This is a genomic window from Hydrotalea sp. GW822-HT8A01, from assembly GCF_058798575.1.
Genome location: NZ_CM179506.1, coordinates 2,925,584 through 3,156,269 on the forward strand (window position 1 = coordinate 2,925,584; position 230,686 = coordinate 3,156,269).

Here is a 230,686-nt window from a genome sequence, read left to right on the forward strand (position 1 = left end):
TCAGTACAATATTTGCAGAATAAAAAATATATCTGTATTGCTCCGGCTTCTGTATGGTTTACCAAGCAATACCCGGTTGAAAAATGGATAGAATTGATTCATCAAATACCAGATTCATTAACAATTTATTTGTTGGGTGCAGCTTCAGATGATGCTTTGTGTGCAAATATAGCCGCTGCCTGTTCCGGTAAACAAGTGGAAAATTTAGCAGGTAAATTAAGTTTTTTACAGTCGGCCGCTTTAATGGAGACTGCATTCATGAACTATGTGAACGATTCGGCCCCTATGCATTTTGCTTCCGCAGTCAATGCACCGGTTACTGTTGTGTACTGTTCCACCATTCCTGCTTTTGGATATGGGCCGCTTAGCTATGAACAATATATTGTAGAGGTACAGGAGCTATTAAGTTGCAGGCCCTGTGGTATACATGGCAGGGCTGGTTGTCCACAAGGGCATTTTCATTGTGCCTTGCATATACAAGCCCATCAATTACTGCAACCCTTGCACATTAAAATGCAGCAATCGGGTTACGTTATTTGACAGCATATCGTTAAATACAGGATATATGCAATAAAAAATTCGGTTGTTAAATGCCTTTTTCAATTTGTACCTTTGCCGCAATGCAGATTACTTTATCAAATACAGAAGAAAAAATTATTGCAACCATTGCCAAAGCAGCGCAGCAAATGCAAATGCCTGCATTTTTAATTGGTGGATTTGTTCGGGATAAAATTCTGGGCAGGCCTACTAAAGATGCAGATATTGTATGTTTAGGGGATGGTATAAAACTGGCACATGCCGTTGCAGAATTGTTTCAGCCCAAACCCAACGTTGCTTACTTTAAAAATTTTGGAACTGCTCAAATTAAATTACCATTGCCCGATGGCAGTTTTTTTGAAGTAGAATTTGTGGGTGCAAGAAAAGAAAGTTATACCGAGCAAAGCAGAAAACCAATAGTAATGGCAGGAACACTGGCGGAAGATCAGTTACGGCGCGATTTTACCATTAATGCCATGGGTATCAGTTTAAATGCGGATGATTATGGTATGCTGTTTGATCCGTTTACTGGCATACACGATCTGAAAGCAAAAATCATTCAAACCCCATTAGATCCCCTACAAACCTTTAGTGATGATCCTTTACGCATGATGCGGGCTATTCGTTTTGCTACCCAATTAAATTTCTCTATTGCACCAAAAACTTTTGATGCCATACAACAAGATGCACATCGTATTAAAATTGTTTCACAGGAAAGAATTACAGATGAGTTTAATAAAATTTTACTGGCAACTAAACCCGGCATTGGGTTAGAAATGTTAAGTAAATCAGGACTTCTTTCTATTATTTTTCCACAAATGATGGCCTTGCATGGTGTTGAAAATATTGATGGGATGGGACATAAAGATAATTTTTACCATACCCTTCAGGTAATAGATAATATTGCTGAAGTTACGGATGATTTATGGTTACGATGGGCGGCTTTATTGCATGATATTGGAAAACCTGCAACAAAACGTTTTGAGCCGGGCCATGGCTTTACATTTCATGGTCATGAAGTGGTGGGCGCCCGTATGGTATCAAAAATATTTGCGCAGTTTAAACTACCCCTTAATGAAAAAATGCGCCAGGTAAAAAAATTAGTTGAGCTGCATTTAAGACCTATTTCGCTTACCAAAGAAAATATAACCGATAGCGCCATTCGCAGATTGTTGTTTGATGCAGGAAATGATATTGACGCACTTATGTTATTATGCAATGCAGATATTACCAGCAAAAACAAACAAAAAGTGCAGCGGTATCTGCAAAATTTTGAAATGGTAAAAGAACGGATGAAAGAGGTTGAGGAAAAAGATCATTTACGCAACTGGCAACCGCCACTTTCAGGCGAAGATATTATGCGCATTTTCGGCTTGCCACCCGGCAGAAAAGTAGGGATGATTAAAGATGCCATTCGGGAAGCGATTCTTGACGGGGTTATTCCCAATACCTACCAGGCTGCCTATGCATTTATGCTGCAAAAAGCAGCTTCATTAAACCTGCAGCCCATTTAAAATGTTTTTCGTTTCTTTGAAGCATTAACAAAAGCTAAATATTGAAAGGCAGCAAAATATAAACAAAAGCAGTTATTTTTATTGAATAGCTGTTTGTCTGGATATATACATAAAATTATACACCATGGCCATTTTAAAATTCAGGGTTTATTTAGAAGAAGATGATGCAGTTTACAGAGATATCGCCATCAAACATACCCAGCATTTTCTCGATTTGCATTTAACTATATTGAAAGCTTATGAATTCGATAATAGGCATCAGGCTACTTTTTACAGAAGTAATGATGCCTGGCAACGGGGCCGTGAAATTTCGCTGGCGGTATATGAAAAACCTTATGTGGTTGCCCCTTTATTAATGGCCGAAACCACCATTGGTAGTGAAATTAAAGATCCCAATCAGAAATTCATTTATGTGTATGATTTTGATAAAAATTGGGTTTTTCTGGTAGCATTGATTCAGGTAAGTAAGGATGAAAATACCAAATTAAATTATCCTGTAATTACCCGTATTGAAGGAATAGGGCCTCAACAATATGGCACCAAATCATTATTGGGTGAAAAATTTGCTGATATAGAAGAGAAATACGATTTAACTGAAGCCGGTGATGGTTTTGGTGAAGAAAGCGACGCAGCGGAAAACACAGACGAGGAAGAGGAAAATGCAGAAGATGCTGAAGGTCAGGGGCTGGATGATTTTTAAAAAATAGCCTGAGTTATTCTTAATCGGCATTCATAAAAAATATTACTTGTGTATTCATTGAATCCTTTGATGATTTTAGTGATAGGGCCTACTGCTGTAGGTAAAACGGCACTGGCTTTGCGTATTGCACAATTGTTGAATACCGAAATTATTTCTGCCGATTCACGACAATGTTATCGGGAACTCAATATTGGCGTTGCCAAGCCTACGCTTGCAGAACTGGAGTTGGTACCACATTATTTTATTAATTCTCATTCTGTATATGATGATGTAAATGCAGCTGTTTTTGAACAATATGCCTTGCAGGCAGCAGCAAACATTTTTTCCAAACATTCTGTTGCAGTAATGGTTGGTGGCAGTGGTTTATATGTAGATGCATTTTGCAATGGGTTAGATAACATTCCGCCGGTACCACCTGATTTAAGAAACAGCATTATTCAAAATTATCATCAAAAAGGATTGGTATGGCTGCAGGAACAGATTAAAAAATCAGACCCCGTTTTTTGGGAACAGGCCGAACAACAAAATCCGCAACGCTTAATGCGGGCTTTAGAGGTGATGGAAGCAACCGGGAAATCGGTTATACATTTTCGTTCCAAAAAAAATGTGCCACGCCCCTTCAGAATACTAAAAATAGGTTTAGAATTACCACGCCAGGAATTATACCAAAAAATTAATGAACGGGTTTGTACAATGATAGAAGCAGGATTAGTAGAAGAAGTAAAATCTCTGCAACCATTACAACAACTCAATGCATTGCAAACAGTAGGTTATAAAGAAGTATTTGATTATTTAAATGGCTTTGTTTCATTAAACAGGGCTATTGAGTTAATTCAGTTAAACACAAGGCATTATGCCAAGCGGCAAATTACCTGGTTTAAAAAAGATTCCAGCATTCAATGGACGCATCCTGATACAATATCCAATCAGTTTTTATTGGAATGGATAAAACAATAAAATATTTTTTTTGGATATATTTTTTTCTATAAATTGCTAAAAATTTCTATTAATGCAATTACACGTATTGTTGTAATTCATTCAATGTAACCCGTGCTGCTCCAGATATTTTTTTTCAATTATTCATCTGCAGTATGCTAAAATGTTTACATTTTTAAAAATAAATTCCTTGCAAATGAAAAAAGTTTTTTTTGTTGCGGCAACCTTTTGCTTGCTAAGTCAACTAGTGCAGGCACAAGCCCGAAAAATTGAATTTGATGAGTACACACTACCTAACGGATTAACCGTTATTTTACACCGCGATAAAACAGCGCCGGTGGTAGCAGTAGGTGTGTTGTATCATGTAGGTTCTAAAAACGAACTACCCGGCCGTACAGGTTTTGCACATTTTTTTGAGCACCTGATGTTTGAGGGTAGCAACAATATTAAGCGGGGCGAATTTATGAAATACGTTAGCAATGCAGGTGGAACCAACAATGCCAATACTACACAGGACAGAACTTATTATTATGAAGTATTGCCGGCTAATCAACTACAATTGGGTTTATGGTTGGAAAGTGAAAGAATGATGCACGCTAAAATTGAGCAGGTGGGCGTAAATACCCAACGTGAAGTAGTTAAGGAAGAAAAGCGCACCAGAATAGATAACCAGCCTTATGGCAGCATTATTGGCGAAATATTTAAACGTGCTTTTAAAGTACATCCCTATAAATACCAACCCATTGGTAGTATGGAAGATTTAAATTCTGCCAAATTAGATGAGTTTATACAGTTTTATAAAACATTTTATGTACCCAATAATGCCGTACTTTCTATAGCCGGAGATATTGATATTCCGGAAACAAAAAAACTAATTGCAGCTTATTTTGGCCCCATACCCAAAGGAACTTTGCCCATACCACGCCCCAACGTAACGGAACCCCCTTTGGGTGGCGAAGTGAGGGATGTGATTGAAGATAATATTCAATTGCCCGCTGTAATAGAAGCTTACCGGGCACCCAAACAGGGAACGAATGAATACTATGCATTTAATGTTTTAAGTACCATTTTATCGGGCGGTAATTCTGCACAACTCAATAAAGTAATGGTTGACCAAAAACAATTAGCAGTGGCTACCGGCGCTTTTAACTATGCGCTGGAAGATGCAAGTCTCTTTATTATATACAGTATTGCCAACTCAGGCGTGCAACCACAGGTGTTGGAAAAAAATATGGACTCGGTAGTTAATACACTAAAAAACGGATTGGTAAGTGAACATGAATTTCAAAAAGTGAAAAATCAAATAAATACACAATTTGTTACCCGAAATTCCACAATGCAAGGTATAGCTGAATCTCTTGCTAATTACCAGGTTTACTTTGGTGATGCTGATTTAATTAATACAGAAATAAAAAAATTAGATGCAGTTACACGGGAAGATGTTTGGGATGTTGCAAAAAAATATTTCAAAAAAGATAACCGTGTAATTCTTTATTATGTTCCCAAAGGAACAAAGGATCAATACAAAAAATAAACATCGTTTTTAAAAATGGATTGCTATTCTTGAAAAGTTAAACGATCATCATAATTCTGAAAAGCTATGCACCAGCTTCTATTCAAGCGCTTGGGCAATTTTCAGTACAATACAATTATAAAAAATAAACTTATGAAACGTTTCATTCTAACATTATTATTACTGGCTCCCATAGCAATTTGGGCACAGGAAAACATAAACAGGGCAGTACCACCACCGCCGGGTCCGGCCAAAGCCGTAGAATTAGGCAAAACTGAAAAATTTACTTTGCCCAACGGATTAGAAGTAATTTTAGTTCGTAATACCAAATTACCCAGAGTTTCGGTTTCTTTAACCGTAAATAGAGATCCTGTACTGGAAGGAAATAAAGCGGGATTAACCAGTATGGCTGGACAATTGTTGCGCAGTGGTACTGCCACTATGAATAAAGTAGCATTGGATGATGCCATCGATTTTTTAGGAGGTAATATTTATGCCAGTGCTACCAGTATTAGCGGTTCAGCCCTTTCCACAAACTTCAAAAAGTTGTTTGCAATTATGGCCGATATTACTTTCCATCCTTCATTTCCTGCTGATCAGTTAGAAAAAATTCGTAAGCAGGAGCTTTCAGGACTGGCACAAAGTAAGGATGATCCCAATTCTATTGCAGGAAATGTAGTGAGTAAATTGTTGTATGGCTCTAATCATCCTTATGGTGAAATTGAAACCGACAGTACTGTTAAAAATGTAACTGTTGCCGATATCAAAAACTATTTTGCAACTTATTGGAAACCCAATATCAGTTATCTGGTTTTTGTGGGCGATATTACCAAAGAAGAAGCGAAAGAATTAGCTGAAACCTATTATGGAAAATGGGAGCGTGGTGATGTTCCAAAGCCACAATATCCTGTGCCTGCTAATCCTGTAAAACCCATCATCGCTATTGTTGACAGACCGGTATCTGTGCAAAGTGTTATTAATTTTGTGCAAACAGAACCTTTAAAACCTGGCGATGCAGATGTAATCCCTGTCAGGGTAATGAATAATATTTTGGGTGGTGGGGCATCTTCCCGTTTATTCATGAATCTTCGCGAAAAACATGGGTTTACTTATGGAGCTTACAGTGCTGTTAATCCCGATAAATTAATTGGCAGTTTTAATGCTGAAGCATCCGTACGGAATGAAAAAACCGATAGTGCTGTAGGCGAGTTCTTAAAAGAGTTTGAATTAATCAGAACTACACCGGTAAGTGATACAGAGGTAGAACTTTCTAAAAATACACTCAGTGGTGCGTTTGCCAGAAGTTTAGAAAACCCTGCCACTGTTGCAAATTTTGCTTTAAATGAAGCCATTTACCACTTGCCATCTGATTATTATCAAAACTATTTAAAAAATATTGCTGCTGTTAATGCCGGTACCGTTATGGAGATGGCGAAAAAATATATTCAGCCCGAACATATGTATACCGTTATTGTAGGCAATGCCAAACAAGTAGTATCCGGGCTTGATAAGTATGGAACCATTCAATACTACAATGTAGAAGGAAATCCTGTTATTGCTCCTGTTGCTAAAAAAGCAGATGCCGGTGTTTCCGGTAAAAGCATTATTGAAAAAGCCGCAGCCGCAATGGGTAATGCGGCTTTAAAAGATATTAAAGATTTAGAAATAAGCGGAACTGCCGGTGCAATGGGGCAAACTTTAGTATTCGATCAAAAATATTTGTTGCCCGGTTATTTTGAACAAACTTTAACCATTCAAGGCATGCTGTTGCAAAAGCAGCTGACTAAAGAAGGTACTTATTCTGTTTCTGCGCAAGGACAGGAACAGCCTTTGAAAGATGATGACAAAGAAGAATTGGCAGAAAGTGCTTCCATGCTGCCTGAAGCGTATTATTTATCAAAAGATGGTTATACTTATACAGTAAAAGATATTGAATCCATTGAAGGCCATGATGCTTATGCTGTTGAAATTAAATCGCCCAAGGGCAGAACTTTTACCAATTACTATGATGTAAAAACCGGATTAAAATTAAAATCTGTAACTGAAAAAGATGGTAGCCCTGCAGGAAAAATGGTTATTCAAACTTTTTATCATGATTATAAATCATACAACGGTTTGCAGGTGCCTATGAAAACAATTGTTGATCAGGGCAGACTGAAAATTGAATTAGATGTGAAAGATGTAAAAGTAAATCAAGGGCTAAAATCGGCAGATTTCAAATAATACCAATTCGTACTTTCTTATCTCCACTATACAAATGGGTAGTATGGAAAAAACAGTACTACCCATTTCCTGTTTTCCGTACTTTTTTAAAACGTCCTCTCAAAGTATTTGTATACTTCAATTGAATGATAGAGCTATTGCGGCATTTCAATTCCAATATGGTACGATTAAAAGATGAAACTGTATTTCGTTTAAGCGATGTACAAGTATTTCAATTCCAATATGGTACGATTAAAAGTGCGATGCGCCAAAGCCATAATGCCAATCAATATAATTTCAATTCCAATATGGTACGATTAAAAGGGATATGGAAATTAGATAATTATACGTTCTTAAATATTTCAATTCCAATATGGTACGATTAAAAGTAAATATTTATTGAAAGGAACCTTAATATATGTCAGATTTCAATTCCAATATGGTACGATTAAAAGGAGCTAAATATAATAGCTCAATTAGGTACGGCGCTGATTTCAATTCCAATATGGTACGATTAAAAGTGCTGCATTATCAGGAAGCGTATATAAACAGAATTCATTTCAATTCCAATATGGTACGATTAAAAGCTGCCAATTCAATAGATATAAGTAATATATATAGATTTCAATTCCAATATGGTACGATTAAAAGATTAGTTCTAACATTACACAAGCAGACACAACAGTATTTCAATTCCAATATGGTACGATTAAAAGTTCCCTGAAAAAAAACCATTGTTACCACCAACTGCATTTCAATTCCAATATGGTACGATTAAAAGGATTTGTGCTACTTCTGCCGGTAACACTTCAATTAATATTTCAATTCCAATATGGTACGATTAAAAGTTCTTGATAAACACCATATCTATTTGTAATACTTGTATTTCAATTCCAATATGGTACGATTAAAAGCAATAGCTCCAGATTCTCTCAAATCAGAAAGGAGATTTCAATTCCAATATGGTACGATTAAAAGTTGATTGCCCTGATATTGAATTAAATTGTTGCATTATTTCAATTCCAATATGGTACGATTAAAAGGAAACTTGCCCTTTCGATGCAGGCGTAACATATGAATTTCAATTCCAATATGGTACGATTAAAAGATGATTTTTAGTTTGTGATTAATTAATTAAATGTATTTCAATTCCAATATGGTACGATTAAAAGTCGTATATCAACAAAAATAGTATATTAATGTACGAAATTTCAATTCCAATATGGTACGATTAAAAGGTAAAATGCGGACTACATAAATTGAGTATGGTGGAATTTCAATTCCAATATGGTACGATTAAAAGCAGCAAACAAAAAAAGAACTGGTCTATTGTAAGATATTTCAATTCCAATATGGTACGATTAAAAGTAGTTTCTGATGCGTTTCGTAGTATTCATCTGCCAAATTTCAATTCCAATATGGTACGATTAAAAGAATTCACCCTGTTCATCAACATATAAATGCCTTTGATTTCAATTCCAATATGGTACGATTAAAAGGAAACTTGCCCTTTCGATGCAGGCGTAACATATGAATTTCAATTCCAATATGGTACGATTAAAAGATGATTTTTAGTTTGTGATTAATTAACCCAAGTTTCCTAAAATAGAAGCATTTGAAATAGGAATAATTTTGAGTTGCGAAAACAAAACTTCTACTCAAATGCTTCAGGACAAAGTTATTGGAATTTACTGTTTAGTGGATGATATATTGAAAGGCATCCATCATCATGAACACAAGGAACGAAAAGTTAGTGATAGCGAGATCATAAGCACGGCAATAGTGTCAGCTCTTTATTTTAAAGGAAACCAGTTTCATGCTATTAATTATATGCGCACACATGCTATGATACCTGGTATGATTGGCAAGAGTGGTTTTAACAAACGGTTGCATAAGGTTGCCTCGCTGTTGATGTGGTTGTTTTTACACATTGGCAGAATGTTCAAATATTTGTGTGCAGAGTTGGAATATATCATTGATTCGTTTCCATTAAAAGTCTGCCATAACATACGTATTAACAGGAGCAAATTATTAACAGGAGAACAGTGGAGAGGCTTCAATGCCAGTAAAAGGGAATATTTTTATGGGGTAAAGGTACAGTTGATTACAACCAAAAATGGTATACCGGTTGAAATTTGTTTTTCACCTGGTAGCGAACATGATGTAGAAGCCTTGCAGAAAATGTTTATGGATCTGCCGCCAGAGAGCTCTTTATTTGGAGACAGTGCCTATACAGCATATGAATTAGAAGAATTATATAAAGAAACTGAGCTGATAGAGTTAAAAATATGCAGAAAATCAAACAGTAAAAAACCAGATAAACCTTATCATGCTTTTATTAAAAATGCAATGAGAAAACGTATAGAAACCACTATTAGTGAAATTGTAGAAATGACACCCCATTCTATTCACGCAGTCACTAAAGATGGATTCTTACTTAAAATATTACTATTCGTTTTAGCTTTTCAAGTAAAAGCAATCGTTTAAAATAGGAAACTTGAATTATTTAATTAAATGTATTTCAATTCCAATATGGTACGATTAAAAGTCGTATATCAACAAAAATAGTATATTAATGTACGAAATTTCAATTCCAATATGGTACGATTAAAAGGGCAATGGAATCATTTAATCACAAACAAAAACAACGCATTTCAATTCCAATATGGTACGATTAAAAGCATCATTTTCTATCGATGAGTTAGTTTTATTTTTATTTCAATTCCAATATGGTACGATTAAAAGTCAATTTTTGATTTTAATAATTCGCCTGGACAATTATTTCAATTCCAATATGGTACGATTAAAAGAATTAAAATATCTTCATTTGTTTTTTTAATATTTAAATTTCAATTCCAATATGGTACGATTAAAAGAATTCACCCTGTTCATCAACATATAAATGCCTTTGATTTCAATTCCAATATGGTACGATTAAAAGCTTTTGTAACCAAAATGTTGCAAAACCCAGTTTATTGATTTCAATTCCAATATGGTACGATTAAAAGTGCCTTTCTTTTTCTGTCTTCAAGATATTTATCCAAATTTCAATTCCAATATGGTACGATTAAAAGTTGTTGATTCGGTTGACCGCTTCCAACTTCATTTGATTTCAATTCCAATATGGTACGATTAAAAGTACGTAATGACATGGATAGAATTAAAATGGAGATGAATTTCAATTCCAATATGGTACGATTAAAAGAAATTTTGGTGGGGCTATAACAAGTGTAGCAACAGTATTTCAATTCCAATATGGTACGATTAAAAGAAGATTAAAAAGCTGAAGAGAAACTTTGGATGTCAATTTCAATTCCAATATGGTACGATTAAAAGCGTTGCCAAAAAACATTACAATAGTTGATAATAAATTTCAATTCCAATATGGTACGATTAAAAGTTAAATCCTTCTGAAATAGCTAAAGGTTTTAACGAATTTCAATTCCAATATGGTACGATTAAAAGATGGCAATATAAGAATAAAAGAAAATTTTAAAAATATTTCAATTCCAATATGGTACGATTAAAAGTTAATCACAAAACTTAAAATCATGGAAACACTAAAATTTCAATTCCAATATGGTACGATTAAAAGTTACTTTTTATTTTAATAAGTAAGTTACTATCAATATTTCAATTCCAATATGGTACGATTAAAAGGGTTAAAACTATAATTACTTGATTTACCCAAATTATATTTCAATTCCAATATGGTACGATTAAAAGTTGAGTAATTTTCAATTGATTTTACTTTACCGTTATTTCAATTCCAATATGGTACGATTAAAAGTTAATAAAAGAAATAAAAACTTTCAAAGGGTCGTCAAATTTCAATTCCAATATGGTACGATTAAAAGCACGGAATCAATCACAAATTAAAACTTAAAATTAATTTCAATTCCAATATGGTACGATTAAAAGCACAGTAGTTGTTAACTCAACTTCTGCAGAATTGTATTTCAATTCCAATATGGTACGATTAAAAGAAGAAAGATGTAATTATAAAGAAGGGGTGCTGGAATTTCAATTCCAATATGGTACGATTAAAAGTATCTTAATCGTACCAACGCCGGCCCTGGCCGGCAAATTTCAATTCCAATATGGTACGATTAAAAGTGTGATGCTTCTCCAAAAGTATTTTTAGTTATAGAATTTCAATTCCAATATGGTACGATTAAAAGGGGGAATGGGTTAGGTATTACTCAAACGGTGATATTATTTCAATTCCAATATGGTACGATTAAAAGACGGAATTAATCAATCACAAATTAAAAATTAAAATCAATTTCAATTCCAATATGGTACGATTAAAAGGCTTGTAATGTTAAACGGGTGATTTGGTTAACTGAATTTCAATTCCAATATGGTACGATTAAAAGACCATTTAGTACTCCCGTTAATGTCCCACCAGTTAAATTTCAATTCCAATATGGTACGATTAAAAGATGAAGCCTGTTTATTTTTCCATTCCCGTTTATCCATTTCAATTCCAATATGGTACGATTAAAAGTAGGGATACCTGTAAAATTTGTACCTGTTAAAGTAATTTCAATTCCAATATGGTACGATTAAAAGTTGTAAATACGCCGTCTCTTATCCTTCTTTTTATCCATTTCAATTCCAATATGGTACGATTAAAAGTCGTATTATTCTCAACGAAACATTTGTTCCAAGAATTTCAATTCCAATATGGTACGATTAAAAGCGGCTACTACCTGCATATCGTTAATTCCAGCAATATTTCAATTCCAATATGGTACGATTAAAAGATGTTCCGGCCCCAGCCACAACATACAAAACCATATTTCAATTCCAATATGGTACGATTAAAAGTTTGCGTTGATTTATTAATTGAGGATTCAATTAAAAATTTCAATTCCAATATGGTACGATTAAAAGAGGCTTAGCATTATTTACCATATTAATCATTTTTATTTCAATTCCAATATGGTACGATTAAAAGGAATTGTTTCTGCTTTCATAATTAGTGATAGTTTAATTTCAATTCCAATATGGTACGATTAAAAGAGATTAAAACTTATTGGCAATGCAGGAGTGCAACCAAATTTCAATTCCAATATGGTACGATTAAAAGTTGTATTAGGAAGTAAATAGAAATTATTGTCAACCAAATTTCAATTCCAATATGGTACGATTAAAAGAATTATTTACGAGTAAAAGATAGCTTACGTTTATCATTTCAATTCCAATATGGTACGATTAAAAGCCCTTAAATTTTATATTATGTTTAATCCTAATAACATTTCAATTCCAATATGGTACGATTAAAAGGACACCGGCAACTAATGGTGCAGCTGCTTTAATCGTATTTCAATTCCAATATGGTACGATTAAAAGTAGGCGTTTTTTTATGCCTAATAACATCCCATGCATTTCAATTCCAATATGGTACGATTAAAAGTATTTTTTAGTTATTAAACCAGTATTGCAAAAATTATTTCAATTCCAATATGGTACGATTAAAAGTATGTCATCAGGTACAACGGGGAAGTCTACACATTATTTCAATTCCAATATGGTACGATTAAAAGAGCAGGGGATTGAGTCAGATATTACAATCGACGAATTTCAATTCCAATATGGTACGATTAAAAGCCTGACGTTGTTAACGAAGACGGAAAAATCTTCGACAATTTCAATTCCAATATGGTACGATTAAAAGTTGTCGATGAAGACGGCAGAATCTTCGTTATGGACATTTCAATTCCAATATGGTACGATTAAAAGTTCATTATTCCGCAATTTTAAAAGTGAATAAATTAATTTCAATTCCAATATGGTACGATTAAAAGATGCTCACACTCAAGTTTCAGATTATCTCTCACAGCATTTCAATTCCAATATGGTACGATTAAAAGTTTCATAAGTGATTGATTAACAATACTTTAACCAAATTTCAATTCCAATATGGTACGATTAAAAGTGTTGACGAAGACGGCAGAATCTTCATCATGGATATTTCAATTCCAATATGGTACGATTAAAAGATGGTATTCCGATGAAAGCAAATTCGTTGACTACATATTTCAATTCCAATATGGTACGATTAAAAGAGGCGGACAAAATACATACACCGCTACCACTTTAAATTTCAATTCCAATATGGTACGATTAAAAGAAGTGGCCAGCACAGTATTGAGTTTGATTTGGTAAATTTCAATTCCAATATGGTACGATTAAAAGAATAAAATTGTTGCGCATGATGTGTATTTAACCCCATTTCAATTCCAATATGGTACGATTAAAAGAAAACAAAGCAGAAATTAGAAGTATCTGTTTTTGACAATTTCAATTCCAATATGGTACGATTAAAAGTTTTCACGGAACGCAATACCAATATAATGAAGAGAAATTTCAATTCCAATATGGTACGATTAAAAGCAGTAGTTTATTCATATCCGGACGGTCGAAGGTGCATTTCAATTCCAATATGGTACGATTAAAAGCTGCTTAATATGTTCTGTTCCATAATTTTGATATTATTTCAATTCCAATATGGTACGATTAAAAGTATTTAAAAATGCTATTATATTAGTAAACCTCTTATCATTTCAATTCCAATATGGTACGATTAAAAGTTTCTTCCTCGCTGGTAAGCAGCGTGTTTACTACGGATTTCAATTCCAATATGGTACGATTAAAAGGAAAATTTCGTTTACAAAAACATATTAAATGTACTATTTCAATTCCAATATGGTACGATTAAAAGGCAGCATAGGTCAAAGCCACGGCAGCATTGAAACACATTTCAATTCCAATATGGTACGATTAAAAGATCCAGGTAATTTCTTTAATCGTTGCTGCGGTTACATTTCAATTCCAATATGGTACGATTAAAAGCAGCAGAAAAATTTAAAGAAACATGCTATCACGAATTTCAATTCCAATATGGTACGATTAAAAGAGGTAATTGGTTATGCAGCTCGATTTAAATTACTGAAATTTCAATTCCAATATGGTACGATTAAAAGTAGATAATAATGTAAGCCCTTATATAGCTATTCAGTTAATTTCAATTCCAATATGGTACGATTAAAAGTATTAATGAAATTTACGAATCTAATTATTTAGGTATTTCAATTCCAATATGGTACGATTAAAAGATCGATTCAGCGTATCCTTTAGGTTCCGTTTTAGCATATTTCAATTCCAATATGGTACGATTAAAAGGTACAGTTATTGAACTGTTTACCAAAGCACCATTATTTCAATTCCAATATGGTACGATTAAAAGTTAATTTATCTTCATGCTTATTTAATATTTCAATTAAATTTCAATTCCAATATGGTACGATTAAAAGTTAATACCGCTCGCTGTAAAGTATGCATTATTTGCATTTCAATTCCAATATGGTACGATTAAAAGTAAGAAAAAATAATTATAGCATTTTAATTTTAATATTTCAATTCCAATATGGTACGATTAAAAGTATTCTCCGCTATGCAGATTATACCAATGCTGCTAACATTTCAATTCCAATATGGTACGATTAAAAGAAATAATAACTGTCTCATTATTTAAGTTTACGGGATTTCAATTCCAATATGGTACGATTAAAAGGTATTTAATTTTTACTAACCCATAAATTTTAAACAAATTTCAATTCCAATATGGTACGATTAAAAGAAAACAACGCTGACAACGTAAACTGTCGCTTTTAATTTCAATTCCAATATGGTACGATTAAAAGACACCGGCAATTAATGGTGCAGCTGCTTTAATCGTATTTCAATTCCAATATGGTACGATTAAAAGTATTCTTTGCCGTTAATTTCTGAAACTATAAAAACAATTTCAATTCCAATATGGTACGATTAAAAGTGGTTCATGAATAATTTTTGCATCTAATGTTTTACCATTTCAATTCCAATATGGTACGATTAAAAGTTAACATTGCCTATTTGTGGCTCAACCCCACGGTATTTCAATTCCAATATGGTACGATTAAAAGGCCACGCTTTAATAGCCTTTTTAAAAGGTTCCTTCATTTCAATTCCAATATGGTACGATTAAAAGTGGCAACTGACTTCTTAACGAAGCGCATTAATAGATTTCAATTCCAATATGGTACGATTAAAAGACTTCAAAGGCACATGCAGCATCTTATCAGTCAATACCATTTCAATTCCAATATGGTACGATTAAAAGTCGTGCGCAAGTTGCTCAATCAGCTTATCTAATTCATTTCAATTCCAATATGGTACGATTAAAAGAAGAGTTTCAAGGCAATGATGCCAATGCAGTGTTATTTCAATTCCAATATGGTACGATTAAAAGTGGCGCATTTTATGCCATGCCGATAGCTTAACTTTATTTCAATTCCAATATGGTACGATTAAAAGAAAAACTGCTCAATATATCCTCTATGCTTGTTACCAATTTCAATTCCAATATGGTACGATTAAAAGGTAAACACCGAATCTTTACAGCTGGCCCGTAAAAACATTTCAATTCCAATATGGTACGATTAAAAGGATAAAGAAGCTGTAATTGCACTAAAAGATACAGAATTTCAATTCCAATATGGTACGATTAAAAGTTGAAACACCTGTATTATCAATTAATAATGCATTATTTCAATTCCAATATGGTACGATTAAAAGAGAAGCTTGCCGAAGAAACTGCGGTTAATAATCTAAATTTCAATTCCAATATGGTACGATTAAAAGAAAATATTCCCAAAAGTTGAATCTATATTAATAACATTTCAATTCCAATATGGTACGATTAAAAGCTTAGTTGTCGCAGACCGAAAAGAGGCCGACAAATAATTTCAATTCCAATATGGTACGATTAAAAGAAATCACCAGAGAAAGAAGCAGTTGTACCATTTAAATTTCAATTCCAATATGGTACGATTAAAAGCCGCTTATCAGCAAATGATAAACAGTTGATTTACAATGTAATTTAATAAGGTAAAACTAAGGTTTTTGCACTAAAAAGTAGTCGATCTGTGATAATATTATTGCAGCCTTTGTTCGACGATGCGATGAAAGTATGATTGGTGCTATTTTATGATAAAAACTTACATGTTTTTGTAGTTGCCTTAAAGCTACATACAGGGTGGTAGACGATGTTAAATAAAATTATCTACCTCATTTTTTTCTTTACCAATTACCTGTTTCTCTAACCATTTTTCCTGTCGGCTTTTAAAAATGATTAAACTGTCGGTTTTAATATCCATCATTATTTTGGCTTTGACTATCAGTTCTTTTAGTTTTACCTCTGTAATCTCCCCTTCAAAAACACTATTCTGTATCCAGTTTAAATATATTCTGCATAGTTTTAACATTTTACCTACCCGTTTTTGCTCTATATCGTATACTAAAATAATATACATTTTTTATATTAATTTATATTTAATTTTAAATATCTCCATTTTTACCACCACGCTTTAAATGGCTTGTATGTTTCCATGCCCAAAATATGTTTTACTAATTTGTAACATTCTAATTTTACCAGATGTTTGTAGCTAACCTGTCGGTTTAATGAACGGTGTTGTATGGTTTCATTTAATTTTTCATCCCAGGCTTTGGTAATAATTTTACGACCACTTTCTTTTAACAGACAACTATTGAGCTGTTTATCAAAATCATGTGCCTGAATTTGCTTTCTATTTAGTAAAGTAAAAATTAATCTGTCGGCCAATATCGGTTTAAAAATTTCTGCTATATCTAATGCTAAAGAATATCTTCGTTCGCCGGGCTGATGCAGGAAACTGATGGTAGGATTGAGTTGTGTATGATAAATCATATCTAAACACAAACTGTAACACATGCTGTTTAAAAAGGAAATCATGGTATTTACTTCATTCGATGGGGGTTGTTTGGTTCTGTTCCCCATTTCGAAATGGGTAATAATACTATCAAAGGCCTCATAATAGGCTATGCGTATATTTCCTTCTATACCCATCAGCATTTCAATATGGGTAGTTTCAGGAATGGCACGCATCAGCGCATCAATTTTTTCAATAGAACTTTCAATGGTTTTACCCCTGTTGTAATAATAACGCAAATTTTTTTGCATATTGGCAGCACCGCCACTTACAAATTGTTGTGCAATGTGTAATCTTGCAGTTGCATTGCTGTATGCATTGGTTTGTGCAATGAGCATTTTGCCGGCCAGTAAATAGTCTTTAGGCATGAAAGAACCGGTATAATGTTCATAATAATCAAAAAAATGAACACTGATTTGTTCTTTACCTAAAAAATTATATAAAGCACTATTGGCATCTAAACTTCCAAATGCATATAAATTGTTAATCCCTTCAACTGGTATGTATTTAACCGGGCCTTCATTTCCATCTTCATCAACAGGTGTAAATTTTAGGGTATTATCTTTTCTGCTTAAACGCCCCGGATTAAATAAATAATACGATTTGCGCATATTCCTTATGTTTGGTATCTTCTATAAAATGCTTATTTTTAAAAAGGATCCTGTTTTAATGTAATTGTTTACAACCAATTATTTACGCCCATTTAATTTTAAATGTTTTATACATACATAAAATAGTAAATAATTTATTCGGTTATATAACATAACTCATAATAAGCACATTTTTTACAAATTTTTTTTTGAATAACAGGCGGGCAGGTATTGGATGCTGCTATTTCTGAAATTTCTATACAAACTTTGTTTAATGTTTCAATATCGGTTAAGGTAAGCGCTGCTATATTTTTCGTTGTTTTTAATAATGGATATTCCAATATACCTGTTGTATTTTTAAATCCGTTTAGCTGCGTTAACCACATATAAAATTTTATCTGCCATACATGCCCATCTTCCATTGTATTGTTCTTTTTGATTTCGTGAATAACATTTTGTTGTACATCATAAAAGTCAATTTTACCCAATAGGGTAGTTGTGTTAAATGGGAATGATACTTCAATTTCCCTGTACCGTTCCGCTCTTTGCGGATAGCTGGTTTCATGTAATAATTTGCCCTCTTTTACATTTTCAGAAGTATGCTCCATACTAATTCCATTCGAAAACAGCCAAAGCTTTCTTTTGCAAACAAAATAATAATTAATATGTGTAGCGGTAATTTGCATGTTGATGGGATAATCTAAAAATTAAATCAGTTTTAAAAATAATGTTACAAACAATCAGCTGCGGTGTTTAATTAGTGGTCAGTCTTTTTTTGTGAAGTAAATTATCATAATTAGCTGCATTCATATTTTAGGCAGGATTGGCAATATCTGCAAGAAGATGGGGAGTGGGTTTAAATTTTCGTTAAGTGATAATAAAATGATGAAATAGGGTGTAAAATAAATAGGAAATTACAAGATTCTTTCTTCAAATGAGTCATCCTTTTTCATATAACCAACAGTCTCATCGTAAATTAAATTACTAGCAATAATCACATTTCTTTTAGTATCATTAGTTTGGTTCATCAATTCATACTTGTATACCTGAACTAAAAGTTGATTTGCTTCTATGTACTTTTTATTTGTTATCTTCTCATCAAAATCATCAATTAGGTTATGACATAGGACTTCAACTTTTTGATTGCTATTTTCAATAATATCTTCTATCCAATTGTTCCAATCTCCAGCAATCCATTTCTTTTCAAAGTTTTTTATTATTGAATTATTTAAACCCTTACAAAAATCTTTTTGCTGATTTTCATTATATCCATTCACATAAACCTTATTACATACATCAATTAAATCTTGTTCTGAAAGCTCATGAAAATTAAAATCTGTTAAGTTGTTCCAGGTATTTTTTAAAACTTCTTCTTCATAAAAAGGGGTAAAGCCCATTATCTTTTCAAATATATACACCGGAACAGTATCATGTAATAAATTGATTTCTTGTTCAATAGGATTTATCTTTTTTTTACCAGAACGATTAATTCTTCCAAACCTTTGAATAAGTGCATCAATTGGGGCGTTTTCTATAAATGCAATATCATAATCAATATCTAAACTTACTTCTACAGCTTGCGTTGCAATGAGTAATTGTGGCCTTTTTGAAACATCTTTATTTGTGATTGATTTTTCAATTTCATTTCTATCTTTCTTATTAAAGCCACTATGTAATAATTTTGCAGAGCCATTAAACTCTATATCCAGATAAAGTTTCTGAGCTGTTTTAACATTGTTAACGATGACTAAAACGGAATACCCCTTCTCTAAATACTCCAGAATAAGATATAACCTATCTTCTATTTTTAAATCTGACTGGCAATATAACTGATGCCTTTTTCTATTGAGAATTAATCTGTCACTGTCAAAATTTTTATCAGGCCGAATTAAATTTCTTTCATCACCTTTAAAAACTTCTTTGATTATAAGTTGAAGCATAAAATCAGGAACAGTTGCTGACATAAATAAGAACTTCGCATTAAAAAGCTGCTTAAACAACTTTATACTTGCAAGCATCAACCCTGTTAATAAAGAATCATAAGTGTGAAATTCGTCAATAATAAAAAGAGCATTTTTATACTCAAATAATGATAATTCCCATCCTTTTCCTCTTAAAGATGTTTTCAGTATTTGATGTAATGTTGCTACTTTTATTGGATAGAATAATTCTCTGGATAGAGATTTTTTAGTTTGAGCACTTGCTTCTATTTCTTCATAATTAGAATCTTCATTGGTTAATTGTTCATAGAAAAAATCAAGTGTTTTAGAATGAAGTGCGGTCACTTTATCATCCCCAAAAACAATCTGCAATCGGCGAACCATTGCATTGATACTTGCAGTATATGGTAAAAGATAAAACAATCTTGCATTTTCTGTCTGATTAGCAAATACCCAATTTAGAGCTGCTTCTGTTTTCCCCGATCCAGTGGGTGCATGTAAAATGATATCAGACTTTATAGTTTGTAATTTCTTTTGAAAATGTCTGAACTCAACACAAACATTATCATTTTTAGGTTGAAAATTTGATAATTCAATTTTTTTATAAGCTGGTAAACTATTTTCCATTCTTGCAGAACCAATATGGTCTGCGGCAATTAATAAAGCCCTCATCATAGATAACTCTTTACGAGCATAACTTTTAGGAAGGGATTTTCCCTGATATGCATATCGCAAAATCTTTTGAGTTTCTTTTGTTATTTGGTCCTGTTTTTCTTTATATTTAATTTCTTCATGTAATTTCATCAAATCCAGCCATGCTATTAATGTGTCTTTTGTTAATAAGTCCGAATCACTTTTCCAATGAGCTTCCATATGTGATGTCAAAACATTGCCTTCCAATCTTCCTTTGTCGTCTCCCTGGTTGATGATGCCTTTATGATGTGTAGCAATTGCAAATAGTTCATCATCCTTTAAATCAAGGAAATTCTCACAAAACCATAGAGAAATAATTTCATGACGAATAGAAGCTGCTTCCTGTCTCAATAATTTTTTTTGAAAAGCGCTATGTATTTTACCCAAATCATGTAATACTGCACAACGGAAGATTTTGGGTTTCCAATACTCTTTTTCTTCGGGAGAAAGCGGTAAATTTTGAAGTAGATTATTGCCGGCGGTTATTACATGATGGGTATGCATTTCTAATGTAGTGACCCCATCACTCTTTGCTAAGAATTGGTCAAAAAATTTATTTTCCATTATTGAAAACTATGTAGATAAAAACCTATTTCATCGTTTCCCTTAATCCGATAAAGATTATGGTATTTTATTTTAGCTTTATTTTCATGAGAAACAGCCATGAAAATGACACTTTTTGTTGCACTTCTTCCGCTTCCTACTTCATCATTTTCTACATAGGCCTCAGCTAACTGAACTAATTGACCACCAATTTTTAAACTACCATTAAAAGGCAGCATGCAACCTGATAAAATCGTTTCTTCCACTTGCATTACAGCTACTTCTGTCACCTTTTCAATTTTTAATAAATCTTGTGACCTTCCCAGAGTAGGTGTTCCAACAGGATTTATAAAATATTCCTTCCAATCTAACCTGTCAATCCAAAGTGTGAGTTTAGGTGAAACATGAAATTCACGCAAGTAGGCATCGGTACCTTTAGAGTGGCTTTTCACTTTTTTTCCGTCTAATTCAAGTCGTTGACGAGTTTCCAAATCATTAGCAATTCCTTCGTATTCATAATAAAATCCAACTTTTACTTCATTGGGGTTGATCAATCTGCCCAAACAACAACCAATTATTCCTAACAATAAGGAATAAGTTGGTGTTGGTAGGCATAATGCATTTCCTGAAAGTATAAATGGCATTCTTGGTGTTGAAGACCAACCTGAAAACTTAATTTCTAAAACATCATTTATCATTTTAAATATTTTTCAGTAAAATTATTAACGATACCGATAGGTGAATCTATAACAAAACTTTCTCCTAATGCTTTTACATCCTCTTCATTCTGTAAATAACCTGCACGTATACCAATGTAAACAGGCGTGGCTAACTTTGAACTATAATCACTTGCTATTTGTTTCACAACTTCAATATTTAAGGCCGGCTTTTCTCCTGTTCCGATGAAGATATTGTTGAAAACAGGATTGGCAGATTCCATTCCCGCCAATATTAAAACTTTAGGCGAAACATCGGAACCAAAAGCTGATTGTTTAGCACCCCCACGTAAAAATGCAAGCCCCTTAAGAAGTCCAGAAGCATTTTTGTTTCTAATTTTTTGAGCATCTTTTAATTTGTACCTTTTGAATTTGCTTCCATTTAAATCGGAAATTTCAAATTTATCCTGATGCTGTTCCACTAACTCTTTCGATAATTCCTGATGGCTCCCTAAATTTTCATATACTCCAAGGCGGTAATATTCTAAATTAAAAAAGCCTTCCAAATGGGTGGAATAAAACCGTGTAGAATAGGGCAAAGGCGTACCTTCTTTTAAATGCACAAATGCTTCATCATTATTTAAAGTGCGCATATTGCGAATGCCTTTTAAGATTGAAGACTTGAATGGCGATGTTCTCTGAATACTTTCTTCTCCTTTTGCGCCGCTTTTCATGTATCCAAATAAATCGTCTTCCGGAAAATCAATCGGATTCAATTCAGTTGCAATTTTATTTGTCGATTCCTTTCCTTCTGATTTTCCGATTGCTCTCAATTCACTTGGATTCCATCCATTTTCTTCATTTGTAGTATCTCTAAGCCATCTACGCCAGGATTGTGCTGAAACATAGGGCACTTCTTCAACACGATTATTTACTTTTTCCCTAAAGGTTTTAGGAATTACTTTGTTTTTGTCTTCCCCTGTCCCTAAGCCCGCTCCATTTAGGAATGCAGCCGAAGCATCTATTAACAATGCACCAGTGATGTTTTTTAATTCTGCCATTTTATTTATTATTTAATTGATTATAAAATAACTGTTTGATTTTGTTCAGAAATGGATGGCTGGAATTCTTTTAATAGTAAAAATTTAATAGCGAACTTAGCAAATGGAATTGCAAATTCACCATCCGGATTGTACAATAAACCCTCCGACCATTCTTCTGAATTTTTAAGGTTATTTGTGATTAAATAATTGTTTGTATTTTCTATCGCCTCCTTAAACCAATACAAGAATTCAGAATTGTCAAGAGAAATATCGTTGATAAGATTTAAAAATTTTCCTAATGGCTTAGTTCCCGTTTCTTTATTTTCATACTTATCAAAATAATAAGCACGATAATCTTTTACAAAATTATTTATTTCGATAATCCATTTTTTTGTAGTCCATTCCAATTCATGTAATTGGATTCTGTTATTTGTTTGAATATTAAATAGTTCATATTGGCTAAAAAATAATCTTAAAAGTTCATTCAGGCCTATAACTGATATATTTAAATGGTCATCATAAAGTGAATTGATTATAGTTTCTATATTTAAATTTGAATCATTATATGCTCTTAGCATTAAGCCTGAATATCGAACTGATGAATATTCTTGTGCATTTTTTAATCTCCTGATAATCGATTCATTGTTTATGTCATTTTGTATCATTCGAATCAACCATTCTACAACAGTTTTCGCAAGTGATTCTTCATTTTTCAATTCTGGAATTTGGCTATCAAAAACTTTTTTTTGATAATAAAAGTGAATCAATTTGTGTAAATCATAAAAAGTATTTTTAACAGGCAACTGGTTAGCGTCATCAAGAATCTTAAAATGGTGATGCAAGTTCCATTCTCCCCCTTTCGCAGCCTCTACTAAAACAGCATATAAATCTATTCTATATTCTTTTTCATCCCAGGCAGTTGTACTATTTAAATATTTTTCAAAATATTTTGATTTATACTTATTTATTAAATATGCTAAATATTTAGCATATTTAATTTTCTGTTTACTATTAATTGCTTTGAAATAAGCTTCCAGAAAATTCACTGATACACCTTCGTACTTTACTTTCTTAAATACATTTGGATATAACAACCACCATTCTGTATCATTCTCCAAACTTGTTAAAAAACTATTTGACAGATTATTATTATTCAAAATATCCTTTAATTCTAGACTAATACTTGGATTATTATAAAGGTTATTTAGTTTCCTGAATAAGGAATTGGGTATTCTATCTATCTCGCAACTTGCACCTGTACCTGAATTAGAAAAACTCCACAAATTCAAATCAGAATACTCGTCATCAAAATTTTTATCTTCAAAAATTTTTAATGCTTTTAATATATAATTTCCTTTAGAAAAGTCTTTTACATTTTCAATTGGTTCATTTGATTTTTTAGTTTCTATTCTTTCTTTTAATGTTTTACAATTCTCTAAAACATATCTTTTTGAAAACTCAAAATTTGAAGAATCAATAAGAAGAATACCTCCCTTATATAAAAGTGCCGATAATGGTAGAAACTGAAGAATAACAATACAAATTGGATGAATTTGTATTGAAAATTTGGCTTGAGGTAATGCTTGTGCGTCTGAACCTAAACCTCCAATCAAAGGAAACCAAGTACGATTTAAAGAAAAATCAGTATTGTCTAAATTGCTCAACTGCTTCTTTTCTTCCTCAGCATCAATCTTTTTTTCTTTCAAAATTTCCTTTTGTGATTTAATTTCATCTTCATAAAAACTTTCAAAAGGTTTCTCAAACTTCAATCCCGATATTTCGCAAGTTAATGAACCTTCAAATTCACAGTTTTTCAATATGGAAGTAAGAAGGTTCTTATAAGTTATTTCTCCAACATCATCTTTCTTTTTTGCGGGATTAACTAAAGGATTGTTTAAGCTGAAAAGCATTGTATAACTTTTCAACCGTTTATTTAGTTCAGGTAGATTTTTATTCTGGAATAACTCCAACAACAACTCTGGGGTAATCTCTGAAACATTATTTAATTCGGCCAATGCTTCAATAGTCATTAATGCATTATTCAACATTGCATTGCCTGTATAAGTTTCAAATATTTTCATTTTTATATTTTATTTTCAGTAAATCGTATCATAACCCTTTATTTACCCCATCTCCACTTATCTCACTCACAAATTTCATTTACTTAACTGCCAACTTCCGTCAGTTAAAATTTTTTTCTTTCCTTACTTAAAAATTCTATGAATTCCGGGCTACCCAATACTTCTATTTCGCCGGGCAGGCCCAGTACAAATCGCCCAATACCCTGAAATCCGGCTACAGCAATGGTTAAAAGATACGTATTTTTTTCTTTATCAATGTATTTTGCTGTGAGCGGAAATTCTTCTACCAATAAATTATACGCTTTTAAGCTGAGCCTTATAACTACTTTGCCCACCGGTTTTTTAGCCGAAATACGGAATGCATCGGTAAAATGAATGTGGTGTTTTTCTTCCTTTTCCCATGTATTAGGTAATATTGCTATACTTTGTATACGGGCTAATTTAAATTGTTTGCATTGCCGGCTTTGGTGTTCATAACACCAAACAGAACGGTAATCGGCTGTAAAATCGAATGGTTCTACTTTTCTGTCTGATATGATGTTACTATTGGATGAACGGTAATTTTTAAATAGTACCTGCTTTTTCTGCCGAATAGACTGGGCAATGCTTTGTATTTTCAACAAATCATCTGTTTGTTGTAATGATTGCAATACTTTATAATCGTACAGCATGTTTAATTTTCTGATTAGCTGTTCTTTAATGGCAGATGTTCCTTCAATTAAAGAAAGGGTATCAAATAATATGAGTAATTCTTCTTCGGTAAAATGCATTAAATTTTGAAGGGTTCTGGTGGCACTGTGTGCCTGTTGTAACCGATAATTGCCATTGTTGCGTTCTATCACAAAACCGGCTGTTTCAAAACTTTCTAAATACCGGTAAATGGTTCGTTCAGAAATTTCCATTCTGGATATAAGTTCCTGTAAATTATATCGCTTTTGTCCGGATAATAGCATTAACAGGCGAAGCAATCGTTGTATTTTTTGCTGATCCATATGCTTTGTTTATTCCAATGGTTTAATGCAACCCATGCCCATGGCATTATAAATACCCAGACCTGCGTTCATGGCGAATTCAATGATAGGAGCCGGGGATTTTATTTGTATTTTAAATTTTTCGTATCCTCTAATTTTGGTTTCCTCAGGTGTGTTTTCTTTTATAGTAATTAATCTGTGCCTTGGAGGCGTGGCATAATACGCTGTTTTTATTTGAATGGTTTCAAAAAGTTGTTGCTTTTCTTCTGTACTTAAAGGGTGAATGCTATTCCATTTTTCTACTAAATTATAACGGATACTATTTTCATAACCCTGATCAAGCGGCGACATATAATCATAATGCCCCCTGTTGTTTTTTAGTCCGGTTACTAACGGACTGGCAGGTACAAACCACAAAGTAGCTATGGCATCTAATTTCGGAGTTGGCAATAATTGTACTTCTTTAATCATGAAATGTGCCTTTGAACGGCTGTCGGCTATAGTAATTTGTTGATGTAGAAAAATACCTTTAATAAAATGGGTGGCCGCATCCGGCATGTGAAAACAAGTTAACAAGGTGGCACGATTGGTTGTACATATCATTCTATCTCCCTTTATTTCAAAAGGAATATTGAGGTTGGAAAAGGTAAACAATTTAAAGGATTTGAAGCCGGATGTATAGCCGGCATTGTGCAGAAAGCGGGCATAAACTTCGTCAGACTGTTGTATAATTTTATAAATAGCGGCCGATAAAGGATACTGGTAATTTAAACCAATGATAGCAGGCGTATTTGATTCTAATATAAGTTGAAATTGCATATTGAATGGATAATAGTTTGCTGTATTTAAAATGAATATTCTTACAAACAGGTTGATTCAAAATTTTTTTAAATGAATTTTCTATTTCATTCAAACTTTTTTGTTGAATGAAAAAAATTATTGCTGCCTGTAATCATTACACAAAATAGAATATCTTATTAAAATATGAAAATAATCTAACCTTTTGTTATGCACAATCGTTAAAAAAATGCGTTATGAAAACAAAATTATTATTCTTTGCCTTTGCAGCAATTCTTTTGCCGGGTTCGTTTTCGGTACAAGCGCAGAAAACAGTTTTAGCCATTGCTGCCGTTAAAACAGCAGGATTGGCGCAGGCTTTAGAAGGGAAGGGGCACTTTACGGTTTTTGCTCTTACCAATGCAGCATTTAATTAATTGCCGGATGGTACCATTGCCAATTTATTGAAGCCTGAAAACAAGGCTTTGATCATTAAAATTTTAACTTACAATATTGTACCGGGTAAATTAACCGCCAAATATGTAAAGGCTGCCATTCAAAAAGTACACGGTACTGCCCAAATATAAACTTGCAAGAGGAATGTTGAAGGCAAGGTTACATGATGTAAAGGTTTTGCTGACTGATGCTAAAGGTGGCACAGCAATGGTTACTGCTACTGCTATAATGGCAAGTAACGGAGTAATACATGTAATTAATGCCTGAATAAATTTTTATATATCCCTTCAAATGTAAAAAGCAGCCCTGGCATAAGAATGGGCTGCTTTTTGTGTTTTATTTATTGTATTCTTGTTATGACTCCTGCATAAAGGTATAACCGTAATCAACGGGAGGGTTAAATGTTTCTTTAATAGTTCTGGCACTTAACCAGCGGTACAGGTTTAAAATACTTCCTGCTTTGTCGTTGGTACCACTGGCTCTGGCCCCACCAAAGGGTTGTTGCCCAACTACCGCTCCGGTAGGTTTATCATTAATATAAAAATTACCGGCAGCATTGCGTAGTTTGTGTGTAGCCAAAACAATGGCTTCACGGTCTTTTGCTATGATAGAACCTGTTAATGCATAAGGTGATGTACCGTCAACCAAATCTAATACAGCTTCAAATTCGTTGGCAGGATATACATACAGGGTAAGTACAGGCCCAAATATTTCTTCACAAAGTGTTACATATTTCGGATCTTCTGCTATAATAATGGTAGGCTGTATAAAGTAGCCTTCTTTTTTGCTGCATTCACCACCCACTAAAATGGAAGCTTTTTTAGAGCGCTTGGCTCCGTCAATATAACTTTTAATTTTGTCAAAACTTTTTTCATCAATTACGGCATTCATAAAATTACTGAAATCTTCTACGGTTCCCATTTTAAAACTATTCACACCTGCCACTAATTTTTTCTTGATCTTTTCAGAAAGATTAGAAGGAATATATGCCCGGGATGCCGCAGAACATTTTTGTCCCTGATATTCAAAAGCACCACGTAACAATGCAGTAACGGTTACATCAACGTCGGCTGATTTGTGTACTACTACAAAATCTTTTCCTCCGGTTTCGCCAACAATACGGGGGTATGACTTGTATATGGCCATATTTTTTCCAATGGTTTCCCACATGGTATTGAATACGCCGGTTGAACCGGTAAAATGCACACCGGCAAAATCCCGGTGATTAAAACAAACTTTTCCCAAAGTCGGCCCATCCACATAAATTAAATTAATTACCCCTTGTGGCAAACCTGCTTCCAGCAATATTTTCATAAACAACTGTGCCGCAAATACCTGCGTATTGGCTGGTTTCCAAACTACTACATTACCGCACATGGCAGCCGAAGTAGGTAAATTACCACTAATGGCAGTAAAGTTAAATGGGGTTATTGCAACTACAAAACCTTCTAAAGGTCGGTATTCCATACGGTTGTGCATACCTGGGGCACTATTGGGTTGTTGCCGGTATATTTCACTTAAATAATGAACATTAAATCGTAAAAAATCTATTAATTCACAGGCGCTGTCAATTTCTGCCTGAAAAGCATTTTTACTTTGCCCCAACATGGTGGCTGCATTCAAATAGGGTCGGTATTTCGTAGCCAGCAAATCGGCAGCTTTTAAGAAAATCCCTGCTCTGTCTTCCCAAGGCATATCAGCCCATGCTTCTCTGGCCGTTAATGCTGCATCTATGGCTTGCTGTACATGCTTTTCATCTCCTGCATGAAAATAACCTAAAGTGTGTTTTATTTCATGTGGCGGATGCAGTGCTATTTTTTTATTGGTTTTCACTTCTTTAGAGCCAATATACATGGGTATATCTGCTGTAGCTGCTTTTAATTCGGCTAATGCTTTTTTGAGCAATTCCCGTTCTTTACTTCCGGGTGCATACTGTAAAACCGGCTCATTGGCCGGCATGGGATAAGAAAATGTGCCTAAACTCATGGTGCAATGATTTGTTGAATAAAACTGCAAGTTACTAAACTTGTTTTGTTTGGCATGTAACAAAAAGCATGGTTCTGATTCTATGAAAATGATATGCTAAATAATAGTTTCTTTGTAATCTGTGGAAACTTTAAAGAAATACATACTGGCCATTCCGGTCGTTTTCAAACTTTTGTTGCATTTTATTATCAGCAGGCGGCAATCGAAGCGTTTTGCACAGGAACTGATTGCAGCTATTGAAACAAAACATGGCGTTTTAATAGCTGATGCGGTAAAACAAAAATCCATTATTAGTTATGCCATTTATACCCCCATTGTTTGCGATGCTTTTACGCAATTGCATGGACGTTATACTACTATTGCTGAAAAAACCCGATTGGTATATTATTTTGTAATGGCATCGATGTACGATGATTTTTTTGATACCCATGCATTAACTGTTGCTGAAATTGAAGCCCTTACTTTTTCGGGTGATGATTATACGCCTAAGTCGGATGATGAATATCTCATCAGAGCCATTCACCGGTATTTATTGCAGGAAGTAAAACAGAAGGAAGCATATCTTGCTTTGTTTCATGATATGTTTACGGCCCAGAAAGATTCTTTACAACAATTCAATCTATCTATTTCAGCAGAAACATTATTGTCTGTAACCCATCGTAAAGGCGGCTTTGCAGTGCTGATGTGTTATTTTTATATGGATGTGGAAGGTACCGGGGCAGAAAAAAAATGCTGGTATTTGTTAGGTACTATTATTCAAATGATCAATGATTTGTTTGATACTTACAAAGACAGCAGGGCGGGAATTTATACGTTTGCCAACCATTCTTCTTCTGTTGCTGCTATACAGCATGCTTATAAGCAACAAGTTCTATTGTTAAAAAACGAAATCAATGCCCTGAATGCACCTGACAAACAAAAACGTTTGTTTAATTATACCATGGCTGCGGTATATTGTTTGGGATTTCTGGCCATTGAACAATTACAACAAATTGAAAGCCGATTGGGTACTTTGCCGGATTTTGCTACACTGTCCAGAAAAGATTTAATTATTGATATGGAAAAATACAGCAACAGAAAACGCTGGATACAACTATTTGTTGAGCATGGAAATGATTGGTTATGAAATATAAATTTTCATTTTAAAAAGTTGCTATATGCTACCTATTGTATTGTACGATAATGCCGATTGGCGGAATGATTTTTATCCCTTTTCAGTGAACCGGTCGGTAGCTGATTTGCGTTTTGGCATTTTTACGCAAAAAGAACGTTGGGAAAAATTTTCTGGCACTACGGTGTATATTGCTACAATAGATTATTTATGCAATTTATACCCATCGGTACCTGAAAATGAAGCAATTTATGTTGCCGCCAATATTTTACCCAATATTGAGTTGTTGAATACATTGGTTGCTTTACGGCCCGGACAATCTGTTATTTATCAAAACCGGATGATTGCTTTTTGTGGCAATTATGTAATGGCTCTAAATTTTTTTCGAAATGAAACAAATAATATTGTTGTTCCCAATTCATTTCAACATTCCCTTCAAATGCTGCAATCTGTTACCGATTTGTTTCGGTTCAATGCAGCCATCATTCAGGAAGATATTACATTAGTTCGTTCTTTACAACAACCGGGTACAATGGATGCATCCAATCGTATTGAAAATCCTAATGCAGTATGGATAGCACCTGATGCCATAGTAAAACACGTTACCATCAATGCAAACGATGGCCCTGTATACATTGGCGAAAATGCTTTGGTGATGGAAGGTGCTTTGTTACGTGGCCCCATTGCCGTTGGTGCAAATGCTGTAGTAAAAATGGGAGCTGCTATTTATGGAGGCACTTCAATTGGCAGGTATAGCGTGGCGGGTGGTGAAATTAAAAACAGTATTATCATGGATTATAGCAACAAAGCGCATCATGGTTATTTAGGTGATAGTGTGGTTGGGAACTGGTGTAATATAGGTGCAGGAACCAGCAATAGCAACATAAAAAATAGCGGAGCCCCGGTTTCGGTGTGGAATGATGCTACAAAAACCTATGGTAATCTTCTGCAAAAATGTGGCGTTTTAATGGGCGATTATACCCGTGTAGCCATCAATTCCTCCATCAACACGGCTACTGTAATGGGTATTTGTTGTAATGTTTTTGGAGCGGGATTGTTGCCCAGACACCTGCCGCATTTTTCATGGGGGTTAGAAAAAAAATACAACTTGAAGCAGGCAATAGCGGATATTTCACATTGGATGGAATTTAAAAAATGCAGGCTATCAAATCATGAAATTAAAATACTGCAGCATATCTTTGAGCAATTGAGTGAGTAAACACTTTATTTTTAAATTGAATTAAATTATCAACAACATGCGCAAACAAATTGCAGCCGCCAACTGGAAAATGAATTTAAACCTGGAAGAAGGTACCACTTTATTAACCAATATATTGCAGGCGCCGTTGGCGCTATTGCCCGGTCGGGAAGTAATTTTTGCTGTTCCATTTCCTTATATACCCATGGCTGTAGAAAAATGTGGTGGAAAAGAAAATATTTTTATTGCCGCACAAAATTGTTCCCATAAAAAATCAGGTGCATATACAGGTGAAACGGCTGCTTTCATGTTGCAATCGGTAGGTGTACAATATGTTATAATAGGCCATAGTGAAAGGAGAGAATATTTTAATGAAACCAATGCCATGCTGGCAGAAAAAATTGACCTATGCTTAGCGCACCAATTGCAACCTTTGTTTTGTTGTGGTGAACCATTGGTTGTAAGAGAAGCAGGTAAAGAAACCGAGTATGTTGCCAATCAATTGGTTGAATCCATTTTTCATTTAACCACTGAACAAATACAGCAGATAGTTATTGCTTATGAACCTATATGGGCTATTGGAACCGGCAAAACAGCCACAACAGCTCAGGCACAGCAAATGCATGCTTTTATTCGTCAGCAATTAGAACAAAAATATGGCCATCATATTGCACAATCTGTTTCCATTTTATATGGCGGTAGTGTAAAAGCTGCCAATGCAAAAGAGTTGTTTTCGCAACCCGATGTTGATGGCGGATTGGTAGGTGGGGCATCTTTACAGGCGGCAGAATTTATTACCATCATACAATCATTAGATTAAATGCCCATTAAACGAACAGAAGCCATGCAGCCACTGTCAAGGCAGCATCACAATGGCTTATTATTTTGCCTGTTGTTGAAAAAGGGGATTGCCAAAAATGCAGCTATAAAAATTATCTGCGATTTTTCCATTCATTTTTGGGAAACCGATTTGCAACACCATTTTCAGTTAGAAGAAATTTGCCTGCGTAATTTAGGGAATACTTATCCTGTATTAAACAGCGGCATTCAACAAATGTTAACTGAGCATCGTTTATTGCAGCAATATTTTAAACAAATGGCCATTCATGTTACCTGCAATGATATTACACAATTGAGTGAATTGCTGGAAAAACATATACGTTTTGAAGAGCGAATTTTGTTCCCGCATATTGAAACTACCATTAATAGTGAGGCGCTGCAACGCATTGGGAAAGTATTGCAGGGAGAAGAAGATCATAATTGTATGCAATATCCCATTCGTTTTTGGGAATAATGTTACATGGAAACAGGAAGGGGGGCGGGTTCATACGCATTTAGTTTATCTAAATACAAAATGGTAGTGGAACCATCTTCCGAAGGATGATACATGGGAACGAACTTGGCGCCATAAATAAATTCACGATAGGTATACGAAGTTCTTGAAACAACGGTTGATGAAAAACTTTCATCAAATCCTTCTAAAAACACCAGCAATTCAGTTTCTGCTGTAGCTATATCTGCTTTTGTGAGGCCATAAAGCGGACTATCTTGTTGAATGGGATGCACCAGCGTCCAGTTCGACATTAAGGTAGAAGCTTTTGAAATATCCAATGCGGCACTGAAAAATCTATTTTTCATCACACCATCTTCCATAATTTTTAAAGAAATAGTAAAACGGGCTTCTACATTTACCAAATAATTTTTTGTATAAGGCACCAATCTAACCATCAAAGCCACGCCATCTTTGAAAGGAACAAACAAAGCATTTTTACTGTATTGAATGTAAGCTTTGGGCCTGGCAAATCGACCATACATTAACCCGGTTGCTATGGCAAAACTCAAAAGCCCGAATAAGGCTTCTAATGAAGCAACAAAACTGGCCATAAAGCCAATGGGGCTTATTCTTCCATACCCAACTGTTGTAAATGTTTGGGCACTGAAAAAGAAGGCCTCTCCAAACTTTTCTGCTGCCGTAGTGGTTTCAATACCTCCTAAATGATCTAAACCTATCCCTAAATAAATACCCGCAAATAAAATATTTATAGTAATAAAAAACAATACAATAATCAGTAAAAACTTCCATATAGACATCGATAGGAGTGCATGATATACATTTAACCTTTCAAAAAAACGCATTCCTTTTACCTGAATGTTTGGGGTGCCATCGCGATTCAATAACCGACCGCCCACCAAACTACTTACAGTGCTTAAACCGGTTTCTGTTTCGTTTTTTGCTTTTTTATTAATGTGCTTGATAAAAGGCATATATCATTGGTTGCTGCATCGAAAATAAAGTATTTTAATTGTATTGTTGATGGTTGATAGACCCATATTATATTTGATTGCAGGTTTGCAGCTGCTATTTTTAATTAGCCTAAAAATGTTTGCTTTGATAAGTTTAAAAAAGAATGTACAACAACAAATTTTGGCAAGAAGCATCTATGTGCTAAGTGCTTTATTGGTAAATGTTGCCATTGCCAGTTTTACCAATGCCGCTGCCACCGGAATGCTTTTGTACGCTTCGGCTATTTTTGCACTGATTGTTTTAATAGGAGGGATGAGTTTAGAAAGTGCTTTGGGTTATTATTATGCAGGAGAAAAATTAGGAGCTAAACACGCTATAACAATGGCTTTGTTCCAAATTATTGTGCTTTTAATGGTATTGTTGATGGTTCAGTTATTGTTTCCAACTTTCTTTGCAAGGCTCACCAATGGTTTTAATACAGGTTTGTATCTGTTTGTTTCCGGCACATTGCTTACTAACTTTTTTTTAGCCACATTGTATGCCGGAAAGCAATATCTGAAACCCAATTTAGTACAGGCCATACTGAACGTTTTGTTAGTGTTTATTTTGTGGGTTGAATATCGAAAAAACTTTGCTATAGCAATTCTATTTAAAACATATTTTTATTTTATTTTTTTGAATGGAGTGGTTGTTTTGCTGGTGTTTATGCAACAAGTAAAATGGAAAACGGAAAACGGTTCCATGCATTCATCTTTTAAGCAGGTGTACCAATATGCGATGAAAGCATTGTGGGCCAATGTGTTGTTTTTTATAGTGTATCGGTTAGACTATTGGTTTGTGCATCAATACACCACCGCTAATGATGCAGGCAATTACATTCAGGCAGCCAGATTAGCACAAATGTTTATCCTGCTTCCACAATTCATTGCTCCGGTAATTTTTAATACAACAGCCAATGGCGGCGCTACCCAACAAATGAATGAATGGTTAGCCGCATTCATGAAGTTTTTTTTCTTAATGTTTTCGATACTGTTTATTGTAGTGGCAGCGGGCGGACAATTTATTTTTACGCATCTTTTTGGTTCCAGCTTCAATAATATCCACAAAGTATTGTTGCTGTTCATTCCGGGTTTATTTTTTCTATCTTGTTTAAACTTGCTTTCTGCTTATTTTGGTGGAATGAATCGCGTTCGCATCAATATAGTAGGAGCAGCTTTGGCTGCTGTAACTACTATTGCAGGAAATATTTTGATTATACCTTTTTATACTATTTTTTGGGCAGCGTTGGTAAGTACCTTGTCTTACATAGTGGCTGCTTTATGGGCATTGTATCAGTACAAAAAAATGCCGCCATCGCTTTCTATTGATTTGTTTTCCCTGAAAAAATCAGATTGTCGTTTTATTCAGGCATTATTCCATTCAAAATAAGAATAATATGAAGGTATTGTGGTTGGCCAGTTGGTATCCTGATGAATTAGAACCTAAAAATGGCGATTTTATTCAACGCAATGCCAAAGCCGTTGCTGCTTTTATGCCTTTGGTAGTGATTCATGTGGTGCAGGCAGGCAGCAGGTTTAAAACACATGCTAAATGGGAACGTACAAAAATTGATGGCCTGGAAGAATGGATTGTTTATTTTAACTATACACCAACCCGATTCAAAAAACTCAATACCCTTTTATATCATTTTGCCTACTTACATTGTTACAAGGCCATACTTAAAAAATATGTTGCAGCGTTTGGATTGCCCGATTTACTTCATGTACATGCACCCATCAGGGCAGGAATGGTAGCACGTAGCTGGTGCAAAAAAAATGACATACCTTATATTGTTTCTGAACATGCTTCCATGTATGCCGCCACTGCAATGGATGCTTTTCAAAACAGGCCTTTCTGGTTCAGAAAAGCTGTACAATCTGTTTTAAAAGAAGCAGCCTTGGTTACCAATGTTTCACAAACTATTGCTTTTCGTTTAAAAAAATTTTTCCATTTACAGCGGGTTAGCGTTATTCCTAATTTAGCCGATACTGAAAAGTTTTATTATCAACCCGATATTGCTAATCATGTGTTTACTTTTTTACATGTATCTTCTTTTTTGTCACAGAAAAACATTCACGGATTGCTAAACGCATTTCAGCAATTGATATATTATCATGCGCAATGGAAATTAGTGTTGGTAGGGCCGGTAACTCCTGAAATTGAAAGACTGATTGTAGAAAAAAAATTATCTGAATACATAGAATTTACAGGAGAATTGCAACATGAGGATGTGGCTGCTGTTATGCAACAAGCATCTGCAATGGTATTGTTCAGTTGGCAGGAAAATGCACCCTGTGTAATTGCCGAAGCACTGTGTTGCGGTTTACCGGTTATTACTTCCAATGCCGGTGGCGCTGCAGAACCCATTCATGCAGGCAATGGAATCGTTGTTGCACCCGGTGATGAGCAGGCACTGGTTGCAGCCTGTATCAGGATGATGCAGCAATACCATCAATACAACCGGGCCGAAATTGCACAGGCTGCTGCTAAAGTATTTGCTGCTCCCGTCATTGCCCGGCTTATTCTGAATCTATACCCCCCTTTACTGCTACACAAAAATGGATAAATTATTCGCAAAAATTCCCCACCACCGTCTACTTGACAGCTATCCTTATATCTTTGCATTTGTATGAAAAATATTAGAAACTTTTGCATTATAGCACATATTGACCACGGAAAAAGTACGCTGGCGGATCGATTATTGGAAGAAACCAAGACCATCGGCTCCAGAGATATGATGGATCAGGTATTGGATGATATGGATTTGGAACGCGAAAAAGGCATTACCATTAAAAGTCATGCTATTCAAATTAATTATCCGTACAAAGGAGAAGAATACATTTTAAACCTGATTGATACACCCGGCCACGTTGATTTTAGTTATGAAGTAAGTCGTGCATTGGCAGCCTGTGAAGGTGCTTTATTGTTGGTAGATGCATCACAAGGCATACAGGCTCAAACCATCAGTAACCTGTATCTGGCCATTGATAATGATTTGGAAATTATTCCTGTTATCAATAAAATTGATATGGATGGGGCCATGATTCCGGAAGTAACTGATCAGATTGTAGATTTAATTGGCTGTAAGCCCGAAGAAATTTTATTGGCCAGCGGCAAATCGGGCATTGGCATTACTGAAATTCTTCAGGCCATTATTGAGCGTATTCCTGCTCCGAAAGGAGATGTGGATGCACCATTGCAGGCGCTGATTTTTGATAGTGTTTTCAATAGTTTCAGAGGCATTATTGTGTACTTCAGAATTATGAATGGTACACTGCGAAAAGGTGATAAAATTCAGTTCGTATCAACCGGTCAGGATTATTTTGCAGATGAGGTGGGTGTACTGAAATTAACCATGACACCTAAAGAGGAGCTCCGTGCCGGAGATGTGGGTTATATTATTACCGGAATTAAAAATGCTAAAGAAGTGAAAGTGGGTGATACCATTACCTTAGCCGCTAATCCCGGAACCATGATTCAGGGTTTTGAAGAAGTGAAGCCAATGGTATTTGCCGGCATTTATCCTGTAAATACAGATGATTTTGAAGAATTGCGGGAATGTATGGATAAGTTACAACTGAATGATGCATCCCTTACATTTGAATTAGAAACTTCTAAAGCCTTAGGTTTTGGGTTTAGATGCGGATTTTTAGGTTTGCTGCACATGGAAATTATTCAGGAGCGCTTAGAAAGAGAATTTAATCAAACCGTTATTACCACAGTTCCCAACGTTAGTTTTCATGCCTATACTTCAAAAGGCGATAAAATTATAGTGAATAATCCTTATGAAATGCCCGATCCTACGCGTTTAGACAGGATTGAAGAACCATTTATCAAAGCACAAATTATTACACTGCCGGATTATATTGGCAATATTATGACACTTTGTTTGGGCAAACGGGGTATTCTCATTAATCAGTCGTATTTAACCCCAACAAGGGTAGAATTAATTTTTGAAATGCCACTTACAGAAATTGTATTTGATTTTTACGACAAATTAAAAAGCAGTACCCGTGGGTATGCCTCTTTCGATTATTCGCCTATCGGGTATAGAGAAGCTGATATTGTGAAGATGGATATTTTGTTGAATAATGACAAAGTGGATGCTTTAAGTGCTTTGATTCATAGAAGCAGAGCGCAGGATTTTGGCCGTAAATTGTGTGAAAAGTTAAAAGAATTACTGCCCCGTCAACAATTTCAAATTGCCATACAGGCTGCTATTGGCGCTAAAGTAATTGCACGTGAAACCATTTCGGCCATGCGAAAAGATGTTACTGCAAAATGCTATGGTGGCGATATTAGCCGTAAACGTAAATTATTGGAAAAACAAAAGGAAGGGAAAAAACGTATGCGACAAATAGGTAATGTGGAAGTGCCTCAGGAAGCCTTTTTAGCCGTTTTGAAATTAGATTAAATTATTTTTTAAACATATATCATCAAAAAGCCTGCTCAATTCAATTTTGAGCAGGCTTTTTAAAATTAATTACTTCCATCTTTTTTAATACGGAGCTGATACACCGGTATAATTATGCGGTGTAATAGCTTTCAGTTCTTTTTTTAGGGTTGCACTAATTTTTAAACCATCAATAAAATGATGCAACGTATTTTTTGTAATACCTTCTTTGCCTCTGGTAAGTTCTTTAAGTGATTCATACGGATTGGGATAATTCTCTCGGCGCAAAATAGTTTGAATGGCTTCAGCAACTACCGCCCAGTTATTGTCTAAATCTGATTGTATTTTGGCTTCATTTAATACCAATTTGCTGATGCCTTTCAGAATGGATTGGAAAGCAATGCAGGTATGGGCTGCCGGAATGCCTAAATTGCGTAATACAGTAGAGTCGGTTAAATCGCGTTGCAGCCTTGAAACCGGCAGTTTGGCTGCTATATGTGCCGCTAATGCGTTGGCTATTCCTAAATTACCTTCTGCATTTTCAAAATCAATCGGGTTTACTTTATGTGGCATGGCCGATGAGCCTACTTCTCCCTGCTTTGTTTTTTGCTTAAAATAATCCTGACTAATGTAAGTCCATATATCCCTACATAAATCAATCAATATGGTATTAATGCGTTGCATAGCATCTAAATGTGCTGCCAAATCATCATAATGTTCAATTTGTGTGGTAAACTGTTGCCTTTGTAAACCCAATTTTTTTTCCACAAATTCATTCCCCAATTGTATCCAGTTCTTCTTCGGAAAGGCTACTACGTGGGCATTAAAATTCCCGGTAGCACCGCCAAATTTTGCAGTAAACGGAATGGTAGCAAGCGAGGCAACTTGATGTTCTAAACGCTCGGCAAAAACCATGAATTCTTTTCCTAAAATTGTAGGCGAAGCAGGCTGGCCGTGTGTACGTGCTAGCATGGGTACTTTTTTCCATTGTTTAGCCAGCACAACTATTTGTTGTTTCAGGTGAATTAATTCGGGCAAATATTCCTGTTCAATATATTCTTTCCAACTCAATGGAATGGCAGTATTATTAATATCCTGTGAGGTTAAACCAAAATGTACCCATTCTTTAATGGCTGCTCCACCTGCTTTTTCAATATATTCTTTTAAAAAATATTCTATCGCTTTTACATCGTGGTTGGTAATGGCCTCTATTTCTTTAATATGATGGGCATCGGCCAGACTAAGATTATCCGCTATTTCCAATAATTTTTTTTGTAATGCAGCCGGTAGTTTAAAAAATCGTTTTTCTGCCAAAAAAATAAAATAAGCAACTTCAACCCTTACCCTGTACTTCATTAAAGCGTATTCCGAAAAATAGATATCTAAATGAGCCGTTTGTTTTCTATAACGGCCATCAATGGGCGAGAGAGCTGTCAAAGTGTTTAATTCCATTACAATTTGGTTTCATTACATGAATAAAATTTGGTTTCAATTGCTGCCATACTGTGTTGAAAGAAATCACTAAAAAATTAATCCATCACTTACATAAACAAATGAAACCGCCGAATTTTCTTTTCTTTGCATGCAAAAGTAAAAGAATTGGACAAGAGAATACGCGTTGGCGCTGTAAGTTATTTAAATACAAAGCCTTTATTATTTGGAGTGAAGCAAAATGCTACATTATTACAACAAATTGATTTAATAGAAGATTATCCCGCCCATATTGCAGAAATGTTATTGAATGATACGATTGATGTGGGTTTAATTCCCGTAGCAGTATTGCCCAAAATGAAAGAATCGTACATTATTACTGATTATTGCATTGGTGCTGAGCATGAGGTAGCTTCTGTTTGTATTTTCAGCGAGCAGCCTATTGAATCAGTTACGCATATACTGTTAGACTATCAAAGCCGCACTTCGGTGAACTTAGCCAAAGTATTGCTGAAGCATTATTGGAAGAAGGAAGTCGTTTTTATAGATGGCAGTATTGATTTCAGAGAACAGATTAAAGGCAATACCGCCGGCGTAGTAATTGGCGACCGGGCATTGGAACAACGCAATATTTCTCCATATGTATACGATTTAGCAGCAGCATGGAAATCAATGACAGGTTTGCCCTTTGTTTTTGCAGCCTGGATTGCCAATAAACCTTTGAATGCAGCATTTATAGAAGCATTCAATAAAGCCAATGGTTATGGGGTTTTGCATATTCATGAAGTGTTAGAAGGAATGGATTATCCGGTGTATGATTTACACAAGTATTATACCGCAAACATTAGTTATTTGCTTACTAATGAGAAGAGAAAAGGATTAGCGCAATTTTTATCTTTACTTCACACAATATAAGCATTGCATCAATGGCAGCCATCACCATTATAACCATTTGTTACAATAACTTAACGGCTTTGCAAAAAACCTGTGCGGCTGTTGATGTGCAGACCTGTAAACCGGTTGCACATTGGATTATTAATGGTTCCACTACACCGGATATACAAGACTGGTTATTACAAACAACGCAGCCCGCTTACCGAAAATGGATCAATGAACCCGATAAAGGCATTGCCGATGCATTCAATAAAGGCATTAGCCGGGTGCACAATGGTTTTATTCATTTGCTGAATTCAGGTGATGTGTATGCCCATGAAAATGTATTAATGGAGGTAAACCGTTTTTTGGATGCGCATCCCGAAATACAATGGATGAGTGGCAAAATAACTTTAAAACGTGCACAACAATGGGTAACCGTTGGTAAGCCTTTTGATGCGAGCCAGTTATACAAAGGCATGCGTAGTATATCGCATCCCACCTGGTTGGTAAAAAAAGAAGTGTATGAACGATACGGTCTGTATGATATCAACTACAAAATTGGTATGGATTATGATATGCTTTGCCGTATAAAAAGCGAACCCTATGCATTTTATGATGGGGTTATTACTTTGTTTGATGATACGGGTATTAGTTCCACCCAATATTTAGCATCACTCAATGAAAACACAGTTATTTATGAAAAACACTTTGGCTATTCAGTGTGCTGCCGATTGTGGCAGTTTCGTTTGAAAGTATTGTATTTGTTACTGCAAACTCCATTTGGGCGATGGCTATTTCAATTAAAGAAGCATTTGGGAATGGAAAATAAGTAAAGTTACTATGCATTTTTAATTGCAATTCTACCGGTATCATCCATACGATTGAGTAAAATTTGAATTTTATTTTCTTGTATATATTCATCTACTGCCTGTCTTGAACCTTTCCAGAAACCGTAGTCATCTATAATTAATACGCCAAGATGAATGAGTTTAGGATACAAATGAATCATTTCATGTTTTGTGGAAACATACCAATCAGTATCTAAACGTAAAAGCGCAATTTGTTGCGGTATGATTGCAGGAACTGTTTGCAAAATATCACCTTCAATAAAATGTATATTTTCAGATGGATATTGAATGCTGGCAATATTATTTTTTACTTCTTCTAAAGTAGAATATGCCCAAACAACACTTTCGGTTTTGTTAGCAGCTTCTTGCTTTAATTGGGTGGCAGCATCTCGGTTCAATGAGTCCAGATCTTCTTTAGTGGGTGCAGTCATACCTGTAAAAGTATCATACAAATATAATTGCCGGTTAGTAATTCCCAATTGTACTAATGTTTCAGCTATCGCCATCATGCTGCCTCCTTTCCATACGCCACATTCTACAAAATCGCCGGGTATATTATTATGTATTATATATTTTACAGCTTCAATTAATCCATATAAGCGTTCATTGCTGGTCATTGTATAGGGTCTTACTTTAGCAACGATGTTTTGATGAAATGATTCAAAATCTAAGGGATAAGCCTGCTTTTGTTCTTCAATACCAAAAAATACTTTTAAAGCTTTGATGGGTTTTATTTTCATTTTTTTAAATTAAAAATATCATTGTTGTCCGACAAAAATTGTAAAATAATGGTTCAAACCCTTTACAGAAACATATTTCAGCCGATTTCAAAAGATGGGGTACTCCCTCCAATTTTGAAACAACCATTTTTTAGCCTGTAATTCTTTACAGCAAAGGATTATAGCTATTTTTAAGTTAAGTTTTGCCGGACAATAATGTAAAAATATATTATTTATATTTGGTTGGTTTCGAAAATAAATTAAGTTGCTATAAATATTTTTTTATAGTTGTAATCATTTTTAATACCGTAACACTGGCATACGGAATGTTTACCACATATTCGTATTTCAATAAATCATTTTCATTTCCTTTCGCCACTGCGTCATCAATTATATCCGGATAAACGGCAATAATATTATTGGCAATTTCTTTTGGATAAGGTGCAAACCGGCCATATTGTGAACCATTAAAAATTCCAAATACCGTGCAATTTACTAAAGCCGCTAAATGAATGGAGCCGGTATCTACTGACAATAAACATTTGGCTTGTTTCAATACCAGCAATAAATCGGGCAGAGTGGTTTTATTGGTTAAATTTTTTACCGGATGTTGGTATTCTTCTATAAATGCTTTGCAATAAGGTTGGTCTGCCCCTGAGCCGCAAACAACGGCCACCCATTTGTATTTTTCGTATAGATAATTACTTACTTCAACAAAATTTTCAGTAGGCCATATACGCTGTGCGCTTCTGGAACCGGGAAAAACTACAAAATAGTCATGAAATAGTTTTGACGGAATATCAGAGTGAATGTTTTCAATAGAAAATTCAGGTTTGTTGATGAGGCTTTTTGTTGCTGTTACAAATTCCGTAAATGCTTTGTTTCTGTAAAATTCAAAAACAGGCTTGTCCATTTCCGGCATTAATTGTTTATACAATTTAAAATCGTAAATATTTTCATACCCTGCATAATTTTCTTTATTGCGGAACATGCCAATGGTTACACGGGCTTTTGCAACTTTTACAATACTGTCATCAATTCTTTTTGAACGGGAATAAATAGGATTAATAACGATATCATATCGTTCCAAATAAATATTGCGTAAAAATTGAAAACGATAATACATATTGGTTTTAAAAGCATGCTTGTGCAACCAGATAGCTCTGGAAAAATAATTCTTTCCTTTTAAATTAAAAAGTGTTCTAACCGAAGTATTGCCCACAAATTCAATGGTATAGCCTTTTAGTAAGTGACACTGTGTTAATTCAGGTATAAACGATTGCCATAATATAAAATCGCCAATTTCATCAGTACGTATAATCAATGCTTTGGGGGTATCTGACTTTTTTCTCCTGCCTGCCAATGCAAGTAGTAAAATCAAATCATATATCAATCCTTTTAAAAAATTAAGCATCTTAAAAAATATATTTTATATCATGATGATTTTTTTTGAAACCATTTTTCATATAACTGCATGGCATCCGGTGTTAAATTCATAATAAAGATACCAACTAAGAAAATAATAGAAAACAATGCGGAACGAAGTATAATTCCTGTCCAGCCATTAATGGGATGAAACAGTAAATAACTTACCATAAATGCACCAACACCCAATACTATGGCCAAAATGGTTTTGCTGTTAAAAGGTTGCATGTTGAATTTTCTTCGTAAAAATTCAAACCGTATAAAATTGTAAATAGTGTAAGAAGCTAACTCGCCCACAGCCGAGCCAATAATGCCGTAATGTTTAATTAAAAACCAGGTTAAAGGTAAACGTAAGGTTAATAAAATCACCCCACTGTTAAAATCAAACTTCCAGTAAGTTGATGTATTAATAACTACATTATTTACACCTGTGCCGGCATCTACAATTCTGGCCATACCCAAAATAAACAAAACACCCAGGCCTGATTTGTATTTATCCTGCACATGCAACACCTCCATGCCCTGTGCCACATTCAGCCAAATGTTACCAAATATAAAAAGGGCTAACAGCAATAAATTGATACAGGAACGAACATAAATTCGGTTAATTTCCTTAAAATTTTTATCCTTCCAGGCTTTGGCTAAATAACCGGTGGCTATGGCCTGAATGCTGCGTTGCGGTACCTGCACCAAATTGGCTGCATATTGCGATAACCCAAAAATACCCACCGATACCAGATCTTGAAAATGCGCAATAAAAACACTATCAATGGTTGCGGCAATGGAGCTAATGAGGGTACCTCCAAAAATAAATGCCTGCATGCCCATCATTTTTTTCCAAAATTTTTTGGTTACCCGGCTCATTTGCAAGGGCAAATACAATTGTTTTATTTTTCGCAAATACAACACCAACACCACAAAAATAAACGCATATAAAAAAGTAAATAACCAAATAAAAGTTTCGAAACGGATAATTTTAAAATAAAACAGCAAAATGAACACAGTGGTAACCATGCGCATGACCGTTTCTTTCAAAAAATTAGCAATAATGGTTTGATGAATGGCCCAGCAATAGGCTTCTAATACAGAAAACAATAACATGCCCAAAGCAAATGGAAACATTAAATAATAAAAATCTACAATTAAAGGCGATTTTTGCTGATAGGCATGTACAATAACCGGCTGAAAATAAAAACCCACAATTAATAAAATAAAAAATCCGGCTAATGCAGTTCCCATTGCCCAGGTAACAATATCAATTTTTTGTGCTGGAAGATTGTCTTTGTAATAAGGATAAAATTTATAGATAACCGGAATGATACCTAAGCTGGAAAAAATGTACATGTTTTGCCCAAAATCAAAAAAAATACGGGTTAATCCAAACTGCTCGGGGGTAAATGAACCATTAGTTACATAAAAATAGGTATTCAGTGCACCTACTAAAAAACCTATGTACACTAAAAGGCTCGAAATAATGGTTTGATGCCGGATACTACCCATAATTGTGGTTGCCGATTGATGAATGCAACATAATGCGTCAAATTTATGTATTCAAAATACAAAGAAGGCGAAATAGACAGAATATATTTATGCAAAACAGTTTATCTTGCCGCAGTTACTTTATTGGTATGAACTATGGTTTCAAATGATTTTAACCCCACATTTCGGCATCCTTTGTATTGCATTAGAAAGGGATTGTACAACAAAATAAAGGTGTACAGTAAGGAACTGACCGGAAAATTATTAGATTTTGGATGTGGGGCAAAACCCTACGAGTCGTTATTTAACCATGTTGAAACCTATACCGGGGTAGATTATAATAGTGACGGGCATACCCATCAAAACGAATCAATTGATTTTTTTTATGATGGGAAAACACTACCATTTGAAACACACCAGTTTAACAGTTTATTCAGTTCAGAAGTGTTTGAGCATGTTTTTAATTTAGAAACTATTTTGCCGGAACTTAATCGGGTATTAAAGCCCGGTGGTAAAATGCTAATAACCTGTCCGTTTGCATGGGAAGAACATGAAATTCCGGTAGATTATGCCCGATATACCCAATTTGCGCTTCGGGCATTATTAGAAAAAAACGGATTCAAAATAATCATCATCGATAAAAACGGCCACGCTTTATCTACCATTCACCAAATGCTGATGGTGTATTTACACGACGATTGGTTAAATAGAGTTTATGTAGTTTCCCGATTTAAATTGTTTAAAAAAATAGTACGACAAATACTGGTACCTTTTTTAAATCTATTATTTATTTGCACGGAGCCCATTTGGCCAAAAAACCAACGGTTATATTTAAACACCATTGTTTTGGCTGAAAAAATAGGCGATAGCCTGTAAATATTATATGTAAATGATGCTGACTAAAACAAAAATAGCTTATACGGTTTGTTCGGCCAACCATTTGGCATATGCTAAAACTATGGCCGATAGTTTGTTATCGGTTGCTCCCGAATACACTGTAATTATTGGTTTGGTGGATAGAATAAATGGTCGTTTTTCTGTTGCTGAATTTTTACCTCATGAAGTAATGGAAGTGGAACAAATTGCTGTTCCAGAATTTGATAACATGAGCCGGCAGTACACTTTAATTGAATTGAATTGTGCCATGAAACCATTTCTGGCGCAGTATATATTTGCTTCAAAAAAACCGGATATTTTATTATACATAGATGCGGATATTTTTTTCTATCATTCTATATCAATCATTGAAGAAGTTTTAGAACAATCACCTATTATTATTACGCCGCATTTTTTTACGCCTATTAACGATGAGGCATTGCCGATGGAACGGGATGTATTAAGATCAGGAATTTATAATGCCGGTTTTATTGCCTTAAAAAATAATGCTATTACCCATTCATTTTTACAATGGTGGGCCGAACGGCTGAAAAATCAATGTTATTATAATTTTGCAGAAGGCATGGCGGTGGATCAAAACTGGTTAAACTTAGTACCGTTGTTTTTTGATAAAGTGGCTGTTTTGCAGCATAAAGGTTACAATGTGGCCTATTGGAATTTACATGAAAGAAAGCTTTCTATTCGAAACAATACAGTATGGGTTAATGATACAGAACCACTTATTTTTTTGCATATCAGTGGTTATAAGTTTGAAACACCCGAAATTTTATCGAAACATCAAACCCGTTTTCAATTGGGCAACTTACCCGTTCTTAAAAATTTGTTAGCTGATTATCGCCAATTGGTTTATCAAAATGGCTATTCACAATTCATTCAAATGCCTTGTTATTTTGCTAAACCCGTTAAAAAATCAACGGGCATAATGGCATTCGTTAATAAAATATTACTACCATTGCGCATTAAAATTACGAACGCTTAAAGTTTGTGTATTTGCAGCACCATTACCACATTGTAATCAATTTCGCAATTGCTGCTGAATAATAATTTGGTTTGAAGATTGGGAATGCGTTTTAATTGTTGCAGCATAAATTCAAATCCCATGTCTTTATGTACATGATAGGGGTTAAGTGGTTGCCCAATGCGGTTACAAATGGCTTCATATTTTTCCTGATTGGGGAAAACCAAAATCAGGTTACCTCCATTTTTGAGAATACGAATAAATTTTCGAAGAACCTGCGCTGTATCGGGTACATCTTCAATGAAGTGACTGCTGTACACATAATCATAGGTATTATCGGCTACCGGTATTTCATCTTTAATTACATCACAAGGTATATCTACTTTATCCTTCCCTGCATGCGCATAAGGTTGCGGATAATCAATACCATCGCAATCTACTTTTTTTATTTTATCGCCCCCAAAGCCAATATCGCATCCTTTACCAACACAATAGGGCAGTACCCATTTACGTACCTTAGCTGTTTCAGACGGATGTTGAAACTGAATGCCGAACCATCTGGATAAGGTACCTTTAATTTTACGGTTAACAAAGGTTTCAAATTCATGATTATTGATTTAGTAATCCTTTAAATGCGTCCACTCTAAATTGAATAACGGGCCATGCCTTTGCGGGATTACCCTGCAGCGTATATTGAATGGCTAAAATAAAGGCTGCGCCTAACTTAAAACAATATTCTATCAGTTTTTTAACATAAGCCCAACGGCTAATAGCCAAAACCCTTCTTCTTTCGCCACGGCCAATTCCACTGGCCACTCTATACATGTATTTTTTCGTTAATTTATTTACTTCTACCACATGATGCACAATAATGCCGGGATGATAATAAATTTTTTTTCCAAGCGCCTGCAGCCGATAAAAAAAATCTTTACCTTCTCCACCAATACGCATAGTACCCACAACACCGGGCAGGTTTTTATTGAACCCACCAATGGCTTTAAAATCGGCGGTTCTAATAATCATATTTGATTCTAACGGATATTTTCCCTGCTGAAAAACGCAAATGTTATTGCTATAATCAAAATTTCCTACCAATGAAGCCACATAATAACTCATCCACTTCGGTTCTTCCGGAATATATTTGGGAATAATTCGCCCACCGAGACCACCTGCATCGGTATGTGTTTCAAAAAAATCAACAATTTTTTCCAGATAATCCGAATCAGCAATGGCGTCATCATCCATAAAACAAAGTAAACTACCCTTTGCTAAATCGGCACCCGTATTGCGTGCAAATGAAGCACCCTGCTGCGTTTCATTTAAAAAATAAAAAGCATATTGCGAATGGTCAGCAATAAACTTTTTACAAATCTGCTCAGTATTATCGGTTGAATTGTTATTCACCACAATTACTTCAAACCAATTTTTATTGAAAGTTTGTTGCACCAGACTTTCTAATGCTGCAGCAATGTATGCAGCACGGTTATAGGTACAAATTACTACAGATATTTTAATGATAGGTTCCATGTAAGTTTTCTAAAACAGTATGTGCCTGTTGTGCAATATTACCCCAATAAAATTCATTATAAAAAGAATTGGGGGTATTATCTGTTGAATGGTTGTATTGTAAAACCCTGTTCGCAAACGCAACCGGATCATTATCGGGTACCAAAATCAATTTTGTTTGCGCAAAGTTTTGCGGAATACCTTTGGCACCGCTATGTGTAGTAATAACAGTGGTATTTTGAGCCAGGGCTTCTACCAATTTGGTTTTAATACCCGTTGCCATTGATCCGGGTAGAATCAATGCATCTACACCGGCATTGATGGCTGTTATATTTTCAACAAATCCTAAGTAGCGGATTTCGGGGTATAGCATAAATTTTTGCAACCATGCATCGGGCAGCATTTTACCGCAAATAAAAATACAAAAATTAAATTTATTTTTTCGTAATATCGGTATAATGGTATCCGTAATTTCTATTAAAACTTCAACATTTGGTGCATAGTTTAATGTTCCGTTGAAAAGCAATAAACAGGTTGTTGCAGGAAGATTCAATTGTTGTAGTAATTGGTTTCTTGCTGCCTTTTTTTCTGTGTCAGTTGGCGGTGTCTGCACATCAGTGCCATAACGAATGAGCGTTATTTTGTATGGATTTAAATTCCAGTTTTGTACGGCATAAGCTGCATCTTCTTCGCATTTAAAAAAATTATGGTTACACAATTGATGCACCCATTTTTCGTATCGGACATATATTTTCCAATATTTACGATGTTGTATTTTAAACCTTTCTGCTTCAATATTGTGTGAATGAATAATGAAAGGCTTATGTGTTAATAAATGCAACAAATAGCCATACCAGCCCCAATAAGAATGTTCTATAATAATTACATCAATATTCTCCCTGCGAATCAACTTTACAACAAAAAACAGTTTTAAAATATTCAGCAAACCTTTGCCTTGCGGAAACAGGTTATTGTATTTTTTAGGAAAAGGAATATCGGATAATTGATTGTTTTTTGATGCTACAATAACAACATTATCTAATTGAGAAAGGTATTCATAAAACTGCGCAATACCTTTCTGGCCACCCATTTGTGCGGGAAATACTTTATAAGAAATAAGCGCTAAAACGTTCATGCTTAGGCAGCATCATTTTGTTTGCCCTGTTTGAAGGAACCTACAATGGCACCTATTAATAACAGCCACACCAATGCAGAGGCCCCAATGGCAATTTTAGTACTGTTGTAATAAGAAGCAGGTTTAAACTCAAACACAATATCATGTTTCCCGGCAGGAATGGAGAGGCCTCTTAATACATAATTGGTTTGTATAATCGGTGTTTCTTTCCCATCAATATAAGCTTTCCATCCACGGTTATAATATATTTCACTAAACACTGCAAATCCATTAGTGTTACTGTTAGAAGTATAATGAATGATATCATTATCATTTTTTACTAAGTGAATAGTTGCAGTAGAATCGGCTGTGCCGGTATAGGTTACCAGTGATTGATCTGCAAGCTCTACAATGGCTGTATCTTTTGGCGTAAAATGATCTAAAGCTTTCATTACAGCTGCAGGCCCGTTTACAAATTGTACCGTTTTTATAAACCAGCAGGGCCCCAGTGCATTGGGATTAAGTTGCACTTCCGGTTTATTGGTTGCAGGATTGTTAACGATAATATACTTTGTATTGAGCATATTCAATACCTGCATATTCATGGGTTGTTTCCTTAATTGAAAGTTGAGTAGGTCTTCAACAATACTAAGTTTAGCAGGATGATAACCTCCAACTGAATGAAAATGATAGGAGGTAAGTGCATCATTAAAAACATCCTGCGTTAAATTTAAAACCCTGTAATAAGAAGTATCCTTCATAATTTGCAGATCGGCAGCAGTGGACTTAAAATAGGTGTCATCAATGGTGTCTTCATCCTGAAAATTTTTATCACTGAAATAACGCCTGTCAATACTAATATTATCTGCTGCAATTAACACCACAAAGGCAGCAATAGCATAGGTTGCTTTCAATTTATTTTTTAAGTAGAAGAATATACTTGCTGCCGCCAGTATTACAAAAATGATGGAACGTATTAAATCGGTTGCAAATAAACTTCTTCTGTCGGCTATTAGTGCATTGTAAATACTATTTGATTCAATAGCATTGCCTTGGGTTAATTGGTTGAAATAGGTTTTTAAATTGGCGTCTGCCGGTGCAGCATAATCAAAACTAAAATACAATAGAATGGCTAATACAAAAAAAGCACCGGTAATAATCAGTGTTTTCTTTAAAGCCAAAATGGCCAATAATTTATCTTTTGTATCAAAAAACAATTGTTGCAATACCATTACAGCTACCAGTGGAAAAGTGAACTGAGGAATCACCAGCGTCATGGTTGGCACTCTGAATTTATTGTAGAGTGGAAGATGGTTGAATAAAAATTCATTGAAGAACATTAAGTTTTTTCCCCAGCTCATCAGCAAGGCAACTATCGTTAATGCCAGAATCCACCACTTATGTGGTGTTTTTAAATATACCATTCCAAAAATAAATAGTAAACAAAGTACTGCACCCAAATACACGGGGCCACTGGTAAAAGGCTGACTGCCCCAATAAGAGGGCATACTTTCGGCAAATTGTGCAGCCTGGTCATCTGGCACGCCTTTTTGTTGTAAAATTTTTGCAATGTGTGAATCGCCGTTTAACTCACCATTAGATGCACCGCCATATACATCGGGTATTAAAAGGGTAAAACTTTCGGCACGACCATAGCTCCAGTTAAATGCATAATCAATGGGTAATCCGGAATTTTTTCTGGTAGTATTGGCATGGTTGGTGGTATCTAAATTCAGGGTGCCATTGCGCATGGTAGCTTTAGAATAATCGTTGGTGGTGGCCAAACTTACCAAATTGCAGGTTGCACCAATAGCTCCGGCTATCAATGTTAAAACCAGCGCTTTTACAAGATGTTGATAATCTTTTGCTTTGAGCCATTGAATGATAAATCCAATGGTCATAAATCCGGCAATAATGATAAAATAATAGGCTATTTGTAAATGATTTTGTGCAATCAGTAAAGCACTGAACAAAGCTGTAAGCGCAGTACCCCACCAATATTTTTTTTGATAAATTAGCCATATTGCACCCATTAATGCGGGTACATAACCTAATGCCAGCATTTGTGTATCATGCCCTGCGGCAACAATAATGGCTGAAAAAGAGGCATAAGCATAACCAATACTTCCGCCAATGCCTATCCACGGATTGATGCGTAGCACCTGACTCAGGAAATAAAACGAAATGCACAATAAAAAGAAAAAACCAATGGGTTTGGGTAAAAACAACATGAAAAGCGGATGTGCATATACTACAGAAACCGGATTGGCTGCTGTGAGAATAATTTGATAAGCCGGCATTCCTCCAAAAAGGTTGTTATTCCACAAAGGGTATTTGCCGTGGGTATCTTTATATTGAATTAAATCCTGTGCCATGCCTCTCCAGTGAATTACATCGCTTTGCTGCAATACTTTTCCTTCTAAAGTGGGTTTGGCAAACAGAACCGCAATAATTACAAAAATTACAATTGCTATTACATGAGGCAATAGCTGTTTCCAATGAACATTTTTCATGTGTTTCTATTTTTTTTGGTACCTGCAACTGCCTGAATTATTTTTCAGTAAATAAGCCTTTCCGCTCATTGCTATTGCATTTATGCTATTTACTTGCTGCCATTTTAAACTTTCCATCATTCTTATTTCAACTAAAAATAGATGGATGGAAAGTTAGTGCGGCATCAACTATTTTTATGAAAAGCAAATTAATGCTATTTTGAACGAAATTTTAATATGCAGAATATTTTATTCTTAAACAGGGTTGCCCTAATGGGTAATCTTGCATTTATCATAGCAATTGTAATGCGTTTTTGGGGTGATATTTTTCAAAATGAAACAATCAGTAGTTATGTCATTACTGCAGGATTTGCTGTAATTGTTCTTAACTCAGTTCTTTTCATTCTATTTCTATATAAAAAGAGTAGGTTTTATTTTCAACCGGTTCCGGCATGGTTGATGATTACCAATTTGGTTTTCTACTTAACAGAACTGTGGTTCTATTTTACTTTTGTACTTTAAGCACACTTACTTTTGAGTATTTGCTATCAATTGCTGATTCAATAACATTTCTACCACCACTTTATCAATGGGTAAGTGTACCGATTCTATAGTTAATTCGGAGAGCGGCAACCAACGTAACATTTCATACTGCCCATTTACATCTGCAATTTGTTGGGGTGTGAACTGAAATGGAGTTGCTGCAGTTTTTAAGTTGCATATTTCAGAGATGGGTGCAGTTACTTTATAATAAATAGACATAATTTGATCAACCGTATTGAATGCAGAAATTTGAAAAAAATCGGTGGTATAAAAATGATCCTGAACTACAATGTGCAAACCGGTTTCTTCCAAAAATTCACGTTGTAAACAATCTCTTGTTCCTTCACCTAATTCTAATCCACCGCCCGGAAATTTGGTAAAATAATTGCCCCTTATATATTCATCACTTACCAATATGCGTTGGTGCCGGTCAATCAACAAACCGTACACCCGAATGGTAAATTTTTGTGGTTTGGGTAGTGTTTGATAAGCAATGGGCTGATGCATCATATTCATTTAAAATTGCAAAGGTATTTCCCCTTTAAATACAAAAGTTGCCGGTCCGCAAAGCCATATATTGGTAAATGTTTCGCCCAATTTATCAAATTCAACAGCTAATTTTCCGCCCAAAGTATTTACTTCAATTCTGTTAAACCCGGCTTCATTGTGAGCAAATACCAATGCGGCAGCAGTAACACCGGTTCCACAACTCAGGGTTTCATTTTCAACCCCTCTTTCATAAGTTCTAACGGTAATGGTATCTGCATCGGTTACTTCTACAAAATTTACATTGATACCTTCTTTTTCAAAATCTTTACTGAATCGAATGGCTCTGCCTTCTTTAAATACTTCATAATTGGCAATATCCGTTACTGTTTTAATATAATGCGGTGAGCCGGTATTTACCAAAAAATCGCCATAATAGCGTTCTATGGTATCTACATTTTTCATCAACAAATCTACCCATCCGTTTTTTTCGAAATGAGCTTCATGTGGGCCATCAATGGCTTTAAAATGATATTTTTCTTTTTTTAGGCCAATATCATACGCAAATTGTACTAAGCAACGGCCGCCATTTCCACACATGGTACTTTGTTTGCCATCAGAATTATAGTACACCATTTCAAAGTCAAAATCTTTGCTATGGCTTAACAGCATTAAGCCATCAGCTCCAATTCCAAATTTTCGGTTACATAAAAAATTAATTTGCTCTGTCGTTAATTGAATGGCACCATTTCTATTGTCAAGAATAATAAAATCGTTTCCGGTTCCCTGATACTTATAAAATGTTAACTGCATAATTTAAAGAGTGCTGATAATTGCTAATGCTTTTTTGATTAAATTTTCTACGGCCATTGCGCTATTTTTACTAAATTCTTTACGGATTCGGTTGGCTACAATAACATTTACGGATAAACAATGGTGACCTAATAATTTACCCAATCCATAAATTGCGCTGGTTTCCATTTCAAAATTACTGATTCGGTGCTGTCCGCAGCTAAAACTGCTAAAATTATCTACCAAACCGGGATTGGATAAACCCAAACGCAGTACACGACCCTGTGGGCCGTAAAAACCGGGGCATGTAACCGTAATGCCATGATGAAAGCCCTTTACAAAATGTTTCATGATGCTGATACTGCCTGTAGCCAGATAGGGCTGAATATTTCCGGATAACTGGGTATGTTCTATAAAATGTTTTAAAATTTGTTGTTCCTCTTCATTGTTTACCTGACGATAATAATGCAACAAATTGTCTAAACCCAGCCCATGTGTGCCCACTACAAAACTATCTACCGGAATATCGGCCTGTAAAGCTCCGGAAGTACCTAAACGAATTATTTTCAACGTACTTAATTCGGGTTTAATGGTTCTGGTTTCAAAATCAATGTTTTTTAATGCATCTAATTCATTCAGTACAATATCAATATTATCGGGTCCAATGCCGGTAGAAAGTACCGTTAATCTTTTTTTCCCGATAAAGCCGGTATGGGCAATAAATTCTCTGTGTTGCCTTTTTATTTCAATTGAATCGAAATGCCTGCTTACTTTTTCTACACGGTCCGGATCGCCTACAGTAATAACGGTATCTGCCAGTTCTTCCGGTCTTAGGTCAATGTGATAAACAGCGCCTCTGCTGTTGATAATTAATTCAGATGGTGCAATACTATTCATGTATTTTTTTTGAAGTTGCAAAATTAGAATTTTGTATTTAGTTACGATGCTTTATTTTCGCAGCCCGAATGGTCCTGTGGCCGAGTGGCTAGGCAGAGCTCTGCAAAAGCTCGTACAGCGGTTCGAATCCGCTCGGGACCTCTCATCAAACAAAGGATTACAACAGTAATCCTTTCTTGTCTTTATGAAGTATGCACAAACTATTGGAATTATTGCGGCCATATTGATGGTAGCTGTGTGTTTTATGCCCTGGATTTACATTCCATCCTTACAACTAACCATTAGTGGTGTACATGGAACAGTGAATGAACAATTTACTTTTGGAAAGCAAATTCTGGCACAGAGTTTTTTTTCTGTATTGCTGATTGCATTTTTTGCATTGCCAAAAGTTTGGGCAAAACGAACCAATTTATTTGTAGGCTTTATTAATATGGCATGGGCCATTAAAAACTTTACCTTGTTTTCATTATGCCGAGAAGGCGAATGCCCGGAAGTAAAACCCGGCCTGTATATTACAGTGGGCTTAGCTGTAATTGTATTGCTGATGACTTTATTACCCAGATTAAAACTGCCTGCCGGATCAAAATAAATAACTCATCAACTATCAATTAATTTAGCAATGCCGAAGGCTGCGGCTGCAGCGGCGGCTCCAATCAGCATCACACGAAAACCTCCTTTCCACGGGTTAATGCCGGTTATTTTACTTTTGAAATAACCGAAAATGTAAAGACAGATTAAAGTAACAATAACAGAAATTTTTAAACCATTGAGCGCATCGGTAACGAAGAAATAGGGGCTAAGGGGCACTAGGCCGCCCACTACATATGATAATCCGATATTAAAAGCACTTTTCCCTGCTCTTTTGGGGTCTGGTTCTTCTAAACCAAGTTCATGCTTCATCATAAAATTAACCCATTTGTTTTTATCTTTTACAATTTCTTGCATAGCTTGCTCTTGCAACTGCTCACTTAAACCCCAATTTCTAAAAACCTCCCGCACTTCTTCTTTTTCTACTTCTGCTTTGTTTTCAATTTCCCAAAATTCTTTTTTCTGTTCACTGTTATAATGATCCTGCTCAGTTTTGCCTGCTAAATAGCCCCCCAGTCCCATAGCAATGGAGCCGGCTGCAATTTCTGCAATACCGGCAATCCATATTAAAGTTACCTGATTGCCAACCGCACCACTTAAACCGGCGGCCAAAGCAAATGGAACGGTTAGTCCATCGCTCATGCCGATTACAATATCCGTTAATAAATCTGAGCTTTGTAAATGCTCTTCTTTGTGGTGCAGGTGGTTTTGTATCATTACTGTAAAATTACTTATAAACAAATATTTTAATGAAATGATTGTAATGTTTTACTGATAATTTCAACCGCTTCCACAATTTGGGGTGCTGTAATGATGAGCGGTGGTGCAAAGCGAATTTTATCGCCATGTGTTGGTTTGGCCAATAAACCATTTTCTTTTAAAGCTAAGCAAATATCCCAGGCTGCATCCGGATTAGGGTGTTGTATTACGATGGCATTTAATAAGCCTTTGCCCCGAATGGTTTGTACAAACGGATTTTTGAGTTTAGCCAGTTCTTCCCGAAAAATAACCCCCATTTTTTCTGCATTTTCTACCATGCCTTCGTCTTTTATTACCTGTAGTGAGGTAATAGCTACGGCACAGGCCAAAGGATTACCACCATAAGTGCTGCCATGTTCGCCGGGCTGTATGTTTAGCATGATTGCATCATCACATAATACAGCACTAACGGGCATGGTGCCGCCACTTAAAGCTTTTCCTAAAATCAAAATATCCGGTCTTGCATTTTCATGATCACAGGCCAGCATTTTCCCGGTTCTGGCTAAACCGGTCTGAATTTCATCGGCTATGAATAATACATTATATTCTGTACACAATGCGCGAACCCCCTTTAAATAACCCTCATCCGGTACAACCACACCTGCTTCGCCCTGAATGGGTTCTACCATAAAAGCAGCTACATTTTTATCCTGAAAAGCTTTTTCTAAAGCAGCTAAATTATTGTAAGGTACCAATTCAAATCCGGGCATATAAGGCCCAAATCCTTTATAACTGGATGGATCGGTAGAAGAGGAGATGGCTGCCAATGTTCTGCCCCAGAAATTACCTTCGGCAAAAATTATTTTCGCATTGTTTTCAGGTATTCCTTTTTTGGCATAACCCCACCTGCGAGCCAATTTTACCGCTGTTTCGCCACCTTCAACACCGGTATTCATGGGTAAAACCTTATCGTACCCAAAATATTCAGTGATGTATTTTTCATATTCACCCAAAACATTGTTGTAAAAAGCTCTGGAAGTAAGGGTAAGTTTTTGTGCCTGTTGCAATAAACTGTTAATAATTTTAGGATGACAGTGCCCTTGATTGACTGCCGAATAGCCACTTAAAAAGTCGAAATAACGTTTTTGGTCAACATCGTATACAAATACACCTTCGCCTTTTTCTAAAACTACCGGTAAGGGATGATAGTTGTGTGCACCGTATTTTTCTTCTAAAGAAAGATAGTAAGCACTTTTATGGGATAATTGTTGCGTTAACATAAAATTCTTTTTAAAATTTGAGGAAATCACATAAACCTGTTACATGGTAAAAAATACCAGAACAATAGCTTATAATAAATAACAATAAGATTTGAGAATAATTAGATAGAAGATTACCCCAAGGGATGATCTAAAAAATCGAGGTTATATTGCAGAAAGTGTTTCATGATTTATTGCTTGCAAGTTACGAATAATTGGTACAGCTCAAAAAAATTTAGTAAATTTCTCTGCAATATTTGTTTTGGTTCTTTGCAAAATTTTTACTGAAAGCGGATAGATTGAATGAAATGAGTAGTAATGTGTATAATTTAGCTTGATTATTACGGCAAAATCTATATTTCCACGGCATGTGTATATTTTCTCTAAAAAAGATGTGATTAATATGGATATTTCATTTGTGTTCCTTACCTTTGCCGTCCCGAAAAAAAATAGCATCATGGCAAGAGTATGTCAGGTTACAGGAAAAAAACCATTAACAGGTAACAGCGTTTCACATTCTAACATTAAAACAAAACGCCGTTTTCTGCCGAATTTACAAACAAAACGTTTCTTTTTTGCAGAAGAAGACCGTTGGGTTACTTTAAAAGTATCTTCAGATGCCATTCGTACCATTAATAAAAATGGTTTGGCCTCTGTTATTAAACAATTGAGAGCTGACGGAGTAAAAATTTAATTAAACCAGTAAATTACCCATTACAATGGCAAAGAAAGGTAATAGAGTACAAGTAATATTAGAGTGTACCGAGCATAAAACATCAGGAATGCCCGGCACCAGTCGTTACATCTCTGTAAAAAACAAAAAAAATACTCCTGAAAGACTGGAGCTGAAAAAGTACAACCCTATTTTGAAAAAAGTAACTGTTCATAAAGAAATCAAATAACCATGGCAAAAGCAGCAAAAACAGCGATTAAGACTAAAGACCAAAAAGCCGCCGCTGAAGCAAAGAACTGGACAAAAGTGATTAAACCCATCCGCAGCCCTAAAACCGGCGCTTATACATTTAAAGAAGCCATTGTGCACAAGGATAAGGTGAAAGATTTTTTGGCCAAATAGTTTGATTGCTATAATATAATTTCTTGTAAAGCTTTCCTTTTAGGAAGGCTTTTTTGTTGTGCTGCCAGAAAACAATCAATACTTTTTTATAAAATACCATTGTACAATATGTTATTGATTTCTTTTAATGCAATTGCACAAAAAATGATTTTTAATCTTACTTTGTGCCTTTAAACATTTTTTGATATTTATTCTATTAACCATGGGATTTTTTGATAAATTATTTGGCAAGAAGGAAAAAGAAAGCTTAGATCAGGGATTGCAAAAAACCAAAGAAGGGTTTTTGTCAAAAATTTCTAAAGCAATAGCAGGAAAAAGTACCATTGATGCATCTGTTTTAGACAATTTAGAAGAGGCATTAATTAATGCCGATGTTGGTATTGATACTACACTTCAAATTATTGAACGAATTGAAGAAAGGGTTAAAAAAGAGAAATATGTGGGTACATCTGAATTGAATCATTTGTTAAAGGATGAAATTCAAAATGTATTACAGGATGCTGATGAAACGTATAAAAATTTTGAAATTCCTGCCGATAAAAAGCCTTATGTAATTTTGGTAGTTGGGGTGAATGGGGTTGGTAAAACAACCACTATCGGAAAATTAGCATACAATTATACCAAAGCAGGTTATTCTGTTTTATTAGGGGCAGCAGATACATTCAGGGCAGCTGCTGTTGATCAGCTTACCATTTGGAGCGAAAGAGTAGGTGTTCCCATTGTAAAACAAGCCATGGGCAGCGATCCCGGTGCGGTAGCATTTGATGCGGTACAAAGTGCAGTGGCAAAAGGGGTTGATATTGTGATGATTGATACAGCGGGAAGGTTGCATAATAAAACTCATTTAATGGATGAACTTTCAAAAATTAAGCGGGTTATTCAAAAAGTAATACCAAATGCTCCACATGAGGTAATGTTGGTTTTAGATGGCTCAACAGGACAAAATGCAGTAGAGCAAGCCAAACAATTCATCGTTGCAACTGAAGTGAGTGCAATCACCATTACTAAGTTAGATGGCACTGCAAAAGGTGGAGTAGTATTGGCCATTGCCAATCAATTTAAAATACCGGTAAAATTTATTGGTGTGGGTGAGCAGATAAATGATTTATTGGTATTTGATAAAAAAGAATTTGTAGATAGCCTTTTTACTTTGCAGGATGCATAGCCAATAGCATTCAGTAAACTTAAACTATAAAAAAAGTTTGAGGTTAAAACTAACCCCAAACTTTTTGATTAAATGAATAAATTTAAGTTAAAAGGCATAACGAATACCGAGTCCGCCCCAGCCTCCTTCAAAATAAGAATACCCAACCAAATTAAATGAAGGCTGCCAGTCGAAACTAACATTGATGGGAGCACCTTTAATTTTATAATCCAAACCCAAAACGCCATCAATACCAATGGCTACTGAATTATCACGGTATGGATAGTCTCTTTTCCAGTTATCATTATATGAACCAATATGTGCGCCGGGACCAACATACCATTTTAAACCCGGTGCGCCATTAATATCACCATGTATTTCATACAAACCGGTTAATCTAAAACCATACTGCCAAAAATAACCCAATCCCTCAATAGCATTATTGCCATTTACGAAATGTTTTACAGAAACAGCACCCGGATAAATTTTTAAACCTACTGCTGTTTGATAAGAACTGCTTAAATTTTGGGCTTCTGTTTTAGCAATACCCAGTGTTAAAATAATCAGGCTCAGGATGAATATTTTTTTCATAAATAATATTTTAGCAAAATTATAAAAAAATCGTGCCAAAATTTTGTGCATAAAACTTTGATTCTTACAAGTTTATTTGAATTTTTTCCTGTTAGTTTGCGGTATGCATACATTTGAACAACTTACTGAACAATTTGGTAAATATTTTTCAGTGCATCATTTTCCAAAAACGCCTGAAACATTATATGAGCCCTGCCACTATTTTTTACAAATTGGCGGCAAAAGAATCAGGCCGGTTTTTTGCTTAATGGGTAACGAACTTTTTGGCGAAATTCATGAAGATGCATACCGTGTTGCTACGGCTATTGAACTGTTTCACAATTTTACTTTAGTGCATGATGATATTATGGATGAAGCAGATTTACGCAGAGGAATGGCCACTGTACATGCTAAATATGGTAATAACACGGCTTTGCTGGCAGGTGATGTAATGGTAATTAAAGCCTATCAATATTTAGAGCATATTCAAAATGATTTTCTGAAACACATTTTGTATATTTTTAATAAAACAGCAGTTGAAGTTTGCGAGGGGCAACAATTAGATATGGATTATGCGCATGCAGCACACATTGAATTAACCGATTATTTAAAAATGATTGAATTAAAAACCTCTGTTTTGCTGGCGGCAAGTTTAGAAATGGGGGCCATTATTGGTGGTGCAAGCGAAGGCAGTTGTAAACATTTATATGCTTTTGGAAAAAATTTAGGTATCGCCTTTCAAATTCAGGATGACTATCTGGATGCTTTCGGGAATCCTGAAAAATTTGGCAAAGCGGTAGGTGGTGATATTAAACAAAATAAAAAAACTTTTTTATTGTTACATGCATTAGAAGTAGCATCACCTGCACAAAAAACAGCATTGATGCAACACATGCTGGGTAATGAACCTGATAAAGTTGAAAAAGTTTTAGCCATATTTAAAGATTGCAATGTGCACGAATGGGCCAATGCTTTAAAAGAACAATACTTCAATATAGCACTGCATCATTTAGAAGAAGTTGCTGTGCAAAGTGTGCGCAAAAAACATTTAAAAGAGGTTGCGGCTTTCCTCATACAAAGAGATTACTAATTTAATACTTATCTTACCTTTTTTATAAAACAGACAATTGCATGTCTACATTGTTTAGAAAAAAATCAATTGAAAAAATTGTTGCTGATTCAGAAGCAGGAATTAAGGATGGTCATCAACATTCACTGAATAAGGTACTAACGGTTAAGGATTTAACATTTATGGGCATTGCTGCCATTATTGGTGCAGGTATCTTTTCAACAATAGGAACAGCAGCTTATAACGGTGGGCCCGGTATAGCATTTCTTTTTATTATTACTGCGGTTACTTGTGGCTTTAGTGCTTTATGTTATGCTGAATTTGCCAGTAGAGTACCCATTGCAGGAAGTGCATACACGTATGCCTATGTTAGTTTTGGTGAATTAGTTGCATGGATTATTGGTTGGGCACTTATTTTAGAATATGCTATTGGAAATATAGTTGTTGCCATTAGCTGGAGTGGCTATTTTAATAATTTATTGGTGGGTTTGGGCATTCATTTGCCCGGTTGGCTGTTAACAGATCCTTTCACAGCAGCTAAAGATTTTCAGGAAGCAACTATTTTAACAGCATCGCATCAACCTTTACCACAACATTTATTGTCTGCAACAGATACCTGGATGCAGGCTCCTGTTCTGTTTGGTAAACACCTGCTCATAAATCTTCCTGCATTTATCATTGTAGTGTTAATTACAACGTTGGCATATATAGGTATAAAAGAGAGTAAAAAATCAACCAATTTTATGGTGATTTTTAAAATCATCGTCATCCTATTTGTAATTGCACTCGGATTTTTTTATGTGAAAACAGATAACTGGGTGCCCTTTCTGCCAAATGGATTTGGTGGTGTGTTAGCAGGGGTATCTGCTGTTTTTTATGCCTATATTGGCTTTGATGCTATTTCTACCACTGCTGAAGAATGTAAAAATCCTCAACGCGATTTACCACGGGGGATGATTTATTCTTTAATTATTTGTACTGTACTCTATATTTTAATAGCATTGGTATTAACCGGTATGGTACATTATTCTGAACTGAAGGTAAATGACCCATTGGCATTTGTGTTTAGTAAAATCAGCTTAAAATGGGTGAGTTATATTATTTCAATTAGTGCAGTAGTGGCAACTACAAGTGTAATGCTGGTTTTTCAGTTAGGTCAGCCGCGTATTTGGATGAGTATGAGCCGTGATGGATTGTTGCCCAAAAAGTTTTCGCAAATTCATCCAAAATTTCAAACACCGGCCTTTGCAACCATTATTACAGGATTATTGGTTTCTATCCCTTCATTATTTTTACCGAGTAGTTTAATGACCGATTTAACCAGTATTGGAACTTTGTTTGCTTTTGTGTTGGTTTGTTTTGGTGTATTGGTATTGCCACGAATGCAAAATACTACACAGGGCCGATTTAAATTACCTTACATCAATGGAAAGTATATTATCCCAATACTGTCCATGATATTTATTATCGGATTTCATGAACGCTTTACTGATGCATTTCAACATCTTAACTCAGAAAGTTATCAGGAAATATTATTTATCGTTTTTGTTTCTATCACAGTAATTGTTTCCGTGTTAAGCTTTATCAGAAATTATTCAGTTATTCCTGTTTTAGGTGCATTATTTTGTTTGTATTTAATGATTGAAATTCCTGCCATTAGCTGGTTGTGGTTTTTTGTATGGATGGGTATTGGTTTATGCCTGTATTTCTTTTATGGAAGAAAACACAGTAAGTTAAGAACCGAAATTTAACTAATGCAGCAATTTCGTTTTTACATAATACAACCGCTCAACTAATGCTGAACGAAATAAGTCGGTCTGATTTTTTTGAATGGAGATTGTTTTCCAATTCGTTGTTGGATATATTTTAATATGTTCACCTGGTGGATTCCATAAACTCAATGGCAAATTGAATGTAGGCAAACAATTACTCCATCTGCAACGAATGGAATGATTTACTGAATCCATCTGATATTCCAAAACAGGTATTTGCGTGGTTCGTAAATATTGATCGAAAACATATTGATAATTAAACCCTGCATGCTGATTGATGTAATTTTCAATTTGAGCCGAGGTAACCGTTTGATGGTAAAAAACTTTATTTAACCCGTGCAGTATTTTCCGAAATAGAACATCATTATGCACAGAGTGGCGAATAGAATGTATTAATGCACTGCCTTTATAATACATATCGCTACTGCCTTCTTTGTTTACCCCATAGGGGCCAATAATGGGTTTATCATTCAAAATATTTTTTCTGCTGCCTACATTATAATCGGTACCTGCTTCTTTTCCGTAATAATATTCGGTAAACAATGTTTCGCTGTAATTGGTAAATCCTTCGTGTACCCACATATCGGCCACATCTTTGGTAGTAATATTATTTCCAAACCATTCGTGCCCGCTTTCGTGTACAATAATAAAATCCCAACGCAAACCCCATCCCGTTCCACTTAAATCGCGCCCTAAATAACCGTTTTTAAAATGATTGCCGTAAGCAACAGCGCTTTGGTGTTCCATACCTAAATGCGGCGCCTGTACCAACTGATACCCATCTTCATAAAATGGATAAGGCCCAAACCAATACTCAAATGCCCGTAACATTGGTTTTACCTGTTTAAATTGCTGCCAGGCAATACTGCTATCATAATCCAAAACCCAATATTGAAGCGTTAATAATCCTTTTGCCCCCAACAGCGTATCTCGTTTGTTTACGTATTTGCCTATATAGGGAATAATGTCATAGTTATTAATAGGATTCACCACTTGCCAGGTATATATTTTTTTGTTGAACGAAGTGTTTCCTGTAAAGATTAATCTTCCATTCCCCACTGCCATTAATGTATCCGGAGCAATGATAGTCAATGTGGCTCCATTATCGGGTTCATCTTCCTGATAATCTTTACACGGATACCAAACACTGGCGCCTAAACCCTGACAGGCAACACTCATCCACGGCCTGTTCAATGAATCTTTCTTCCAAATCCATCCACCATCCCAGGGTGGACGAACGGCTTCCCGAGGCCGGCCATGATAATACACGGTAATTGAATCATGGAATCCCATACGATGCGGAATAGTGTTTTTAATGAAAATTACATTATTGGTTCTTGTAAAATAAAGAATGCGTTTGTGCTGTACAATACTGTCTACTTCCAAAGGCTGTTGTAAATCAATCTGCATGGTGGTAACCGGCTTTACTACAGCATATTGAATGGTAACTTTACCCTGAATGGTTTTCGTTTCAAAATCAGGATTCACTGAAATGGAATAATGTAAAACATTCCACCAGTTTCGTTGTGCATTATCACTGCCTCTTAATGTATCGGCATGGGTAAAATTATTTTTAGCTTGTAATAATTGTCCAAAACCCAATACTGGAAATACGATAATTAGCGTGGCTAATAAAAATTTATTGTGCATCTTTATTATTTAAAAATTTGAAACGCCTATGCGGGCATTAAAGTTCATACAAAAATACGGTTTCACAGAGTGCAGATTTGTATGTTGGATTGCTCTATGTATTTTCCTATTGTCATGCAATGCAGCACATTTAACCAATCAACAGGTTTTTGAATACAATGAAAGTACCGGAATAGCCACTTTAGATCCTGCATTTTCCAAAAACCAATCCATTATCTGGGCAGTACATCAGTTATACAATACATTGGTTGAATTAGATAGCAATCTGCATGTAAAACCATCTGTTGCCAAAAGCTGGGAAATAAGTACCAACGGTTTGGTATACACCTTTCATTTACGAACTGACGTTTATTTTCAAGACAATCCGGTTTTCTCTGGCGGAAAAGGACGTTTATGTACAGCCGATGATGTGGCATTTAGTTTCAATAGAATTATTGATAAAAATACTGCCAGCAGTGGTGCCTGGATATTTAATGGACATGTGGCAGATGAACATCCATTTATGGCATTGAACGATAGTACCTTTCAGCTTACTTTAACACATCCTTTTCATCCAATTTTGGAAATTTTAACCATGCAGTATTGCAGTATTGTGCCCAAAGATGTGGTATTACATGAGGGTAAAAACTTTGGAAGAAATCCCTGTGGTACCGGACCGTTTCAATTGTTTTTATGGCAGGAAGGAGTGGCTTTGGTACTTCATAAGCATCCACATTATTGGGAGAAAGATGCAAACGGAAAGGCATTACCGTACTTAGATGCTGTTAAAATTAGTTTTTATCAGAACAAGGCTACCGAATTTTTACAATTCAGACAGGGAACCCTTTCATTTATCAACGATATAGATCCTGCATTTAAAGATGAAGTATTAACCAAATCAGGTACATTAAGAAAAGAATGGGAGGGTAAAATGCAACTGCAAAAACATCCTTATCTCAATACAGAATATTTAGGAATTTTAATGGATACCGCCAATCCACTGGTAAAACAATCGCCCCTGCGATTTAAGAAAATAAGACAAGCCATTAATTATGCTATTAACAAAGAACAAATGATGCTCTATTTGCGCAACTCCATTGGTTATGCTGCCAATGCAGGGTTTTGCCCCAAAGGGCTGCCTTCCAATAATACCAAATTTGTACATGGCTACACTTACCAACCTGAAAAAGCAAGACAATTGATAAGTGAAGCGGGCTTTGCAGGCAAAGATTTTCCCGCAATCAAATTACTCACCATTCCAACCTATGCAGACCTTGCCAGTTTTGTTGCAAAGCAATGTGAAGAAGCGGGCATTAACATCCAGGTTGAAGTGGTTCAGAAAAGTGTTTTGCTGGAACAAACAGCATTATCAAAGGTATTATTTTTTAGAGGTAGCTGGATGGCCGATTACCCGGATGCAGAAAATTACATGGCAGTATTTTATGGAAACAATCCTGCACCGCCCAATTACACCCGTTATAAAAATAAATTATTCGATACATTATACACAAAAGCAATAGCCACTGTGAATGATTCAGTACGTTATCAGTTATACCGGCGAATGGATCAAATGGTAATAGATGATGCGCTGGTAGTACCACTATTTTATGACATGGTGATACATCTTGTACAAAATAACATAGCCGGTTTTATGCCCAATGCATTGAATTTGTTGGAATTAAGAAGTACCAGAATACTACCATAAAGCAATTCTAAAAACTTTGCGTTCACAGCAATGCAACTATTCAACCCCTTTTTTTAATTTGTTTTTAAACACTTTTTCAAATTTTTCCAACTTGGGTCTGATTACAAAACGACAATAAGCTGCATCACCATTATTGTTATAATAGTTCTGATGATACTGTTCTGCTCTGTAAAAATTTTTAAAGGGATCAATTGCAGTAACAATCGGTTTATTAAATGCACCACTTTTATCTAAAGCAGCTTTGTATTGTTCTGCTTTTTCACGTTGCATTTCATTGGTATAAAAAATCACGCTTCTGTATTGTGGGCCAACATCTGCACCCTGTTGATTTAAAGTTGTGGGATCGTGGGTTTTCCAAAAAACTTCTAATAATTCATCAAAAGAAACCTCATTAGGATCATAAATAATTTGAGCCAATTCCACATGGCCTGTATTTTTATCACATACCTGTTCATAGGTTGGGTTGGCTACATGACCGCCGCCGTAACCACTATTAACTTCATATACCCCTTTTAATCGTTGAAAAAAAGCTTCGGTACACCAAAAACAACCTTCCCCAAAATAAGCGGTATCGGTTATTATACCGGTTGGTATTTGTTTATTATCCATATTATGTTGTGGATTTACGGTTTTATTCTTTTCTACCGGCTGTGCGCAAGATAGCAGATAGCAGGAAAAGAAAAAACAACTGAATATATATTTCTCGTAATGCATAATCAAATTAATTCATTTTTAGAACAGTATTCACGAAGAATTGTTTGCAAGAGATGTTTATAACCCTGTAAGACAGAAAATTTTTGCTCAAAGTATTCAAAAAATAGCGCTTCGCATTGTATGCACTACCTAATTAACTTTGCTTTATACTATTTGTTTTCCAATATTATGCGATTATACCCCGATTCAGCAGCATTTCAATTAGAGTTTGAAGCAATCCAGCAATTACTGGTTCATTTCTGTAAAACAGCATATGCCGGCCAAAAAGCAGCAGCATTACGTATTCATACAAAAAAAGATTTTATTGTGTTAGAACTGCAACAGGCTTATGAATTTAAATTACTGTTGCAACAAAACCAATATTTCCCTATTGATTGTACGGCCAATTTGCAAAGGGAAATAAAATTATTGGGCATTAGCGGGGCTACTTTATCGGGAGAAGAATTGATACAAATTAAACTGCTGGCTCAAAATATACAATCTGTTTTTCGCTGGTTCGATACAGAACGAAGAGTAGCTTATCCGGGTTTGGCGAAAGTAATTGAACAAAGCTATTTTGAAAAAAACATCATTGAATATATTGATGAAATTTTAGATGATGCAGGTAACGTAAAAGACAATGCCAGCGATGATTTACAAAGTATTCGACTACGATTATATAAAAAAAGAAACGAATTGCGAAGAGTGTTTGATAAAGTGCTGCAAAAACTATCAAAAGCAGGATATACGGCTGATATTGAAGAAAGTTTTAGCAGTGGCAGAAGGGTAGTGGCTATATTTTCAGAACATAAGCGCCAAATAAAAGGTATTTTACATGGCGAAAGTGACAGCAGAAAAACCACTTTTATTGAGCCCGAAGAAACCATTGAATTAAACAATGAAGTATACAGTTTAGAAAATGATGAGCGGGCAGAGGTACAACGTATCTTAAAAGCTTTAACTGCTAAACTAAGTACATATGCACCCTTGCTTTCCAATTACCTGCATCTGATAGGAATGTTTGATTTTATTAGAGCCAAAGCATTATTAGCAATGGATATAAAAGGTGAAATGCCTGATATTGTTGATAAATCAATGCTGGATTTGAAAGCAGCCTATCATCCTATTTTGTTTTTAAACAATCAAAAAAATAAAAAAAACACCATACCGGTTTCTATACAATTAAATGATGAAAACAGAATTTTAATTATCAGCGGGCCAAATGCCGGCGGTAAAACCGTTACTATGAAAACGGTTGGACTGATACAGCTAATGGTACAAAGTGGTTTATTGGTTCCGGTACACCCACATTCACAAATTGGTATTTTTAAACAATTGTTTATTCACATTGGCGATACGCAAAGTATTGAATTTGAGCTGAGTACCTATTCATCCCACCTAATACACATGAAGCATTTCATTGAAATGGGGAATGGGCGTACTTTATTTTTTATTGATGAATTGGGCAGCGGCAGTGATCCCAATTTAGGTGGTGCATTTGCTGAGGTAATTATGGAAGAGCTTTGCCGCAAACATGCTATTGGAATTGTAACTACCCATTATCTGAATTTAAAAATAATGGGGAATAAAACGCCGGGCATCATCAATGGTGCAATGGCATTTGATGAAAAAAAATTGCAACCACTATATCAGTTAATGATAGGAAAACCCGGAAGTTCATACACCTTTTCAATTGCAGAAAGAATTGGTTTGCCTACTGCTTTAATAAACAGGGCAAGAAAATTGGTAGATCAACAACATTTTAAATTAGATAAACTGCTCAACAATACCGAGCAGCATTTACAGCAATTACATTCAGAAAAAAATGAATTGAAACAATTGATGAAAGAAAATGTTGTACTCAAAAAAGAATTGGAAACCACCATTAACAGAGAAAAACACCGGCAACAAATTGAGTTACTTAAACACCAAAACAAACTTTCGGAAGAGAAATTAGAATATCTCAAAAACATGGAACGCAAGTTAAAGCAGATTGTGCTTGACTATAAAAAAGCAGAAGATAAAAACGAGGTAATCCGCAATTTGAAACATTTGTTATTTCATAAAAACGAAGTAGCACAAACCAAACAAGTAAAAAAAATAACCCACCAGTATAAAGAAATTGAAACCAACATTTCTGAAGGCATGTTGGTAAAACTGAAAAAAAATTATCAGGTAGGAACGGTTAAAGAAATCAGGGGAAAAAGAGCCATTGTTCAGGTTGGACTTTTACCCATGAATATAGAACTGTCTGATTTGGTGCCCGTTGAAAAGCAGGCAGAACAGGAAAAAGATAAACCGGCAATAACACAAAAACAGCCAAAATTATAAATCTTTCAGCATCCAGATAGTACAATCCGTATGGCCGGATGCCCCCATTGCAGCATCTAAATACTTAAAGCCAAATTTTTCGTACACTGAAACTGCTTTGCTTAACTCAGGCATGGTTTCTAAATATACCTGATGGTAGCCCATTTCCTTTGCCTTCTGCAAACAGGTTCCAATCAAAAAACGTCCTGTGCCTTTACCTCTGGCATTTTTGTGTAAATACATTTTCACTAATTCACAAACACCTTCAGGTAATCCATTCGTTGGATAAATACCTGCACCTCCTAATATTTCGCCATTACTTTCTGCCACATAATAAATTGCATCTTTATTGGCAGTAAACATTTCGTATAAGTGATCGGTACTCTCATCAAAATAAACCGTTCCGGGTTTATTGGCATTAAACTCTTCTAAAGCATTTCTAATAATTTTTGCAAGTGCAACATTATCTTTTGGCTGAATAAAACGAATTATAATGTCCTGCATTTGTTATTTTCTCATTTGTTTAAAGAGGTTAATTAATGCATTGGTAGAGGAATCATGTGAAGCAACCGGTTTGTCATCTTTTAACTCCGGTAAAATTTTTCCTGCCAACTGTTTGCCCAATTCAACGCCCCATTGGTCAAAACTGAAAATATTCCAGATTACCCCCTGCACAAAAATTTTATGTTCATATAAAGCAATTAAACTTCCTAATGAGTAAGGTGTAATTTCTTTCAATAAGAACGAATTGGTGGGCTTATTTCCGGCAAAAACTTTAAAAGGCACTAACTTTTTAACTTCTTCTTCATTGGGTATTACTTTCATCAGTTCTTCTTTCACTTCAGCTTCGGTTTTACCATTCATTAAAGCTTCGGTTTGGGCAAAAAAGTTAGAAAGCAGTTTTGTATGATGATCGCCCAAAGGGTTATGGCTAATGGCCGGTGCAATAAAATCGCAGGGAATAAGCGGTGTACCCTGGTGAATGAGCTGGTAAAAAGCATGCTGACCATTGGTGCCCGGTTCACCCCAAATTACAGGGCCGGTAGCATAATTTACAGGATTGCCCATTCTGTCTACACTCTTACCATTGCTTTCCATATTGCCTTGCTGAAAATATGCCGGAAACCGATGCATGTATTGATCATATGGTAATATTGCTTCGCTTTGCGAACCAAAAAAATTGGTATACCAAATACCTAGCAAAGCCATAATAACAGGAATATTTTTTTCGAATTTTTCTGTTTTAAAATGCTCATCTACTGCAAAAGCACCTTTTAATAATTGTTCAAAATTTTCATAACCAACAGTAAGGGCAATCGATAATCCAATTGCGCTCCATAAAGAATATCGGCCGCCTACCCAATCCCAAAATTCAAACATATTGGCTTTATCAATACCGAATTGCATTACTTCTTTTTCATTGGTACTTAAAGCCACAAAATGTTTGGCTATATGCGCTTCATCTTTTGCATGTTGTAAAAACCAATCTCTTGCCGAATGAGCATTGGTCATGGTTTCCTGTGTAGTGAACGTTTTAGATGCAATTAAAAACAGGGTTTCATCGGGTGTTACATTTTTCAAAATTTCTACCAGCTGGGTAGCATCTACATTACTTACAAAATAGGCTTGAATACCCTCTATCCAATAAGGCTTTAATGCTTCTGTTACCATCACCGGACCTAAATCGCTGCCTCCAATGCCTATATTGACAATATATTTAATTTTTTTGCCGGAATAACCTTTCCAGTCACCACTATGTATTTGTTGACAGAAAGTTTTCATGTGATTCAATACCTTTCTTACTAAAGGCATTACATCTTTCCCATCCACCAAAATGGGTGTATCAGAAAAGTTACGAAGGGCAGTATGTAAAACAGACCGATGTTCTGTTTCATTAATTTTTAACCCGGCAAACATGGCATGAATGGCTTCTTTCAAATGGCATTCTTCTGCCAGTTGCAGCAATAGCTGCTGTGTTTTTTGGTTGATGATGTTTTTAGAATAGTCAAATAAAATATCTTGAAAACGGATTGAAAATTTTTCAAACCTTTCCTTATCGGCCGTAAATAAATCACGCATATGCCTACGATTCATTTCTTCATCGTGATGTTTTTTAAGCAAGAACCAGGCTTGGGTATTAGTAGGGTTTATTTTAGGTAACATAACGGTTAAATTTTATTCAGCAATATTGATTCTCTTCGATTACAATGAATTGATAACATCCATAGTTAATTGTACCATGGATGGATGGATATCTAAATGCAATACCATTCTTACCTGTGTTGGTGAAATGGCCATTACTTTAATATGGTGTTTTTCCATTATTTCAGCAAATGCCTTTGGTGTAAACCGGCCTTTTACTTCAAAAATGATAATATTGGTTTCAACCGGCATTATTTGCCCAACGAAATCTTTCCTCTGCAGGCAAGTGGCAATAGCCTGGGCATGTTCATGATCCTGAACCATTCTTTTCACATGATGGTCAAGTGCATAAATTCCCGCAGCAGCCAGATAGCCGGCCTGGCGCATTCCGCCACCAAAAACTTTTCTTACCCGTCTTGCTTTTTGAATGAAAGCATTGGTTCCTAATAAAACACTACCTACCGGTGTTCCTAAACCTTTGCTCAGGCAAATAGAGATGGAATCGAATAGCATACCATAGGTAGTGGGTACTTCATTGGTAGCCACCAAAGCATTAAACAAACGTGCTCCATCTAAATGAAGTGTAAGATGGTTGGATTCACAAATCCGTTTTATAGCGATAATTTCCTCTACTGAGTAACAGGCTCCACCGCCTCTGTTGCTGGTATTTTCAAGACTTACCAGCGTACTGACCGGTTTATGCACATCATTGGAATTAATGGCATCGGCAACCTGTTGCGCTGTTATTCTTCCTCTGTTTCCCTGTAATAACCGAACAGAAGCACCGCTATTGAATGCAATTCCGCCCCCTTCATACAGGTAAATGTGCGATAATGCATCGCATATTACCTCATCACCGGGTTGGGTGTGTACTTTAATGGCAATTTGGTTGGTCATGGTGCCACTGGGGCAAAATAATCCGGCTTCCATACCAAAAAGGGCTGCTGCTTTTTGTTCAAGCTCGTTAATGGAAGGGTCTTCTCCAAAAACATCATCTCCAACTTTGGCCGAAAACATGGCTTCTAACATAGCGGGAGTAGGCCGGGTAACCGTATCTGAGCGAAAATCAATAATAGATGGCATAGAATTGCGAAGATAAATGGGTTCAGATAAATTTTGATATTGGGCAGGGAGATTTAATTTTTTTTAAAAAAGCATTTTTTTCAGAAAACATTCGTTCAATAAGATGTTTTAACGTAAATTTGCACACTTTTGAAATTTATGAGGATAACTTTAACGCTACTATTGCAACCAAAATGCAACTTTTAGCGTCTATATGTCGTTAGTAAATAAATTGTAACTATATACTATGAGGCAGCTCAAAATTGCAACCCAGATTACCAACAGAGATTCTCAGGCCGTAGAAAAGTATCTGCAGGAAATTTCTAAAATTCCAATGATTACTCCCGAAGAGGAAACAACACTGGCCCAGAAAATTAAAATGGGTAATCAGAGAGCGCTCGACAAATTGGTGCAGGCCAATTTACGTTTTGTGGTATCTGTAGCTAAGCAGTACCAGCACCAAGGCCTATCACTTAGCGATTTGATTAACGAGGGTAACCTCGGCTTAATAAAAGCGGCGCAACGCTTTGATGAAACAAAAGGTTTCAAATTTATTTCTTATGCTGTGTGGTGGATTCGCCAATCGATACTACAGGCATTGGCAGAGCAGGGCAGATTAGTCCGCTTGCCTCAAAACAAAATTGGCACATACAATAAAGCCAATAAGGCTTATATGGCTTTTGAACAAGAGCATGAACGCGAACCTTCCACCGAAGAGCTGAGTGAAATTTTGGAAATGAGTGAAACTGAAATCAACAACATTTTCCAAAGCAACACCCGTCATACTTCGTTAGATGCACCGGTTCATGAAGCTGAAGATGTAGCAATGGGCGATTTACTGGAGGGTAGTGATGATACCGATGATGATGTGATGAAAGATTCTTTAAGAGAAGAAATCAGAAGGGTATTAAAATCACTCAGTCCACGTGAGGCTGAAATTGTGAACGCTTACTTTGGTTTAGATGGTGAAAATGGTGTAACTATTGAACAAATAGGCCAGAAATACGATCTTACCAAAGAACGCATCCGGCAAATTAAAGAAAGAGCGATTAAACGTTTACAAAAAGCCAGGTATAGCAATGCATTAAAAGCATACCTCGGTTAATCTCTCATAGCGTATTAAAAAACTCCCCCTGTTACTATGCAGGGGTTTTTTATTGGTTAACATTTCTCTGCTCTCACATTTCAACACTATCATTCCTTAACTTTGCAAAAATTTTTTAAGTATGGATAACGCACAATCAGAAAAAGTTCATGTATTAATAATAGGCTCAGGTCCAGCCGGTTATACTGCTGCCATTTATGCAGCAAGGGCAAATATGAAACCCGTTTTATATCAGGGCATACAACCAGGAGGTCAGTTAACCATTACTACAGAAGTTGAAAACTATCCGGGGTATCCGAATGGTGTACAGGGGCCGGATATGATGATTGATTTTGAAAAACAAGCCACTAGAATGGGTGCCGATATTCGTTATGGTATTGCCACCAAAGTTGATTTTGGTGTACAACCTTATAAAGTATGGATTGATGATGAAAAACTAATAGAAGCTGATGCAGTAATCATTTCAACCGGTGCCTCTGCAAAATGGTTGGGTTTGGAAAGCGAACAACGCTTAAATGGATACGGCGTAAGTGCCTGCGCAGTTTGTGATGGATTTTTCTTCAAAGGTAAAGAAGTAGCTATTGTAGGTGCGGGCGATACAGCAGCCGAAGAAGCATTGTATTTATCTAAACTTTGCACAACCGTACATATGATTGTACGCAGAGATCAGATGCGTGCCAGCAAAATAATGCAGGAAAGAGTTTTGAATACCACTAATATCAAAATTTACTGGAATAGTGAAACAGACGAGATATTAGGCGATAAAAAAGTAGAAGCCGTTCGTATTAAAAACCGTATTAACAATACAGCAGAAACTGTTCCCATCAATGGTTTCTTCGTTGCAATTGGTCACCAGCCGAACAGTGACATTTTTAAACCCTGGATTCATATGGATGAAACAGGCTATATTCAAACCATTCCCGGTACTACCAAAACCAATTTGGAAGGCGTATTTGCCGCAGGTGATGTGCAGGATAAAAATTATCGCCAGGCAGTTACGGCTGCAGGTTCAGGTTGCATGGCTGCATTGGATGCAGAGCGTTATTTAAGTACAAAAGGCCTTGTTTAAACATAAAATATGCTGTCAATTTACCTGAATAATGTGGTTTTCTGGGCATACCACGGTTTATACAAAGAAGAAAAGATAACTGGAAATGAGTTTGAAGTAAACCTTAGGGTTGATTATAATGCATCCAGACCGGCTTCATTTCAAAGTATTCATGATACCATTAACTATGTTGCATTATTTAAAATAGTGCAACATAGAATGGAAAAAGCCACACCCTTATTAGAAGCTATTGCATTGGACATTGCAACGGATATTTTATCTGAATTTGCAATGGCAGAGCGAGTTATAATTTCTATTAAAAAGTTAAATCCACCCATACCTGATTTTAAAGGTTCTGTAAGTGTTAGTTTTGAAATGGATCGCAACCACTTTAATCAGGCATCATAGCATGGCTTGAAAAAACTTACATATCGGAACCAATACATTCATTAGCAGATATGAAAAAAATTAGAATATTTTCAACAGCTATCTTTCTTTTGGCTGCACTGTTTGTTCAATATGCCGCTGCTCAGAATCTCCCATTATTATTTAAACAAGCCACCAATGCAGAAATTAATTTAAATGAACAGCAGGCTTTAGATATTTATAAGAAAATTCTGGTGATTGCTCCTGACAATCTCAATGCTTTGGTAAAAGCCACCGAGCTAAGTTGTTCTACCGGCGAACGATTACCTATTGCGAATGATAAACGCATTACCTTTCAATCGGCACTAGCATATGCTCAACGCGCTGTTGCAACACATCCGGAAGCTGCAGAAAGCTATTATGCACTTGCTTTGGCTTCCGCTAAAATGACGGAAGTAGAAAAAGATCGAAAACTTTTAGTTCAATATGTAAAAGACATAAAAACCAATGCCGATAAAGCATTAAACATCAATCCCAATTTAGGTATGGCCAATTTTGTAGAAGGCCGTTGGCATTATGAAATGAATAATTTGAACTGGGCTAAAAAATTAGCATTAAAAACCATGTATCCGGGTGGTATTCCACCCACCAGCTACGATTCAGCCATTGTATATTTAGAAAAATGCAGACAAACACAGCCCTACTATGTTATGAATTATCTCATACTGGCGAAGAGTTATCAGGCCAATAACAATCCCTCCAAAGCCATTGAAGTGTTAAAGCAATTGGTAAAATTGCCTGTTAGAACGCCGGATGATGCTGCTCTGAAAACAGAAGGCCAAAAAATATTGGATTCGCTGGAATAATAAGAAGGTTGCTCAACTAAAATTGCTTTTGCTGCCAGCTGCCTTTTTTAATGTACCAATAAGAGGGGATAAACAGTAATATCCAGTACACCCATTCACTTCCCCAACCAACGGTAATGGGTAAATGCCATTTTTCCAATATAAAATAACTGTACAGACAATACATGATGATGGCAAAAAACTCAATCAGCAGATTTACCTGGGTACTACCGGTTCCGGTAACGGCATTTAACCAAATAGTAGATACCGACATCAGTACCAATGCAGTAGAAACCACCCGTAAAACAGGAATGGCATGCGTAATAAAATCATTACCCTGGCCATAAAATGATAAAAATAATGTGGGAAAAATATTGATGATGATGCAAATACTACCTGCAAACAAACCAGACAGTTTCATAATTTTAATGATTAAGCCTTCTACTTTTATGTGCAAACCCTGGCCAATAATGTTACTAACCATTGTATTGGCAGCTGCTGCAAAAGCCCAGGTAAAGCATCCAAAAAAGCCAAAAATGTTGCGCATAATATTTGAAATAGCCAAATCCATTGAGCCATGGTGTTCAATTAAAATATAAAAAAACTCCCAGCTTACAATACTTAAACAGAATTGGGCTATAAGTGGTGCAGATAATCGTAAAATTAATGTAATATTATTTTTGTCAAATTCCCACGATTTAAAAAGTTGCAACTGCCTGTCAATTCCTTTTTTCCGAATAACAAAATAAATAGCCATTAATCCGGTAAACTCAGCAATAATGGAAGAGTAGGCGGCTCCATCAAACCCTAAATTGGGGAATCCCCATTTTCCATAAATCAAAACATAATCAAAAAATACATTGGCAATCGATTCTGCAGCAGTGCCAATAATTAAATATTTACTTTGATTGGTGCCCACCAATACAGCATTTCGTAATTGGTATAGGTATAAAAAAATAAGCCCGAAAATCCGGATACGCAAAAATTTTACAGCCATGCTAACATGCAGTGGATTGCTAAGTGTATGCTCTAAAATTACCGGTACCAAAAACCAGGTAATTAATATTCCTAAAAAGGCTAAAACAAATGAAATTCTAACACCTTGAGCAAATAAATTACCAATGGCTTCAATTTTATTTTCGCCGGCACGTCTGGCAATAATGGCCTGCATTCCATTATTTAAACCAATGCCTATTACTGCAAAAATTAAGTAATATACACCTGTAATACCAGCTACAGCAAGCGGCTGTTCGCCCAAATGCCCTAAAAATACATTGTTGATAATAAAATTTAACTGCGGTACCAAAGTGGCGGCAGCAATGGGTAATGCAATTTTTAATATTTGTTGATTAGAAGTTGTTACCCGATAATCGGCAGTAACAATAGCAGGCTCACTCATATTCATTGCAAATCTACAGTTTTGTTGATATTCGATTTAGACATTCTGAATGTATTCTTTTTTAAACAGTAATTGTATATTTGAACAATGGTCGAAAAAGAAATCAGTCAATACAGCCTTAACAGAGGGGAGCAGCCGGCTATAGAAAAGCAGCTCACTATTGAAGTAGGTTTGCATTATATCGCTTTAACTGAAACATCAATTGAATCTGCCTCTATTAGTGCGTTGGAATTATTTACTTTTCAAAAAATAGAAAGCGACTGGTATTTTATTTTTCAGGAAGTTCGCTTACAATCCATTTTATTTGATTTACCCTACCACACCAAACAAATATTTTTAAATGGATTTGAGCAAACCATTATTCCTGAAAATTTGTATTCTGAATCTGCTGCTCAATCTTCATTAGAGTTGTTGTTTGGATGGAGTAATATGGAGATGAATACCGATGCCATAACATTACCTGAAACCAACTTGTATATTGCCTGTCAAATTCCGCAAAGTCTGCAACAAATGCTGGCAGGTACCTTTTCAGATACACCTGTTTACAATAGTTTGGGTAAACAAATTCAGCTTGCATTTCAAAGGGCAACCAGCTTTTCAAATTATTGGCTCATTTACTTTTATCCGGGTAGTTTTTCAATTGTAAGTATACAACAGCAACAATTGCAAACGGCAGCGCATTTCAGTTATACCTGTGCTGATGATGTGGTTTATCAAATTGTTGCTTTATTGAATACCTATTCCAAACCCGAATTTGAACTGAAAGTAGAAATAAGTGGCATTATTAATGAAACAGATGAGGTTTATACTTCGTTACAAAAAATAATTCCTGACATGCAATGGCAGTGTGGTTTACCTGAACAGAAAATTTTAATTGAAAAAAACTATTATCCGTTACATTATTTACTACCTTTTTTTAATATTATTTTATGAGGATCATTTCAGGCCAATGGGGAGGAAGAAAAATTAAACCGCCTGCAAAAATGCCTTTTACCCGACCCACTACCGATATTGCCAAAGAAGGGCTTTTCAATATTTTACAAAACCGCATTAGTTTTGAGGGCATTCATACCTTAGATTTGTTTGGCGGTACCGGAGCCATTAGTTACGAACTGGCCAGCAGAGGTGCTGCATTGCTAACCATTATTGAAAAAGATCCTACAATGGCTGCTTTTATTCAAACAAACATGCAACAATTGGGAGCCCTACCCAATCAGTTTCAAATATTTAAACAAGATGTTTTTAGTTTTTTAAGTACCTGCACCGAACAATATCATTTTATTTTTGCAGGGCCGCCTTATGCTTTAGGCAATATCGATGATTTGCCGGCCATTATTGTAGCAAAAAAAATGATTCTGCCGGAAGGATATTTTGTGTTAGAACATACACCGCGTAATAACTATCAACATTTTAAAGGATACAGGTTTGAACGCAATTACGGCACCACCATTTTTTCTTTTTTTTCAATGGATGATGCAGATTGAGTAGTTGCTGTAAAAGAATTATTGATTCCGCAACATCTTCAAATACATTTTTTGAGTATAGTGTAGTTTTCATTTATGCAAACAAAATCAATTTTTATAACCGGTATTGGTACCGGGGTTGGTAAATCGGTAGTAAGTGCTATTGTAACAGAAGCATTACAGGCAGATTATTGGAAACCCATACAGGCAGGCCTTGACGATGGTACCGATGCAGCTACCATTCAACAATTAATTTCAAATACAGCTACTCAAATTCATAAAGAGGCCTATGTATTAAAAATGCCGGCTTCACCTCATATTGCTGCAGCTGCCGAAAATAAAATTCTGGAAATAAATAACATCCAAAATGCCATGCCCAAAACCAATAATCCATACCTGATTATTGAAGGAGCCGGCGGATTAATGGTTCCCATTAATCACCATCAATTTATGGCAGATGTTATAAAAGCACTTAAGGAACCGGTAATTTTAGTAAGTAGAAATTATTTAGGCAGTATTAATCACTCCTTATTAACGGCACTGGTGTGTAAACAATATAACCTGCCTGTTGTAGGCTGGGTTTTTAACGATCATTATTTGCAATATGAACAGGAAATTGTAAACTGGTCAGGTTTTCCTTATATTGGCAGTATCCCATTTACAGAAAAACCCAACCGGCAGTTTGTATTGGAGCAGGCAACAAAAATTAAAGAGCGATTGATTGAATTATTATGACCAAGTTAGAACTAAGAAATTTGTATTTACAAAAACGAAAATCAATTCCTGAAAAAGAGAAATTGATTGGAGAAGATTTAATGTTGCTGCAATTACAACAACTAAATTTTAACCACATACATTATGTATTGAGTTATTGGCCATTAGCAACCACCAATGAGCCCAATACACATTTATTTACGGGATATCTGAAACATTTTTATCCCAATATACGCATTGCCTATCCGGTTACCAATACAACCAACCACACCATGCAGGCAATATTAACAAATGAACATACCCAATTTGCCACAAACAAGTGGGGTATTTATGAACCAACGGAAGGGGATTTGTTAGTACCGGAAAGGATTGATTTAGTTTTTGTTCCACTAATTATCTGCGATAGGGCGGGTTACAGAGTAGGTTACGGCAAAGGATTTTACGACAGATTTTTAACAGATTGCCGCAAAAATGTTGTTACAATTGGCTTTTCTTATTTTGATCCCATAACTAAAATAAGCGATACCCAATCTTTTGATGTACCTTTAAATTATTGTATTACTCCCCAGAACAGATATGAATTTTAATGCTTTCTTTCTAAAATCATTCAGGGTATTGCTTTTACCCTTTGCTATTGTGTATGGTGCAGTTGTTTTTATCAGAAACAGAATGTATGATAAAGGAATTTTTCAGGAAACAACATTTAATTTTCCGATCATTTGTATTGGCAATATTGCAGTAGGTGGTACCGGTAAATCGCCAATGGTTGAATATTTGCTTACATTTTTGCAACCCCGCTTTAAAATAGCTACGCTAAGTCGCGGCTACAAACGTAAAACCAAGGGTTATGCTTTAGCCAATGAAAACACAACTGCATTAGAAATTGGAGATGAGCCGATGCAGTTTCATTTAAAATTTCCAAACGTGCCTGTAGCAGTAGGCGAGGAGCGTTTGATAGCTATTCCACAATTACTGCATGATGTACCCGATTTGCAAGCCATCATTCTGGATGATGCTTTTCAACACAGAGCTGTGAAAGCAGGTATAAACATTGTATTAACTGAATATAATAATCTGTACATATACGACTTTTTTTTACCTACCGGCGATTTGCGAGATGAATGGGGTTCGGTTAAACGTGCGGATATTATTATTGTAACAAAATGTCCTTCTGATTTGTCGGTTGAAAAAAAACAAAAATTATTACGTAACCTGCATCCATTACCCAAACAACAGGTATACTTTACTGCTATTGAATATGGAATTCCTTATCATATTTCACAGCACACAAAAAGGTCTATAACAGATAAAGATGAAATATTGTTGGTTTGTGGAATTGCCAATCCAAAACCGTTAAAAGACTATTTGGTGCAACGAGCCGCCACCTATTATCAAAAAAACTATACCGATCATCATATTTTTACCATCGATGATCTAAGGGAAATTATCGAAAAATTCAAATCAATTGATGTTCCTCAAAAAATGATTCTAACAACAGAGAAAGATGCAGTACGCCTCACTAAATTCAAACAAGAATTAGTAGATTTACCATTATATGTACTTCCCATCCGTCATCAATTTTTGTTTCATGAAGCCGCATTATTCGAATCTGCCATTGTGAATTACATTATAAATTTTAGCAACAACAAAAAAAATGAGTAAACAAAAAAATAAGAAACATAGTACCACAAAACATACCCATAAAGCATTATTAGAAACAGGCGTTTTAGAAATAACCAGAAGCGGTATTGGTTATGTGGTAATTGCAAACGGAACCGGTGATATATTAGTACGGCAAGGAAATTTTAACACAGCGCTTCATGGAGATACTGTAACAGTAAAAGTGATTAAAGAAAGTAGTACTACGAAAAAAAAAGAAGGAAGAATTGTGGATGTTTTAGAAAGAAGGCAAACAGAATTTGTAGGTCACCTGCAATTATCAACTAATTTTGCTTTTTTTATCCCGGATACAGAAAGGCCAATGCCCGATATTTTTATACCATTAGATAAGCTAAACGGAGCAAAACATAAAGAAAAAGTAATTGCCCGATTAGTAAAATGGGATAAAGACGATAGAAAGCCGGTTGGTGAAATTGTCAGTATTCTATCATCGGAAGATGAAAACGATGCTGCCATGAAAGATATTCTGGCACAGTCGGGCTTCCCTCTTTCATTTGATAAAACTGTATTGCAAGAAGCAGCCAGTCTTCCGGTAGTATTAGATAAAAAAGAAATTGAAAGTAGACGAGATTGTAGAGATATTTTAACCTTCACCATCGATCCCGTTGATGCAAAAGATTTTGATGATGCCATATCTATCAAAAAAATAAAAAATAATCTTTATGAAATTGGTATACACATTGCCGATGTAAGTTATTATGTAGTGCCTGAAAGTATTTTAGATGAAGAGGCTTATAAAAGAGCTACCTCCGTTTATCTGCCCGATAGAGTAAACCCAATGTTACCCGAAAAAATTTCGAATGAATTGTGTTCACTCCGTCCGCATGAAGATAAATTTACTTTTTCTGCAATTTTTGAAATTACTGCTGCAGGTGAAGTAAAAAACCATTGGATTGGCAGAACAGTTATCCATTCTAACCATCGCTTTACTTATGAAGATGTTCAAAGTATTATTGAAAATGAAGAGGGATTGTATGCAGAACAAATTTTATTACTAAATACCATAGCTCAAAAATGGCGAAAACAAAGGTTTCAAAAAGGCGCCATTAATTTTTCATCACAAGAAGTGCGTTTTATTTTAGACGAAAAAGGGAAACCCATCGGTATTACAGTTAAAGAAAGTAAAGAAGCCCATCAGTTGGTAGAAGAATGTATGTTATTGGCGAATAAAACAGTAGCTGAATTTGTTGCCCACACAAAAGTAAAAGATGATAAAGAAATTCCGTTTCCTTATCGCGTACACGACAAACCTAATGAAGATAAATTAACACCTTTTATCGCCTTTGCAAGAAAATATGGTCACCAATTCAATACTTCAACTCCCGAAAAAATAGCACAGAGTTTTAACGATATGCTAAAGGCAGTGCAAGGCTTACCTGAACAACATGTATTAGAGCAACTGGGTATTAGAACGATGTCGAAAGCTATTTACACCGAAAACAATATTGGCCATTACGGATTAGGCTTTACGTATTATTGCCATTTCACTTCTCCCATACGCCGTTATCCCGATGTGTTGGTACATAGAGTAGTAGCATCCATACTAAGAAAAAAACCATTACTGGATAAAAAAATGGAAGAAAAATGCAAACATTGCAGTGAAAGAGAACGAGCTGCAATGGATTGCGAAAGAGCCGGCAATAAATACAAACAGGTTGAATTTATGAAAGAACGATTGGGTGAAACTTTTGAGGGGATAGTGAGTGGTGTAGCCGGTTTTGGTTTCTGGGTAGAAACAGTTGAACACAAATGCGAAGGTTTGGTAACCATAGTAAGTTTGAATGATTATGATGAATTTAGACTGGTTGAAGCAGATTATGCTTTAGTGGGTAGAAGAAGTGGCCGGCAATTTAGAATGGGGGATAAAGTAACAATTAAAGTAGTAGCTGCTAATTTAGAAAAAAGACAATTAGATTATGAGTGGGTACCAGGTAGTGAGGTAAAAGCAGGCAAGGGTTTGGGAAGAAAAGTAGTAAAAGCCAAAAAAAGGAAATAGAAATATATTGTATCATCCTCAAAAACAACCAACATGCTTAACAAAAAAACAATACTGTCGGCGCTGGCTTTGTGTACCGCCTTCAGTTTATTTGCCCAAACCGATCCCAAAGAAACCGAACAATGGTCGCCTGTGCCGCCCATTGTTACGCCAGGTATGTCTGCATTTACCAACCCACCTTCAGATGCCATTATTTTATTTGATGGCAAAAATTTAAATGCATGGGAAAATGCCAATAACCCATCACAACCGGCTGATTGGATGGTATCGAAAGGCATACTTACTGTAAACAAAAAAGCAGGCAATATTCAAACCAAAGAAACTTTTACTGATTATCAGTTGCATATTGAATGGCGAATACCTGCCGATATTGAGGGGGAAGGACAGGCCAGAGGAAATAGCGGTTTATTTCTGGCTTCAACCGGACCGGGTGATGCAGGTTATGAATTACAAATTTTAGATAACTATAAAAATACTACTTATGTAAACGGACAAGCAGGTAGTATTTATAAACAATTTCCTCCGTTGGTAAATGCTTGTCGCAAACCTGGAGAATGGCAGTCGTATGATGTAGTTTGGACCGCACCACGTTTTAATGAAGATGGTTCGCTTGCATCTCCTGCACGGGTAACGGTTTTTCAAAACGGAGTGTTAATACAAAACAATACTGTTTTAAAAGGTCAAACTTTATACATTGGTAAACCTTTTTATAAAGCACATGGACCTGCCCCCATTAAATTGCAGGCACATGGTGATAAAAGTAAACCCATTAGTTTTAAAAATATATGGATTCGTAAGCTGAATTAGCTAATTTTAATTTGAAAAAATAGTTAAATAATGCCCATTTTTTTCATTAAAAATGTGGCATTTTTGTTTTGTGCAATGCCCTTACGCAATACATAATCAAAACTTAAATGGTTGTTTTCTATGGTGCTTTCAAAACAATAATTGGTAATGTTGTTTGGATACATTTCCTCCAATGAACTCAATTTTAAATCGTGTGTAGCAAATAAAACAATACAAGGTTGCTGTATTAACTGCAAAATAAATTGTGCTGAACCTTCATATTTATCACATGAGTTGGTGCCTCTTAATATTTCATCAATTAAAATTAATGCAGAATGACGGGTTGATAATTGTGTTTTAATATCAGCCAATTTTTGAAGCTCAGCCATAAAATAGGAAGTATTTTCCTGCAATGAGTCTGAAATTCTGATACAGGTAAACAAATACATGGGCGTAAATGAAAATTGCGTAGCACAAATCGGCGCGCCTATTTCGGCCAACAAGATATTAATACCTACAGTTCTTAAAAAAGTACTTTTACCACTCATGTTAGAGCCGGTTATTAATAACACACCCGATTGTTGCAATTGAAATGAGTTTTTAACCAATTGCTTCCCGGATATCATGGGATGGCCTAAATTAGCTGCTGTAATGATAAATCCTTCTGTTTCAATTTCAGGATACACAAATGCGGGATGGTTATAAGCAAACAATGCCATACTATTCAGGTATTCAATCTCGCCTATGGCTTCCAACCATGCGTTGATTTTGTTTTTATTATTGTGGTGCCAGTTATCTAATAAAACAGTACAATGTACATCATACATCAATAAGCTATTTAAAAGGGTAGTGGCCAATAAATTGAATCGTTGATGAATCAGATTGGCAATGAATGAAAGTCTGACTATACTTTTACAGCCTTCATTTGCTTTTTCTTTTAGTTGTTGTAAAACAACTGCATCATTTACAGATACATTTTTAAATACATCTAAAAGCTTACTATAAGTATTCAGCACTTCCTGTTGCTTACCTAAAGTAGCAAATGCTTTACCGTTGTATTTTCCAGCAATTCCTACATGTAACCAATTCAATACAATACAAATGGAAAGCCATGCATAATTGCCGGTATCTAAAGTATAGATGAATGCCACAATAGAAAGGGCAGGAAGTATATACCTGATGCTATTCCAATAGGTACGGCCGGTTAATGAAGTAAAATTAGTTATCCATTGCTGAATGCCGTTGGTATGAACTGTTTCATCATTTTTGTACAGCATGGCTGTAGCAATCCAAGTTTCTATAATGCTGTATTGAGTGCTGTAAGTTTTTATGGCAGATTGATACAATAATATTTTTTCTTTTTGCAGCATTGGATTGCTCAATTGATGAAATAATACCTGTTTACCCAAGTAAGTAGTGGTTCTGTTCAACAAATGAAACAATGATTTTTTTCCGAAAATATCCAGATCGGCATAATAAGCTGTATTCATAAAAAATTCGTTCCCATCATCAAATGCATTGTCTTTTTCGTCCAATACATTCCATTCATTTTGTGCCAGCCATAATTTATTCTGGCAAATCTGTTTTTTGTTTTTAAAATTAAAATGAATGGAAATCAATGCCAGAAAACCGGCTAAACCAAGAAAAGACAATAATAGAATTACCTGATTGTTATTTGTAAAATATTGGTATAACAAATACAGCCATGCTACAAAAAATATAGCACGGAAAAATGCAACTGCATTTATTTTATTTTTTAACCGATGTACAGCTAAAGTATAATCCTGAATTTTATTTTGATAGAATACCTGTAACTGATGAATTGAATCACTCATAAATTTTAAATAGCATGCGTTGATGTAGTAAAACAAACTCCTTCCTGTTCTAATAAAGGCAAAACCGTGTTGTAAATGGCAGGATGTGTGGGTATATGCAGCCCTCTTACATTGAGCTGATTGTTTAACAGAAGTGTTGCTGCAATACCCAGTGGTAAACCTACTGTTTTAGCCATGGCAGTTTGCATGGCATTTTCACCTGTTATTTTTAATTCAGCAATATGATAAAATTTTTGGTCTTCAATTGTATACTCAATTTCATGAATCATCATCACCAAATCTTTATCGTTGGGTTGCAATGCCCATTTTTTTTCCAGAATAAATTGTAACACATCAGCAGCACTGCAAGTACCTTTGTTAATTTGAGTAGCAACATCATACCAGCCAATTTGTTGCAACTGACTTTGCATCAGTGGTGTTGTTGGGAGTTGATGGTACAGATCTTCCAAACCAATTTTTTCAAAATGCAGCTGATAAAATTCAGCAATACACATACCATCTGTTGCATATTGTAACTTTTCATCTGTTAATTGCCAATCAACCATCCATTGCCAGCCTTTACAAAAATCAGTATATCGAATGGTGGTGCGTTTAAAGGTTGCAGCATGTGATAACGCATATTTATTCATGTAATGCAAAGAATCTCTGTTTGAGTAATATACCAACCCGGGTATGGATGCATTTTTCAGTGGAGTACAATTGGCAAAAATTTGCTGATAAGGTATATGCACAATGGCATTATTTTCTTTAAATACTGCTCCGGCTTTTCCGGCCATCACTACATTTCGAGGGTTCCAACTAATTTTATAATGCCAGGCATTATCATCACTTTCCGGTGCCACCAAACCGCCACAATGCGATTGAAAGGAAGTAATTTTTCCGCCCTTTTTCTGAATGGAGGCGATCATTTGCATGGCACTCATATGATCAATGCCCGGATCTAAACCCATTTCACACAAAAAAAGCAATTGCTTTTCCTGAATGGCTGTAGCCATTTGCTGCAAATTTTCATCAACATAGCTGGCAGTCAGTAAATGCTTGTTGTGTTCTATACAATCTTTTGCCACAATATAATGTAAAGCCGGAGGAAGCATCGAAATTACAACGTTAGCCTGTTGTATCAGTGCAATACGCTGCGCTGCATTTTCAATAGCAACACCCACAGCTTTCACCAATGCATGCTGCCCAGCTTTTTCTGCTGCAATTGCAGCATTTGCATCTGCAACTGTAACCGACCAATTATATTGTGTGGCTGTTTTTTTTAAATATTCAATCAGTACGGTAGCCGATTTACCCGCACCAAGCAATAAAATATTTTTCATATGTATATGATTTGCTCCAATCCAATTTTATAATTTTATATTTACATCCGGGGTTGCAGCTATTCAAAACAAGCAACTGAAAACTTTCCTGTGTTTATAAAAAGTGAGTATTTAAATGGTTCGAAAGCGTTAGTACTTCCGCCATATTTAAATACCAAAACCTGTCTTTTTTTCAAAGATATGGCCATAAAATGGTTATTAAAAAGTGATACCTGAAATTGCCGGATAGAACCAACAATTTAATGTATATATCCTGTGGAAAAATCTATGAAAAAAGGGCTTTTAATGCCTGATTTTAGCAGCAAAAAAGCTATCTTCGCCATCCTGTTAAACTTGCACTTTGGGTTTACAGGGTTATTCATCTCATTAGTACTACAAAAGATACATGGAAGAAAATTTATTGCCCGAGAAAACAAACGATAACGACCGTATTATTCAGGTAAATATCGAGGAACAAATGAAAACCGCCTACATCGACTACTCAATGTCGGTGATTGTAGGCAGAGCCTTGCCGGATGTAAGGGATGGCTTTAAACCTGTACACAGAAGAGTGTTGTTTGCAATGCATGAATTAGGTAACAGCAGTAACAAACCTTATAAAAAATCGGCCCGTATTGTGGGTGAAGTAATGGGTAAATACCATCCACATGGTGATGCCTCCATTTATGATACATTGGTGCGGATGGCACAGGACTGGACGATGCGCAATGTAATGGTGGACAGTCAGGGAAACTTCGGTAATCAGGATGGAGATCCTCCTGCTGCGATGCGTTATACGGAGGTGCGTTTACATCGCTTTGCAGAAGCCATGCTGGAAGATATTGAAAAAGAAACTGTTGATTTCCAACTCAATTTTGATGATTCGCTTCAGGAACCTACTGTTTTACCTACTCGTATACCGCAATTACTTGTAAATGGCAGCAGTGGCATTGCCGTTGGTATGGCTACCAATATGATGCCGCATAACCTGAGTGAAGTAGTGGATGGTTGCGTAGCATACATTCAAAACCGATACATTACAATTGATGAATTAATGCAATATATTAAAGCACCCGATTTCCCGACAGGTGGTGTTATTTATGGCATGGAAGGCGTAAAGCAGGCATTTTTAACAGGCAGAGGCAGGGTAGTTGTTCGCGGGAAATGCCATATTGATACTAAACCCAGTGGCAGAGAGCAAATTGTGATAACCGAAGCACCTTATCAGGTAGGATTGGATGCGCTTACAGATAAAATTGGTCAATTGGTGAACGATAAAACCATTGATGGAATTGCACACGTCAACAATGAAAGCAACAGCAGGGAAGGAACCAGAATTGTATTGGATTTAAAACGCGATGCAGTTGCCAATGTCATCATCAATCAACTGTATAAATATACCGAACTACAAACCAGTTATGGTATTAATAATGTAGCTATTAGTCATGGTCGGCCTAAAATCATGAATTTAAAAGACCTTATTAGCGAATTTATTCAATTCAGGATGGAGGTGGTAACCCGCAGGGCTAAATTCGATTTAAGGAAAGCAGAAGAAAGAGCACATATTTTAGAAGGGTATCTGAAAGCATTGGATCATTTAGATGAGGTAATAGCACTGATTAGAGCCAGCCAAACCCCTGATGAGGCCAAGGCTGCTTTAATGCAAAAAAGCACCGAAGAAAAATGGTATCTGGCACAAGAATTATTTACAGATGTTTCATTAGAATTATACCAACAGGCAATTGGATTATCAGAATTACAGGCCAAAGCAATTTTAGAATTACGTTTACAACGCCTTACCGGCATGGAACGCAATAAAATTATTGAAGAATTCAATGGCCTGATAAATACTATCCGGCATTTAAAAGAACTGTTGGCCGATGAAGGTCTTCGATATGATTTGATTTCGAAAGAACTGATTGAAATTAAAGAAAAATTTGGTGATAAAAGACGCTCCGAAATTCAGTATTTGGCTGAAGAGATGAACATGCTCGACTTTATTAAGGAAGAAGATGTTGTAATTACCATCTCACATTTAGGCTACATTAAACGTACTACAGCAACAGAGTACCGTCAGCAAAAAAGAGGTGGAAGAGGAGCCATTGGTACTAAAACACGAGAGGAAGATTTTGTAGAACATCTTTTCGTGGCATCTACGCATGATACCATGCTCATATTCACCGAAAAAGGCCGTTGTTTTTGGTTGAAGGTTTACGAAATACCCGAAGGTGAAAAGCAAAGCAAAGGAAGAGCTATTCAAAATTTAATTCAAATTCCGCAGGATGATAAGGTAAAAGCCATTCTGAATGTGAATAATTTGGATGACAAAGCCTCGCTTCAGGATAAATTTATAGTGCTTTGTACCAAAAGAGGCATTATCAAAAAAACACATCTGGAAGATTTTAGTCGCCCCCGTGCTACCGGCGTAAATGCCATTACCATTAATGAGGGGGATGAATTATTAGAAGCCAAGATGACCAATGGCAATCATGAAATCATGTTAGCGGTAAAATCGGGCAGGGCAATACGTTTTCCGGAAATAAAAGTAAGACCTACCGGACGCGGTGCCATTGGTGTACAGGGTATTGAAGTAGATGATGCCACCGATGAAGTGGTTGGCATGGTATGTGTTGATAAAGCCGATAAAAGCAAAACCATTTTGGTAATTAGTGAAAAAGGGTTTGGTAAAAGAACGCCTTTAATTGATGCAGACGGAGAAGATGTTTATCGCATTACAAATAGAGGAGGAAAAGGGGTAAAAACCATTAATGTTACCGAAAAAACCGGTAAATTAGTCGGTATAAGAGCAGTGGAAGATACAGAGGATTTAATTATCACCTGCAAATCGGGTATTACCTTGCGTACGCCAATTGCCAATATTAAAGAAGCTGGCAGAGCAACACAAGGGGTAATTTTAATCAGATTGGATGCCGATGATGCCATTGCAGCCATATCAACTATTGAAGAACAGGATGCAGAACCAGATCCTTCAACTGAAAATACCGTGCTTTCAAGTGAGGTTAATTCGAATGCAAATAAACCCAATGATGATGCCTCAACCAATAACCTGGAACCAGATATTAACCCGAACGAACCTATTTCAGAAAATTAAAAATAAATTTAAAAATATCAGACACATATTCATAAAATCATTAACGCATAAAAAGTATGTAAAACTGATATATGATTTTATAAAACAATAAACATAAACACATGAAAAAACTTTTATTGGTTGCCTTTTTTGCAGTAGGCTTAACAGCTTTAAAAGCGCAGGATTTTAAAAAAGTGCAAACGGCATTGTTACTGAACCAGGTAGAAAATGCCAAGACAGAAATTGATAAATTAATGCAGGAACCCAAAGCACAAGCCAAAGCAGAAGGCTGGTTCTGGAAAGCCAAAGTGTATGCTGCCTTGTTTAAAGATGATAAAACCAGAGAAAAATATCCCAATACAGAGGTAACTGCTGCAGAAGCTTTTAAAAAATACAAAGAAATGGATCCGGACTATAAAATTTTAAAAGAAAATGGTGGTCAGGATATTCCATTTAACCTCTACGTTACTTCATTTAGCCAGGGTGTAAAAGAATTCAATTCCAAAAAATGGGATTCGGCCGCTTTTTATTTTGGTTATGCAGTTGATTACAGTGATGTAATTTTTGAAAACAAATGGAGTACCGCCAAAATGAATTTTGACACTACTTCCATTTTATATGCTGCTTATGCCAATCAGAATGACAAAAAATTAGATAAAGCGTATCAATACTATGGCAGACTTGCAGACAGCTCTGTTCATGGAAAAGAATATGAGGATATTTATAAATTTTTATTGGTAAGCGCCAGCAACAATAAAAACAAAGCCGATTTTGATAAATGGCTGGGCATGGCCAAAAAATTCTATCCAAATGGGGAATGGGATGATTATGAAGCCGATTATTTGAATAAAAATTATACCCTTCAGGAAAAAGCTGATTTATTTGATAAGGAAGATGCTGCCGGGACATTAACCGCTGCAAAATACCTTCAGTTTGGTGAGATGTTTGCCAATATACCCAAAGATGAGAAAGATAAATTAGACAGTACACAGGAAGTTTATTACAAAAACAAGGCAAGATTGGCTTTTGAACGTGCTTATACAAAAGATACTGCCAATGGTATTGCCGCTTACAATGCCGGTGTGTTGTATAATTTAGAGTTTAATGCATTAGATGATAAAATGAGAGACAATATTCGTTCACTCCAAAAATTAAATGCCGCAAAAGCCGATATTAAAGATCCAAAGAAAAAAGCAGCGTATGATGCACAAATTAAACCACAGGTAGATGCCATTAAAAAAGCCAATGCAGAATTAGATAAACCTGCTGCATCAGCTGCCGATAGCACTATTACATGGTTAGAAAACGCTTATAGGGCTTTAAAAGCTGTTCCTGATAAATCATCAGCAGAAAAAAATTGTTACAATAAGTCGTTAGATATTTTATACAATATGTATACTTACAAGCGTGATAAATCGAAGGCTGACCAAAAATTATTTGATGCCTACGATGCAAAAGTTAAATTCTATGATCAGTTAATTTCTGCAAACGGAAATTAATTAATATTTCAATTTCTCACTAAAAAAACTCATAAACATTTGTTTGTGGGTTTTTTTATGACTATGACTTATCAAAGTAACTTGATTTTTTGTTAGATATCCACCGCATTAAATAAGGTGATGGCCTTCCAATTTGTAATGCTATATTAATTTCTTAATTGTTTTATCCTGTTTAACATAATATAAATTATAGGATAAAATATAGCTGCACTAAATCCAATGCTCATTTTGTCAGCTATAATGTATATTATGTCTCCGCTTCGCTGCGGGCTGCGCCTAAATAAAAAGTGTTGTTGTTGTGGATAATATGTTTTGCTTTTTCAATTTGTTTTTCCATTTCATACTTATCCTTGCGGTATCGAATCGAAGAGTAGCTGCAAATCAGGTATCCATTATCTGTTTTTATTCTAATATTTTTACCATCTTCACGAGTGATGCTTTTGTCAATTTGTTTCATCAGTTCATTTGACAAATTACCCAATCTCGCACCTACAATGTAATTGATTTCATTTTCCTTTAAAGCCTGAATATTTTCAGTGCTAATCATTGCTGCATCGGCAACTACCGTACCGGAATAATAGTATGTCCCTCGAAAGTGTTGCCTGCAAATACTTCATCAGCTATCGGAAAGCCTTCCTTTGTAACCATCAGGACAACTAAAATCTGTGGTTGCTGGGATTTGTTGTTTTTGGAAAACCCATCTTTGCATAACTCATCTTCGTCAAAGGTTTCAAAGTACAAAGTCGTTACATCTGTTGTGACATTTATTCAATAAGATCTTTGGCAATAAACAGCAAATCGGATTGCTCCTGCTCGTTATATGCAGTTCCAATATGCCTTACAATTACTCTCTTCCTGTTTTCTATCTTATAAACTTGAATCGAAACTGAGTTTGTAGCGTACTTTATTTGCCTGATTTTGTACATTTTGACCCATTAGGTCAGCAAATTATCAAAAAAATTAAAATAAATATCATATTATCAGTAACTTATAAATTAGCGAAAATATGGGTGGACAAGTCGGGCGCAATGCATGTACAAACTTTGTAACTTAGGTTAATTATTTGATTTAACTCTGGATGCTTCATCAATAGCACCGGCACTTTTACGGGGTGCTACACCGGCCTTTCCCTTGGCAAAGCGATAGGTAAAACTGATATTGAATACACGGTTATCCCATCTATTATATAATTGAACATCAACGTTTTGAAAATGGCTATATCCACTAAAATGTTGAAGATTCAGGAAGTCGCGGCAATTTAAACGTATGGTACCTTTATTTTTTAATACTTGTTTGCTGATGGCAAAATTTAACTGGCTCATTTCATTGGCAACTATGGTACCTTCCTGCGTTTGCGTTCTATAGAAGCCACCCAGTTCCATATTCAATCCTTTTTTTACCTCAAAACTACTGGTAAAGTTGGTATTGTAATTAATGCCTGAAACATGTATGGGTCCCTGATTAACAAAGCCATCATATTGGTTGATATTCAATTGATTATACCAGTTTATTTTCCAAAATTTAGTGATTGGTAAAGCCACATTTACACTTAGTGTATAATTCTGTACTTTAGCAATATTATCATTCTTTACATACGTAGTATGTGTGCTATCAACCTGGTTAAATACCTGCGTGATTAAATCATTAATCACTCCATAACTTAATCCGGTTGTCAATAATCCTTTGTAAATATGATTCAACTCAATATTCTGGCTGATTTGTGGCAGTAAATAAGGGTTACCTACACTGTATGTGTACTTATCTAAGAAATAATAAAACGGATTTAAATCTTGATAATCAGGACGTTGTATACGTCTTCCATAATTTAAAGAGAATTGATTCTTATCATTGGGTTTATAACTTAAAAAGAAAGTTGGAAATAATTGAGTATAATTCCTATCAAATGATACACCGTTAAACAATTGAATACCTTTTGCATGAGTGTTTTCAACCCTCGAACCCAATTGTATACTCCATTTTTTAGACAATTCCTTACTAAATGAAACATAAGCGGCATTAATATTTTCTTCATAAATAAAATGATTGCTTTGTGTACTATCCATCACCCACTGATTGTTTTGCTGATTATAGTAGCTGGAAACATTATCGGTTTTTACATAACTAAGCTTGAACCCGGCCTCCATTTTAATTTTATGCTTTAACATTTGTGTATAATCAGCTTTGGCTGAATATATATTGATATCTGAGGGCAAATTACCTTTCAATAATTGATCTGGCAGCATTTTATTGCCAGTATTATCGTAAAAAGAATTGATGAACATTTGGTCGTTTAGCGTATTATAATGCACATAATCAACATCCATGGTTAATTCCTTGCCGGTACTATCAAAAACATGTCTGCCATTTAAATTAAGGGCCACATTATTCAAATTGCTGTTTATTTGAGAAGCTGCTTTCGTGGTACTTTGTAATATACTATTCGGATCTAAAATATTGGTGGTATTTCCGTTATTTTCTGTTGATGGGTTAATAAAACCATTTACAACGAATCCCAATGTTGTTTTTTTAGAAGCATAATAATCCATGCCCACTTTATAGGAAACATTAGTTTGCCGGCGCTTCATGTTTGTTTGTTGTTTAAAGATGGAAAGAATATCTTCCCCATTATTGGTACGAAAATTTCGGGTAATATTTAACTCCTGATATCCGCCATAATAGTTGTACCCAAAATTTCCGAACAAATTCACCTTATTTCTACGATAATTCAGGTTAATACTGTTGTTGCTTTTGGGGTACACACCCTGGCCATAACCAACTGTTACACTACCATTATAACCCATCGTTTTTGATTTTTTGGTTTTAATATTAATGATACCGGAGTTACCGGCTGCATCATATTTGGCGGGTGGGTTGGTCATTAATTCAATTTGATCAATTGAACTACTTGACATGCTTTTCAATAAGTTAGCTAAATCTGTTGCACTTAAATAAGAAGGTTTTCCATCTATCAAAACCAAAACACCAGGCTTCCCTTTCATGCTGATATTGCCATCTTTATCTACTAATATGCCGGGCGACTTTTCCAACACCTCCATAGCAGTTAATCCGGTATTAGAGGGTGAAGCCTCTACATTGATAACAGTTTTATCTAATTTCTGCTCAATAAATGGCTTTTTTGTGGTTACAGTTACGCCAGTCAATTCCTTTTCTTCAGGTTTTAAACGGATATCAAGGGTTTGTGCAAATGCCAATTTAATTGGATTAGAATAATAAGTTTCATACCCAATGGCCATTACTTTAATGAGGTAGTTTCCTGTTTTGAGTTGCTGAAACATAAACTCGCCTGATTTATCTGAAACCGTCATTTTAATGGTTGCTGAATCTGATGCATTTAATACCATAATATTAGCAGCTTCAATAGCTCTTTTCTGAGCCGATACCTGGCCTTTTATGGTGAAGCTGGCAGTAGTTTGGGAACGTACAGTAGCAACAAAACCTGCTATTATGCTCACTAAGATGAATAAAAATGTATTTTTTTTCATGATGTTTATTTTTTTAGTTCTGGTATATAAATATTACATAACAAAACTAAGTAGCATGTTAAACATAGTACATTGTTTTATATCGGAAGGCATATTTTAAAGGATGAATGGCAGAAAAGTAGGAAGAAAGAAAAAGGACGATAGCATCATCAGTAGTTTAACGAAATACTTCTGCATTCGTTACACCCTTATAAACAAAATCTGTTAAAAAGATGGAGAAAAAAATGCCATCCCAAAAATAAATCGAAATGGCATGCATGTAATAATTATAAATGCGGTTTAGCTATGGGCCGGGTATTGTGGTAATTTAATTTTCTTTGAATAAAAATACAATACTATACCTGAAACAATCAATGCGGATGAAATAAGCTCGGCTTGTGTTGGTTGAAGTCCCCAAAAGTGGTATCGGGTATTTACCCGTATTTTTTCGATGAAAAAACGTTCTAACCCGTTCAAAATGAGGTATATGGCAAATATTCTGCCGGGCGTAGTAATTTTTTTGCGGATTATCCACAATACTGCAAACAATATCAAACACATTACTATTTCATACAAGGGTGTAGGGAAAACTCCAATTGGTAAATAAGAACAATAATTACCGGTACAATCAGCAAAACGAACGCCTTCATTTACTACATTGTGTGGATAATTATAAGCAAACAACCAATTGGGTAAACCCCAAAATGAATGCACAGAAAGGTGTTCTATTTTAAAGGTAGTAAACTGCTCGCTGTAATAATGCTGATTGGCTTGTAATGCCCTGGTAAACTGATCTACTGTTGCAGTCACCAATTTACCCTGAGCATTGCTTACATAAGCACTGTTCAAAATTCCCCAGTCCCCATCACCGGCAACCTGGCAACCAATTCTGCCCAAACCATACGCCAGCATTAAAGCAGGTGCTGCGGCATCGCAAAGGGCAATAAAAGGAATATTGTGTTTTTTGGTATAGAAATACAAAGCAATAGTTGCACAAATTAATCCACCATAAAAAGTAAGTCCGCTGAAGGATATAAGAGAACCAATAGGATCACTGATAAAATCATCCCAGGTTTCAAGGCTATTAAAAATTTTAGCTCCTGCAAACCCAAATATGGCAGCATAAATTACAATATCACCCACCCGATCCTGCGGCCATACTCTAATAATTCTTTTTTCAGGTTTTGCTAATTTTTCTTTATTTTTTTCCCGCCATTTTAATGCTGCAAATAATACACCCAACAAAATACCCATTGGTAAATTTCCCTGAGAAGATAAAATAAAACTTTGCGGATCAGTCAGAGCTGTTGGTATCAAAAATGCACCCACAATTTTAAATCCCATAATGAATCCAAGAAAAAAATTCAGCAATAATTCCTGCGTCGTGGCTGCCCCTCCTACTAAAATTGTTTTTTCTGTATAAGTTAAAATGCCTGCTGACTGTTTACGTTTCAATTCCAATGTTAATATCCATGCAGATATTACAAAAGAAAGGGCTACAAAAAAACCAAATGAATTAATTAATTTCAATCCGTTCCATTCAACCCCAAATAAGTCTTTGAATACAAAATACAGGTTTGGATACATAGCCTTTTTTTGATGTGAAAATTTGAATTGCAATGTTAACTAGAAAATGCCAAAACTTTAAATTATTCTGTATGGTTGCATAAAGAAAAGTCCCGTAGAAACGGGACTTTGTACATTACTAACACATCTATAACAAAGTACAAAGAATTAGTTGCAATATTGTTCAAATTCATGAATTAAATATTGAGCAATCACTTGTGCCGGTCTTCCTTCAATTTGATGGCGCTCAATCATACTCACTAATTTGCCATCTTTAAAAAGCGCAATAGCAGGTGATGATGGCGGATAAGGCAATAAATGTTCTCTGATCTTGTTTACTGCCTCCATATCAAAACCTGCAAAACTGGTTACCAAACGAGTGGGTTTTTTGGTTGCATTATGCACTGCCATTAAAACTCCGGGTCTGCAGCTACCTGCTGCACAACCGCAAACAGAGTTTACAACTACAAGTGTTGTTCCTTCTTTTTGAAGGGTGGCATCTACATCGACCGCTGTGAGCATTTCCTCAAATCCACTTTCGGTTAATTCAGCCTTCATGGGTATTACAATCTCTTCGGGATACATATTTTCTGTTTTAGAAAGCAAAATTAATCAAAAACCGCATCATTGAATCAGTCAATTGTTGCTTTTTACCTGAATCGAAAATGCCACAAAGACATACGAAATAAAAAAATAATGCCATTATGGCATAAATTATTTATATTTTTCTATTGGAATAAGATTTGAAAAGCTTTGTAAGAAAAAAAATTAAAAATTATGCACAATCGCACAACACAACACAGTTATATAAACCACGATCCATTTTTGAATACTTTAAATGGAATGAGTAGAAATTTTTCTGTTCCTGTTAATATTTATGAATCCTCCAATGCATTTGAAATTGAATTAATGGTACCAGGTAGAAATAAACAAGATTTTCAATTGAAAGCAGATAAAGGGCTATTGACAATTGAATACCAACCTACACCTGTTGAAAATGAAAAAAAGAAAATTGTACAACAGGATTTTACTGCCCACGCCTTTAAAAAAGTATTCAGTTTAACCGATGACATTCAAACTGATACTATTCAGGCAACTTATCAGGATGGTATTTTAAAGGTAGTATTGCCCATAAAAGCTGAAAAGACACCTATAACAAAAACCATTGCGGTTCAATAATTCAAAAATCATTATTTTTAAACTGCCTGTTGAAATGAACATTTTAGAACAGGCAGTTTTTTTAATGCAGGCGGTCTGTAATGCTCAAACCATTTTGTCGAAGCATTTCCAGCGCAGTATCGTAACCTGCATCTGCATGCCGAATTACGCCCATTCCGGGATCATTTCTTAACACCCGTTGTAATCTTTTTGCTGCGGCATCTGTACCATCCGCCACAATCACCATTCCCGCATGAATGCTATAGCCCATTCCTACCCCGCCGCCATGATGCAGACTTACCCAACTGGCTCCGGCAGCAGTATTAATTAATGCGTTTAAAACAGGCCAATCGGCCACAGCGTCACTTCCATCTAACATGGCTTCCGTTTCTCTGTTAGGTGAAGCAACAGAACCGGTATCCAAATGGTCACGTCCAATAACAATTGGTGCTTTCACAATACCCTTTCTAACCATTTCATTAAATGCTAACCCGGCCTTTTCTCTTTCGCCTTGTCCGAGCCAACAAATTCTGGCGGGCAACCCCTGAAAGGCAATGCGTTGTTGTGCCATCATAATCCATTTTTTTAAGCCTGCATTTTCAGGAAACAATTCAAGTATACATTGGTCGGTTGCAGCAATATCGGCAGGATCACCGCTGAGTGCTGCCCAACGAAAAGGGCCTTTCCCTTCACAGAACAATGGACGAATATAGGCAGGGACAAACCCCGGAAAGTCGAATGCATTTTGCAAACCTGCTTCCTTTGCCCTAGCTCTGATATTGTTGCCATAATCGAAAGTAATGGCACCATTTTTTTGCAGGGTTAGCATGTAGGTAACATGCAATTTCATGCTTTCATAACTTAAAGCAGTATAAGCCTCGTGGTTATCATGACGCAATACATTGGCCTGCTCATTAGTTAGGGTATGTGGAATATATCCGATTAAAGGATCATGGGCCGAGGTTTGGTCGGTTAAAATATCAACCGGAATATTTCTTTCAATCAATCGTTCCAGCAAATGAACTGCATTGCAAAGCACCCCAATACTTAAAGCTTGTTTATTCTTTTTTGCGTCTAAAGCTTTATCTATTGCTTCATCAATTGCCAGGCATTTTATATCCAGATAACGGGTTTGTAATCTTTTATCAATACGCCATTCTTCCACTTCGGCTACCAGACAAACACCATCATTCATAGTAACAGCCAGAGGTTGTGCACCACCCATACCGCCTAAACCGGCTGTAATAGTTAAAGTACCTGAAAGTGAACCATGGAAATGTTTTTTAGCTACAGCAGCAAATGTTTCAAATGTACCCTGTACAATTCCTTGTGAACCGATATAGATCCAACTACCGGCAGTCATTTGACCATACATCATCAATCCCTTCTTCTCCAGCAAATCAAAATGTTCCCAGGTAGCCCATTTGGGCACTAACTGCGAATTTGAAATTAAAACCCTGGGCGCATCTTCATGTGTGGTTAAAATTGCAACCGGTTTACCGCTTTGTATCAAAAGGGTTTCATTGTTATTTAAATCTTTCAGCGCTTTAATAATCAAATCGAGTGATGGGATATTTCTGGCAGCCTTTCCTCTCCCGCCATATACAATTAATTCTTCCGGCTTTTCTGCTACTTCAGGATTTAAATTATTCAATAACATACGCAATGCAGCTTCCTGAACCCAACCTTTGCAGTTTAAATGATTTCCGACGGGTGTTTTATATTTCTCCGGATGAAATACAGCAGATTCAGTTGCTAACATGACAATCGTTTTAGCATTAAAGTTATAAAAAATTATATAGTCAGCACTTTTAAAATACCTTAATAAATCAAATCTTCATAAGCAGATTGCAATTCGTTATAAGTATGCTGATCATTGGCATTTTTTGCAGCCAGCATTCCTTTTTCATACCATTCAATAGCTAATGGCGTTTGTTCCAGCCTTTCCAGCAGTTTTGCCAGATGATAGTAACTGCCTACATAATCGGGCGAATCGGCTAAGATTTCTTCAAACAGTATTCTTGCTTTCAGATCATCTCCCATTTTTATGTATTCCAATGCAAGTGAATGTCTTAAAAAATTATCCTTTGGATTTTCTTTCAAAAAGTTCTTTAACTGCTCAATTCTATTCATTTTTAAAAATTTTGTGCAGCAATTTATTGGGTTAGAAAAAATAACAGGTACAAATTTTAAAATTAATGGAAGTTTTTTTGAACGGCACATGCTTTGTATAAAAAGCTTATTATATTTGCTAATAGTTGCATAAACAACTAATTTATTGAATTAGTGCACAAATGTAACAAATGGTTGAAAAATATTGTTTCATCTAAAAAACGCACATATGAAAATTTTGGTTTGTATTAGTAAAACACCTGATACTACTGCAAAAATTGCTTTTAAAAACAACAATACGCAATTTGAAGATGCAGGTGTTCAATGGATCATCAATCCTTATGATGAATGGTATGCATTGATAAAAGCGATTGAATTAAAAGAAAAAGATCCTTCTGTTATTTTACATTTAATTACGGTTGGTGGCGCTGATTGTGATGCCATTATTCGTAAAGCACTGGCCTTGGGTGGAGATGAAGCTATTAGAGTAGATACAGAAAGTGATGATAGTTATGTAATTGCTACACAAATTGCTGCTGTTGCAAAAGAAGGGAGTTATGATTTAATTTTTACAGGAAAGGAAACCATTGATTACAATGGCTCTGCATTAGGTGGCATGGTAGCTGAAATGTTGCAGATGCCCTACATAGCACTTGCTACACAATTTGAGTTGAATGGAAGTCAGGCAAAAGTTACGAGAGAAATAGAAGGTGGTGAAGAAGTTGATGAAGTAACACTTCCTGCTGTCATTAGTTGTCAAAAAGGAATGGCCGAACAACGCATCCCTAATATGCGTGGCATTATGGCTGCCAGAACCAAGCCGTTAAAAGTGGTTGCACCTGTTGCCACAGAGGCATTAACCCATATTGTTCAATATGAATTACCACCTGCAAAAGCCGGTGTTAAATTGGTGGCAGCAGATGATATGGCTACGTTGGTTAAACTATTGCATGAAGAAGCAAAAGTAGTTTAAGTATTCAAATACATCCAAGGCATTGAAAATGCACTTGGATGCCAAATATATTTCATTCGAAAAATAAAAAAAATATGTCAGTTTTAATATTTATCGATCAGTCAGATGGTCATTTAAAAAAAGCATCTTTTGAGGCCGCAGCCTATGGGGCAGCTATCGCAAAACAATTCAATACCAATGCATTGGCATTGGTGTTGGGAAATGTGGCAGACGATCTAACGCAATTGGGTAATTATGGTATCAGCAAAGTATATCAGGTCCAAAATGACAGTTTCAATCATGTAGATGCGCTGGTATTTGCGCAAGTAATTGCTGCAGTTGTTAAACAATTAGAAGCTTCAGTAGTAGTATTCAGCCATACACAAACCGGTAAAGCGGTTGCACCCAGAGTGGCCGTTCAGTTAAAAGCAGGCTTGGTTGCAGGCGCCTGTGCATTGCCCGATACCACCAATGGTTTTGTAGTTAAAAAAACAGTATTTAGCGGAAAGGCATTTGCACTGGTAAATATTATTTCTCCAATTAAAGTGATATCATTAAATCCAAATAGTTTTGGTATACAAACCTTCTCTGGCATTGCTTCTATTGAATTATTGGATATTCCTGTACCACCTGCTTCAGTAAAAGTATTGGCCACCAACAAAATAAGTGGGGAGGTTCCATTAAGCGAAGCTGATATTGTTGTAAGTGGCGGGCGTGGTTTAAAAGGTCCCGAAAACTGGGGAATGATTGAAGATTTAGCACATGTATTACATGCTGCTACGGCTTGCAGTCGACCAGTAGCAGATGCACACTGGAGGCCACATCATGAACATGTGGGACAAACTGGCGTTCAAATTGCACCAAATTTGTATATTGCTATTGGTATTTCCGGAGCCATTCAGCATTTAGCCGGTGTAAACAGAAGTAAAACCATTGTGGTAATTAATAAAGATCCTGAAGCACCCTTTTTTAAAGCAGCTAATTATGGCATTGTAGGTGACGCATTTGAAGTAGTGCCCAAATTAACAGCTGCCATAAAGGAAATGAAAAGCAAATAACTGTTAATAAAAAAGCCTCGTTGCAATAACGGGGCTTTTAAATGCAATAGCTATAATGCTACACAGCAAATGAACTTCCACAACCACAAGTAGCTGAAGCATTGGGATTCGAAAAAGTAAAACCTCTGTTGTTCAATCCATCCTGCCAGTCAATTTGCATACCATACAAATACAATTCGTGGCTTTTATTCATTAAAAATGGTAAGCCCTCCACTTCATAAATATGATCTGCAGGTTCTTGTTTATCAAATCCTAAAACATAAGTCATGCCGCTGCACCCCCCTCCTTTTACGCCCACCCGCAAAAGTTTGCTGTTATCAAAACCTTCTTCCTGCATCAAACGCTTAATTTCCTGCAAAGCACTTGTTGTAAAACTTACCGGTACAGATGTTGTTACTGTTGACATACTAAAAATCAATTTCTATAAATACAATACAAATTTACATTCGTTTCACAATTTAATGAATCAAAGCATTTACGTTTAACGAAATTTAGTATATAAGTGAATGGTGGTATTCCATTTACTTTCATCTATTTTTGTTTAAAATATGACAGAATGAATAACACAGTGATTTTTAGTATATTAATAGCCCTTTTAATTTTGAATGTGTTGTGGAATAACTGGCCGGATAAAAATAAAACGAAGGAATCTGCATCCGGCCAAAATCTCGCAAATGATGCCAACACAAAACTAATGCAACTGCAGGCCTATGAAAGACTTGTTTTACTTGTTGAAAGGATTGCACTTCCCAACTTAATTGCCCGATTAAATACGCCGGGTATTTCTGCAAGAGAAGCACAAGTATTATTAACCCAAACCATCAAACAGGAATTTGAACATAATATTACGCAACAAATTTATGTAAGTGCCGATGCCTGGAAAGCTGTTAAAAATTTGAAAAATCAAAATATTTATATCATCAATCAATTGGCGAATAATTTACCACCCAATGCTTCGGGAGTAGACCTAAACAAATTATTGTTAGAATATTTAATGACAGATAAAAAAGGCAATTTATATGAAGTAGCCAGTGAAATTATTAGCCACGAAGCCAAACAGGTTTTGTAATAAAATGAATGCTATGAGTTTAGAAGAAAAAAAAACAGATGCAGGCATTACCATACAACCGGTGTATAGCGCAAAAGATATATTTCCACTAAAAGATAAAATAGTAACTGAAATGCCGGGGAAATTCCCATTTACCAGAGGAATTCAACCGGATATGTACCGGGGCAAATTATGGACAATGCGCCAATATTCCGGATTTTCAACGGCAGAAGAAAGCAATAAAAGATACCATTATCTATTGGCACAGGGTGTTAGTGGTTTAAGTGTGGCATTTGATCTTCCCACACAAATTGGGTATGATAGTGATCATCCATTAGCTGAAGGCGAGGTCGGGAAAGTGGGTGTTGCCATTAATAGTATTGAAGATATGGAACAATTATTTGCTGGCATTGCACTTGAAAAAGTATCTACTTCCATGACCATTAATGCAACCGGTTTTATTTTATTGGCTTTGTATGTAGCGCTTGCTAAAAAACAAGGGGCCGATTTGACAAAAATTTCAGGAACCATACAAAACGATATATTGAAAGAATATGCTGCCAGAGGCACTTACATATACCCCCCTAAACCCTCCATGCGCATTATTACCGATATTTTTGAATGGTGCTCAAAAGAATTACCTAAATGGAATACCATATCAATTTCAGGATACCATATTCGCGAAGCCGGCAGCACTGCCGTTCAGGAAATTGCTTTTACACTCAGTAACGGTAAGGCCTATGTGCAGGCTGCTTTAGAAAAAGGATTGGATATTAATGTATTTGGAAAACGGCTCTCCTTTTTCTTTAATGCACACAATCATTTATTTGAAGAAGTAGCCAAATTCAGAGCGGCCAGACGGATGTGGGCGCAAATCATGCAATCGCTGGGCGCAACCGATGAAAAAGCAATGATGCTTCGTTTTCATACACAAACAGGCGGTAGTACACTCACTGCACAACAGCCTGTCAATAATATTAGTCGTGTTACTTTACAAACAGTTGCAGCCGTTTTAGGTGGCACACAAAGTTTACATACCAACGGGTATGATGAGGCGTTAAGTTTACCTACAGAAGAAGCAGCCAGAACTGCTTTAAGAACCCAGCAAATTGTAGCGTTTGAGAGTGGTATTGCTGACACGGTTGACCCGCTTGCAGGTAGTTATTTTATTGAATCGCTTACCAATGAAGTGGAGCATAAAGCTTGGGAACTGATACAACAAATTGATGCTATGGGCGGAAGTGTTGCTGCCATTGAAGAAGGATTTATTCAAAATGAAATAGCAAAAAGTGCATACCATTATCAACAACAAATTGAATCGGGTGAAAAAGTTATCGTAGGCGTTAATCAATTTACAGTAGCAGATGATACCACCATACCTGGGTTTAAAATTGATGATAGTATTCGCTTAGTTCAGATAAAAAAACTAGAACAGTTAAGAGCAAAGCGCAATGCTGCTGACGTAGAACGTTGTTTGAATAATATTAAAACCGCAGCCATACAAAACACTAATTTAATGCCGGTAGTAATTGAGGCCGTTGAACATTATTGTACTTTAGGGGAAATTGCAGATACACTACGAGCTGTTTTTGGAGAATTCAAATAGAAAATTTCAATTGATATTTGTTAAAAATATTGGAACTATACAAAAAGGATTGTCTTAAAGTTTTAAGTTGTTCAATAAATGCCATAATTTAAATTGTTGAAAAATGATTAATTATACTGTTGAATTAAATTTGAAGCTTTTAAAAAATAAACCGGTACACCATTCAATACAATTAGATTACAATATTTTTAAACCCAATAAACATTAAAGTAACAACAATGATACCATCTAATTATTTTATTCACCATGTATATTTTTGGTTAAAAGAACCGCAGAATACTCAGGCACATCAGGAATTATACAAAGGTTTACAGGCACTCAGCAAAGTTCCTGAAATTAAAAGTTTTCATATAGGAGTGCCTGCTGCAACCAATAGAAGTGTAATAGAAAGAGGCTATCATTTTTCATGGTTGGCCATTTTTGAAAATATAACTGATGAAGAAATTTATCAAACCCATCCTATTCATTTACATTTTATTGAAACCTGCAGCCATTTGTGGGAAAAAGTAGTAGTATTTGATTCAGTAAAACCCGAATGAAAGCAATCAGTATTTTAAACTTTACACATTTCTATAAACTTGGGCAGATTTAATTTAAAAATTTCCAAACAAAATTATCATATCTGGCAACTCAATTTCATCATAATCTATTCATTGCAATATGAAAACGTTTTTTAAAAATATCATTTATTTATTCGCATTTGTATTCATAAGTTCTTTTTCAAAAAAAGAAGCGAAAGTTTTGGTATTCAGCAAAACAATGGGATATCACCATGAATCCATTGCTGCAGGTATTAAAGCCATTGAAAAGTTGGGAAAAGAGAATCATTTTATAGTAGATACTACTACCGATGGTGCTGCGTTTACAGAACAAAATCTGAAACAATATAAGGCTGTTATTTTTTTAAGTACAACAGGTACTGTTTTAAATGCTGAACAAAAACAGGCATTTCAACAATATATTGAATACGGAGGTGGTTTTGTGGGTGTACATGCAGCTACCGATACGGAATATGGCTGGCCTTGGTACAACCGATTAGTGGGCGCCTATTTCAAAAGCCATCCCGCACAGCAAAACGCTGAACTAAATATAGTAGATAAAAAATTCATTGCTACCAAACATCTACCGTCAACATGGAACCGTTGGGATGAATGGTATAATTTTAAAGATACACATTGGGACAGTGTACATGTATTGATAACCATTAATGAAAAAAGTTATAAAGGTGGTGAAAATGGCGATTACCATCCTATGAGTTGGTATCATTCATTTGATGGCGGCCGAGCATTCTACACTGCTTTAGGCCATACCGATGCATCTTATAGTGATCCACTATTTCTGGGGCATTTGTTGGGAGGTATTTTGTATGCCATGCATCAAAAACAATAACCATTTTTCTGCTTCATTGAATTCTAACATTACCTAATTGAAATGATGCATATAAGATCAGCTTCATTTCAATTAACTGCTTAAATAATTTGTATATGAGTGTTACCCACAAAAAAGAAACACAAAAATGGTTTTATCCGCTATTAGCATTTATGCATGATAGCAGGTCAATTGGTATTATATTATTGGCATGTACTGCACTTTCATTATTACTCAGCAATATTCCAAATTTAGGAGTGCACTTTACACATATCTGGCATATTCATTTTAATGGAACAGAAGCACACAGTTTCAATATATTCGGTATTCATTTACCCAATTCGCCTGTTTTGATAATCAATGATTTCTTAATGGCATTTTTTTTCTTCCTGGCAGGCATGGAAATAAAAAGAGAAGTTGTACAGGGCGAATTGAATACATTAAGAAAAGCTTTACTTCCTTCTTTAGGTGCTGTGGGCGGCATGCTGGTGCCGGCCATTTTATTCATTCAGTTTAACCGCGATACGGCATTTATGAGCGGATGGGCTATTCCAACTGCAACAGATATTGCTTTTTCATTAGGTATTGCTTCTTTATTAGGCAATAAAGTACCGGTAAATCTTAAAATATTTTTAACGGCATTGGCTATTATTGATGATTTGGGTGCTATCGTTGTTATTGCACTTTTTTATGGTGGAAAATTACATTTAGGCTATTTATTAGGCTGCACAATAACCATTGTTTTGCTCTGGTGGTTACAACGTTCCAATAAAAAATTTGGCTGGATGCATATTATATCAGGAATTTTACTCTGGTATTTTATGTTTAACTCAGGTATACATGCAACGGTAGCAGGTGTACTATTTGCATTTTTTATACCCATTAAAGACATTGTAAATTTTGAAGTTAAATTGCATCTTCCGGTTTATTTTATCATCATACCCATCTTTGCACTGGCCAATACTGCCATAATATTACCCAGCCACTTTACTGACGCATTGGATAGTTCATTAAGTTGGGGCATCATTGCCGGATTGGTGATTGGAAAGCCATTAGGTATTTGCGGTATTTCCTATTTAATTGTAAAACGAGGCTGGGCAGTTTTACCGGCCAAGGTAAACTGGCATCATATGATAGGTGCCGGAATGTTGGCAGGCATTGGCTTTACCATGAGTATTTTTATTGCAACACTTGCTTTTAAAACAACTACAGAACAAGATGTGGCTAAAATATCTGTATTGCTGGCCACCATTATTGCCATGCTGTTTGGTTATTTTTGGTTGAAAATAAACGGGAAACCTGTTATTATAAAAAAAACAAGTAAATAGGTTACCACATTTTAATGGCTACTATTTCAATAAAAATTATCATTACAAAATCCCTTTTGTGCTGGGTAAATAATTACTAAACGGATCTCTTTTAATAGCCATTTTAATGGCTTTTGCAAAGGCTTTAAAAATGGCTTCAATTTTATGGTGCTCATTTTCTCCTTTGCAGGAAACATTTAAGTTGCATTTAGCTGCATCTGTAAACGATTTAAAAAAATGAAAAAACATTTCAGTGGGCATGTCACCAATTTTTTCACGTTTAAATTCAGCATCCCAAACCAACCAGTTTCTACCGCCAAAATCAATCAACACTTTCGCCGAAGCGTCATCCATGGGTAATGCAAAGCCGTAACGCTCCATGCCTCTTTTATCCTGTAATGCCAAGGCAAATGCTTCGCCCAGTGCAATGCCTGTATCTTCTATGGTATGGTGTTCATCAATATGTAAATCGCCCTGTGCATTAATTTTTAAATCAATTTTGCCATGTCTGGCCACCTGATCTAACATATGATCAAAGAAACCAATGCCTGTATGAATTTCTGAAGTGCCATTCCCATCCAGATTTAACTCTATAAAAATTTTTGTTTCATTGGTTTTACGCTCATGAATAACAGTTCTGCTTTTTAATTTTAAGAATGCATAAATATCACTCCAGTCTAATGTTTTCAATGCAATACAGGGTTCTAACTCAGTACTGGCATGCTGTTGTATTTCATTACTTCCTAAGGTTTCATCCATATTCAGCCAAATAGCTTTGCAACCTAAATTTTTAGCCAACTGTACATCGGTAATTCTATCACCAATTACATATGAATGTTCCAGATCGTAGTTACTATTATTGATGTATTCAGTTAACATTCCAGTGCCGGGTTTTCTGGTTGGGGCATTTTCTTCAGGAAAACTTTTATCAATATGTACCGCACTAAATTCAATTCCCTCCTGTGATAAACATTCCATTATAAAATCTTGCACCGGCCAAAAACTATTTTCCGGAAAAGCAGTTGTACCCAGGCCATCCTGATTGGTTACCATCACCAATTCAAAATCTAATTCTGTTGCAATTAAACCCAAATAACGAAATACCTTTGGGTAAAAACTTAATTTTTCAAAACTGTCTATCTGGTAAGTGGGTGGAACTTCATTAATAATCGTACCGTCACGATCAATAAATAATATTTTTTTCATGCATGAAGAGATATAATCTGAAAAGAATAATTTGTAATTACTGTTTTTTAAATCTTACTAATCTCACTTCACTCGGAGTAATGGCACTGGCTTTGTTACCAAAATTGTTGCGTACAAAAGTGAGTACATCTGCAATTTGTTGATCTGTTAAATCATTATGAGGTGCCATATTATTCGAATAATAATCACCATCAATAGCAACTCTGTCGGTCATGCCATGCAAAACAATTGAAATCAATTTTGTTTTATCACCCAGTACATAAGAAGTTTGAATGAGTGGCGGATTCATATTAGGAACACCTCCCCCATCGGCCATATGGCAGGGAAGACAAACTTTATTATACACTTTTTCTCCGCGCTGCATGGATGCTTTATTGCTTGTATTTTGAAATGGGGGGATAGCAGCGGAAAATATCCAAATAAAAAACAAACCAATAATTAAAAAACTATATTTTTTTAACATGTATAAAAATTAATAATTTGGAATTCAGTAATTTTTTCAAACATCATGAGCACCATCCTTAGTAAAGCATATTTTATGTCTTACAAAAAATCTATTATCATGTATATGGCATTATTCCTTACCGGTATAAATAATTCTGTAAATGGCACCTTTATTATCGTCGGTTACATATAAAGAACCATCAGGGCCTTGCGCTAAACCACAGGGACGGTGTGCATTTCGAGCCGATGTGATGGGTGCTTTTCCTGCAAAACCATTTGCAAATACTTCCCATTTTCCAGTAGGCTTTCCATCTTTAAAAGGTACAAATACTACATAATAGCCTTCCTGTGGTAAAGGTGCCCTGTTCCAACTACCATGAAATGCAATGAAAGCGCCATGTTTGTATTTTTCAGGAAACATATTTCCGGTATAAAATAATAGACCATCCGGGGCTAAATGACCGGGAAACGCAATAACAGGATTGATGGCATCTTCACCTGCTGTTTTTTTACCATCGCCACCATATTCGGGCGCTAAAATTTTTTTGTGTTGTATTTGATCGTAATAAATATATGGCCATCCGGCATTCGCACCTTTATACAATTCATACATACATTCAGCCGGTAATTCGGCACTTTGTTGTATGGTATATAAATTGGGCCAGTTATCATGCAACTGATCACGACCATGTTGCATAACAAACAGTGAATTGGTTTGTGTATTCCAGTCTATCCCTACTGTATTACGCACACCAGTAGCATAATGTACACCGTTACCGTAAGATTGATGGAGTTGATCGGCTTTAAATTGCCAAATACCTCCGGCAGAATCTAATATGGGGCAGGGCTTCATACCCGGACTGCCGGCTACTCTGTCTTGTACCTGGCAGGCATTGGAGTAAGCACCAACATTTACATAAATATTGCCATCATTATCTAATGTAATGGATTTTGATTCATGTTCTCTTCTGTTCAATAACCCATGAACAATTTCTTCAGGTTGATTGGGTGTTAATACCTCATGCTGATTATTTAGTTTATAACGATAAACATTTTCATCGGATGAAGCGTATAAGTAATTGTTTTTCAATGCTATACCAGTACCTATATAATTTCCAAAACCGGTACCTTCATCCACCCTTCCATCACCATTTTTATCTTTCAGTAAATAAATACCATTGCCGTTAAATAAACGAGCCAATTTTACATAAATATATCCTTCCGGAGTTACAGCAATATGCCTGGGCTTACCATAAGTATCAGTTACTTTTAAAGCACCAAATCCTTTGGGTAAAATCAGGCCTGCATTATCCGGATCAGGCACAATAGTACCCGATTTTTGTATGGTGGAATCACTGTAAACAGCATTGTGCGCCTGAACAAACAATACTGAGAGAGCAGTTACCGCTAATGATAAAATTAATTTTTTCATACGCATATATTTTATATTACAAGTGAGAAAATGCGAGAAGATAGTTTTTAAATGATTGAAATTAGCTTCAATTGTTTTTGGGCTTCTAAAGATAGATAAAGATTTTAGTTTTGAAGCGAATAATTCAATGTTATTCAATGGCTGCAAGGGCATCTACCAATAAAGTGTTTTCTTTTTCAGTACCAATGGTAATGCGCAAACAACCTTCGCACAGCTGCACATTACTTCTATCACGCACCACAATGCCTTTTGTTAATAAATAGTTATAAACCGATGATGCATTTTTTACCTTAACCAATAAAAAATTAGCATCCGATGGATACACTTTCTCTACCACCGGTATTTGTTGAAACACTTTGGCCAATGCTCCACGCATGGCTACTAATTCTTTAATCATATCATTTACCATACCTACTTCCTGCAATGCATCTGTTACCAAATCCTGTGTAACCTGATTGATATTATATGGCGGTTTTACTTTATCCATTATTTCCACAATCGGTTCATGTGCAAAGGCCATTCCCAATCGTAAACCGGCCAGTCCCCAGGCTTTACTAAAAGTTTGCAGAATAACAAGATTAGGATAATTGGATAGCTCCTGAATAAAAGATTTTTGGCACGAAAAATTAATGTATGCCTCATCTATTACAACAATGCCGTTGTAATTGTTGAGAATGGTTTCAATATCAACCCGATTCAATGAATTACCGGTTGGATTGTTGGGAGAACAAAGCCAAATAATTTTGGTATGGATATCTACCAAATTTTCCAAATGAATGGTGTCTAACTGAAAATGCTCTGTTAAAGGTGCTTTTCTTATTTCAATATTATTAATGGCAGCCGATACCTCGTACATGCCGTAGGTAGGCGGGCAAATAATTACATTATCAACTCCCGGTTCACAAAAAGTTCTGTATAGTACATCAATACATTCATCACTACCATTCCCTAAAAATATTTGTGAGGCGGGAACTGATTTTACAGAGCTAATGGCAGCTTTTAATTTTTTTTGATGCGGATCGGGATAACGGTTATACCATTTCAGTAATGGAGAACCCAGACTGTTTTCATTGGCATCTAAAAAAACCGAAGCGTCCCCGCTAAATTCATCTCTTGCAGAGGAGTAGGGTTTTAATGCAGCAATATTTTTTCTAATTAATTTTTGTAATGAGAATGACATGATCTATGAATTTATGCGTTTGCGAGAAACATTATTCCATCGTATTTAATCGGATTTGAACAGCATTACGGTGCGCATCCAATCCTTCTGCCGCTGCCATTAATGCTACTGATGGGCCAATTAATGCCAATCCATCCTGTGTTAGTTGCTGATAGGTAATTTTTTTTACAAATGAGTCTACACTTACGCCACTATAGGCTTTTGCAAACCCGTTGGTAGGTAAAGTATGATTGGTACCACTGGCATAATCACCCACACTTTCAGGAGAAAATACACCTAAAAATACAGAACCTGCATTGGTAATTTGTTCGGCAATCAGTTCCGGTTGCCGGCAGTGCAGAATTAAATGTTCGGCTGCATAAGCATTTACAAATGCTATGGCTTCCTCCATTTTTTGAAGTACAATACATTTGCTATTATCCAAAGATTTTTTAGCTAATGTTTTACGAGGCAGCATCTTTAGTTGCTTTTCAATTTCCTCCAAGACCAAGGTTACCAATGAAGCATGTGTTGTTACCAACATTACCTGACTATCTGGTCCATGCTCAGCCTGCGATAATAAATCTGCTGCAATAAATGCTGCATTAGCCGTTTCATCGGCCAATACGCATACTTCGCTGGGGCCGGCAGGCATGTCAATAGCAACACCCTCCTGTTGTATCAATTGCTTAGCAGCGGTTACATACTGATTACCTGGTCCAAAAATTTTATATACCTGCGGTATGGTATTGGTGCCGTATGCCATGGCGCCAATAGCCTGTACTCCTCCAATACTGAATACTTTTTTAATTCCAAGTAAGGATGCCGTATATAATATTACTTCATTAACGGTACCATCTTTACGTGGAGGCGTACACAAAACAATTTCTTTACAACCGGCAATTTTTGCAGGAATAGCTAACATCAATAAAGTTGAAAATAATGGCGCTGAACCTCCTGGAATATATAATCCAACTTTATCAATAGGTACTGATTTACGCCAGCATACAACACCTGGCATTGTTTCAATTTTCTCAACTGGTTGTAATTGCTTTTCATGAAATAATGTAATGTTATTGGCCGCAACCTGAATGGCATTTTTAAGTTCAGGTTTTATTTTGAAGCTTGCAGATGCAATCTCAGCTTCCTGCACTGCTATATCTTCCAATAAAACTTTATCTAATGAAAGTGTAAATGAACGTATGGCTGCATCTCCGTTTAGTTTTACTTCTTTTAAAATATTTTGTACGGTAGCCTGTAAACCGGTATTATCAAAAACGGGACGTTGTAATAATTCTTTCCAAACTTGAGGAGCAGGATTTTCAAAAACTTGCATGGTAAAATTTATTTAAATAATCATTTTTTCAATGGGTACTACTAAAATGCCCTGAGCGCCGGCATTTTTTAATTGTTCAATAATATCCCAAAATTGATTTTCACTTAATACACTATGCACACTACTCCACCCTTTTTCTGCCAAAGGCAGTACCGTTGGGCTTTTCATACCCGGCAACAAAGCAATGATTTCAGTTAATTTATGGTTGGGTGCATTTAATAAAACGTATTTGTTATTCTTAGCTTTTTTTACTGCCTGTATACGAAACAATAATTTGTTCAGTAATTGTTGTTTGTGCTGTGGCAATTGTTCATTTTGAATTAATACTGCCTGTGAATTTAAAATTACTTCCGATTCTGCCAATCCATTCATAAATAAAGTTGAACCGCTGCTTACCAAATCACAAATAGCATCTGCTAAACCAATTCCCGGCGCAATTTCAACACTGCCGCTAATTTCATGTATTTCGGCATTGATATTTTTTTGTTGTAAGTATTGTTGTAATAAAACGGGATAACTGGTTGCAATTTTTTTACCCTGTAAATATTCGGGGCCTGCATACACATCACCTTTTTTAACGGCAATAGACAAACGGCATTTACCAAATCCTAATTTTTCAACCACCGCTACTTTTTTATTTTTTTCATATACCACATTTTCACCAACAAATCCAATATCTGCAACAGCATCTTCTACATATTGCGGTATATCATCATCTCTCAGAAAAAATACTTCAATCGGGAAATTACTTGCTTCGGTTTTTAATTTATTTACACCATTGGTAATATCAATACCACATTCTTTCAATAATTTCATTGAATCATCATGTAGTCTTCCACTTTTTTGAATAGCCAATTTTAATTTTTCGTTTTGCATATCATTTTTGTTTTTCACCTATTTGTCAAGGTTTGTAAAATAAAAAAAGCTTACCGGAGTAAGCTTCTAATGTTATGGAAAGTATAAACACAAAACATCATCTGCTTACAAAGGTGGCAGTGTATGATGATGCATGTATACGTTATTTAAATTCATTTGTTTTTTATTTCGCTGCAAAGCTAAGGCATTGATTGGAATAGAGAAATTTTTTTTTGAAAAAACTCAAACACCGGTGTTATAAATTGAACAATAACCATTGCAATGAATGATAGTTGCAAAATATAGCAATCTTATAACAAGATATTTCAATTTATTCAATAAATTTGTAAGGAACCATTAAAAATAAAATTTATGAAAGCAAATATTGGAATCAACGATCAACATGCACAATCAGCAGCCAAAAAATTAAACCAGATATTGGCCGATGAATATGTACTATACACCAAAGTACGAAATTGTCATTGGAATATTGAAGGCAGTAATTTTATGGAAATGCACAAGTTTTATGAGGATATGTACAATGGTATTGATGAAATAATTGATGAAATTGCAGAAAGGGTAAGAATGTTGGGCCATTATGCTGAAGGAAGATTAAAAGATTTTTTAGCCTTAACCAACTTATTGGAAGAAGAATATACCAATAACCAAAAGAAACAATTAGAAAATTTGTTGAATGATCACGAAACCATGATTCGCAGTTTACGCAACGATATTGTTTTATTTTCTGACGAATACAAGGATTTGGGAAATGCAGATTTTTTAACCGGTTTGTTGAAAATGCACGAAAAATGGGCATGGTTTGTAAGAAGTTATCTTAAATAAAAGTTGAAGCAATTTTAGCGCATAAAAGCCGGGACACTACCCGGTTTTTTTGTGAAACTACTTTTTATGTGAAGCTGTTTTTTTACCGCGATGCTTGTGTTGGTGGGTTTGTGGTGGGTGGTGCGTAGGTTGTAACATTTTTTTGCGTAACAGATTGCCTAATAAAATAAGGGCAAGTGCAAACAATGCAAACAAAATAATAGGGAAATTAATGTTACCGGTAATGGTAATTTGTATTATAATCCAAATAGCAAAAATAATTCCTTCTGCCATAACAAGAATAGGATGAAATGCAATATGCTGTATGCAGCTCCAGGCTGCAATCAGGCTTCCCAAGCCAATAAAAACAACCAATAACCAACCCGGTGTGCTATAAGATGAAAATGGAGTGCCTTGTAAATCATCGTATGACAATCCTAATGAACGGCCACTGGAATCGTTGATTAAGCTAAATCCAATATACAATGCAGTAAGTGCTGCAATAATTAGTATAGCAATTAAAAATTGACGAATTGTTTTCATATAGCAATACAGTTTTAGTGAATGAATGAAATAATTATTTACATTATTTTATATACCCGGAAATGTTGATAGATAAAGTTACAATCCGTTGCTTAAAATTTCACAAATACTTAGAATTATTCTGTAGTACTATTTTGCTGCAACAAATATTGTATGGTATGTTCAAAATCTTCCTGAAATTTTTTATAATATTCACCTGAACCCGGGCCATAAAAGCCGGTATCTATTTTGGCAACTTTCCCATCTTTACCAATAAAGATAAGCGTTGGAAATACTTTAATGGACTGTAAAGCCGGTAAAGTTTTCTCTGTTTTCAAACTATCATTTACCGCAGCGCCTGTAATTAAAATGGGATATTGTACATTAAACCGATGCTGAAATTTTTCAAGACTGGCTTTTGATCGGTTAAAGTCAGTACTCAATTCATAAGCCAAAGCAATTACTGCAACGCCTTTATCTTTATAGGCATCATAAAACTTACTGAGAAATTGTGTTTCATCCATGCAGTTAGGGCACCAGGAACCCATAATTTGCAAAACCACTACTTTATTTTTAAACGCAGCATCCTGCAAAGAAACCGGATGATGATTTAAATCGGGAAAAGTAAAATGCAATGTTGTTTCACCGGGTTTCATATAAGTGGCAGCAATTGAATCGGGCAATTGTGCGTTTCTGTTTTTAACAGCAGAAAATTTTTCAGTAGCCGTAGCATCAGAATAAAAAAAGCCATTTTTTAAAATGCTGTCGTTTTCAGCAATGGCATGAAAAAGATAAGCATGGCCTCCATCAAAAGTAGAGAGCTTTAATGTATCGCCGGTTACAATTCCGCTCAGGTATCTGTAATCGCCACTGGGTGTTAAGAATGTGCCCGTTATAATATTACCGGTTTGTTTAAATTCGGCAATGGCAGGCCGTAAAGTTCCATTGGGTCTGGTGAATGTTACCTGCCATCTGCCCGATAAATTAGCGGAAGCAGGGCTTGTTTGTTGAAATTTATCTGGTTGAACCGTTGCTGTAAAAGGTAATTCAACAGGTATTGCAGAGGTTCCTTTTTTCCAAACCCCCTGCCATAAATCAGGTGCCAGTACTTTGGCTTTAAACTGTGATTCAAATACGGGCATCTGTATAAAAACAGAATCGTTTCTGAATTGAACACTGTCCACCAAAAATTTATCCGAACCATTTAACAGATACAAAACGGTTTTGTGCTGCAGGGTAGCTAATTGAAAATTAAATACTATAGTATTCCCATCCGGACGTTTCATACCTGCAGTCCAAATACTTTGGGCATTTACTTGTTGTGTAACAAAAAAAGTAATGAAAAGAAAAATTAAAATGAATTTTCGTTGCTCGTTTTGCATTATTGCTTTAATCATTGTTTTAATCATTGATTTGTGTTCAATAAAAATTGCTGCCACCAGAAACCTGAATTTTTGATGGTACGTTGTTGCGTTTTAAAATCAACATGCACCAACCCAAATGGAGCCTGAAAACCTTCTGACCATTCAAAATTATCGGTTAATGTCCATACATAATATCCTTTTATAGGTATTCCATCTTTTTTTGCTTGTAACAGTGTCCTTAAATAACTCTTAAAATATGCAATACGCTGCACATCATGAATCATACCATTGTGCAGTTTATCTTTAAAGCAGGCACCATTTTCAGTTATAATCATTTTATTTACATTCGGATAATCTGCGAACTGTTTTAAAATATTATAAAAACTTTTTGCATTAATTTCCCAGCCTAAATCAGTATGCGGTACTTTACGTTTGGCAGCTTTCACCTCAATAGCCTGCACATAAGGAATCATAGCCTGATGGGCTACCGTAACGGGAAAATAATTTTGAAGGCCGATAAAATCAAAATCAAATTTCATCCTTTCCGTATATTTCCATGCTTTGGTATATAGGTGCAATCGATCCATTAAAATAAAATCATCCGAAGGATAACCCATACCCAAGGCAGGTTCAATAAATAATCGGTTAAATAAAATATCAATTTTTTTGGATGCCACAATATCTTCTTTTTTTTCTGAAGCCGGTACAACTTCACTGCACGAAAATGTGGTTCCAATCATTGCGTCCGGCACCATTGCACGAACAATTCTGCCGCCTTCAGCCTGAGCCAATACTGCATTGTGTACAGCAGCAAAAAATTGTTGTATACCCGATTTTCCTGGTGCATGTTTACCCAGCATATATCCCAATGAGGTAAAGCCCATTGGTTCATTCAGAATAATCCACTGCTTTACTTTGTTGCCATATTCGTGCATACAAACCGTAACATATTTTGTAAACCATTTTAGTAAGGAATGAGAAGTCCATCCACCCTCCTTTTGTAATGCCAATGGTAAATCCCAATGATAGAGCGTAATACAGGGTGTTAACCCTAAAGCAATGCATTCATCTATAACATGATGATAAAAATGAATTCCTTCTTTATTCACAGAACCGGTTCCATTCGGTATAATTCGGCTCCAGGAAATTGAAAAACGAAATACTTTAAATCCCATCTGTTTTACCAACTGCAAATCATTTTTATAACGGTGGTAAAAATCGCAACACTCATCAGGTTTGGCATTCCCCTTAATTTTTCCGCTACGAATTGCAAACTGATCCCAAATGGAAGGGCCGCGTCCATATAAATTATGAGCACCTTCATTTTGTGCGGCTGCAATGGCAATGCCCCATAAAAAATCAGAACCAAAATCAGCTGCATTGAACGATGTAGATGTAGGTGTATACATATTAGTTTGAATGTCCTAAAATTCCATGATTATTTTGATATACACATTAAAATTTGATAAAAATAAATCAAACGTTTGTTTAAATCAAACATTTGTTTAAAATTTGCATTTTAATAGTTACACTATGAGTATAGACAAGAAGGAATTGATTATACAAACCGCCATTTCCCTTTTTTCAGAAAAGGGATTTGAGGGCACTTCAATTCGTGATTTAGCACAGAAAGCAGAAGTGAATCTTGCTATGGTAAACTACTATTTTGGTTCAAAAGAGAAATTGTTCGAAGCCATAGTAGAAGAAAAGGTTCGTTATATAAGGGGTCGTATTGAGGATTTGGAAAATGATAAAAACCTTAGTGAAATTGAAAAAATTGATTTAATTATAGAAGCTTATGTAGATCGCTTTTTATCCTATCCAGATTTTCATAAGGTGATGGAACAGGAAATGCTGGTTTCGCAGCGAAAAGATTTGCATAAGAAAGTGATTGAAATAGTAACGCAGAACATCAACAATTTTACAAAAATTATTGAAAAAGGTATTCGAAAAAAAGTATTTAAAAAGGTAGATGCTCCTCTCCTTTTTGCCAGCATTATCGGTACCATTAATCAGGTACTGAAATCGAAACAAATTTGTTGTGTATATATTTTCAGAGAAAGTAATAAAGATTTTAATCCTTACTCCGATGAACATTTTAGGAAACGACTCGTTACACACATTCAACAAATGGTTCATTCTACATTATTACAATCATAAAAAATAAATCATCAAAATACATGGAACAGCAAGCACAGGAACAAAAGAAAAAATCACCCATCAGATTAATTATACTCATTGCGGTTTTATTGATAGCAGGGTATTTTATTTTCGATAAAATAAAATTTGCACTAACCCATGAAACTACCGACGATGCTCAGGTTGAGGGGCAAATTACCCCTGTTTTACCCAGGATTTCAGGTTATATTAAAACATTGTATATAAGAGATTATGACAGTGTAAAAGCCGGACAATTGGTAGCAGAAATTGATGATGCAGATTTATTGTTGCAACTGAAAGAAATGGAGGCTACTTTGGCTCAAACAAAAATAGATATTGTAAATGCCAGAGCTACTTTAAATAATGCATTGGTTACTTTAAAAGTAAACAAAGGGAATATTGACTTAAGCGAATTAAGACTGAAGAAAGCGCAACAGGATTTGAATAGAGATAAAAATTTATTTGTAGCTGAAGCCATTACCAAAAAACAATTAGACGACACACAGTACAATTATGAAACAGCACTTCAGCAATATCAAAACTCGCATAGGGATTATAATGCGGCCGATAGCAGACTGGCTGTGTTAAGAGCATCAGTTGAAAAAGCCGAAGCATCTATTGCTGTGCAACAAGCAAAAATTGACCAACAAAAACTTAAATTAACTTACACTAAAATTTTTGCGCCACAATCGGGGAAAATTGGCAAACGAAATGTTAGCGAAGGCCAGTTTGTGCAAGAGGGCACCCCATTGTTTTCGATTGTTGACAATAGTACTTATTGGGTAGTGGCCAATTTTAAAGAAAACCAGCTTCGCCATTTATATAGGGGCAAAAGAGTTGAAATTAATATAGATGCTTATCCGAATTTAAAAATTACAGGAACCATTGCCAATTTAAGTGATGCTACAGGTGCCAAATTTGCCTTGCTTCCTCCAGATAATTCTAGCGGCAACTTTGTAAAAGTTACCCAACGTGTGCCTGTTAAAATAAATTTCGACAATATTGATCAATTCAAAGATTTATTGAGGGCCGGTTTAAGTGTATATGTAGTTGCTAATAACAAATAAAAAAAATTCATGGCTACACCAAAAGGATTTGCCCGTACCATTATTGTGTTAACTACCGTTACAGCAGCCGTAATGGAATTAATTGACACATCTATTGTAAATGTGGCTTTAAATGATATGAGTGGAAGTTTGGGCGTAAGTATAGAAGATATTAGCTGGGTAATTACTTCTTATGCCATAGCAAACGTAATTATTATTCCCCTAACCGGATTTTTAGCCGAATATTTTGGCCGTAAAAATTATTATCTGGTATCCATGATCATTTTTACAGCAGCATCGTACATGTGCGCCCAATCTTCCTCGCTGGTTGAAATTATTGCTTGGCGCTTTGTGCAGGGCATTGGAGGTGGAGCGCTACTATCTACCTCCCAAGCCATTTTATTTGATGCATTTGAACCACAGGATCGCCCAATTGCTTCCGGATTGTTTGGGATGGGTATTGTACTGGGGCCAACGCTGGGGCCAACACTTGGCGGATATATTATAGACCACGCTTCCTGGCCTCTGATTTTTATGATTAATATTCCTATTGGCATTATTGCTACCATGCTTACTTTCTACTTTATTGAAAAAAAGGAAGGCGAAGGGAAAAAGAAAAAATCCATACATATCGATTACAACGGTATACTATTGCTGGCAGCAGGTATTGGCTGTTTACAATTTGTATTGGAACGGGGTGAAGCAGATGATTGGTTTAGTAGTTCTGCCATACGTATATGTTCTGTTATTGCAGTGGTAGGTATAATAGGCTTTATTATTTATGAGTTAAGTATTAAAGAACCTGCTGTTAATTTAAGGGTATTGGGTAATCGTAATCTGGCATTTACCACCATTTTTACTTTCGTTGCAGGATTGGGATTATTTACTTCTGTATTTGTATATCCGGTATTGGCACAACGTATATTGGGTTTTACTGCATACGATACCGGCATTTCACTACTGCCCCCTACACTTGCTGCTGTCGTAATGCTGCCCATTGTAGGAAAAATAATGAGTAAAGGCGTATCACCCATTCCATTTGTTGTAGCAGGTTTTTTACTGTTTGCAGCTTATAGTGTATTAACCTCAGAAGTAAGTTCGGATGTAGGTAAATGGGACTTCTTTGTACCATTATTATTGAGAGCAATTGGCATTTCAATGGTACAATTACCACTTATTAATCAGGCAGTAGCCGGACTTGAACCCAAAGATTATGCTGCAGGTATTTCATTAAATAATATGATCCGGCAATTAGGTGGCGCATTTGGTATTGCCATGGCCAACAATTATATATCACACCAATATGCACAACACAGGAGTGATTTGGTAAGTAATATGCCATCAGGTTCTCCTTTACTATTACAGCGTGTGCAAATCATTGCACAGGATTTAATCAGTAAAACAGGCGCCAGTTTACAGGATGCAACCCATCAGGCTTATGGTTTTATCAATGCTTCAGTAGAAAGGCAATCCTATTACTTAGCTTATCTGGATACGTTTAGATTAATTGCTATATTTTTTGTAATGGTAATTCCTTTAGTGGCATTTTTAAGAGTAAAAAAACAAAATGCAGCAGAGAAAGCAGCGATGATGAAAGCAGCCAGTGAAGCGCATTAAGTCAACATCCAGTATTGTTTAAACGTACCATAACAATTGAATTAAAATAAGGAAAGATGAAAAAATATAATTTTTTAATATTATTTACTTTAATAGCTGTTTTTTGCCAGGCACAAGTGCAGGTAAACACAGAATTAAAAAATTTGATTAATCAATCTTTTACTTTTAATCCCAAAGTAAAAGAAGTAAATAATACCATTAGTACTGCACAACAAAAATTAGAACTTACCAAACTGAATAATATGCCGGAAATTACCGGTAATGCCAGTTATGCATATGTACAACCAAAAATCACCATCCCATTAGGTGGTACCGATTTTCAGTTTGCGCCTGTTAACAGTATGAATGCCAGTATGAATGCGCAATATGCATTATTTGATTTTGGAAGATTGAAAGCCAATATTGAAAAATCGAAAGATGAATTGCAAACTGCCACACATAATCTTGCAAATGTAAAATCGCAATTAGCCAATCAGGTTTCCATTATTTATTATAATATGGTTTATTTGAAAAAAGCAATTGCAATTCAGGATAGTGTTTTAAAGTTTTTAAATGACAATAAAAAAATAGTAGATGCAAAATTAAAAAATGGCGATGCACTTAAAATTGATGTAATGAATATACAAGCCGCAATTGATAATGAACAAAACAGAAAAGTTGATCTTCTAAATTCATTACAAAAGCAACTAAATTTACTGGCATATACTACCGGCACCAATTTTGAAAATGGAACAACATTCGATTTTGATTTAACAGCTACCAATAATATTGATGATTTAATCAGCATTGCACAAGCCACCAATATGGATTTTGTTATTATGAAAGATAAAATAAAAGAGGCTTTAAGCGATGTAAATATTGCCAAACTTTCCAATAAACCAATAGTAGGTTTACAGGCAGCAGCAGGTTACAAAAATGGATATGTTCCTGAAGTTGAAAATCCCCGTTTTAATTATGTTGCAGGTGTTGGAATCACCATTCCTATTTATAATGGTGGTAAAACCAAACAGCAGGTTAAACTGGCACAAAATATTGTAAAACAAAATGAATTGGCACAGGAAACATTAAATAATAATTATCGAAAAGATATACAGCAAGCCCTTACCGATATTAAAAGTAATATGGAACGAATTCAAAATACAACCGGACAAATTGAAGAAGCTGTATATGCAGAAAAATTAGCCGCTTCCCGGTTTTTAAATGGTACAGGCACCAATTTAGAGTTAACCAATGCCAGTACCAACGTGCAAAGGGCTGCTTTAACCAGATTGCAATATGAATACCAATTATGCCTGGCTAAAATTGAATTAGCACGATTAATTGGCTATAAGTATTGGTAATTTTTTTATAGTTGGGTTTTGGTGAATTACGGGGCTGTATTCTTACAGCCCCTTTTTATAACTGTATCAAATTATTTTGCATCGAACCAAATTTTTGTTGTATCATTTGGATTTGCATTGTAATTAATAAAAATCTCATCGCCTTTATTAATTTTTTTTACAGTAGTAATCGTCATTAATGCGCTTTCAAAATCCATCGTATAATCAGCATTAGCATCATAATCATGATTGTATAAAGATAGATAGCCTAACCCTAATGCTGCCAGCTTCCGCGACCTACCCCACTCAAAAATGTAATTATATAACAAAGTTTGCTCTACAATCAAACGTTCCTGTTTACTAAAAACCAACACCGGTGAAATTTCAATAATGGTTCCGGATGGTATAACGGCTAAAGCAAATACTCCTCTCCCTCCTTTTGGAGAGGGTGCTATGATTAAATCTGGTAATATCATTTCTTATTCACTAATGCAGGCGAAGTTAGCAGAATTCAGTATCTCAAATTTTTTCTTCCTCTGTTAAAGGCTTAAATTGCAATATGGCTGAAATTTCAAAAAAAAATATTTCCAAAGAAGACCAATTCTTGCATTATTTGCAATCTGATAACAAAGAAGGGCTTTCCTATTTTTTAAATAACCTGCATATCAGCGATGTTGTTGAATTGGTAAACCAATTTCCGGATGAAGAGGCTACCATCCTCTCTAACATGTCTATTCACCGAGCCATCAATGTTTTTAAAATTTTAGATATTGCGCAACAGAAAGACATTATTAAAACCTTACCACCTGCCAAAACTGCTGAATTACTGAATGAATTGCCACCCGATGACAGAACTGCTTTTTTAGCAGAATTGCCCAATCATATTATTCGCGATTTAATTAAACTACTCAATCCAGAAGAAAGAAAAATTACATTGGCTTTATTAGGTTATCCGGAAGATTCTGTAGGCCGCTTAATGACACCCGACTATGTGTATGTATATGAATACAATACCATAGAAGAAGTTTTTGCTACTATCCGAAAATTTGCCAAGAATAGCGAAACCATTGATGTGATTTATGTCATTAACCACAAAGGGGAATTATTAGATGATATACGTATTAAGGATATTTTATTGGCAGTACCCAACGCTTTGGTTTCAGAAATTATGGATGGAAGAGTCATTACATTGAATGTACATGACGATCAGGAATATGCCGGTAAAATTTTTAAAATGAATAACCGGGTAGCTTTACCGGTAGTGGATGACAATAATATTTTATTGGGTATTGTTACCATTGATGATATACTTTGGGTAACCAATGAAGAATTTAGTGAAGACATACAAAAAATAGGTGGAACGGAAGCATTAGATGAGCCTTATTTGGATATCTCTTTTTTAAAACTCATCAAAAAAAGAGTAGGATGGCTTATCGTTTTATTTTTAAGTGAAATGCTAACTGCAACAGCGATGGCCTATTTTGCCGATGAAATTGAAAAAGCTGTTGTTTTATCCATATTTGTTCCACTCATTATGTCGAGTGGCGGCAACAGCGGCTCGCAGGCCTCTACCCTTATTATTCAGGCAATGGCAGTGGGCGAAGTTTCTTTAACCGACTGGTGGCGGGTAATGCGCAGAGAAATTAGCAGTGGAATTATTTTAGGAAGTATCTTGGGACTCATTGGTTTTATCAGAATTGCATCCTGGCATGTTTTAATGCAGCATGGCATTATTCAGAACTTATATGGTACCCACTGGTTGTTAATTGGATTTACGGTTGGGGTAAGTTTAATTGGAGTGGTTTTATGGGGAACCCTATCCGGCTCAATGTTGCCTATGCTGCTTAAAAAATTGGGGGCCGACCCTGCAGTTTCTTCCGCGCCTTTTGTGGCAACATTGGTGGATGTTACCGGTCTGATTATTTATTTCAGTGTAGCCTATCTTTTTTTAAGAGGCATATTATTGTAACAGCTTATACAATTCCATATAAACTTCCGCCTTTTGCAAAAATCGGATCGATTTTTTTTTGGATTTCCGGCAATACTTCAACCGGAGGAGCATGATGTGGTTTAATGCGTGCATCAATTACCAATGGTCCTTTGCAACCCCAATGTTTGTTTTCAATAAAGGCACCAATACCATGTATATCATGCGATGGATTGGAACGCGTAAAGGTAACCCACAAAAAATTGTTGAGGGTAGCCGCAGTAAATACACTGCTGTCACAGAATACAATACAAGCCACATCAGACAATGTATTCCATCTCTCTTTGAGTTGTGTTTCTAAAATTTCTAAAGTTTGTTTTGCTGCATCTGTATCTGTATAAGGCTGTGCTGTTATGGCAATAACCCCGGGTATTACCAGTTGCGCATTTTCAAAAGAATGGAGTTCTTTTAATTGAACAGGCACCTCAGTGCATAAGCGCCTAATTGGATTTCCGTATGCAGCAAATACTACCTTACTGCCTTTGTTGAATCCTGCTCCGCTGTAATCCAATGTATCAATACTGGTATTGGTATAAAAATGCACATCCCGGGTAAAATCAATTCGCTCCATTACAAACTGCATAAATTCAGGTACGTTAGATGTAGTTAACTGTTTGGTATCATCAGCAGTAATGAATAAAAATTTAGCCAGACTCAATTGGCCGGTTCCCAAAATATGATTGGCAATGGTTAAAATTTCCGCAGGCTCTCTGGCAGGATTAAATGGCGTATATCTTTCGCTGCCAATAGCCAGCAACAATGGATGTACACCTGCAGCATCCACTGCATGAATTTCACGCACACCCGGAATTTCCTTTGTAACAGCATTACCGGTAAGTTCATGAATTAATGCTCCAAAACTGGTATCTTCCTGTGGTGGCCTGCCTACAACCGTAAATGGCCAAATGGCATTTTTCTTTGCAAATACCTTATGCACTTTCATTACAGGAAATGGATGTTTCAAACTATAATAACCTAAATGGTCACCAAATGGTCCTTCCGGTTTGTTTTCTCCCGGCATTACTTCACCCGTAATTACAAAATCAGCATCAGTACTAATGGCAAATCCATCTACATAGGTATAACGAAATCTTCTGGCACCCAATGCCCCTGCAAAAACCATTTCGCTTATGCCCTCTGGTAATGGCATTACTGCTGCCAAACTATGTGCCGGCGGGCCACCCACAAAACAGCTTACTTTTAATGGAACGCCTTTTGCATTGGCTTTTGTTTGATGAATACCAATACCTCTGTGTAATTGATAATGCAACCCAATTTCTTTATTCCATACATAATCATTCCCTGTTAATTGAATGCGGTACATGCCAAGATTAGCATGCATAATGCCAGGTTGTTCAACATCTTCCGTATACACTTGCGGAAGCGTAACGAATGCCCCGCCATCATTGGGCCAGTGCCGTATTAACGGCAAATCACTGATTTGAATTTGATTAGCTAATACCGGCTTTAGAATGGGATTTTTTAAGGGCAATGCTTTCAATGCAGCCCATCCGGTGTATAAATATTTAAAAGGTGATTGTAGTGCTTTAATGGGATTATCTTTCAGCTCAATTAACTGTTGTACCAATTGAAAAGTATCTCGAAAAATAAATTTACTTCTTTCCACTGTTCCAAAAATGTTGGAAGCAGCTCTATACGGTGTACCCTTTACATTTTCAAACAACAATGCCGGCCCACCTGCAGCATGCACTCTTAAATGAATAGCAGCCATCTCCAAATTGGGGTCTACGGCTTCTTTAATACGCACTAAGTGACCATTTTTTTCTAAATCATTGATGCAGGCTTCTAATGTGGCATACGACATAACAGTAAGAACAATTGCTCTTTTACAAAGTTCTATGCGAAGTTACTGTAGTTTTCAAATGAACCATACAGTAATTCAACTTCTTTACTTTCAACATAATTAAAGAAAATATTCAATACTGACCAATATTGCGGCATTGCATTTTTTATAATTACTTTGCATAAAATAACTCAGTTGTATGAATACACGGTTAAGTGTCAATATTAATAAATTTGCCACTTTACGCAATGCCAGGGGTGGCAATAATCCCAATGTAGTCAAAGCAGCTATCGATGCACAGCTTTTTGGTGCAGAAGGTATTACTGTGCATCCGCGACCTGATGAACGGCATATTACTTACCAGGATGTGTTGGATATTAAAAAAGTAATTACTACTGAATTTAATATAGAAGGAAACCCATCTGAACAAAAGTTTGTTGAGCTGGTGCTGGCTGCTAAACCAGATCAGGTAACATTAGTACCCGATGCCACAAAACAATTAACCAGCGACCATGGCTGGGACACGATTCAACACAAAGATTTTTTAATAGATATCATCGGCACATTTAAAAAGGCAGGAATCCGGGTATCAATTTTTATAGACCCGGATTTAAAAATGGTAGAAGCCGCAGCCAAAACCAATACCGACAGAATTGAATTGTATACAGAAATGTATGCCCGTGAATTTGCTGCAGGAAAAAAGGAAATGGCTATTCAACCTTATCAGTCAGCTGCAAAATTAGCGTCCACCTTAGGTTTGGGTATTAATGCAGGGCACGACTTAGATTTATATAACCTTCACTATTTCAGGCAACATATTTCGCATTTGGATGAAGTGAGCATTGGCCATGCCTTAATTTGCGATGCATTGTATTTGGGTTTTGAAAACACCATTCAACTATATAAACGGCAATTACAAATTGCAGTATAAAAAAAATGATATGGAAACAGGAAACATTAAAGTAGGTATTGTAATGGGAAGCGACAGCGATTTGCCCGTAATGCAGGCTGCTGCAGATATATTGACACAATTTAAAATTCCATTTGAATTAACCATTGTTTCGGCACACAGAACACCGCTGCGCATGGTTGAGTATGCACAAAAAGCAAAACAAAGGGGATTAAAAATTATTATTGCAGGCGCCGGCGGAGCTGCTCATTTACCCGGTATGCTGGCTGCCATTACGCCATTGCCGGTTATTGGCGTACCCATCAAATCATCTAACTCAATAGATGGGTGGGACTCTATTTTATCCATTCTCCAAATGCCCAACGGTGTGCCGGTAGCCACAGTTGCCTTAAATGCTGCAAAAAATGCCGGTATTTTGGCCGCAGAAATAATTGGTACTTTTGAACCCATTACAGGTACTTTGGTAGAACAATATAAAATTCAGTTAGAACAGGAAATAAAAGAAAAAATTTCTAAAATAAAATCAGACTGGGTAAATCAGTTTGATATTTAAGACATTGCAATAATGCCCATTTGCTGCCCAAATGATTTTGAAGCTGCATAAATATGATGAAATAATTCAGGGCCATGTTTTCCATATAATACAGAAAAATTCTCCACACGCTCCTGCAGATTATTATTAGGAAATAATTGTGTTTTAATGTTGGCAATTCGTTGCATATCAGTTGCATATTTTCGCCTTTCTGCTCTTGCCATCTTTTTCTCTAATTGTTCAATTTTTTCAATGGCCCGATGCTGTAATACCTGAACATGTGTAGTTAAAGCACTATCTGCTTTAGCAGCATGCGCCGAAATGAGCGCATAAATAGCTCTGATTTGCGCTATCTCATCATTTAATGATAAAGAATAATCGCTATGTCTTTTTGCATATTCATTTTGCAAATGCAATACCGGTTTAAATAAATCTTCTACACTAAATTGCAACGAACGCCATATTTCCAACTGACGTTCTTGTATTAAAACAAACGAATTGCGTAACAATAACATAGGATAAGGCACGCCTGCCGATTCAAAAACCCGCTTTAATTCTAACCAATAAGCCAATTCGCCACCGCCACCAATAAAAACAATATTGGGTAACACAGTTTCCTGAAATAACCCCCTTAAAATAACATTTCCACTAAATCGTTCGGGATGCTGCTGCAGTTCTTCCAATATGGCTTCTTTACTGAATTGCAAGCCGGCTTTTTTTACAACAAATACATTGTTTTCACATTCAATACGTTCCCGATAGGTATCCATCAAATAAAATAAATTAATGGTGCGCCCTTGCGTTTGAATGGGATAATGCTGCTGCATTTCGCGGATAGTAGCTTCCACTGCCTGATGCGAAAATTGTTCGGACAATTCTTTAATGATAACCGGTTCAAATACTTTTTTTAAACGGGCATTATCGGGTATTAATATCAGCAAACCAAAATTAGCAAATAAAGTATGCACCAGTTCCAAAGTAGCCTGCTGTATTGTTTTACCTAACGTATAAGCATTGGCGAATAGAGTGCTTAATTGCTTACCATGTGGCAATACATCAATTTGTCCTTTTATTTCCTCTATCAGTTGCAGAAAAGACTGATCTACCTTCATCCTGCCTACTGCACCTGTTTGTTTGGTTTGCCAGGTAAGTTGTTTTCCATCAATTGTAATTGTCCCTAACTCATCCAAATCAGCATCTTCACTACCCATATAATAAAATGGAATAAAATGATATTGGGGTAATTGTACTTTTAAATAATCAGCCAGCTGAATAGCATGTATAATTTTGTAAATAAAATACAATGGGCCGGTAAAAATATTGGGTTGGTGGGCCGTTGTAATGGTAAAGGTATTTTCACTCAGAATAGCCTGCAAGTTATTTTGCTGCAGAGTTGTAAGTGATAAACCTGCAGATTGTTCCACTAAAACATCATACAATAATTGGCGATGATTGATAGTTTGTTGCCGCGCCTGAATGGCTGCCTGAATGCCTTCTATTGAAACGGAGTGTTGATAAAAAGGGCTTAAACCTTCATGTTGTTGAACATACTCTACTGCAATTTTAGAAAAAAAACCGGTGGACTCAATAGGTAAATAACTATACTGTGCTTCCATGTATGAATACTTGTTACTATTTAAAAAAATTGATGAGGGCAAACTGCTCAATCATTCAAATTCATTTTACAACACCAGTTCCCCTTCTATATCATAATCATACGCTTTTGTAATACGTACGTTAACAAATTCTCCAACAGAAAGTTTTTGATCAGTTGCTATAATTACTTCATTATCCACTTCAACACTATCAAACTCTGTTCTGCCTATATAGCGGCCTGCTTCTTTTTTATCAATCAATACTTTAAATATCCACCCTACTTTTTCCTGATTTTTTTCCAGACTAATTTCCTGCTGCACTTCCATTATTTCCTGTGCTCTTCGTTGTTTTACTTCAGCAGGTATATTGTCTTCTAAAGTATAAGCGCCGGTATTTTCTTCATGGCTGTATGTAAAAATTCCAACTCTGTCAAAGCGGTGCTCTTCCAGAAAAGATTTCAGTTCTGTTACATCTTCTTCCGTTTCTCCCGGAAATCCGGCAATTAACGTTGTTCGCAAACAAATACCCGGTACTTCCTGCCGTATGGTTTTAATCAATGCACTCATTTCTTCTTTAGTGCTGTTTCGGCGCATGGCCTTTAGCATGTTATTGCTGGCATGCTGCAAGGGCATATCTAAATAATTGCAAATATTTTTCTTTTCACGCATTACAGCCAACACTTCCAACGGAAATTTATTGGGATATGCATAATGCAGCCGAATCCATTCCAACCCTTTCACATCGGCCAGTTGCTTCAGTAAAACATGCAATGAACGTTTTTTGTATATATCTAAGCCATAATAAGTTAACTCCTGCGCAATCAGCATAATTTCTTTAACACCTTTTTTAACCAAGGTTTCTGCTTCTGCAACAATGGCTTCAATGGGTTTGCTAACATGGCTGCCCCGCATAAGGGGTATGGCACAAAAAGCACAAGTTCTGTTACAGCCCTCACTAATTTTAAGATAGGCATAATGTTTGGGCGTACTTAATAAGCGTTCGCCCAATAATTCAGATTTGTAATCGGCACCTAATTGTTTTAAAATTAATGGCAGTTCCATGGTTCCAAACCAGGCGTCTACTTCGGGTATTTCTTTTTCCAAATCGTTTCTGTAACGTTCACTCAGGCAACCGGTTACATATACTTTGTCTAATTTTCCCCTGCGCTTTAATTCTACCTGATTTAAAATGGTATCAATACTTTCTTCTTTGGCTTTATCAATAAAACCGCAGGTATTTACCACCACAATATTATGGTCGGTTTTAGTATTTTCATGCACTACGGGAATAGCATTGGCTGATAACTGCCCACTCAGCACCTCACTATCTACCAGATTTTTACTACACCCCAGCGTAATAATGTTGATTTTATTTTGTTTCAGTGTTTTTGACTTCATATTGGGCGCAAAGGTAGTTTTTATTCCAAAGCACTTCATGAAGAATCAGATAATTTGGTAGCCAGCATTTTGTAATGCTATTAAACACCGGTTGCGTCGCACACTGCAACGTTCCCATCATTATTCAACAACACTGCCATAGAAAAATTTCGGACAAATATTTGGCAATGCACTTAATTTTGGCCGATATGGATACCCCGAACGATCAGCCATTCAGCCCCATTCTTTCACCTCAAAAAGCTGCAATGTTTGAAAACCGCTTGATGAAGGTTTTTAAACACAAATATAAAATTGCAAAAAAACAAAATATTACCTGCTGGCGGGTTTATGATCATGATTTACCTGAATTCCCTTTTTGTATTGACTTGTATGAGGATAAAGTGTATTTAGCCGAATACCAGCGCAGGCACCAGATGACAGAGGAGCAGCATACGGAATGGTTAGAGGCTTGTGTTGCTTTGATAAGCAAATATCTTGGGATAGCCAACGAAAATATTTACATTAAAGAACGCAAAAGAAAGGCCAACCGAAACAATCAATATGAAAAAACAGGCGATACCAAACAATATTTTACTGTTACAGAAAATGGGTTAAAATTTTTAGTAAACCTAACCGACTACTTAGATACCGGCTTGTTTTTAGACCACCGCATTACCCGCCAAATGGTTCGCAACGAGGCTGGTGACAAACGTGTTTTGAATTTATTTGCATATACCGGTTCTTTTTCAGTGTATGCGGCAGCAGGAAAAGCTGCAAGTGTTACAACGATTGATTTATCGAAAACATATTTACAATGGGCTCAGGATAACTTTTCGATTAACCGATTGAAAAATGCAGACGCATTTCATTTTATACATGCTGATGTAAAACAATACTTAAAAACTTTACCACCCAATAGTTTTGATTTGGTAATCATGGATCCGCCCACTTTTAGTAACAGCAAAAGAATGAAGGATATTTTAGATATACAACGTGATCATGTGGAGTTATTGAATGATGTGCTGACTGCATTACCCACAGGCGGTAAAATATATTTCAGCACCAATTTTACCCGATTTGTGATAGATAAGGACAATATTAAAGCAGCTGCTATTAAAGACATTACAAGAGCCACAACACCATTTGATTTTGAAGGGAAATTAAAAAGATGGTGTTACCTTATTGTAAAGTAAATGTATAGCTTAGCACATTTTAATTTTAAAAGCAGCGGCACATTCTTTAATTTTACAAAATAAACAGCATGTCAATCAATTTTAAAAATTAATGTATGGAGTACACATATCAACAAACCACACTCTCAAAACATTTATCAGTAGGCGTTTTGGCAGGTTATCTGTTAACAATTTTCAATCTGTTTTACGATTTTTTATTGCGTTCATTAACCAATTTTACTTATTCAGAAATTGTAAATGTTTCGTCAATCATATTCTCTTCCATGTTGTTTATGATTATTGCCAGTTTAATATACCATTTCTTGTTTGTAAATTTTAAAATGGCCGGTGCCGCTATTTATATGATTGGTTTTGGAGTATTAACCATTTTTCTTTTTATAGCTGCCAGCCATATTGGCAACAAGTTTGCAATTCCAATTTATAATGATGCATTTCGTATGCAGTTTATGGGTTATGCAGGAATAACAGGCGGATTTGCAACATTGGTCATTCCTTTTATTTCCCGGGCATTCAAATACATATTTTAAACAATCCAATTGGAACATTATACTTCTGAATTACACAGTTGTTTTTGCTAATGCTAAAAAATGGCTGTGTAATTTTATTATCTGTGGCAATAGTAGTTGTGTTTCATCGTTTTGCAGTACAAATTGGCAGCGTTTTAATTTTTTATTTTCATCGATTTGTTGATTCATCCGTGCCAGTACGGCAGATCTTGTGGTGTTATCTCTTTTCATTACCCTTGCAATTCTTAATTCCAAAGGGGCTGTAACCCCAACCATATAGTCCATTTCCTTATCTGACCCCGATTCAAAAAACAAAGCAGCTTCTTTAATTACGTAGGCAGATTGCTGTTGTGCCATCCATTGTTGGGAAAAAGCAATGGTTGCCGGATGTACAATAGCATTTAGGGCATGTAACTTATTTTCATCCTTAAAAACAATTCCAGCTAAATAAGCTCTGTTTAATTTTCCATGCAGATACACTTCATTGCCAAAAACTTTACGAATGGCAGTAACAACTGTAATATCTTTCTCCATTAATTCCTTTGCAACAGTATCTGCATCCAACACGGGTATATCAAATACTTTAAAAATATTTGCAACGGTTGTCTTACCACTACCAATTCCTCCTGTTAACCCTATTTTAAGCATGGTTAAAATTAGTATTTCTCTTTTGATATAATTGCATAAAAAACCCGGCCATGTTTGCACAGCCGGGTTTTACTTACTTAAATTAATTATTTTTTTTCGGCAACTGCAGTTGCTTTATTCAGTGCTGCTGTCCATTCCATACTAATGGCAGATTTTTCAATTTTTAAATAGCTGCCCGGGTTTACTTCAATTTGCAGGGTACCATCTTCATTTACCTTGTTAACAGTGGCATGTATGCCGGCAAGTGTAACAATTTTATCCCCTTTTTGCAGATTATCGATAAACTTTTTTTGCTCTTTGGCTTTTTTTGCCTGCGGACGAATCATGAAAAAGTAAAATACGGCAATGATGGCAATCATTAAAAACAATTGAATAGATCCACCACCCTGCTGTGGATTACCGGCCATTAAAATAACATTGAACATGTGATTCTGTTTTATAATTGATTAAATAGATACAAAGTAATGGTTAATGGTTGGCAACACTATCTGCAATAACCTGCCCTTCAAAAAACAAATAATGTTCCGTTCCATTTTTGGTATTGGTATTGGCAATAACCGTTTTACGCACATTTCCCACCGGCACATGTTCACTGTTAAACGCTGCTTCAATTAACCCTTCAAAACCCGGCATTATGGGATGTTCTGTATAACTGGTTACTGTACAACCGCATTCAGACCTTACATTCACCAATATTAATGGTTCATTACCGGTATTTTTACACCGAAAACGCACCGTAATATGTTCACCTTTAGGTATACCGCCAAACTGAACCGTGCTATCTAACCATTTTACCGTTGTATAATGAGCAGTATCTAATGCTGCTTTCATATCGGTATTCGCTTCTTTATGATGCGTACTGCAGGCGAATATAGCAAAGAACAATAAGGTTATAGTAACTGATGGGAATAATTTCATAGCTGCAAATGTATTATTGCCCGGATTTAAATTCTACTTTTTCAATTTTACCTACAAACACCAGCTCTTTGTGAATAGAATCTAAAATGCCATTTACAAAATGGCCGCTTTGCGGCGTACTATATTCTTTTGCAATATCAATGTACTCATTAATGGTTACTTTGGTTGGAATGGTTTCAAAATAAAGAAATTCACATACACCCAAACGCATAATAATCATATCTAATAATGCAATTCTTTCTGCATCCCAATTATTTAATTTGGGTTTAATGATGCTCAATGTAAAATCTTTTTTTTCTATGGCTGTCATCAGCAAATCTTTGGCAAATTTCCATTTATCTTCTGATAATAATTGCGGAAAATTGCTTGCCGCCGGTTTTTGAATGATTTCTGTAATGAATTGCATCATCATATCGCCATCATCCTGCCAATTGGGGAAATAATCCTCTACATGTGCTTCAAAATCTTCATTCGGTAAAATGAACTGATTAAAAATATAGAGTAAAATGGCTTTTTCCTTCTTTAAATCGCGACCTTGTTCCAGAATATAGGTTTTATACTCTGAAGAGACGATCATATTCTGATAAATTTTCTTTATCAGTTCCCTGTCAATCATTTTATCTGGTTGATTGGATTTGATGGCCTCCTGAATGGCTGGTAATTCTAAAATATTCCACAGGATTTGATTTCCTGCAATTTTAGTATTGACATTCAAATCTTCAAAACTGGTAATATTTTTACTGGCTTTTAAACGAGCATCCTGCTCTGCATACTTTGCAACTTCGGTTAAAAAATAAAGCAGGTAAACAAAGAGTTCGCCGGTTTTTTTAAAATTATTTTCAAGTTGTTGTACCGGATTTTTAAAGCACTCAGGATCTTTTGCACTCTCAATAATGTAGAGTAACTGCATTACTTTAACGCGTATATTTCGTCTGCTAATCATTGCTGAAAGAACTGTTTTAGTGGCAGCAAAAGTAATGGTTTATACGTAGTTTCCAAATGTGATTGAGTAACAGATGTACACTTTTACAATATTACAATATAGGTATAAAAAAAGTCCGCTATTATCCTTCCCCGGAAATAGCGAACTTACCACGCAAAATTTACATAACTATAGTACCAACTATGTTTTATGCCTGCACCACTTGCGAACGCAGTGAATTAATAATGGTACCTAATCTTGCAATCAAATAATCAGGTAATCCATTTTTCTTGGCTGCCACAACCACATCCTTAATAAATGAATCAAAATCATCGTTCATTGCTTTGCCATTCATACGTGGATTGGTGGCAGGATTATGGGCAGATACCATATCTTTCCCACCATAAGTAAAGTTTTTAGCACCGGTGCCTACACAGAAAAAATCAGTTAAATTCTTGCTCAAAGCCTTAAATCCACTCAAATTTCCGGATGAAACTTCCTGTAACAACACTTTAAAGTAGACATTAATGTTTGTATCGGCAGCAATTACAAAAATGGCGCTATCAACTACCGAACGAATACCCAAACGCCCTTTTTCAATCATGGCACCCTGAACTGCCGGATCAGGTACCATTGTTGTTCCACCTAATGAATCATATAAAGTTTTTGTCATCATAGGCGGTGTGGTGTCACTTTTTTTACACGAACTGCCCAATAAAGCGATGGCTGCAAAAAATGCGGTTACCAGAAATACGGTTTGTACTTTTTTCATTGTGTTGAATTTTTATTGTTTAAGAATGATTAAAAAACAGATTGAACCATTTGCACCAGCTTTTTCTCAGTTGAATTAGGCAATACCGGACAACCGGAAGCCATTTCTTCCGAAGAAGGTAAATAACGGCTGGCCGGTAGTGCCATTGATTTTGATAATTGCGCCGTTAATTGAGTGGCATTTATTTGAGCAGGATAAAAGGTAAACACTGCAATCCTGGTTTTAGTATTACATAAAACATGTGAAACCCCTTTTTGGGCATACAACCACTCGGTAATGGCGGCACCTTGTTGATCGGTTAATGGCGTTTTAAAATCTATCCGCGCCATTGCAATGCTGTTTACATCTATTTTTTGGGGCCGGGTCACCCAATAAATGTGAACAAATAAAACAACCACTAAAACAGAAAGGGTAATGGCCCCTATACGAAGTATTTTTGTTGTTTTCATAAATGACAGTTTAATGACACTTACGAATTGTGATTTCATTTGGATTGAAAAAAAGTTTTTTTTCTTTTATCCGGGCAGTCGATAATAAATGGGTTAGGGCGTGAAATTTTGACACTTAGTTTATTTCATGAAGGTTACTTAACCAAAGATTGCTGCCAAGCTGGGAAATTTACTGAAAAGAAAATAGGCAAAGTCTGCAAATTTGACTTGTTATGTCGCGGTGGCATAAAAATAGCAAGTAACGTTTCATCAAAATCAGTTTTCTTTTAACAACTAAAAATCTATAACGTATGGCTAAAAAAGTAAACGTTACTCCACTACATGACAGGGTAATTGTTAAGCCTGCTGCGGCAGAAGAAAAAACAGCAGGTGGAATTATCATTCCTGATACTGCAAAAGAAAAACCCCAAAAAGGAACTATTGTTGCTGCCGGGGCCGGTAAAAAAGATGAACCTTTAACCGTAAAAGTAGGCGATACCGTTTTATATGGTAAATATGCCGGAACTGAAATTCAAATTGAAGGAGAAGATTTATTAATTATGCGGGAAAGCGATATTTTGGCGATAGTTTAATCCATCAGCCATTCAAACATGCTTACCGAATGATGCATTAATTGCGAATCTTATCCTTTTCCGAAAAAATATTCAAACAAAATATTTCCAAACTTTTAAAAAATAAAAGATGGCAAAACAAATTTTCTTCGACATTGAAGCAAGAAATAAAATGAAAAAAGGTGTTGATGTATTAGCCAACGCCGTAAAAGTAACATTAGGCCCTAAAGGCAGAAATGTTGTAATTGAGAAAAAATTCGGTGCACCTCAGGTAACTAAAGATGGTGTTACCGTTGCAAAAGAAATTGAATTAGAAGACCCTATTGAAAATATGGGTGCACAAATGGTAAAAGAAGTAGCTTCCAAAACCGCCGATCAGGCCGGTGATGGTACTACTACCGCTACCGTTTTGGCACAAGCGATTATTAGTGAAGGTTTAAAAATGGTTGCATCCGGTGCCAATCCAATGGATTTAAAACGTGGTATTGATAAAGCTGTTAGCTTAGTGGTTGAAAACCTGAAAGCACAAAGCCAAACTGTTGGAAACGATTCTAAAAAAATACAACAGGTGGCTACCATTTCTGCCAATAACGATGAAACCATCGGTAAATTAATTGCAGAAGCATTCTTAAAAGTAGGTAAAGAAGGTGTTATTACCGTTGAAGAAGCCAAAGGAACCGATACTACAGTTGATGTTGTAGAAGGTATGCAATTCGATCGTGGCTACATCTCTCCTTATTTTGTTACCAACAGCGAAAAAATGGAAGCAGAATTGCAAAATCCTTACATATTAATATATGATAAGAAAATTTCTGCCATGAAAGATATTTTGCACATACTTGAAAAAGTTGCGCAAAGTGGCCGTCCGTTATTAATAATTGCAGAGGATTTAGAAGGGGAAGCATTGGCTACATTGGTGGTGAACAAATTGCGTGGTACCATTAAAGTGGCTGCTGTAAAAGCTCCCGGATTTGGCGACAGAAGAAAAGAAATGTTGAACGATATTGCTATTTTAACTGCAGGTACTGTAGTAAGCGAAGAACAAGGATTTAAATTAGAAAATGCTGATTTAAGTTACTTAGGACAGGCTGCTTCTGTTACCATCGACAAAGACAATACTACTATTGTTGGCGGAAAAGGTAAAAAGCAAGATATAACCGCAAGAGTGAATCAAATTAAAGCACAAATTGAAAATACTACCTCTGATTACGACAGAGAAAAACTGCAGGAACGTTTGGCTAAATTAGCCGGGGGTGTTGCAGTATTGTATGTCGGCGCAGCTACCGAGGTGGAAATGAAAGAAAAGAAAGACCGTGTGGATGATGCTTTACATGCTACAAGAGCAGCCGTTGAAGAAGGTATTGTTCCCGGCGGTGGTGTTGCTTACATCCGCGCCATTGAGGTATTGGAAAACAAAATTAAAGGCCAAATTGCTGATGAACAAACCGGTATGGCCATTATTCGCCGTGCTTTGGAAGAACCCATCCGCATCTTAACTACCAATACCGGTGTTGACGGTTCAATTGTAGTGCAAAAAATTAAAGAAGGCAAAGGTGATTTTGGTTTCAATGCCAGAACAGAACAATACGAAAACCTGTTTAAAGCCGGCGTTATTGATCCTACAAAAGTTAGCCGCGTAGCTTTAGAAAATGCTGCATCTATTGCAGGTATGTTCTTAACTACCGAATGTGTAATTGCCGACAAACCAAAACCTGAGGCACCTGCAGCACATCCTGCACCCGATATGGGCGGAATGGGTTACTAATCCTTCTAACCATACAACATATAAAAATCCCGAAACGAATAGTCATTATTTTTTTCGGGATTTTTTTCCAATCAATCCCTTTATTGTTTCATGACAAAACAGTTGAACTATGAAATGGATACAATTGTGGAAAAAAGTTTTGGATTATTTTTTACTCAAGAAAGATGATGACTTTAACAATCCTTACCTCATTTTATGAGGTATTTTTTTATCCCCTAAAATAACGGGTAAACCCATCTGCCAATAAACTCAGCGCATAACCATAACTTACCATTACTACTACACCAAGAAAAGATACATCAGAATATAAAATCATTTTTAATGCCAGTACCGAATCAAAAATCATGAACAATGCAGCGCCGGGTATAAAAAAATTAATGACTAAATTTTTCTTACTTCTACTACTTAACCCAAGTTTCCTAAAATAGAAGCATTTGAAATAGGAATAATTTTGAGTTGCGAAAACAAAACTTCTACTCAAATGCTTCAGGACAAAGTTATTGGAATTTACTGTTTAGTGGATGATATATTGAAAGGCATCCATCATCATGAACACAAGGAACGAAAAGTTAGTGATAGCGAGATCATAAGCACGGCAATAGTGTCAGCTCTTTATTTTAAAGGAAACCAGTTTCATGCTATTAATTATATGCGCACACATGCTATGATACCTGGTATGATTGGCAAGAGTGGTTTTAACAAACGGTTGCATAAGGTTGCCTCGCTGTTGATGTGGTTGTTTTTACACATTGGCAGAATGTTCAAATATTTGTGTGCAGAGTTGGAATATATCATTGATTCGTTTCCATTAAAAGTCTGCCATAACATACGTATTAACAGGAGCAAATTATTAACAGGAGAACAGTGGAGAGGCTTCAATGCCAGTAAAAGGGAATATTTTTATGGGGTAAAGGTACAGTTGATTACAACCAAAAATGGTATACCGGTTGAAATTTGTTTTTCACCTGGTAGCGAACATGATGTAGAAGCCTTGCAGAAAATGTTTATGGATCTGCCGCCAGAGAGCTCTTTATTTGGAGACAGTGCCTATACAGCATATGAATTAGAAGAATTATATAAAGAAACTGAGCTGATAGAGTTAAAAATATGCAGAAAATCAAACAGTAAAAAACCAGATAAACCTTATCATGCTTTTATTAAAAATGCAATGAGAAAACGTATAGAAACCACTATTAGTGAAATTGTAGAAATGACACCCCATTCTATTCACGCAGTCACTAAAGATGGATTCTTACTTAAAATATTACTATTCGTTTTAGCTTTTCAAGTAAAAGCAATCGTTTAAAATAGGAAACTTGAATTACTTAATAAATTAACCGTACTAACAGCCATTGTACTAGTTATCAACATATATATTAGTAAACATATATATTAGTATAGGCCATTTCATGCCTCCTAAATTGGCACCAATAAAGCGAAAGACTAAATAATTCCAACAAAACAAAATAGCCACACCAATAAATGCTTCCTGGCTATGTTTTAGTTCAGGCTGGTGCATTCTTAAAAAAGTAATGATGAAAAAAATGAGTGCAACAATAAATGCCACCATTCCGAAAATAAAGAAAAGGGTTTCTTTCCCCATTAACAAAATATCGCCTATTCAGGCAAATACGAACGCTAAAAACACAATGTTTTAGTATGTTTAAACAAATTATGTTTTGCGTTTAAAAAATAAAAAAAAGCAAAATGGGTATTAACAAGGGTTTAGTAAATATCCGCAATTGCTCTTTTTCTGTATGAATGAGGTAACAATCGGCCAATAAAAAAAACCAGAATACCAATATGCCATGCTTTTTAAGTAAGCGCATGCAGTTAATTTTAAGTGTATGCTACGAAAATAAGCCGATTCAGGAATATAATTTCTATTTTAAAAAAATGTATGCTAAAAGTAAAGTAATGTCAGGTAGATACAATATGTAATACCTGATTTTGACATTTTAACCCAAAAAATCGATTTTTTATACCATAGCAGCAATTTTGAAAGCTTAAATATTACATTTGCGACATGTTAACCGAGGAGGAAGAAAAATTTATTGCTTATTGGTCTGCTAACGGGGAGAAGCAAAAAACCAGCGTCCGCACATTATTGAAAGGATTTTCATCAGGAATCAGTCTGGGTGCAGGCATCATTTTGCTGATAGCTGCCGGATGGTATGAACGTGCAGATATGGAAGCGCATACCAAACTAAATCCATTTTTTTTATTGTTGATCATTCTCATCATTTCAATAGTTATGGCTTTTTTGTACAGGAATTACCGATGGGAAATGAACCAGCAGCATTATTTAGAATTACTATCCAAAAAACGAAAACTTGAAAAAAACAATACAACAACTGGTTCTAACAACCCAAACAATTCTACTCATTCATAAAAAAACAATGATGGTGAAGCAACTGTTAACAGCCGCTTTTATTTCAGTAATCTTTTTTTCTGCCTGTTCAAAATCCAATTCCGGTGGAGGTGCTCCTTGCCAGTCAGCAACGGTAGCTTCAGAAAAAAATGCCATGGTAGCCTTTTGTGTGGCCAATGGCGTTACCTACCAAACTGATACCAGTGGCATTTTATATCAAATTATCACATCGGGAACAGGCGCAACCCCTTCACTCAATTCAAAAATATATATAACATATACCGGAAAATTATTAAATGGTACCACCTTCGATATGCAGCCCAATGCCAGTCAAACAGGATGGAATTTGTATTCACTGATTCAGGGCTGGCAAATTGCCATTCCGCTGATTAAGAAAGGAGGCGAAATTAAAATGGTTATTCCTTCTGCTTTGGCTTACGGATGTATTGGCAGTGGCCCGATACCCCCCAATGCGCCGCTATTTTTTGATGTGAATCTGGTGGATGTACAATAATTTTTTTAAAACAATTTTACTGTTGTTAATTTCTAATTAAATATCATTTTCATTCCCCTATCTTTGCCCACTCTAAAATTTTATAAACCCTTACTAGTATGCAACTGAAAGGTTTAGTGCGATTTTTTACGATTGCTCTTATTTTAATTTGTATTTACCAGCTCTCTTTTACATGGATTGTAAAGAGCCACGAAAGTGCCATGGAAGCCAAGGCCGAAAAATATGTACAGGCCTACCCTGCCCCATCAGTAAAATATCCTGATAATACTAACTTGCGGGATTTGTATGCCGATACTTTAAAACAGTTAAAAGAAGCTGAATACAAAAGGTTATTGGACAGTACCCAAGATTTTAAAATTGGGCCATTCGGTTTAACAACCTACCGCAGCGCAAAAGATAAAGAACTATTATTGGGTCTTGATTTGCAGGGAGGTATGAGTGTTACTTTAGAAGTACAGTTAGATGCTTTAATCAAATCGTTAGCCGATTATACCAAAGACCCAAAATTTAATCAGGCTTTAGCAGCTGCAGTCAATAAAAAAGCAAATAGTGGAGCAGATTTAATTACCCTGTTTATTGATGAATACAAAAAAATTAATCCCAATGCACAGTTGGCTCCATTCTTTGTAGCCAGAAGTAATGGCAAATTAAAATACAACACATCTAATGATGATGTTACCAATTATTTAAGAGAACAGGCTACTGCTGCTTTTAATAACACATTACGGGTTTTAAGAACACGTATTGATAAATTTGGGGTTTCTTCTCCCAATATCAACCCCGATCCTGCAAAAGGGATTATCAATGTAGAATTGGCCGGCATTACCGATCCGGAAAGGGTTAGAAATTACCTGCAATCTACTGCCAACTTACAATTCTTTGAAGTGTATACCGCCGAAAATTCGGAGTTAGTGAATGGTTTATTAAGTGCAGACAAAGCTTTACAGGATTATTTAAATGGCATCAAAGCTACTGATACTGCAAAAGCAAAATCGGAAACTGCACCTGTAGCAAAAACATCAGAAAAAACAGATACAACACAAACCGCTACATTATCGCAATTATCATCTGCTTCAAATAGCAATACCACTACAACCGATTCTACCACATTCAAAAACAATGAAAATCCGTTAAGAAGGTTGTTGTTACCCGGCCCTCAACCCTATCGTAATGCTACCGGCAAAGTAGTATATCCGGGTGTTATTGCCATGATTCAGGTAAAAGATACAGGCACGTTTAACAGGTACATCAATATGGATATTGTGAAAAGCAAATTTCCATCTAACCTCGTATTCATGTATGGTAAACCCGATAATACCAGTGATGATCCTAAGGCAAAAAATTTCCTGAATCTATATGCTATCAAAACTTTAGACAACGGACAGGCTGAATTAGAAGGTGAGCATGTTACCAACGCACGTCAGGATAATGATGAAAGAGGCCGTGTGGTAATCAGCATGTCAATGGATAATGTGGGTACCAATATCTGGGCAAAAATGACTGCCAGAAATATTGACAAACCTATCGCTATTGTATTAGATAATTTTGTTTACTCTGCACCCAATGTAAATGATGCTATTACAACCGGTAATTCACAAATTTCCGGCAACTACACTGTTAAAGAAGCACAGGATCTTGCAGAAATATTAACCAGTGGTAAATTAACTGCTCCGGCAAAAATTGTACAGGAGCAAATTGTTGGGCCTACTTTGGGAAGTGCAGCCATTAAAGGTGGTGCTTTGGCATTCTTTATCGCCTTCCTGGTTATATTCTCTTTAATGCTTATTTATTATAACAATGGTGGTTGGGTAGCCAATATTGCATTAATCCTAAACTTACTATTTACCATAGGTATATTGAGTGCATTAGGATTTACACTTACCGCAGCCGGTATAGCAGGTTTGGTATTAACGGTGGGTATGGCGGTAGATACGAACGTTATTATATTTGAAAGAATTAAAGAAGAACTTACCAAGGGTAAAAGCTATCAAAATGCAATTAACGACGGTTATAAACGTTCATTGGCACCTGTATTAGATGCCCACGTAACTACTTTGTTAACCGCTATTATTTTGGCTTATTTTGGATTGGGTCCTGTGTTAGGATTTGCTACCACACAAATTATCGGTATTTTATTATCACTGTTCTGTGGTATTCTGGTTTCCAGAATGATTACCGATATATACATGACCAGGAAGCGCCACTTTAACTATTTCACTGCCATCTCCAGAAAAATATTTAAACATTCTGCATTCAAATTTATTGAGTATAGAAAAATTACTTATATCATTTCTGCCATTGTATTTACCTTGGGAATTGCCTCTTATTTCAATGGTTTTGATGAAGGCGTTGAATTTGAAGGGGGTCGTAGCTATACCGTTAAGTTCGATAAACCGGTAAACCAGCAAAAATTAGCCGATGAATTGCGTCCTGTTTTGGGTGGTGAATTGCCGATTATTAAAACAGTTGGAACCAATAATCAGTTAAATATTACAACAGCTTATCTGATTAAAGAATCAAAACCCAATACTGATTCAATTATAGAACATACTATATTTGAAGGATTGAAGAATTATTTACCGGCCGGTACTACTTTCTACGATTTTGATAAAAAATACAAGCAAAGTTCTCAAACTGTTCAGCCTTCTATCTCAGATGATTTGAAAGCAGGTGCCAAAAAAGCAACCATCATTGCAGTGATTATTATATGTTTGTATATTTTCATCCGTTTTAGAGACTGGAGATATTCGCTGGGTACTATTTTCTCTTTAATGCATGATGTATGCGTTACTTTAGCTGTTTTCTCTTTCTTTAGAAAAATTGTACCATTCCCATTAGAAATTGATCAGCATTTTATTGCGGCCATCTTAACCGTAATTGGTTTCTCTATGAACGATACCGTAATTGTGTTCGACAGAATCAGGGAAAACAGTCACTTAATGAAAGGGGCCACAAAAGGAGCCATTATCAATAAATCAATTAATGATACATTGAGTCGTACCATTATGACATCATTAACCGTATTTCTCACCTTGTTAATATTATTCATATTTGGTGGTGAGGTTACCCGCGGATTTTCTTTCGCAATGTTAATTGGTGTAATTACCGGTACTTACTCTTCCATATTTGTTGCCGCACCTATATTGGTTGATATGGCAAAAGATAAACCACTGGGCGATTCTTCTGAAAAGAAATAATTGCAACATCAATATATTCAATTTAAAAACCTGTTGTACCCATGCAACAGGTTTTTTATATAATCAGTTGTAGAAGTAAAGCAGCCTAAATGTTCTACGTTAAAAGATTATTAAAGTATGCTCATATAATCGAATAGCCTGTATTATAATTAAATTTGCAATCGTGGATGTATTATTTAAAAATAGAATAAAAAATATTGTAGCAAAATTCCTCTTATTGGTAGTAGCCCTACAGGTTCTAAATTTCAGTATGGACTCTATCGACTTTCATCCACATAAACACAGAAATACCATCAGCGACTTCAATTATTTAAATTCAATGGTAGAATATTTCGATGAAATTATTTTAGGTAATAAAGATGCCTTCCCGGAATATTGTAAACATAATGCAAGAGAATCACAAAACATCAAACATTTTGATGTAAAAATTTGCCAGCAACTACCTGTTAAATTAATTCCGCTTCAATATGTGAAGGATAATACTTACCGTAGAAGCAGAAATGAATTTTTTACTTTGCTGATCATCCGCGAAATCACACCGCCTCCTCCAAAGCCATTCATAGCATAAAATTATTTTTACAATTATGGTGTGTATTTGGTTAAAATATTGGCAAATGCTTAGTATTTTAACGGATATAATTTATTCATAGAATATTACAGGTTGTATATGCAAAAACTAAAAACGATTTTTTTGTTTGGAGTAATATTGCTTTGTTCCCGTATTGCAATGGCACAATGGCAACCTCCCACTAGTGATACTGTTCATTTAAGTATAGATAGTGCTGAAAGTATCTTCTTGCAAAATAATTTGCTGCTTTTAGCCCAACGCTATAATGTAAATGCACAAAAGGCATTAATTATACAGGCCAAACTGTATCCCAATCCAAATATCAATATTTCGCAAATGATGCTGCAGCCGGTTTCAAAAAAAGTGCTGCCCTTTGGTTCGGAAGGCGAAATTCAGGCTACACTTTCACAAATGATTATTTTGGCCGGCAAAAGAAATAAGCAAATTAAACTGGCCGAAACCAATGCCAAATTGGCTGAATATCAGTTTTATGATTTAATGCGCACCTTGCGGTATACACTAAGAACCGATTTTTATAATATTTATTATTTAACGCAATCCTCTAAAGTATACCAACAGGAAATTCAATCGCTGCAGCAAGTGGTAAAAGCCTTTGAAGAACAGCAATCAAAGGGATATATTGCCGAAAAAGAAGTAGTTAGAATTAAAGCGCAATTGTACAGCTTAGAAAGCGAATACAACGATTTAATCAATCAAATTAATGATACAGAAAGTGAATTGCGGCTGGTATTGCAGTTAAAAGACAGTTTTATACAACCAGAAGTTAATGAAACCAAACTGGCAAAAATCAGCCCTGCCAAATATCCTATTGCAATATTAATCGATTCAGCTTATCAGGCCAGAACCGATTTAAAAATTGCAAAAGCTTACACAGACATGAATAAACAAAATTACGAACTTCAAAAAGCCTTAGCAGTGCCCGATCTTACCCTTCAATTAGGATACGACCAGCAAGGCAACTATATTCAAAACTTTAACAATATAGGTTTTGGTATAGATATCCCAATTTTTAACAGAAACCAGGGTAATATTAAATCGGCCAAATCGATGATTGATTACAGTGCCACTACCCAGAAAAGTGCTGAAGCAAGTATTGAAGCGCAAATATATCGGGCTTTGCAAAAGGCTTACGACAATACGGCATTGTACCAAAAAATAGATCCTGCTTTTGGAAAAGATTTTGACCGGTTGAAGGAAGAAGTTTTATCGAATTACAAAAAACGAAACATCAGCCTGCTCGATTTTTTAGATTTTTATGATGCCTATAAACAAAATACATTACAAATAAATTCTATTAAATTCAACCGCATCAGCGCATTTGAAGATTTAAATTATTATACCGGAACATCACTTTATTAAACCCTGAATTATTGATTTATGAAGCATATTTTTAAAAATAAATGGGTATTGCCCGCATTTATTATTGCAATTACTGCATGCAGCATGAGTGCCTGTAAAGATGAAACAGCAAAAAAAGAAACGAGGCTACAATATGTAATTCCCGACTCGTTATTGAAAACATTGAAAATAGATACTGTACAAAAATGTCCGCTCGTTGAAGCATTAACATTAACCGGAACAGTAGATTTTAATCAAGATAAGCAGGTAAATATCTATCCGTTGGTGAGTGGTAATGTGGAAGATGTAAAAGTACAGTTAGGCGATTATGTACAAAAAGGCCAGGTATTGGCTATTGTAAAAAGTAGCGAAATGGCCGGTTACAGTAATAGTTTAGTAAATGCAGAAACAAATCTGGCAGTTGCCAAGAAAAATTTAGATGCACAGCGCGACTTGTTTAAAAGCGGACTTGCTTCGCAATTGGATGTGAATGCTGCCGAAGCAGCTTACCAGCAGGCAGTTGCCCAATTAGAAATGGTGAATAGAATTTTAAAAATTAATGGCAACAATACACAGGGTAATTATGTGATTAAAGCACCTATCAGTGGTTTTATTGTTCAAAAAAATATTACCAACAATACAGCTATCAGAACTGATAATGGTAATAATCTTTTCACCATTTCTGATTTGAAAGATGTATGGATTTATGCCAATGTATATGAATCAAACATCAGTAAAATTCATCTGGGCGATCCCGTTGACGTTACTACCATATCCTATCCCAACAGAATTTTTAAAGGAAAGGTTGATAAAATGATGAATGTATTAGACCCGGCCAATAAAGTAATGAAAGTTAAAGTAGTATTGCCAAATAATGATTATGCATTAAAACCCCAAATGTTTGCAAGTATTTTAGTTACCAATAAAGAAAATAAACAAGCCATTTGTGTTTCATCCAAAGCATTGGTATTTGATAACAGCAGGTATTATGTGCTGAAGTATCAGGGTAACGGTGTAGCCGTGATTACACCTGTAGAAGTAATTAATACGATTGGAGATAAAACTTATATCGCTTCGGGTATTGAAGTGGGAGATCGCATTATTGCATCGCAGGCCATTTTAATTTACGATACCCTAAACAATTAGTTTTCATTTATTTCAAACTAAAGCAATGATTAAAATATTAAAAAGCGTAATTGGATTTTCGCTTAAAAATAAATTTTTTATACTATTGGCATCGCTGGCTATGATCATAGTGGGTATTGTAACATTTAAAAATATGCCCATTGAAGCATTTCCTGATGTTACCAATACTGAAATCAGCATTATTACCCAATGGCCGGGCAGAAGCGCAGAAGAAGTAGAAAAATTTGTTACCATTCCCATTGAATTGGCCATGAATCCGGTACAGGATAAAGTGAGTCTTCGTTCCTCTACCATATTTGGTTTATCGTATGTTAAACTGATATTCGATGATAATGTAAAAGACCCACAAGCCCGTCAGCAGGTAATGAATTTGTTGGGTAATGCCAATCTTCCTGCCGGCGTTAATCCTTCAGTTCAACCTCCTACTGGGCCTACCGGCGAAATTTATCGCTATACTCTCAAAAGCAATATCAGAGATGTAAGAGAATTAAAAACTATGCAAGACTGGGTCATTGATCGTCAATTGCGCTCCGTTCCCGGCGTTGGCGATATTGTAAGTTTTGGCGGAAAAACTAAAACTTATGAAATACAGGTAAACCCGGAAAAACTCACCAATCTGGGTATTACTCCGCTCGATGTATTTACTGCTGTACAAAAAACAAATATTAATATTGGTGGAGATGTTATTATTCAAAATAACCAGGCTTTTGTAGTGCGAGGTATTGGTTTATTGAATGATATTAATGAAATCAAAAACATCATTATTGAAAACATCAACGGAGTACCGGTACTGGTAAAAGATGTTGCTAATGTTGAAATTTCCAACTTGCCCCGCTTAGGCTGGGTAGCTCGTTCAAATGGCTTGATAAACAAAGATGGAACAAGAGTTGAAACCGATGAACCCGACGTGGTAGAAGCCATTATCTTAATGCGAAAAGGTGAAAATCCTACTAAAGTATTGAATGCAGTTAAAGATAAAATAGATAAACTGAATCAGTTTATTTTACCTGCTGATACACAAATTGTTCCTTATTACGATAGAACTGATTTAATTAATTATGCAACACATACTGTACTGCATAATTTGGTGGAAGGCATATTGCTGGTTACCTTATTGGTTTCGCTCTTCATGTTTAACTGGCGTACAACTTTAATTGTTTCCATTATTATTCCCATGGCCTTGTTGTTTGCCTTTATTTGTTTGCGCTTAATGGGCATGAGTGCCAATTTGTTATCATTGGGTGCAGTTGACTTTGGTATTATTATAGATGGTGCGGTCGTCATGGTAGAAGGTATGTTTGTAATACTTGACCATAAAGCCAAAGAAATGGATATGGAGCGATTCAATAAAATTGCCAAACTAGGGTTAATCAGGAAAAATGGAGCCCAATTAGGAAAAGCTATTTTCTTTGCAAAAGTGATTATTATAACAGGCCTCTTACCCATTTTTGCTTTTCAGAAAGTGGAAGGGAAAATGTTCTCTCCATTGGCTTATACATTGGGTTTTGCCTTATTGGGTGCACTGATTACTACACTAACACTGGTACCTGTTTTAATAAACTTATTGCTTAGAAAAAATGTGCACGAAAAACACAATCCTTTTGTAGAAGCCCTCACTGGTTTTATGCAGAAAGGATTTGCAGGTGCTTACAAAAGAAGAAAATGGGTTGTACCCATTGCATTGGTAATTATGGTAGGTGGTCTTTATTCTTTCAAATACCTGGGATCTGAGTTTTTACCTGAATTAGATGAAGGTTCTATCTGGTTAAGGGTACAAACACCTTACAGCATTTCCTTAGATAAATCGGTTGAAATTTCAACACAGATTCGAAAAATATTAATGGGATTTCCTCAGGTAAAATATGCCGTATCACAAACCGGCCGTCCAGATGATGGTACCGATGTAGCAGGTTTTTACAACAATGAATTTTCTGTGATGCTGTATCCAGAAGATTCCTGGAAGCCGAACATCACTAAAGATCAATTGATTGAAGAAATGAACAAATCCTTATCCAATATACCAGGTATTGATCTAAATTTTTCGCAGCCCATTATGGATAATGTAGAAGAAGCTGTTTCCGGTGTAAAAGGTTCCATCAGTGTAAAAGTATATGGTGATTCTTTAAATTATATGGAAGGCAAAATTCAGGAAGTATATAATATTTTAAAAAATGTTCGTGGTATTACCGATTTGGGTGTGATCCATAACATTGGGCAACCGGAGTTAGATGTAAATCTTGATCAGAACAAAATGGCCATGTATGGCGTTGCCACTGCCGATGCCAATGCAGTGGTTGCTATGGCCATAGGTGGTTTAGCAGCCTCAACATTGTATGAGGGTATTAAAACATTTGATATTCGTATTCGCCTTCCGGAAAATTTCAGAAAAACACCGGAAGATATTGGGAACCTTTTGGTGCCAACACAAAGTGGCTCTAAAGTGCCCATTAAAGAAATTGCCACCATCACAGAAAAAACAGGCCCCTGCTTAATTTTCAGGGATGATAACCAACGTTACTCTGCACTTAAATTTTCTGTACGCGATAGAGACATGGGCAGTACGATTGCAGAAGCACAGAAAAAAGTTGATCAGGCTGTTCAATTAAAACGTGGTTACACCATGGCATGGCAGGGCGATTTTGAAAATCAGAAAAGAGCCGAACATAGACTGGCACAGGTAGTTCCCATCAGCTTATTATTAATTTTTCTATTGCTGTTTACCATGTTTGGCAATTTAAAAGATGCCGGGCTTGTCTTTTTAAATGTGCCTTTTGCAATAGTGGGTGGAATTGCAGCACTGCATATAACGGGTACCAATTTCAGTATCTCCGCAGGTATTGGTTTTATAGCCTTATTTGGTATCTGTATTCAGGATGGGGTTTTACTGATAACGGTATTTAAGCACAATCTTGAAAACATAAAGGGTGCGTCCAATACATTATACTCAGCCATTAAAGAAGGGGTTAAATCGCGCATACGCCCTGTAATGATGACCGCCTTAATGGCAGCCATTGGTTTATTGCCTGCGGCCATTTCGCATGGTATTGGTTCTGAAAGTTCCAGACCTTTGGCCAGAGTTGTAATTGGAGGTATTTTATGTGCCATGATCTTCTCGCTATGGGTATTCCCATTAATCTTTGGATGGGCTTACAGAAATGTAGATAATAAACATAAGTCACTTACAGATAATGATAATTCTACTGAAACAAAGAGCTAATGCTCTATATTAATTTTAGTAGAAATTAAAAGCCGCTTCTTATCTTCACGAAGCGGCTTTATTATGCTCTATTGCTTCCTCATCAAAAAACTATTACATGAATACAAAATGGAAATATTACCTCTTTTTATTTTTATTACCATTGCTATTACAGGCACAAGAGCCGCAACAACAATCATTGCTCTGGCGCATATCAGGCAATCATCTTCCAGCCAATGCCTATATCTTCGGTACCTTCCACTTATTATGCCCTAATGAATTTATACTTCCAGATACCATTTCCAGCATCATTCAAAAAGTTGATACCGTTTATTTTGAAATTAAATTAGACGACCCTGCTCTATTTAATAACATGATGCAGGAAATGACCATGCAAAACAATCAAACACTTAAAAATTTTGTATCCACACCTGCTTATGATTCTATGAATCATATTTTTCAAGAGAAGACAAATATTAATCTCAGTTTTTTTCAATTTTATAAACCCATTCTAATTACTTCGTTCTTATATCCTGCATTAATGGGCTGCACTCCCATTTCTTTAGAAACTTCTATTCAAAAAATTGCAGAACAGTATTATATTCCAATTGAGGGTTTAGAAACAGCCGGTTTTCAATTTAAAATATTGGATGACATACCTTACCAACAACAAGCCAATATGTTAAAAGAAACGCTGCTGCATTTCAATCGGTCGAAAATAGAACTTATAAATATGGTGGCAATGTACAAACGTATGAACATAGATAGCATTCAACAAAGTCTGACCACGGAGGATGATTTACTACAATACCAAAATGAACTGGTGGTTCAGCGCAATAAAAATTGGGTAGCCAAAATAACACAATTAATGCAAGCAACTTCCTGTTTTATAGCTGTTGGTGCCGGACATTTAGGTGGAAATGAAGGATTAATTGCATTATTCCGTAAACAAGGTTATGCTGTTGTGCCAATATTATTCCAATAAGAATAGATGCTATGATAACTGATGAAAACGAATATTTTTAAAGTAATTTGAAACAGTTCACTTTGCATGTAGTACCTTCCAATCTATATTTTAATTTTTATGAGAAAATTGATCAGCTTTCTAAGTTTCATTTTGCTTTGTACCGGCACAACCAAGCTAAATGCGCAACCTACTTTTATTAAAGATAGTTTAAATACCTACATTGAGCAGGGCATGCAGGACTGGAATATTCCCGGTTTAGCCATTGCGATTATAAAAGATGGTAAAATAATAGTAATGAAAGGCTTTGGCGTAAGAGATGTTACAACAAAAGCGCCGGTTGATGAAAACACGCTTTTTATGATAGCCAGTAACTCAAAACTATTTACAGCTACCTCACTTGCACAATTGGCTTATGATCATAAGCTTTCGTTAAATGATAAGATTATAAAATATTTTCCCGATTTTCAATTGTATGATTCTGCCGTAACCAAAATGGTAACCATTCATGATATGCTATCGCATCATTTGGGTACCAAAACATTTCAAGGCGATTTTTCTTTTTGGGACAGCAAAAATTCGCGGCATGAAATCATGTACAAAATGCGCTATTTAAAACCATCGGGTACTTTCAGGCAGGATTTTGGTTATTGCAATAGCTGCTTTTTAACTGCAGGTGAAATTATACCAAAAGTTACCGGAAAACCCTGGGAAGTTTATGTATACGATAGTTTAATACAACCATTAGGAATGGAGCATACACAAACCTTAGGCTATGGTATCAGCAGAATGCCCAACGCTGCTAAGCCACATACGACTGCATTCGCGGGCAAACTACAGCTGCTCCCCTACGATCAGGTAGATAATTTAGGCCCGGCAGGAAGTTTGTTAAGTTGTGTTTCCGACCTTTCCAAATGGCTGATGATGCAATTAGACAGTGGCAGGTATAATGGCAAAAGAATTGTTCCTTGGGAAGTTCTAAGAACAACCCGAGATATGGCTACCATCATCTCCAGCCGTAAAAGAGGTGATTCACATTTTAGTGGTTATGGACTCGGTATATTCGAAACTGATTATCATGGCAAACAGATTTTCTGGCATACCGGTGGGGCATTTGGATTTGTAACCAATACCTGTTTTGTTCCCGAAGAAAATCTGGGTATCACCATTCTTACCAATCAGGATAATCAGGATTTTTTTGAATTACTACGCTATCAAATTTTAAATGCCTATTTAAAATTACCTTTTGAAAATTTAAGTAAAACAGTATTGCCCGGATTTTTAGATGAAGAAACAAGGGAAATAAAAAAGATAGATGGATGGAAAGATCGAATTAAAGGCAATACACCACCGTTACCTTTAAAATCCTATACCGGTCAATATGAAAATACATTATATGGAACGATCACTATTTCTGAAGAAAGAAATAATCCAGGCAATTTATTGATCAAATTCAACAGCCATCAAAACTTACTGGCAACACTGCAATATTTGGATAATGATGAATGGCTGCTCACATATAACAACCCGGCTTTTGGCGTTTTTACCACTTCCTTTTTAACCAAAAATAATACCGTAACAGGCATTCCAATTAAAGCCAGTGATTTTGTTGAATTTGATCCCTATCTGTTTATAAAAAAATAATGTAACCAGCAGTAAGTAATTTTATACCAAGCAATCATTACATTTGAATACCAACCATCAAAACGAACATTATGAAAGTTGCCAAACTACTGTTTTTACTAATGCTGCCTTCACTGGCATTTGCGCAAAATGAAACAAATACCATTAATACTTATGCAAATGCTCTAAATGATTCGGTAATTGCCTGGCGAAGACATTTCCATCAATTCCCTGAATTATCGAACAGAGAATACAATACAGGCGCCTACATTGCAGCTTATTTAAAAAAATTAGGATTAGATGTACAATATCCTGTTGCTAAAACCGGTGTAGTGGCCATCTTAAAAGGCGGCAAGCCCGGCCCCGTTGTAGCATTAAGAGCTGATATAGATGCACTACCTGTTGTTGAACGCATTCAATTGCCATTTGCCAGTAAAGTTACCGGAGAATATGAAGGCAATAAGGTGGGCGTAATGCATGCCTGTGGGCATGATTCTCATATTGCTATTTTAATGGGAACGGCTACAGTGCTTACAAAAATGAAAAATGAAGTACCCGGTACCGTTGTTTTCATATTTCAACCTGCCGAAGAAGGCCCTCCCGGTAATGAAGAAGGTGGTGCACCTTTAATGATTAAAGAAGGGGTAATGGACCATCCGAAAGTAGATGCTATTTTTGGTTTACACATCAATTCTCAAACCGAAATCGGAAAAATAAAATATAAATCTGGAGCTACCATGGCTTCCAGCGATTGGTTTACCGTAAAAGTAAAAGGTAAATCATCGCATGGCTCACAACCCTGGAGCGGAATTGATCCTATTGTAATAGCTGCACAAATTATTCAGGGCTTTCAAACCATTGTAAGCAGACAGGAAGAATTAACCAAAGCACCTGTTGTAATTACTGTTGGTAAAATTAATAGTGGTGTGCGCAGCAACATTATTCCGGAAACATTAACAATGGAAGGCACCATTAGAACTTTAGACAGTAAAATGCAGAAAGATGTGCATGAAAGAATGATACGCACTGCAGAAAAAATTGCAGAAGCATCCGGTGCTACTGCAACAGTTTCTATTGATACAAAAACAGAAGTTACTTACAATAGCCCCAATTTAGTGAAAGCAACTTTACCGGCATTAGAACTGGCTGCAGGGAAAAATAATGTATCAGAATCTGACTGGACTACCGGAGCCGAGGATTTTTCTTTTTATGGTGATAAAGCGCCTGCATTCTTTTTCTTTTTAGGTGGAATGCCTAAGGGAATGGATCCTGCTAAAGCGCCACCACATCATACTCCGGATTTCTATATTGATGACAGTATGTTGTCTGTAGGTGTAAAAGCTTTTTGTCAGATTGTATTTCAATATGCAAACACACACAAATAATACAAACATAGAATGAAATTTTTGGGCAGGATTTTTTCCAGATGCTTTGCAGTTATTATGCTTTTGGGTTGCAACATTCAGTTAAATGCTCAAAGCCTTCGCTTTTTTTCAGCCGATAATCCAAAATTTCAATATCTTGGGAGAATAGATTTTAGCAATCCGGCGCTTCCTAAATATTGGGCGCCGGGTGTGTATGTAACAACTTCATTCAATGGCTCATCGTGCAAATTCATTGTGCAGGATGAAGTACCCAACCCCAATGCCCATAATTATGTTGAAGTGGTAATTGATAATTACATTTATCATCGTATTCGTTTACAGCAAAAAAGAGATACACTTTCTTTTTATAATTTAAAAAATGGTGCTCATAAAATAGTGTTGTGTAAAAATACAGAAACCAATATTGGTTACATGGAATTTGCAGGGATGCTTTGCAATGCATTGCTTGAACCACCACCATTACCCAACAAACGGATAGAATGTATTGGCAACTCCATAACCTGCGGTACAGGTAGTGATCAATCGGTGGTGCCTTGCCATGCAGGAGTTTGGCAAGACCAGCACAACACTTATTTTGCTTAGGCCCCACAACAGCAAGAAACCTGAATGCACAGTGGCATTTAACCGCTTACTCGGGCATTGGATTGGTGCATAGCTGCTGCAATATTGCATTTAATATTAAAAACATATTTAATCAATTAAATCTCCAACCGAACGGAATTCCATGGTAATTTTCAAAATATCAGCCGGATGTTGTAACCATTTGTTTAGGTCAAAATGATGGCAAACAAGATTCTGCTTACTATTGTAAACAATATCTTTATCTTTTGCAAACTATCAGAACTCAATATCCGAACGCGCAGATTATTTGTTTATCCAGTCCGATGGCGGATAGTAGTTTGAATGCAAATTTACAACGCTACATTACTGCTGTGGTTCAAAATAACTGGTGTGTGCAAGATGGAAAAATCAGTAAATATTTTTTAAAACAGGCTTATAATGGCGGATGTGATAATCATCCCGATTTACAACAACAACTGATTGCAAAACAACTTACCGATTATATTGCAAATGATCTGATGCACTGGAAGCAAATCGCTTTTCATTAAGCACGTTTCCCAAATAACAAACTGCCAATACGCACCATATTGCTGCCACATGCAATGGCAATTTTATAATCGTTACTCATTCCCATAGAAAGAATGGTGAAATCTGATAACTTTTGATATTTTTTTTTACAGCTTTCAAACAAATGCTTCAAATATTGAAACTCTGATTCAATTTGAGATTGATTTTCAGTAAAGCTTGCCATACCCATTAATCCCTTTAACCGAATACTTGAAAAAATACCTGATTGAACAGTTGATAGTATTTCGATTAGTTCCTCCGCATTCAATCCAAACTTTGTTTCTTCTTTTGCAATATAAATTTGTAATAAACAATCAATAACCCGATTACATTTTTGCGCTTGTTTATTAATTTCAGCCAGTAAAGACAAACTATCTACCCCATGAATTAAATAAACAAAAGGTGCAATGTATTTTACTTTGTTTTTTTGCAAATGACCAATAAAATGCCATTGAATATCAGTTGGCAGTTTAGTAGCTTTATCTACTAACTCTTGCACATAATTTTCACCAAAGTCTTTTTGGCCTAAATGGTATAAAGTTAAAATATCTTCACCCGGTTTGGTTTTACTTACTGCAATTAACCTGGTATGCCTTGCATTTAATTCTTGTAGAATATTTTGATATGTTTCAATAGCTACTGCCATAATACAAAATTAAGGATGTGCCTGATTGTATTGTTGTTGCAACAAAAGATATTCTAATAACAAAACAATATTGTATGCTGGTGAAAAATAATTAAACTGCCCAATATTCAGTTTTTCAAATATCATTTTAAAAGGATTAGGTAATATAGAACACATATTGGCCTTAAAAAATACAAATTGATTATTCCTAAAAAAGTTTTGGATTTGAGGTACACCCATTTTTAAGGGAGCATTAATATTTTCACCCCATCTTAATAAAGCGGTTGCAACAATTATTTTATCAAAATAATTGGTAGATGGATTTGATAACATTTGATGCGCTGTTTGCACGAGTACAGGTTTAAATTCGTGAAGTAAATCAAAACCAGACAAACTCATTAAACGGGCCAAATGATATAAAACTACCGGAGTTCTTTGATAATGTGGGGATAGGATCGCACTGCTTTTTAAAATGTATTTTTTTTCAATACTTATTTTTAAAAGTTCTACTGTAGCACTATCTGCTTTTGCGAAAAGTAAATGATAGTTCTGAACAAAATAGAGTATGTTGGCCAACACACATACATCAAAGTCAATGGGCATTTTTTTTCCAAACCATGTAGAATATGCCGGTAATTTTTTAAGTGACTTCTTTGTATTGCGAATTATTTTACCATTTAAATGATTGGTATATTGTTGCATCAGTAAATGTACTGCACTGGCAGAAGTGCTATCTGTGCCTAAAGCCAACAAATCAATTACCGTATCATCCATATCATCGGGAAGCGCCATAGATCGGTTCATCAGATTTAAACAACCACCATTCGGAAATACTTCAGGAGGATAGGTTGACCAGAAATTATAAGTATTTCTCCCCGTTTTATTTTTAAATTTTTTGAAAGCAGGCTTTGCACGTTCAATGATGGAATCAATTAAAATTTTATCGGCACTGTCTGCTAAAGGATATAATTGTTTTAGAGTGAATACAATGAGTCCCGTAAAAAATATATTATCATCTGGTTTAGATATATTGTACCGGTATGTTCTGTATGATGGAAAAGTGCCTGTTGTAAAAAACTTTGCAGACTGCACCTGTTGTTGAGCTAATAAATGAATCAGCATGTGAGCACTAATCGTATCAGTTGATGCAGCCATCAACCCGGTTGGCAAATGGCTGCAAAAAAAGATAAATAGTATGAAGCTGATTTTTTTCATTGCAGTTATATAAACTTACTCAAATAACTGCAAAAAAACGGATTTGCTTATTTTAAAATATTTCTGCTAATTACAATCCGCTGCACCTCACTGGTGCCTTCATAAATTTGGGTAATTTTTGCATCACGCATCAATCGTTCAACATGGTATTCTTTCACGTAACCGTATCCACCATGAATTTGAACCGCCTCAACAGTAACCCACATGGCCGTTTCACTCGCATATACTTTGGCCATTGAGCTGCTAATGTCATAATTCATTCCATGGTCTTTTTCCCAGGCAGCTTTTAAACAAAGCAAACGGGCAGCATCAATACGGGTGGCCATGTCAGCAAGTTTAAATTGAATGGCCTGATGTTTGGCAATTTCTTTTCCAAAAGCTTTTCTTTGTTTGGCATATTGCAATGCCAGTTCATAAGCCCCACTTGCAATACCCAATGCCTGAGATGCAATGCCAATTCTGCCACCTGCCAGTGTTTTCATGGCAAACTTAAATCCAAAGCCATCTTCCCCAATTCTATTGGCTTTAGGCACTTTTACATCATTAAACAAAATACTATGTGTATCGCTGCCCCTAATACCCAGTTTATTTTCTTTGGCACCAACTGTAACACCTGGCCAGTTTTTTTCAACAATAAATGTATTGATACCATGCGCACCTTTTTCAGGATATGTTTGAGCCATTACTAAGTAAACGCTGGCACTTGAACCATTGGTAATCCAATTTTTTGTACCATTCAATAAATAGTAATCACCCATATCTTCAGCAGTTGTTTGCTGTGAGGTAGCATCACTACCCGCTTCCGGTTCACTTAATAAAAATGCGCCAATATATAGTTCACCATCTTTTTTCCCCTGTGCAAGCGGTGTGAGGTATTGTTGTTTTTGGGCTTCTGTACCAAATTCCTGTAAACCATAACATACTAAGCTGTTGTTTACACTCATACACACACTGGTACTGGCATCAATTTTACTAATTTCTTCCATGGCCAAAACATAACTAATGGTATCCATTCCTGCACCGCCATATTCTGGTTTTACCATCATGCCCATAAAACCTAAATCGGCCAACTGTTCTATTTGTTCTTTCGGAAATTTTTGGTGTTCATCGCGTTCAATTACACCGGGTAAACAATGGTTTTTGGCAAAATCACGAGCAGCTTTTTGAATCATCAAATGTTCTTCGCTCAACTTAAAATCCATAGCGTTTAATTTAATGCACACAAAAATAAGCTAACGATTGTTAGTAACCATTATTTGTACAAAGGAATTTTATTTTCAATTGTTACATATACTTTTTTTGAAGATTGTAAAGTACTAATCTTGCCGGTGCGGTCATGCCGGGTGTTGTATCCTGCAGAAAATGACGTTTAAAAGCAATAATGGCTGCAGCAGTATCTTTTACATTATAACCAATAACCCTCAATGCCGTTAAGGTATTAAATGCATCGGGTATAGTGTCAGTAATTATTGCATCATACCAATTGCCAAAACCATGTTGCGCCAATAATTGCCATGGGAAACGGTAGTTGGGATCGTTTTTACGTGTGGGTGCAATATCGCCATGCCCAATAAAATTGGGTGTTGGGATATGATATATTTGTTTTAAACGGCTTAACAAACTTAACAAACTGTTGATTTGTGCACTGTCAAATGGCTCAAAGCCATTGTTATCTAATTCAATTCCAATAGAAGATGAATTGATGTCTTTATCATTTCCCCAACTGCTTACTCCTGCCTGCCAGGCTCTTAAATAATCGTTCAACATATGGTATACTGTTCCATCTTTACATATTACATAATGTGCACTAACCTGTGTTGCAGGTTTGGTAAAGGTTTTAAGTGTTGCAGGACAGCTATTTTGTGCGGTATGATGTATAATAACGTAATTGGGTTTACGTAAATTAAAGTTGGTGGTTCCAACAAAATAAGGTGGCTGTTGAATGGTATCATTTGCAGGAACTGCAGGAATTATTTTTAGCTGTCGGCTAAAACGAGATACTTCTTTTTTATAGGTTCTGTTGGTTAACTGATAAGGATTGCGGGAACAAGCACAGATACCAACTATAAAAGTGCAAAGAATAAGATATTTTTTCATAACCAATTAATATTTATAACAAATAGCATTAATGTTCATTCCTGCACCTACAGAAGCAAAAAGAATGGTATCGCCCGGCTGAAGATGGTGATCCGGAATTTGCCCCTTCCGAACCCAATCTAATAATGTAGGAATTGTTGCAACAGAACTATTGCCTAATGTATGAATACTCATGGGCATAACACAGGGTGGTAATTCATGTATGCCATATAACTCATACAATTTTTTAACAATGCCTTCATCCATTTTTTCATTGGCCTGATGGAGAAAAATCATTTTTAAAGTTTTGATATCCACTCCACTTTTATCTAAACAATCTTTCATAGCTGCGGATACATAACGCATGGCATATTCATACACTTTTCTTCCTTTCATTTTAATGAAACGAATACGTGGATCAGAATGCGGAAAGTTAGATTTACCCATATATAAATAATCTAATTCTTCTAATGCATGCGACTGGACACTGTAGGATAAAATACCCACAGCTTCATCTGTTTCCTTTGCACTTACAATACAGGCTCCTGCGCCATCTGAAAATATCATACTATCCCTGTCATAAATATCAATTACTCTCGATAAGGTTTCCGCACCAATTACTAAACATGTTTTTGCAACACCTGCTTTTATAAATGCATCGGCCTGAATAATACCTTGCAGCCAACCCGGACAACCAAACACAATATCATAAGGAATACATTGTGCATTTTTAATTCCTAAACCGTGCTTTACTCTTGAAGCCAATGCAGGCATGGTATCTGTTTGTATGGTATGTTGAATAACATTACCGAAATTGTGCGCCAGGATAATTTGATCGATGGATTCTTTGTTAATTCCGGCATCTGCAATAGCGGCAGTGGCTGCTGCAATAGCCATATCAACATTATTCATATTACCCGGTGCATAACGCCGTTCTTCAATCCCGGTAATATTTTTAAATTTTTCGGCAATAATATTAGATGGCAAAGCGATGGGTTGTCCATTTTCATCATAAAAATGGTTTACATAAAAATCTTTATTCGATTTTATTACCTCAGGTATATAACATCCCGTACCGGTAATTACTGTTCGTAATGCAGGCATTATAGTTGGTATAATAGTGAACTTTAAAAGTAAGGATAGTTCACACACAAAAGTACAGACCTTAAAAAATTATTCAGGATTGTATCTTTACCCAAAAAAATATATGTCGTTATATTTAGGCAGAACTGTTTTTGGCAATCCGGCCAATCAGGATAATGTTTTAACAAAAGAAGATGCCATGCAACTAATGCAGGCTTGGGTATTGAATCCTAAACTGCAATTGCACATGTTGCAAGTAGCCCATTTAATGCAATGCTGGGCTGCAGAAATTGAACAACTGCCTGAAGCAACACAATGGAAATGGGAAATGGCGGGATTATTGCATGATGCAGATTGGGATCAGTGGCCTGAACTGCATTGCAGCAAAATTATTGAAGAGTTAGAAATCAGAAATATTGATCCTGAAATTATACATGCCATTGCCTCACATGGGCCTGCACATTTTGGGATAGTACCTGAAACCAGAATGGACAAAATGCTGTATGCATTTGATGAACTTTCCGGATTAATACATGCATATTCTTTAATGCGCCCCAATGGTTATGAAGGCATGGATGTAAAAGGCGTAAAAAAGCGATTAAAAGAAAAATCATTTGCAGCAAATGTTTCCAGAGAAGATATACAAGATGCATGCACCCGTGCCGGTGTACAGTTGGATGAACTGATTGCTTTTATTATTGCTAAACAACAAGCGGTTACGTTACCTTAATACTTTTATTGTATTAGGTAACATTTTTCACAATAGCATCAAAAGAACGAATGCCCAATACCTTTTCGGAAATAAAGCCTTCGGCATATTCCACTCCTATTCTTTTACCCAGCATCATAGCTCTGGCTTTTACGGTTTCTAAAAATTGTGGAGATGAAATATATGTTTGAGGTTCATTTAAGTTTACATCGGGTTTATAAAACTGGGTAGCATATGCCAATACTGCCTCAATTTTTTGGGACATATAAGCAGATATATCTATAACAAATGATGGTTGAATAAACCGGTCTTGTATATAATGAAAAACATAAGTTGGACGCCATTTTTCCTGTGGTATTTCATTATCTGTTGTTTCAATTTTTCGCAGCCCTGCTAAAAATGCTGCATCAGCTACTAATTTTGCGCTTCGACCATGATCCGGATGACGATCTTCAGGTGCATTACATAAAATAATTTCGGGTTGATATTTTCTAATAACGGTAATTACTTTGCGCAGATGAGCTTCATCATGTACAAAAAAACCATCGGCCATTTCTAAATTTTCTCTCACTAATACACCCATTATTTCTGCAGCTTTTGCAGATTCCTGCAAACGGGTTTCTGCCGTTCCGCGGGTACCTAATTCACCTTTTGTTAAATCTACAACACCTACTTTTTTCCCTTCTGCAGCTGCAGCCATAATGGTGCCTGAACAACCTAATTCCACATCATCGGGATGTACACCAAAAGCTAAAATATCTAATTTCATCTTTTACAATTTTATTCAAACGTTACAACTTTCAATCATTTCAACAGTATTCTATTTGAAAGGTTGCATATTTATTATAAATTTAAGCAAAGCTATTGTTCAATAAAACAAAAAACCCAGTCAGTTTAAAAGACCGGGTTCTTGCTCTATTCTCACGTGTAAATTAACTTTTCTTCGCATATCTTTTCTTGAACTTATCAATACGGCCTGCAGTATCTACCAATACATTTTTGCCGGTATAAAAAGGATGCGAAGTATTAGAAATTTCTAATTTAATTAATGGATATTCATTGCCATCTTCCCATGCAACAGTTTCTTTAGAAGCAGCAGTTGAACGACTTAAAAATGAGTACCCGTTACTCATATCTTTAAATACCACTAAGCGGTAACTTTCGGGATGGATACCTTTCTTCATAATGAATGATTTAGGTGGTACGGTTTGGCCGTACGATTATTAATTTTTTTTGAGGGTGCAAAAATAAGGGTTGGGTAAGTTTTTACCAAAATTAAGATGGTTGTTACACAATTTTTTAGCATTTAGATGAGTAAAAACTCCAACAAACCTCTATATTAAGCTATTAAACTGTCAGAAAAACCAAATTTATTTAAGATTTCATGTTTTCAAACTGAAGTGGAACACCAAAATCCTGCTCATTACACAATTTAATAACCGCCTGCAGGTCATCAATTTTTTTACCCGTAACACGAATAATGGTATCCATAATAGCCGCTTGTACTTTTAAACCGCTGTCTTTGATTGATTTTACAATTTTTTTGGCATTATCTTGCTTTAGGCCATTTTTTACGGCCACTTCTTTTTTGATCACTTTTCCGCTTGGATAAGCATCTTTTTCAAAATCAAAAGCATTGGCAGAAATACCTTGTTTCATGCCACGGCTAATTAAAATATCAATCACCTGCTTCATTTTCATATCGCTTTCCACCTCCAGCATAATTGTAAAATCTTTTTTATTAAGTTCAATGATTACCGGAGAATCTTTAAAATCGAAGCGCCCCTGAATTTCTTTTTTAACCGCATTGATGGTGTTATCCAACAATTGTAAATCTACTTTACTGGCTATATCAAATGAAGGCATAATAATTTTTTTACAAAGATAAAAATATGCCGCAAATATTGATGATTTACATCTGGCAGAACATAAGTCAGTTATTTTATAAAATACTGCTTCGGTTTTGGAGTACTTATGTTTTGCATCTGAGCCAATAATTGTAATTGATTGGCAGTTCGCACTAAATTTTGATCTGCATAACTACAGGCATAATAACAGTTATGTTGCAAATAATCTGTTAAGAACCGCAAGGCCTGCATATATGTCATTATCTGGCCAGAATACAACAAATGTTCGTTCTCAAAATCAGTCAACACATGCACCATTGCTGAAAGATACCCTTCGGTTACAGCTTGCAAAAAATCAGGTCTTACTTCAATCAATGAGATATCTTTTTCTTCTTCGCCAACCGGACTTAAATAGGTGCGCATCATATCACCCATATCACTGAAAAAAAATCCGGGCATTACTGTATCTAAATCAATTACCGCCACACCTTTTCCTGCTTCATTGAATAATATATTTGAAATTTTTGTATCATGATGCATGGTTCTTTGCAGACAAGTATTTTTGTGAATGAAATAATTGAACTTTTCTATAATTTGTGTTTGTCCGGCAATTTGAGTGGCATATTTTTGAGCCTGCTTTTTTAACCCATCATCAGCCTGTTGCCAGGCTTGTTTAAATTGCCAATAGCGAAATGAAAGATGGTGAAAAAAAGGGATGGTAATTTGTAAATGATTGGTATTGAAATGTGCCAATGCTGCGGTAAACTTTCCAAATTGCTGAGCAGCTTCAAATGCATCTTCCGACCTTGATAAGATTTCCTGGGTATGTGAACCTTGAATAAAAGGAAAAACCCGGTAAAATGTATTGTCAACAACCATCATTGTTTTCCCATCAACATTTGCAATCGGGCCAACAAATAAATAATCCGGCGCTTCTTTAAAAAAATAGGCAGCAAGCATTTGCAGGTTTACATCCATTTTTTCCGGATGTGGAAAAACATGGGTATTGATAGCCTGCAAAATAAAATCACCAGTATTGGTAATCACTTTCCAGGTATGATTAATGAGTCCGTCAGATATTTGCTGAACCTGAATATTTCCTGTCCAGTTATATTTCTGTTGAAGTTGTTGTAACAGATGAGGTGGTAACATGTATCGGATGCTTTGGCTTATAAAATTCTCTAAATATTAAACGAAGGTTAGGATCTTTTGTAAAATAATTGTAAATCCAGTTTATAAAAACCTGAATCCTGTTTTTTACACCTACTAATAGAAAGAGATGCAATCCCATCCATACCAACCAGGCTAAAAATCCACCAAAATGTAATCGGGGTTTTGGAATATCTACCACCGCTAAGTTTCTGCCAACTGTTGCCATACTTCCTTTGTCGTGATATTCATACGGTTGAGGATTGCCGGGGTGTAATAAATTTTTAGCCAATTGCAGCCCTTGTGTTATTGCTACATTCGCCACCTGTGGGTGACCATGCGGATACAGTGGTGTTTCCATATAAGCTACATCGCCTACTGCATAAATATTCGGTACACCAATTACTTCATTCAATCGATTTACTTTTATACGATTACCATGCACAATAAGGCTTTCGTCAAGCCCAGTGGGTACATTACCTTTAATACCTGCTGCCCAAATTAATGTATTAGAAGCAATACTGTTACCGTTGTTTAAAACTACTGTTTCGCCATCATAATCAGAAACAGATATTCCGGTTAACACATCCACTCCTAATTTTTTTAAATATTGCTCTGACTGAATCCTGCTTTTTTCAAACATGGCAGCCAGTGTATGTACATTATTTTCAATCAGAAAAATTTTCATTAACGAAAAATCTAATTCAGGATAATCTTTCGGTAATATCAAATTGCGCATTTCGGCCAAAGCACCACACAATTCCACCCCCGTTGGCCCGCCTCCCACAACAACTACCGTTAGCAATTTTGCCAAAATGGCTCTGTCTGTGATTTGAAGTGCTTCTTCTAAATTGTGCAGAAAACGATGACGTAATTGCAACGCCTCAACAGTACTCTTCATGGGTAATGCTGCTTCCTGAATTTTTTTATTGCCGAAAAAATTGGTGTCGGCCCCTGTAGCAATAATAAGTTTATCATAATGAAAATTACCAATATCTGTATGCACTTTTTTAAAATGCGTATCGACGGATAAAACGTTGGCCATCCGAATATGTATATTGCTACTGTTCTGAAACACTTTTCTGAGCGGAAAAGAAATATTACTGGCATCAAGGCCAGCAGTTGCTACCTGATAAAATAAAGGTTGAAACTGATGGTAATTGTATTTATCCAAAAGCAATAATTCAATCCCTTTTTGATTGTTGAATGTTCGTGCAATTTTTAAACCTGCAAATCCTGCTCCAATGAGTACCACTTTCATAATGATTCCGTTTATGATGAATAATCAGTTGCTTGCCACACTCCGCTGCTTTTGTAAAGGTACACCTGTTTAAAAGGGTTCATTTACCTTTTCAGAAAAGAAAATCATGAAAACATTGCTGACATGCATCAATATCCCGATGATGATAGTACTGAATGTGTTATCTTTAAATCAACAAATTACTACTTCAGACAAACTAAATTTTTTATTGTGGAAAGAAGAAATTTTTTATCGCTGAGTTCTTTAGGATTGACTGCATTGGCTATGCCGAAAAACAGGCTGTCGGGCTTTGCCGGGCCGGTTAAAAAACCAATTGTTATTGCTACCTGGGATGCGGGTATTGCCGCCAATAAAGCCGCATGGCTTATTTTAAAAAATAACGGACGTGCATTGGATGCAGTTGAAAAAGGGGTAATGGTTACTGAATCATCCATCAATTGTTGTGTAGGGTTAGGTGCCAATCCTGACAGAGATGGCTATGTTACATTAGATGCCTCTATTATGGATGAAAATTTTAACTGCGGTGCGGTTGCCTGTTTGCAACGCATTAAGCATCCCATTTCAGTAGCCAGAAGGGTAATGGAGAAAACACCTCATGTTTTATTGGCTGGTGAAGGAGCCCAACAGTTTGCCATTGCCGAAGGCTTTATTTTGGAACCGGAGCAACTTAGCAATGAAGCCAAAAAAGCTTATGAAAACTGGCTGAAAAAAAGTGAATATAAACCTATTATCAACATTGAACGGAATGAAGGAAAAACTTCTTTTGTGCCCACTTCGGTTCCCGCAAAATTAGAAACCGGACAATGGAATCATGATACCATTGCTATGTTGGCGTTAGACAGTGCCGGCAATTTAAGCGGTAGCTGTACCACCAGTGGTCAGGCCTTTAAAATGCATGGCCGTGTAGGCGATTCGCCGCTAATTGGTGCCGGCTTATTTGTGGATAACGAGGTAGGCGCTGCTGCTGCTACCGGCCAGGGGGAAGATATCATTAGAATTTGTGGTTCGCATACAGTGGTTGAACTGATGCGGCAGGGATGGCCGCCGGAACAAGCCTGTAAAATGGCGGTTGAAAGAATTGCAAAAATTAAAGGCAGTAAAGCAAAAGAAATTCAAATAGGTTTTGTGGCTCTGAATAAAAAAGGAGAATATGGCGGCTATTGTTTACAGAAAGGATTTAATTATGCAGTTTGTTTTGCAGATGATAAAAACTTTTTAGAAGACGCAAAATTTATATTACCATAAATGAAACTAATTGAAATAGCGGTTTTCTCAATTGAGTCTGCTATCGCTGCTTATAAAGCCGGTGCCAATCGACTTGAATTATGTGAAAACTATGAAAATGGCGGCACTACTCCTTCCTATGGATATTTAAAAACGGTTCGACAAAAGATTGATCTGCCACTTTTCGTAATGATTTGCCCAAGAGCCGGAGATTTTGTGTACACTGATGCAGAGTTTGCAGCCATGCAGGCAGATGTTAAACTTTGCAAGCAAATGGGTTTTGATGGCGTAGTAATTGGCATTTTAAAAACCGACGGCAGTATTGATATAGCAAGAACACAGCAATTAGCAGCGTTGGCTTACCCAATGGAAGTTACCTTTCACCGGGCATTTGATCGGTGCAAACAACCATTGGAAGCCATGGAAAATATTATTCAATGTGGTTGTCAGCGTATTTTAACCAGTGGACAACAGCCCAATGCTTTATTGGGAAAAGCATTAATACAAAAACTAATTGTAGCAGCGTCAGACAGAATTGTGATTGTGCCGGGAGGAGGTATTAGAAGCAGTAATCTGGAGGAGTTGCTTTTATTTACCGGAACAGATGAAGTGCATAGCAGTGCAAAAAAATTGGAACCATCGCCCATGCAATTTTGGGTAGATGCCATGCAGGACAAAAGCGAAAGAATAATGGTAGATGCATCAGAAATTGCAGCATTAAAACAAATACTGCAACAATGTTAACACATGCTAATTAATTTTTACAACCCATAATCATAAGGCATGGCAGTGGATAAGCCCATCCAGTTCCAATCACCAATTACCCAATAATCAGAAGATGGAAAAGAATATCCGGTATTGGCAATATAAACCGGATTATCAGAGAAAATAATGTACGAATAGCTTTCTGCTAATGAGCTGGTAAATGGATTAAACCCATTGGATCTGTCAATCGGTTCCCATGCATCTGTTTTTTTATATTTTACCTCCATAATGTGCTGTGAGGCCAATAATACAGCAAGATTATCTTGATTCTTTTTCAGGAAATTAGATAACAAATTCTGTGCACCGGTTGCAGCAACATCAACAAACTTTTTCTTAACAATGGTATTTCCTTCTTTTAAAGATTGCATACCTGTTGTATTTTTTTTATTAGCAACAGCACTGGCATAACCAGATTCATTTTCAAAAATGCGTTGTATAAATTGAACAGTAAAACCATTTTGATGCAAACTGTCATTATACAGGCTTTTCCAAAAAGCAATCTGACTGGTTGGATAGTTTTGTTTTCTATTTTCTATCCATTTATTTTTAATATCTAAACTTTGTGAATGCAGCGGCTTAAATGCAATCGTGCCATCATACACCATGTCGCCATTTTTATTCATCTTAAAACTTTCCAAATTCATCAATAACATATAACCCAGCGCCTCATTACTCACCATGAGGGGGCCATCAGCCAGCACATCTAAAATTTGTGTAGAATCGTTCCATTTAAATTTCAATGCATCAGAATTCAAAATTTCACATTGAGCAGCATAGTCCGCATGGCCCATAAAAAAGTTTTGGAATAACTGAAACCACTCTTTCCCATTTGCAGTACCGGAACCTATCCATACATTAAAACGGGCAGTATCCAACTGCGTCATTTCAAATCGGATTTGCGTTGGAATTTTTTGAGTGGTAATATGATAAGTTAAGGTTTCAAAACCTGCTTTGGTAGCAATCAAATCAGCTTCAATACCAGTAATATTATCCAAATCAAACTGACCGGCACTATTGGTGATGGTAAGATAGGTTGACTGATTCACATAAATATATACACCACTAACTGGCTGATGTGTAACAGCATTGATAACTATACCTTTAAGGGTATAGGCCAATGCATTCCGGCTGATTATACAACCTAAAATGATACAAACTACAATAGCAGCAATACGTTTCATAAAAAATTTAAGTATTGTAGATGCTGAAGCTCGCAGGTAAGCCTGATTATCCGTTTGCTACCATCATCTGTTCCTCATATCGTGGTGATGATATTAGTACAACATTCTCACTTTAATGGTATCTTTTACCTCTTTTAATAATGCCGCTGCTTTATTAGATAATTTTTTATCTACATCCAATACAACATAACCAATGGCATCATTTGTTTTTAAGTATTGGCCAACGATATTAATATGATGACTCGCCAAAGCACTATTGATGGCACTTAATACACCAGGTTTATTTCTGTGAATGTGTAAAATACGATGTGCGCCATCTATAGGAGGCAAACTAATGGCAGGAACGGTATGTGAGCCATTGGTAATACCTCTTTCAAGGTAATTAAACAATTTAACACTTACATCTTCACCAATGTTTTCCTGCGCTTCTTCGGTGGAACCACCAATATGTGGCGTTAGAATTACATTGGGTAACCCCTGCAAAGGCGTTTCAAAATGATCGCCACTTTTTTCTGGTTCCCATGGGAATACATCAATGGCAGCTCCGCCAACTGCACCGGCTTTTATTGCTTCTGCCAACGCTTTCAAATCAACCACTTCACCACGTGCATAATTAATTAAAATGGTGCCCGGTTTAAAATTTTTAATGACCGCTTTTGTAATCAGATTTTTGGTTTGTGGTGTTTCCGGAACATGCAGGGTAATAATATCGGCTATACCCACCAATTCTTTCATGCTTTTACAGGCAATGGCATTACCTAATGGCAACTTGTTTTCAATATCATAAAAACGAACCTGCATACCCATTGCTTCGGCCAAAACGCTTACCTGCGAACCAATATTTCCATAGCCAATAATACCCAATGTTTTACCCCGTAATTCAAAACTGCCCTTCGACTCTTTGAGCCAAATACCTTCATGAGCTGCTTTATTTTTATCCGGAATTCTTCTTATCAACATAATTGATAATGCAATTACCAATTCGGCCACACTTCTTGTATTGCTGTAAGGCGCATTAAACACTACTACCCCATTATCGGTTGCTGCTTTCAGGTTTACCTGATTTACGCCAATACAAAAACATCCTATGGCCTGTAATTTTGTTGCGGCTTTTAATACATTTTCTGTTATTTTGGTTTTAGACCGAATGCCTAACAGATGTACATTTTTTACCGCATCTATTAATTGTTCTTCACTTAAAGCACCATTTAATTTTTTAACGTTTACATACCCGCTTTGTTTAAAATATTGCACTGCTTTATCACTGATGTTTTCTAAAAGCAGTATGTTAATTTTTTCTTTGGGGTAACTGGTTGGGTTGGTTGTTTGCTTATTCATAGCTGCTAAATTAAATTATATTCTCCAATTAATAGTTGATGCAAATTTTACTTTTGTTTTTGCTTAACGAAACTCGGCACATTATCCTTTATATTTGCGCCTTTTGAAACCATTGAGGCATGCACAAATTATTGATACTTTCATCTCTGTTTACATTGTTGTTTTTATCCTGCAAATCGCAGAAAGAAAAAAATGCCATACAGCAAGCTATTGCACCAGTTACTTTTCATTTCGATACACTGACCCCGCAACAGAAACAAGCCTATGCAAATGCCATTTCCTCATTGTATAAAAAAAATTTATTAGATAAAGATTTTAATGGCGCCATTTTAATGGCGAAGAACGGCGAAGTGGTTTTTGAAGATTACAATGGTTATTACAATTTTAAAACAAATGAAAAAATAACACCCGATGATCCTTTTCATTTGGCCTCAATTTCAAAAACTTTTACTGCCATGACACTTCTGCGATTATGGGAGCAAGGCAGAATTGAACTAACCGATACCATACAAAAATTTTTCCCAAGTTTTCCTTATCGTAATATAACCGTAACTGATTTACTATCGCACCGAAGCGGACTTCCCAATTATGTTTATTTCATGGATGAAAAGAAAGCAGTGGTTTCTTATGCAAGAAACAAAAGAGGGAAAAGAATTAAAATTGTACATCTGGTTCCTTCCGGGAATGAAGTAAAAGGCTTTCAAACCAATCAGGATGTATTAAACTATATGATTGCACATCAACCCGCTATCCTTTCCTTGCCCAATAAAAAATTTCATTACTGTAACACCAATTATGCACTACTGGCATTGATTATTGAAAAAATTACCAAAATGCCTTTTCCGCAATACATGAAAGACAGTGTGTTTAATGTTTTGGGCATGAAGCATACGTATGTATTCAGTATTGCAGATACCAATCGGTATATACCTTCTTTTCAACCCAATAAAGCACCATTTAAATTAGAAAAATTAGATTGTATTTATGGTGATAAAAATGTGTACAGTACGGTAAGAGACATGCTTTTATGGGATAAAGCCTTGTATGAAGGCAGTTTTGTAAAACCACAAACACTCTCAATGGCATTTGAGCCAAGAAGCCTTGAAATTAAATCGAACCACAATTATGGTTTGGGATGGCGTATGTTGTTAGATGGCAGTAATGGCCCAATTATTTACCATAATGGCTGGTGGCATGGCAATAATACCGTATTTACCCGATTAATTAATGATACGGCCACTTTAATTATATTAGGAAATAGGTATAATCGAAACATTTACAGTGCCAGAAAAATGACTTCAGTTTTCTCCGGCCAGTCAGACACTTCCCGCATTGAAGAATAATTTGATGATTTAGATTTTTTGTATTTGATTCTCATCAGATTATTGTTTTTTTGTAGATAATTCCCTGAATTTATAATACATTCGGGTCTGAATAATAATGAAGCTTCGCCTATTCATTTTAGTAGCATTTCCTTTTTTCTTTGTTGCAGCATCAGCACAACAAAGACCCTATTATACGCAATACATTTTAAACAATTTTATTATTAATCCGGCAGTTGCCGGAATTGAAAATTATACCGATGTAAAATTGAGTCACCGTATTCAATGGGAAGGTTTAACAGATGCACCTGTTACTACTTATTTCACCATTCAGGGGCCATTGCATAAAAGCAGCTTTCCTGAAAAAACTGCAACCGGCTACCATACCCCTGGCGAAAACCCTCGTGGCAATGCCTATTGGCGAAATTACACCAGCGCACCCGCCCATGCAGGCGTTGGTTTAACCATTCTGAACGACAAGGCCGGATCACTGAACCGTTTTGCTGCTTATGCTACTTATGCCTATCATGTAGGATTAACTCCTAACACCAATTTGTCTGCCGGAATATCAGCCGGCATTTCGCAACTCAGTTTAAATACGTCCAATCTAAATTTTGCTGTACCGATTGATCCGGCAGTAACCAATGCCAACACCATTAACCGGATAAAACCGGATATCAGTGCCGGTTTGTGGTTATATGCAGCCAATTATTTTTTGGGATTATCTGCACAGCAAATGATTCCCGACCAGATTTATTTTTCCAATCATCCTGTTGGTATTGTTCCGGGCAAATTGGTGCCCCATTTGTTTTTTACCGCCGGCTATCGGTATAGCCTTTCTGACGATATCAGTGCACTTCCTTCCTTCCAAATCCGATATATTCTACCATTGCCATTGGGGATAGATGTGAATGTGAAATTGCAATACAAGGATTTATTGTGGGCAGGCGCATCATTGCGTTATAAAAATGGATTTGCAGCCATGTTAGGCATCAATTTAAATCAATCTGTAAATATTGGTTATTCATATGATTACACTACCTCAGCATTAGGAACTATTAGTAGTGGTACCCATGAAATTTTGATTGGCTTTTTATTAAACAATCGTTATGCTGACTGGTGCCCCAGAAGACTGTGGTGAGCGATATTAAATTTTATCATTTAATTGAATGAAACAACATCACAGGCAGTATCATTCATGATGGGCAATGGCTCTTCAAACCCATCAGATTGATTAGAAAACCAATACACATAATCCTCTTCAGGCATTTCATTATTAGCAGGATTCATAATCAGTAACATAAAATATCCAGGCTCAAATTCTTTGCACCAATTACTTTTTTGTACTTGAACCAAAAACACCTGACATGCAGAAATATTTAAAATACAGGCATTTTCATTAGAAATGTATTGATGAGCCATAACGGGAATGAATTGATGTATGGATTGTAACTCAATCTGTTGCTGTTGCATTTGATACAAGAGTGCTTTCATCCACCATTTCAGAGCAGTAGTCTTTATTAAATGCCGTTGATGTTGAATACTTGCGAAAAATTTCAGTGCATGCTGGTTTATATCATCTGCGGCAAACAATTTTAAAATGGATTGTGAAGTAGTGAGCCTGAATAGATTAAAATATATTTTAGCACTATTTTGTTGGTTTGAATTTGTAGAAAACAAATTTTTTGTTTGAATGAATGAAGTGCCTTCAGGCAATGTTGATGCAGCTTTATTTTCTGTTTGAACAACAGGCAAAGACTGGTCAATAATCAGGTTTGAAACAGGCACAGTTACTTTAGGCAGATAGGAAGTTGCAGATTTTGAAACAGCAATCATTTTCTTGTCTGAATGTAGCTTTATTTTTTGTTTTTTGTATGTACGATGTACAGGTTCCATTGAAATTTTAGAGGGCTGAAGAATACTATTCTTATCAGCAACTGTATGAATAAATAGTTGATTTTGCTGCACCATCTCATTCGGATGCAATACCACTAAAGGCTGCGTTAATTGCATGGTATACACAAATACAAACCCTGCCATCATGAAAACTAAAACAGACAGCCATCTAAATACCAAACGACCTGAATATACTGCACGCTTATTCGCATACAATATATGTTTAATTCGAAACAACAATTCACCCTTATGCTGCACAGCCGGCATCGATAAAACGGGCAAGGAATAATTTTGTGATATTCGGGCTAATTGCAACAAGGTTTCAGCATACAATAACGGTTCATACTTTTGTTGCAACACATATTCATCACAACAAATTTCTCTGCTGCGTTCCATTTCCTTCACCAATAATCTGGCAAAAGGATTAAACCAGATGATTGACTGTAACAGCTGAACTAAGATATTGATGAGATAATCATTCCGCTTAATGTGTGCCAACTCATGCAACAAAATTGCTTCAACCGCTGTAGTTGACAAATGTGTAATTCCTGCAATCGGCAATAAAATAAATGGTTTAAAAAATCCAATAGTCATGGGGCTTTTAATACCTGAAATTATAAAAAGTCGAATAGACTTTTTTAAATGCAGCCACTGTTTTTTTGTTTCAATAAACTTTATAAATTCTTCCGGTAACGGTTGCAATGTATTTGCTAATAAATTTTTATGCTGCCGAAAAATTAATGGCCATCTAATCAGCTGTACCACCAACCATACCATATAGATTCCTGCTATTGCATTAAAAACATAATAAAAAATGGGTTTATTTGTTGCCTGGGTTACCCCATTTAAGGACTCAACAATAAAAACAGACAGTATTAATTGTTGATTAGCAACCGGATCAGCAATTGAAAGATAATGTATAAAAGAAAAAATAAAGAGAATGAAAACACCTGCAATGGCCATTATCGCAACATTGTAATGCATTGCAACTTTGTTGGGAAATAATATTTTAAAGAGCATAAACAATAACCAGACAATACTACCCTGCAGTACATTCCAAACAATAGCTGCTCCTAAATTGGTAAAAATAGCAGGTAACATGCCCATTATTTTGCACTTTTCAAATTATCCAATAAAGTTTGTATTGCCTGTAATTCTTCTGCATTGGGCTTATTTGTACCCAAAGCCTGCATAACCAAAGCAGTTGCCGAACCCCCAAATAAACTGTGTATCATTTTTCCTACTAACTGTTGCTGGGTGTTTTCTTTGCTTACATTCGGCTGATAGATATGTGTCTTATTTTGATCATTTCGAATCACCAATCCTTTCTCATACATAATTTGCATGAGTTTTAAAGTAGTAGTGTATCCGGAATCTTTGTGTAAACTTAGCACTTCATGCACTTCTCGAACGGTGGCATTACCCTTTTGCCATAATATCTGCAAAATTTCTAACTCACTTTCGGTAGGTTTTATTTTTTTCATATTTACTTGAGAATTTTGGGTGTAAAAACGAACAATCCAACAAAATCTATTGAACTGATAACTTTATCACTAAAACTTGGTATTCAATTTCACAATCATTGAAGTTGGTACGATTTCATTCGTAAGCAATTTACACAGCTTCGCTGTAAAAGAAAAGATAAAATAAGTTTAAAGCTTTTTTTCGGCAGAAGCCTGCCTTTTACGCAATTCGCTGGTAGTTTGTCTGCTGCCATCATGGCTCCAGCCGGGAGGACCAAATAGATATCCCAGAATATGTTGTATGCGGCGCGATTTTCGAAGATCACCCACAATTTTAATCCATTCAAAAAAAGCAATTCTAATTGGGTTAAACGTATTTACATTTTTGGGAAGGCCAAAAGTTGGGGTAAAAACTTCTTTCTGAAAAGTACCAAACATACGATCCCATATAATTAATGTACCGGCATGATTTTTATCTAAGTACAAAATATCGCTACCATGATGCACACGATGATGGGAAGGGGTATTAAAAATATACTCAACCCATTTGGGTAATTTTTGAACGGTTTGGGTATGAATCCAAAACTGATATAACAAGCTTATCGATTGCATTAGTAAGATCATGACGGGATGAAATCCTACCAGTGGCATCCACGACCAAAAAATGAAAGAGCCGGTTAAATTACCTGTCCAAGTTTGTCGCAAAGCAGCAGCCAAATTATAATGTTCAGAAGAATGATGTACTACATGGCTTGCCCAAAACCAACGTACGGTGTGTGCCATTCGATGAAACCAATAATAGCTAAAATCATCTGCGAAAAATAACAACACCCAAGCCCACCATGCCGTATAGGGTATGGTAAAAATACGATAGGTGTATAGCCAGGAGAAAAATAAGAGTATAATGGCTTTGGTGAGAATACCGGTAAATAGATTCCCTAAACCCAATACTATACTGGTGGCAGTATCTTTAACATGGTATAATTCCTTTTGTATATGATATGCATACACCACTTCTACAATAATCAGCAGAATAAATGCAGGAACAGCGTGTAATAATATATTAGGAAATTGCGGCATAGCATATCAAATCAACCTCTAATATACACATATCACGGCAAAAAAAATTTTGGGTTAGTTATTTTAGAAATGCCTTATATTTTTCCATAATAGCTTCAGATTGCTCCTTGCCATTGATAAATATTTTGCTGTTGCGAATTTCTAATTTAACATCATTACCTTGTATTACACCATCATTACGCAATTGCTGCATCAATGCATTCATTGTGTTATCACTTCCGGTAGAAAACGAACCCTGCCCTAAAATTTTTTGTGTACTGTCTGAGATGGAAATTTCAATGGTTTGCGCTTTAACTGTATTGGCGTCTGACTGATGCAAATGGGCCAATGTAGGTGCAATCACCAAAGAAACAATGGACATCAATTTAATTAAAATATTCATTGACGGGCCTGAAGTATCTTTAAACGGATCACCAACTGTATCGCCGGTAACTGAAGCCTTATGAGGCTCAGATTTTTTATAATGCATTTTACCATTTATTTCAACTCCTTTTTCAAAAGATTTTTTAGCATTATCCCAAGCTCCACCTGCATTGTTCTGAAACATACCCATTAAAACACCACTTACAGTAGCACCCGCTAAAAATCCGCCTAAAGCTTCAGGTCCTAAAATAAACCCAATTAACAAAGGTGCAATAATAGTAATTGCTCCGGGCAACATCATTTTTTTAATGGATGCTTTGGTAGAAATGGCAACACATTTATCATATTCCGGCTTACCGGTTCCTTCCATAATGCCTGGAATATTCTTAAACTGACGACGAACCTCTTCTACCATAGCCATGGCAGCCTGGCCCACCGCACGAATAGCTAAAGAAGAAAAAATAAATGGAATCATGCCGCCAACAAATAAACTGGCCAACACTTTTGCTTTATAAATATCAATACCATGCATTTCATAACCATTGTTGTTAATCACTCCAACATAGGCTGCAAACAAAGCCAGCGCAGTTAAAGCAGCCGAAGCAATCGCAAAGCCTTTTCCGGTAGCTGCCGTTGTATTACCCACTGCATCCAAAACATCTGTTTTTTCACGAACATCGCCCGGTAATTCGCTCATTTCTGCAATACCCCCTGCATTATCTGCAATTGGTCCAAAAGCATCAATGGCTAATTGCATGGCCGTAGTTGCCATCATGCCTGCAGCAGCAATGGCTACACCATATAAGCCCGCACAGGCATAAGCACCCCAAATACCTCCGGCTAAAACCAAAATGGGTAAAAATGTACTTTCCATTCCTACGGCTAACCCGCCAATTACGTTGGTTGCATGTCCGGTAGATGACTGTTTAATAATACTAAGCACCGGTCTTTTGCCCATTGCAGTATAATATTCAGTAATAATACTCATTAAAGTACCTACCAATAATCCTACACCAATTGCACCCAAAACACCCCAACGGGTAAATTCAAGTCCGCGTAACACCATTGTTTCCGGTAAAATATAAGTTACCAAACCAATACAGGCCAATGCAGTTAAAACAATACTGCCCCAGTTGCCCATATTTAGCGCTTTTTGAACATTGGCGGTATTTACGCCGGCATGTTCACTTATTTTAACAAAGAAAGTTCCGATAATTGAAAATAAAATTCCCACACCAGCTATTACCATTGGTAATAGGATGGGGCCATATCCACCAAAGTTGTCGTGTGAAATGGTTTCCTGACCCAGTACCATTGTAGCCAAAACGGTAGCAACATAAGAACCAAATAAATCGGCACCCATACCAGCCACATCACCCACATTATCACCCACATTATCAGCAATAGTTGCCGGATTGCGTGGATCATCTTCAGGAATACCAGCTTCTACTTTACCCACTAAATCGGCGCCAACATCTGCTGCTTTTGTATAAATACCACCTCCTACACGGGCAAATAATGCAATACTTTCAGCACCTAATGAAAAACCGGTTAACACCTCAATGGTTTTAATCATTTCAAGGCTGGTTGAAGCAGCATCTGGCGCAAAAATTTGCTTTAAAACCAGAAATAAAGCACCAAGACCCAATACAGCCAATCCTGCTACGCCTAATCCCATTACAGATCCGCCGGTAAAAGAAACTTTTAATGCTTTAGCAAGGCTGGTTCTGGCTGCTTGAGCAGTTCGAACATTTGCTTTAGTAGCAATACGCATACCAATAAATCCGGCTACAGCACTACAAACAGCACCTAAAATAAATGCAATGGCAATACTCCAATTGCTATTTGCGTTACTCTGTGCCATAAATGCCAATAAAATGGCAACAAAAGCAACAAAATAACCCAATACCTTCCATTCTGCCTTTAAAAATGCCATAGCACCCTCAGCGATATACGTGCTGATTTCTTTCATTCGGGGTGTACCGGCATCTTGTTTGGCTACCCATTTAAATTGAATAAGGGTATACAGCAAACCTATAATACCCATGATTGGAACTGCATAAAACAAATTGTTCGTCATTAGCTTTGGTTATTAGTTTAAGTAAAACATATTTATATGTTAAGGGCAACAAAAATAGGGGAAAACAATAAAAATTATTTAAAAAACGGCATAGTATTCCCTCTTTTATCAAAAATCAGATAATAAAATTAGCTGCATACTCCCAACACAATATTCAAAATTTTTGCTATATTATCTTTTTCATTTCGTTAAATAATATTATTTTAATAGTTAATATATTACCAAAAAAGTAAAAACCTACATTTGCAGCACAAACATTTGCCATGATGAATATTAAAAAAAATGTGTTAGAAACCATTGGGAATACACCAATGATTCAATTGAACAAAATTGTAAAAGATTTTCCTTGTACTGTTGCTGCCAAAGTTGATTATTTTAACCCCGGTAATTCTATCAAAGACCGTATGGCTTTAAAAATGATAGAAGTAGCTGAGCAGGGAGGCAGATTAAAACCCGGAGGAACCATTATTGAGGGTACCAGCGGCAATACAGGTATGGGTTTGGCATTAGCGGCCTGTGTAAAAGGCTATAAATGTATTTTTGTTACCACCGATAAACAAAGTAAAGAAAAGGCAGATATTTTAAAAGCCGTTGGTGCAGAAGTAATTGTTTGTCCTACCAATGTTTTACCCGAAGACCCTAAAAGTTATTACAGTGTTGCCAAAAGACTAAGTCTTGAAATTCCCAATGCCTGCTACATGAATCAATATGATAATTTGGCCAACAGACAGGCACATTATGAAAGCACAGGCCCTGAAATTTGGGAGCAAACTGATGGGAAAATAACTCATTTAGTATGTACGGCCGGAACAGGTGGCACCATTACCGGAACGGCTATGTATTTAAAAGAAAAAAATCCAAATATCCAGGTTTGGGCAATAGATGTATACGGTTCGTTGCTGACGCATTATTATCTAACGGGAGAAGTAGATATGTCGTATGTACACCCTTATATCAGTGAAGGTTTTGGAGAAGATTTTGTTCCCAAAAACTACGATATGCGTTTCATTGATCATTTTGAGCAGGTAACAGATAAAGATGGTGCTATTATGGCCAGAAGAATTGCCAAAGAAGAAGGATTATTTTGTGGGTACAGCGCCGGCAGTTGTTTACAGGGCCTCATGCAATTAAAAAACCGATTGAAAAAAGATGATTTTGTGGTGTGTATTTTCCATGATCATGGCAGCCGGTATGTAGGTAAAATATACAATGATCAATGGATGATGGAGCGCGGTTTTTTAGAAGTAAAAACATGTAAAGACATTATCAATGGCAGGGCACACAAAAAATTAGTAACCATATCTCCGCAACAAACAGTTGCAGATGCTGTTGCATTGATGGAAAAATACGATATTGAACACATTCCTGTGATGGATGACAATCAAATTAAAGGCGCTATAAGTGAAGGAGGATTATTTATCAAAATGTTTTCGAATCCGGAAATCAAATCGCAAATGGTTGAAACAGTAACAGAACCCTCCTATCCTATTGTAGACATTGCCACACCCATTGAAAAATTAGGAGCACTCATCAATAAAACCAACGGTGCCGTATTGGTGAACGATGAAAAAGGAGATTATCACATCATTACCAAATATGATATTTTGCAAAGCCTTGGCCGTTAATCACTTTTTAAAATTATATTATGCTCTCAGCACAGCACGAAGTTTTTTTAGAAGTTGCCAAACAGAAAAGCTTTTCGAAAGCTGCTGAGGAAATGTATATCTCTCAACCTGCCATCAGTAAACATATAAAGCAACTCGAATTTCAATATAAAACCAAATTATTCGATCGGCGCGGAATGTATATTGAACTAACCCCAGCCGGTGAACTTTTATTTGAAAGGTTAACAGAAGTAAAACGTATTCAGGAACAAACACTTTTCGACATCACCACCCTTTCCAAAGCAATGGAGGCAGAAGGGGTTTTAAAATTAGGAGCCAGTACCACCGTGGCTTTATATATTTTACCAAAAGTATTATCCATATTTCATGAACAACATCCTAATTTAACCATCAGTTTATTGAACCGAAATACAGAAATTGTTTTGGATGCCCTCCTGAATAAAGAAATTAATCTGGGTATTATTGAAGAAAAAGGACAATTAACCAATGTAAGTTATTTGCCTTTTATAACCGATGAAGTGGTTGCCGTTTGCAGTCGGCAAAGTATCTGGGCCCAAAAAAAGAATTACCAGGTAAAAGATTTATATCAGATGCCTTTAGCCATCAGAGAACGTGGAAGCGGTACTTTGGCAGTTTTAAAAAAAAATCTGGAAAAACATAAAATACAACTCAACGATTTAAATATTAAAGTAAAATTAGGCGGAACTGAAGCATTGAAGAATTTTTTAATTGAATCTGATTGTCTGGGTTTTCTGCCACATCGGTCTGTTATCAAAGAGTTAAAGTATGGTGAGCTGAAACAACTGCACTTTGAAGGACTCAGTATTGTACGTAACTTTTATTTCATTCAACGTAAGGGAGAAACCAGCAATTTGAACAAATTATTGATTAAAACAGCACAATCTGTTTATCACAAATAGTTATAGCATATAACGAATTTGCATTCATTTGGTTATAACATACCTGTAGTTTTACAGTGTGAAAACAGTTAGTGAAACAATTTCAGGAGCCAGCCATCTTACCTGTTCCAATTGCGGTAAAATATACAATATACACCAGCAGCAAACCTATGCATCCTGCTGCAATCAACCTTTATTTACCCAATATAATGGCATCCATCCTGCTAAAGAAAATTTAGTCAACCAACCCCATCATTTATGGCGCTATGCTGCCATGCTGCCCGTATTTGATGCAACCAACAGAATTAGCCTGGAAGAAGGATTTACACCCATGCATACCCTCCATAAATTTTCCGCAAAATATGCAGTAAACCGGCTTTATTTAAAAGATGAAGGTGTAAACCCAACAGGCTCTTTTAAAGCAAGAGGTTTAAGTGTTGCCATCTCTAAAGCAAAAGAACTGGGCATTGAACATTGCATTATACCAACGGCCGGTAATGCAGGTGGTGCCATGAGTGCCTATTGCGCAAAGGCAGGGATACAAGCTACGGTGGTCATGCCAAAATCGAGTGCCATGTTGATTAAAGAAGAGGTTCAAATGTTCGGTGCCAAATTGATTGAAGTAAATGGCTTTATTCATGATTGCGGAAAATTGGTACAACAAATAGCAGCCGAAACCGGCGCATTTGATATGAGCACCATGAAAGAACCTTATCGGTTAGAGGGCAAAAAAACCTTAGGTTATGAAATAGCCGAACAACTCAACTGGCAATTACCCGATGTCATTATTTATCCCACCGGTGGCGGTACCGGATTAATTGGTATGTGGAAAGCTTTTGCAGAGATGCAGCAAATGCAATGGCTCAATTCCTCCCAAAAGCCACGAATGGTTATTGTACAAACAGAAAATTGTAATCCCATGATACAAATGATTGAAAAAGGCAAAAAAAATGAATCCTTTCAACCAGGTTATTCAATTGCCAATGGTTTGGTTGTACCTACTCCTTTTGCAGAAAAAAGCATGTTGCGGGTTATTCATGAAAGCAAAGGCACCGGCGTTACCGTGTCTGAAAATGATATACAACAAGGTATTCGGGAAATAGCCCGAACTGAAGGTTTGTTACTTTCACCGGAAGGGGCTGCCGCCTTTGCAGGATTTAAAAAATTAGTAGAAAAAAATTGGATAGAAAGCCAGGAAAATGTTTGCATTGTGAATACCGGAAGCTGGTACAAATACCATTAACGGCTTATCAAAATCAACTATTTTGAAACTAAGTAATGTTTAAAGAAGATAGGCATTTGCTTAGTTTTGTTGCATGTATTTTTTTTTAAACAACTCGGCACTTCCTTTACCGGGATTAATTGCTCCCAAACGAATTGTTTCGCTGGTACCCTCGCAAACAGAACTATTATTCCATTTAGGATTAGAAAACGAAGTTGCAGGGATCACCAAATTTTGCATACATCCGGCACATTGGCGTAGCAGCAAAACAATAGTTGGTGGAACAAAAAAACTGAATCTTAAAAAAATAGAGCAATTATCTCCCGATTTAATTATTGCCAATAAAGAAGAAAATGAACAGTCGCAAATAGAAGATCTTAGCCATATTGCTCCGGTTTGCGTTACAGATATCAACAATTTGCAAGATGCCTGTTCTATGATATTGCAATTGGGTACTATTTGTAATAAAGCAGATCCTGCTAATATATTAGTGATGCAAATTCAACAAAAATTTGCGCAAATTGTAGCCATTACGCCTGCCTTAAAAACAGCCTACTTTATTTGGAACAGGCCATTTATGGTTGCTGCATCTAACACATTCATCAACGAAATGCTGATGCAATGCGGATTTGAAAATGTGTTTGCAGACCTCAACAGATATCCTGAAGTTTCAGCCGAACAAATAAAAGCAGCACAACCTCAATTAATACTACTTTCTTCAGAGCCTTATCCGTTTAAGGCAGAACATGTTCAATATTTTCAACAACTCATTCCATCTGCTTTGATATTACAGGTAGATGGGGAAATGTTTAGCTGGTATGGAAGCCGATTGCTGCAAAGTGCACCCTATTTTCAGGCACTTATTCACCAAATACAAAAAAAATAATAAGATGATTGAATGCTGTATAGCAATGCTAACAATTGTTTTTATGAACTATCAGTATCTTTGCCCAAGGATGAAAAAAAACGGTAGTATTGAAAGCATATTTATCATCCATAATACGTAAAAAAGAACGTTATACAAAATTGATTGAACAAACTAACCAACAACAAACCATTTAAAATGAAAAAGTATCAACCCGGAGTACTATTTGGCAATGCGCTTGCAGCATTATATCAGGATGCAAAAGAAAATAAATTTGCAATGCCGGCAGTAAACTGCATTGGCACCAATTCTATCAATGCAACTTTAGAAACAGCCGCAAAAGTAAATTCACCCGTAATCATTCAGTTTTCCAACAGTGGCGCTCAATTTATTGCAGGAAAAGGAATGCCCAACGATAATTATCAAGCCAATATTGCCGGAGCCATTTCTGGTGCATTACACGTACACAATGTTGCAAAATATTATGGTGTTCCGGTTGTTTTACATACCGACCATGCTGCAAAAAAATGGTTACCATGGGTAAGCGGATTAATTGATGCAGGCGAACAATTTTATAAAGAAAAAAAACAACCGCTTTTCAGTTCACACATGCTGGATCTTTCAGAAGAAGCATTAGATTATAACATTTCCACTTCAGTTGAATATTTTAAAAGAATGCAACCACTCGGTATGAGCCTTGAAATTGAGCTGGGTGTTACAGGTGGTGAGGAAGACGGTGTGGATAATTCAGATGTAGAAAACCACAAATTATATACTCAACCCGAAGAAATTGAACAGGCTTATGTAGCATTACATAAAGTAGGTAGCTTATTTACCATTGCTGCCGCATTTGGTAATGTGCATGGGGTTTACAGTCCGGGTAATGTTCATTTAAGGCCGGAAATTTTACACAACAGTCAGGTATACATTCAACAACAACTGCATACTGCCGAAAAACCGGTTTACTTTGTTTTTCACGGTGGCAGCGGCTCGCCCAAATCGCAAATACAAGAAGCGATAGGGTACGGTGTAATCAAAATGAATATTGATACCGATATGCAATGGGCCTTTTGGGAAGGTGTTTTAAATAATTACAAAAAGAACGAAGGCTATTTGCAAAGCCAGTTAGGCAACCCCGAAGGTCCAGACATGCCTAACAAAAAGCATTATGACCCACGTGTTTGGTTAAGAAAAGGAGAAGAAAACTTCATTCTCCGTTTACAGGAAGCATTTGAAGATTTGAATTGTATTAACCGAAATGCATAATTGAATAGCATTGCAGTAGCCACCTGAAATTCGGGTGGCTATTGTTGTTTTTAGGCCTGTAAACATATTTTATGTAAGATTGCCACAACCAAATAAGCACTGTTTCATGAAACAACCTTATTTTTGCTACCTTCACCCACCCGATTGAAGTACATACTATGCCCATGATTTACGTTTCCTTCTTCAGGCGGGATAAATATTTCATGGGCATTGTACGTAGCAAAAGCAGATATTAAAATGATAGCCATGAAAAAAGAATTTGAAGAAAATATAGAACAGAACCTTACCGGAGATGAAGATAAAATGAAAGATGACGAGAGCATTAAACGAAGTTGGTTTAAAAGAAGGAAAAAAGGAATTTTAACCTCTACAGCAGACAAAAAAGAAACCCCGGAAGGTTTATGGAGCAAATGCCCCAATTGTAACTATATATCTACCACAAAAGATTTAGAAGAAGAATTATACGTTTGTCCCAAATGTAACTATCATCACAGAATAGGAAGTGATGAATATTATGATATTTTATTTGATGAACAACAATTCGAGCCACTTTTCGACAATATTATCAGTAAAGATTTTTTAAACTTTACCGATTTAAAAAATTATCAACAACGTTTAGACGAAATCAGGTCAAAAACCAATTTAAAAGATTCGATGCGTGTGGCTGTGGGTGCAGTGAAGGGTAAAAAAATTGTAATAGCCTGTATGGATTTTGAGTTTATTGGCGGTTCATTAGGTAGTGTAATGGGCGAAAAATTCAGCAGAGCAGTTGATTATTGTATTGCACACCAATTACCTTACATGGTTATTTCAAAGAGTGGTGGTGCACGTATGATGGAAAGCGCATTCAGCCTGATGCAGTTAGCCAAAACAAGCGGCAAACTTTCGCAGCTTAGCAATGCCAAACTACCTTATATTTCATTGTTAACCGATCCCACATTTGGGGGTATTTCTGCCAGTTTTGGAATGCTGGGCGATTTAAACATTGCCGAACCGGGTGCTTTAATTGGTTTTGCCGGCCCAAGGGTCATAAAAGAAACCATAAAAAAAGACTTACCTGAAGGCTTTCAAAGAAGTGAATTCTTATTGGAACATGGTTTCCTCGATTTTATTATTGACCGGAAAAACCTGAAAGACAGAATTGCTGAATTAATTACACTGTTTAACAACTAACATCCATTATTTTACTGAATAGCATACCTGCTTTTACTGAACAAGCTTGCAAAAAGAAAGATAGATTATGGCGAAAGAAATGACCAACAGGCAGGCCTATTTTAACTACTATATTGAAGACAAGCTAGTAGCAGGTATTGTTTTACTGGGTACTGAAGTAAAAAGCATTAGAGAAGGAAAAGTTAGTTTTAATGATGCCTTTTGTGTTTTTGATCATGGTGAATTATGGCTTAGGGGTATTTATATTGCAGAATATAGATTGGGAACCCATAACAATCATTTGGCGGTACATGACAGAAAATTGCTATTGAAAAAAAGAGAATTGAAAAAATGGGAAATGAAGTTAAAAGACAAAGGTTATACCATCATTCCACTCCGCATATTTTTGAATGAAAAAAATCTGGTTAAAGTAGAAATTGGTTTGGCAAAAGGAAAAAAATTACACGATAAAAGAGACAGCATTAAACAAAAAGATGCAGAAAGAGAATTGAAAAGGTACCTGAAATAATTTCCTCAACTATATTTTCGCTGGGGTTTATCATCCGGCTCTTTTAATTGTTCCAATCTGCTTTCTTCCGTAGGATTATTGGTTAAAAGAACTGCAACACCCCATAAAACAACCGCAATAATGATAGAACCTGCTATTTCATCCCACTGCAGCCAATATCCCCACCATGCATAAATGGCAGCCCGTTGTGGCCTGGTAGTATCATAAATCACCGCAACTTTTTCTCCCTCCCGTAAATTGCGCAAAGAATACGCTGCATTTACATGATAATTTGATTTTCCGAGATCAAAACTTGCAAAGAGGGTTTGCCGGTGCGTAATACTATCTGTTTGCATATGAATGGTTCCAACCGTCATTTCACCATCAAAATAATCGGGCTGTCGGGTAAACAGCATATACAGCACCAATATAACTACATACAAAATAATGACAAGCTTATACAATAATTACTATTTAAATCTTCAAAAAAATAAATTCCAAAATTATAGTGAAAATAGAAAAGCCATTCTTTTTTTTATAGAAACCTCTAAATCATCATTACAAAATTTCTTATTCCTGCCCCACAAGCAATACCCTGAAGCTGCCCGGCAGCATTGCTGGTCTTTTTCCGGGTACAGATTTATGATCAATTGCTGCGGCAGGCAGAAAAATATGATGTGTTTTTTCGCTTACTGCAATGGTTCTGGCCGTTTTCATGGTTGGAATGGTATTCAACACCGCATAAGTATCTGCCGACACAATAGAAAGCATTCCATCTTGTCCGTTTGAAGCATATACCTGCCTCCAGGTTTTATCGAATGCAACCCCATCACAGCCGGCACCAATGGGTACCATTTTTTTTACAATGCCATTTCTGGCATCTACAACTGCCATCATTTTATTACCGCATCCGGCAAATAAAGTATGTGTGGCTGCATCATACACCAATCCCGTAGGTTCTTCTGCCGGGGCAATACTCCAATGATGCATTACTTGATTTGTAGCACCATCAATCAACACAATTTCACTTTTATCTTCAATATTTACATATAAATTTCCTTTTTCATCAGAAACTGCAGTTTCAGGTTTACCGCCAACAGGAATGGTAGCAATTACTGTATTGGTAAAAGGATCTATTACAGAAATATCTTTACTTCTTCCATTACAAGTATAAATTTTTTTGGTAATTTCATTATAAAAAATGGCATCAGGATTTTCACCGGTTGCAATAGAATCTTCTACTTTTAGTGTATTTAAATTAAACACATACACATTATTCAAACGTCCATTGCTGGTATAGCCCTTATTCAATGCATTTACAAAAGCAACACCATGTACCCCAATTGTGTTTGGAATAATCCCAATGGAATCACCCGATACTGCATTTAACACATTGACTTGTATACCGTGTGAAACAAATAAACGTTGGGTTGCATCATGAATGGCTATATAATCCCACCCGCCTGTACTTTTAATGGAATATGCTTTCAGTACCTTTAAATGTGTATGTTGTGCCATACCTAAGTTGAAAAAAAATAAGATGGCAATAACAATACCTCCTAATTTTACAGAAAATTTATTTTTGCGGTGATTTAAAACAATTGGGAAATTCATATCTTGTAATTTGTTGTAAAAATCAGATTTTACAATTGATTTATCTAATCCATTTTAAAAAAGCAGAAATAAATTTTCATAAATACAGACTTATTGAAAATTTTAAAATTTATTTTATTTTCGTGTCAATATGAAGAAAATTGAATTGGAAATTGTTGCTTTATCTCACAGCATTACACAAACACATTCGTATGCAGTTGTTTTAGGTGAAGTGAATGGTTTGCGAAGACTGCCCATTGTAATTGGCGGTTTTGAAGCACAGGCCATTGCTGTTGCATTAGAGCATATGAAACCCAGCCGTCCGTTAACACATGATCTCATGAAAAACTTCATGAATGCATTTAACATTGAATTACAGGAAGTGATTATTAATGATTTACAGGAAGGAATTTTTTACTCCAATCTGGTATGTTTTACTGAACACGATACCATTGAAATTGATAGCAGAACCAGCGATGCACTAGCTTTAGCCGTTCGGTTTGGCTGCCCCATTTATACTTATGAACACATTTTACAAAATGCAGGTATTTTAATGGATGATACCGCATCAGAACCGAAAAAAATGGAGGCAGTTGGTGTGGAAGACAACAGCAATGTTTCTGAAAATGATTTATCTAAAATGGGGCTTGAGGAATTGCACCAATTATTAAAGGAAGTGTTAGACCACGAAGATTATATAAAAGCCATAGCCATTCGTGATGAAATAAACAGGAGAAAATAAATCAACATACAATTGCGCTTTCAAAAAAACTAAATCAATGGTTGTTTTTCCAAATTGTAAAATCAATTTAGGTTTATACATTACAAAAAAAAGGGAAAACGGCTTTCATGATATAGCTACCATTTTTTATCCTATTCAATGGAAGGATGCTTTAGAAATCATTCCAAACAATGCAGCTTCGGATAATTCTATACATTTCACAACGTCTGGTTTACCAATACCGGGCAATCAGGAAAATAATTTATGCATCAAGGCTTATGAATTATTAAAGAACGATTTCCCAAAAATCCCTCCCATTCACTTGCATTTACACAAAGCCATACCTATGGGTGCAGGTTTGGGTGGCGGTAGTTCAGATGCAGCAGCGGTTTTATGCCTGCTGAATGAATATTTTGAATTGAATATTACCCAACATCAGTTAAGTAAATATGCTTTACAATTAGGTAGTGATTGTCCTTTTTTTATTTTCAATCAACCCGCCCTGGCTACCGAAAGAGGTGAAACCTTGCAACCCATTCACCTGCATTTAGAGGCTTACAGCATTGTTTTGTTGCACCCGTCTATTCATATCAGCACAGCCTGGGCATTTCAGCAAATAAAGCCACAACTGCCCGAAACAGATTTGTTGTATGCCATTGACCAACCGATTGAAGCATGGCCAAACCAACTTTTTAATCAATTTGAAGCGCCGGTTTTTAAAGCCTATCCGCAATTAGAGCAATTAAAAATGGAATTGTATGCTAATGGCGCATTATATGCAGCCATGAGCGGCAGTGGCAGTACCCTTTATGGCATATTTAAAAAAGGAACCATTCCAAAGCTAAACATACCGAAAAACACTTTGGTTAAAATTGCATAAATATTTTTTTCAAAGCAATTTTGCCACTGAAAATAAATTTCCCGGTTTAAATTCATGCTTCAATCTAAAAAAAATATTACAAAAAAATCCGGAGCCATTTCACAGCATCAATATCAATTGTACATGAAGAAAATACTTTTAGCCATTTATTCTGTTTATGCGCTCATTGTATTCATTATATTAATGTTCTTTGCATTTCCCTTTGTAGCCATTGCTTCTTTTTTTGGTAAAGAAGGAGGTGATGGGGTGTATACAATTGCCAAATTGTGGGGCATTATTTGGTACGTATTGATTGGCATACATCATAAAAATTATTATGAATTAACCTCTACACAAAAAAGGCAATATATTTTTGTGGCCAACCACTCCTCGTACATGGACATCCCTGCTTTGGTGCGGTGTATGCAACAACCCTATAGGGTATTGGGCAAATATGAAATGGTTAAAATTCCCGTTTTTGGTTTTATTTATAAATGTGCCGTGATTTTGGTTGACAGAAGCAGTGCAGAAAAAAGAGCCAAAAGTTTTCAGGAATTGAAACATGCATTAACACAGGGCCTTTCTATTTTTATTTTTCCGGAAGGAACCTTTAATGAAACAGGAAAACCGCTGAAAGAATTTTATGATGGCGCATTTAGGATAGCCATTGAAACCCAAACACCCATTCAACCTATTATTTTTTTAGATACTATTAAACGATTGCCTCCTGAACATTTATTGCAACTAACACCCGGTAAAAGTCGCGCTATTTTTCTGGAACCCATTGAAGTAAGCAACTATACCACAACAAATGATATTAATATATTAAAAAAAATAGTGTATCAAAAAATGGAGGCTGCAATTGTGCAATACAGAACACATCCACCAATGTTCTAACCATGAAATCGCATAAATGAATTAACTTTATTGTTTCCAGATGAGATATTTTTTATGAAACGCTAAAAGTAACAGCGAGGAAAAGCCATGAGTGAATTTGATCCATCAAATAATATTCCGTTCTCTTCTATCCCATTGGTTTATTGTGATGTAATTATTCCAATAAACCTACCCAACACATATACCTGGGAGGTTCCGGAACACATTCAAAATACCATACAAATTGGCATTCGTGTAGAGGTTTCATTGCGGAATAAAAAATATGCAGGCATTGTAAAAAGAATTCATCACAAAAAGCCGGAATTATTTCAACCCAAACCCATTATTAATATTTTAGATGAAAACCCCATACTTTATCCCATACAACTGCAATTCTGGGAATGGATGGCACAATATTATTTGTGCAGCGAAGGCGAAGTAATGCAGGCTGCTTTACCTGCACATTTAAAATTAAGCGGCGAAAGCATTGTTATATGGAATGAAGGTTTTGAAATGGATAGTACACAGCTAACAGACGATGAATTTTTGGTTGCAGAAGCATTGGAAATTAGAAAAGAATTGCGTTTGCAGGAAATACAACAAATTTTATCCTCCAATCATGTTTATCCGGTCATCAAAAAATTGATCGATAAAAAAGCATGCTTTATTTGGGAAACACTGCAGGAAAAGTACCGTCATAAAACTGAAACTTACATTACACTTCAACCACAGTACCAGGCTGAAGCAGACCTGGAAAAATTATTGAATGAATGGAATAAAGCACCCAAACAATTGGAATTGCTGCTGGCTTATATACATTTATCCGAAACCGAAGGGGAAGTTACACAAAGCAATTTACTCAAAAAATCAGGTGCAACTGCTGCACAGTTAAAGGCTTTGATTGAGAAAGGAATTGTTCAGGCACAGAAAAGGTCGGTAGACAGAATCAGGCAATTGCCCCAAAACATTTATATAGATTTTACATTATCTATAGCACAACAACAAGCACTCAATTCCATTCAAAAAAATTGGGAAGAAAAACAGGTTTGTTTGCTGCATGGGGTAACCTCCAGTGGCAAAACTCAAATCTATATTCAATTAATAAAAGAAGCTATTGATGCGGGCAGGCAAATATTATATTTATTACCCGAAATTGCCTTAACAGCACAAATCATCAGAAGATTGCAAAAAAATCTGGGCGGATATATTGCGGTATATCACTCAAAATTTAATGCGAATGAAAGAGTTGAAATATGGAATAAAGTAAAAAATGGTGAAATTGCTGTAGTATTAGGTGCACGATCGGCTTTAATGCTGCCCTTTAAAAATTTGGGATTAATTATTGTTGATGAAGAACAGGATTCCAGTTTTAAACAACAGGATCCTGCACCACGATATCAGGCAAGAGATGCTGCTATATTCTTTGCATCGTTATGTAAAGCAAAAGTATTGTTGGGAAGTGCAACTCCATCTATTGAAACCTATTATAATTGTAAACAGGGTAAATATGGTTTAGTAGAATTATTGGAAAGATTTGGTGATGTAGCCTTACCAAAAATTCAAATAGTAGACATCAAAAAAGCAATGGCAGAACAAAAAGGAAAAGTAGCATTCAGTGCAGCATTAGTAAACCAATTGCAACAAACACTCATTGAAAAAAAACAAGCTATTATTTTTCAAAACCGGAGAGGCTATTCTCCTTATTTAATGTGCCAAACCTGCGGCTGGATTCCGCAATGTAAACACTGTGCCGTTACCCTTACCTACCATAAAGCTAAAAACACGTTAGTATGTCATTATTGCGGAAGCAATTACCCGGTAATGCAAACCTGTGTTGTATGCGGCAGCCATGCATTTACACAGAAAAATTTTGGAACAGAAAAAATAGAAGAATTACTGGCAGAAGCTTTGCCTACCGCTAAAATAGCCAGGATGGATTTGGATTCAGTAAAAGGAAAAAATGATCATGACACACTGATTAAACAATTTGAACAACACAAAATTGACATTTTAGTGGGTACGCAAATGGTAGTAAAAGGTTTAGATTTTGAAAATGTGCAATTAGTTGGAATTATTGACGCAGATAGTATTTTAAACTTTACTGACTTTCGGGTAAATGAACGTGCCTTTCAATTAATGGAACAGGTAAGCGGTCGTTCAGGCAGAAAAGATGGTAACGGCATTGTATTGGTGCAGGTAAGCAATACACATCATCCTGTATTGGCTTTTGTGCAGCAACACCAGTATGAAGCTTTATATCAATTCGAGATTGAGAGCAGGAAAGTCTATCACTATCCACCCTATTCAAGATTAATTAAACTAATATTCAAACATAAAGACAATCCGATAGCGAAACAGGCATCTTTTGCAATGCTACAATTATTAGACCCTACTTTTCATCCTTATATCAATGGGCCTGCAGTACCTGTAATAGAACGCATCCGAAATCAATATATTTGGGAAATACTATTAAAGCTACCCAAAAACCAAACCATCATTTCACAATGCAAACAAGCTATTATGCAGTATTCAGGAACCATTCAGGCACAAAAACAATTTAGAAGTGTACAAATAATTGTGGATGTAGATCCATACTAAATGCGCATTTATTTAAAACTTAATACACCAATAATGCCATACACAGAGCATTAAAAATTTATTAAACTCACCTGTTTATAAATAGGATTGGTAGTGTAGAAAATGCTAAATACTTTTACAACTTTTTAAAGCCATACTAAAACCCTCTCAAAATGATTAAAGCCGTATTTATAGATATTGATGGAACATTATTAAAAAGCGACCATACCGTTAGCGAAGTCACCATTCAAACCATTAAACAGTTGCAGGAAAAAAATGTGTTGGTGGTATTGGTTTCTGCAAGGCCACTGCATGGTATTTTACCCATTAGTAAAATTGTTGGATTAGAAACTGCACCCACCATTAGTTTAAACGGTTCTTACATAGCGCAAAACAATAAAGTTATTTTTCAATCTTCCATATCCACATCGGTTACATTAGCATTGCATGATGCAGTACAACCCTACCATGTAACAACACTTTATTATCAGGAAAACAATTGGTTTGCAGAAAACAGTTCACAATATACCATAGCTGAACAAAAAATTACCGATGTTCCGGTAACCATTCAGCCGCTTTCGCATACAATTGAACAATGGAACCGCGAAAACACAGGACCTAATAAAATTATGATGATTGCTGATGCAACCACCATTCAAACCATTCAGGAAAAACTGAAACCATTATTTGCTGAAACCTTAAATATGTTTACCTCTAAACCCATTTATTTGGAAGCCATGCAAAAAGATGCTTCTAAAGCAAAAGCGGTATTACAATTAATTCAGGAATATCATATTACAACTGATGAAATTATTGCAATTGGTGATAATTTTAATGACCTGGAAATGATTGAAATGGCCGGTACCGGCATTGCAATGGGTAATGCACCGGATGCAGTAAAAGCAGTAGCAAAATATGTTACTGACACCAACAACAATGATGGTGTGGCTAAAGCCATTCAACATTTTTTAAACCAATGGTTCTAACCATTAAAATACAAGTATAATCTATCAATTTTTTATGCAAATCAGTCGCAATATTTCACTACAACCCTATAACACATTTGGTATTGAAGCATTAGCTGAAAATTTTGCAGTAATTGAAACCATTGAAGATATTGCAACAATATCTAAACTAACAAAGCAATACCAAGAATGGCATCTACTGGGTGGCGGCAGTAATATATTATTTATAGATAATTTAAGCGGACTTACCCTCTACAATCAAGTTAAAGGAATTTTCATTGTTCAGGAAGATGAAACCACAGTTTTGATAAAAGCATTTGCCGGTGAAAAATGGAATGATTTGGTTCAATTTTGTTTGCAACACAATTTTGCAGGGGTAGAAAATTTAAGTTTAATTCCCGGAAGTGTGGGAGCTGCTCCTATTCAAAATATTGGGGCTTATGGAGTTGAATTAAAAGATGTATTGGAGTATGTGGAAGCCTATCATTTAGATAAACACGAAACAGAAATCTTTTCAAATAAAGCATGCCGGTTTGGCTATAGAGACAGTATTTTTAAGCAACAATATAAAAACCGTTTATTAATTGTAGCCATTACACTTCGTTTAAATAAAATACCCAAATTGGTAATTGGGTACGGAAGTTTGCAACAGCAATTAGAAAAAATGGGCATTGTAAAACCCACTATTCAACAAGTAGCGGAAGCTGTAAATATAATTAGAACGAATAAATTACCAGACCCCGCTAAAATTGGGAATGCCGGCAGTTTTTTTAAAAACCCCACTATCTCAAAATTCAGGCTACATGTATTGAGTGAGCAATATGCTGATATTCCCGGTTTTGCTTTAGATGAAATGAATTTTAAAATTTCTGCTGCCTGGCTGATAGAACAAGCCGGGTGGAAAGGAAAGCGGGAAGGAAATGTTGGGTGCAACCCATTACAACCATTGGTGATTGTAAACTATGGCGGTGCAACAGGAAAAGAAATTTACAATTTTTCAGAAGCCATTATTCAATCGGTAAAACAAAAATTCGGAATTGAATTAGAACGGGAAGTCAATATCTGGTAAGCATTTACCGAATAATCAATACCGAACCGGAACGCAGCGGTGTTCCGTTATTTAAGTTGATGATGTAATAGTAGGTGCCTATCGGTACCGGCTTGTCGTTATAGGTGCCATCCCAGGGTTTACCATAACCTATTGTATGAAAAATCATTTGCCCGTTTCTATCAAATACACTTACATCTGCTGTAGGATAAGTATATAGGTCTTTTATTTCCCAAAAATCATTAATACCATCACCATTGGGCGAGAATGCATTGGGCACACTTATTTTATTATACACCCTTATAAATGTTTTACTGACAGCTTCGCCACAACCCTGCTGCGATACTACATGAAGTGTATAAGTAGTATCTTTAATGGGATAAACCACCGGATCCAAAATATTCGTATTTGAAATATTATAATCCGGAGTCCAGAAATACTGAATGTCATCACCTGCAGCACTTCCATTCAATTGTACCTGATCTCCTTCAAAAATGGTAAAGCTTTTACCCGCTGCTGCCACCGGTAAATGTAAAATATTCACCATTACACTGTCGGTTCGGTTGCAATTACCATTGCTTACCGTTAAATAATACATGGTACTATCGGCAGGCGTTGCAGTGGGTTGTGGTATGGTATCAGAAGATAAATTAGCAGCAGGCACCCATTTGTATTTTTCTCCCCCACTTCCTCTTAACACAACACTACTGCCTGCACAAACCGTTTGCGAAGAACCTGCATTAGCCAACGGTATGGGGCTTACGCTTACAAAAACTGAATCGGTATTGGTACATCCCAAAGCAGTAGTAGTATTTACATAATAGTAACCTTCATTTTGATTGGTTAATGGAAAGATAGAGAAGGATGGTTGTGTTGTTTGAAAACCGGAAGGACCTGACCATAGAAATTGATTACCGGCGCTACTGGCAGATACCTGTAACTTATCGCCCAAACAAGCAGCATTATTGGTTTGTATGGAAATGGAAGGCTTAGGTTCAACCCCAATGGCATAGGCATTAGAAGCCACTCTGCATGCCGGCAGTTGAATATTATTACCCTGTGCTACCACAACGCGGTATTGATAATTTCCTGCAGGTGTTGGCAAACGAACATAATTGTTGTTATTAGCTCCTGCAATATCCTGCCAGTTTCCATTTACATAAGTTTGCCATTGGTATTGGGTATTATTAAAGCCGGAAGAAACGGTACTATTCAGTAAAATATTTCGCTTGTCGGTATCACAAATATTGGTATTAGTAGTTTGGCCATTATTGGTAACAGTAATTAAGGGGCCACAAGGTCTAAAAGTAATATCATCCAAAGCCAAATCATTACCACAGCCACCAGGTGCATTATTACGCATACGAATCACCACATTACTGGTATTATTAGGCGTTGAAAAATAAAAACCATATTGCCGCCATAATGGTGTAATGGAAGTAGGAATATCGCCTGTTGAGTATTGTTGCAATACTGTGCCGGTTGTTGTTTCAATACTAAAGGTAACATTAGCTAAAATTGGATTGCCATTGCATGCAATACCTGTATTTAAATTCAATACCCACGATGCAAACTCATAGGTTGTGCTGCCGCATAAACCCTTTACGGTATCTACATAAAAATCGCCGGGATCATAAGATGCGTTGATGAGCATCATATAACCATTTACATCATTGGAAGTATGGTCTTCAGTTAAACGAAACCAGGTATTGCCAAAACAACCATTGGTAGCATTTGCAATGGTATAATAGCCGTCTTTCGGACAATCGTTCGGAACATAAATATAATTGGTAACACCAAAGGGCAAGGCAGTACCCGGATTATTGCCGTTGCCAAAAGTGATGTTGATAACAGGATCACCCAAACTGCCCGAACACAATTGTGCATGTAACCCACCGGCAAGTAATGTAAAAAAAATAAAATATACAATCTGTTTGATGGGCACGAAAAATTTTATTTATATGCAAATTTGCATTATTAATTAAAATCATCCTCATTCAAATCGTCATCATCTCCAAAATTCATTGCATTTAAATTCATGATACTACCCATTAAATCTTTAAACTCAATTTTTCCATCCAGCATTTTCTTACTAATGAGCGAATAGCCTGCCAGCCCATGCAATACAAATTCCATCAATAGTGCATTTTCTTTTTCATTGGCATAATGAAAATATTTTTTTATCAAAGCATACAAACCATCCACTTTGTATAATTCTGCAATTTTTTCACTATCTTTCATATCTGTCAATAGATCTATATGGTTACCTGCATCAAACCAACGGATAATGGCTTTATAGGGATTTTCTTCTGTTTTTTCTTCCGTTGATTTTTTACCGGCGGGCTTTTTCTTTTTTAACATTTCCGGGTTAGGGAAGTATTGAATAAACTGGCTACGGATTGCTCTGTCAATTAAATTCAGTGCAACCTGATAGGGCCCTTCCTGTTCACCTTCATAAACCAATTCAATTTTACCTGTGATAGAAGGAATGGTTCCCATTAAATCACTAATCCATACTTGTGTATGTTTTTCATTAAAAATAATAGCACGTCTTTCAGCGCTGCTTATTGCATTTTCAAAAGCGGCAATGGTTAAACGGGCACTCACCCCACTTTTTTTATCAACATATTCATTGTTTCTTGCTTCAAATGCAATTTGTTCCAATAATCGTTTCATTAAATCGCTAACGCTAACTTTTTCAACCTGTTCGGGTAAAATTGCAGCCTCCTGTTCGGTAATGGCCAATGCGGTTTCAATATTTTTAGGATAATGGGTTAAAATCTGGCTTTGTATTCTGTCTTTTAACGGTGTAACAATGCTGCCGCGGTTAGTGTAATCCTCCGGATTTGCGGTAAAAACAAATAAAATATCCAGTGGCATTCTTAATTTAAAACCGCGTATTTGGATATCGCCTTCTTCTAATATATTGAACAAAGAAACCTGGATGCGTGCCTGTAAATCAGGAATTTCATTGATGACAAAAATACCCCTGTTACTTCTAGGAATGATACCATAATGAATCACTCTTTCATCCGCAAAATTCAATCGAAGATTGGCCGCTTTAATAGGGTCAATATCACCAATTAAATCTGCAACACTTACATCAGGAGTTGCTAATTTCTCACCATATCTTTCAGATCGATGTAACCAGACAATGGGCATATCATCTCCATATTCTGCTAACTGATCTTTGGCATATTTGCTGATGGGGTGCAGTGGATTATCATTAATTTCACTACCTGCAACTACTGGAATATATTCATCCAGCAATTGCACCATCTGCCGGGCAATTCTGGTTTTGGCCTGCCCTCTTAACCCTAAAAATAAGATATTGTGGCGCGATAATAACGCCCGTTCTGTATCTGGTATTACCGTATCTTCATAGCCATAAATACCGCTGAATGGATTTTCTTTGGAATGAATTTTAGCAATTAAGTTTTGCCGAACTTCTTCTTTTACTGATTTAGAAATGTAAGCTGATTTTTTAAGAGCACCAAGTGTTGTAATTTTTTTATAATCTGTCATCTGCTATTTTTTTCCTATTGTATGAAATCAATTAATATAATGTTTTGTTTTTCCCACTTTCAAAGTCTTTAAAAATAAAGGCACCCAGTTTATCTAATCCTGCAAAGAATGCCTTACCCTGATTCATTTCGGTAAACTCCTGCACAAATTTTTGCAAATAAGGGTCAGATGCAATCATAAAAGTGGTAATTGGAATTTTTAATTTTTTACACTGAGCAGCAAGATTAATGCAGCGATTTAAAATTTTTCGGTCTATCCCAAAACTATTTTTATAATATTTTTTCCCAACTTTTAAACAGGTGGGTTTTCCATCGGTAATCATGAAAATTTGTTTATTCGGATTCTTTCTTCTGCGCAATAAATCCATCGCAAGTTCCAATCCTGCAACGGTATTGGTGTGGTATGGGCCTACCTGCAAATAGGGCAAATCTTTTATTTCCACCGTCCACGCATCATTGCCAAATACAACAATATCTAAAGTATCTTTTGGGTATTTGGTAGTAATCAATTCGCTTAATGCCATGGCTACTTTTTTGGCCGGTGTTATTCTGTCTTCTCCATATAAAATCATGGAGTGAGAAATATCAATCATTAATACGGTAGAAGTTTGCGTTTTAAAATCGGTTTCTCTGATTTGCAAGTCATCTTCATACATTGAAAAACTTTCAATACCATGATTGATTTGTGCATTGCGAATACTTTGTGTAAAATCAATTTGCTCTAACATATCTCCAAACTGAAATGGGCGGGTTTCGGGATTAATCTCATCGCCCTGTCCGGGTTTGAAAGTAGTGTGGTTGCCTGATTTAGATTTTTTTAATTTTCCGAAAATTTCTTCCAGACTTTTTTTACGAATAGTTTGTTCACTTTTAGAAGTAATTTTAAAACTACCGGTAACTGTATTTTCTTCCAAATAACCATTTTGTTTCAATTCTTCAATAAAATCGCCCATACCATATTCGGGATTGGTAAGCTGATATTGTTTATCTAACTCATTCATCCATTGCAATGCTTCTGCAGCATCACCATTGGTATAAGTGAGTAACTGCATGAAAATATTGAGCAATTGTTCAAAAATTGATTGCTGATTTTCGGAAGGATTGAACCCGATAAAACGATGACCTTGCATGTGTTGTAAACTACTTAAAAAAACGTTACAAAAATATTAATACATGTAAATGATTCTCATCTAAAAGCCCCATCAGAATACTATCTATTATGAATTAACAATTTAAAAGTAATATAGTTAAAAAAAGACCGGCTTTTGGAGCGGTCTTTTCAATTTATTTAAAAGAATCAATCTATTTTTGGGGTACGGCTTGTTTTAACTTCCCGCTATCCATTCCGGGTAATTTTCCATTTTCCAGTACCGGTAATTTAGGATTGTACATTTCTTTTAACTGTTCTAATGCTTTCAAATAGCTTTCGGCTGTTTGTTTATCATCGGCCATATTTTCTGCATTATTTCCCGATAAACTGTTGTAGAACATAATTTGCTGTTCTAAATCTTTTTTAACGGAAGCGCTCACTTTTGCGGCCAGGGTAGTATCGCCGGCACGGTAACAGGCATCTAAGAATTGTAATGAAATTCTATCATGGTAATTAGCTCTGCTTACCATACCATAAGGGAAGTTTTCCTGTAACATTCCCTTATCTGCTTTTTCCAATACTTCTCTGGCTTCCGCTTTACGGCCTTTATCGGCCAAATCGCTGGCTAATTCGGCATAAGCCTGACGGATGGTTAGTAAATGCCTTCTGTTTTCTTCATCAAAATAAACATTCTTTACATCAGCACCACCAAATGCAAATTTATGCAACAAGTTATTTTCCATGGTATCGGTATTGATGTATTGGTTCTCAACAGGAACCAGTCTATACGATAAGCCATCCTTTCTTAAATACTTTTGGAAACCCAAGTCGCTGAAGTAGCCGGTAAAGTAAATGGGGCGTTTCCATTTATTGGCTGCGATGATATTCAGCATGGCAATATCATTCTTCATTAAAGTGCCACGTGGTATTTCAAAACGAAGTTCTGAAACAACTGTATCTCCCGGGTTAACGGTACCGTTTTTATGCACCAATGCTGTATCAACCGGAATTGATACTTTGCGAACCGGGAAAGTATTGATAACATCTCCACCACCACGATCCACCATTTTATCGGGATCATTACTGCCCACATAATTCTTCATTAAATCGTACAAATCATAATAACGATCTTGCGGAATGTTGGGTTTGGGTTGGTATACAATATAATCACGCTTTCTGCCTTCAATTTGATCAGCAGTATATATTACATCAATGGGATTACTCTCATTAATTTTATAACGCAACTCATTAATATACCAGTCAATGCCCAGCAGACTATAGTTAATAACACGAATGTCTTTTCTGATTCCTTCCACCTCTTGTGCATACCAAAGCGGATAGGTATCATTATCACCAAAAGTGAATAAAATGGCATTGGGTGCACAACTTTCCAAATAATCTTTGGCCAAATCTCTGGCTAAAGTTTTTCTGCTCCTGTCATGATCATCCCATTCCTGTTGCGCCATTACGGTAGGTACGGCTAATAAACATAGTAAGGTAGCGAGAATAGCGGCAGTTGATTGTGGTAATTTTTTACTGAACCATTCAATCACCTTCATAACACCCAACCCAATCCATACAGCAAATGCATAAAAACTGCCAACATATGCATAATCTCGTTCACGAGGCTGATTACCTGCCTGATTCAGATAAATAATAATGGCAATACCGGTAAAGAAGAATAATAAAAAGTTGCTGATAGCATCAGCCCCTCTTTTTTTGAAATGGTAGAATAACCCAATTAATCCTAAAATAAAGGGTAATGCGAAAAGTGTATTATGGCCTTTACTGTTTTTAATGCTATCGGGCAATAAACTTTGGTTACCATAAATCAGGTTATCAATAAAATTAATGCCCGTAATCCAGTTCCCATCTCTAACATTTCCAATAAATACGCCCTGTACATCATCTTGTTTGCCAATAAAATTCCAAGCAAAATAGCGGAAATACATCCAATAAAACTGGTATTGCACTAAAAAGCGGAAATTATCTAATTGATTTGGAGTTCTGTCATATTGTACTTGTCCGTTTTTATCCCTGTATTTCTGTATGCCTAAAAAACTGGCATAGTAATCGGCATGATATTGATCGTTACTGGCATCCCAAACACGGGGAAATACCATTTTATCATCGGGCATGTACACATAATGACCATCACGACCAATAGTCACGTATTTATCCTTCCCTTTTTGGTATTTCATAGCCCCTTCTTTATAATCAACAGGGCTGGCAGTAAATTTTTGTCCGTATAACAATGGAAAATCACCATACTGATCGCGACCCAGATAACCAACCAGACTTAAAGGATTGTCTACATTATACATATCAATGGCAGGATTGGCATTACTGCGAATCATAGTAGTTAAATAAGTACTGTAACCCAATAAAACAAATGTAAAGCACCACAAAGCCAATCGTAAATACGCCCAGTTTTTCTTTTGTGCAAAACGCAATCCCCACCAAATTAATCCGACTAATGCAATAAAAAAGAAAGTAAATCCGCTAAAAAATGGCAAGCCTAAATTGTTCACGAAAATCCGGTCAAATACACCGGCATATTTAATAGAATATTGAATTACAAATATTTGTACCACACCTGTTAAAATACAGCCGATCAGGAAAAAGATATAAATGCCTGCATAATATTCTTTTTTCTCTTTGTAAATTTTTTCTATTAAATACAAAATACCAATGGCAGCCAGTGTACCTACAATCATTAAAGCTGCAACCGTATTATCGGCAGGAACATTATCACTTGCATCGGCAGATGCGCCAATTAAAGCAGCAATAAATGCTAAAAAGCCACCGGCAATAACCAATATTAAAAACCATTTGCGAATAGCTTTAAAATTAAACTGCTCTCTTCTGCGGAAATAATAAACCATTACCACTGCAGGAATATTGAGTAAACACAACAAGTGTACACCAATAGATAATCCAATTAAAAAGAAAATCAATACTAACCAGCGATCAGCACCAGGTTCATCGGCAACGTTATCCCATTTTAAAATAGCCCAGAAAACGATTGCACTAAAAAATGAACTCATCGCATATACTTCACCTTCCACGGCACTGTACCAGAAGGAATCGGTAAATGTATAGGCCAATGCCCCCACTACACCTGCACCCATAATACTCCATATTTGAGTGGTAGTCATTGTATCATTTACACCAACTTTGGCAATTCTTCTGGCAAAATGCGTAATGGTCCAAAATAAAAACAAAATAGTAAATCCACTGGCCAATGCACTCATTACATTCACTGCTTTAGCAGCTGTAAGTGGGTTGTTACCAAATAAAATAATGAAAAGGCGCCCCAACATCACAAATAAAGGAGCTCCGGGTGGATGCGGGATCTGTAACTTGAAGCTGCTACTTACAAATTCGCCACAATCCCAAAAGCTGCCATTCGCTTCAGTAGTTAGCACATAAACAGTACAGGCAATTAATGCAACTGCCCAGCCTACCAAATTATTGGTCTTTTTAAAATTCATGGGTTTCTATTTTTTTAGAGCGGAGCAAACATAGCTTTTTAATAGGAAAATTTAAAATGCTTTGTATAATACATGCTACTTTATTATGAAATTTAGGTTTAAATAGTTTGAATGGATGTTTTTATACTGAAAAAAATGCACTTACCACACAACTTTTAGTTTTGAACACAATGAGTTTTAACATATTATTTTTAACCTGAGAGATGGGAATAGCACGAAACATTACTATTTTATTACATTAAAACTAAACAAAAGAGTGGTAATGAAGAGTAATGATAACCCCGAAATGAAAACAATATCTGCAATATTTTCGTAGAACTGACTTCTTTCTGTTTTATTTCGGATAGAAATGAACGATAAAATACAACTGGCCATAAATAACACAATGGCAATGGTGGTAACTTCATCAATAAAAGTTTTATCTGAAATATTCATCACTTTTAAAGACGCCAGTAGAATAAAACAAATACCCAATAAATTAGAAGATGCATTGAGAATATGTGGTGATTTTTCACTGTTACTCACTAAAAACTGATTTATATCAAAGCAAATTAAGCTATTTTGAACTTTAATAAAAAGTTATTTATCGCCATTCTAACAATACAATGAGAGGCTGATTGCAGTATAAAACACCTGAAGAAAAATATTTCCGGCAGCTTATATTTGCGGCATGGAAAAGCAGCGCTCGGTAGCCTTACACACATTAGGCTGTAAATTAAATTTTTCTGAAACCTCTACCCTCTCCAGAAGGCTGGAGCAGGAAGGTTTCCAAAAAAAATCGTTTGATGACATAGCGGATGTTTATGTCATTAACACCTGTTCAGTTACTGATAATGCTGATAAAGAGTGTCGGCAAATTGTGAGAAGAATACAACGGAAAGCGCCGGATAGTTTTGTAGTGATTATTGGTTGTTATGCTCAATTAAAACCGAAAGAAATTGCTGACATACCCGGGGTAGATTTGGTGTTAGGCGCAGCAGAAAAATTCAATATTGTGCAACATATTGAACAACTTACAAAAAACACCGGATCTGCTACCATTTACAGTTGTGATATAGAAACTGTATCCGGATTTAATGCAGCATTCTCTATCAACGATCGCACCCGCACTTTTTTGAAAGTACAGGATGGATGTGATTATAACTGTTCATTTTGTACCATCCCTATGGCCAGAGGCATTAGCCGAAGCGATACCATTGCTTCCGTAATTAAAAATGCTGAAGCCATTGCCGCAAGTGGTATTAAGGAAATTGTGTTAACCGGTGTTAATTTGGGCGATTTTGGGAAAGGGCCGGATGGCAAAAAGAAACAGGAGAATTTTTTTCAGTTAATTCAGCAATTAGATCATATTGAAGGAATTGAAAGATTTAGAATTTCTTCTATTGAGCCCAATTTGCTATCTAACGAAATTATTCAGTTTGTTGCAGGCAGCAAAAAATTCATGCCGCATTTTCATATTCCATTACAAAGTGGAAGTGATAACGTTCTCGGATTGATGCGCCGCCGTTACAAAAGAGAAATATATCGTGAAAAAGTTCAGGAAATTAAAACCCTGATGCCGCATTGTGCCATTGGTGTAGATGTTATTGTGGGTTTTCCCGGCGAAACGAATGAAGCCTTTCATGAAACACACCAGTTTTTGCATGAATTAGACGTGAGTTACCTGCATGTATTTACCTATTCAGAAAGGCCCAATACTTTAGCCATAACAATGGATGGCATTGTTCCCATACACATTAGAAATGAAAGGAATAAAATTTTACGTAACTTATCCTTTAAAAAATTACAATACTTTATCGCCCAACAAAGTGGTGCCAAACGAAAAGTATTGTTTGAAGATGCTGAAAAGAATGGCATGATGGAGGGCTATACCGATAATTATATCCGCATACAAACACCTTACAGAAAAGAATGGGCCAATCAAATTGTTGATTGGGAAATATAAAAACCATAAGCTGATAGATACACTTGCATTCTGCGTATGGTTATTATTGAATAACAGGCAAATTATATCAGCTCAATTACCATGGCACTTGCCCCTCCACCACCATTGCATATACCCGCTGCTCCAATTTTACCCTGATGTTGCTTTAAAACGTTCAATAATGTAACAATAATTCTCGCACCACTGCAACCCAACGGATGCCCTAATGATACTGCACCACCATGTACATTTACTTTTGATGCATCTAATCCCATTTTTTGGATATTCACCAAACCTACTACTGAAAAAGCCTCATTAATTTCAACAAAATCAATATCCTTCATGGTTAAACCGGCTTTTGCAACAGCTTTAGGAACTGCCAGACTGGGTGTGGTTGTAAACCATTCCGGCGCCTGTTCTGCATCAGCATAAGAGCGAATGATAGCCAATGGTTTTATACCCAATGCATCTGCCTTTTCTTTACTCATTAATACCACTGCTGCGGCACCATCATTCATGGTAGATGCGTTGGCAGCCGTAACGGTACCCTCTTTTTGAAAGGCCGGTTTTAAAGAAGGTATTTTATCGAATTTAACGTTAAAAGGTTCTTCATCTTTATCAATAATAACAGGATTGCCATTGCGCTGCGGTATGCTTACCGGCACAATTTCATCAAAAAATTTACCTTCCTGTATGGCAGCCTGACTTCGATGATAGCTTTCCATAGCAAATGCATCCTGTTCACCTCTTGAAATATGGCATTCTTTGGCACATAGCTCAGCTGCATTACCCATGGCATAATTATGGTAAACATCCACCAGTCCGTCTTTGGCCAAACCATCTATTAAAGTACTATCACCATATTTGTTACCCCAACGCATATTGGGTACATAGAATGGAACGTTACTCATGCTTTCCATTCCGCCTGCCACTACCACATCAGCATCGCCCAATAAAATATCCTGAACACCTTGTGCAATAGCCTTCATACCACTGGCACAAACTTTATTTACAGTAGTACAAACCACTTTGGGTGGCAAACCTGCAAATATAGCAGCCTGCCTTGCCGGTGCCTGGCCAACATTGGCTTGTAATACATTCCCCATATAAACATGTTCCACCGTATCGGGGGCAATGCCTGTTTTTTCAACTGCAGCTTTAATAGCAATGGCACCTAATTGTGTGGCAGATAACGACTTTAAACTTCCACCAAAGCTACCTATCGGCGTTCTTATAGCCGATACAATGTATACTGTTCTTTTTTCCATGTTGCAATATTTGCACAAAGATACAATTAGCTAACAAGCGTTAGTAAATAAATCATAAAAATTTTGAACCTCACAGCAACACAATATTGAATTAATCATTAAATAATTCCGGTTGTTGCTGATCGGCAGGTGGTGCTACCTCCCAATGCATTTGAATGGCTTTTGCATAATCCATCAATTTTGCGCCAACTGATTTCCAGCCGGTTACTTCTACCATTTTAGAAATCTTAAATTTTGCTTTTCGCACTTGAGCCCCCTTTCCGGTTTCAACAGTTAAAATGGGCTCCTCTTCAGTTGTTACAGTTTCAATATAATTATCATCGCCCTCTTTGATAAATAAAAATTTGGTTTGAAGTGTTGATGTTTCAATCCTAAAGCGCTTTACCGTAAATTGGTTTTTTGTTGCATCTTTATAGATAGCGGTAATGATTTTGTTGGGATCAAACTTTTCAATCAAAATTATTTTCTCTGTATCAAATCTTTGGTTGAGCTCGGTATTGGTAATTTCATAATTACCATCTTTATAAATCACCAAAATATTTTCATCTTCAAAACTGCCTAAATACAATCCTTTTTCATCAGTATTTAACCGGCCAAATTGCTGATCAAACCAAAGTTTGCGCCCTTCTAAAGTGCTTTTTCCGGCTTCTTTAAATTTAACGGTACGTATGGGATATTTGGTTACAATATTTCCCTGACTGGATCTTCCTTTGATTTCAATTTCTGCAAAATAAAAATCTAATTCTTTGTTACGGGCACTGCAGTTGGGGCTTAATATAATTTTAACCACTTCTGCTTCACCATTGGGATTAGCAGAAAAATATAGCACCTTACTTTTATCGCTTCCTTTCGTTAAATCATATTCTTTATCTCGGGTAATGCCGGTAACATTAAAACGTTTGGCATAATTAACACCACTTTCACCATCAACATATATCATGTTGTAAGTAGTGCGTTCATCGTTTTTAGTAAATACGGCTGCATGTAAAATATCTTTACCTATAAAGTTTTTTTCACCTACCCGAATTACCTTCATGATCCCTCTTCGGGTAAACACAATAATATCGTCAAAATCTGAACAATCGAACAAATATTCATCTTTTTTAAGGGATGTTCCAATAAATCCTTCTGCACGATTCATGTACACTTTGGTATTAGCAATGGCTACCTGTTGTACTTTAATAACATCGAAGGGTTTTATTTCGGTTTTACGTTCTCTTCCCTTACCAAATTTTTTTAATAAATTTTCGAAATACTGAATGGTGTATTCGGTAAGATGTTCTAAATGATATTGTACCTGATTCATTTCTTCCTCAATGGCTTTAATTTGACGGATGAGTTCATCAATATCTAATTTGTAAATTCTTCTAACCGGCTTTTCGGTTAATTTAATCACATCTTCACGTGTTACGGCACGCTTTAATTGTTTTGAATAAGGCACAAAAGCTTTTTCAATAGCCAGTAATACATGTTCCCAGGTTGGATATTTTTTCTCTAATTCCTGATAAATTTTCTGTTCAAAAAATATTTTTTCAAGTGAAGTGTAATGCCATTTATCATTTAATTCACCCAGTTTAATTTGGAGTTCCTGTTGTAATAAATTTTTGGTATTGTCAACCGCTTTCTTTAATAATTCAGTTACAGAAATAAATGCGGGTTTTTGATCAACAATAACACAGGCATTTGGAGAAATACTCACTTCACAATCAGTAAATGCATACAAAGCATCAATGGTAATATCAGGCGAAATACCGGGAGCCAGATCAACCTGAATTTCAACATTTTTGCCGGTGAATTCTGTTAACTTTTTAATTTTTATTTTACCCTGATCATTGGCTTTGGTAATACTTTCGCAAAGTTGTGAAACTGAAACGCTATAAGGCACATCGCGAATGATGAGTGATTTTTTATCAAGCTCTTCAATTTTACAACGCACTCTAATTTTGCCACCGCGTTTGCCATCATTGTAATTGCTTACATCAATCATCCCACCCGTTTGAAAATCGGGATAGAGTTCAAATTTTTTTTCTTTGAGATATTTAATGGATGCCTCACAAATTTCGCAAAAGTTATGGGGTAAAATTTTGGTAGATAACCCTACCGCAATACCATCAGCACCCTGCGCCAATAATAATGGAAATTTCATAGGCAGGGTAACGGGCTCTAGTTTACGTCCATCATAACTTAATTGCCAATTGGTTGTTTTGGCATTGTATGCAATTTCAAGCGCTAATTTACTTAATCTGGCTTCTATATAACGGGGTGCCGCTGCTGCATCGCCGGTACGAATATCGCCCCAGTTACCCTGTGTTTCAATCAGCAAATCTTTTTGCCCCATATTTACCAATGCATCGCCAATAGAAGCATCCCCATGTGGATGGTACTGCATGGATTGCCCGATGATGTTGGCAACTTTATTAAAACGCCCGTCATCCATTTCTTTCATGGCATGTAAAATACGCCGCTGAACGGGTTTTAAGCCATCCTCCATTGCCGGTACTGCTCTTTCCAAAATAACATAAGAGGCATATTCTAAAAACCAGTTTTTGTATTGTCCTTGTATGCCATTATCGTTTTGATATACTGTGTTTTCTGTTTTTTCATTTGCCATAATCTTCCCTACAAGCTTTTAACAATTGATTATTTACTTAACGCTTTATTCATTTTTATTCAAAACCATTACAACGATTCACTTTCTGTATGCACTGTTTGCATCTGCATCACTTCAATATCTTTCCAGCACTTTTCCCAATTGCCTTTTGCAGCAAGTTTTTGTTCTTTCATCAGCTCTCGTAAACGCCATACAAAAAATGTATCGGCAATTTTTAATTTAGATTTTGAATAAAACTGTTGCAATAATTTCAGCAGTTTCTGCGGCTCAACACCAACAACCGACAAAATGTCCTTATCATAATAACTCACTTCTTTGCTCACAATTTTTTTACCACCTTCTAAAATTCGTACAAGACCATTTTCACTACCGGTTTTTTTCCATTCATCAGGGTCTACTTCAAATTCGCTGAGTGTAATGGGACGGGCTAATTTTTTTGCTTTTAAAAATTCTTTTGGCTGTATTTCATGTAAATAAGCAGGATAAAATATACCCCCTTTTTCGTTGATGAATGGCAGATTATTCATGTATAAAACAAACACTTGCCCCTGAAATGCACTTAATTGAGACATTAACCAATAATAGCCGCACACATCATGCGCGTTTTGGCCCATCCAAATCCAAATATGCAGTGTTTTATCTTCATTTAATTGATTACACAAATTGTATACCGTTAATTTATCATCAACAATATCTAATTGATGGGCATAAGGTGAATATTCCAGTACTTTCTTCCACCAGTCTCTCCGTAGCTGATAGCCATAGGTTTCATAAATATCTGTAACGGGGCCTACAGAAAAATCGTCTTTAATTTCAATTATATCGCCTTGCAAGGTTTCATCTAATTCCATTGCTTTTTTTAAAACCTCAACATCGGCAGTGTTAAAAACAACATGCATCATGCTTCTATAGTTTTACTTAGTCATTATTTTTTAAACGGCTTCTACCAAATCTAATTCTACTCTTAAATTATCAATAATAAATTCCTGTCTTTGTGGTGTGTTTTTGCCCATATAATACTCTAATAGTTGTTGTATATGATCGCCTTGTTCCAATAAAACAGGTTGCAGGCGAATATCATCTCCAATAAATCGTCCAAACTCTTCCGGCGAAATTTCACCTAGCCCTTTAAAGCGGGTTATTTCAGGCTTATTACCCAGTTTTGCAATAGCAGCCTGCTTTTCAGTTTCGTCGTAACAATATATGGTTTCCTGTTTGTTACGCACTCTGAATAAAGGCGTTTCTAAAATAAATACATGGTTTTGCTTTACCAGTTCCGGAAAAAATTGCAGAAAAAAGGTCATTAATAATAACCGAATGTGCATCCCATCTACATCTGCATCTGTTGCAATTACAATGTTTTTGTAACGCAGCCCCTCCATTCCTTCTTCAATATTAAGCGCATGTTGCAATAAATTAAACTCCTCATTTTCATACACAATTTTTTTGGTAAGTCCGTAGCTGTTTAAAGGTTTACCCCGCAAACTGAATACAGCCTGTGAATCTACTTTTCGTGATTTTGTAATGGAACCACTGGCGCTATCACCTTCTGTAATGAAAATGGTAGACTGATTCATTAATTCAATATACTCCTGTCTGTTTTTAGTGGGCGGTTCATCATTAAAATGGATACGGCAATCGCGTAATTTTTTATTGTGCAGGTTGGCTTTCTTTGCCCGCTCATTGGCAATTTTTTTAATGCCTGCTAATTCTTTTCTTTCCCTTTCGCTTTGCTCAATTCTTTTTTTAAGCGCATCTGCAATGGCAGGATTTCGATGCAGATAATTATCTAATTCTTTACCTAAAAACTCTTCGATGAATTTTTTAACGGAAGGGCCACCTTCAAACATGTGTTGAGAGCCTAATTTTGTTTTGGTTTGGCTTTCAAACACGGGTTCCTGCACACGAATAGAAATGGCAGCAACAATACTGGTTCTGATATCGGAAGCCTCATAATCTTTCTTGAAAAAATCTCTGATTACTTTTACAAATGCTTCCCTGAAACCTTGCTGGTGTGTACCACCCTGTGTGGTAAACTGACCATTTACAAAAGAATACAAATCTTCTCCATAATCGTTATTATGCGAAATGGCTACTTCAATATCTTCTCCTTTTAAATGTATAATGGGGTACCGTAATTCATCAGAATTGGTTTTATGTTCTAATAAATCGAGTAATCCGTTTTTACTTACAAATTTTTTATTATTAAAATTGATTACAAGTCCTGCATTTAAATAGCAGTAATTCAAGATCTGATTTTCAATAAAATCGAATCGGAAATGATAATTTTTAAAAATTTGCTCATCCGGAATAAAGCTTACCAGCGTACCATTGGGTTCGGATGTTTTTTCTTCTTTGGTTTCTTTTATTAATTTCCCCCTTTCAAATTCGGCTGTTTTCATTTTTCCATCGCGAAAAGCCGTAACGCTAAAATAACTACTTAGTGCATTTACAGCCTTGGTACCCACGCCATTCAATCCTACACTTTTTTGGAAAGCTTTACTATCGTATTTAGCGCCAGTATTAATTTTACTGACTACATCCACCAATTTTCCCAATGGTATACCCCTGCCAAAGTCGCGAACATGCACCGTTTTCCCATCAATATTAATATTGACATTTTTACCAAAACCCATGGTATGTTCATCAATACAGTTATCTACAACTTCCTTAATTAAAACATAAATACCATCATCAGGTGCAGAACCATCACTTAATTTACCGATATACATACCTGGCCGGAGGCGAATATGCTCTTTCCAGTCTAAACTTTTAATATCATCTTCTGTATATTTTCCTGCTTGTTCAACTGCCATAATGCACAATTTTTAATGTCTAAAATTAGCACAATAGCCCAATCCATTGCCCAAAGGTGAAAATTGAGCTGGTGCATCAGAAGATATCAACACAAATTATTGAACGTGGTGTTCCTTCCTACCAACCGCAAATCTAAGCCTGTGCGGCACTTATAAAAGTTTGTTTTTCTACATTTTAGTTTTTTGTGGATAAAATATAGTTGAAACACCGGTTTTCAACCAAAATTATTTGTTTATGTTTGCCGCATCAGTCAGCCACTTCATATTGAAACCAGCCTATCTCAAATTGTTTCTTTTACCCATGAAAATGAAGGAAACAATCGGCGTTTCATGGCTTTTTTAAAAGCACAAACCCCACAATTGGTAGACGATAAAGTACAGCAGCTGAACAATGAAATTAGCCCCAAAATTGATTGCAAGGCCTGCGGCAATTGTTGCAAAAGTTTAATGATCAATGTTTCTGAAGAAGAAGCCAGTCATGTTGCAGCACATTTAAAGTTGCAACGCAACGATTTTGATGCACAATATATTGAAAAAGGCAGTTCGGCTACCTTATTAATGAACAGCATCCCCTGCCCTTTTCTGAAAACAACGCAATGCAGCATATACGAACACCGATTTCAGGGATGCAGAGAATTTCCAGGCTTACATGTTCCGGGTTTTAATGACCGAACTTTTACTACATTTATGCATTACGACCGATGCCCCATTATATTTAATGTTGTAGAACATTTAAAAGTGGCATTGGATTTTATTTAAAACCAGCTTGTTTAAATAATGGCCACTGAATCAGGAATTGATGTATTGGTTCGAGCAATTCCGGCATGGAAGCACAAGCGGATTGGTTTTGTTACCAATCATGCAGCTCAAACAAAGGAAGGTATCCCATCGCGAAAAGCCTTGCTTCAAAAACAATTTAATATTGTTAAACTTTTTTCTCCGGAACATGGTTTAGATGTAAAAGGAGCCGATGGGGTTTTGATAGATAATGGAAAAGATGCACTAACAGGTTTGCCAATCATTAGTTTATATGGTGCAAAGCTGAAACCAGATGCAGCCGATTTAGAAGACATTGACCTGTTGTTGTTTGATATTCCTGATGTAGGCGCCAGATTTTATACTTATTTGTGGACACTTTCCTATGTATTGGAAGCGGCAGGTGATTCTCAAAAACCTCTGATCATTGCAGACAGGCCCAATCCTGTTTCTGGCAGGTTTGATCTGGCTGAAGGGCCTATGTTACAAACAGCCTGCGCTTCATTTATCGGCAGATGGGCTATGCCAGTTCGTCATAGTTGTACATTGGGTGAACTGGCACAATATTTTAACAAAGTGCTGCAATTGAATGCGCCACTTACCATTGTTCCCTGTAAATATTATGATAGAAACAGTTTTCAGCCCGATTGGGAAACAGCATTTGTACCCACATCGCCCGCCATTCGTTGCTTTGAAGCTGCTTTATGCTATACCGGCACTGCATTTTTAGAAGCAACCAATATTTCTGAAGGAAGAGGAACACCTTATTCATTTTATGCAGCCGGCGCACCATGGATGAATGCTGCACTTGTAGCTTCTACCATTAACCAACTGTTATTTGACAATGTAAGCGCAGCAACCACCTGTTTTATACCCGAAACCGGCAAATATATGGGCCAAACCTGCAATGGCATTGTTCTAAAAATTCACCATCAGGAAAAATTCAGGCCAGTTTATACGGGGTTGATATTAATAAAACTGATACATGATTTGCACCCAAACCATTTTGCCTGGCAAGGTTATGTAACCCATGTAAACCCAACCGGGGTAAATCATTTAGATAAATTATTGGGCATCCCTTCATCAGAAAATTTATTTGAGAGCGATATGGAAAGCTATTTGCAACACTTACACGCTTTACTTAATATTAGCGAAAGCTGGCAGCAAACCATGTCGCCCCATCTCCTTTACTAATCAGTTGAAACACCCAATATATCTCTAATAACAATACTGGATAACATACATCCAAAAATAGCCGGCATATAACTAATAGTGCCAATAATTGATTTTTTAGGCTTTGCATTTTCGGTAACCTGCATACTTCCATGCAAAACGGGTTCGGGACTAAACACCACTTTAATACCCGAGTAAATTTTTGCACGGCGCAATTTTTTGCGAACATATTTAGCCAAATCGCACTCATAAGTTTCAGCAATATCGCAAATAGTTACGGCTGAGGGATTTATTTTTCCACCGGCCCCCATTGAACTTACAATTGGAATTTGATGCTGATGGCAATGCTGCAATAAAAACACTTTAGGCGTTAGGGTATCAATACAATCAATTACATAATCAAATTTTCCCGGCACAATATATTCCTGAATCCATTGTTTATCTGCAAACACCTGTACAATTTCTGCTTGCAAAGCCGGATTAATATCTTGTAAACGTTGCAACCACATCTCGGTTTTTGGTGCGCCAACAGTGGAGTGCAGTGCAATCAACTGGCGATTAATATTACTGGCATCTACCTTATCATTATCTACAATGGTAAGATGACCAATTCCAGCCCTAACCAACATTTCAGCACAAATACCACCTACACCACCTAAACCCACTAAGAGTATTTTTTTGAATTGTAATGTTTCAATGGCATTTTCATGTAATAATAAATTTGTTCTGCTCATCCAATACGGAATCATATATTCAGCATTTTAGATTATTTTCAAAATGCAAAATTGTAATAAAATGGCTTCATGGAAACTGTTTTTTATCACTTGTATGCTCTTTACCTCACAAATACTATTTGGTCAGCATCTTGTTATACTAACGGATAGCAGTGTAACAACTTCCATTAGAACTTTAAGTGCAGTTGGTAATCGCATTATTTGGGCTGCTGGTAGTAATGGACAGGTAGCCAAAAGTACAGATGGAGGCCAACATTGGCATTGGTTAACTGTGAATGATTTTGCAACAAGAGATTTTAGAGCCATACAGGCATTTGATGAAAATGAAGCCATTATTATGGCAGTTGGTGAACCGGCCTTATTGTTAAAAACTACCGATGGTGGTTTACACTGGAATACAATTTTTACAAACTGTACCAAAGGAATGTTTTTAGATGCTTTATTTTTTATAAACAGTGAAAAAGGTTGGGTGATTGGTGATCCGGTTTCAGGGCAACATCCTTTCATGGCCACTACAATAAATAAAGGCAATACATGGGATACACTAACAAAAGGATTACCTGTTTTTGAGAATGGAGAAGCATTCTTTGCATCCAGTAACAGCAATATTTTCATTTGGACAAACACTAACGAAAGATGGATGATAAGTGGCGGAACCGCATCCAAACTATATATCAATAATATTTCAGCGTATCCCTTACCCATGCTTCAAGGCACTTTTTCACAAGGGGCTAATTCAATTGATTGTTATGATACCACTTGCATTGTAGTAGGAGGTGATTTTATGCAGGATAAAATTGCAAAAGGCAATGCTGCTATTGTTAAAATCAATAAAACCATTCGAATAGATAACCCCATTCAATTACCAAATGGTTATCGCTCCTGTGTAAAACATGTAAGCGATAAAATATGGATATGTTGTGGCACATCGGGTGTTGATATTAGTTATGATGATGGGTTACACTGGCTACCCATCAGCAAAACTTCATTTCACACTATTTGTGTAACAGAGAATAAAAAAGTTTTTTTGGCGGGGAATAAAGGCAGAATAGCCCAACTAATTTTAAAGTGAATATTTATCAAAGAGTATTTGGTTATTGAACTCGGATTATTTTTTAAAAGCAAAATAAACTGCCCCCATTACTAAGCAAAAACTAACCAGGTAATTCCAACGCAATGGTTCTTTCAAATACAAAACGGCAAAAAATGAAAAAATAATCAATGTAATTACTTCCTGAACAATTTTCAACTGAAACCCATTCCATCCCTCTAAAAAACCCATTCGGTTTGCGGGCACGGTTAAGCAATACTCAAAAAAAGCAATCGACCAGCTAATAACAATCGCTTTCCATAAGGGTATTCCGGTTGCTTTTAAGTGCCAATACCAGGCAAAAGTCATAAATACATTAGAAACGATGAGTAAGCCAATTGTTTTCATACATTAAAAAAAATAGTTGAAAATAATATTTTAATTTACTTGAACTGTTATAATATCAGTTAATTTAATGTGCAATATAGTTGTTCTGCCAGAGTTGAAAATAAAACGGTTGACAAAATGCCATGAAAACAATAAATGCACAAAAATTGTTGTAATTACTATATAACAGAAAAGAAACAGAGGTTGTAGAAATTATAAAAAAATGTGTATGAACAAATATCAGATAATTGTGCATTTTACCATGGATGATGATTTTATGGTATTACTACCGGCACACAGAACGTATATTGATTTTTTAATGAATAAAGGCATCATAGAAACCTATGCAGTAAGCATGGAAACACAAACCGTATGGATTACCATGAACGCTGAAAACAAAGAGCAGGCCGCAAAGTTTATGGATAAAATGCCTTTATACAAATACTGGCAGTATAGTATAGAAACCCTTTTTATGTATGATAGTACACAATATAGATTGCCTACTTTGCAACTTAATTAAAAAAAATTTTTGGTAGTTATGAATCACACCCTATTTTTGCACTCCCAAACAACGAAAGGGAAGGGAGTTTAGCTCAGTTGGTTTAGAGCATCTGCCTTACAAGCAGAGGGTCGGCGGTTCGACCCCGTCAACTCCCACTAAAAAAGCGAAACGTCATGTTTCGCTTTTTTTCTTATCAAGAAATTCAATTATCCTATATTCCTCAAACCACCCATACCACCATACATTCCCATTCCAAAAATGGCTATAATGATGGATGAAAGGATAGCGCTTATAACAAAAAACACTACCATTAATACAATAATAGATACAATCAGGTAACCTGCTTTTTTATCCTCCGGAGTATTTTTAATGGGGCCCAAACCCAAGTACCACAAATAAATACCGTACAAGCCAAACAAACTTCCAATAATAGATAAAGCAGGAATAATGGTTAAAAATGCGCCAATTAAAGATGGTGTGTAGGAATAAACCACTAACTGAGCCGATTTATTTAAATTTTTCTCTGAGCCAAAACTTGTGGCCAGCATATCTACAATGTAGGTTGATAAAATAACAGTAATAATAACCGCTATGAAATGAACAACCGCCATATTAATGCCCCAGCCCATTCCTGCCATATGTAATAACATTGCTGTTCTACCCACAAAACCATAGCCAATAAATGCGGCCAAAGCACCAATAATAGCCAAGGGCACTACATAGGCACTAATAACACCCGGCATAGTTTGTGTTTCATCGGCAATGATTGCCCATTCTTGTTTGGGATTGGTGATGATACCTTTAACCCTGTTAACAATATTCATACAGTGTACATTTTAGAACAAAATAGAAAACCGTAATGAAATATGCAAGCATTTCGTTAAATTAACAAAGAACTTATATTCATAAAAGAAGAAAAAAATGAAGCAGCCTGAATAAACTACCAACCTGTTTAATAAAACAAGCATTTATTTCCGTTCCACTTTCTCCCATAGTACAGTATGTTTACCACTAAGAAAGAGTGCAATTCCTGCTAACATAGAAAGGTTCATAAAACAATAATAAAATGGAATATACAACCATTTAATACTCATACGCAATAGTTCTGCCACCCAGCCAATCAATGCTAAACTATAAAATAAAATTTGCGTAACACTGCTTAACCAAAAAATAGTGGCATGTGTATGATACCAGAGAAAAATTGAAGTAATAAATAATACAGGCAATAACAATGGTATTAATAACCATCGAAAAACTTTGTGACTGATGTACTGAAACGCAATGGAAGGGTACTTAAATGGGCTACACAAATGCAAAGTTTGTAGTAAAGTTTGTATACTTCCGGCTGCTATTCTTTTTTCTCCTGACTTGTCCGCCTTTCCATAATCCAAACAAATAGTTTCTGATAATCAACTACTTATGATACTTTTTATCTATTTTGACCGTACTAACCAGGTCAAATGCTACACATTAGAATTGTAAAAACAAAGGGAAATTCTCGTTCTGTACAAGTTTATCATTATCAAAACAGTAAACGGGTTATCATCAAACATATTGGTTCAGGAACTACTAACGAAGAAATATTTGCCCTGGAAGAAATGGCCAGGCTATTTATTGCTGATTATACCAAACAATTATATCTATTTGAAGATTCCAAACCTGGCGAGGAGGCAGTATTGGTTAGTCAATGTGAATTCATAGGGATTTACCTTACTTATTTGTACGATGTATTGAGAGCCGTGCAGCACCAAATTGGTTATACTTTAGAAGCGGATGCTTTGTTGAATGATTTTGTAGTGATTCGAATCGTTGAGCCTGGTTCCAAACTTCGTTCTATTGAGTTAATAGAATCTTATTTTGGCATTAAACACCGCAGGCAACAGTTTTATGAATCAGCACATAAATGGCTTGTTTTAAAGGAAAGAATAGAGAAAAAAACGCTTGATTTTGCCAGAAAACAATATGGATTTGATTTTTCTTTATTGTTCTATGATGTTACGACCCTGTATTTCGAAACATTTACGGAGGACGAACTTCGCAAGAATGGATTTTCTAAAGACAACAAGTCGCAACAACCACAAATTGTGGTGGCACTCATGGTTACACCCGAAGGCTTTCCTGTAAGTTATGAGGTGTTTTCAGGTAATACATTTGAGGGTCATACGTTGATTCCTGTCATTAAATCTTTTATCAAAAAACATAAAGTAGAAAACTTTACGGTCGTTGCTGATGCAGCCATGATAAGTACCGAAAATGTGGAGGCATTGAGAGTAGAAAAAATCAACTATATAGTAGGTGCAAGGCTAGGTAATGTGTCGGCCCACTTGTTGGAAACAATAGATGCGAAACTTCCAAAAATAGATGGGAGCGTGATTCGGCTTAAAACAGAAAATGGCTATCTAATTTGTAGCTTCTCTAAAAAGCGCTATAATAAAGATAAATTTGAGATGAACAGGCAAATAGAGAGAGCAAAATTGATGCTGACTCAACCCTCAAAAATGAAGAGGGTAAAATACCTCAAATCAGGCGATAGTAATATGATGCTGAACGAAAAGCTTATTGAAAAAACCACAAAGCTACTGGGGATTAAAGGATATTATACAGACATTAAAGAAGCTGTTGCCGATAATGCAACCATAATAAGTCGCTATCATGATTTATATAAAGTAGAACAAGCATTTAGGGTCTCAAAAAACGATTTACAAACTCGCCCAATTTTCCATTTTAAAGAAGAGCCCATACAATTACATATACTTATTTGCTTTATGGCATTAGCTATATCAAAACATATTGAAATAACAGCAACATTGTCCATAAGAGCATTTTTAACCCATTGTAAAAAGATCACAGATGCCCGATTAATAAATAAAATAACCAAAAAAGAAATAAGAATGAGAGCTCATGTGCCGAATCATCTACAAGAAATTATCACAAAAATTCTTAGACCGCACTAAATCGGACAAGTCAGGAGCAGCCTGAATAAACTACCAACCTGTTTAATAAAACAAGCATTTATTTCCGTTCCACTTTCTCCCATAGTACAGTATGTTTACCACTAAGAAAGAGTGCAATTCCTGCTAACATAGAAAGGTTCATAAAACAATAATAAAATGGAATATACAACCATTTAATACTCATACGCAATAGTTCTGCCACCCAGCCAATCAATGCTAAACTATAAAATAAAATTTGCGTAACACTGCTTAACCAAAAAATAGTGGCATGTGTATGATACCAGAGAAAAATTGAAGTAATAAATAATACAGGCAATAACAATGGTATTAATAACCATCGAAAAACTTTGTGACTGATGTACTGAAACGCAATGGAAGGGTACTTAAATGGGCTACACAAATGCAAAGTTTGTAGTAAAGTTTGTATACTTCCGGCTGCTATTCTTTTTTTTCTATTAAATTCAGCAGCAATATGAATGGATGGGTTTTCTGCAGCAATTGCATTGGGCTCATAACGAATAATATAACCTGATGCAATTACCTGCATGGCAATTGAAAAATCTTCCGTAATGGTATTGGGTGGCAATAATGGATATAACGATTTTCTAATAGCAAACAATTCGCCCGGCATACCAATCACCGTTTTAAATTGCGATTCCATTTTTTTTATGAAGGATTCATACTTCCAGTAAATACCTTCACCAATCATTGCATCGGCATCGGTAGGAATCAATATTTTTTTTTCACCTGACACGGCTCCTGTTCTGGCATTACTAAAATGTGGAATCATATAATGCAGGCAATCCGAATTCAAAATAGAATTGGCATCTGTAAATACTAAAATATCAGCTGTACTTTCGTTTACAGCCCTGTTCATAGCATGTAACTTACCCAGCCTTTCTGCATGATGCAATAAACTTATCTGAGAATATGTGGCAACTATTTTGTTGGTGCCATCGGTTGAGCCATCGGTCACCACTATCCAGGAAATTTTATCGGCAGGATAATTTAAAGCAATTGAATTTTGAATTTTTGCATTGATACAATCTGCTTCATTGTATGCAGAAATGATGACAGTAACATTCGGAATATGATTTGTACCAATAATCGTATTGCTTTCGGTTTGAATATTTTGTTTCATCTGTACAAACAGAAACAATATAACCGGATACAAAACATAAGTATACAGCATTACTGCAAAAGAAAACCAAAACACCCATTCAATCATAAACAATCCTATAAATGGGGCTAAATATACTAATCTGACAGCAATGCAAAAGAATTAATATACCCTGGTAACGGTTTGAAAGTCTTTACTAACACGGCAGTGCATGGTACCAACGGTATCTATTTTAGGAATATTGGGAATTAAAATATTTGGATTGTTTTGCATGTGTACTTTAAAATCGCAGATATAGTATTTTGCATCTTCATAATAAGCAACACTGTTCACGATAAATAATACTTTATCACTATCACGTTGTTGTGTTTTTTGCAAATAATCCTGCATGGCAGTGATTAAATGCTGTTGCACTTCAGCCGGACTGGGATTTTTAATGGTATTACATGCCAGTAGCAAAGCAAAAAAAATAGAAGCAAATAAAAAATTTTTTTGCATAATATATTATTTATTTTATATAAATTTTGTTTTTATGAGGCAAACTGTCTTTGCTTAAAGTTGCATCAAATTGTAATTGATGAAAGATTCCATTAGATGTGTTTGATTTTACAGTGATATATTTTTTAACAGGTCCAGGAAATCCTTCGGTGGTGTATTTAGCCTGTAATATTCCGGAATTACCTGGTAAAATTGCATTTCTAGGATAATCGGCAACCGTGCAACCACATCCAGGCCTTACTTCTGTTAAGTAAAGAGGACCATTTCCCGTATTTTTAAAGGAATAATTGATTAAAATAGTATCACCATAAAAAAGATGACCTAAATGGGTAATAGTATCTTGCCATTGAATAGTAGTATAATTGGTTGTATCTAATTGTGCAATAGTAGCAGGACGAATACCTAAATGATTTTCATACGGGTTTTTATTGGATTGGTTATTACAAGAACCCAATAGCAGTATTAGAAAAGCCGCAAATAACATACTTCCATTCCTTTTTACTTTATTCATTCAGCCAATATTTAAAACGAAATTATTAAATAAATTTAATTTACTTTTTCGGTACGGTGTTTGCCATCCTGCTGATAAATATCAACAGACTGAACCATTGGCCCTACTGAAATAAAACGCCCCGATTGCGATAAAAATGAGGCTCCATAATTACATTCTACTTTTTGCCGGTTACCATTTTTGTAGTTAATAATGGCATACATGTCCTCTTTGAATAAAGGTATATTTTGTACTGGTTTGTTTAATGCATATAACTGCAGTGCACCCCTGTTTTGAGAAGCAGCAATCATGTATTTTTTGTTAACACCCATCAATTTCACCAATGCCTTACCGTTACCAGGAACAAAAATTCCACTTTGCAATATGGTATAAGCAGTAAAATTGCCTTTCCCGTCGCCTTTCAAGAATACACCGTTGAGTGCATCATAACGTCCGGTACCTACTTCTGTACCAAAATCATTGGTATTCATCAATACATCTAAGTTTCCATCTCCATCAAAATCATCTGCCACCATTCCATTCAACATCGACAATTGAGCCTGCATTGGTAAGGGAATAATTGTAAAATGTCCTTTCCCGTCATTCTTCAACAATACAGAACGCATGTCATTGGCCGTTAAACGCAATGCATTTTTGCGCTCATCGGGAGTTAATATCTGATCCATGGTTGCAATGGCGAATGATTTGTATGTTTTAAAACGCATCCGCATCACAATCATTTGCTTGATGGCATCATCTCTTGTTAATGCAGGGTATTCCAACATTTTACCAATACTGTCGGGCAAGTACAAAGAGGTGAATGCATCATAACTGCCATTCTTATCAAAATCGCCGGCAGTGATATGCATGGGAGATTGATGGGATGCTTTATAAAATGTATTTAGACCCAGGTTACTTACAATGTAATCCATATCGCCGTCATTGTCAAAATCGCCGGGTACTATACTGTTCCACCATCCTAAATTATTTTGAACACCCGTACCGGCAGTTACATTTTTAAAAATTCCATGTTCATTTTGTAAAAAAATAATGGGCATCCACTCTCCTGCTAAAATCATATCGGGTTGGCCATCATTATTAAAATCTGTAATCACTGCATCACTAATCATCCCAATATTGGTTAAATCTTTAGCCACTGTTTCGGTTACATCTGTAAATTTTACCTGTCCGTTTTTACTATCATTTCTTAAAATAAAACTACTTACTGGTTTAGGATAATGCCAGGGATCAACCCTGCCTGAAACCAATAAGTCAAGCTTCCCATCTCCATTGTAATCAAATGCACGAACACAGGATTTGCTTGTTAAATTTTGTGGTAATGCCAGTGTATCTAATGTAAAGTTGCCATTACCATCATTCAGATAAAATCTATCCTGATAGGCTTTTGTGTTTGGTTCATTTTCATATCCGCCGCTGGTGATATACAAATCCAAATCACCATCTCTGTCTGCATCAAACAATAACAAGCCCATATCTTCAGTTATTTTGGCCTCCGCATCGGTTGCATTTAAAAGGTTTTTCTGTATAAATTTTCCATTAGGTTGTTGTAATAATATTGTTTCACTGTATTTATAGGCACCGCCCAATATTATATCTTCTAACCCATTCCCATCTATATCCCCCACAGCCATTGCAGGGCCATATTCCGATAATTTATGTGGCAATAGTTTTTGTATATTAAAGTCAATAAAATCATGCTCCTGATGTACATATTTTATTTGCAGTGAATCTGTAATGTTTTTAAATAATGCATTTGTTGCAATAATTAGGTTTGTATAATTTACGGGTATAGTAGCATTTGATTGTTGTACATTAATTGATTGGTTTGCCTTCAGGTAGGTAATTATTTGCTGTTGATGATTAGGCCATATAATTTTTAAAGAATCAATTGCTTTTATATTACCTAAACCAAAATGCGCTTTGGTTTGTACGGAGGAAAGATATCCCCGATAAGGTGTATTTTCCCATATCTGCTGTTGTCCGTTATTATAATAAATTGCTGCAGTGGCACCAATTCCATTTACATTATTTTTATCACCATGAAAAATAATATCAATATAATTCGAGTTCAAGCTGTCTTTATCCCGAGCAGTGTTTTTGTACACCAATGCCTTATCGTTAATATTATTTATCACTAAATCCAAGTCGCCATCATTATCTAAATCAACATATACGGCACCATTTGAAAAAGTTGGTATTTGCAATCCCCAGCTATTGGTTGCATTAGAAAATTTAACGTCTCCATCATTTTTAAAGGCATAATTGTGCAGTTTAACTACCGGTATTTGTGCCAACAATTCTTTTTTACTGGCCAAAAAATAAGCCTCACTTCTGTAAGCCATAAAATCATGATCGGTAACATCTTTTGGAAATCCGTTGGTAATGATGATATCACGTTTTCCATCATTATCAAAATCGGCTAATAAGGGAGTCCAGCTCCAATCGGTTTCGGCCATACCAGCATAGTAGGCCACATCACTGAAAATAGGGTCACCAATTGAATCATTATTGGTAATACGAGGGCCTTGGTTTAGTTGCAAAACATTGCGTACATACTGATAATTATACCCATATTTATCGCTGTTTTGGTAACGTTGATAATTATTGGCATTCATCATCATTTTTTTCCGATAGTTATCTTCCGGGTTCATATCGAGTGTAACCACATCTGGCAAACCATCATTATTCATATCTGCCACATCACAACCCATGGCATTAGCAGATGTGTGTTTAAAGTAGTGTGAAAGTTGTTCCGTAAATGTACCATCATGGTTATTTATCCAAAGTAAATCATTCGTAACAAAATCGTTGGTAACATAAATATCTTTCCACCCATCATTATTAAAATCTGCAATAGCAACGGAATGCCCGTAGCCTTCTGTTTGTATACCTGCCTGTTTAGAAACATCCGTAAAAACAGGATGGTGCAAACTGTCATTCCAATCATTTCTAAACAATTGCCCGGTACTTGGGTTTTCGCCATTTTTTAAAATAGTATGAAAACCATCCGGAAATTTATCTTTATTAATTTCATTATTCACAATATATACATCCAAATCGCCATCATTATCATAATCAAAAAAAGCTGCCTGCGTGGAATGGGCGGTATCATCCAATCCATATTCTTTGGCCATTTCCTTAAAATGTGGAATCCCATTTTTGTCTAACCCCTGATTAATGTACAATAAGTTTCTTCTTTTTTCCGGATCTTTCGATAATGTGGCACAAACATAAATATCTAACCAACCATCATTATTTATGTCTATAACTGCTACGCCCCTGCTCCATCTTCCATTACCTGATACACCAGCCTCCTCAGTAATATCTTTAAACTTAAAATTGCCTGTATTCAGGTATAATTTATTCGATACCAAATTACCGGTGAAATACAAATCCGGTAATCCATCATTATTAAAATCGCCTACCCCAACGCCACCACCGTTGTATACATTTTCAATATCTACCGAGTTGATTGAATCATTTTCTATAATCGTATTTTCAAAATCAATTCCGGATTGATTGGCAGCTATTTTCTGAAAAAGGGTATTATTTTTTTTACAGGAAAACATTACAAAAGCAAACAAAGAAACAGCAATACAGCGACTGAAATTCATGAGTGTTAAGGGTTTGTGATACATGAAGAAACAAGCAGTAATTTACTCTTTAAAATTAAATTGGCATCAATTGTACAATTAAAATGAAATAAAAAAACCTATTGCCATTTCACTTGATTTGGCAATAGGTTGTTGAAAATGAAGCTACATCCATTATCAAAAAAGATACTAATAGCCTGGATTTTGTTTTAAATGTGTTTTACCATCGGCATTTAAGATATCAATTTGTGTTTGCGGAATGGGGAATAATTCTGATTTACCACTTACAAACTGAGCACCCACCGGTAAAAGTGTTGCTTTTGCAATTCTGTCAGTAGCAAAATAATTATTTAAAACAGTTTTAGCAATTCCCCAACGCACCAAATCAAAAAAACGGTGGCCTTCCATAGCCAGTTCCAAATAACGTTCCATTTGAATGGCTTTTAAGGCTGTTGCCTGATCAGGAAATGCTACATAAAGTCCTATTTTATAGTTATCGGCCGGAGTAGTTTGTGGAGAATATGTAGAACTGGTTGCATCGTAACTGGCATTTTTATACACCCATCCGGTAGGATCAGCAGCACGGGCACGTACCCTGTTTACATATATTAATGCTGTTGGTAAATTCCCTAATTGTGTTTCACATTCAGCAGCTAATAATAGTACATCAGAAAAACGTATCAGGTTTACATTATTGGCAACTAATTCAGTAGCACCCCAATAATTTTCAGTACTTGAATAAATTCCCTTTTGACTTTGTGCATATATATTCTTTTTAGGGCTAAAAACACCATCTGCAGAAACGTTTCTAATCCATGCAGCACCTGGATGTGGACCCCAATCTAAGTAAGGAATACTTGGACGGCCCATTACCCAATCAATTCTGGGATCAAGCGTACCAGTGTATAAATTGGTGGAATCACTAACATTAGGGGCATTAAAATAAGTGTTCAATAAAGGCAAACCAGTTACCGGATCTGTTTTATAGGCATTAGCCAAACTTTGAGAAGGATTAAAAAATCCGCAACAAGCACCAGGACCACCGCCATAAGGGAAGTTCAAAATATCTCCATAATTACCATTAGGAGAACCTGCGCTGGTACCGGAGCCATCATTTACAGCCATTTGCACAGCAAATACTGATTCTGCACTGTTTCTGGTAGCAGGATTAAAATTGCTGTAATATTTTACCAAAGCGTATTTAGTACCGCTTGAGGTAACCCCATTGCTGATTAAATCATCAAACAATGGTTTTGCTTGCGCATATTTACCTTCAAACATATACACTTTGGCTAGAAAAGCTTCAGCAGCATATTTATTGGCACGGCCAATTTGAGGTTGTACAGCAGGTAAATTCTGCATTGCATACTGAAAATCGGCTTCAATTTTTGGCCAAACATTAATATAATTACCGGAAGCATCAACATTATTAACAGTATTGCGTGACGTTGTATCCGTAACTGTTTCATCAATAAAAGGAATATTTCCAAAAACCTTTTTTAATTCAAAATGATAGTGACCTCTTAAAAAACGAGCTTCAGAAGTGAATTCAGTTGCATCTGCAGCAGAGATACCTTTAGCAATTTTAAGTACTCTTAAAACCTCATTGGCTCTTTGAATACCATCATAACAAGCAGCCCATTTATTGGCAACATAACCGTTTGTTGAAGTGCCGGTGAAAGTTTCTAGTGAGAGAATATCACCTTGATCCGAAGGATCTGATCCTTTATAAGCATCATCAGAACATACACTGCCATATACCCAGTTACTGGCTGCTGAGCCCCATCCTGTATTATTGCCACCCTCACCATCTAACAAGGCATATGCTCCAATTAACAAACCCTGAACTCCGGATTGATTAGCAAGAATATTTTGATTTAGAGTACCAACAGGTGGCTTATTTAAAAAACTTTGTTTACAGGCAAATAATACTACTGTCAGCGCTAAAACAGACGGTATTAAATATTTATAATGTATCTTCTTCATATTATAGTGTTTTAAATTAATTTTTAATAGATTGAATAGTCATTTTAGAATGATACATTTACTCCAATGTTGAAATTTTTCTGATTGGCAGGATAGTTACCAAAATCAATTCCGAAATTACTATTGTTATTCAAATCAGATCCCTGTAATTCAGGATCTAACCCGGTATACTTGGTAATGGTAAATAAGTTAGCTGCCTGAACATAAAAATGTAATTTCTGAATACCCATTTTCTCCAATTTTGTAGATGGAACTGTATAACCAATCATTAAATTTTTACACCTCAAATAAGATCCTTTTTCCATATAGAAAGAATTAAACACGGTAGTATTACTAAAGTTAGCAGATTGTTCAATTCTTGGAATTTTAGCATTCAAATTGGTAGGTGACCACGAATTTTGCAACAAACCCTTACTTACATTTCCTTTAAATACCTGATAGAAATCTGTCCAGTATTTCACATAATTAATTACATCATTTCCTGCTGAACCATAAAAGAACATAGACAAATCAAAGTTCTTATATGTTGCATTGATGGTGAACCCATAGGTAAATTTCGGATTGGGGTTACCAAAAAACACTCGATCGTCAGGAGTAATTTTACCATCACCATTGGCATCTAAGTATTTAAATCTGCCTGGAGCTGCTCCATCCTGTGTGGCTGATTTGGCAACATCATTGGCATCTTTAAATAAACCTAATACCTGATAACCATAAAATGCACCTACCGGATGGCCGGGTTGTAATCTGGAGAATGCTCCTATACGGCTTGAACCGGCACTATATTCATCTACATATTTTACACCGGGAGGTAAACTCACTACTTCATTTCTGTAAGCAGAAATATTTCCACCAATATCTATTTTAAAATCTCTACCAACAGTACCATGATATGTTGCCGAGAAATCAACTCCGGTATTTTTAACATCGCCTAAATTTACAAAAGGCTGACGGGCTCCACCCTGATAATTACCAATAGCAGATACACTTGGAAATAATAATCCGCTAATGGCTTTTTTATACCACTCAATTGAGAAGTCTAATTTATTTTTCAAAATTGTCGCATCTAAACCAACATTTGTAATAATGTCTTTTTCCCATGTAGTATTCACATTACCTAATTGGCTATTATAAAAACCCAATGTAGAAGAGTTAGCAGCTCCTGTAATTGGATAATAAGAAATACCGGCTGCAGAAGAATACAAAGAATAAGCATTGGTTGGATTAATATTACTAATAGAACCGGATGTACCCCATCCTCCTCTCAATTTTAAATCATTAATCCAGCTAACATTTTTCATGAAATTTTCATTGGAAATACGCCATCCTGCAGAAATAGAAGGGAAATTACCATATTGATGGCCGGGAGCAAAAACGGAAGAACCATCTCTTCTTAATGTAGCTGCTAAAATATATTTATCTGCATAACTATAATCAATTCTCCCGAAATAGGAAGATATTGCTAATTGATAAGGTGGATAACCAATATTACTTTGTGAATTTGGAGCACCTGTATTTAATGTCCAATAATTTGGGTCAGTACTATAATATGATCCCCTGCCGGCGCTAATACCTCTGTTGTATTGGTTTTTGGCTTCCTGACCCACTAATACATTTAAGCTATGTTTGCCAAAAGTGTTGCTATACTTAACGGTATTTGTCCATTGCCATAAGCTATTGTAACCAGCTCCTTCCGTAAAGGCATTAGGATTGGTATTGCCTTCTGCATTTTCATAAGCCGTATAGGTAAAATAATAGTAGTAATAATTATCAAAATAACCTCCAAAACTTGTACGGGCTGTAAAATGCTTTAAAAAATCCACTTCAGCAAATACGTTACCGTTTACCTGCCAATCATTACTCCTATTATTGGCAGTCCTTTGTTGATTTGCCACAGGATTTTGTGCATTACTTAAACCCACTGATTTAGTACCGGCATAATTTCCCATGATATCATATAATATATAGGAATAATAGGTGGTTCACGGTAACTCATTGAAATAGCATTACCCTCATTCTGGTTGGTAAAGCCCGGACTTTGTTTGTAAAACACATAGGCATTTTCTCCAACTCTGATATGATTATTTATATTAAAAGTGGTATTCATTCTTGCTGAATAGCGCTTTAAATAGGTATTAATCAAAGTTCCCTGCTGGTTTAAATATCCTACTGAAAACAGGTAAGTTGATTTATCATTACCACCACTGGCTGTTAAAGTATGGCTTTGAAAAATGGCAGGTTTAAAAATTTCATGAAACCAATCTGTGCCAATTTTATTGGCCTTTGTAATTTGATTGGAATTTATATTGTAGGAAGCTGGGTCTGTTCCAGGATCACCCACTTTTGCTCCGGTAGGAGTAATATAATCCGGAATTACAGGCGTATCACCCTGTCCAAACTGTGCATTTCTGCTTCCGGGAGCAATACCACTGTTAATTTCGTATGCTTTCACCACATTGGCATAACCCTGTGTGTTTTCTAAGTTAAAGCCATTTTTCAACGGACGTTGGGTGCCCACAAAAGCATCGTAGCTAATTCTGGCTTTACCCTGACGGCCTCTTTTGGTGGTAACAATAATTACCCCGTTAGAACCCTGTACCCCATAAATAGCAGCAGCTCCGGCATCTTTCAATACCTGAATGGATTCAATATCACTGGGATTGACGTCCTGTAAATTTCCCTGTACACCATCTATCATAACTAATGGCGCTGTACTTCCGGGAGAAGTAATACCTCGAATTTTTACACTGGTACCACCACCAGGTACACCGGAATTAATAACCGTAACACCTGAAGCCTGACCTTGTAACAAAGCGGCAGTATTACCACCTGGTACAGATTTCATATCGTTTACATTTACAACTGAAACAGAACCGGTAATGTCCTTTTTCTTTTGCGATGTATAACCCAATACCACAATTTCATTTAAATCACTAGTGGATTCGGTTAGGGTAACGTCAATTCTTGAACGGCCACTTACAGGCATGGTTACATTGTTGTAACCCACTGAAGAAATTACCAATACACTTTTATCGCCCGGAACTTTAATGGTAAATGTACCATCATCGTTCGTAGCGGTAGCATTGTTGGTACCTTGTACCGTTACCGTAGCGCCGGCAAGGGGTTGATTGTTTTTACCGGTTACTTTACCGGAAACTGTTTTTTGTGCAAAAGCCCCCAATGTGCAAAAAAAGAGGCCGCAAAAAAGCAAAAAACATCGAGATAGATGTGGATTGTTTGGCATAAGCAATGTTTTCGTTAGGTTGTTAAATAATCTTTAACAAATTTAAGTATCGCAAACGATTGTGTTCTTACCTTTTACCATCATGTTTCAGTGATTTTTTAACATACAATTATGTATTTTTTACACATTAATTTAATAAAAGCCGCTCTCGTTCAGTGTTTGACAATACAGCAATTCTACAATTGATATATATCAAAAAATATTTTTTCTACAATAAACGGGTAACATATTACACAAATACACATTCTCACTTACATACCTTTCAATAACGGTATAGCAATGACGAGGTAACAGTGCTCACTTAAACATTGATAGATAAAACATTGAAGCCCATTTTAAAATTGAACCGGGTTAATAATTCTTGTTCAGTAAATTAAACACTGACAAACTATAAACCCATACATTGCACATCTTATTCACAACGGCTATAAATATTTGATACTGTTGCAGCGAAACAAATCATTTTTTTGCCTTGCAGAGGGTGATGGGTGATACCAGCAGCTATATTCTAACCAACTATTTTCAACCTACTGATTGCTTTAACTGCACTGCATGAAAAATCTCAACCAAAAACGATTCTTGCCCATAGAAGAAGCAGATGCTTTTATTGTACTGAGGCATGCTATCAATGATCCTGCCCAAAGATTACATTATCATGATTATTGGGAACTCTTATTATTTCAAAATTCTGAAACAGCTACTTGTATTATTGGTAATAGCATTACTAAAATCAACCACGATACTGCATTGTTCTTATTACCACCCGGTACATTGCACGGCTGGTGTACCGGGCACAATTCCTCTTCTACCGGTCTTGTAAAGCAAGTAATTTTTCAACAAGATTTGTTTGGAGATTGCATGCTTAACAAAAACCAGTTTTTCCACATTAGAAAATTATTTCAAGCCGGAATCAATAGCATTCGTTTTTCAAATAACTCAGCTCAGAATGCACTGGCAGCAATACAACTATTGGAAAAAGAAAATGATTTTAAAGGGTTACTCATTTTACTGAAATTATTATCTACTGTTTCATTGCAAAAGCAATGGGAAATTTTGAATGATAATTCAGA

General features: G+C 35.9%; 198 protein-coding genes, 2 tRNA genes, 1 pseudogene and 2 CRISPR repeat arrays (2 of these 203 cut by a window edge). Of the genes and pseudogenes, 102 read left to right on the forward strand and 99 right to left on the reverse strand.

Annotated elements, in window-relative coordinates; genetic code table 11:
* The 7 genes from AC3QLY_RS13000 to AC3QLY_RS13030 form a co-directional block, all read left to right on the forward strand.
* Positions 1–540, forward strand: partial view of a glycosyltransferase family 9 protein gene (locus tag AC3QLY_RS13000; protein WP_492989849.1) — the 3' portion only. The gene continues 486 nt to the left of window position 1, outside the view; the window shows 540 of its 1,026 coding nt (coding positions 487–1,026); the start codon falls outside the window, past its left edge; it ends in the stop codon at positions 538–540.
* Between the two features lie 80 nt (positions 541–620).
* Positions 621–2,051, forward strand: a complete 1,431-nt coding sequence (locus tag AC3QLY_RS13005; RefSeq protein ID WP_492989850.1) for a CCA tRNA nucleotidyltransferase — start codon at positions 621–623, stop codon at positions 2,049–2,051.
* Positions 2,052–2,175: 124 nt separating this feature from the next.
* Positions 2,176–2,751: a plasmid pRiA4b ORF-3 family protein gene (locus AC3QLY_RS13010; protein ID WP_218331344.1), complete on the forward strand. Its 576-nt coding sequence runs from the start codon at positions 2,176–2,178 to the stop codon at positions 2,749–2,751.
* Between the two features lie 48 nt (positions 2,752–2,799).
* Complete coding sequence (gene miaA, locus AC3QLY_RS13015) at positions 2,800–3,708, forward strand: tRNA (adenosine(37)-N6)-dimethylallyltransferase MiaA (RefSeq protein ID WP_288096408.1); 909 nt, start codon at positions 2,800–2,802, stop codon at positions 3,706–3,708.
* A gap of 175 nt (positions 3,709–3,883) precedes the next feature.
* Positions 3,884–5,221: a M16 family metallopeptidase gene (locus AC3QLY_RS13020; RefSeq protein WP_218331343.1), complete on the forward strand. Its 1,338-nt coding sequence runs from the start codon at positions 3,884–3,886 to the stop codon at positions 5,219–5,221.
* Between the two features lie 132 nt (positions 5,222–5,353).
* The gene (locus AC3QLY_RS13025; protein ID WP_492989851.1) at positions 5,354–7,423 is read left to right on the forward strand and encodes an insulinase family protein; all 2,070 of its coding nucleotides are present in this window, start codon (positions 5,354–5,356) and stop codon (positions 7,421–7,423) included.
* A 144-nt stretch (positions 7,424–7,567) separates the two neighbouring features.
* A CRISPR array of direct repeats spans positions 7,568–8,967; the repeat unit is 30 nt; unit sequence ATTTCAATTCCAATATGGTACGATTAAAAG.
* A gap of 97 nt (positions 8,968–9,064) precedes the next feature.
* The gene (locus tag AC3QLY_RS13030; RefSeq protein ID WP_075051507.1) at positions 9,065–9,889 is read left to right on the forward strand and encodes an IS982 family transposase; all 825 of its coding nucleotides are present in this window, start codon (positions 9,065–9,067) and stop codon (positions 9,887–9,889) included.
* Positions 9,890–9,920: 31 nt separating this feature from the next.
* Positions 9,921–16,289: direct repeats of the CRISPR family, unit length 30 nt; unit sequence ATTTCAATTCCAATATGGTACGATTAAAAG.
* A gap of 211 nt (positions 16,290–16,500) precedes the next feature.
* Here the strand turns inward: AC3QLY_RS13030 and cas2 are convergent.
* The 9 genes from cas2 to cas6 all read right to left on the reverse strand — a co-directional run bounded on the left by cas2 (position 16,501) and on the right by cas6 (position 26,535).
* Entirely contained in the window at positions 16,501–16,764 is a 264-nt protein-coding gene (gene cas2 / locus AC3QLY_RS13035; protein WP_074419198.1) for a CRISPR-associated endonuclease Cas2, read from the reverse strand.
* Between the two features lie 41 nt (positions 16,765–16,805).
* The gene (cas1b, locus tag AC3QLY_RS13040) at positions 16,806–17,810 is read right to left on the reverse strand and encodes a type I-B CRISPR-associated endonuclease Cas1b (RefSeq protein WP_218331341.1); all 1,005 of its coding nucleotides are present in this window, start codon (positions 17,808–17,810) and stop codon (positions 16,806–16,808) included.
* Between the two features lie 134 nt (positions 17,811–17,944).
* Positions 17,945–18,475: a CRISPR-associated protein Cas4 gene (cas4, locus tag AC3QLY_RS13045; protein WP_492989852.1), complete on the reverse strand. Its 531-nt coding sequence runs from the start codon at positions 18,473–18,475 to the stop codon at positions 17,945–17,947.
* A gap of 228 nt (positions 18,476–18,703) precedes the next feature.
* Positions 18,704–20,986: a CRISPR-associated helicase Cas3' gene (cas3, locus tag AC3QLY_RS13050; RefSeq protein WP_492989853.1), complete on the reverse strand. Its 2,283-nt coding sequence runs from the start codon at positions 20,984–20,986 to the stop codon at positions 18,704–18,706.
* Positions 20,986–21,663, reverse strand: a complete 678-nt coding sequence (locus tag AC3QLY_RS13055; RefSeq protein ID WP_288096919.1) for a Cas5 family CRISPR-associated protein — start codon at positions 21,661–21,663, stop codon at positions 20,986–20,988. The genes cas3 and AC3QLY_RS13055 overlap by 1 nt, the downstream gene beginning before the upstream one ends.
* A complete protein-coding gene (cas7i, locus tag AC3QLY_RS13060) occupies positions 21,660–22,682 on the reverse strand; it encodes a type I-B CRISPR-associated protein Cas7/Cst2/DevR (RefSeq protein WP_288096918.1) in 1,023 nt (340 codons plus the stop codon). Before cas7i ends, AC3QLY_RS13055 begins: the two co-directional genes overlap by 4 nt.
* A 20-nt stretch (positions 22,683–22,702) precedes the next feature.
* Positions 22,703–24,745 carry a hypothetical protein gene (locus tag AC3QLY_RS13065; RefSeq protein WP_492989854.1) on the reverse strand — a complete coding sequence of 681 codons (2,043 nt, stop codon included), beginning with the start codon at positions 24,743–24,745 and terminating at the stop codon, positions 22,703–22,705.
* A 104-nt stretch (positions 24,746–24,849) separates the two neighbouring features.
* Positions 24,850–25,737, reverse strand: a complete 888-nt coding sequence (locus tag AC3QLY_RS13070) for a helix-turn-helix transcriptional regulator (protein WP_074420042.1) — start codon at positions 25,735–25,737, stop codon at positions 24,850–24,852.
* A 9-nt stretch (positions 25,738–25,746) separates the two neighbouring features.
* On the reverse strand, positions 25,747–26,535 hold the full coding sequence (gene cas6 / locus AC3QLY_RS13075) for a CRISPR-associated endoribonuclease Cas6 (RefSeq protein ID WP_074420041.1): 789 nt from the start codon (positions 26,533–26,535) through the stop codon (positions 25,747–25,749).
* Positions 26,536–26,750: 215 nt separating this feature from the next.
* On the opposite strand from cas6, the gene AC3QLY_RS13080 reads away from it, so the two are divergent.
* Together AC3QLY_RS13080 and AC3QLY_RS13085 are read left to right on the forward strand one after the other, a co-directional pair.
* Positions 26,751–26,930: a fasciclin domain-containing protein gene (locus tag AC3QLY_RS13080; RefSeq protein ID WP_218331333.1), complete on the forward strand. Its 180-nt coding sequence runs from the start codon at positions 26,751–26,753 to the stop codon at positions 26,928–26,930.
* A 163-nt stretch (positions 26,931–27,093) separates the two neighbouring features.
* On the forward strand, positions 27,094–27,216 hold the full coding sequence (locus AC3QLY_RS13085) for a fasciclin domain-containing protein (RefSeq protein ID WP_218331332.1): 123 nt from the start codon (positions 27,094–27,096) through the stop codon (positions 27,214–27,216).
* 87 nt (positions 27,217–27,303) lie between these two features.
* Here AC3QLY_RS13085 and pruA read toward each other — a convergent pair whose 3' ends face one another.
* On the reverse strand, positions 27,304–28,935 hold the full coding sequence (gene pruA, locus AC3QLY_RS13090; protein WP_074420040.1) for an L-glutamate gamma-semialdehyde dehydrogenase: 1,632 nt from the start codon (positions 28,933–28,935) through the stop codon (positions 27,304–27,306).
* Positions 28,936–29,056: 121 nt separating this feature from the next.
* Between pruA and AC3QLY_RS13095 the strand changes: the two genes are divergently transcribed.
* From AC3QLY_RS13095 to AC3QLY_RS13110, 4 genes are read left to right on the forward strand one after another with little or no spacing between them, the layout of a single operon-like run.
* Positions 29,057–30,061, forward strand: coding sequence for a class 1 isoprenoid biosynthesis enzyme (locus AC3QLY_RS13095; protein WP_218331331.1), 1,005 nt, complete (start codon positions 29,057–29,059; stop codon positions 30,059–30,061).
* Between the two features lie 31 nt (positions 30,062–30,092).
* Entirely contained in the window at positions 30,093–31,265 is a 1,173-nt protein-coding gene (locus AC3QLY_RS13100; protein ID WP_074417733.1) for a putative sugar nucleotidyl transferase, read from the forward strand.
* 37 nt (positions 31,266–31,302) lie between these two features.
* The gene (gene tpiA, locus AC3QLY_RS13105) at positions 31,303–32,064 is read left to right on the forward strand and encodes a triose-phosphate isomerase (protein WP_074417732.1); all 762 of its coding nucleotides are present in this window, start codon (positions 31,303–31,305) and stop codon (positions 32,062–32,064) included.
* Positions 32,065–32,538 (forward strand): hemerythrin domain-containing protein, encoded by a 474-nt coding sequence (locus tag AC3QLY_RS13110; protein WP_074417731.1) that lies wholly within the window; start codon positions 32,065–32,067, stop codon positions 32,536–32,538.
* 2 nt (positions 32,539–32,540) lie between these two features.
* Here the strand turns inward: AC3QLY_RS13110 and AC3QLY_RS13115 are convergent, their stop codons facing one another.
* On the reverse strand, positions 32,541–33,509 hold the full coding sequence (locus AC3QLY_RS13115) for an ion channel (RefSeq protein WP_074417730.1): 969 nt from the start codon (positions 33,507–33,509) through the stop codon (positions 32,541–32,543).
* A gap of 115 nt (positions 33,510–33,624) precedes the next feature.
* Between AC3QLY_RS13115 and AC3QLY_RS13120 the strand changes: the two genes are divergently transcribed.
* From AC3QLY_RS13120 to lepA, 3 genes are all read left to right on the forward strand, one after another.
* Positions 33,625–34,917 carry an MATE family efflux transporter gene (locus AC3QLY_RS13120; RefSeq protein WP_492989855.1) on the forward strand — a complete coding sequence of 431 codons (1,293 nt, stop codon included), beginning with the start codon at positions 33,625–33,627 and terminating at the stop codon, positions 34,915–34,917.
* A 7-nt stretch (positions 34,918–34,924) separates the two neighbouring features.
* Positions 34,925–36,094, forward strand: a complete 1,170-nt coding sequence (locus tag AC3QLY_RS13125; RefSeq protein ID WP_218331329.1) for a glycosyltransferase — start codon at positions 34,925–34,927, stop codon at positions 36,092–36,094.
* A 63-nt stretch (positions 36,095–36,157) separates the two neighbouring features.
* Positions 36,158–37,942: a translation elongation factor 4 gene (gene lepA, locus AC3QLY_RS13130; protein ID WP_074420036.1), complete on the forward strand. Its 1,785-nt coding sequence runs from the start codon at positions 36,158–36,160 to the stop codon at positions 37,940–37,942.
* An 84-nt stretch (positions 37,943–38,026) separates the two neighbouring features.
* On the opposite strand, the gene purB is transcribed toward lepA, so the two are convergent.
* Complete coding sequence (purB, locus tag AC3QLY_RS13135) at positions 38,027–39,373, reverse strand: adenylosuccinate lyase (RefSeq protein WP_218331328.1); 1,347 nt, start codon at positions 39,371–39,373, stop codon at positions 38,027–38,029.
* 147 nt (positions 39,374–39,520) lie between these two features.
* Between purB and AC3QLY_RS13140 the strand changes: the two genes are divergently transcribed.
* Positions 39,521–40,267, forward strand: coding sequence for a menaquinone biosynthetic enzyme MqnA/MqnD family protein (locus AC3QLY_RS13140; RefSeq protein ID WP_218331327.1), 747 nt, complete (start codon positions 39,521–39,523; stop codon positions 40,265–40,267).
* Positions 40,268–40,278: 11 nt separating this feature from the next.
* Positions 40,279–41,061: a glycosyltransferase gene (locus AC3QLY_RS13145; RefSeq protein WP_218331326.1), complete on the forward strand. Its 783-nt coding sequence runs from the start codon at positions 40,279–40,281 to the stop codon at positions 41,059–41,061.
* A gap of 5 nt (positions 41,062–41,066) precedes the next feature.
* Here the strand turns inward: AC3QLY_RS13145 and AC3QLY_RS13150 are convergent, their stop codons facing one another.
* From AC3QLY_RS13150 to AC3QLY_RS13160, 3 genes are all read right to left on the reverse strand, one after another.
* On the reverse strand, positions 41,067–41,816 hold the full coding sequence (locus AC3QLY_RS13150; RefSeq protein WP_074420033.1) for a TylF/MycF/NovP-related O-methyltransferase: 750 nt from the start codon (positions 41,814–41,816) through the stop codon (positions 41,067–41,069).
* Between the two features lie 247 nt (positions 41,817–42,063).
* A complete protein-coding gene (locus AC3QLY_RS13155; protein ID WP_218330443.1) occupies positions 42,064–43,209 on the reverse strand; it encodes a glycosyltransferase family 9 protein in 1,146 nt (381 codons plus the stop codon).
* 20 nt (positions 43,210–43,229) lie between these two features.
* Positions 43,230–44,720, reverse strand: a complete 1,491-nt coding sequence (locus AC3QLY_RS13160) for a lipopolysaccharide biosynthesis protein (RefSeq protein ID WP_288095495.1) — start codon at positions 44,718–44,720, stop codon at positions 43,230–43,232.
* A gap of 135 nt (positions 44,721–44,855) precedes the next feature.
* Here AC3QLY_RS13160 and AC3QLY_RS13165 point away from each other — a divergent pair, with 135 nt between their 5' ends.
* Both AC3QLY_RS13165 and AC3QLY_RS13170 read left to right on the forward strand, forming a co-directional pair.
* A complete protein-coding gene (locus AC3QLY_RS13165; protein ID WP_074420030.1) occupies positions 44,856–45,575 on the forward strand; it encodes a class I SAM-dependent methyltransferase in 720 nt (239 codons plus the stop codon).
* 13 nt (positions 45,576–45,588) lie between these two features.
* Positions 45,589–46,575, forward strand: coding sequence for a glycosyltransferase family protein (locus tag AC3QLY_RS13170; protein ID WP_492989856.1), 987 nt, complete (start codon positions 45,589–45,591; stop codon positions 46,573–46,575).
* On the opposite strand, the gene AC3QLY_RS13175 is transcribed toward AC3QLY_RS13170, so the two are convergent.
* The 7 genes from AC3QLY_RS13175 to AC3QLY_RS13205 all read right to left on the reverse strand — a co-directional run bounded on the left by AC3QLY_RS13175 (position 46,572) and on the right by AC3QLY_RS13205 (position 54,384).
* Positions 46,572–47,171: a class I SAM-dependent methyltransferase gene (locus AC3QLY_RS13175; protein ID WP_353850248.1), complete on the reverse strand. Its 600-nt coding sequence runs from the start codon at positions 47,169–47,171 to the stop codon at positions 46,572–46,574. The genes AC3QLY_RS13170 and AC3QLY_RS13175 overlap by 4 nt on opposite strands.
* A complete protein-coding gene (locus AC3QLY_RS13180; RefSeq protein ID WP_492989857.1) occupies positions 47,164–48,081 on the reverse strand; it encodes a glycosyltransferase family 2 protein in 918 nt (305 codons plus the stop codon). Before AC3QLY_RS13180 ends, AC3QLY_RS13175 begins: the two co-directional genes overlap by 8 nt.
* Positions 48,065–49,195: a glycosyltransferase family 4 protein gene (locus tag AC3QLY_RS13185; RefSeq protein WP_492989858.1), complete on the reverse strand. Its 1,131-nt coding sequence runs from the start codon at positions 49,193–49,195 to the stop codon at positions 48,065–48,067. The genes AC3QLY_RS13180 and AC3QLY_RS13185 overlap by 17 nt, the downstream gene beginning before the upstream one ends.
* A gap of 2 nt (positions 49,196–49,197) precedes the next feature.
* Positions 49,198–51,687: a YfhO family protein gene (locus AC3QLY_RS13190; protein ID WP_492989859.1), complete on the reverse strand. Its 2,490-nt coding sequence runs from the start codon at positions 51,685–51,687 to the stop codon at positions 49,198–49,200.
* 507 nt (positions 51,688–52,194) lie between these two features.
* Positions 52,195–52,719 carry an NUDIX domain-containing protein gene (locus AC3QLY_RS13195; protein ID WP_287100607.1) on the reverse strand — a complete coding sequence of 175 codons (525 nt, stop codon included), beginning with the start codon at positions 52,717–52,719 and terminating at the stop codon, positions 52,195–52,197.
* 6 nt (positions 52,720–52,725) lie between these two features.
* Positions 52,726–53,508 carry a diaminopimelate epimerase gene (gene dapF, locus AC3QLY_RS13200; protein WP_074417715.1) on the reverse strand — a complete coding sequence of 261 codons (783 nt, stop codon included), beginning with the start codon at positions 53,506–53,508 and terminating at the stop codon, positions 52,726–52,728.
* Positions 53,509–53,511: 3 nt separating this feature from the next.
* The gene (locus AC3QLY_RS13205) at positions 53,512–54,384 is read right to left on the reverse strand and encodes a nucleoside phosphorylase (RefSeq protein WP_074417714.1); all 873 of its coding nucleotides are present in this window, start codon (positions 54,382–54,384) and stop codon (positions 53,512–53,514) included.
* 70 nt (positions 54,385–54,454) lie between these two features.
* Here AC3QLY_RS13205 and AC3QLY_RS13210 point away from each other — a divergent pair.
* Both AC3QLY_RS13210 and AC3QLY_RS13215 read left to right on the forward strand, forming a co-directional pair.
* Positions 54,455–54,525: transfer RNA gene (locus AC3QLY_RS13210), tRNA-Cys, on the forward strand.
* 43 nt (positions 54,526–54,568) lie between these two features.
* The gene (locus AC3QLY_RS13215; protein WP_074417713.1) at positions 54,569–54,973 is read left to right on the forward strand and encodes a hypothetical protein; all 405 of its coding nucleotides are present in this window, start codon (positions 54,569–54,571) and stop codon (positions 54,971–54,973) included.
* An 8-nt stretch (positions 54,974–54,981) separates the two neighbouring features.
* Here the strand turns inward: AC3QLY_RS13215 and AC3QLY_RS13220 are convergent, their stop codons facing one another.
* Both AC3QLY_RS13220 and rocD read right to left on the reverse strand, forming a co-directional pair.
* A complete protein-coding gene (locus AC3QLY_RS13220) occupies positions 54,982–55,689 on the reverse strand; it encodes a VIT1/CCC1 transporter family protein (protein ID WP_492989860.1) in 708 nt (235 codons plus the stop codon).
* A 29-nt stretch (positions 55,690–55,718) separates the two neighbouring features.
* Entirely contained in the window at positions 55,719–56,951 is a 1,233-nt protein-coding gene (gene rocD / locus AC3QLY_RS13225) for an ornithine--oxo-acid transaminase (RefSeq protein WP_074419182.1), read from the reverse strand.
* A gap of 436 nt (positions 56,952–57,387) precedes the next feature.
* Between rocD and rpmB the strand changes: the two genes are divergently transcribed.
* The 4 genes from rpmB to ftsY all read left to right on the forward strand — a co-directional run bounded on the left by rpmB (position 57,388) and on the right by ftsY (position 59,170).
* Positions 57,388–57,624: a 50S ribosomal protein L28 gene (rpmB, locus tag AC3QLY_RS13230; RefSeq protein WP_068248283.1), complete on the forward strand. Its 237-nt coding sequence runs from the start codon at positions 57,388–57,390 to the stop codon at positions 57,622–57,624.
* A gap of 25 nt (positions 57,625–57,649) precedes the next feature.
* A complete protein-coding gene (rpmG, locus tag AC3QLY_RS13235; protein WP_068248002.1) occupies positions 57,650–57,832 on the forward strand; it encodes a 50S ribosomal protein L33 in 183 nt (60 codons plus the stop codon).
* A gap of 2 nt (positions 57,833–57,834) precedes the next feature.
* Positions 57,835–58,005, forward strand: a complete 171-nt coding sequence (locus AC3QLY_RS13240) for a DUF4295 family protein (RefSeq protein WP_074417709.1) — start codon at positions 57,835–57,837, stop codon at positions 58,003–58,005.
* 202 nt (positions 58,006–58,207) lie between these two features.
* A complete protein-coding gene (gene ftsY, locus AC3QLY_RS13245; RefSeq protein WP_074419180.1) occupies positions 58,208–59,170 on the forward strand; it encodes a signal recognition particle-docking protein FtsY in 963 nt (320 codons plus the stop codon).
* 87 nt (positions 59,171–59,257) lie between these two features.
* Here ftsY and AC3QLY_RS13250 read toward each other — a convergent pair whose 3' ends face one another.
* Positions 59,258–59,740, reverse strand: a complete 483-nt coding sequence (locus AC3QLY_RS13250; RefSeq protein WP_074419179.1) for a hypothetical protein — start codon at positions 59,738–59,740, stop codon at positions 59,258–59,260.
* 103 nt (positions 59,741–59,843) lie between these two features.
* Here AC3QLY_RS13250 and AC3QLY_RS13255 point away from each other — a divergent pair, with 103 nt between their 5' ends.
* Together AC3QLY_RS13255 and AC3QLY_RS13260 are read left to right on the forward strand one after the other, a co-directional pair.
* Positions 59,844–60,809, forward strand: coding sequence for a polyprenyl synthetase family protein (locus AC3QLY_RS13255; RefSeq protein ID WP_074419178.1), 966 nt, complete (start codon positions 59,844–59,846; stop codon positions 60,807–60,809).
* 41 nt (positions 60,810–60,850) lie between these two features.
* On the forward strand, positions 60,851–62,539 hold the full coding sequence (locus tag AC3QLY_RS13260; RefSeq protein WP_074419177.1) for an amino acid permease: 1,689 nt from the start codon (positions 60,851–60,853) through the stop codon (positions 62,537–62,539).
* On the opposite strand, the gene AC3QLY_RS13265 is transcribed toward AC3QLY_RS13260, so the two are convergent.
* Complete coding sequence (locus tag AC3QLY_RS13265; RefSeq protein WP_074419176.1) at positions 62,540–64,210, reverse strand: M1 family metallopeptidase; 1,671 nt, start codon at positions 64,208–64,210, stop codon at positions 62,540–62,542.
* Positions 64,211–64,319: 109 nt separating this feature from the next.
* On the opposite strand from AC3QLY_RS13265, the gene AC3QLY_RS13270 reads away from it, so the two are divergent.
* Complete coding sequence (locus tag AC3QLY_RS13270; RefSeq protein WP_245634884.1) at positions 64,320–65,894, forward strand: ABC transporter substrate-binding protein; 1,575 nt, start codon at positions 64,320–64,322, stop codon at positions 65,892–65,894.
* Positions 65,895–65,930: 36 nt separating this feature from the next.
* On the opposite strand, the gene msrA is transcribed toward AC3QLY_RS13270, so the two are convergent.
* Positions 65,931–66,608 (reverse strand): peptide-methionine (S)-S-oxide reductase MsrA, encoded by a 678-nt coding sequence (gene msrA, locus AC3QLY_RS13275; RefSeq protein ID WP_228733076.1) that lies wholly within the window; start codon positions 66,606–66,608, stop codon positions 65,931–65,933.
* Positions 66,609–66,776: 168 nt separating this feature from the next.
* Here msrA and AC3QLY_RS13280 point away from each other — a divergent pair, with 168 nt between their 5' ends.
* Positions 66,777–68,918 carry an endonuclease MutS2 gene (locus tag AC3QLY_RS13280; RefSeq protein WP_074419185.1) on the forward strand — a complete coding sequence of 714 codons (2,142 nt, stop codon included), beginning with the start codon at positions 66,777–66,779 and terminating at the stop codon, positions 68,916–68,918.
* On the opposite strand, the gene AC3QLY_RS13285 is transcribed toward AC3QLY_RS13280, so the two are convergent.
* Genes AC3QLY_RS13285 through AC3QLY_RS13295 form a run of 3 tightly spaced genes read right to left on the reverse strand, consistent with a single transcriptional unit; the run spans position 68,913 to position 72,122 of the window.
* Positions 68,913–69,401 carry a GNAT family N-acetyltransferase gene (locus tag AC3QLY_RS13285; RefSeq protein ID WP_074419174.1) on the reverse strand — a complete coding sequence of 163 codons (489 nt, stop codon included), beginning with the start codon at positions 69,399–69,401 and terminating at the stop codon, positions 68,913–68,915. The two genes, AC3QLY_RS13280 and AC3QLY_RS13285, sit on opposite strands and share 6 nt — an antisense overlap.
* A gap of 3 nt (positions 69,402–69,404) precedes the next feature.
* Positions 69,405–71,060 (reverse strand): glucose-6-phosphate isomerase, encoded by a 1,656-nt coding sequence (gene pgi / locus AC3QLY_RS13290; RefSeq protein WP_288071789.1) that lies wholly within the window; start codon positions 71,058–71,060, stop codon positions 69,405–69,407.
* 39 nt (positions 71,061–71,099) lie between these two features.
* Positions 71,100–72,122, reverse strand: a complete 1,023-nt coding sequence (locus tag AC3QLY_RS13295) for a threonine aldolase family protein (RefSeq protein WP_492989861.1) — start codon at positions 72,120–72,122, stop codon at positions 71,100–71,102.
* 226 nt (positions 72,123–72,348) lie between these two features.
* Between AC3QLY_RS13295 and AC3QLY_RS13300 the strand changes: the two genes are divergently transcribed.
* From AC3QLY_RS13300 to AC3QLY_RS13315, 4 genes are all read left to right on the forward strand, one after another.
* The gene (locus tag AC3QLY_RS13300; RefSeq protein WP_068247969.1) at positions 72,349–73,206 is read left to right on the forward strand and encodes a sigma-70 family RNA polymerase sigma factor; all 858 of its coding nucleotides are present in this window, start codon (positions 72,349–72,351) and stop codon (positions 73,204–73,206) included.
* Between the two features lie 121 nt (positions 73,207–73,327).
* On the forward strand, positions 73,328–74,275 hold the full coding sequence (gene trxB, locus AC3QLY_RS13305) for a thioredoxin-disulfide reductase (RefSeq protein WP_492989862.1): 948 nt from the start codon (positions 73,328–73,330) through the stop codon (positions 74,273–74,275).
* Positions 74,276–74,284: 9 nt separating this feature from the next.
* Positions 74,285–74,662, forward strand: coding sequence for a dihydroneopterin aldolase (gene folB / locus AC3QLY_RS13310; protein ID WP_074419170.1), 378 nt, complete (start codon positions 74,285–74,287; stop codon positions 74,660–74,662).
* Positions 74,663–74,712: 50 nt separating this feature from the next.
* Complete coding sequence (locus tag AC3QLY_RS13315; RefSeq protein ID WP_074419169.1) at positions 74,713–75,486, forward strand: tetratricopeptide repeat protein; 774 nt, start codon at positions 74,713–74,715, stop codon at positions 75,484–75,486.
* Between the two features lie 16 nt (positions 75,487–75,502).
* Here AC3QLY_RS13315 and AC3QLY_RS13320 read toward each other — a convergent pair whose 3' ends face one another.
* Positions 75,503–76,870: an MATE family efflux transporter gene (locus tag AC3QLY_RS13320; RefSeq protein WP_492989863.1), complete on the reverse strand. Its 1,368-nt coding sequence runs from the start codon at positions 76,868–76,870 to the stop codon at positions 75,503–75,505.
* A gap of 81 nt (positions 76,871–76,951) precedes the next feature.
* Between AC3QLY_RS13320 and AC3QLY_RS13325 the strand changes: the two genes are divergently transcribed.
* The 7 genes from AC3QLY_RS13325 (at position 76,952) to AC3QLY_RS13355 (ending at position 83,524) form a co-directional block, all read left to right on the forward strand.
* Complete coding sequence (locus AC3QLY_RS13325) at positions 76,952–77,797, forward strand: DUF3822 family protein (protein ID WP_288071786.1); 846 nt, start codon at positions 76,952–76,954, stop codon at positions 77,795–77,797.
* Positions 77,794–78,348, forward strand: a complete 555-nt coding sequence (locus AC3QLY_RS13330; RefSeq protein WP_288096564.1) for an RsmD family RNA methyltransferase — start codon at positions 77,794–77,796, stop codon at positions 78,346–78,348. The genes AC3QLY_RS13325 and AC3QLY_RS13330 overlap by 4 nt, the downstream gene beginning before the upstream one ends.
* Positions 78,349–78,423: 75 nt before the next feature.
* The gene (gene bioD, locus AC3QLY_RS13335) at positions 78,424–79,062 is read left to right on the forward strand and encodes a dethiobiotin synthase (protein WP_074419165.1); all 639 of its coding nucleotides are present in this window, start codon (positions 78,424–78,426) and stop codon (positions 79,060–79,062) included.
* Positions 79,059–79,628, forward strand: a complete 570-nt coding sequence (locus AC3QLY_RS13340) for a 5-formyltetrahydrofolate cyclo-ligase (protein WP_074419164.1) — start codon at positions 79,059–79,061, stop codon at positions 79,626–79,628. Before bioD ends, AC3QLY_RS13340 begins: the two co-directional genes overlap by 4 nt.
* A complete protein-coding gene (gene lpxK / locus AC3QLY_RS13345) occupies positions 79,618–80,703 on the forward strand; it encodes a tetraacyldisaccharide 4'-kinase (protein ID WP_074419163.1) in 1,086 nt (361 codons plus the stop codon). The genes AC3QLY_RS13340 and lpxK overlap by 11 nt, the downstream gene beginning before the upstream one ends.
* Positions 80,696–82,717 (forward strand): ribonuclease R, encoded by a 2,022-nt coding sequence (gene rnr / locus AC3QLY_RS13350; protein WP_074419162.1) that lies wholly within the window; start codon positions 80,696–80,698, stop codon positions 82,715–82,717. The genes lpxK and rnr overlap by 8 nt, the downstream gene beginning before the upstream one ends.
* 33 nt (positions 82,718–82,750) lie before the next feature.
* Entirely contained in the window at positions 82,751–83,524 is a 774-nt protein-coding gene (locus tag AC3QLY_RS13355) for a 3-keto-disaccharide hydrolase (RefSeq protein ID WP_074418457.1), read from the forward strand.
* A 23-nt stretch (positions 83,525–83,547) separates the two neighbouring features.
* Here AC3QLY_RS13355 and AC3QLY_RS13360 read toward each other — a convergent pair whose 3' ends face one another.
* Both AC3QLY_RS13360 and AC3QLY_RS13365 read right to left on the reverse strand, forming a co-directional pair.
* Complete coding sequence (locus tag AC3QLY_RS13360; RefSeq protein WP_492989864.1) at positions 83,548–85,338, reverse strand: MutS-related protein; 1,791 nt, start codon at positions 85,336–85,338, stop codon at positions 83,548–83,550.
* Between the two features lie 5 nt (positions 85,339–85,343).
* Positions 85,344–86,660: a saccharopine dehydrogenase C-terminal domain-containing protein gene (locus AC3QLY_RS13365; protein ID WP_074419159.1), complete on the reverse strand. Its 1,317-nt coding sequence runs from the start codon at positions 86,658–86,660 to the stop codon at positions 85,344–85,346.
* 385 nt (positions 86,661–87,045) lie between these two features.
* Here AC3QLY_RS13365 and gyrA point away from each other — a divergent pair, with 385 nt between their 5' ends.
* Both gyrA and AC3QLY_RS13375 read left to right on the forward strand, forming a co-directional pair.
* The gene (gene gyrA, locus AC3QLY_RS13370) at positions 87,046–89,751 is read left to right on the forward strand and encodes a DNA gyrase subunit A (protein ID WP_074420284.1); all 2,706 of its coding nucleotides are present in this window, start codon (positions 87,046–87,048) and stop codon (positions 89,749–89,751) included.
* Between the two features lie 101 nt (positions 89,752–89,852).
* The gene (locus tag AC3QLY_RS13375) at positions 89,853–91,229 is read left to right on the forward strand and encodes a hypothetical protein (protein WP_074419501.1); all 1,377 of its coding nucleotides are present in this window, start codon (positions 89,853–89,855) and stop codon (positions 91,227–91,229) included.
* Positions 91,230–91,530: 301 nt separating this feature from the next.
* Here the strand turns inward: AC3QLY_RS13375 and AC3QLY_RS13380 are convergent.
* The 4 genes and pseudogenes from AC3QLY_RS13380 to AC3QLY_RS13395 all read right to left on the reverse strand — a co-directional run.
* Positions 91,531–91,982, reverse strand: a pseudogene (locus AC3QLY_RS13380) (IS1634 family transposase); the annotation flags it as partial.
* 302 nt (positions 91,983–92,284) lie between these two features.
* A complete protein-coding gene (locus AC3QLY_RS13385; RefSeq protein ID WP_074419504.1) occupies positions 92,285–94,732 on the reverse strand; it encodes an outer membrane beta-barrel family protein in 2,448 nt (815 codons plus the stop codon).
* Positions 94,733–95,011: 279 nt separating this feature from the next.
* Complete coding sequence (locus AC3QLY_RS13390; RefSeq protein ID WP_492989865.1) at positions 95,012–96,298, reverse strand: prolipoprotein diacylglyceryl transferase; 1,287 nt, start codon at positions 96,296–96,298, stop codon at positions 95,012–95,014.
* Positions 96,299–96,445: 147 nt separating this feature from the next.
* Positions 96,446–96,862, reverse strand: a complete 417-nt coding sequence (locus AC3QLY_RS13395) for a BrxA/BrxB family bacilliredoxin (protein ID WP_074419506.1) — start codon at positions 96,860–96,862, stop codon at positions 96,446–96,448.
* A gap of 192 nt (positions 96,863–97,054) precedes the next feature.
* Between AC3QLY_RS13395 and AC3QLY_RS13400 the strand changes: the two genes are divergently transcribed.
* Complete coding sequence (locus AC3QLY_RS13400; protein ID WP_074419507.1) at positions 97,055–97,456, forward strand: Hsp20/alpha crystallin family protein; 402 nt, start codon at positions 97,055–97,057, stop codon at positions 97,454–97,456.
* Positions 97,457–97,517: 61 nt separating this feature from the next.
* Here the strand turns inward: AC3QLY_RS13400 and hutU are convergent, their stop codons facing one another.
* On the reverse strand, positions 97,518–99,197 hold the full coding sequence (hutU, locus tag AC3QLY_RS13405; protein ID WP_074418118.1) for a urocanate hydratase: 1,680 nt from the start codon (positions 99,195–99,197) through the stop codon (positions 97,518–97,520).
* A 59-nt stretch (positions 99,198–99,256) separates the two neighbouring features.
* Positions 99,257–99,568 carry a tetratricopeptide repeat protein gene (locus AC3QLY_RS13410; RefSeq protein ID WP_074418129.1) on the reverse strand — a complete coding sequence of 104 codons (312 nt, stop codon included), beginning with the start codon at positions 99,566–99,568 and terminating at the stop codon, positions 99,257–99,259.
* A 208-nt stretch (positions 99,569–99,776) separates the two neighbouring features.
* On the opposite strand from AC3QLY_RS13410, the gene AC3QLY_RS13415 reads away from it, so the two are divergent.
* Complete coding sequence (locus AC3QLY_RS13415) at positions 99,777–100,520, forward strand: electron transfer flavoprotein subunit beta/FixA family protein (protein ID WP_492989866.1); 744 nt, start codon at positions 99,777–99,779, stop codon at positions 100,518–100,520.
* 74 nt (positions 100,521–100,594) lie between these two features.
* Positions 100,595–101,557, forward strand: coding sequence for an electron transfer flavoprotein subunit alpha/FixB family protein (locus tag AC3QLY_RS13420; protein ID WP_074420345.1), 963 nt, complete (start codon positions 100,595–100,597; stop codon positions 101,555–101,557).
* 58 nt (positions 101,558–101,615) lie between these two features.
* Here AC3QLY_RS13420 and AC3QLY_RS13425 read toward each other — a convergent pair whose 3' ends face one another.
* Positions 101,616–101,963 carry a HesB/IscA family protein gene (locus AC3QLY_RS13425; RefSeq protein WP_074418121.1) on the reverse strand — a complete coding sequence of 116 codons (348 nt, stop codon included), beginning with the start codon at positions 101,961–101,963 and terminating at the stop codon, positions 101,616–101,618.
* 150 nt (positions 101,964–102,113) lie between these two features.
* Between AC3QLY_RS13425 and AC3QLY_RS13430 the strand changes: the two genes are divergently transcribed.
* The 5 genes from AC3QLY_RS13430 to nhaA all read left to right on the forward strand — a co-directional run bounded on the left by AC3QLY_RS13430 (position 102,114) and on the right by nhaA (position 106,907).
* On the forward strand, positions 102,114–102,626 hold the full coding sequence (locus AC3QLY_RS13430) for a DUF7935 family protein (protein WP_492989867.1): 513 nt from the start codon (positions 102,114–102,116) through the stop codon (positions 102,624–102,626).
* Positions 102,627–102,639: 13 nt separating this feature from the next.
* Positions 102,640–104,211 (forward strand): acyl-CoA mutase large subunit family protein, encoded by a 1,572-nt coding sequence (locus tag AC3QLY_RS13435; protein WP_492989868.1) that lies wholly within the window; start codon positions 102,640–102,642, stop codon positions 104,209–104,211.
* Between the two features lie 218 nt (positions 104,212–104,429).
* A complete protein-coding gene (locus AC3QLY_RS13440; protein ID WP_074418123.1) occupies positions 104,430–104,750 on the forward strand; it encodes a Dabb family protein in 321 nt (106 codons plus the stop codon).
* A 121-nt stretch (positions 104,751–104,871) separates the two neighbouring features.
* On the forward strand, positions 104,872–105,600 hold the full coding sequence (locus AC3QLY_RS13445; protein ID WP_074420340.1) for a ThuA domain-containing protein: 729 nt from the start codon (positions 104,872–104,874) through the stop codon (positions 105,598–105,600).
* A gap of 95 nt (positions 105,601–105,695) precedes the next feature.
* Positions 105,696–106,907, forward strand: coding sequence for a Na+/H+ antiporter NhaA (nhaA, locus tag AC3QLY_RS13450; protein WP_074420341.1), 1,212 nt, complete (start codon positions 105,696–105,698; stop codon positions 106,905–106,907).
* Between the two features lie 42 nt (positions 106,908–106,949).
* On the opposite strand, the gene hisB is transcribed toward nhaA, so the two are convergent.
* From hisB to hisG, 6 genes are all read right to left on the reverse strand, one after another.
* Positions 106,950–108,092 carry a bifunctional histidinol-phosphatase/imidazoleglycerol-phosphate dehydratase HisB gene (hisB, locus tag AC3QLY_RS13455; RefSeq protein WP_074420342.1) on the reverse strand — a complete coding sequence of 381 codons (1,143 nt, stop codon included), beginning with the start codon at positions 108,090–108,092 and terminating at the stop codon, positions 106,950–106,952.
* 37 nt (positions 108,093–108,129) lie between these two features.
* Entirely contained in the window at positions 108,130–108,555 is a 426-nt protein-coding gene (locus AC3QLY_RS13460) for a c-type cytochrome (protein ID WP_074418127.1), read from the reverse strand.
* A 111-nt stretch (positions 108,556–108,666) separates the two neighbouring features.
* On the reverse strand, positions 108,667–109,968 hold the full coding sequence (locus tag AC3QLY_RS13465) for a PQQ-dependent sugar dehydrogenase (RefSeq protein ID WP_492989869.1): 1,302 nt from the start codon (positions 109,966–109,968) through the stop codon (positions 108,667–108,669).
* A 130-nt stretch (positions 109,969–110,098) separates the two neighbouring features.
* Entirely contained in the window at positions 110,099–111,148 is a 1,050-nt protein-coding gene (hisC, locus tag AC3QLY_RS13470) for a histidinol-phosphate transaminase (protein WP_492989870.1), read from the reverse strand.
* Positions 111,149–111,179: 31 nt separating this feature from the next.
* Entirely contained in the window at positions 111,180–112,463 is a 1,284-nt protein-coding gene (gene hisD, locus AC3QLY_RS13475; RefSeq protein WP_074420344.1) for a histidinol dehydrogenase, read from the reverse strand.
* A 12-nt stretch (positions 112,464–112,475) separates the two neighbouring features.
* A complete protein-coding gene (hisG, locus tag AC3QLY_RS13480; RefSeq protein ID WP_492989871.1) occupies positions 112,476–113,339 on the reverse strand; it encodes an ATP phosphoribosyltransferase in 864 nt (287 codons plus the stop codon).
* Positions 113,340–113,690: 351 nt separating this feature from the next.
* Here hisG and AC3QLY_RS13485 point away from each other — a divergent pair, with 351 nt between their 5' ends.
* Positions 113,691–114,161 carry a Dps family protein gene (locus AC3QLY_RS13485; protein ID WP_074420856.1) on the forward strand — a complete coding sequence of 157 codons (471 nt, stop codon included), beginning with the start codon at positions 113,691–113,693 and terminating at the stop codon, positions 114,159–114,161.
* A 57-nt stretch (positions 114,162–114,218) separates the two neighbouring features.
* Here AC3QLY_RS13485 and AC3QLY_RS13490 read toward each other — a convergent pair whose 3' ends face one another.
* The 3 genes from AC3QLY_RS13490 to AC3QLY_RS13500 form a co-directional block, all read right to left on the reverse strand.
* Positions 114,219–114,683, reverse strand: coding sequence for a hypothetical protein (locus AC3QLY_RS13490; protein WP_074420857.1), 465 nt, complete (start codon positions 114,681–114,683; stop codon positions 114,219–114,221).
* Between the two features lie 116 nt (positions 114,684–114,799).
* A complete protein-coding gene (locus AC3QLY_RS13495) occupies positions 114,800–116,059 on the reverse strand; it encodes a peroxiredoxin family protein (protein ID WP_287100606.1) in 1,260 nt (419 codons plus the stop codon).
* A gap of 8 nt (positions 116,060–116,067) precedes the next feature.
* On the reverse strand, positions 116,068–117,435 hold the full coding sequence (locus tag AC3QLY_RS13500) for a GH1 family beta-glucosidase (RefSeq protein WP_074420858.1): 1,368 nt from the start codon (positions 117,433–117,435) through the stop codon (positions 116,068–116,070).
* A 124-nt stretch (positions 117,436–117,559) separates the two neighbouring features.
* On the opposite strand from AC3QLY_RS13500, the gene AC3QLY_RS13505 reads away from it, so the two are divergent.
* From AC3QLY_RS13505 to AC3QLY_RS13520, 4 genes are read left to right on the forward strand one after another with little or no spacing between them, the layout of a single operon-like run.
* On the forward strand, positions 117,560–118,186 hold the full coding sequence (locus AC3QLY_RS13505) for a TetR/AcrR family transcriptional regulator (RefSeq protein ID WP_074420859.1): 627 nt from the start codon (positions 117,560–117,562) through the stop codon (positions 118,184–118,186).
* 20 nt (positions 118,187–118,206) lie between these two features.
* Complete coding sequence (locus AC3QLY_RS13510; RefSeq protein ID WP_074420860.1) at positions 118,207–119,253, forward strand: HlyD family secretion protein; 1,047 nt, start codon at positions 118,207–118,209, stop codon at positions 119,251–119,253.
* 9 nt (positions 119,254–119,262) lie between these two features.
* Entirely contained in the window at positions 119,263–120,849 is a 1,587-nt protein-coding gene (locus tag AC3QLY_RS13515; RefSeq protein ID WP_074420861.1) for a DHA2 family efflux MFS transporter permease subunit, read from the forward strand.
* 56 nt (positions 120,850–120,905) lie between these two features.
* On the forward strand, positions 120,906–122,189 hold the full coding sequence (locus AC3QLY_RS13520; RefSeq protein ID WP_492989872.1) for a TolC family protein: 1,284 nt from the start codon (positions 120,906–120,908) through the stop codon (positions 122,187–122,189).
* A 71-nt stretch (positions 122,190–122,260) separates the two neighbouring features.
* Here the strand turns inward: AC3QLY_RS13520 and AC3QLY_RS13525 are convergent, their stop codons facing one another.
* On the reverse strand, positions 122,261–122,644 hold the full coding sequence (locus tag AC3QLY_RS13525; RefSeq protein ID WP_068244815.1) for an SET domain-containing protein: 384 nt from the start codon (positions 122,642–122,644) through the stop codon (positions 122,261–122,263).
* 83 nt (positions 122,645–122,727) lie between these two features.
* Between AC3QLY_RS13525 and mgtE the strand changes: the two genes are divergently transcribed.
* Positions 122,728–124,137, forward strand: coding sequence for a magnesium transporter (gene mgtE / locus AC3QLY_RS13530; protein ID WP_218330427.1), 1,410 nt, complete (start codon positions 122,728–122,730; stop codon positions 124,135–124,137).
* Positions 124,138–124,141: 4 nt separating this feature from the next.
* On the opposite strand, the gene AC3QLY_RS13535 is transcribed toward mgtE, so the two are convergent.
* On the reverse strand, positions 124,142–125,980 hold the full coding sequence (locus AC3QLY_RS13535) for a UbiD family decarboxylase (protein WP_218330426.1): 1,839 nt from the start codon (positions 125,978–125,980) through the stop codon (positions 124,142–124,144).
* A 178-nt stretch (positions 125,981–126,158) separates the two neighbouring features.
* On the opposite strand from AC3QLY_RS13535, the gene AC3QLY_RS13540 reads away from it, so the two are divergent.
* Together AC3QLY_RS13540 and purE are read left to right on the forward strand one after the other, a co-directional pair.
* Positions 126,159–126,890, forward strand: coding sequence for a pyridoxine 5'-phosphate synthase (locus AC3QLY_RS13540; RefSeq protein WP_288071287.1), 732 nt, complete (start codon positions 126,159–126,161; stop codon positions 126,888–126,890).
* Positions 126,891–126,900: 10 nt separating this feature from the next.
* Positions 126,901–127,422, forward strand: coding sequence for a 5-(carboxyamino)imidazole ribonucleotide mutase (gene purE, locus AC3QLY_RS13545; RefSeq protein ID WP_218330424.1), 522 nt, complete (start codon positions 126,901–126,903; stop codon positions 127,420–127,422).
* Here the strand turns inward: purE and bshC are convergent.
* On the reverse strand, positions 127,419–129,017 hold the full coding sequence (gene bshC, locus AC3QLY_RS13550) for a bacillithiol biosynthesis cysteine-adding enzyme BshC (RefSeq protein WP_288071285.1): 1,599 nt from the start codon (positions 129,015–129,017) through the stop codon (positions 127,419–127,421). The genes purE and bshC overlap by 4 nt on opposite strands.
* Positions 129,018–129,083: 66 nt before the next feature.
* On the reverse strand, positions 129,084–130,394 hold the full coding sequence (gene rimO, locus AC3QLY_RS13555; protein WP_288071283.1) for a 30S ribosomal protein S12 methylthiotransferase RimO: 1,311 nt from the start codon (positions 130,392–130,394) through the stop codon (positions 129,084–129,086).
* 167 nt (positions 130,395–130,561) lie between these two features.
* Here rimO and AC3QLY_RS13560 point away from each other — a divergent pair, with 167 nt between their 5' ends.
* Both AC3QLY_RS13560 and AC3QLY_RS13565 read left to right on the forward strand, forming a co-directional pair.
* Entirely contained in the window at positions 130,562–131,566 is a 1,005-nt protein-coding gene (locus AC3QLY_RS13560) for a class I SAM-dependent methyltransferase (protein WP_287100603.1), read from the forward strand.
* A gap of 95 nt (positions 131,567–131,661) precedes the next feature.
* Complete coding sequence (locus AC3QLY_RS13565) at positions 131,662–132,093, forward strand: hypothetical protein (RefSeq protein WP_218330421.1); 432 nt, start codon at positions 131,662–131,664, stop codon at positions 132,091–132,093.
* 30 nt (positions 132,094–132,123) lie between these two features.
* On the opposite strand, the gene coaE is transcribed toward AC3QLY_RS13565, so the two are convergent.
* From coaE to AC3QLY_RS13595, 6 genes are all read right to left on the reverse strand, one after another.
* The gene (coaE, locus tag AC3QLY_RS13570) at positions 132,124–132,780 is read right to left on the reverse strand and encodes a dephospho-CoA kinase (RefSeq protein WP_492989873.1); all 657 of its coding nucleotides are present in this window, start codon (positions 132,778–132,780) and stop codon (positions 132,124–132,126) included.
* 26 nt (positions 132,781–132,806) lie between these two features.
* Entirely contained in the window at positions 132,807–133,145 is a 339-nt protein-coding gene (gene yajC, locus AC3QLY_RS13575; protein WP_068244790.1) for a preprotein translocase subunit YajC, read from the reverse strand.
* A gap of 43 nt (positions 133,146–133,188) precedes the next feature.
* Positions 133,189–133,638, reverse strand: a complete 450-nt coding sequence (locus AC3QLY_RS13580) for a DUF1573 domain-containing protein (protein ID WP_492989874.1) — start codon at positions 133,636–133,638, stop codon at positions 133,189–133,191.
* 13 nt (positions 133,639–133,651) lie between these two features.
* Positions 133,652–134,581 (reverse strand): transcription antitermination factor NusB, encoded by a 930-nt coding sequence (nusB, locus tag AC3QLY_RS13585; protein WP_288096554.1) that lies wholly within the window; start codon positions 134,579–134,581, stop codon positions 133,652–133,654.
* A 187-nt stretch (positions 134,582–134,768) separates the two neighbouring features.
* Positions 134,769–135,332 carry a globin family protein gene (locus AC3QLY_RS13590; RefSeq protein ID WP_218330417.1) on the reverse strand — a complete coding sequence of 188 codons (564 nt, stop codon included), beginning with the start codon at positions 135,330–135,332 and terminating at the stop codon, positions 134,769–134,771.
* 29 nt (positions 135,333–135,361) lie between these two features.
* Positions 135,362–135,781 (reverse strand): hypothetical protein, encoded by a 420-nt coding sequence (locus AC3QLY_RS13595; protein ID WP_218330416.1) that lies wholly within the window; start codon positions 135,779–135,781, stop codon positions 135,362–135,364.
* A gap of 290 nt (positions 135,782–136,071) precedes the next feature.
* On the opposite strand from AC3QLY_RS13595, the gene AC3QLY_RS13600 reads away from it, so the two are divergent.
* Both AC3QLY_RS13600 and groL read left to right on the forward strand, forming a co-directional pair.
* A complete protein-coding gene (locus AC3QLY_RS13600; RefSeq protein WP_068244777.1) occupies positions 136,072–136,353 on the forward strand; it encodes a co-chaperone GroES in 282 nt (93 codons plus the stop codon).
* A 109-nt stretch (positions 136,354–136,462) separates the two neighbouring features.
* Positions 136,463–138,097 (forward strand): chaperonin GroEL, encoded by a 1,635-nt coding sequence (gene groL, locus AC3QLY_RS13605; protein WP_218330415.1) that lies wholly within the window; start codon positions 136,463–136,465, stop codon positions 138,095–138,097.
* A 208-nt stretch (positions 138,098–138,305) separates the two neighbouring features.
* On the opposite strand, the gene AC3QLY_RS13610 is transcribed toward groL, so the two are convergent.
* Positions 138,306–138,443, reverse strand: coding sequence for a hypothetical protein (locus AC3QLY_RS13610; protein ID WP_492989875.1), 138 nt, complete (start codon positions 138,441–138,443; stop codon positions 138,306–138,308).
* 135 nt (positions 138,444–138,578) lie between these two features.
* On the opposite strand from AC3QLY_RS13610, the gene AC3QLY_RS13615 reads away from it, so the two are divergent.
* Complete coding sequence (locus tag AC3QLY_RS13615; protein ID WP_075051507.1) at positions 138,579–139,403, forward strand: IS982 family transposase; 825 nt, start codon at positions 138,579–138,581, stop codon at positions 139,401–139,403.
* Positions 139,404–139,454: 51 nt separating this feature from the next.
* On the opposite strand, the gene AC3QLY_RS13620 is transcribed toward AC3QLY_RS13615, so the two are convergent.
* Positions 139,455–139,706, reverse strand: coding sequence for a lysoplasmalogenase family protein (locus AC3QLY_RS13620; RefSeq protein WP_492989876.1), 252 nt, complete (start codon positions 139,704–139,706; stop codon positions 139,455–139,457).
* 417 nt (positions 139,707–140,123) lie between these two features.
* Between AC3QLY_RS13620 and AC3QLY_RS13625 the strand changes: the two genes are divergently transcribed.
* The 12 genes from AC3QLY_RS13625 to AC3QLY_RS13680 all read left to right on the forward strand — a co-directional run bounded on the left by AC3QLY_RS13625 (position 140,124) and on the right by AC3QLY_RS13680 (position 155,529).
* A complete protein-coding gene (locus AC3QLY_RS13625; RefSeq protein WP_218330413.1) occupies positions 140,124–140,489 on the forward strand; it encodes a hypothetical protein in 366 nt (121 codons plus the stop codon).
* Positions 140,431–140,982, forward strand: a complete 552-nt coding sequence (locus AC3QLY_RS13630) for an FKBP-type peptidyl-prolyl cis-trans isomerase (RefSeq protein ID WP_492989877.1) — start codon at positions 140,431–140,433, stop codon at positions 140,980–140,982. The genes AC3QLY_RS13625 and AC3QLY_RS13630 overlap by 59 nt, the downstream gene beginning before the upstream one ends.
* 98 nt (positions 140,983–141,080) lie before the next feature.
* A complete protein-coding gene (secDF, locus tag AC3QLY_RS13635) occupies positions 141,081–144,179 on the forward strand; it encodes a protein translocase subunit SecDF (RefSeq protein ID WP_288071269.1) in 3,099 nt (1,032 codons plus the stop codon).
* A 163-nt stretch (positions 144,180–144,342) separates the two neighbouring features.
* Positions 144,343–144,747, forward strand: a complete 405-nt coding sequence (locus AC3QLY_RS13640) for a hypothetical protein (RefSeq protein ID WP_074418396.1) — start codon at positions 144,343–144,345, stop codon at positions 144,745–144,747.
* A 99-nt stretch (positions 144,748–144,846) separates the two neighbouring features.
* The gene (locus AC3QLY_RS13645; RefSeq protein WP_218330410.1) at positions 144,847–146,127 is read left to right on the forward strand and encodes a TolC family protein; all 1,281 of its coding nucleotides are present in this window, start codon (positions 144,847–144,849) and stop codon (positions 146,125–146,127) included.
* Positions 146,128–146,145: 18 nt separating this feature from the next.
* Positions 146,146–147,252, forward strand: a complete 1,107-nt coding sequence (locus AC3QLY_RS13650) for an efflux RND transporter periplasmic adaptor subunit (protein ID WP_288071265.1) — start codon at positions 146,146–146,148, stop codon at positions 147,250–147,252.
* Between the two features lie 25 nt (positions 147,253–147,277).
* Positions 147,278–150,469, forward strand: a complete 3,192-nt coding sequence (locus tag AC3QLY_RS13655) for an efflux RND transporter permease subunit (RefSeq protein ID WP_288071263.1) — start codon at positions 147,278–147,280, stop codon at positions 150,467–150,469.
* A gap of 97 nt (positions 150,470–150,566) precedes the next feature.
* A complete protein-coding gene (locus AC3QLY_RS13660; protein WP_492989878.1) occupies positions 150,567–151,433 on the forward strand; it encodes a TraB/GumN family protein in 867 nt (288 codons plus the stop codon).
* Positions 151,434–151,532: 99 nt separating this feature from the next.
* Positions 151,533–153,056: a serine hydrolase gene (locus AC3QLY_RS13665; RefSeq protein ID WP_218330408.1), complete on the forward strand. Its 1,524-nt coding sequence runs from the start codon at positions 151,533–151,535 to the stop codon at positions 153,054–153,056.
* Between the two features lie 71 nt (positions 153,057–153,127).
* Positions 153,128–154,420 (forward strand): amidohydrolase, encoded by a 1,293-nt coding sequence (locus tag AC3QLY_RS13670; protein ID WP_218330407.1) that lies wholly within the window; start codon positions 153,128–153,130, stop codon positions 154,418–154,420.
* Positions 154,421–154,432: 12 nt separating this feature from the next.
* Positions 154,433–155,002 carry a hypothetical protein gene (locus AC3QLY_RS13675; RefSeq protein WP_218330406.1) on the forward strand — a complete coding sequence of 190 codons (570 nt, stop codon included), beginning with the start codon at positions 154,433–154,435 and terminating at the stop codon, positions 155,000–155,002.
* A gap of 245 nt (positions 155,003–155,247) precedes the next feature.
* Positions 155,248–155,529 carry an SGNH/GDSL hydrolase family protein gene (locus AC3QLY_RS13680; protein ID WP_288096536.1) on the forward strand — a complete coding sequence of 94 codons (282 nt, stop codon included), beginning with the start codon at positions 155,248–155,250 and terminating at the stop codon, positions 155,527–155,529.
* Here AC3QLY_RS13680 and AC3QLY_RS13685 read toward each other — a convergent pair.
* From AC3QLY_RS13685 to AC3QLY_RS13705, 5 genes are all read right to left on the reverse strand, one after another.
* Positions 155,526–156,194 (reverse strand): YggS family pyridoxal phosphate-dependent enzyme, encoded by a 669-nt coding sequence (locus AC3QLY_RS13685; RefSeq protein ID WP_218330404.1) that lies wholly within the window; start codon positions 156,192–156,194, stop codon positions 155,526–155,528. The genes AC3QLY_RS13680 and AC3QLY_RS13685 overlap by 4 nt on opposite strands.
* 9 nt (positions 156,195–156,203) lie before the next feature.
* The gene (locus AC3QLY_RS13690; RefSeq protein ID WP_492989879.1) at positions 156,204–157,388 is read right to left on the reverse strand and encodes a hypothetical protein; all 1,185 of its coding nucleotides are present in this window, start codon (positions 157,386–157,388) and stop codon (positions 156,204–156,206) included.
* 47 nt (positions 157,389–157,435) lie between these two features.
* Positions 157,436–158,590 carry an acyl-CoA dehydrogenase gene (locus tag AC3QLY_RS13695; protein ID WP_218330402.1) on the reverse strand — a complete coding sequence of 385 codons (1,155 nt, stop codon included), beginning with the start codon at positions 158,588–158,590 and terminating at the stop codon, positions 157,436–157,438.
* Positions 158,591–158,672: 82 nt separating this feature from the next.
* Positions 158,673–159,485: an N-acetylmuramoyl-L-alanine amidase gene (locus AC3QLY_RS13700; RefSeq protein ID WP_074418623.1), complete on the reverse strand. Its 813-nt coding sequence runs from the start codon at positions 159,483–159,485 to the stop codon at positions 158,673–158,675.
* 6 nt (positions 159,486–159,491) lie between these two features.
* Positions 159,492–160,568, reverse strand: a complete 1,077-nt coding sequence (locus AC3QLY_RS13705) for a 3-oxoacyl-ACP synthase III family protein (RefSeq protein WP_074418624.1) — start codon at positions 160,566–160,568, stop codon at positions 159,492–159,494.
* Positions 160,569–160,671: 103 nt separating this feature from the next.
* Between AC3QLY_RS13705 and AC3QLY_RS13710 the strand changes: the two genes are divergently transcribed.
* Entirely contained in the window at positions 160,672–161,277 is a 606-nt protein-coding gene (locus tag AC3QLY_RS13710; protein ID WP_218330401.1) for an HD domain-containing protein, read from the forward strand.
* A 13-nt stretch (positions 161,278–161,290) separates the two neighbouring features.
* Here the strand turns inward: AC3QLY_RS13710 and bshB1 are convergent, their stop codons facing one another.
* From bshB1 to AC3QLY_RS13735, 5 genes are all read right to left on the reverse strand, one after another.
* Positions 161,291–162,025, reverse strand: a complete 735-nt coding sequence (gene bshB1, locus AC3QLY_RS13715) for a bacillithiol biosynthesis deacetylase BshB1 (RefSeq protein ID WP_218330400.1) — start codon at positions 162,023–162,025, stop codon at positions 161,291–161,293.
* A gap of 163 nt (positions 162,026–162,188) precedes the next feature.
* The gene (locus tag AC3QLY_RS13720) at positions 162,189–162,440 is read right to left on the reverse strand and encodes a type B 50S ribosomal protein L31 (RefSeq protein ID WP_068244709.1); all 252 of its coding nucleotides are present in this window, start codon (positions 162,438–162,440) and stop codon (positions 162,189–162,191) included.
* A 190-nt stretch (positions 162,441–162,630) separates the two neighbouring features.
* Complete coding sequence (locus AC3QLY_RS13725) at positions 162,631–163,122, reverse strand: YajQ family cyclic di-GMP-binding protein (RefSeq protein WP_074418578.1); 492 nt, start codon at positions 163,120–163,122, stop codon at positions 162,631–162,633.
* Between the two features lie 71 nt (positions 163,123–163,193).
* Positions 163,194–164,255, reverse strand: coding sequence for a phosphotransferase enzyme family protein (locus AC3QLY_RS13730; RefSeq protein ID WP_081300521.1), 1,062 nt, complete (start codon positions 164,253–164,255; stop codon positions 163,194–163,196).
* Complete coding sequence (locus tag AC3QLY_RS13735; protein ID WP_074419854.1) at positions 164,212–165,513, reverse strand: NAD(P)/FAD-dependent oxidoreductase; 1,302 nt, start codon at positions 165,511–165,513, stop codon at positions 164,212–164,214. Before AC3QLY_RS13735 ends, AC3QLY_RS13730 begins: the two co-directional genes overlap by 44 nt.
* Positions 165,514–165,636: 123 nt before the next feature.
* Here AC3QLY_RS13735 and AC3QLY_RS13740 point away from each other — a divergent pair, with 123 nt between their 5' ends.
* Entirely contained in the window at positions 165,637–166,758 is a 1,122-nt protein-coding gene (locus AC3QLY_RS13740) for a glycosylasparaginase (protein WP_081301261.1), read from the forward strand.
* Complete coding sequence (locus AC3QLY_RS13745) at positions 166,759–167,481, forward strand: copper homeostasis protein CutC (protein WP_074419855.1); 723 nt, start codon at positions 166,759–166,761, stop codon at positions 167,479–167,481.
* A 17-nt stretch (positions 167,482–167,498) separates the two neighbouring features.
* Here the strand turns inward: AC3QLY_RS13745 and AC3QLY_RS13750 are convergent, their stop codons facing one another.
* Positions 167,499–168,683 (reverse strand): carboxypeptidase-like regulatory domain-containing protein, encoded by a 1,185-nt coding sequence (locus AC3QLY_RS13750; RefSeq protein ID WP_074417903.1) that lies wholly within the window; start codon positions 168,681–168,683, stop codon positions 167,499–167,501.
* A gap of 93 nt (positions 168,684–168,776) precedes the next feature.
* Positions 168,777–170,021 (reverse strand): phosphoglycerate dehydrogenase, encoded by a 1,245-nt coding sequence (serA, locus tag AC3QLY_RS13755; protein WP_074417902.1) that lies wholly within the window; start codon positions 170,019–170,021, stop codon positions 168,777–168,779.
* A 119-nt stretch (positions 170,022–170,140) separates the two neighbouring features.
* On the opposite strand from serA, the gene AC3QLY_RS13760 reads away from it, so the two are divergent.
* A complete protein-coding gene (locus tag AC3QLY_RS13760; protein WP_218330399.1) occupies positions 170,141–171,364 on the forward strand; it encodes a serine hydrolase domain-containing protein in 1,224 nt (407 codons plus the stop codon).
* 97 nt (positions 171,365–171,461) lie between these two features.
* A complete protein-coding gene (locus tag AC3QLY_RS13765) occupies positions 171,462–172,484 on the forward strand; it encodes a PorP/SprF family type IX secretion system membrane protein (RefSeq protein WP_218330398.1) in 1,023 nt (340 codons plus the stop codon).
* A gap of 20 nt (positions 172,485–172,504) precedes the next feature.
* On the opposite strand, the gene AC3QLY_RS13770 is transcribed toward AC3QLY_RS13765, so the two are convergent.
* The 4 genes from AC3QLY_RS13770 to AC3QLY_RS13785 all read right to left on the reverse strand — a co-directional run bounded on the left by AC3QLY_RS13770 (position 172,505) and on the right by AC3QLY_RS13785 (position 178,225).
* Entirely contained in the window at positions 172,505–174,340 is a 1,836-nt protein-coding gene (locus AC3QLY_RS13770; protein ID WP_492989880.1) for a M56 family metallopeptidase, read from the reverse strand.
* A 5-nt stretch (positions 174,341–174,345) separates the two neighbouring features.
* Positions 174,346–174,723, reverse strand: a complete 378-nt coding sequence (locus AC3QLY_RS13775) for a BlaI/MecI/CopY family transcriptional regulator (RefSeq protein ID WP_074417899.1) — start codon at positions 174,721–174,723, stop codon at positions 174,346–174,348.
* A 168-nt stretch (positions 174,724–174,891) separates the two neighbouring features.
* Entirely contained in the window at positions 174,892–175,782 is an 891-nt protein-coding gene (locus AC3QLY_RS13780) for a sterol desaturase family protein (RefSeq protein WP_218330396.1), read from the reverse strand.
* A gap of 58 nt (positions 175,783–175,840) precedes the next feature.
* On the reverse strand, positions 175,841–178,225 hold the full coding sequence (locus AC3QLY_RS13785; protein WP_074417897.1) for a sodium-translocating pyrophosphatase: 2,385 nt from the start codon (positions 178,223–178,225) through the stop codon (positions 175,841–175,843).
* 263 nt (positions 178,226–178,488) lie between these two features.
* On the opposite strand from AC3QLY_RS13785, the gene AC3QLY_RS13790 reads away from it, so the two are divergent.
* The 7 genes from AC3QLY_RS13790 to smpB all read left to right on the forward strand — a co-directional run bounded on the left by AC3QLY_RS13790 (position 178,489) and on the right by smpB (position 185,783).
* Positions 178,489–179,850, forward strand: a complete 1,362-nt coding sequence (locus AC3QLY_RS13790) for a pyridoxal-phosphate dependent enzyme (protein WP_492989881.1) — start codon at positions 178,489–178,491, stop codon at positions 179,848–179,850.
* Between the two features lie 20 nt (positions 179,851–179,870).
* Positions 179,871–180,770: a LysR substrate-binding domain-containing protein gene (locus AC3QLY_RS13795; RefSeq protein WP_492989882.1), complete on the forward strand. Its 900-nt coding sequence runs from the start codon at positions 179,871–179,873 to the stop codon at positions 180,768–180,770.
* Positions 180,771–180,828: 58 nt separating this feature from the next.
* Complete coding sequence (locus tag AC3QLY_RS13800; protein WP_492989883.1) at positions 180,829–181,992, forward strand: threonine synthase; 1,164 nt, start codon at positions 180,829–180,831, stop codon at positions 181,990–181,992.
* A 73-nt stretch (positions 181,993–182,065) separates the two neighbouring features.
* Positions 182,066–182,857: an ABC transporter substrate-binding protein gene (locus AC3QLY_RS13805; RefSeq protein ID WP_492989884.1), complete on the forward strand. Its 792-nt coding sequence runs from the start codon at positions 182,066–182,068 to the stop codon at positions 182,855–182,857.
* A gap of 177 nt (positions 182,858–183,034) precedes the next feature.
* Entirely contained in the window at positions 183,035–184,102 is a 1,068-nt protein-coding gene (fbaA, locus tag AC3QLY_RS13810) for a class II fructose-bisphosphate aldolase (protein WP_218330395.1), read from the forward strand.
* A gap of 246 nt (positions 184,103–184,348) precedes the next feature.
* Positions 184,349–185,275 (forward strand): acetyl-CoA carboxylase, carboxyltransferase subunit beta, encoded by a 927-nt coding sequence (gene accD / locus AC3QLY_RS13815; RefSeq protein WP_081299098.1) that lies wholly within the window; start codon positions 184,349–184,351, stop codon positions 185,273–185,275.
* 67 nt (positions 185,276–185,342) lie between these two features.
* A complete protein-coding gene (gene smpB / locus AC3QLY_RS13820) occupies positions 185,343–185,783 on the forward strand; it encodes an SsrA-binding protein (protein WP_074417891.1) in 441 nt (146 codons plus the stop codon).
* A 5-nt stretch (positions 185,784–185,788) separates the two neighbouring features.
* Here the strand turns inward: smpB and AC3QLY_RS13825 are convergent, their stop codons facing one another.
* Together AC3QLY_RS13825 and AC3QLY_RS13830 are read right to left on the reverse strand one after the other, a co-directional pair.
* Positions 185,789–186,226 carry a DUF3592 domain-containing protein gene (locus AC3QLY_RS13825; RefSeq protein WP_288096084.1) on the reverse strand — a complete coding sequence of 146 codons (438 nt, stop codon included), beginning with the start codon at positions 186,224–186,226 and terminating at the stop codon, positions 185,789–185,791.
* A gap of 106 nt (positions 186,227–186,332) precedes the next feature.
* Complete coding sequence (locus AC3QLY_RS13830) at positions 186,333–187,376, reverse strand: YncE family protein (RefSeq protein WP_218330393.1); 1,044 nt, start codon at positions 187,374–187,376, stop codon at positions 186,333–186,335.
* Positions 187,377–187,506: 130 nt separating this feature from the next.
* Here AC3QLY_RS13830 and AC3QLY_RS13835 point away from each other — a divergent pair, with 130 nt between their 5' ends.
* The 6 genes from AC3QLY_RS13835 to murB all read left to right on the forward strand — a co-directional run bounded on the left by AC3QLY_RS13835 (position 187,507) and on the right by murB (position 194,422).
* A complete protein-coding gene (locus AC3QLY_RS13835) occupies positions 187,507–188,097 on the forward strand; it encodes a bifunctional nuclease family protein (RefSeq protein WP_068241142.1) in 591 nt (196 codons plus the stop codon).
* 37 nt (positions 188,098–188,134) lie between these two features.
* Positions 188,135–188,956: a 4-(cytidine 5'-diphospho)-2-C-methyl-D-erythritol kinase gene (ispE, locus tag AC3QLY_RS13840; RefSeq protein ID WP_492989885.1), complete on the forward strand. Its 822-nt coding sequence runs from the start codon at positions 188,135–188,137 to the stop codon at positions 188,954–188,956.
* A gap of 54 nt (positions 188,957–189,010) precedes the next feature.
* Positions 189,011–189,832: a lysophospholipid acyltransferase family protein gene (locus AC3QLY_RS13845; protein WP_288071239.1), complete on the forward strand. Its 822-nt coding sequence runs from the start codon at positions 189,011–189,013 to the stop codon at positions 189,830–189,832.
* Positions 189,833–189,919: 87 nt separating this feature from the next.
* Positions 189,920–192,409 (forward strand): replication restart helicase PriA, encoded by a 2,490-nt coding sequence (gene priA / locus AC3QLY_RS13850; protein WP_288096076.1) that lies wholly within the window; start codon positions 189,920–189,922, stop codon positions 192,407–192,409.
* A gap of 152 nt (positions 192,410–192,561) precedes the next feature.
* Positions 192,562–193,374: a Cof-type HAD-IIB family hydrolase gene (locus tag AC3QLY_RS13855; protein ID WP_218330389.1), complete on the forward strand. Its 813-nt coding sequence runs from the start codon at positions 192,562–192,564 to the stop codon at positions 193,372–193,374.
* 34 nt (positions 193,375–193,408) lie between these two features.
* Complete coding sequence (murB, locus tag AC3QLY_RS13860) at positions 193,409–194,422, forward strand: UDP-N-acetylmuramate dehydrogenase (protein ID WP_492989886.1); 1,014 nt, start codon at positions 193,409–193,411, stop codon at positions 194,420–194,422.
* A gap of 4 nt (positions 194,423–194,426) precedes the next feature.
* Here murB and AC3QLY_RS13865 read toward each other — a convergent pair whose 3' ends face one another.
* From AC3QLY_RS13865 to AC3QLY_RS13885, 5 genes are all read right to left on the reverse strand, one after another.
* Entirely contained in the window at positions 194,427–196,346 is a 1,920-nt protein-coding gene (locus AC3QLY_RS13865) for a T9SS type B sorting domain-containing protein (protein WP_492989887.1), read from the reverse strand.
* Positions 196,347–196,378: 32 nt separating this feature from the next.
* On the reverse strand, positions 196,379–197,926 hold the full coding sequence (locus AC3QLY_RS13870) for a sigma 54-interacting transcriptional regulator (protein WP_075051674.1): 1,548 nt from the start codon (positions 197,924–197,926) through the stop codon (positions 196,379–196,381).
* Positions 197,927–197,957: 31 nt separating this feature from the next.
* The gene (locus tag AC3QLY_RS13875) at positions 197,958–199,055 is read right to left on the reverse strand and encodes a vWA domain-containing protein (protein ID WP_218330386.1); all 1,098 of its coding nucleotides are present in this window, start codon (positions 199,053–199,055) and stop codon (positions 197,958–197,960) included.
* Between the two features lie 172 nt (positions 199,056–199,227).
* Positions 199,228–202,509: a glycosyltransferase family 117 protein gene (locus AC3QLY_RS13880; RefSeq protein WP_492989888.1), complete on the reverse strand. Its 3,282-nt coding sequence runs from the start codon at positions 202,507–202,509 to the stop codon at positions 199,228–199,230.
* A 225-nt stretch (positions 202,510–202,734) separates the two neighbouring features.
* Positions 202,735–203,034: a hypothetical protein gene (locus AC3QLY_RS13885; RefSeq protein ID WP_074419592.1), complete on the reverse strand. Its 300-nt coding sequence runs from the start codon at positions 203,032–203,034 to the stop codon at positions 202,735–202,737.
* A gap of 145 nt (positions 203,035–203,179) precedes the next feature.
* On the opposite strand from AC3QLY_RS13885, the gene mtaB reads away from it, so the two are divergent.
* On the forward strand, positions 203,180–204,454 hold the full coding sequence (gene mtaB / locus AC3QLY_RS13890) for a tRNA (N(6)-L-threonylcarbamoyladenosine(37)-C(2))-methylthiotransferase MtaB (RefSeq protein ID WP_074419593.1): 1,275 nt from the start codon (positions 203,180–203,182) through the stop codon (positions 204,452–204,454).
* Between the two features lie 62 nt (positions 204,455–204,516).
* On the opposite strand, the gene AC3QLY_RS13895 is transcribed toward mtaB, so the two are convergent.
* The 4 genes from AC3QLY_RS13895 to AC3QLY_RS13910 form a co-directional block, all read right to left on the reverse strand.
* Complete coding sequence (locus AC3QLY_RS13895) at positions 204,517–205,701, reverse strand: acetyl-CoA C-acyltransferase (protein ID WP_074419594.1); 1,185 nt, start codon at positions 205,699–205,701, stop codon at positions 204,517–204,519.
* 91 nt (positions 205,702–205,792) lie between these two features.
* The gene (locus AC3QLY_RS13900; RefSeq protein ID WP_074420151.1) at positions 205,793–208,312 is read right to left on the reverse strand and encodes a DNA gyrase/topoisomerase IV subunit A; all 2,520 of its coding nucleotides are present in this window, start codon (positions 208,310–208,312) and stop codon (positions 205,793–205,795) included.
* Positions 208,313–208,380: 68 nt separating this feature from the next.
* Positions 208,381–209,214, reverse strand: coding sequence for a DUF1835 domain-containing protein (locus tag AC3QLY_RS13905; RefSeq protein ID WP_074420150.1), 834 nt, complete (start codon positions 209,212–209,214; stop codon positions 208,381–208,383).
* 30 nt (positions 209,215–209,244) lie between these two features.
* Entirely contained in the window at positions 209,245–211,128 is a 1,884-nt protein-coding gene (locus tag AC3QLY_RS13910) for a DNA topoisomerase IV subunit B (protein WP_074420149.1), read from the reverse strand.
* A gap of 330 nt (positions 211,129–211,458) precedes the next feature.
* On the opposite strand from AC3QLY_RS13910, the gene AC3QLY_RS13915 reads away from it, so the two are divergent.
* Positions 211,459–211,887, forward strand: coding sequence for a YkgJ family cysteine cluster protein (locus tag AC3QLY_RS13915; RefSeq protein WP_074420148.1), 429 nt, complete (start codon positions 211,459–211,461; stop codon positions 211,885–211,887).
* An 18-nt stretch (positions 211,888–211,905) separates the two neighbouring features.
* A complete protein-coding gene (locus AC3QLY_RS13920) occupies positions 211,906–213,078 on the forward strand; it encodes an exo-beta-N-acetylmuramidase NamZ family protein (RefSeq protein ID WP_074420147.1) in 1,173 nt (390 codons plus the stop codon).
* Here the strand turns inward: AC3QLY_RS13920 and AC3QLY_RS13925 are convergent.
* A complete protein-coding gene (locus tag AC3QLY_RS13925; protein ID WP_074420146.1) occupies positions 213,075–213,806 on the reverse strand; it encodes a tRNA threonylcarbamoyladenosine dehydratase in 732 nt (243 codons plus the stop codon). The two genes, AC3QLY_RS13920 and AC3QLY_RS13925, sit on opposite strands and share 4 nt — an antisense overlap.
* 46 nt (positions 213,807–213,852) lie before the next feature.
* Here AC3QLY_RS13925 and AC3QLY_RS13930 point away from each other — a divergent pair, with 46 nt between their 5' ends.
* Positions 213,853–214,863 carry a WD40/YVTN/BNR-like repeat-containing protein gene (locus AC3QLY_RS13930; protein WP_218330384.1) on the forward strand — a complete coding sequence of 337 codons (1,011 nt, stop codon included), beginning with the start codon at positions 213,853–213,855 and terminating at the stop codon, positions 214,861–214,863.
* A 36-nt stretch (positions 214,864–214,899) separates the two neighbouring features.
* Here the strand turns inward: AC3QLY_RS13930 and AC3QLY_RS13935 are convergent, their stop codons facing one another.
* The gene (locus AC3QLY_RS13935) at positions 214,900–215,229 is read right to left on the reverse strand and encodes a DMT family protein (RefSeq protein WP_068241180.1); all 330 of its coding nucleotides are present in this window, start codon (positions 215,227–215,229) and stop codon (positions 214,900–214,902) included.
* A gap of 208 nt (positions 215,230–215,437) precedes the next feature.
* Between AC3QLY_RS13935 and AC3QLY_RS13940 the strand changes: the two genes are divergently transcribed.
* Positions 215,438–215,728, forward strand: coding sequence for a hypothetical protein (locus AC3QLY_RS13940; RefSeq protein WP_074418552.1), 291 nt, complete (start codon positions 215,438–215,440; stop codon positions 215,726–215,728).
* A 62-nt stretch (positions 215,729–215,790) separates the two neighbouring features.
* A tRNA-Val gene (locus AC3QLY_RS13945) sits at positions 215,791–215,865 on the forward strand.
* Positions 215,866–215,916: 51 nt separating this feature from the next.
* Here AC3QLY_RS13945 and AC3QLY_RS13950 read toward each other — a convergent pair.
* A complete protein-coding gene (locus AC3QLY_RS13950) occupies positions 215,917–216,534 on the reverse strand; it encodes a Yip1 family protein (protein ID WP_074418551.1) in 618 nt (205 codons plus the stop codon).
* A gap of 144 nt (positions 216,535–216,678) precedes the next feature.
* A complete protein-coding gene (locus AC3QLY_RS13955; protein WP_492989889.1) occupies positions 216,679–217,101 on the reverse strand; it encodes a hypothetical protein in 423 nt (140 codons plus the stop codon).
* Between the two features lie 69 nt (positions 217,102–217,170).
* Here AC3QLY_RS13955 and AC3QLY_RS13960 point away from each other — a divergent pair, with 69 nt between their 5' ends.
* Positions 217,171–218,664, forward strand: coding sequence for an IS1634 family transposase (locus AC3QLY_RS13960; RefSeq protein WP_074419367.1), 1,494 nt, complete (start codon positions 217,171–217,173; stop codon positions 218,662–218,664).
* Positions 218,665–218,722: 58 nt separating this feature from the next.
* Here the strand turns inward: AC3QLY_RS13960 and AC3QLY_RS13965 are convergent, their stop codons facing one another.
* From AC3QLY_RS13965 to AC3QLY_RS13995, 7 genes are all read right to left on the reverse strand, one after another.
* Positions 218,723–219,892: a glycosyltransferase family 2 protein gene (locus tag AC3QLY_RS13965; RefSeq protein ID WP_081299108.1), complete on the reverse strand. Its 1,170-nt coding sequence runs from the start codon at positions 219,890–219,892 to the stop codon at positions 218,723–218,725.
* Positions 219,893–219,946: 54 nt separating this feature from the next.
* Positions 219,947–220,282, reverse strand: coding sequence for a hypothetical protein (locus tag AC3QLY_RS13970; protein ID WP_074420145.1), 336 nt, complete (start codon positions 220,280–220,282; stop codon positions 219,947–219,949).
* Between the two features lie 10 nt (positions 220,283–220,292).
* A complete protein-coding gene (locus AC3QLY_RS13975) occupies positions 220,293–220,793 on the reverse strand; it encodes a DUF1573 domain-containing protein (protein WP_074420144.1) in 501 nt (166 codons plus the stop codon).
* 35 nt (positions 220,794–220,828) lie between these two features.
* Positions 220,829–224,431, reverse strand: coding sequence for a VCBS repeat-containing protein (locus tag AC3QLY_RS13980; RefSeq protein WP_287100598.1), 3,603 nt, complete (start codon positions 224,429–224,431; stop codon positions 220,829–220,831).
* A 144-nt stretch (positions 224,432–224,575) separates the two neighbouring features.
* A complete protein-coding gene (locus tag AC3QLY_RS13985) occupies positions 224,576–226,372 on the reverse strand; it encodes a RagB/SusD family nutrient uptake outer membrane protein (RefSeq protein ID WP_074420143.1) in 1,797 nt (598 codons plus the stop codon).
* Between the two features lie 44 nt (positions 226,373–226,416).
* A complete protein-coding gene (locus AC3QLY_RS13990) occupies positions 226,417–228,321 on the reverse strand; it encodes a SusC/RagA family TonB-linked outer membrane protein (RefSeq protein ID WP_492989890.1) in 1,905 nt (634 codons plus the stop codon).
* Positions 228,285–229,616, reverse strand: a complete 1,332-nt coding sequence (locus AC3QLY_RS13995; RefSeq protein ID WP_492989891.1) for a TonB-dependent receptor plug domain-containing protein — start codon at positions 229,614–229,616, stop codon at positions 228,285–228,287. The genes AC3QLY_RS13990 and AC3QLY_RS13995 overlap by 37 nt, the downstream gene beginning before the upstream one ends.
* Positions 229,617–230,168: 552 nt before the next feature.
* On the opposite strand from AC3QLY_RS13995, the gene AC3QLY_RS14000 reads away from it, so the two are divergent.
* Positions 230,169–230,686, forward strand: partial view of an AraC family transcriptional regulator gene (locus AC3QLY_RS14000; protein WP_074420197.1) — the 5' portion only. 361 nt of this gene lie beyond the right edge of the window; the window shows 518 of its 879 coding nt (coding positions 1–518); its start codon is at positions 230,169–230,171; its stop codon lies beyond the right edge, outside the window.

What these genes read in the sequence shown, in the direction of transcription:
- AC3QLY_RS13005 (WP_492989850.1), top strand. Translation starts at nt 621, where the DNA reads ATGCAGATTACTTTATCAAATACAGAAGAAAAAATTATTGCAACCATT.
- AC3QLY_RS13010 (WP_218331344.1), top strand. Translation starts at nt 2,176, where the DNA reads ATGGCCATTTTAAAATTCAGGGTTTATTTAGAAGAAGATGATGCAGTT.
- AC3QLY_RS13020 (WP_218331343.1), top strand. Translation starts at nt 3,884, where the DNA reads ATGAAAAAAGTTTTTTTTGTTGCGGCAACCTTTTGCTTGCTAAGTCAA.
- AC3QLY_RS13025 (WP_492989851.1), top strand. Translation starts at nt 5,354, where the DNA reads ATGAAACGTTTCATTCTAACATTATTATTACTGGCTCCCATAGCAATT.
- AC3QLY_RS13030 (WP_075051507.1), top strand. Translation starts at nt 9,065, where the DNA reads ATGCTTCAGGACAAAGTTATTGGAATTTACTGTTTAGTGGATGATATA.
- cas2 (WP_074419198.1), bottom strand. Translation starts at nt 16,764, where the DNA reads ATGTATATTATTTTAGTATACGATATAGAGCAAAAACGGGTAGGTAAA.
- cas1b (WP_218331341.1), bottom strand. Translation starts at nt 17,810, where the DNA reads ATGCGCAAATCGTATTATTTATTTAATCCGGGGCGTTTAAGCAGAAAA.
- cas4 (WP_492989852.1), bottom strand. Translation starts at nt 18,475, where the DNA reads ATGCAAATTACCGCTACACATATTAATTATTATTTTGTTTGCAAAAGA.
- cas3 (WP_492989853.1), bottom strand. Translation starts at nt 20,986, where the DNA reads ATGGAAAATAAATTTTTTGACCAATTCTTAGCAAAGAGTGATGGGGTC.
- AC3QLY_RS13055 (WP_288096919.1), bottom strand. Translation starts at nt 21,663, where the DNA reads ATGATAAATGATGTTTTAGAAATTAAGTTTTCAGGTTGGTCTTCAACA.
- cas7i (WP_288096918.1), bottom strand. Translation starts at nt 22,682, where the DNA reads ATGGCAGAATTAAAAAACATCACTGGTGCATTGTTAATAGATGCTTCG.
- AC3QLY_RS13065 (WP_492989854.1), bottom strand. Translation starts at nt 24,745, where the DNA reads ATGAAAATATTTGAAACTTATACAGGCAATGCAATGTTGAATAATGCA.
- AC3QLY_RS13070 (WP_074420042.1), bottom strand. Translation starts at nt 25,737, where the DNA reads ATGGATCAGCAAAAAATACAACGATTGCTTCGCCTGTTAATGCTATTA.
- cas6 (WP_074420041.1), bottom strand. Translation starts at nt 26,535, where the DNA reads ATGCAATTTCAACTTATATTAGAATCAAATACGCCTGCTATCATTGGT.
- AC3QLY_RS13080 (WP_218331333.1), top strand. Translation starts at nt 26,751, where the DNA reads ATGAAAACAAAATTATTATTCTTTGCCTTTGCAGCAATTCTTTTGCCG.
- AC3QLY_RS13085 (WP_218331332.1), top strand. Translation starts at nt 27,094, where the DNA reads ATGTTGAAGGCAAGGTTACATGATGTAAAGGTTTTGCTGACTGATGCT.
- pruA (WP_074420040.1), bottom strand. Translation starts at nt 28,935, where the DNA reads ATGAGTTTAGGCACATTTTCTTATCCCATGCCGGCCAATGAGCCGGTT.
- AC3QLY_RS13100 (WP_074417733.1), top strand. Translation starts at nt 30,093, where the DNA reads ATGCTACCTATTGTATTGTACGATAATGCCGATTGGCGGAATGATTTT.
- tpiA (WP_074417732.1), top strand. Translation starts at nt 31,303, where the DNA reads ATGCGCAAACAAATTGCAGCCGCCAACTGGAAAATGAATTTAAACCTG.
- AC3QLY_RS13110 (WP_074417731.1), top strand. Translation starts at nt 32,065, where the DNA reads ATGCCCATTAAACGAACAGAAGCCATGCAGCCACTGTCAAGGCAGCAT.
- AC3QLY_RS13115 (WP_074417730.1), bottom strand. Translation starts at nt 33,509, where the DNA reads ATGCCTTTTATCAAGCACATTAATAAAAAAGCAAAAAACGAAACAGAA.
- AC3QLY_RS13120 (WP_492989855.1), top strand. Translation starts at nt 33,625, where the DNA reads ATGTTTGCTTTGATAAGTTTAAAAAAGAATGTACAACAACAAATTTTG.
- AC3QLY_RS13125 (WP_218331329.1), top strand. Translation starts at nt 34,925, where the DNA reads ATGAAGGTATTGTGGTTGGCCAGTTGGTATCCTGATGAATTAGAACCT.
- lepA (WP_074420036.1), top strand. Translation starts at nt 36,158, where the DNA reads ATGAAAAATATTAGAAACTTTTGCATTATAGCACATATTGACCACGGA.
- purB (WP_218331328.1), bottom strand. Translation starts at nt 39,373, where the DNA reads ATGGAATTAAACACTTTGACAGCTCTCTCGCCCATTGATGGCCGTTAT.
- AC3QLY_RS13145 (WP_218331326.1), top strand. Translation starts at nt 40,279, where the DNA reads ATGGCAGCCATCACCATTATAACCATTTGTTACAATAACTTAACGGCT.
- AC3QLY_RS13150 (WP_074420033.1), bottom strand. Translation starts at nt 41,816, where the DNA reads ATGAAAATAAAACCCATCAAAGCTTTAAAAGTATTTTTTGGTATTGAA.
- AC3QLY_RS13155 (WP_218330443.1), bottom strand. Translation starts at nt 43,209, where the DNA reads ATGCTTAATTTTTTAAAAGGATTGATATATGATTTGATTTTACTACTT.
- AC3QLY_RS13160 (WP_288095495.1), bottom strand. Translation starts at nt 44,720, where the DNA reads ATGGGTAGTATCCGGCATCAAACCATTATTTCGAGCCTTTTAGTGTAC.
- AC3QLY_RS13165 (WP_074420030.1), top strand. Translation starts at nt 44,856, where the DNA reads ATGGTTTCAAATGATTTTAACCCCACATTTCGGCATCCTTTGTATTGC.
- AC3QLY_RS13170 (WP_492989856.1), top strand. Translation starts at nt 45,589, where the DNA reads ATGATGCTGACTAAAACAAAAATAGCTTATACGGTTTGTTCGGCCAAC.
- AC3QLY_RS13180 (WP_492989857.1), bottom strand. Translation starts at nt 48,081, where the DNA reads ATGGAACCTATCATTAAAATATCTGTAGTAATTTGTACCTATAACCGT.
- AC3QLY_RS13185 (WP_492989858.1), bottom strand. Translation starts at nt 49,195, where the DNA reads ATGAACGTTTTAGCGCTTATTTCTTATAAAGTATTTCCCGCACAAATG.
- AC3QLY_RS13190 (WP_492989859.1), bottom strand. Translation starts at nt 51,687, where the DNA reads ATGAAAAATGTTCATTGGAAACAGCTATTGCCTCATGTAATAGCAATT.
- AC3QLY_RS13195 (WP_287100607.1), bottom strand. Translation starts at nt 52,719, where the DNA reads ATGATGCATCAGCCCATTGCTTATCAAACACTACCCAAACCACAAAAA.
- dapF (WP_074417715.1), bottom strand. Translation starts at nt 53,508, where the DNA reads ATGCAGTTAACATTTTATAAGTATCAGGGAACCGGAAACGATTTTATT.
- AC3QLY_RS13205 (WP_074417714.1), bottom strand. Translation starts at nt 54,384, where the DNA reads ATGAATAGTATTGCACCATCTGAATTAATTATCAACAGCAGAGGCGCT.
- AC3QLY_RS13215 (WP_074417713.1), top strand. Translation starts at nt 54,569, where the DNA reads ATGAAGTATGCACAAACTATTGGAATTATTGCGGCCATATTGATGGTA.
- AC3QLY_RS13220 (WP_492989860.1), bottom strand. Translation starts at nt 55,689, where the DNA reads ATGATACAAAACCACCTGCACCACAAAGAAGAGCATTTACAAAGCTCA.
- rocD (WP_074419182.1), bottom strand. Translation starts at nt 56,951, where the DNA reads ATGTTAACGCAACAATTATCCCATAAAAGTGCTTACTATCTTTCTTTA.
- rpmB (WP_068248283.1), top strand. Translation starts at nt 57,388, where the DNA reads ATGGCAAGAGTATGTCAGGTTACAGGAAAAAAACCATTAACAGGTAAC.
- rpmG (WP_068248002.1), top strand. Translation starts at nt 57,650, where the DNA reads ATGGCAAAGAAAGGTAATAGAGTACAAGTAATATTAGAGTGTACCGAG.
- AC3QLY_RS13240 (WP_074417709.1), top strand. Translation starts at nt 57,835, where the DNA reads ATGGCAAAAGCAGCAAAAACAGCGATTAAGACTAAAGACCAAAAAGCC.
- ftsY (WP_074419180.1), top strand. Translation starts at nt 58,208, where the DNA reads ATGGGATTTTTTGATAAATTATTTGGCAAGAAGGAAAAAGAAAGCTTA.
- AC3QLY_RS13250 (WP_074419179.1), bottom strand. Translation starts at nt 59,740, where the DNA reads ATGAAAAAAATATTCATCCTGAGCCTGATTATTTTAACACTGGGTATT.
- AC3QLY_RS13255 (WP_074419178.1), top strand. Translation starts at nt 59,844, where the DNA reads ATGCATACATTTGAACAACTTACTGAACAATTTGGTAAATATTTTTCA.
- AC3QLY_RS13260 (WP_074419177.1), top strand. Translation starts at nt 60,851, where the DNA reads ATGTCTACATTGTTTAGAAAAAAATCAATTGAAAAAATTGTTGCTGAT.
- AC3QLY_RS13265 (WP_074419176.1), bottom strand. Translation starts at nt 64,210, where the DNA reads ATGCACAATAAATTTTTATTAGCCACGCTAATTATCGTATTTCCAGTA.
- msrA (WP_228733076.1), bottom strand. Translation starts at nt 66,608, where the DNA reads ATGCATTACGAGAAATATATATTCAGTTGTTTTTTCTTTTCCTGCTAT.
- AC3QLY_RS13280 (WP_074419185.1), top strand. Translation starts at nt 66,777, where the DNA reads ATGCGATTATACCCCGATTCAGCAGCATTTCAATTAGAGTTTGAAGCA.
- AC3QLY_RS13285 (WP_074419174.1), bottom strand. Translation starts at nt 69,401, where the DNA reads ATGCAGGACATTATAATTCGTTTTATTCAGCCAAAAGATAATGTTGCA.
- pgi (WP_288071789.1), bottom strand. Translation starts at nt 71,060, where the DNA reads ATGTTACCTAAAATAAACCCTACTAATACCCAAGCCTGGTTCTTGCTT.
- AC3QLY_RS13295 (WP_492989861.1), bottom strand. Translation starts at nt 72,122, where the DNA reads ATGCCATCTATTATTGATTTTCGCTCAGATACGGTTACCCGGCCTACT.
- AC3QLY_RS13300 (WP_068247969.1), top strand. Translation starts at nt 72,349, where the DNA reads ATGAGGCAGCTCAAAATTGCAACCCAGATTACCAACAGAGATTCTCAG.
- trxB (WP_492989862.1), top strand. Translation starts at nt 73,328, where the DNA reads ATGGATAACGCACAATCAGAAAAAGTTCATGTATTAATAATAGGCTCA.
- folB (WP_074419170.1), top strand. Translation starts at nt 74,285, where the DNA reads ATGCTGTCAATTTACCTGAATAATGTGGTTTTCTGGGCATACCACGGT.
- AC3QLY_RS13315 (WP_074419169.1), top strand. Translation starts at nt 74,713, where the DNA reads ATGAAAAAAATTAGAATATTTTCAACAGCTATCTTTCTTTTGGCTGCA.
- AC3QLY_RS13320 (WP_492989863.1), bottom strand. Translation starts at nt 76,870, where the DNA reads ATGAATATGAGTGAGCCTGCTATTGTTACTGCCGATTATCGGGTAACA.
- AC3QLY_RS13325 (WP_288071786.1), top strand. Translation starts at nt 76,952, where the DNA reads ATGGTCGAAAAAGAAATCAGTCAATACAGCCTTAACAGAGGGGAGCAG.
- AC3QLY_RS13330 (WP_288096564.1), top strand. Translation starts at nt 77,794, where the DNA reads ATGAGGATCATTTCAGGCCAATGGGGAGGAAGAAAAATTAAACCGCCT.
- bioD (WP_074419165.1), top strand. Translation starts at nt 78,424, where the DNA reads ATGCAAACAAAATCAATTTTTATAACCGGTATTGGTACCGGGGTTGGT.
- AC3QLY_RS13340 (WP_074419164.1), top strand. Translation starts at nt 79,059, where the DNA reads ATGACCAAGTTAGAACTAAGAAATTTGTATTTACAAAAACGAAAATCA.
- lpxK (WP_074419163.1), top strand. Translation starts at nt 79,618, where the DNA reads ATGAATTTTAATGCTTTCTTTCTAAAATCATTCAGGGTATTGCTTTTA.
- rnr (WP_074419162.1), top strand. Translation starts at nt 80,696, where the DNA reads ATGAGTAAACAAAAAAATAAGAAACATAGTACCACAAAACATACCCAT.
- AC3QLY_RS13355 (WP_074418457.1), top strand. Translation starts at nt 82,751, where the DNA reads ATGCTTAACAAAAAAACAATACTGTCGGCGCTGGCTTTGTGTACCGCC.
- AC3QLY_RS13360 (WP_492989864.1), bottom strand. Translation starts at nt 85,338, where the DNA reads ATGAGTGATTCAATTCATCAGTTACAGGTATTCTATCAAAATAAAATT.
- AC3QLY_RS13365 (WP_074419159.1), bottom strand. Translation starts at nt 86,660, where the DNA reads ATGAAAAATATTTTATTGCTTGGTGCGGGTAAATCGGCTACCGTACTG.
- gyrA (WP_074420284.1), top strand. Translation starts at nt 87,046, where the DNA reads ATGGAAGAAAATTTATTGCCCGAGAAAACAAACGATAACGACCGTATT.
- AC3QLY_RS13375 (WP_074419501.1), top strand. Translation starts at nt 89,853, where the DNA reads ATGAAAAAACTTTTATTGGTTGCCTTTTTTGCAGTAGGCTTAACAGCT.
- AC3QLY_RS13385 (WP_074419504.1), bottom strand. Translation starts at nt 94,732, where the DNA reads ATGAAAAAAAATACATTTTTATTCATCTTAGTGAGCATAATAGCAGGT.
- AC3QLY_RS13390 (WP_492989865.1), bottom strand. Translation starts at nt 96,298, where the DNA reads ATGTATCCAAACCTGTATTTTGTATTCAAAGACTTATTTGGGGTTGAA.
- AC3QLY_RS13395 (WP_074419506.1), bottom strand. Translation starts at nt 96,862, where the DNA reads ATGTATCCCGAAGAGATTGTAATACCCATGAAGGCTGAATTAACCGAA.
- AC3QLY_RS13400 (WP_074419507.1), top strand. Translation starts at nt 97,055, where the DNA reads ATGCACAATCGCACAACACAACACAGTTATATAAACCACGATCCATTT.
- hutU (WP_074418118.1), bottom strand. Translation starts at nt 99,197, where the DNA reads ATGTTAGCAACTGAATCTGCTGTATTTCATCCGGAGAAATATAAAACA.
- AC3QLY_RS13410 (WP_074418129.1), bottom strand. Translation starts at nt 99,568, where the DNA reads ATGAATAGAATTGAGCAGTTAAAGAACTTTTTGAAAGAAAATCCAAAG.
- AC3QLY_RS13415 (WP_492989866.1), top strand. Translation starts at nt 99,777, where the DNA reads ATGAAAATTTTGGTTTGTATTAGTAAAACACCTGATACTACTGCAAAA.
- AC3QLY_RS13420 (WP_074420345.1), top strand. Translation starts at nt 100,595, where the DNA reads ATGTCAGTTTTAATATTTATCGATCAGTCAGATGGTCATTTAAAAAAA.
- AC3QLY_RS13425 (WP_074418121.1), bottom strand. Translation starts at nt 101,963, where the DNA reads ATGTCAACAGTAACAACATCTGTACCGGTAAGTTTTACAACAAGTGCT.
- AC3QLY_RS13430 (WP_492989867.1), top strand. Translation starts at nt 102,114, where the DNA reads ATGAATAACACAGTGATTTTTAGTATATTAATAGCCCTTTTAATTTTG.
- AC3QLY_RS13435 (WP_492989868.1), top strand. Translation starts at nt 102,640, where the DNA reads ATGAGTTTAGAAGAAAAAAAAACAGATGCAGGCATTACCATACAACCG.
- AC3QLY_RS13440 (WP_074418123.1), top strand. Translation starts at nt 104,430, where the DNA reads ATGATACCATCTAATTATTTTATTCACCATGTATATTTTTGGTTAAAA.
- AC3QLY_RS13445 (WP_074420340.1), top strand. Translation starts at nt 104,872, where the DNA reads ATGAAAACGTTTTTTAAAAATATCATTTATTTATTCGCATTTGTATTC.
- nhaA (WP_074420341.1), top strand. Translation starts at nt 105,696, where the DNA reads ATGAGTGTTACCCACAAAAAAGAAACACAAAAATGGTTTTATCCGCTA.
- hisB (WP_074420342.1), bottom strand. Translation starts at nt 108,092, where the DNA reads ATGAAAAAAATATTATTTATTGATCGTGACGGTACGATTATTAATGAA.
- AC3QLY_RS13460 (WP_074418127.1), bottom strand. Translation starts at nt 108,555, where the DNA reads ATGTTAAAAAAATATAGTTTTTTAATTATTGGTTTGTTTTTTATTTGG.
- AC3QLY_RS13465 (WP_492989869.1), bottom strand. Translation starts at nt 109,968, where the DNA reads ATGAAAAAATTAATTTTATCATTAGCGGTAACTGCTCTCTCAGTATTG.
- hisC (WP_492989870.1), bottom strand. Translation starts at nt 111,148, where the DNA reads ATGTCATTCTCATTACAAAAATTAATTAGAAAAAATATTGCTGCATTA.
- hisD (WP_074420344.1), bottom strand. Translation starts at nt 112,463, where the DNA reads ATGCAAGTTTTTGAAAATCCTGCTCCTCAAGTTTGGAAAGAATTATTA.
- hisG (WP_492989871.1), bottom strand. Translation starts at nt 113,339, where the DNA reads ATGCAAAACGAAAAATTAAAATTGGCTATTCAAAAAAGTGGAAGACTA.
- AC3QLY_RS13485 (WP_074420856.1), top strand. Translation starts at nt 113,691, where the DNA reads ATGAAAGCAAATATTGGAATCAACGATCAACATGCACAATCAGCAGCC.
- AC3QLY_RS13490 (WP_074420857.1), bottom strand. Translation starts at nt 114,683, where the DNA reads ATGAAAACAATTCGTCAATTTTTAATTGCTATACTAATTATTGCAGCA.
- AC3QLY_RS13495 (WP_287100606.1), bottom strand. Translation starts at nt 116,059, where the DNA reads ATGATTAAAGCAATAATGCAAAACGAGCAACGAAAATTCATTTTAATT.
- AC3QLY_RS13500 (WP_074420858.1), bottom strand. Translation starts at nt 117,435, where the DNA reads ATGTATACACCTACATCTACATCGTTCAATGCAGCTGATTTTGGTTCT.
- AC3QLY_RS13505 (WP_074420859.1), top strand. Translation starts at nt 117,560, where the DNA reads ATGAGTATAGACAAGAAGGAATTGATTATACAAACCGCCATTTCCCTT.
- AC3QLY_RS13510 (WP_074420860.1), top strand. Translation starts at nt 118,207, where the DNA reads ATGGAACAGCAAGCACAGGAACAAAAGAAAAAATCACCCATCAGATTA.
- AC3QLY_RS13515 (WP_074420861.1), top strand. Translation starts at nt 119,263, where the DNA reads ATGGCTACACCAAAAGGATTTGCCCGTACCATTATTGTGTTAACTACC.
- AC3QLY_RS13520 (WP_492989872.1), top strand. Translation starts at nt 120,906, where the DNA reads ATGAAAAAATATAATTTTTTAATATTATTTACTTTAATAGCTGTTTTT.
- AC3QLY_RS13525 (WP_068244815.1), bottom strand. Translation starts at nt 122,644, where the DNA reads ATGATATTACCAGATTTAATCATAGCACCCTCTCCAAAAGGAGGGAGA.
- mgtE (WP_218330427.1), top strand. Translation starts at nt 122,728, where the DNA reads ATGGCTGAAATTTCAAAAAAAAATATTTCCAAAGAAGACCAATTCTTG.
- AC3QLY_RS13535 (WP_218330426.1), bottom strand. Translation starts at nt 125,980, where the DNA reads ATGTCGTATGCCACATTAGAAGCCTGCATCAATGATTTAGAAAAAAAT.
- AC3QLY_RS13540 (WP_288071287.1), top strand. Translation starts at nt 126,159, where the DNA reads ATGAATACACGGTTAAGTGTCAATATTAATAAATTTGCCACTTTACGC.
- purE (WP_218330424.1), top strand. Translation starts at nt 126,901, where the DNA reads ATGGAAACAGGAAACATTAAAGTAGGTATTGTAATGGGAAGCGACAGC.
- bshC (WP_288071285.1), bottom strand. Translation starts at nt 129,017, where the DNA reads ATGGAAGCACAGTATAGTTATTTACCTATTGAGTCCACCGGTTTTTTT.
- rimO (WP_288071283.1), bottom strand. Translation starts at nt 130,394, where the DNA reads ATGAAGTCAAAAACACTGAAACAAAATAAAATCAACATTATTACGCTG.
- AC3QLY_RS13560 (WP_287100603.1), top strand. Translation starts at nt 130,562, where the DNA reads ATGCACTTAATTTTGGCCGATATGGATACCCCGAACGATCAGCCATTC.
- AC3QLY_RS13565 (WP_218330421.1), top strand. Translation starts at nt 131,662, where the DNA reads ATGGAGTACACATATCAACAAACCACACTCTCAAAACATTTATCAGTA.
- yajC (WP_068244790.1), bottom strand. Translation starts at nt 133,145, where the DNA reads ATGTTCAATGTTATTTTAATGGCCGGTAATCCACAGCAGGGTGGTGGA.
- AC3QLY_RS13580 (WP_492989874.1), bottom strand. Translation starts at nt 133,638, where the DNA reads ATGAAATTATTCCCATCAGTTACTATAACCTTATTGTTCTTTGCTATA.
- nusB (WP_288096554.1), bottom strand. Translation starts at nt 134,581, where the DNA reads ATGATTAGCAGACGAAATATACGCGTTAAAGTAATGCAGTTACTCTAC.
- AC3QLY_RS13590 (WP_218330417.1), bottom strand. Translation starts at nt 135,332, where the DNA reads ATGAAAAAAGTACAAACCGTATTTCTGGTAACCGCATTTTTTGCAGCC.
- AC3QLY_RS13595 (WP_218330416.1), bottom strand. Translation starts at nt 135,781, where the DNA reads ATGAAAACAACAAAAATACTTCGTATAGGGGCCATTACCCTTTCTGTT.
- AC3QLY_RS13600 (WP_068244777.1), top strand. Translation starts at nt 136,072, where the DNA reads ATGGCTAAAAAAGTAAACGTTACTCCACTACATGACAGGGTAATTGTT.
- groL (WP_218330415.1), top strand. Translation starts at nt 136,463, where the DNA reads ATGGCAAAACAAATTTTCTTCGACATTGAAGCAAGAAATAAAATGAAA.
- AC3QLY_RS13610 (WP_492989875.1), bottom strand. Translation starts at nt 138,443, where the DNA reads ATGATTTTTGATTCGGTACTGGCATTAAAAATGATTTTATATTCTGAT.
- AC3QLY_RS13615 (WP_075051507.1), top strand. Translation starts at nt 138,579, where the DNA reads ATGCTTCAGGACAAAGTTATTGGAATTTACTGTTTAGTGGATGATATA.
- AC3QLY_RS13625 (WP_218330413.1), top strand. Translation starts at nt 140,124, where the DNA reads ATGTTAACCGAGGAGGAAGAAAAATTTATTGCTTATTGGTCTGCTAAC.
- secDF (WP_288071269.1), top strand. Translation starts at nt 141,081, where the DNA reads ATGCAACTGAAAGGTTTAGTGCGATTTTTTACGATTGCTCTTATTTTA.
- AC3QLY_RS13645 (WP_218330410.1), top strand. Translation starts at nt 144,847, where the DNA reads ATGCAAAAACTAAAAACGATTTTTTTGTTTGGAGTAATATTGCTTTGT.
- AC3QLY_RS13650 (WP_288071265.1), top strand. Translation starts at nt 146,146, where the DNA reads ATGAAGCATATTTTTAAAAATAAATGGGTATTGCCCGCATTTATTATT.
- AC3QLY_RS13655 (WP_288071263.1), top strand. Translation starts at nt 147,278, where the DNA reads ATGATTAAAATATTAAAAAGCGTAATTGGATTTTCGCTTAAAAATAAA.
- AC3QLY_RS13660 (WP_492989878.1), top strand. Translation starts at nt 150,567, where the DNA reads ATGAATACAAAATGGAAATATTACCTCTTTTTATTTTTATTACCATTG.
- AC3QLY_RS13665 (WP_218330408.1), top strand. Translation starts at nt 151,533, where the DNA reads ATGAGAAAATTGATCAGCTTTCTAAGTTTCATTTTGCTTTGTACCGGC.
- AC3QLY_RS13670 (WP_218330407.1), top strand. Translation starts at nt 153,128, where the DNA reads ATGAAAGTTGCCAAACTACTGTTTTTACTAATGCTGCCTTCACTGGCA.
- AC3QLY_RS13675 (WP_218330406.1), top strand. Translation starts at nt 154,433, where the DNA reads ATGAAATTTTTGGGCAGGATTTTTTCCAGATGCTTTGCAGTTATTATG.
- AC3QLY_RS13685 (WP_218330404.1), bottom strand. Translation starts at nt 156,194, where the DNA reads ATGGCAGTAGCTATTGAAACATATCAAAATATTCTACAAGAATTAAAT.
- AC3QLY_RS13690 (WP_492989879.1), bottom strand. Translation starts at nt 157,388, where the DNA reads ATGAAAAAAATCAGCTTCATACTATTTATCTTTTTTTGCAGCCATTTG.
- AC3QLY_RS13695 (WP_218330402.1), bottom strand. Translation starts at nt 158,590, where the DNA reads ATGGATTTTAAGTTGAGCGAAGAACATTTGATGATTCAAAAAGCTGCT.
- AC3QLY_RS13700 (WP_074418623.1), bottom strand. Translation starts at nt 159,485, where the DNA reads ATGAAAAAATATCTTATTCTTTGCACTTTTATAGTTGGTATCTGTGCT.
- AC3QLY_RS13705 (WP_074418624.1), bottom strand. Translation starts at nt 160,568, where the DNA reads ATGCCTGCATTACGAACAGTAATTACCGGTACGGGATGTTATATACCT.
- AC3QLY_RS13710 (WP_218330401.1), top strand. Translation starts at nt 160,672, where the DNA reads ATGTCGTTATATTTAGGCAGAACTGTTTTTGGCAATCCGGCCAATCAG.
- bshB1 (WP_218330400.1), bottom strand. Translation starts at nt 162,025, where the DNA reads ATGAAATTAGATATTTTAGCTTTTGGTGTACATCCCGATGATGTGGAA.
- AC3QLY_RS13720 (WP_068244709.1), bottom strand. Translation starts at nt 162,440, where the DNA reads ATGAAGAAAGGTATCCATCCCGAAAGTTACCGCTTAGTGGTATTTAAA.
- AC3QLY_RS13725 (WP_074418578.1), bottom strand. Translation starts at nt 163,122, where the DNA reads ATGCCTTCATTTGATATAGCCAGTAAAGTAGATTTACAATTGTTGGAT.
- AC3QLY_RS13730 (WP_081300521.1), bottom strand. Translation starts at nt 164,255, where the DNA reads ATGTTACCACCTCATCTGTTACAACAACTTCAACAGAAATATAACTGG.
- AC3QLY_RS13735 (WP_074419854.1), bottom strand. Translation starts at nt 165,513, where the DNA reads ATGAAAGTGGTACTCATTGGAGCAGGATTTGCAGGTTTAAAAATTGCA.
- AC3QLY_RS13740 (WP_081301261.1), top strand. Translation starts at nt 165,637, where the DNA reads ATGCATCAATATCCCGATGATGATAGTACTGAATGTGTTATCTTTAAA.
- AC3QLY_RS13745 (WP_074419855.1), top strand. Translation starts at nt 166,759, where the DNA reads ATGAAACTAATTGAAATAGCGGTTTTCTCAATTGAGTCTGCTATCGCT.
- AC3QLY_RS13750 (WP_074417903.1), bottom strand. Translation starts at nt 168,683, where the DNA reads ATGAAACGTATTGCTGCTATTGTAGTTTGTATCATTTTAGGTTGTATA.
- serA (WP_074417902.1), bottom strand. Translation starts at nt 170,021, where the DNA reads ATGAATAAGCAAACAACCAACCCAACCAGTTACCCCAAAGAAAAAATT.
- AC3QLY_RS13760 (WP_218330399.1), top strand. Translation starts at nt 170,141, where the DNA reads ATGCACAAATTATTGATACTTTCATCTCTGTTTACATTGTTGTTTTTA.
- AC3QLY_RS13765 (WP_218330398.1), top strand. Translation starts at nt 171,462, where the DNA reads ATGAAGCTTCGCCTATTCATTTTAGTAGCATTTCCTTTTTTCTTTGTT.
- AC3QLY_RS13770 (WP_492989880.1), bottom strand. Translation starts at nt 174,340, where the DNA reads ATGTTACCTGCTATTTTTACCAATTTAGGAGCAGCTATTGTTTGGAAT.
- AC3QLY_RS13775 (WP_074417899.1), bottom strand. Translation starts at nt 174,723, where the DNA reads ATGAAAAAAATAAAACCTACCGAAAGTGAGTTAGAAATTTTGCAGATA.
- AC3QLY_RS13780 (WP_218330396.1), bottom strand. Translation starts at nt 175,782, where the DNA reads ATGCCGCAATTTCCTAATATATTATTACACGCTGTTCCTGCATTTATT.
- AC3QLY_RS13785 (WP_074417897.1), bottom strand. Translation starts at nt 178,225, where the DNA reads ATGACGAACAATTTGTTTTATGCAGTTCCAATCATGGGTATTATAGGT.
- AC3QLY_RS13790 (WP_492989881.1), top strand. Translation starts at nt 178,489, where the DNA reads ATGATGAATATTAAAAAAAATGTGTTAGAAACCATTGGGAATACACCA.
- AC3QLY_RS13795 (WP_492989882.1), top strand. Translation starts at nt 179,871, where the DNA reads ATGCTCTCAGCACAGCACGAAGTTTTTTTAGAAGTTGCCAAACAGAAA.
- AC3QLY_RS13805 (WP_492989884.1), top strand. Translation starts at nt 182,066, where the DNA reads ATGTATTTTTTTTTAAACAACTCGGCACTTCCTTTACCGGGATTAATT.
- fbaA (WP_218330395.1), top strand. Translation starts at nt 183,035, where the DNA reads ATGAAAAAGTATCAACCCGGAGTACTATTTGGCAATGCGCTTGCAGCA.
- accD (WP_081299098.1), top strand. Translation starts at nt 184,349, where the DNA reads ATGAAAAAAGAATTTGAAGAAAATATAGAACAGAACCTTACCGGAGAT.
- smpB (WP_074417891.1), top strand. Translation starts at nt 185,343, where the DNA reads ATGGCGAAAGAAATGACCAACAGGCAGGCCTATTTTAACTACTATATT.
- AC3QLY_RS13830 (WP_218330393.1), bottom strand. Translation starts at nt 187,376, where the DNA reads ATGAATTTCCCAATTGTTTTAAATCACCGCAAAAATAAATTTTCTGTA.
- AC3QLY_RS13835 (WP_068241142.1), top strand. Translation starts at nt 187,507, where the DNA reads ATGAAGAAAATTGAATTGGAAATTGTTGCTTTATCTCACAGCATTACA.
- ispE (WP_492989885.1), top strand. Translation starts at nt 188,135, where the DNA reads ATGGTTGTTTTTCCAAATTGTAAAATCAATTTAGGTTTATACATTACA.
- AC3QLY_RS13845 (WP_288071239.1), top strand. Translation starts at nt 189,011, where the DNA reads ATGCTTCAATCTAAAAAAAATATTACAAAAAAATCCGGAGCCATTTCA.
- priA (WP_288096076.1), top strand. Translation starts at nt 189,920, where the DNA reads ATGAGTGAATTTGATCCATCAAATAATATTCCGTTCTCTTCTATCCCA.
- AC3QLY_RS13855 (WP_218330389.1), top strand. Translation starts at nt 192,562, where the DNA reads ATGATTAAAGCCGTATTTATAGATATTGATGGAACATTATTAAAAAGC.
- murB (WP_492989886.1), top strand. Translation starts at nt 193,409, where the DNA reads ATGCAAATCAGTCGCAATATTTCACTACAACCCTATAACACATTTGGT.
- AC3QLY_RS13870 (WP_075051674.1), bottom strand. Translation starts at nt 197,926, where the DNA reads ATGACAGATTATAAAAAAATTACAACACTTGGTGCTCTTAAAAAATCA.
- AC3QLY_RS13875 (WP_218330386.1), bottom strand. Translation starts at nt 199,055, where the DNA reads ATGCAAGGTCATCGTTTTATCGGGTTCAATCCTTCCGAAAATCAGCAA.
- AC3QLY_RS13880 (WP_492989888.1), bottom strand. Translation starts at nt 202,509, where the DNA reads ATGAATTTTAAAAAGACCAATAATTTGGTAGGCTGGGCAGTTGCATTA.
- mtaB (WP_074419593.1), top strand. Translation starts at nt 203,180, where the DNA reads ATGGAAAAGCAGCGCTCGGTAGCCTTACACACATTAGGCTGTAAATTA.
- AC3QLY_RS13895 (WP_074419594.1), bottom strand. Translation starts at nt 205,701, where the DNA reads ATGGAAAAAAGAACAGTATACATTGTATCGGCTATAAGAACGCCGATA.
- AC3QLY_RS13900 (WP_074420151.1), bottom strand. Translation starts at nt 208,312, where the DNA reads ATGGCAAATGAAAAAACAGAAAACACAGTATATCAAAACGATAATGGC.
- AC3QLY_RS13905 (WP_074420150.1), bottom strand. Translation starts at nt 209,214, where the DNA reads ATGATGCATGTTGTTTTTAACACTGCCGATGTTGAGGTTTTAAAAAAA.
- AC3QLY_RS13910 (WP_074420149.1), bottom strand. Translation starts at nt 211,128, where the DNA reads ATGGCAGTTGAACAAGCAGGAAAATATACAGAAGATGATATTAAAAGT.
- AC3QLY_RS13915 (WP_074420148.1), top strand. Translation starts at nt 211,459, where the DNA reads ATGGCTTTTTTAAAAGCACAAACCCCACAATTGGTAGACGATAAAGTA.
- AC3QLY_RS13920 (WP_074420147.1), top strand. Translation starts at nt 211,906, where the DNA reads ATGGCCACTGAATCAGGAATTGATGTATTGGTTCGAGCAATTCCGGCA.
- AC3QLY_RS13925 (WP_074420146.1), bottom strand. Translation starts at nt 213,806, where the DNA reads ATGATTCCGTATTGGATGAGCAGAACAAATTTATTATTACATGAAAAT.
- AC3QLY_RS13930 (WP_218330384.1), top strand. Translation starts at nt 213,853, where the DNA reads ATGGCTTCATGGAAACTGTTTTTTATCACTTGTATGCTCTTTACCTCA.
- AC3QLY_RS13935 (WP_068241180.1), bottom strand. Translation starts at nt 215,229, where the DNA reads ATGAAAACAATTGGCTTACTCATCGTTTCTAATGTATTTATGACTTTT.
- AC3QLY_RS13940 (WP_074418552.1), top strand. Translation starts at nt 215,438, where the DNA reads ATGAACAAATATCAGATAATTGTGCATTTTACCATGGATGATGATTTT.
- AC3QLY_RS13950 (WP_074418551.1), bottom strand. Translation starts at nt 216,534, where the DNA reads ATGAATATTGTTAACAGGGTTAAAGGTATCATCACCAATCCCAAACAA.
- AC3QLY_RS13960 (WP_074419367.1), top strand. Translation starts at nt 217,171, where the DNA reads ATGCTACACATTAGAATTGTAAAAACAAAGGGAAATTCTCGTTCTGTA.
- AC3QLY_RS13965 (WP_081299108.1), bottom strand. Translation starts at nt 219,892, where the DNA reads ATGATTGAATGGGTGTTTTGGTTTTCTTTTGCAGTAATGCTGTATACT.
- AC3QLY_RS13970 (WP_074420145.1), bottom strand. Translation starts at nt 220,282, where the DNA reads ATGCAAAAAAATTTTTTATTTGCTTCTATTTTTTTTGCTTTGCTACTG.
- AC3QLY_RS13975 (WP_074420144.1), bottom strand. Translation starts at nt 220,793, where the DNA reads ATGAATAAAGTAAAAAGGAATGGAAGTATGTTATTTGCGGCTTTTCTA.
- AC3QLY_RS13980 (WP_287100598.1), bottom strand. Translation starts at nt 224,431, where the DNA reads ATGTATCACAAACCCTTAACACTCATGAATTTCAGTCGCTGTATTGCT.
- AC3QLY_RS13985 (WP_074420143.1), bottom strand. Translation starts at nt 226,372, where the DNA reads ATGAAGAAGATACATTATAAATATTTAATACCGTCTGTTTTAGCGCTG.
- AC3QLY_RS13990 (WP_492989890.1), bottom strand. Translation starts at nt 228,321, where the DNA reads ATGGGAAATTATGCCGGTACTAAATCAGTGGGTTTAAGTAATGCACAA.
- AC3QLY_RS13995 (WP_492989891.1), bottom strand. Translation starts at nt 229,616, where the DNA reads ATGCCAAACAATCCACATCTATCTCGATGTTTTTTGCTTTTTTGCGGC.